This window comes from Sphingomonas changnyeongensis (assembly GCF_009913435.1).
Classification (GTDB): domain Bacteria; phylum Pseudomonadota; class Alphaproteobacteria; order Sphingomonadales; family Sphingomonadaceae; genus Sphingomonas_B; species Sphingomonas_B changnyeongensis.
This window is the reverse complement of the sequence record NZ_CP047895.1, coordinates 996,763-1,227,448: the sequence shown is the minus strand read 5'-3', so window position 1 is coordinate 1,227,448 and position 230,686 is coordinate 996,763. Positions and strand designations below refer to the sequence as shown.

The window sequence follows — 230,686 nt, the reverse complement described above, 5'->3', positions numbered from 1 at the left end:
GGTGCCGCTCTACCTGGCCGCGATCTTCCTGCTGCATGTCTGGTTCGGGGTGATCGCGACGATCGGCGCGGTCGCGCTGTTCGCCCTTGCGCTCTACAACGAACGCGCGACGCGCAACCGGGTGCGCGAAAACGCGGCGCTGGCAAATGCCAACATGCAGTTCGCCGAAAGCCTGATGCGCAACAGCGAGGTGATCGACGCGATGGGCATGGCGGACCGGACGGTCACGCACTGGGCGACCGGCTATACGGCCGAGATCGAGGCGGCGGAGCGAACGAACCGGCTGTCGATCCGCGCCGTCGCCGCAGCCAAGCTCGTCCGCCAGATGATCCAGATCCTGCTTTTGGGCGCGGGTGCGCTGCTGGTCATCGATCTGCAGATCACCGGCGGCGCGATGATCGCGGGCACGATCATCGTGGCGCGGCTGCTGGCACCCATCGACGCCTCGATGAGCTATTGGAAGCAGTTCGTGCTCGCCCGCCAGGCGTTTCAGCGGCTGGAGAGGTTCTGCGCGCTGCCCGCCATCCGCCGTTCCGACATGGTGCTGCCAAAGCCGCAGGGCGATCTGGTGGTCGACCGCGTGACCTTCATGGCACCGGGCGTCGGCACCCCCATTCTGAAGGGCGTCGATTTCCGCCTGAGCGCCGGCGAAATGCTGGCGATCATCGGGCCGTCGGCATCGGGCAAGACGACGCTGTCCCGGCTGCTGGTCGGGGTGCTCAAGCCGGTGCAGGGGCATGTCCGGCTGGACGGGGCGGACACGTTCGACTGGTCGCGCGGCGATTTCGGCCCGCGGGTCGGCTATCTGCCGCAGGATGTCGAGCTGCTGCCGGGATCGGTCCGGCTCAACATCGCCCGGTTCGACCAGCAGGCATTGCCCGAGGAGGTGATCAAGGCGGCGATCGCGGCGGACTGCCACCGGATGATCCTTGAGTTTGACGACGGCTATGACATGGTGCTGGGCGAAGGCGGCGGGCAGCTGTCGGGCGGCCAGCGCCAGCGCGTCGGGCTGGCGCGCGCGCTGTTCCGCGACCCGCGCCTTGTCGTGCTCGACGAACCCAATGCCAGCCTCGACACCCAGGGCGATGCGGCGCTGGCGCGCGCGCTCACCGATCTGAAGCGCCGGCGGGTGACGACGGTCGTTGTGTCGCACCGGCCGAACCTGTTGCAGCTGGCCGACAAGATCCTGGTGCTGCAGGACGGGCGGGTGACGAAGTTCGGGCCGGCGGCGCAGATCCTGCACGAACTGGGCGGCCCCCGCGCGCCGGTCCGCGCCCCGGCCAGCACCCCGGCCATCGTTCCCGCCGCCGCCGTTCACGGCCCGGGCGAACCCGTCGTCACCAGCTGAGAGGCGGACATGAACGCACCCCCGATCTTCCGCAGCCCCGAACTGGCATCGCTGTTCCGCGGTGCCGAGATCGCGGACCTTGCCCCGCGCAACCGCCGCGCGCTGCGGATCGGCTATGCCGCGCTCGCGATGTTTGCCGGCATCTTCATCATCTGGTCGGTGCTCGCCCCGCTTGAGGGCGCGGCCGTCGCCACCGGCCTGGTGCGCGCCGATGGCGGCGGGCGGCGGACGGTGCAGCATCTGGAAGGCGGGATCGTGTCGCGCATCCTGGTCCGCGAGGGCGAACAGGTGCGCGCGGGCCAGCCACTGGTCCTGCTGGACGACACCCAGTCGGGCGCGCAGCAGAGCGCGCTTCAGGCCGGCTATGACAGCCTGCTGGCCCAGGATGCGCGGCTGAGCGCGGAGCGGGCGGGCGCAGCCGCCATCACCTATCCCGCCGAGCTGACCGCACGGGCCGGGGATCCGGCGGTGCGCGCGATCATCGCCGCGTCCGACGCCGCTTTCCGCGCCAGGCGCGCGGCGCTGGCCGGGCAGATCGACATCATCCGCCAGCGCGTCGGCGGGGCGAGTGCGGAGCTCGGCAGCGCCACTGCCCAGATCGGCGCGCTCGACGACCAGAGCCGCCTGCTCGATGGCGAGATCGGCAAGGTCCGCACGCTTGTCGCCGAGGGGCTGGAGCGCGAATCCCGGCTGCTCGCGCTGCAGCGTCAGGCGACCAGCATTGCCGGCCAGCGCAGCCAGCTGGTCGGGGCCGCCGGCCGCACCAACAAGGCGATCGCCGAAAACCAGGCGCAAATGGCGTTTCTGCGCGGCCAGCTGACCAGCGACGCGGCGCTCGAACAGCGCGCGGTGCGCGCCGAGCTGGAAAGCGCGCGGCAGAAGCTGATCGCCGGGCGCGACATCAGCCAGCGGCGACAGGTGGTCGCGCCGGTCGACGGCAAGGTCGTCGGGCTGCGCATCGTCACGCCGGGTGGCGTGATCGGTGCCGGCCAGCCGATCCTCGACATCGTGCCGACCAACGAACCGATGGTCGTCGTCGCCCGGCTGAAGGCGTCCGACATCGACGTGGTCGCCGCCGGCCTTGACGCCGAGGTCCGGCTGACGCCGTTCAAGGCGCGGGTGATCCCGCTGCTGCGCGGGCAGGTGCGCCGCGTCGCCGCCGACGCCACCTGGGACGAACAGACCCGGACGCTGTATTACGAGACCGAGATCCTGCTCGATGCCGATCAGCTGCGGCGCGTGACCGGGCTGAAGCTGGTGTCGGGCATGCCGGCCGAGGTGTTCGTCAAGCTCGGCCCGCGCACGCTGTTCCAATATTTCCTGCAACCGGTCTCCGACAGCTTCCGGCGCGCGTTCCGGGACGATTGAGATGACCGCGCGGCTGGTGCTGACCATCCACTGCCCGGACCGGCCGGGGATTGTCGGCGCGGTTGGCGGGTTGCTGCACGGGCTCGACTGCAACATCGTCGAATCCGCCCAGTTCGGGGATCAGCAGACACGCCGCTTCTTCATGCGCATCGTCATCGAAAGCCCGTCGCTTGGCCGCGACGGCTTGCGCGGTGCGCTGGCACCGGTCGCCGGGCAATATGGCATGTCGGTCGCGGTCCGCGCCGCCGCCGACCGGCCGCGCACGCTGATCCTGGTGTCGCGCCCGGGCCATTGCCTGAACGACCTGCTCTACCGCCGCGACATCGGCGATCTGCCGGTGGAGATTGTCGGCATCGTCTCCAATCACCGCGACTGGGAAGGGCTGGTGGCGGCCAGGGGACTTGGCTTTCATCACCTGCCGGTGACGCCGGACGGGCGCGCGGCGGCCGAACGGCAGCTCAGCGATCTGGCGGCGGCGACCGGGGCCGAGCTGATCGTGCTCGCGCGCTATATGCAGATCCTGTCCCCGGCGCTGTGCGCGGCCTTTGCCGGACGGCTGATCAACATCCATCACAGCTTCCTGCCGGGGTTCAAGGGCGCGCGCCCCTATCACCAGGCGCATGCCCATGGCGTGAAGCTGATCGGCGCGACCGCCCATTATGTGACCGCCGATCTCGATGAAGGCCCGATCATCGAGCAGGAGGTGATCCGCGTCGATCATGCGATGCCGCCCGATCAGCTGGCGGCAGCCGGGCGCGACATCGAAAACATCGTCCTTGCCCGCGCGATCCGCTGGCACGCCGAAAGCCGCGTGCTGCTGAACGGCAACAAGACCGTCGTGTTCCGGTGATGCCGCGCCCGGCTGGCGGGACTGGATGTGGACATTCCGAATACCGGGCCGACCGCCTTCGGCGGCACACACTTCGCAAGGAGGCCGAAGCCATGAAAGCGCGTGAGATCATGACCAAAAATCTGCTGACCGTCGGCCCGGCGGTCAGCATTGCCGAGGCCGCGCGGCTGATGGCGATCGAGGATGTGGGCGCGCTGCCGGTGGTTGATCGCGGCATGCTGATCGGGGTCGTCACCGACCGCGATCTCGTCGTCCGCGCGCTGGCCAACCGGTTGCCGGGCAGCACGGCGATTTCGCAGGTCATGACGTCCAGCCCGGTGACATGCGACGACGATGCCAGTCTGGACGATGTGCTGGAGACCATGTCGGACGAACAGATCCGCCGGCTGCCGGTGGTGTCGGACGGGGGCGGCCTGGTCGGGATCGTGTCGATCGCCGACATTGCCGGCGTCAAGGGCGCTGCCCGCGACGTGGGCGAGACGGTGGGCGGGATCTGCCGGGCGCGGGGCCAGCATTGCCAGTCCGAGGCCATGGATGCCGCGCATTAGCCGGCACAGCCCGGAATCGGCAGGCGCGGCATCGGCAGGCTCCGCATCGCAAACACCCGGATCGGGAGGGCGGCTTGATGGACGATGTGGCATTTTTCATGCGCCGCATGGCGCAGCACCGTGCGCTCGCGGCGGCAGCGACGGCACCGCAGGTCCGGGCGGTCCACCGTGACTTTGTCGACGCCTATGAGGTGCGGCTGGCCCTTGCGCTGCTTGCCCGGCCCGAGGCGGCGGTCCCCGCGCGCGCCGAACTGTGGCTGTGAGACGCGCAGCCGTCAGCGCCATCGCCCTGCACGGCACGCCACGCGCCGCATGACACCCGCCACATCAGGGAGTTTGCGGATAGCCGTGCCGTGCCGCAGGGATCATTCCGCCATCATGGTGACCGGACCGAAACGCCGTCCGCCCGATGAAGTTGCCGCCGGCGACGGCGATGGCGGCGATGGCGGCCGCCCGCGCCGGCTGATCGCCGCCGCCATCGCGGCTGTGGCGGGATTCGTCATCGGTCGCCGCGCAACGCCGCCCGCCGGGGCCAGCGCGCCGGCCCGGAACCGGGACCCGAACCGGGACAGGTATCTGCGCTCGATCATCGCCACCATGCCCGACGGGATGATCGTGGCCGACAGGCAGGGCATGATCCTGTCGGTCAACCCCGCCGCCGAGCGGATGTTCGGCTGGCCCGCAGCCGAGCTTGAAGGGCGCAACGTGACGGTGCTGATGCGCCACAAGGACGCCGCCGACCATGACGGCCATCTCCGTCGCTATCTGCACACCAAGGAACGCCGGCTGATCGGCTTTGACCGGGCGATGATCGCGCAGCGCCGCGACGGCAGCCGCTTCCCGATCGAGATCACGCTGGGTGAGGACTGGAGCGACCAGCACGTCTTCACCGCCTTCATCCGCGATCTGGAAGAACAGGCGATCGCCGAAGGCCGGGTGGAGGAGCTGCGGGCCGAACTGGCCCAGGCGTCGCGCGTCAACGCGATGGTCGCGCTCGGATCGACGCTGGCGCATGAAATCAACCAGCCGATCGCCAATGTCGCCAATTATGTCGAAAGCGTCCGCCACATGCTGGCAAGCGCGCCCGAGGCCGACATGGCCGAAATCGATGCGGCGCTGCGCGAGGCGGCGGCCGAGGCGCTGCGGGCCGGCGACATCATCCGCCATCTGCGCGATCTGGCGGCAGGCGGCGAGGTGGAAAAGACGATCGAGGATCTGAGCCTGATCGTCCGCGAAGCAGCCGCGATCGGCCTTGCCGGGTGTCGCGACGGCGGCTTCGACGTCCGCATCACGGTCGCGCCGGCACTGGTTCTGGTCGACCGTGTCCAGATCCAGCAGGTGCTGATCAACCTGATGAAAAATGCCTGCGAGGCGATGGCCGGCAAGGATGTGCGCGAACTGACCATCACCAGCGCGGTCATCGACCGCGGCCTGGTGCGCGTTTCGGTGGCCGATACCGGAGACGGGCTGAGCCCCGAGATTGCCGATCACCTGTTCGATGCGTTCATGTCCACCAAGGCGAACGGCATGGGGCTGGGCCTCGCCATCTGCCGCACCATCATCGAATCGCATGGCGGACGGATCTGGGCGGAAGCCCGGCCGGACGGCGGCACCATATTCCACTTCACCATCGCGCTCGCCAGGGAGGTCCGGAATGGCTGAACGGCTCGTGCACCTGATCGATGACGAGGAATCCTTCCGCCGCTCCGCCTCATTCCTGCTCAAAAAATCGGGCTTCGAGGTGAGGCTGTGGGGCTCGGGCGACGAGTTTCTGAAAGAACTGCGCACGCTCAAACAGGGCTGCATCCTGCTTGACCTGAGCATGCCCGGGGCGGACGGCATGGAGGTGCTGTCCACGCTGATCGAGCGCGGCATCACCCTGCCCGTCATCATGCTGAGCGGGCATGGCGACATTCCCATGGCGGTGCGCGCGATGAAGACCGGGGCGGTCGATTTTCTGCAAAAGCCGTTCGAGCGCGGCGCGCTGCTCGCCGCGCTGCAGGCGGGGTTCGACCGGCTCTCCAGCGCCTGCGCCGCCGATCTGCAGCGCGAGGACGCACAGCGTCTGCTCGCCGCGCTGACCGAACGCGAGCTGGAGATTCTGCGCCGCCTGGCGAACGGCGCCCCCAACAAGATGATCGCCTATGATCTGGGCATCTCGTCACGAACGGTCGAGGTGCACCGCGCGCACGCGATGGCGAAACTCAATGCGCGCAGCTTTCCCGATGCCCTGCGCGTCGCCTTCGCGGCCGGGCTGCACCGGATGCCGGAACAGGCATGAGAGCATGTTCAGGCCGGGCGGACCCGCCCGCAGCGTAGAAAATACGGGATAACAAAAGCCTCGAGCGGCCATGCCGGTGCAGGTCGATCCTTGGCCGATCTAACCTGCATTTCTTTCATGGAAGATGGATTTCCGTTATTGATCCAGCGCGTCGCCGAACAAAAAATGGGGCTTGCGGAGGCGCCTCTGTCAACAGGGGGTGACGCATGCCGGAAATCTCGTTCGGGTCGCTGTTATCGACCTTCCGCGCCTCGCTCGATCTGGTCTCCAGCGAGCTGGATCTGAGGCTCGATGGCACTGATTTCTATGATTATGTTCTGCTGCTTTCGATCTTGCAGGCCAATGCGTCGGGCGCGCGCGGCGAAATCAGGAAACATTTCAGCATCAGATCGATCGCCGACGGCATCGGCCTGCCCAACGAAACCGCCCGCCGCCATGTCATGCGGCTGGCCGAAAAGGGGCTGGTCCTGGTCGACGAAACCGGCTGCCATGTCGCCCGGACATCGCCGATCTATTCGGAATATATCGACAATCTCGAAGCCGGCGCAAAGACGACCCATGCGCTGGTATCGCGCCTCGAACCGCTCGGGCTGGTGGGCGACAATGGCCAGCGGCTGGCCAGCGCCGACATCTGGATCACCAATCAGCGCAGGATCGGCCATCTCGCCTTTGAACACACGCTGCGGACGCTGACGTCCGTGCAGATGCTCTGCCGTCGCCTGTTGCCGACGATCCTGTTCGTCAAGGTGTTCACGATCAACACCAGCCGGGTCGGACATGATGCGCTGATCGACATCACGCCCGGTGCCTGCGCCGCGCTGGCCGATCGCGGGCTGCTCCGCCCCGCACGGGCGATCGATCTGGCCGGGAAGATCAGGGTCGCCAGCACGACGATCGGGCGTCATCTCCAGAGAGGCGTCACGGCCGGCCTCTACCGGCACACCCCGGACGGCCTGCTCGTTGATTGCGCGATGCTGGCGTCGGAACGGGGGATCGACATGATGGGCAAGACGCGGGCGAGCCTGGTGCGGCTGTTCAACGATCTGACGCAGCTCGCCCGCGCCGAGGCGCTGGTATCCTGACACCCGTTATCCTGAGCCCCAAGATCCTGAAACCGGGTATCCAGAAACAGTGCGGAGCAGCGATGAAGCGGCACCGCCGCATCTGCGCCATCAGGCCGGGGGCAATGGGCCTTCACGTTCCGGGGCGGGGCCTGCCCCGTCATGGGCGGCGCTGCGTTCCTCTTCACGCCACTGGAACAGCATCGATTCGATTGTCCGGCGCCGGCCCGGATCCGACTCGCTTCTGAGGATCGACTCATACTGGGCGATGTTTCGCCTTCGCACGAAACGCTCGATCACGGCCCATCACCTCCCGGCTTGTGGATAACTGGCCGCGACACCCCCGGAAAGCTGGCCCGTGCCCCATTTTGCGCCGGCTTATGGGACAGGCGGTCGGGGCCGCGCAAAATGTGGCGATTCCCAATTTGCGCCGCATCGCGGCTGCGCCAGCCTGACCGTCGGAAAATGGCCATGCGGCCATCGCCCCAGCCAGACGGGAGGTCATCGTGAAGACGGATGCCGACATTCAGCGCGACGTTCAGGCCGAGCTTGAATGGGAACCGAGCCTTGATGCCGCAGGCATCGGCGTCGCGGTCAGCCACGGCGTGGTCACCCTCACCGGCCAGGTCAAATCCTATGCGGAAAAGATGGTCGCCGAAAAAGCCGCCGGGCGGGTTGCCGGCGTGCGCGCCATCGCGGAGGAGATCAGGGTCTGCTACCCCTCCGATCCCAAGACATCGGATCAAGAAATCGCCCGCCGCGTCGCCGACCTGTTCGACTGGGATGTGATGATCCCCGGCAAGACTCTGCACGTGCAGGTGGAACATGGCCGGGTGACGCTGAGCGGAACGGTCGACTGGGAATATCAGCGCCGCGCCGCGCGCACCGCTGCCGGCAAGATCAACGGCGTGGTGGGGATCAACAACCTGATCGAGGTCCGCAAGGCCCCCGTCGCCCGGGATGTGCGCGACCGGATCGTCGCCGCGATCCGGCGTCAGGCGGATGCGGACGGCGAGACCATCCAGGTCGAAACCAGGGGCAACCGGGTGATCCTGAGCGGCCGCGTGAAAGCATGGCATGAGCGCCAGCTGGCCGAACGAGCCGCCTGGGCGACGCCGGGCGTGGGCGCGGTCGACGACCGGATCACGCTTGCGATCTGATCCGCAACCGCGCGCCGCCTGCCCCTCCAGCGAGACCCGGGTGCCATGACGCAAACGCTTTCTCAGGCCGGCACGGTGCCGGCAGCCGATCTTCCCGGTGATCGCGCGGCGATGGCGGCCGGGCCGCAACCGGCGCTGATCTGCCTCGACGATCTTGCCGGGGGCGGCGCGCTGCTTGCGCATGGCCGGGCGGTCGCCGCCGGGCTGAGCACCCCGATCACGCTCGGCCATGTGCTTGAAAACCGGCCGCATGACCTGGCTGCGGACGCGGCGCGCAGCCCGCTGCGGCGCGAGCGTGCCCATGCCAAGCTTGTCGATCTGGGCAGCGGGGCGCAGCGGCCGGTTCTGCTGGAAGGCCGGCCGTGCGACCAGTTGCTGCGCTGGATCGCCCGCCACCGCCCGGCCTTTGTCGCGCTCTACACCCGCGCCGCCGCGCATCCCGAGGTGCCCCGCCGGCTCGGCCATGTCGCGGCGACGCTGCTCGCCGAAAGCGGGACGTCGGTGCTGCTCGTGCCCCCAGAGATTCCCGCCACCGCGCGATACCGGCGGATCCTGTTGCCGCTCGACGGGTCGTTCGGCAGCGAACGCGCCATCCCAATGGCCGCCAATCTCGCCGCCGCCCATGATGCCGAGCTGCTGCTCGTGCATGTCGTGCCGGCCCCGGAACTGACCGTGATCGGCCCGATCGAGCGCGCGGCGATCGAACTGCGCGAGCGCGTGCTCGCCCGCAACGAACATGTGGTGCGCGACTATCTCCAGTCGATCCGCCACCGGCTGATGTGCGCGCGCCAGCCGGCCTCGGTGCATGTCGGCCATGGCGACGCGCGCGACAGCCTGCCCGCCATCGGCACGAAGCTCGGCGCGGATCTGATCATCCTGTCGACGCTGGGCAATGGCGGGCATGGCAGCCAGGGCTGCGGGCATGTCGCAGCGCATCTGGCCGGCGCGGCGCGCACGCCGGTCCTGCTGGTCAAGGCACAGGCGGGCGACGGGCCGGTGCCCGAGCCCGCACCGGCAGCGACCGTCCCTGCATGACCAGCCGCCCTATGGCGGCACCGATGGCGGTTTACCGGCATGTCCGCGAACATGACAGCAGATCACCGCACCACTTCATGCCAGCCGCCTGTAAGTACACCTCACAATTACCCGGCCCCATGACCCCGCCTAATATTTTTCCCTGACCGGCGCGCAATGGCCGGATGCTTCGCCCATTGGCTCAGGAAAAGGGGAATATCATGAACGCCCGACACATCGCTCTCGCAGGATTTGCCGCGTTTCTTGCAAGCCCTGCACCCGCTGCGATTTATCTTGTCGGCACCTTCGGCGTCCCGCCAACCCAGGCGGTCAATCTCGTCCCCTCGGTCATCGGATCGACCGGCCCGTTCCAGGACGAGTTCCGCTTCACCGTCACCGCACCGCTCACGATCGCCGCCAGCGGCTTTCAGACCACGGCGCTGTTTGCCGGATCCACCGAACTCAGCAATCTGGACCTCGGGCTGGTCCAGCTGCGCAGCGGCTTCGGCAATGCCGGCGCGCTCATTGCAAACTTTGTGAATGGCGGCGCGGTGAACGCGCTGGAGACGAGCGCGCTGGCGCCGATCCAGCTCGGCGCGGGACAATATACGATCGTGATCAACGGCATCGTCGGCACCGCGCCGGCCGATTATGACGGCTCGATCGTGTTCGCCGCCGTGCCCGAACCGGCGGTCTGGGCATCGCTGATCACCGGCTTCGGACTGATCGGCGCGGCCGCGCGGCGACGCCGCCGGTCGAACGGCCAGATCGCGGATCCGCAGCTGGCCTGACCCGCCGCCGATCAGGACGGGCCGAGGGTGCCGGGCGCAGACGCCGCCCGGCACCCTCGGCCCGCAGCCGTTTCCGGCGGGATGACATCGAGCCGGATCGTCATCGCCGCGCAATCATGGCCGCCACACCCCCAAACCGGCGATATGAGGAGATTCCACAATTGGCGCGCGGCGGCGGCCATGCGACAAGCAAAACGTGATCAGGAAGCCGAGCATTTTTATTGGCTTTGGGTGCAAACACAAAGCCTTGGTCCGGTGTTCGACGACGATCTGGTCATAAAAGCCGGCGGCGTTCCCCAAGATATGTCCTAACGGACATCGGACCGGGGGGATGCCGCCGGTTCATTTTGGCAGCGGCTGCGCCGCACCAATGCCGGATCGGCGGGGCGCGCGGATCCGCACCCCGCCTGTCCGCCAGCGCTTACCAGCTCAGCCGCAGCGTGGCCTGGGCGTTATGCGCGTCGGCGTTCGACCAATGGGCATATTGATAGCCGACATCGATGCTCACCCGCGCGCCAAGGCGGCCGGTGACGCCCGCAGCGCCGGTCAGGGCCGTCCGCCCCGGCGATGCCGCTTCGCTCGTGAAGCGCACACCGGCCAGGACAGGCGACAGCCGCGCCGCCGTCCGGCCGAGCTGGTGTTCGACCATCGCCTGGCCGAACAGGCGCAGCGCCCCGTCGCCCCCGCCAAGCGCGGCATCGGCCCGCACCCCGGCCTTGCCGGCAAAGGCCTCGCGCCGGCCATCGTCGAAACGCAGCGCGACCGCGGCATTGCCCCGTTCGGTCACCGCCTCGCGCGTCAGCCGGTCATAGGACACACCGACGATCGGGGTCACCGCCACCTTGCCGGCGCTCAGCGCATAGCCGGCCTCGACATCGAAGCCGAGCGACACGCCGTCGGTGTCGGCATGCATCCGCGCGCCGCCATCGATCAGCCCGACCGAGCGGTTGAGCGCATAATCGTCGATCCCGATGCTGGCCGCCGCGGCGACATAGGCCTTGCCTGCCTGCCAGCTGCCATAGGCATGGGCGTGGTAGCTGCGCGTCTGGCCGGCGCCATAGCCATTCTGGTCAAGGTCGTTCTCTGCATAGCTGGCGGCCAGGCCGACCGTGACATTGCGCGCCACCCGCCGGTCCGCGCCGACCGAAAAGGCCAAGGCGTTGACCCGGTACCCCGCGCTGGCGCTGTCCTGCCCGACATCAAGCTGCTGGCCGCGCACATTGCCCCACAGGCCATTGTCGCGCGCCGCGCCGTCACTGTCCGCAGCGCCGCGGCCCAGCCGGCCGATCAGGTCGCCGCGCACGCCGCGCGTCCCGGCCAGCGTGGCATCGACCGCCGAGGCATGGACACCGCCCGCCAACTGTTCGATCGTGGTGCCGAGCGCCGCGCCGTTCAGCCCGGCAAGCCCGGCGAACAGAACAGTGCCCGCCGGGGTGCCGTCCGCCCCGGCGCGCAGCGTGTCGAGCGCGGCACCCGCCGCCACCCGGTTGCGGATGCCGCTCGGGCTCATCAGCGCCGCATAGCTGCCGGGGGTGACGGCCAGCAGGATCGCGTTGCGGCGATAGATCACGTCGAAGCGGCTGTTGGCGGGCAGGCCCGCCACAGGCTGCACGACCGTGTCGAACCGGCCGGCAATGCCGCCCTGTGCGGTCACGATCTCGAAAGTCTGGCCGATCTGCGGGGTGAAATTGTTGTTGGCCGCGCCGGTGATGCCGCGCAGGATCGCTGAAACGCTGCCTGCCGCCGTGAACACCGAACCGGCCCCGACCAGATTGATCTGGTCGTGGAACCCCGCGCCATTGCCGGGATTGGCCCCATCAATATCGATGGCCAAGGTGCTGCCGGCAAACTGGGTGACGCTGCCGTTCACGGTCAGCACGCCGGGGGAGTTGCCGGGCGCGAGCACGCCGCGCACCTCCATATTGCCGGCGATCTGGCCGCTGCCTTCGGCACGGCCATTGGCTTCGACGAACACATTGCCGGCGAAGCTGCTGTTGAACCGCGCCGCGCCCTGCTCGACACAGGCCCCGATCGCGTTCCCGGCCGGTGCCGCGAACACCAGCCGGCCCGCGCCGGTCTTGGTCAGGCAGGCATTGCCGCTTGCTCCGCCCGCGAGCGTCACCTCATGCACGCCGGTATCGATCCGGGCGCCGCTGCCCGCCACGCCCAGGGTCTGGGAGACGACAAGGTTTGCCCCGGCGCGGAACGCCGTGTTCGCACCGAGCGAGATGGTGCCGCCGGTGCTGCCCAGCGCCTGCTGCGACGCCGCCTCGACCACGCCTTCGTTGACCGCAAGATTGAGGCCCGCATTGGCGCCGGTCAGGGTCAGCGTGCCGGTGCCCGACTTGACCAGCTGGCCCGTGCCGCTGATGGCGCCGGAGAACGTGCCGTTGCTGGCCTGCGCGAGTTCGAACACACCGTTGTTGGTGACATTGCCGCTGAGCGTCGTGGTCGACGCGACAAGGCGACCGGCTTCGATGGTCGTGCCGCCCTGATGGCTGTTGGTACCGGTGAGCGTCAGCGTGCCGGTGCCCGACTTGACCAGCTGGCCCGTCCCGCTGATCGCGCCGGAGAAGGTGCCGTTGCTGGTCTGCGCCAGTTCGAACACGCCATTATTGGTGACATTGCCGCCGAGCGTGGTGGTCGACGCGACAAGGCGGCCGGCTTCGACGGTCGTGCCACCCTGATGGCTGTTGGTGCCGGTGAGCGTCAGCGTGCCCGCACCCGATTTGACCAGCTGGCCCGTCCCGCTGATCGCACCCGCGAACGTGCCGTTGCCCGTCTGGGCCAGTTCGAACACACCGTTGTTGGTGACGTTGCCGCTCAGCGTCGTCGTCGACGCGACCAGCCGCCCCGCCTCGACGGTCGTGCCGCCCTGATGGCTGTTGGTACCGGTGAGCGTCAGCGTGCCGGTGCCCGATTTGATCAGCTGGCCGGTGCCACTGATCGCGCCGGCAAACGTGCCATTGCCGGTCTGGGCGAGTTCGAACACGCCATTGTTGGTGACGTTGCCGCTCAGCGTCGTCGTCGACGCGACAAGCCGCCCCGCCTCGACCGTGGTGCCGCCCTGATGGCTGTTGGCACCGGTCAGCGTCAGCGTGCCGCTGCCCGATTTGACCAGCTGGCCCGTCCCGCTGATCGCCCCGGAGAACGTGCCATTGCCGGTCTGGGCGAGTTCGAACACACCATTGTTGGTAACGTTGCCGCTCAGCGTGGTGGTCGACGCCACGAGGCGGCCGGCCTCGACCGTGGTGCCGCCCTGATGGCTGTTGGTGCCTGTGAGCGTCAGCGTGCCCGCACCCGACTTGACCAGCTGGCCCGTGCCGCTGATCGCCCCGGAGAACGTGCCGTTGCCCGTCTGCGCGAGTTCGAACACGCCATTGTTGGTGACGTTGCCGCTCAGCGTGGTGGTCGAGGCGACAAGGCGGCCGGCCTCGACGGTCGTGCCACCCTGATGGCTGTTGGTGCCGGTGAGCGTCAGCGTGCCCGCACCCGACTTGACCAGCTGGCCCGTCCCGCTGATCGCGCCGGCGAACGTGCCATCGCTGGCCTGCGCCAGTTCGAACACACTATTGTTGGTGACGTTGCCGCTCAGCGTTGTCGTCGACGCGACCAGCCGCCCCGCCTCGACGGTCGTGCCGCCCTGATGGCTGTTGGTACCGGTCAGCGTCAGCGTGCCCGCACCCGATTTGACCAGCTGGCCCGTGCCGCTGATCGACCCAGCAAAGGTCCCGTCACTGGCCTGCGCCATTTCGAACACGGCATTGTTGACGACATCGCCGACAATCGAGCCGGTCGAGGCGACCAGACGACCGCCCGAGATCGTCGTGCCACCCTGATAGCTGTTGGCGCCGGTGAGCGTCAGCGTGCCCGCGCCCGTCTTGGTCAGGCCGCCGGTACCGCTCAGATCGCCCGAAAAGGTCGAATCGAGCCCGTTGGTGTCGACCGTCCCGCCGGCCGCATTGATCGTGATCGCCGCCGTCACCGTGCCCGGCGCGTCGACCAGCAGGGTGCCGCCGTCCATCACCGGCTGCACACCGCTGCCGATCTGTGACACCGGGAAGTTGGGCTGGCTGTTGTCGACCGTGCCCGGCCCGGAATCGCTGCCGACCGGGTCGATCGGCACGCCGTTCGCGCTCAGCAGGCCCAGCCCGTCGTCGAGGAACAGCACCGGATCGAGCCCGTCGTCGAGATTATTGTACGCCCCGAAGCCGAGCTGGTAAGTGCCGGTCACGTCGATGGTGAAGGTCGCGATCCGCCAGGGCGTTGATCCATAGGTGCCGACGATGACGCTGTCGGGCTGGCCGGAGATATTGCCGGCCAGCACGTTGATCCGCTGGACGCCCGCCCCGACCAACGAGAAGAACACGCCGTCGTCATAGGGATCGTAATCCTGCGCCGCATAGGACCAGCCAAAGCTGTAGGTGCCGGCGGCGAGGTTGAACGAACGGGTCATCAGCCCGAAATTGGTCGATGCGGCAAAGCCGGGCGCGTTGGTCGCCGCGATGCTGCCGGCGGTCAGACCGAGCAGTGCTTCGGCGGCTGACCGGTTGATGTTCGAGCCATTGGGCAGGATGCGCGCCATGAAGCTGCCGCGCGCGCCCACTTCGAAGGGAGTGCCGCCAAGGTTCAGCTGGTCCGAGCCCACCAGCGTGACACCGCCGCCGACGGTCCAGCCGGTGAGGCTGTTGTCCTCAAAGCCGACCTGCGTGAACCGCGTCGCGGCATGGGCAGCCCCCGTTCCCACGGCAATGCCGCTCAGGACGGTGGCGATGAGAAGGCGGGAACGAAGGCGTCGCACATGCATCTCCGGCAGGTTGATGATCATGCCGGAGGGGCCCGGCCCCCGTTTATAGAGGGTGCGCGCCTTGGTCGTGCCGAGCGGTGCCGGAATTATACTCATTTGTTGGATTTCAGATTTTGATTAACGATATGGATTATAACAACATCAACATTCTAAAGACGCGATCACTCAATATAAGATCACATTGCCATTCTCAGTCTGATGAATAACCCACGCCTTCCGAGGCTCTACTGGCCTCAATGGCCTGATAAATACTGAATATCTACAAGATTATTCTCACCCTTATCTTGGGCGACAGATCTAGGCGAGTGAACCGAGAGACTGCGCTGCGCTGCGCGACCAAGCTGCCCCAGATGCCATGGCCCGGCTGGCGACGATGCCCGGCATGGAGCCACGCAGAGGCTTTCGCATCGGGCCATTCGACACCCTTGGCCGGCCTGGTTCGCGCGTCAAAGCCCGTCAGGCCATCGACCCGCAGATGCAGATCGAAATCCGGCGCGGCGGCGCCCCAAAAAATCTGTGCGGGTTTGTCGTCCGCGCGGCGTCTTGGGGTTGAGGGACGCTTCGGTCCGCGCGTCCCTCAACCGGTTTTGCGGGTGCCAGGACAGGGAGGGTCGGCGATGGAAAAAAGGCTGGTGATCGGCATGGCCGGCGTGCTTGTCATGACGCTGCTTGCCCTGATCGCGCCGCTGTTTGCAGCGCCCGCCGCCTGCGGGCCGGCCGCCATGCCCGCCCCGGCTGCGAAAGCCAGCAGACGGCAGCGGCTGCGGTTCCGGGCGGATGGAACTGACGCGGATGGACCTTACAATGGCCGGCCGGCGCCCGGTTCGCCCCCGATCGCCCCACCTCTTGCCAAGCGCCCCGCCCCCGCAGACACAGCGACCGATGACGGAGCAGCCGGTGACACCGCAGGCGGGCATGGAAAGCGGGCTTCAGGCTGTCTGCCTTGTCCATCGCGGCGAGCTGCTGCGCTTCCTGCGCGCGCGCGGGGCCGGCGACGCGGCCGAGGATCTGGTGCAGGATCTCTGGATCAAGGCGGCGGCCGGTGCGACCGGGCCGATCCAGGATCCGCTCGCCTATCTCTACCGGGTCGCCAACAATCTGATGCTCGACCGCCGCCGCGCCGCACTGCGCGCCGCGCGCCGCGACGAGGCCTGGACCGACGCCACCGGCGGCCTGGCCGACATGTCGCCCGATCCCGATGCCGAAACGGCGCTGATCGCGCGTGAACGGCTGCGCGCCGCCGAAGCCGCGCTCGCGGATCTGGGCGACCGGACCGAAACGATCTTTCGGCGCTTCCGCCTCGACGGGGTGAACCAGCGCCGCATCGCCGAGGAACAGGGGCTGAGCCTGAGTTCGGTCGAGAAACATTTGCAGCGCGCCTATCGCGCGCTGCTGGGACTGAGGAGACGCCTCGATGACGAATGACCCCGGCGTCGCCCGCCAGGTGCCGCGATGACCCCGCGCGACGAACAGATGGATGCGGCGCTCGATGCCGCGATCGCCTGGCAGATCCGCCTGAAGCATGGGACGGCGGAGGACTGGCGCGCCTTTACCGACTGGCTGGAAGCCGGGCCGGACCATCTGGCCGCCTGGGAAAGCCTGTCCCTTGTCGATGACCGCCTGGGCGCGCTGCCCCCCAGCCCGCGCGCCCCGTCGCCGCCGCGCCTACCCCAATGCGCGGCGGCGACACCCCGGGCACATCGGCGCGCCCCGGCGCCGCTGGGCCGTCGGCGGCGCGGTCGCCGCGGCGCTGGCCGGGGTGATCGCGGTCGCCACCTTGCGCAGCCCGGCGATGGACATGATCGAGACGCGGCCCGGCGAACGGCGCAGCGTGACGCTGGCCGATGGCAGCCGCGTCGATCTGAACGGCGGCACCCGCATCGCCCTTGATCGCGGCAATCCCCGCTTTGCGCGGCTGGAGCGCGGCGAGGCGCTGTTCACCATCGTCCATGACGAGGCCCGCCCGTTCGAGGTTCATGCCGGCGATGCGGTGCTGCGCGACCTGGGGACGGTGTTCGATGTGGTGCGCGAGCCGGACCGGCTGCGCGTCGCGGTGGCCGAGGGGCGGTGCTCTACAATCCGGCCGGCGAGCGCGTGCGGCTGGACCCCGGCATGGGGCTGAGCGAGACCGGAGACCGGGTCGCGGTCACGGCGCTCGATCCCGCGACGGTCGGCGGCTGGCGGACGGGGCGGCTCAGCTACACCGCTGCGCCGCTTGCCGCCGTGGCGGCTGACCTTGGCCGCAGCATCGGCGTGCCGGTGCGCGCGGCCCCTGAGGTCGCGGCACGGCCGTTCACCGGGGTGATCATGCTTGACCCCGACCGCGATCTGCTGTTCCGGCGGGTTGCGGCACTGCTTGGCGTCCGGGCCGTCCGCACCGCCGATGGCTGGACACTGATCCCAGGTGAACCGCGCTAGCCCGATCCTTCTTGCCGCCCTGCTGATCCCGGTCGCATCCGCGCCGGCGGCGGAGCTGCGGGCACTGGTGATCCCCGCCGGCCCGCTTGGCCGGGCGGTGGTGGCGCTCGGGCGCCAGGCCAATGTCAGCATCGGGCTGACCGATCCGGCGCTGGCGCGGCGCGACGTGCCCGGCCTGTCGGGGCGGATGAGCGTGGAGGCCGCGCTCGCCCGGCTGCTGGCCGGCACCGGCGCGCGCCATATGGCGGTCGACGCGCGCACCTTCCGCATCTTCATCGACCGCGCGGCGACGGTGCCGGCCCGCCCCGACCTCCGCCGCGCCCCGGCGATCGCGCCGACCGCGCCCGGCGATGCGCCCGACATCGTCGTCACCGCGCTCAAGCGCCCCGTCACGCTGGCCGCCTTTCCCGGTTCGGCGAGCGTGATCAGCGGCGACGATCCGGCATTCGCCGCCGGGCCGCGCGGCAGCGAGCTGCTGCTCGGGCGGCTGCACACGCTCACCTCCACCCATTTCGGCCCCGGCCGCAACAAGCTGTTCGTGCGTGGCATCGCCGATTCGAGCTTCAACGGCCCCACCCAGGCGACGGTCGGCCAGTATCTGGGCGAAACACGGCTCAACTATAACGCGCCCGACCCGGATCTGAGGCTCTACGACATCGACCGGATCGAGGTGCTGCCGGGGCCGCAGGGCACGCTTTATGGCGCCGGCGCGCTGGGCGGGATCGTGCGCATGGTGCCCAACCGGCCCGACACCGCCGCCACCGAAGGCACGGCGACGGTCGGCGCGTCGACCACGCGTCACGGCGATCCGGGCATGGATGCGGCGGCGATGCTCAACCTGCCGGTCGCAGCCGACCGGCTGGGGCTGCGACTGGTCGGCTATGGGCTGGTGCAGGGCGGCTATATCGACAATCCGCTGACCGGCGCGCGCAACATCAACGCGGCGCGGGTCCAGGGCGGCCGCGCGGCGCTGGGCTGGGCGGTCGATGACGAATGGCGGCTGACCCTTGCCGCAACCGGCCAGCGCATCCGCGGCGACGATGCCCAGTCGGCCGACCGCAACGGTCCGCCGCTCACCCGCGCCGGGGCGATCGATCAGCCCTTTGCCAATGACTATCTGCTGGTCGATGCGGTGGCGACGCGCGACTGGGGCGAATACCGGCTGGTCGCGACCACCGGACTGGTCCGCCAGAAGCTGATCGAAGTCTATGATTCGACCGCCCCCGGCGGCCCGCCGCTGCGCTTCAGCCAGCGGACCCGCATCGACCTGATGACCGGCGAAGTGCGGCTGTCGCGGCAGACGGCGGATGGCGGGCCGGGATGGCTGATCGGCGCGAGCCTTGTCGACAACCGCTCGCGGCAGAACCGCCAGCTCGGCCCGCCCGGCGAACCGGCGGCGCTGCCGGGCGTGGGCAATGAGGTGTTCGAGGCCACGCTGTTCGGCGAGGCGACGCTGCGCCCGCTCGACTGGCTGACGGTCACCGCCGGCGGCCGGGCGGTGCGCGCGCGGCTGGGTGGGCGGCCGCTCGATCCGGTGCTGTTCCCGGACATGGGCGTGCCGGGCTTCGGGATGCGCGCCGATGTCCGCCGCAACCTTGCCGCACTGCTGCCCTCGGGCGCCATCGCCGCGCGGCTTGGGCGGTCGGCGCTCGGCTTTGTGCGGTATCAGGAAGGCTTTCGCCCCGGCGGGCTGGTGCCGACTGCGGCGTTCGTCACCCGCTTCACCAGCGACCGGGTGCGCACGGTCGAGGCCGGCATCCGCTATGGCCAGCCCGATCCGGGTGCGCTCGACATCCAGGCATCGGCGGCCTTTACGCGCTGGACCGACATTCAGGCCGACACCATCGACCTGTCGGGCTTTCCGATCACCGCCAATATCGGCGACGGGCGCATCTGGACCGCCGATCTGCGCATCGGCTGGCGGCCGCTGCCCGGCCTCGCGCTCGAGGCGGCGGGGCTGTTCAACGACAGTCTGGTGACCGATACGCTGCCCTCGATCATCGCCACCCCGCGCGCGAGGCTGCCCAATGTCGCGCGCTGGAACGGGCGCGCCTCGGCCGAATACCGGCACGATCTGGGGGCGGGGCGCACGCTGCGGCTGAATGCGGCGCTGCGCTATGTCGGCCGGTCGCGGCTCGGCATCGGACCGGTCCTGGGCGAGGCGCAGGGCGGGTGGACCGACGTGTCGGCAGCCGCGCGGATCGGCTTTGGCGACCATGCGCTGACGCTCAGCATCGCCAATCTGCTTGATGCGACGGGCAACCGTTTCGCGCTCGGTTCGCCCTTCACCATCGTCACCAACCCGCAGGTGACGCCGCTGGTGCCGCGCACCGTGCGGCTGGGCTGGGACCTGCGTTTCTGAACGCACCCGCCGCCCGGTGCCGGTGCGGGTTCAGCGCGCCCGCGACGTCCTGACTTCCGAAGCCCCGCGCCGATGCGCGCGGCCGCCAACCGGAAGAAGGATCCACCATGCGCCGTCTGCTTGCCTGCACCTGTCTCACGCCCCTGCCGCTGATCGCGCTCGGCACCGTCGGCCAGGCGCAGACCGTGATCTCGACGCGGCTGACCAGCCCGGTCGCCACCGCGACCGCCGCGAACGGCCAGGCTGACAGCCTGCGCATCGCCAGCGCCGGGGCCGTCGCGCCCGCCAGCGGCACCGCGGTGACCGTCAACTCCAGCCACAATCTCACCAATGAAGGCACGATCGAGGTGCGCGGCGCGAACGGCGCGGTGGGCATCCTCGTCAATCCCGGCACCACCACCAATATCGCCAGCAGCGGCCAGATCACCATCGACGAGAATTACACGCCCGCCGACAGCGACAATGACGGCGATGCCGACGGGCCGTTCGCGCAAGGGACCAACCGTTTCGCCATCCGGCTCGCGCCCGGCGGGCAGGTGACCGGCAATCTGACGACCAGCGGCACGATCACCGTCGAAGGCAACAGCTCGGCCGGCATCGCCGCCGACAGCCGGCTGGTCGGCAATCTTGGCGCGACCGGCACGATCAGCGTCACCGGCAATGACAGTTTCGGCATCCGCACCACCGATGTGACCGGCAATCTGCGCGTCGCCGGCACGGTCGAGGCGCGCGGCGGCAATGCGGTCGGTGTGCTGATCGGCGGCAATGTCGGCGGCGCGGTGGCCGTGCAGGGCACGATCACCGCCACCGGTTACCGCGCGACGGCGCGCCCGGCCGACACGTCGAAGCTCGATGCCGATGATCTGCTGCAGGGCGGCCCGGCGCTGCACATTGCCGGCAATGTCGCGGGCGGGCTGCTGTTCGACGTGCCGCCCGCCGACACCAACCCCAATGACCCGGACGAGGACAAGGACGGCATTCCCGACGCCAGCGAAGGCCGCGCCGCCATCACCGCCTGGGGCGCGTCGCCGGCGGTGCTGATCGGATCGGCCGACCGCAGCGTCGCCGTCGGCGCGATCGCCGGCGAGGCGAACGGCCACGGCCTCGTCAATCGCGGCACGATCATTGCCGACGGGGTCTATGCCGGGGTCGCCGCCAATGCGGTGATGATCGGCGGCCAGGGCCGCGACGTGACCGTTCAGGGCGGGCTGACCAATGCCGGCACGATGCGGGCGAGCGCGTTCAACGGTTCGGCCACCGCGCTGCGCATCGGCGAACGCGGGGTGGTGAACGAAATCCGCAACAGCGGATCGATCCAGGCCGACGGGGCCAGCACGGCGAACACGCGCAGCCGCGCGATCGTGATCGACCAGAATGCGGTGGTGACGGCGATCCGCAACAGCGGCACCATCGACGCGCGGGCGACGGGCGCAGGATCGGCGACGGCGATCGTCGACCGCTCGGGCCGGCTGACGCTGGTTGAAAATACGGGCGCGATCAACGCGGCGGGCGCAACGGCCGCGGCGCAGAACATCGCCATCGACACGCAGGTGAACGGCAGCGGGGTCATCGTGCGCCAGCTGGCCGCGACCGGGGCCAACGCAGCCGCGCCGCGCATCCAGGGCGCGATCCTGTTCGGCAGCGGCGGCGATCTGCTCGACGTCGCGGCGGGCAGCGTGACCGGCCCTGTCGCCTTTGGCGGAGGCGACAACCGGCTGGTGCTGGGCGGGGCCGCGACGCTGACCGGCGACGCCGGGTTCGGTGCGGGGGCGGACCGGGTGACGCTGGGCGGCAGCGCGCAGCTGATCGGCGCGCTCGATCTGGGCGGGGGCGCAGACCAGATCGCGGTCGGCGGCACGGCCCGGTTTCGCGGCGCGGTCAGCAATGCCGGCGGGGCGGCGGTCACGCTGACCGGCGGCAGCTTTGAAATCGCCAATACCGGGCCGGTCGCGCTTGGCAGCCTGAGCGTCGGCCAGGGCGCGGTGCTGGGCATCGCGATCGACGCGGCGACCGGTCTGGCCACGCGGATCGATGTCGCGGGCACGGCCAGCTTTGCGCAAGGCTCGCGGCTGCAGGTGCGCGTGGCCGAGATCGGCCAGATCGAGGGCCGCTTCACCGTGCTGCGCGCCGGCACGCTGACGGGCACGCCCAGCCTGTCGGTCGATGCCAATCTGCTGCCCTATCTCTATCGCGGCCAGCTTGCCGCCGGCACCCCGGCGGGCGAGCTTGCGGTCGAGATCAGGCGCAAGACGGCGGCCGAGCTGGGCCTCAACCGCGCCCAGGCGGCGGCCTATGCCGGCGTCTATCAGGCGCTGCTGACCGACCGGGAAATCGGCAACATCTTCCTTGGCTATGCCGACAAGGCAAGTTTCATCCAAGCCTATGATGCGCTGCTGCCCGACCATGGCGGCGGCGTGTTCGAAGCCGCGACGCTGGGGTCGCGCACCACCGCGCGCATCCTGGCCGACCGCGACGCCCCGCGCGTCGACCGGGGCGGCTGGGGCTTCTGGCTGCAGCAATCGGGCTGGGGCACCGACAAGGGCCGCGGGCAGAGTGCGGCCTATGAGGTGCGCGGCTGGGGCTTTGCCGGCGGGGCGGAGGCGATCACCCCGGCGGGCAGCTTCGGCCTGTCGGTCGCCTATCTCGACAGCCGCAATCGCGGCCGCGACACCGACAACAGCGTCGGCATCGGCCAATATGAGCTGGGGGCCTATTGGCGGCTGACCAGCGGCCGCCTGCACGCCTGGGCGCGCGGATCGGCGGGGTTTCTGGACATGGACGCCGACCGCGTGTTCCGGGGGCGCACAGCGGCGGGCAAGGTCGTCAGCCGCATGGGCACGGCCAGCTGGGACGGACGGCTTTATTCAGGCGCCGCCGGTGCGTCCTATGAGATCGGCTTCGGCCGGCTGGCGCTGCGCCCGCAGATCGGGGTCGATTATCACCGGCTGGCAGAGGATGGCTATGTCGAAACCGGCACCGGGGCCGGCGGCAGGCTGACCGTCGGGCGGCGCAGCTCGGACGAGCTGGCGGGCACGGCCAGCGCCACGCTTGGCTATCTGGCCGGCCGCGCCGATGAAAACTGGCTGCGTGTCGAGCTGGAGGCCGGCCGCCGCCAGATCCTGGGCGGGCGGCTTGGCGACACGGTCGCGCGGTTCGGCACCGGGCAGAGCTTCACGCTGGCAGCCGATCAGCGCACCGATGGCTGGCTCGGGCGGCTGCGCGTGCTGGGCGGCAGCCCCGGCTTCACGCTCGGCGGCGATGCCAGTGTCGAGCAGCAACAGGGCCGCGCTGTGCTGTCGTTCCGCGCCTCGCTGCGCATCGGCATGTGAAGGTCGGGACCGGGCGGCCCGGCGGGGTCGCCCGGTCCCGATCCGGGTGCGGATCAGAAGCGGGCCGACACCGCCACATAGGCCTGGCGCGGACGGCCTGGATCGATGCCCTGGCCGGCGCCGGGCCGCACCCGCGCCCAGTAATCGGAATCGAGCAGATTGGTGATGCCCGCGCCGATCATCACCGGGCCGGAGACCGGCACATCGACCGACAGATCGACCACCTGATAGGCCGGGATATCGAACTCCGGCCGGTCATTGTCGGACCCGTTCTGGCGGCCGACCGCAGTCAGCAGCAGCGCCGCGCGCGCACCCGACTTGCCGATCCAGTTGGCCGAGGCGCGCAGCACATGGCCCGGTGCGTATTGCGGCCGGAAACCGGCGGCGGCCCCGCTGCGGAAACGCGCATCGAGCAGCTGGACATTGGCGCTCAGTCGCAGGGTGTCGGCCGACATGCCGGCCACGCCGTCCGGCCCCAGCAGATCGACGCTGGCGGCAAGATCGATCCCGTCATTGCGCATCGAGCCGACATTCTGGCGGCGCGCCCCGCCCGTGCCGACCGCGCCGAACGGCGCGGCGGCGGGCAGCGGCCCGGCCAGAAAGCCGATCTGATCGTCAAGCGACACGCGGAACAGGCTGGCGTCAAGCCGCGCCCCCGGCACCGGCCGCCACTGCGCGCCCAGTTCATAGCTGGTCGCATAGCTGGCCTCGAACTGTTCGGCGGCATCGACGCCGGCCTGGAAGGTCACGCCGTCGTTGAACAGCAGCGGCTTGAACCCGCGCGAGGCATTGCCGACCAGCCGGAGCTTCGGCGCGACATCCCAGGTCGCGCCCAGGCCCCAGAGCGCCACCGTCTGTTCGTTGCGGCGATTGCCGAGCTGACCATTGGCCGCGCCCGGGCCGCCGCCGGTGACCGAGCCGATCGCCACATCCAGCCGTTCGGTCACGCGCTGGCGCAGCCGTTCCAGCCGGACGCCGGGGACCAGCTGCAGCGCGCCGAGATCGATCTTCGCTTCGGCAAAGGCGGCGAGCACATCGCCCTTGCGCGCCACCCGCGCCAGCGCCCCGGCACTGCCCAGCCGGTCGGTCGCCGATGCGCCCTTGTCGACCGTGACCGGCGAGGACGAGCGGAACGCCATCGCGCCAAAGGTCAGCACATGCGGCCCGACATCGCGGCGCACGCGCAGATCGACCGCACCGGTGCGGAACAGCTGGGTCTGGCGAATGAGCACATTCTGGTCGGGGATGACCTGGCCAAAGCTGCCGCCGGCCTGCCGCCAGCTGGTGCGTTCATATTCGCTGTACCAGCCCCGCGCGGTCAGATGGGTTTCGTCGTCGATATCCCATTCGAGCGCCGCAGAGGGCACGAACCGTTCGATGAACAGCCGGTCGCGCGGGGTCGAGGAATCCTGCGGGGACGCGGCAAAGCGCGCCGCGCTCAGGCCGCCGGGTTCGCCGTAACGGCCGCGATCATAATCCACGGTCAGCGTCGCGGTCAGCGTCTCGCCGGTATAGGCGGCGCGCGCGCGGCCGCTCAGCTGGTTGAAATCGCTGTTCACCCGGCGCGGGCCGTCGCCGGCGTTCCAGACGATATGGCCATCAAGCCCGACCCGGCCGTTCGACACCGCGAGCCGCGCCAGCGCCGAGCGGAAGGCGTCGGACCCGGCGGCAAGCTTGACGATGCCCTCCTGCCCCGCCTCGCGGCGCGGGCCGACCAGCGCATAATTGAGCACGCCGCCCGGCTGCGGCCCGTGCAGCAGCCCGGCCCCGCCCCGGATGAACTCCACCCGGTCGACCAGCTCCATCGGCGGGATGATATAGGCGGCCGGATAGCTGTAGGGATCGGGCACCAGCGGCACCGCATCGGCCAGCGTCAGCAGGTTCCAGCTTTCATGCGGCTCGCCCAGCCCGCGATAGCTGACACTGGCCCAGCTGCCGTTCGACACTTCGGACACGAGCAGACCGGGAATGTCGGCAAAGGCCTGACGCAGGTTGCGCCCCTCGACCAGCGGCAGGTCGCGCATCACCGTGACGTCGGCAAGCTTGCCGGCGAAGATGAACGGGCCGGACACTTCGGGGAAACGTTCGTCGAGCCGGGTGCCGGTGACGATGATCGACCCGGTCTCGCCCGAGGCCGGGGGCGGCGCATCGGCGGCGGCCGCCTGCCCCGCCATGTTCAAACCAGCCACCATCATGGCGCAGAACGCGACCCTGTTGCGCATATCAATCCCTAGATGAACGTCGTGGCGGCTAACTATTGACACGCATTCGCATTAGCAACCATCCAAGGATGAGTTATTGCGCAACATGACATTTGTCCAGTCAATGGATGGACTGGCCGCCCCGCCGGCAAAGGCGGCGGGGCGGCCAGGGCGGTTCGGTCACCGCATCAATAGCTGCAGGTGCGCGGGGACACGGTTTCGACCGAAACCACGCTGCCGCCCTGCGAATGCAGGATCACGCACTGGCGTGACGAAGCGCGCCAGAAGGTGATGTAGCGCCCCTCGTCGGTGCGCTTGTTGTCGCGCATCGCGAAGCCGCGCCGGTTGAGTTCGCTGATGGCCAAATCGCGCGGCCGGCCTTCCAGATCATTGATGCCCGAATAATCGGCATAGCCACCGCCATAATAGCCGCCGGGGCGATAGGCGGTCTGGCTGCCGCGTTCGCGCACGCCCTGTTCATAGCCATGGCTGTACGCGTCGCTGCGGCCGTAATTGTGATAGGACTGGTTGTAGAGGCCGTCGCGATAACCGCGCTCGAACTCGGCGGTGCCGCGTTCGTCATCATAGCGGTCGCCGCGCTGATGCGATTTGCTAGCGAGCGCCGCGATGCCGAGCAGCGCCGCGGCGCCGATCGCGACCGCCGCCGCGGTGTCGCCCTTATTCCCCTTCTGGTTGCAGTCGGCGGCGGTGGTCTGGCTCACGGCCTCGAACCGGCCGTCATAGGTCACGATCTTCACACATTCGCGGGTGTTGCCGTTCCACCAGTAATTGACCTTGCGGTCCTGATCGGTCGAGCCGTGGATGAGAGTGAAGCCCCGCGTCTCCAGCTCGGTCTCGCCCCCGGCGGCGCGCGCGCCGATCAGGTCGCGCACCGAACCCGGTGCAGGGGCCGCAGCCAATGGCTGGGCGAGCAGCGCCGCAAGCGCGGTTGCGGCGGTCATCATGTTGGTCTTGCGCATAAACTTCCCCTTCTCCCTCCGGTCAAGAAACAGCGGCGACCCCGGCCGGGGCGCCCTCCAGCACGATCAGGATCACGATCATCACGACCAACAGCAGGGCGGCGCCCGACAGGGTCGACGACACGGCCAGCCACCAGGCGCGCGCGCTGCCGACATTGAGCTTGGCGCGGAACCAATGCGCCTGCTGCCGCACATACCAGCCGGTGACGACGGCAAACAAAGCCCAGCCCGCCGCGACCATCGCGATGCCGCCCAGCCGGCCGAGCGAGACGGCCAGCCCGATGCCCATGGCGACGGGGGCGGTAATGAAGCACTGGCTGTAAAAAGGCGGGCGCAGCGTCGCCCGGTCGAGCCGCTCGCGCAGCCGCCCCAGCAGGCGCAGCGACATCAGCAGCGGCAACAGGCTGAAGGCGAACACGTTGACGAACAGCAGGTTCTGCGGATCCTGCAACGCCGTCGGCAACGCCCCGCATCGCCGCGCGCCACGGCCCGACCGATCACATGGCTGAGCGCCAGGCAGATCATCAGGAACAAGGGCGGGCTGAGCGTGTCGTCATATTGTTCGGACAGCACATCGCCCAGCTCGGTATCGGCATAGTCCATCATCCGCTGCGGATGACGAAGCGTCAGGTAAAGGGTGCGCGGATAGAAGACGAGCATCACCATGACCTCGTAAAGCAGCTCTTCGAACGACTTGAGCAGCTTCATGAAATCCATCGGCCAGCCTCTCCCTTTCGGTTCCCGTTCGGCGCGTTCCGGTCAGTCGCCGGCCACAAAGACATCGGGGATTTCGTAACGCTCAGGCCCGAGGGTCGCGATCGTCGTGTCGCCATCGCGCCGGGCGCTGACCGGCAGCGCGGCGGTGCCATCGGCCTGGGCGGTCGAAAAGCTGATGAAGCGGCCCGCCTTGTCGAAGAACAGGATCCGCATCGCCCCGCCGGGCAGGCTGACCTCGACCGTGCTGCCGGTTTCGGTGCCGCGCACTACGCCCGCCGCGCACAGCCCCGGCGGTGCGCCGCGATAGCCGGCGCAGCGCAGTTGCGCGGTCGCGTGATAGCGGGTTCCGGGCACCAGCGCGTCGCCGCGGCTATCCCCGTCGCCCGGCCGTGCGCGCGAATGGGGCACGGAAACCAGGATCACGCCGCCGACCCGCCCGACCGTGCGGCCGCCCAGCCGGCGGGCATCGGCCGCACGGCGACAGCCGACCAGAGCGGCACTGTCATCGAGCAGATCGACCGTCGCCGCCGTCTCACCCATCACCCGGCAGGGGTCGCCGGGCTGGGGAAAGCCGTTGCCGACCGGGCGGAGCGCCGCCGGCCAGGGCCGCGCGGCAAGCGCGCCCACACCCGGCGGCATCGCAACGGCCAGTCCTGCCACGACCAGCCCGGCCACGAGCAGCGCAGCACGGCCCGATGATGCGCGACGATATGATGCCATGCCCCCTTCTCCCCCTCCGGCCGGCTGCGCTGTGCGGCACGGCGCCTGCCTGTTTCCGCTAGTCCCCCGACGCGGCCAGCACGGTCAGCCGCCGCCCGCCATTATTGTGCTGCGGCAACACCGGGGCAGAGGTGACGAGCACCGATGTGCCCGGCACCAGCGCCGCCTGAAGCTGCGCCAGGAACGCCGCCGGCATACGCAGCTGCGCCATCACGAACGGGTCGAGCACCCGGCCCGCCTCGCCGCCGTGCCCGGGCACGCCCGCCACGGTCCACACCCAGCGGCCATCGCCGCCGCGCGACAGGCTGAACACATGGGTCTCGAAATCCTCGCCGGGCATTTCCGCGCGCGCCCGCCCGATTTCGATCCCGCCCCGCAGCACCACGATCCGCTGATCGGCGCGCGACACGATGATCGACAGCGGCCCGGCCGGTGCCAGTTCGGGCTGCCAGCGATGGCTTTCCGCCGCGCCCAGCGGAACATGCGCGGCCGGCGCCCCTTGCCATCCGCCGGGGCGAGGACCCCGGCGGAAGGCTGCATCGCAACGCTGCCGGCCCGGCCATTCACGATCACCGTGCCGCCCATGTCCGTCGTGGCGAACAGCTGCCGGGCAAAGGCCATCGGCAGATGCACGCAGCCATGGCTTTCGGGATATCCCGGCAGGCCGCCGGCATGCAGGGCAACGCCGTCCCAGGTCAGCCGCTGCTGATAGGGCATGGGGGCGTTGTTGTAGGTGCTCGACCGGTGGTGCGCATCCTTTTGCAGGATCGTGAACACGCCGGTCGGCGTCTCGTGCCCCGGCTTGCCGGACGACACTGTCGTGACGGCGATGCGCACCCCGTTGCGATAGACGGTCGCCAGCTGCCGGGCGAGATCGACATAGACGAGCACCGGCCCCTGCGGCGCGACCTCCGCCGCCCAGACCCATTGCCCGGGCCGCAGCTGTTCGGCCTTGCGGGCGAACTCGACCGGCGAGGACAGCGGTGCGCCCTGCGCCTGGACAGGCGCGGCCGGTATCGCGAGCGCGACAAGCAGCGCCAGCCCCACCGGGGGCGCGGCAAACCCAAGGAACCTCAGCACAGACACGGGCCTCAGGCCGGCGACACGATTCGCCATATTTCCCCCTTTGTCCGGGAACCTGCGCGCCTCTTTTGCCGGGCGGCATGGCCCCTGCGGCCCAGGCGCGAGAATGACAGAGCAGGTCCGGCCCGGCCAGCGGATTTTCACGTGCCCGATCCGCAACATCACGGATGGCCGCCGCCCCGCACGGGGCCTAGCCCGGTCACCGGACGGAGCATGGCTGATGGCGGGCGACACAGGACATCGCGGCGAATGGCGCACGCCGCGGCGATTGAGCGCCATAGCCGCCACGGTGCTGGCGCTGTCGGCAGCCGTGCTGCACGCCGCGCCCGATGCCGGCGGCATGGCCGATCCGGCCTGGTCCACCCCGGCGGCGCAGGGGCTGCGGGCGGCCATCGATGCGGTGACGGCAGAGGGGCTGGACCCGCGCGACTATGCGCCCGATGCGCTCGACCGTGCGATCAGGGCGGGCGAGCCCGCCGCCCTGTCGGCTGCCGCGACGACAAGCTACCGGATGCTCGCGCGCGATCTGATCCAGGGCCATGTGCGGGCGGAGGCGCGGCGCGACTGGCATGTCGCCGGGCCGGTCGCCGAGATCGCGGCGATCGACCGGATGATGGCAGCGGCGCTGGCGAGCGGTCGGGTCGGGCCGGAGCTGGCGGCGCTTGCCCCCGCCACCCCCAATATCGGGCGCTGCGCGCGGCGCTGGCCGCGACGCCGCCGGGCGATGCCGCGCGGATCGAGGCGCTGCGCGTCAACATGGAGCGCTGGCGCTGGCTGCCGCGTGACCTGGGGGCGCGGCATCTGCTGGTGAATGTGCCGGGCTTCACCCTCGATCTGGTCGAGGGCGGCCGGGTGACGGCGCGCCACCGGGTGATCGTCGGCCGCACACAGACGCCGACGCCGCAATTCGGGGCCGAGGTCACGGGCGTCATCCTCAACCCGTGGTGGGACGTGCCGGCCAGCATCGTCGCCGAAAGCGTCGGCGCGCTGATCCGCCGCAATCCGGACGGAGCGCGGGCGCGCGGCTATGTCTGGCAGAGCGATGCCGCCGGGCATCTGCGCGTCCGCCAGGCGCCGGGGCCGGCCAATTCGCTGGGCCTGATGAAACTGGTGATGCCCAACCCGTTCAGCATCTTCGTCCATGACACGCCGGCAAAGCCGCTGTTCGCCCGCCCGGTGCGCGCCCTGAGCCATGGCTGCATCCGCACCGAAAACCCGCTCGACCTGGCCGCGATGCTCACCGGCCTGAACCGGGACGAAATCGATGCCCGGATCGCCCCCGGCGAGACCGCGCGCCTGCCGGCCCCGCCGCTGCCCATCTACATCGTCTATCTGACCGCCACCGCCGAAGACGGGACCGGCATCCGGCTGCTGCCCGACATCTACCGGCGCGACGAGCTGGTGGCCGCCCAGCTGGCCGACCGGGGCGCGCCCCCGGACTGAGCCGGATCGGCACTCGACCAGATCGTGATGCATGAAAGCCGGGGGGAAGCGGCTGCGGCGATTCGGCTGCGGCAACAGGCCCATGGTGCCCCTGTTGACGAACGACGGGCCTTGCGACCCGCCGGATGCGTTTGAACGGCTTCGGCTGCATTCGATGTTCCTGAGATTCTGACAAAATGCTTAAAAGGGCTGCGGGGTTGGGCTTCCGGCGCGGCGGGTGCCGTCTGGCCATGCGGGGTCGCGCTGGACAGAACGAAGGAGGGAATATGTCGTATCTGCTGTCATCGCAGGGAATGCGCTGGACGATCCATGGGGTTTGCGGGCCGTTGCTGTTTCTCGCCGCCATCGGCTCGGGCGGGGCGGCGCAGGCCCAGGAGATCTGCACGACAACGCCGGCGCCGGGGACGCCGCCGGTTGTTTTCGGCTTCGACTCGCTGGCCTGTGGCACCCGGGCGAGTGCCCAGGCTGCGGGGGCGACGGCAATCGGGGCGGGTGCCACGGCCAACTGGTTCGCCGCGACGGCGATCGGCTATGAGGCAGAGGCGGTCGGCTCCGGCTCGACAAGTCTGGGGAGAGGTGCACTCGCCGGTGGCGGCGGCTCGACCTCGATCGGATTCTTCACCACCGCCTCGGGTTCGGATTCGATTGCAATCGGCGCTCAGGCAGCCGCCGTCAGCGCGCGCGCGATCGCGATCGGGGATAACGCGCAGGCCTCGGGGACCGATTCCTTTGCCTTGGGGCTGCAGTCGTTTGCGGCGGGAACTGGATCGATCGCAGTGGGTCGCTCTGCGGAGGCGACGGGCGCCAATTCCATGGCCTTCGGTCAGGATTCGGTTGCACAGCAGGACAATGTTTTCTCGATCGGCAACAGCAGCCTTCAGCGGCGGATCGTGAATGTGGCCGCCGGCACGGTGGCGGCCGGCAGCACCGATGCGGTGACCGGCGGGCAGCTGCATCTGACCAACCAGGCCGTCACGGCGGCCACAACCAACGCAGCAACCGCGCAGGCAACCGCAGATGCCGCGCTTCTGGACGCGGCTGCAGCACAGGCCACCGCCGACACCGCACGTCAGGAAGCGGCGCTCGCCCAGACCCGGGCCGACGCGGCCAACAGCCTCGCGCAACAGGCGGTTTCGAGCGGGCTGGTCACGCGCGCGGTGGCCGATGCGGCGCTTGCCAACGCGGCGACGGCTCAGGCCGCAGCCGACACGGCGCGGGCACGGGCCGATGCCGCGCAGGCCGGCGCCGATGCCGCCCGGACAAGCGCGGACCTCGCGCAAGCGGTGGCCGCCAATGCGCAGGACATGGCGGTGGCCGCCCGGCAGGTCGCCGATCAGGCACTCGCCCGGACCGATTATCTGGCCGTCAACGGCAGCGGAGCGCGGCCTATCGCGGCAGGCACCGGGGCCGCGGCGATCGGGGGCGGCGCACGGGCGGGCGGAGACCACAGCCTCGCCATGGGAACGGACGCGGCGGCGGACGGCAGCGGCGCAATCGCGCTCGGCCGCAACGCGCGGGCCGCGGCCACCGCAAGCGTCGCGATCGGCGACGGCGCGGTCGCGACGCGGGCGGGGCAGATCGCGATCGGCGGCGAGGGCGCGACCTATACGATGGCCGGGATCGGATCGGCCGCAAGCCGCGCGGCCCAGTCGGGAACGGTGCGCTATGTGACGGCCGATGCGGCAGGCAACCTCGCAACGGCCGACTTCGGGCCTGCCGACCTCGCGGCACTCGACCAGCAGATGCGGCAGGACCGGCGCGAGCTGCGACGCGGGGTGGCGGCTGCGGTCGCCATGGCGGCGGCACCGATCCCGTCCGCGCCTGGGCGGACCAGCTATGCTGTCAACGGCGCCAGCTTCCGGGGTCAGCAGGCGATCAGCATGGCGCTGTCCCACCGGCTCAACCTCGACGACCCGGTCGCCGTCACCGCCGCCTTTGCGAGCGCGGGCGGCCGCAACCACGCGGTCCGCGTCGGGGTGGCGGGCGAGTTCTGACGGAAATGACGGCAGGGGGGATGCCGATCACGCGTCCGGCCGATCAGCCTGTCGAGGACAGCTGTCTTCGCGCCGGCTGGTCGACCGGGGAATGCCCCCCTGCCAGGCCGGGTTAGCGCTCGACCACCTCGTCATGCATCGGCGCGAGCCGGGCGAGCAGGCGGTTCTGCGCGGCAAAGCCGACGCCCTCCGCCGTCATGGCGTGCTGCAGCAGTTCGACCAGCCGGTTCATGTCGGCGCGGCGGATGCCCAGATCCTTGTGCGCGCTCGCCATGTCGCGCCCGCTATAGGTGCAGCCGGCATTGAGGATCGCGCAGATCTGCTCGGTCAGCGTCCGGCGCAGCCTGACCATGTCCTGATTGACGAAGATTTCGGAGATCGCCGGATCGGCGCGGGCGTCGGCGACCATGCGGGTCACGATGCGTTCAATGCCCGCACGGCCGTGAAAGGCCCGCGCCATCGCCTGCCCTGCAAAGGGCCGCGCGCCCAGATTGCGCGGATCCGGCGTGTAGGGCGCAACAGCCTCCTCGCCCGGCATCGCATAGGGCGGAGGCGCGGGAGCCGGGGCCGCAACATCAGCGGCCGGGCCAGTCCCGGCGGCCTGAGCGAGTGCGAGCAGCAGCGCGATCATCTCCCCTCCCCTCAAAAACCGGCCTGGAGCTGGACCAGCACGCCGCGCTGGCGCGGCCGGGTGGCGATTTCGCCCAGATCGACATAGGCGATCGTCGCGGTGACATGGCGGTTGACCGCCCAGGCCGCGAACAGATCCACCCAGTCATCCTCGCGGGCGATGCCCAGCCGGTCGGGCTTCATCCGGTATTCGCCGCCAATCGCCAGCCGCCGCGACAGCTGCCACGCAGCCGAGCCTTCGAATGCCAGCATCCGCCCGCCACCCTTGTCGCCGCCAAAGCCGAGCAGGCCAAGCTGGTTGGCGCGGGTCAGCCGCAACGTGCCGTTCACAAGCAGGCTGTGCGCCAGCACCAGGCGGCTGGCCGAGACATAGACATCGACATCGCGATCGGCGCGCGCACCCAGCGCGCGGACCACGGCATCGTTGCGCCCGTCCTTGAGCTGCGCACCGATCGCGACCGCCGGCATCCGGCCATAGACAAGGTCGCCCGCCAGCCTGACCTTCGCACCCAGCACATTCTGGACGAAGCGATAGTCGCGCCCCAGCCCCAGCGCCGCGCCGATCCGGTTGGTGTCGAAGCTCTGGCGGGCAAAGGACAGCTCGACCCGGTCGCGAAAGCCGACGGCCACACCGACGCCGCGATAATCATAGTCGCGCAGCACCACCCGGGTCAGCTGCGCCTGCGCGCCGATGCCGTCATCAGTGCCATTGCCGGCGATCACCGCCCAGGGCGCAAGCCCGCCCCGGCCGCGCCGTCGAGCGTTGAAATGCCGTTGGTGAGCAGCAGCTTGCCGCCGGTGGTGAGCGGCCGGGCAGGCGCGGCGGTCGCACCGGCGAGCAGCAGGGCCGCGGCAAGAGGCGGCAGAAAATGGCGCGGGAGCAGGCGGGGAGCGGTCATCACCCGGATAATATAGATTAAAAGATTGGAGACTCCTTGAACGCTAGACACGCGCCCATGCTTCGCCGCGCCCGCCAGACCCGCTGCCGATCCTCGATGGTGCCGACCGCGCGCAGCGCCGTTCTCGGCGCGGCGGCGATGGCCATGCTGGCAGCGGCGCCGGCACCGGCGGCCGACCTTGATCTGCGGCTGGTCGACAGCACCGGGCAGCCGGTTCCCGATGCGGTGATGACCTTCCACCCCGCCGGCGGCGCGGCACCGGGGCCGATCCGTTTTCCCTGGCCGGCGGAAATGGTGCAGGAAAATGTGACGTTCGTGCCGCACGTGCTGATCGTGCCGGTGGGGGCAACGGTGCGCTTTCCCAACCGGGACAAGGTGCGCCACCATGTCTATTCCTTTTCCCGCGCGGCGCGGTTCGAGATCAAGCTGTTCGGGCGCGACGAGACGCGCAGCTATACCTTCACCACGCCCGGCGCGGTCGCGCTTGGCTGCAACATCCATGACCGGATGGCGGGGTTCATCCGCGTCGTCGACACACCCTTTGCCGCCAAAAGCGATGCCGGCGGCAGGATCAGGCTCGCCGGCCTGCCCGACGGGCGCGGCCGGATCACCATCTGGCATCCCCGGCTGAAGGCGAAGGATCAGGAAATGGTCCTGCCGCATGGCCCGGGCGCCCCGGCTCGCGCCGCCGGGCAGCGGATCGTGCTGCAGCTGGGGCCGGTGCGGTGATCCGCGCGGCCGGCCGGATCTGGCGGCGTTCGGCCACATGGCTAGGCGCGACGCTGACCGTGCGCATGACGATTTTCTTCGGGCTGATGTTCGCCCTGACCAGCGCGCTGACGCTGATCGGCACCCAGGCCGCGATCGCCCGCTATGCCGAGCGCATGATCCGCGACCAGATGCGCACCGGCAGCGCGATTTTCGACCGGATCGCCGCGATGCATTTCGAGCAGCTCGCCCAGGCCGGCCGGGTGCTTGCCGGGGATTTCGGCTTTCGCGAGGCGGCGGCGACCGGCGATGCGCCGACCATCCAGTCGGCGCTCGACAGCCTGGCCGGGCGGCTGGAGGCAGACCATGCGATGTTCGTTTCTGCCGACGGGGTGATCGTCGCCCGCCCGCCGGGCTTTACCCATCAGGACCGCAACCGGCTGCTCGCCGCGCTCGAGGCCGGGCGCGAGCAGGGCATCGCGCGGTGGAGCGGGGAGGACCATATGGCCGCCGCCGCCCCGGTGCGCGCGCCGATGGTGGTCGGCTGGGTGGTGTTCGCGCGCGACATGGCCCCCGCCGATCTGGAAGCGCTCGCCCGGCTGACGCTGATCGATCTGCGCCCACGCCTTGTCGCCCCGGCGGATCTGCCGGCAGCGCTGCGCAACGGGCGCGCGCCCGGCCGCACGGTCGAGCTGGACGTGGCGGGCGAAAGGCGGCTGGTGCAGGCCCGCCCGGTCGAAAGCCTGGAGGCGGATGCGCCCCGGCTGCTTGTCCTCGAATACAGCCTGACTGCGGCGATGGCCGCCTATGCGCCCATTCTCTGGGCGCTGTTCGGCTTCGGCGTGGTCGGCGTCGGCATGGCGATCATCGGCACCTGGCTGACGGCAAAGCGGCTCAGCCGGCCGATCCTCGCGCTCGATGCGGCGGCCCGGCGGGTCAGCCGCGGCCATCACGCCGAAGTGGCGGTCGAGACCAGGGACGAGATCGGCCGCCTCGCACGCAGCTTCAACACGATGGTGACGGCGATCGGCGAGCGCGAACGCCAGATCGCGCATATGGCCTTTCACGACGCGCTGACCGGCCTTGCCAACCGGACGCTGCTGCGCGAGCAGATGAGCCTGGCGCTGGCCCGCGCCGACAGCTTCGCGCTGTTCTGCCTCGATCTCGACAATTTCAAGTCGGTCAACGACACGCTTGGCCATCCAACCGGTGACGCGCTGCTCTGCGACGTCGCGCAACGGCTGGGCGATGCCTGTGCGGGCGGGTTCGTCGCCCGGCTGGGCGGGGACGAGTTTGCCGTGATCCTGCCTGCGGCTGCCGGCCAGCCGGCGCGGGTCGCGCGGTCGATCATCGCGCGCATGGCCGAACCGTTCAACGTGAACGGCCACCGGATCGTGATCGGCACCAGCATCGGCATCGCGCTGGCGCCCGAGGACGGCACCGAGGCGACGGCGCTGCTCAAAAACGCCGACCTTGCGCTCTACAAGGCCAAGAATGACGGCAAGAACGGCTTCCGCTTCTTCGAAGCCGCGATGGATGCCGAGGCGCAGGCGCGGCGCGCGCTTGAGGTCGATCTGCACGATGCGCTGGTGAAGGGCGAGCTGGAGCTGTATTTCCAGCCGCTGTTCTCGCTTGCCCAGTCGCGGGTCTGTGCGTTCGAGGCGCTGCTGCGCTGGAACCATCCGGTGCGCGGCATGGTATCGCCGGCGCAGTTCGTGCCGCTGGCCGAGGAAACCGGGCTGATCGTCCCGATCGGCGAATGGGCGCTGCACGAGGCTTGCCGGATCGCCGCCAGCTGGCCGCGCGAGCTTCGGGTCGCGGTCAACATCTCGGCCGTGCAATTCCGGTCAGCGACGCTCAACACTGTCGTGCTGCAGGCACTGGCGGCGAGCGGCCTGGACCCGGCCCGGCTGGAGCTGGAGATCACCGAAAGCCTGTTCATCGACAATGTCGAGGCAACGCTTGCCTCGCTGCACGCGCTGCGCCGGCTGGGGGTCAGGATCGCGCTCGATGATTTCGGCACCGGCTATTCCTCGCTCAGCTATCTGCGCGCCTTTCCGTTCGACAAGCTGAAGATCGACCGCAGCTTCATCGTCGACCTGCTTGAACATGACGGGGCAACAGCGATGATCCGTGCGATCACCAGCCTGGCCGAGGCATTGGGGATGGAGACGACCGCCGAAGGGGTCGAGAATATCGACCAGCTCGACATTCTGCGCGCCCAGGGGTGCAACACCATCCAGGGTTTTTATTTCAGCCGCCCGCTGCCCGCCGGCGAGGTGATGCGGCTGCTCACCCGCGACGATCAGGCGCGGGCGGCCTGAGCTGGCGGCCTGAACCGCCGCCGATTTCCGCCTGGCCGGCGGCGGTTCAGGGCGCGGGCGCGTCGATCCGGCAGACCACGCCTTCGGGCAGAAAGGCGATGTCGACGGTGCCGCCCAGTTCGGCGGCAAGGCCGCGTTCGATCAGCCGCGTCCCGAAGCCGCGGCGGCGGGGCGGCGCGACCGGCGGCCCGCCCTGTTCCTGCCAGATGAGCGACAGCCGCCCGTCCGCGACCGCCCAGTCGACCAGGATCCGCCCGCCCGCAGCCGACAGCGCGCCATATTTGAGCGCATTGGTGCCCAGTTCATGCGCGGCGATGGCGATCGACACCGCAGTCTTGGGCGGCAACAGCACATGCGGCCCGGCAAGGCTGAGGCTTTCAGCCGCGACCCCCAGCGCCGTCAATGCCCCGTCCAGCACCTCGGCGATGGGCGTCGGATCCCAATTGCCGCGCGTCAGCAGTTCGTGCGCGGTCGCGAGCGCCGCCAGCCGCCCCTCGAACGCCGCGCGCACCGCCGGATCGATATCGGCGTCGCGGAAGCTGAGCTGGGCGATCCCCTGAACCACGGCAAGCGTGTTCTTCACCCGGTGATTGAGCTCGTCGATCAGCAGCTTCTGCCGCTCCTCGCCATGCTTGCGCTCGGTGATGTCGATGAGCGCGCACACCGCGCCGCGCACCCGGCCGTCCGCATCGCGCAGCGGCGTCGCATTGCCAAGCAGGTGCAGGTGCCGCCCGTCACCGAAGATCAGCTGCTCCTCGTGCATGGTCAGCACCTCGCCGCGCGTCGCGCGCTGGACCGGCAGATCCTCAGGCGCCACCTCGGCTCCGTCGGCACCCAGCACGCGGAAATGGCCGACATCGCTATCGGGCGCGCTTTTCGACAGATTGGCACCCGCCGGCAGCCCCATCAGTTCGGTCGCAACACGGTTGCCGACGATCCGCGCACACGATGGATCGTCGGCAATCAGAATCGCCGCCGGCGCGGCATCGAGCACCGCCTGCAGCCGGTCGCGGCTGTCGCGCAGCTCCGCCTCGATCCGCTTCAGCTCGGTCACGTCCTGCACCAGCGTATAGACGCCGAGCACCGCACCGTTTCCGTCCAGATGCGGAATGTGCTGGACGATCGTCGAGCGCGCCTGCGGCCCGTGATCGAACGGGCTTTCATAGGCGACGGCGCGGCCCGCAAACGCTTCAAGCAGGCGCGGCAGCCGTTCACGATACATGTCGTCGCCCAGCACGTCGCGCGAATGGTTGCCGAGAATGTCCGCCACCGGCCGGTCGAACCAGCGCTGATAGGCCTGGTTGACGAAACGGAAGCGGTGATCGCGGTCGATATAGGAAATCAGCGCCGGCATCGCGTCGGTGATCGCGCGCAGCCGTTCCTCGCTCGCCTGCACCGCCTCTTCGGCGCATTTCAGATCGTGCACGTCGGTCGAACAGCCGCACCAGGCGGTGATCTTTCCCGATGCGTCGCGCAACGGCTCCGCGCGGGCGACATACCAGCGATAGGCGCCATCGTGCCGGCGATAGCGGCACTCGCCCATATAGGAGCTGCCCTCGGCCAGCGTGCGCCGCCAGACGGCGGAGATCACCGGCGCATCCTCGGGATGCACGGCATCGAACCAGCCATGGGCGAGGGCGATCTCGGGCGTCTGGCCCGAATATTCATACCAGCGGTCGTTGATGAAATGGATCACCCCGCGCGCATCGGCAAACCAGATGAAGCTCGGCACGACATTGGCGAGCAGGCGGAACCGCGCTTCGCTGTCGCGCAGCGCCGCCTCGGTCCGGCGCTGCTCGGTGACATCGATCAGCATCCCGTCAAACAGCAGCCGGCCGTCGATGGCGGCGCGCGGCTGGGTGCGGACCTGGATGTGACGGATGCCCTCGCCGCGATCGGTGCGCACCTCGGTTTCCAGCCCGGACCCGCTGGCGATGACGGCCAGTTCCTCGTGGTACAGGCGGACCATGTCCTCGGGCAGGATCCCGCCCATCAGTGCCATCGGATCGGCCAGCGCTGCCGCCGCCGGGACGCCGCTCAACGCCTCGCAATTGGCCGAAATGAAGGTGAAGCGCCGGCCGCTCAGATCCGGGTTGATCTCCATCTGATAGACGATCACGCCCGGCAGATGATCGGCCAGCGCGTGCAGGCGCGACCGGTCCTCCTCGACCGCGCGGCGGGTGCGGACATGTTCGGTCACGTCATGGGCCAGCAGGAAGATGCTGTCCTGCCCGTCCGCGCCCGGCATCGGCTGGAGCGCGATGTCGAGATAGACCGGATCCGCGCCGGGCAGCGCCAGCCTCACGCCCTCGATCCGGGCGGGCTGGCCCGTGCGCGACACCTGCGCCAGTGCCGGGCCGAGACTGTCGCGGAACAGCTCGGGATGCGCATCGGCGGCGGCCATTCCGCGCAGGTCGCGGCCGAACAGCCGGCGATGCACGGCATTGACCGTCACATAATGATGATCCGCCCCGCCGATCAGCGCGATCGCGCCGGGGGCCTGTTCATACATGCGCACCAGCCGCGCCCGCTCGGCCGCCAGCCGCAGACCGGCGGCGCCATCGGCGATGGTCACGAACGCACCGGCAATCTCGCCCGCATCGTCGCGCAGCGCGACAAAGCTCAGGTCGTGATCCGGCGACGCCGTGCCCCCACCGCCATCGCCGCCGCCATCATCCGCGCCGGCGCCATGTTCCACGCCGATGCCCGCCAACCCGGCACCGATCCCGTCCCACAACGCGGCCCAGTATTGCCGCGCCGGCTGGCCAAGCGCGTCACCGCTCAGAAGCGTCATCGCCGCATCATTGGGGATCTGGACAAGATCCGTGCCCCACCAGACCGCCGATGGCCCCGGCATCGCCAGGCACAGCTCGACCGCCGTCTTCAGGCTCTGCGGCCAGCCATCGAGCGGGCCAAGCGGCGTCGATGCCCAGCCATGACCGGCGACCGCATCGCGCATCCGCCCCCGCTGCGCGGAAAACGGTGCGCACCGCCGGCCCCGGCGGGGCCGGCCGGATCGGCTGGCCCGTCCGGCGGCCCGGCCGCCCGCGCATTGATCACCGCGTCAACGGACATCTCGGCCCCCGCTGTTCGCCACAGTCCAAGCTCACGCCCCGTCCCAGTCTAGAAGCAGGCGGCGGCCAACCCAAGCGGATTATCGTCCCGCCCGCCCGGCATCAGCCGCATGTCGCGAATTCCAAAAGCGCCGCAATCCCGCTAAATGCACCCCGATGCGCGCTGCGTTGCTGCCTGTTCCGCTGCCTGCCCTGACGGCGTTGCGGTGTCCCATTTGGTCGCCGCGCCCGGTGATCGGCTGGGCACTGGCCGCCATGCTGCTGACCGGCGGCTGTGCGGCGCGGCGTGGCGAGGGCCAGCCGGTCACCCAGCGCGGCCCGGATCCGGCCGCGCTCACCCAGGCCATTGCCTCGGCCGCCGATCAGGTCCGCCGCTGCTACCGCCCGCCACGCGTCGCCCGCCCGGCCCGGCAGATCGTCACCCGGGTGCGCGTGCGCCTCGCCCCCGATGGCACCGTTGCCGCCGCGCCTGAAGTGGTCGCGCAGAGCGGGATCACCCCGGTCAACCGGGTGTTTGCGCCGCTGATGGCCGATGCGGCGATCACCTCGGTGCTGCGCTGCGCGCCGCTGGTGCTGCCGGCAGAACTGCACGCGACCGGCTGGGACGAATTCGACCTGACCTTCAGCCCCGGCGCGATGGGCTGAGGCCCGCACGCCTCAGTAATTGCGGCGGTATCGCAGCTCGACACTGGTGCCCGAAAAGGAACTGGTCTGCGACAGGATGCTAAGCGCACGGCTGAGCGCGACCTCGATCTGGGTGGCGGTGAAACCACGGGCGTCGGTGATGATCTCGACATAGATGTCGTTCGACACATAGGCCCCGGCGGCCAGCGCCGCCCCGCGCCCGATGCTCTGATCCTCGCCCAGGATGCGCAGCCGGTCGATCCCGGCGGCCGAACGCAGCTTGCCGAGCGGGTTGAGCCCGCCGCCGGTGCCCCGCAGATTGTTGAGCGCGGCGGCAAGCTGCACCGCCTGCAGCGCCGACAGGTTGGTGATCGATTCGCCAAACAGCACGCGGGCAAGCAGCTCGTCCTGCGGCAGGCTGGGGGTGGAGGTGAGCGCGATCTGCGGGTTCTGGGCGCGCCCGGTGACGACCAGCGCGACCGTCAGCCCGTCAATCTCGGCATTGGCGCGGATGTCGATCAGCGGGTTGGTGCCGCCCTGAAAACTGAGCGTCGACGCGCGGTCGAGGTCGAACCGCCGCCCGGCAAAGCTGTAGGTGCCGCGCACCAGATTGACGGTGCCGGTCACCGCCGGGGCGGTCGAGGTGCCGCCGATGCGCAGATCGGCCCCCCATTCGGATTCCAGCCCCATGCCGGCGACGAACAGCTGATCGGGCGCGCGCAGCCTGAGGTCGAACCGGAACAGTCCGGCGGCGGCGGCGCGGCGCCGCTCGGCCGCCGCCGCGCCCGGTTCGGGCAGGGGATCGCCCCTGCGCCGCACGCCTTCGAGCACCGCGATCTCGGCCGCGCCCTGGCGCGCGACCTGATAACGCGCCTCGGGCAGGCGCAGTTCGCCAGCGACCAGCACGCCCTCGCTGAACGGCCCGGTCAGGCGAAGCTGGCCGGTCGCCGTCGCGCCCAGAGCATCGGAGCGGGCAAGCCGTGCCCGGTCGAGATCGATGGTCAGATCGACCGGATAACCAGCGGCCGAGGCAAGCCCGATACGCCCCCGGCCGGAGACATTCCCGTCCCCCGTCCTTGCAGTCAACTGATTGATTTCAAGCCGATCATTCGTGAACTGGCCGGCCATGGCAACATCGGTCAGCCGCGTGCCGTAAACGGTGTTCAGATAGGTCAGCCCCTTGGCCCGGACGAGGCCTGAAAGCTGCGGTTCGGCGAGCCGGCCGCCAAAATCGGCGGCGATGCCGATCGGCCCGGCAAGCTGGTGATCGTTGAGCCCGGCCAGCGTCGGCAACAGATCGGCCGGACCATTGTAACGCAGCCCGCCGCTCAGCGGCGCGGCGCGCAGCCTGTCGGTCCAGAAGCTGCTAGCACCCGGCGGCTGCAGCCGCGCCTGCAGCCGGCCGATGTTCACGCCGCCGCGGCGCGCCAGTGCCTTCAGCTCGGCACCTTCGGGGCGCAGCGTCGCGGCCGCATCAAGATCGACCCCGGCGGACACGGCAGCCGCACTCGCGCGGGTGAACCCAGCGACCGACAGGCGCAGGTCCGCGCGGGGCATGGCGTCGCCGGCATCGGCAAAGCTCAGCTGCCCTGTCGCGCGCCCGCCGATGCCCAGCCCGCCGGACACCGCGCCCAGCACCGCCAGATCGAACCGGTCGAACCGGGCATTGACGGCCATGCCCCCGCCGCCGTTCAGCCGCCCGCCCAGCCGCAGCTCCCCCGTCCCCGCGCCGCTGCCGGCAATCAGCCGTGCGTCATCAAGCAGATAATCGTCGCCAGCCGTGCGGATCACCGCCGGCGCGGCAAGCCGAAGGGCAATCCCGCCAATCTCCCCCGCCGCCGCCAGCCGGGTGACGCCGGGGAACAGCGCGGCATTGGCCGCCAGCCGGAACGCCATGCCGGCATCGCCCTCCGCCACCAGCGCGGCGCGGCCGCGCCCGCCGCGATAATCGATGCGCGCCCGCGCGCGGCGCAGGCGCAGATCGCCGCGCGCCACCCCGGCGGCCTGGATGTCGGCAACGATGCGCGGGGCATCGGGATAAAGGGCGATATCAGCCGCAACCAGCGCCCGCCCGACCATGACCGGCGGATCGGCCGGAATGCGCGCGTCGCGGGCCCTGGCCGACACCCGCGCGGTCTGCACATCGCCCTCGGCCCCGAGCACCGCCTGGCCGCTGACCCCGGCACCCGACAGGCCAAGCGTCCCGGCAAAAGGCCCGGCAGCGGTCTGGACAAGCATGCCCGACAGGTCGAGATCGGCAAAACGCCCGCGTCGCAGATCGATCCTGAGCGGTCCCTGCCCGGTCACGACCAGCAGATCGGCAACAAACGGTCCATAGGGCGAACCGCCAGTGGCGCTCACTTCATACCCCGCCGCCGTGCCGCGCACCACGGCCTCGACATCGGTCAGGGGATGCCGATGCGCGGCCGCGCCGCGTTCAGGCGGATCACCGGCTGTGCCAGAGTGCCCGACAGCGCGACAGTCACCGGGCCATAGCGGCCGGCAAGCCCCGCGGCGCGCCCCTCGATCCGGCCACCGGGCTGCAGCCGCCCCGCGCCATCGGTCACCGTCAGCCCCGGCGAGGCAAGGCGCAGCCGGTCGAGCGTCGCCACCCCGGTCGGGCCATAGCCGATCCGCCCGGTGATCAGCGTCTGCCCGGCCAGCAGGTCGCGCAGCGCGCCATTGTCGATGCGCACGCTGCGCGCGGCGAACCGCCCGGCCAGCGCCCAGCCGCCACCCGGGGGCGCGACCAGATCAATGTCGCTCGACAGGTCGAACAGCCCCGCGCCCTGCACCAGATAGCGGTCGACCCGGCCCGACAGCGCACCGCGATAGGTGCCGGCGGCCAGATCGGCGGCGATCACCGCCCGGGCATCGATGCGCGGCGCGCGGATGCGCAGATCGTCCGCCAGCAGCCGCGCGCCGCTGACCGCAATCTGCCCGTCGAGCGTCACACCGGTCAGCAGCTCGCCCAGCGAAGGCCCCAGCCCGGCGATCCGGGCGGCGCGGGCCCTGAGCGGAATCAGAATGCGCCCGGGCATGATCCGCGCGGCACCGCCCGCAGCCAGCCCCTCGACCCGCGTGCCGCCAAAGCCGAGCATCGCGGCGTTCAGCCGATAGTCGATGCGCGGCCGGGCGAACGGCCCGTCGATCCGCGCGCGCAGGCGGACGCCGCTGCCGACCAGATTGGGCGCAAGCGCGGCGGGACGCAGCAGATCGGCAGACAGGGTGGCCATGCCGATGCGGTTGCGCGCCAGATCGACATCGCCCTCAGCCGCCACCGACAGGGCGGCCGAGGCCAGTTTGAGCCGGACATCGGCGCGCCGGTCGGCCAGCCGCGCCGACAGGTCCATGGCCAGCGCCGGGCGGGTCAGCCCCTGAAGCGCGGGCATGATCAGCCCCGGCCGGGTCGGCCCCTCAGCGCGGAACAGGCCGCTGCGCGCGGTCAGCGCCAGCCGGGCGAGCGGACGGCCGGCATAGGCCGCGATCAGCCGCCCGTCCCAGGCGCGCCAGTCCCCCGCCCCGCCAGATCGAGCGCGAGCGGCGCTTTCAGCCCGGTGAGCGCGGCCAGCGCCCCGCCCCTTGGCGCACGCACCGACGCCGCCATCGCCAGCCGCCCGTCATCGGGCGCGGCATCGAGCCGGAGCATCGCCCGGTCGCCGCCGCCAAGCGCCGCCAGATCGGCACTGACCAGCGCGCGCGCATCGGCGATCCGCGCCCGCCCGGACAGGCGGAGCGTCTGCGCCCGGCCCGTCACCGCCGGGGCGAGCACCAGCCGGTCGACCGCCAGCCAGCCGAGCGTCAGGTCGATATCGGGCAGCACCGGCCGGTCCGGATCGGCGGGCACCCGCCGCAGCGCCGGGCGGCGGGCGAGCACGACCAGCGGCGCGGACAGTTCGCGCATGTCGATATGGCCGCCCAGATAGGCAAGCGGCCGCCAGTCGAGCGTCAGGTCGGGCGCGTTGGCGAACACGCCCTGCGGATCGCGCACCGCCACGTCGCGCAGCACCATGCGCCCGAACAGCGATCCGTCGATCCGCCCGATCCTGACCGACAGGCCGGACGCAGTCTCGAGCCGCGCCAGCTGGTCGGCCACCAGCCGCCGCCCGGCATCGCTGTCGGCCGCGACGAACGCCAGCACCGCCAGCGCCACCACCCCGACCAGCCCGGCGGCAACGCCGCGCAGCACGCGGGCCAGCCGTCCCGCGCGCGCGCGCGCCGGCGGGGCGATGGTCCCATTGTCCGGATGGTCGGTCAAAACGCCTGTCCGATCGAAATGAACAGCGTGATGCGCGATTCGCCCGGCCGCCGTGCCAGCGGGGTCGCGACATCGACGCGGATCGGGCCGAAATTGGTGTAAAGCCGCCCGCCAATGCCGACCCCGGCACGGATGTCCGACAGCCCCGGCAGGCTGGAGCGATAGACTTGGCCCGCATCGACAAAGGCGGCGATGCCATAATCGCCGAACCGGTAGCGCGCCTCGACCGCTGCCTCGACGACGCTGCGCCCGCCGATCGGGGCATTGTCGGCATCGCGCGGCCCCAGTTCCTGAAAACCGAAGCCGCGCACCGATCCGCCGCCGCCGGCATAAAGCCGCCGCGACGGGGCAATGCGGTCGCGCGGCGCGCCGACGATGGTGCCGAACCGCGCCCGCGCCGCGATCACCAGATCGTCCCTGACCGGATAATAGCCGCTGACATCGACGATACCGCGCGCATAGCGGTCAAAATCGCCCGAGACACGCTGCGAAAGCTCAGGCGTCAACCGCCCGGTCACGCGGAACCCGCGCGTCGGATCGAGCAGGCTGTTCGACCGATCATAGCCAAGCTGGGTCGGCAGGGCGACGATGAAATAGGTGCCGGCACTGTCGTCGCGCGGCTCGATGCGCCGGTCTTCATCGCTGGCGAGCAGTTCGAACCCATAGGCCCAGGTCCAGATCTTCTGCCACAGCGGCGTCGACTCGCGCGAGATGCGCGCCGACAGCGATGCGGTCAGCGCGTCATAGGCCTCGTAACGCTGGCGCGCGCCGCGCAGACCCAGTTCGACCGTCCGGTCGCGGCGGCCGGCATTGGCGCGGCGGAAACTGACCCCGGCCGATTGTTCGCGCGTGCCGATCACCCCCTGCACGATCAGCGCGCCTTCGGGCGGGAACAGGTTGCGGTGGGTCCAGCTGCCGCGCAGCGTCAGCCCCTGCCCGGTCTGATAGCCGCCCTGGGCGGCGATGGTGCGCGGCGGCCCGGCCTGCTGGGTGACGTTCAGATCGACGATCATCCGCCCTTCGGCATCGCGCCGCTCGGTCGCGACCGGCGTGACCGCGACGCCCGACATCAGCCCGGTCGCGATCATCGCGTCGCGCAGATCATCGACCTTGCGCCCGTCATACCGGTCGCCGCTGCGGAACCGGGCGAGCACCGCGACATGCGCGGCGTCGAACACCGGGCGGCCGCTGGTCAGGATGCTGCCAAACGCCCCCAGCGGCCCGGGATCGACCGGCAGCGTATAGTCGCCCAGCCGCGTTTCGGGATCGAGCAGCACATCGCGCGCGCCGAGCGTCGCGAACGGATAGCCACGTTCGGGCAAGCGCACGCTGACATTGGCCTCGGCCGCCTCGATCGCGGCGGCGACCAGCGGCTCCCCGCCCTTCAGCCCCAGCGCCGCGCGCGCAAGCCCCGGCGGATCGGTGTCGGGACCGGTGACGCTGATCCGGCCCAGCCGATAACGCCCACCGGCCACGAAACGCAGCCGCGCGACCAGCGGCCGGTCGCCCGCCGGCGGCTCGATCGCCACGCTTGCGGTCGCATCATAATAGCCCTCGGCGCGCAGCAGCGACAGCGCCAGCTGCTCATCCTCGCGCGCCCGCGCCAGCACCACCGCGCCATTGGCGGCATCGCCGTCACCCCGGTCAAGCGCCGACAGGCTGCGGAAGCGGCGCTCCAGCCCGACCGCGTTCAGCCCCTCGACCTCAAGCCGGTAACGCAGCGTTTCGGCGGGCGCGGTCGCGTCGGCCAGCCCGGCGGGCGGATCGAGCGCGAAGCTGCCAAGCGGCGGCAGCGGATCGCCAAGCTCCGGCGGCAGGGACGGCACCGGCTCCGCGCCGGCCGGCGATGGCGCGGGCACGGATGCGACGGGAGCGGGTGCGGATGGCGCGGGTGTCGCAGGCAGGGGCGCAAGCGGCGCATCCAGATCGTCGCCGACCGGGGGCAGCGCGGCCTCGAAATCAGCATCGGAGATCACCGGGGAGATCACCGGCGGCTCGGCCGCGACGGACACGCTGTCCGCCGGCGATGCACGGTCGGCCCCGGCCCCGGACGAGGCGGCGGGCGGAGGAGATGCTGGCTGCGGTCCGGCCGGTGCCGCGAACGCCATGATCGCGGCCAATGACGTCAATGCACTCACCTGGACCCCTTCATCCTCCGCAGGTAACCCTGACGCCTGCCGACCGGTTCCACAATCGCTTTCATGGCGCAGCCCGCCCGCCGCTGCGGCTCGGCACGATGCCCGGCTTAAGCCTCGCTTAAGGGCTTGGGCATAAGCCCGAAAAAATGTCGGGCGCATTTCAAGCCTTTGAGCCGGTTGAGGGCGACTATCCGCCGGAGCGCCGATCGGGCGCACGGCACATGTCGGTGCTGCGCGCCGGGCGGATCAGCTTTGATGGCGACGATCATCTGTGCATCGTGCGCAACATTTCCGCGGGCGGGCTGATGGTCGGCTGCAACACGCCGCCGCAGCCCGAACGGCGGGTGACGGTCGAGCTGCGTTCAGACAAGCAGATGCACGGGCTGGTGCGCTGGAGCCGCGACGGCCAGTGCGGCATCCAGGTCGATGAACCGATCGATGTCGAGCAGGTGCTGCGCGAGGAACGCAATCCGCTGCTGCGCATCCGGCCGCGCGCGCCGCGCTTCGTGCGGCGCGGCACGGTGAAGCTGATCGGCGAGGGCGATCCGGTGATCGGCGACGTGATGGACATTTCGATCGGCGGGCTGAGCTGCCGGCCCGACCGGCCGCTCAAGCGCGGCGAACCGGTGGTCGCCTCGATTTCCGGGCTGGTCGCGACCACCGCCGAGGTGCGCTGGACCAAGGGCGATGTCGTCGGCATCCGCTTTGAAAAGCCGCTGCCCTGGCGCGGCTTTGCCGACTGGCTGGAACAGGCCCCGCGCGGCTGAGCCGCCCGGCGCATCCACGCCCCGGTTCAGGCCCGCCGCCAAAGTTCTGGCCATCGCCGCACCGCGTCCGCTAGGCTGTCCCCCAGGGAGGGCGCGCATGATGCGGTGGGTGAAACGGCTGGGCGTGGTGCTGGTCCTGCTGCTGGTCGGCGGCATCGCCTTTGCCTGGACGCCCGATGGCGACCGGGCGGCGCTCATCGCCCGTTACAGCGACGGCAAGTCGCGCTTCCTCGATCTGGGCGACGGCCTGCGCGTCCATGTGCGGGTGGACGGCCCCGAAACGGCGCCGGTGATGCTGCTGATCCACGGCTCCAACGCCTCGCTGCACACCTGGGCGGGCTGGACCGAAAAGCTGGCCGGGCGTTACCGGCTGGTCGCGATCGACCTGCCCGGCCACGGCCTGACCGGTGCCCATCCCCGGCGCGATTACCGCGAGGAAAGCTTCATCGACGTGATCGACCGCGTCGTCGACCGGCTCGGCCTGCCGCCCGCCATCGTCGCGGGCAATTCGATGGGCGGCGAGCTGGCGTGGAAATATGCGCGCGCCCATCCCGCGCAGGTGCGCGCAATGGTGCTGATCGACGCCTCGGGCGCGCCGGGCGCGTTTCCCGACCATGCCTCGATCGGCCACAGCATGATGCGCAGCGCGGCGCTGCGCCCGGTGCTGCGCCATCTGACGCCGCGCATCCTGATCGAACAGAGCCTGAAGGACAGCCTTGCCGTCCAGCAGGTCGTCACCCCGGCGATGGTCGACCGTTACTGGGAACTGCTGCTCTTTCCCGGCAACCGCGACGCGACGCTCGACCGCGCCACGGTGCGCCGCCCGGCCGCCACCCCGGCGGCGATGGCCGCGCTCGGCAAGCCGGTGCTGATCCTGTGGGGCGCAGCCGACCGGCTGATCCCGCCGCGCTATGGCGAATGGTATCGGCGCGCCATTCCGGGGTCCGAACTGATCGTCTATCCGGGGGTCGGCCATGTGCCGATGGAGGAAGCGCCCGATCGCACCGCCGCCGATGTCGATGCCTGGGCAAAACGGCTGGGCGCAGCGGGCGCATGACGACCATCGCCGTCTACAGCGCCAAGGGCGGCGTCGGCAAATCCACGCTGGCGGTGAACCTTGCCTGGTCGGCGGCGATCCTGTCGTCGCGGCGCACGCTGATCTGGGATCTCGATGCCCAGGGCGCGGCCAGCTATCTGCTCGGCCAGGGGCGCGGCGCGCCGGGCCCGGCGGAGCGCGTGTTCGCGCGCGACGTGGCACCGGAAACGCTGATCCGCCCGACCGGGATCGACCGGCTGGACCTGCTGCCCGCCGACAGCTCGCTGCGCGCGCTCGACCGGCTGTTTTTCGAAATCGGCAAGAAGAAGCGGCTCAGGCGGCTGCTCGAAGGCCCGGCGCGCAGCTATGAACGCATCATCCTCGACTGTCCGCCCGGCCTGACCGAAACCAGCGCCCAGATCCTGGCCGCCGCCGACCTGATCCTTGCGCCGGTCATCCCTTCGCCGCTGTCGCAGCGCGCGCTGGACGAGGTTGTCGCCTTTGCCGGGCGGCTGAACGGGCGGCACGCGCCGATCCTGCCGATCTTCTCGATGGTCGACCGCCGCCGCGCGCTGCACCGCGACGCGCTCGAACAGCGGCCCGACTGGCCGGTGATCCCGATGGCAAGCGCGGTCGAACAAATGGCCAGCGAACGCGCGCCCATCGGCGTGTTCGCCCCGCGTACGCCGGCGGCGGAGGCCTTTGCCCGGCTGTGGCGCGGCATCGAGAAAAAGGCCGCGCGGCTTTAGCCGGTTGCCGCGTTATCCGGCGCGATGGCGCCCGGGAGCGGTTTCGGATCCGCCGGGTGTTTCCACCCGGCTCGAAAAGGCTCTAGACAAGACCGCAATGCCGCCGATCGACACCGCCCTGCTGCTGCGCGCCTACCGGGTGGGGGTGTTCCCGATGGCCGACAGCCGCGATGCGCCGGACATTTACTGGGTGGAGCCGCGGCGGCGCGGCATCCTGCCGCTCAGCGGCTTTCACCTGTCGCGCTCGCTGGCCCGCACGCTGCGCCGCGACCGCTTCACGGTGACTGCCGACCGCGCCTTTGCCCAGGTGATCGCCGCCTGCGCCGAAATGCGCGCGCCCGGCGAAGGCACATGGATCAACGCGGCGATCGAGGATGCGTGCAACCGCCTGCATGCCGAGGGCCATGCCCATTCGGTCGAATGCTGGCAGGACGGCGCGCTGGTCGGCGGGCTGTATGGGATCCGGCTCGGCCGCGCCTTTTTCGGCGAAAGCATGTTCAGCCGCGCGCGCGACGCATCGAAGGTCGCGCTCGCCCATCTGGTCGCACGGCTGCGCGCGGGCGGTTTCACCCTGCTCGACTGCCAGTTCCTGACCGATCATCTCGCCTCGCTCGGCGCGGTCGAGATCGACCGGGCCGATTACATGGCGTTGCTGGGCGCGGCCGTATCGGGGGCCGGCGCGGGCACCGGCGGCGATGCGGCGTTCGGCGCGCTCGACCGGCTGGCCGGCGCGGTGCCGCCGGACGCGCCGGCACGCACGGTCGCCGCGCCGATTTCGGGATGCGTCATCGCACAGCTTTTGGGCCAGACATCATAGACCGGATGCTCGACGACGTTGAGCGACGGCGACTCGGCATAGAGCCAGCCCGAAAACACCCGCCGCCAGCCCGCATCGACCCCGCGCACATCAAGCTGGACGAACGCGCCGGTCAGCTTCTGCACCTCGTAAGGGGCGGTCGTCTCGCAGGCGCGCAGGCGCACGATCACATCGCCCACGCGCACCGCCTGGCCGGGCCGGAGCGTCAGGTCGCGCGCGATGCCGTTGCGCTTGTTGAGCAGGCCGAGCACCGCCACCCGCTCCGCCATCGGGGTTTCGGCGCGGACATAGGCGGGCGCGGATCCGGCGCGCGGCGGCTGATCGGCGGCGGCCCCAGTTGCGTTGTCGACCGCATCGGCGGGCGGCGTCGCTTCGGGCGGGGCCTCAGTGGAGACGGGATTAGCGGTCTGGTTCTGAAGCGCAAACGCCGCGCCGCCGGCTGCGACCGCCAGGCCGAGACCGGCCAGCGCGGCGCGCATCATGCCGCGTCCGGGCTCCACGCCTCATAATCGCCGGTCGATGCCGCGCGCACGCCGCCCGATTCGAGCGCACCGGCGGGGCGATAGGCGGCGGACGTGCCGGTCATGTTGGGCACGGCGGGCTTCTGCCAGGCGCGCGGGGCGGGCAGTGCCTCAGGCAGCATGTCGGTGGTGTGATGCAGCCAGCCATGCCATTCGGGCGGCACCCGGCTGGCGTCGTTCGACCCGTTGAAGATCACCCAGCGGCGCTTCAGCCCGTCCTCGCCGGCCGTGCGGGCTTCGTAATAGACATTGCCCCAGTCGTCGCTGCCGACACGCACGCCGTTGCGGCGGGTGTAAAGCGCGGTGCCGATGGTGGCGCCATTCCACCAGGTGAAGATCGATGCGAGCAGACCCATGCCGCCGCGTTTAGCGATGTCGGCCCGCTTGGGAAAGCCCGGTTTAGCGCGGCCAGCTCACCCGGTCGCCGGGATTGATGCCCAGCTCTGCGGCGCGCCCGCCCGCCAGCTCGAGCACGGCGGCCACATCCTCGCCCGATTCGACCGGCGCCAGCGAATGCGGGATGGTGTTGGCGGCAATGCGCGCGATCGTGCCGTCGGCGCGGATGAAGATGATGTCGAGCGGGATCAGCGTGTTCTTCATCCAGAAGCTCGCCGGGCGCGGCGGATCGAACGGGAAGATCATGCCCGCATCAGGGGCCAGCGATTCGCGGAACATCAGGCCCTGCGCCTGTTCGGCGGCCGTCCGTGCCACCTCGACCCGGAAGCTGTGCCGCCGCGCACTGGCATCGGTGATGTTGAGCGTGACGAGATCAAGCCCCGCCGGCGTCCGCGCCGGGGCCGATTCCGCCGGGCGGGCGCTGCACGCGGCCAGCGGGGCGAGCGCCAGCGCAAGGCTGGCGGCGGCGATCATGCGCAGCATCGGATCAGTCCGCCGGATCGACCTGGACGGCAAGCGGGCCTTTGCGCCCATCGGCGATGCGCGCGATCAGGCGCTGGTCGGGCTGAATGTCGAGTATGCCGGCGCGGCGAAAGGTTTCCATGTGTACGAAGATATCGCCATCATCGCCGTCGCGCACCAGAAATCCATAGCCCTTCAGCCGGTTGAACCATTTGACGCGCACCGGTTCGGGCGGACCGGCCTGATCGGCAAGGGCGACCGGGTCGACACGCTCGCGCGGGCGCGCCAGCAGATCATGGTCCGGCCCGATTGCGGTCGACAGATCGAACGACAGGATCTGGCGCGCCTGCAGCCCCCGGTCGCGGTGCGCGGCCAGGCATTCGACCCGCGCCCCCTCGGGCAGGCTGCGCCGGCCATGGTCGCGCAGAACCGAGAAGTGGACGAGGATGTCGCCGCCCCCCTGCTCGCTGACGATGAAGCCGAAGCCGCGCGTGGCGTCGAACCATTTGACCGTGCCCGTATGACGCTCGAGCGTCTGGCCATCGCCAGACGGGGCGGACCCGGCACCGGCCAAAGCGCCCCCGGCCCTGCCGATCAGCGCAGCCTCCGCCGCTGCGGCCGCGGCCGCACGGGACATGGTGCACGGTCCGCCGCCCTCATGGCCGTTGGTCAGCCGGGCACCGGGCAGCACATGGCCACCCGCCGCCCCGCCATCGGCCAGGCCGTCGACGCGGTTCTGTGCCCGCAGCTGACCCGCGCCCCCCGGCGCCGGCCGATCGAGATCCACTTGCCCCCCCAATTCAGGTCCCCCCAACCAGGTTAGCATCATAGCACAGCTTTGTTGCGAAACTGAAACATAGTTTCCGCCCGCTTTACACTTTCTCATGTCCAGTCGGCTGGCCAGCATGTCGCCGCCCCGCAGCATGCGGCAAAACAGGCGCCTAAAGAGGCTGATCCTCGTCAAGGACGGCACCTGGCGCGGCATCGACGATGCGGGCGGCCAGGCGCGGCGGGTGGCCGGCGCGCAGCATCGCCGCCATCGCCCGGTCCCGGCGGCGGCGGGCCTCCAGCGGGTCGATCGCCTCCGCCGCCCCGCCATCGGGCGCGAACGGGCCGATCCGGCGACGCCGGGCAAAGGCGAGTGCTGCGGCCCAGGCGGCATCGCGGGCGGCCTCTTCCGCCGGGGCGGCGTCCTCTGCCGCGATCCCGGCGGCGCGCAGCGCCGCGCCGACACGGCGGACGCCATAGCCCCGCCGCGTCAGCCCTGCTGCACGCTGCTGAGCAAAGCCCCTATCATCGACATAGCCGAGCGCCGCCATCCGCGCGACCAGCGCCGCCGGATCGGCGGGCACATCGCCGCGCCAGCCGCGCGCGCGCAGCTTGCGGTCGAGATAGGCCGCCAGCCGCGCCTCAGTGGTGGCGAAGCGTTCGACATAGCGCAGCGCCAGCCGTTCAAGCGCATCGGCATCAAGCGGCGACGGCGTGCGCGCCGCCGGACCATCTGCTCCATCCCCGCTCCGGCTGCCGCCGGGCCTGCCGCGCCACGATTGTGCCACACTCGCGTCCGATTTTGACCGCGCCCGGCCGCCATGCGGACAGGCTGGAACTGAAACATGCTGCACGACCTTGGCGTCTTTGCCATGGCAGGCAAGCGGGAAACGGGGTCCGGGCACAAAACGGGATCAGGGCCGGGACTGTTGCTGTCCGCCCGGCAGATGACCGGATGAACCGATCCCCCGAGATACAGGGTTGCACTGAACGTCTATGACCGAAATCGTCGTCACGCCGTCCGATGATGCGATCCCGCGCCGCTTTTCCGATTTCGCGACGCTCGGCGAAGCGCTGGATTATGCGGCCAAGGGGCTGAAGGGCTTCAACTTCCACGATGCGCGCGGCACGCTGGTGCGCGCCTATGGCTATGCCGAGCTGCGCGACGACGCGCTGGCCCATGCGCGGCGGATGGTGGCGCGCGGCATCGGCCGGGGCGACCGGGTGGCGCTGATCGCCGAAACCGGGCCGGAGTTCGCGTCGCTGTTCTTCGGGGCCGTCTATGCCGGGGCATGGCCGGTGCCGCTGCCGCTGCCGACCTCGTTCGGCGGGGCCTCCGCCTATGTCGACCAGCTGAAGGTCCAGCTCGACAGCTGCGATCCGCTGATGCTGATCTATCCGGCAGACCTTGCCGCGATGGCGGGCGAAGCCGCGCGCCAGGCCGGCGTCGTCGGGATTTCGTGGCAGGATTTCGCCGGCGAAGCCGCGCCCGACGCGCCGCTGCCCGCCGCCGATCCGGACGACATCGCCTATCTGCAATATTCAAGCGGCTCGACCCGCTTTCCGCACGGCGTCGCCGTCACCCACCGGGCGCTGCTCAACAATCTGGCCGCCCATTCGCACGGCATGCTGGTGCGCCCCGGCGACCGCTGCGTGTCCTGGCTGCCCTGGTATCACGACATGGGCCTTGTCGGCTGCATGCTGTCGCCGGTCGCCAACCAGGTGTCGGCCGATTATCTGAAGACCGAGGATTTCGCCCGGCGTCCGCTCGCCTGGCTCGACCTCATTTCGCGCAATCCGGGCACCACGCTGAGCTATTCGCCGACCTTCGGCTACGACATCTGCGCCCGGCGCGTGTCGAGCCAGATGCATGTCGCCGAACGGTTCGACCTGTCGCGCTGGCGCGTGGCGGGCAATGGCGCGGACATGATCCGCCCCGATGTCATGCAGTCCTTTGTCGAGGCGTTCGGCGATGCCGGGTTCAACGCCCGCGCCTTTCTGCCCAGCTATGGGCTGGCAGAGGCGACGCTGGCCGTCACCATCATGCCGCCGGGCGAGGGCATCGTCGTTGAAATGGTCGCCGAAAGCGAACTGGCAGGCGGCACGCCGCCGGCCGCGGGCGCGGCCGAGCGGTTCCGCGCGGTCGTCAATTGCGGCCGGCCGGTACGCGACATGGCGGTCGAGATCCGCAGCGACGATGGCGCGCCGCTGCCCGAACGTGCGATCGGCAAGGTCTGGTGCCGGGGCGGATCGGTGATGACCGGCTATTTCCGCGATCCCGAAGCCACCGCCGCCTGCCTGGTCGATGGCTGGCTGGATACCGGCGACATGGGCTATATGTCGGGCGGCTATCTCTACATTGTCGGCCGCGCCAAGGACATGATCATCGTCAACGGCAAGAACCACTGGCCGCAGGACATTGAATGGGCGGTCGAACAGCTGCCCGGCTTCAAGGCCGGCGACATTGCCGCCTTTGCGATCACCACCCCGGCCGGCGAGGAAGCGCCGGCGGTGCTCGTCCAGTGCCGCACCGCCGACCCGGCGGAGCGGGCCCGCCTGCGCGACGCGATCCGCGAGCGGGTGCGCCAGGTGACCGGGATGAACTGCGTCGTCGAACTGGTGCCGCCGCGCACGCTGCCGCGCACCAGCTCGGGCAAGCTCAGCCGCACCAAGGCGCGCAACCTGTATCTGTCGGGCCAGATCCGGCCTTACGATCTTGCGGCCTGACTGATCGTTCGGGAACGGGTCTGACGGCGCGGCGGCGGTCCGTGCCGGGTTCCTCTTTTGTGGTCGCGGCACCGGCCCGCTCCCCCACCCGGCCACCCAGCGGCAGCATCTTGTGGGCGGCCGGGTGGGGGCGTGGGCCGGTGCCGCCCTCGCGCCGTGAGGCGCAGCAAAGACACCACCACACGCCCTGCGACGGGTTCCGGGCGCGTTGCGACGAGCCGAGTGGCATTGCTTACCGAACGCTAACCAAAGCGGACTAGGCCTTGGCGGGTGACACGAGCCCGCCCTGCTGCCGCTGCGCGGCCGATGATCGACTGGCGCACGGCCCTTGGCCTGTCGGAACCGCGCGATTCCGACTGGGGCAAGGTGCGCGCCGCGCAGATCGCGGCGGTCCGGCGGCACTGGCCGACCCGGCTGGCCGCCGAGCTGCTCGGCATCGCGCTGCTCTGGACCGGGCTGACCGGCCGGGTGCCCGATACCTGGCTGTGGGGCTGGACCGCGCTCGCGCTCGTTGCCGCGCTGGGCACCGGCTTGTGGCGCGCGCGCGCAGCCGGGGCTGAGACGACCGCATCGCCCGCCGGCCTGTGGCGCGAGACCGCCGCCGCGCTTGCCGCCGCGCTCGTCTGGGCAGCCCCGCCGGCGCTGTTTGCATCGGCGACCGGCGTCGAGGCGCAGCTGACGCTGTGCGCGGTCGGGTTTGCGGTCATGGTCGGCATCGTGCTGCTGCTCGCCCCATTGCCGCTCGCCGCGGCCGGGGCGCTGGCGCTGGCCGCTGCCGGATCGACGATGTTTCTGGGCGTGCTCGGGCTCGATCTGCTCGCCATCGCCAACCTGGCCTTTGCCGCCGTGCTGCTCGCCAGCGCGCTGACCCAGGGCCGCGCCTTTCTGATGAACACCGCCGCCCAGTTCGCGCTGGTCGAGAAGGAAGAGGTGGTCAGCCTGTTGCTGCGCGAGCATGAGGAAGGCGATGCCGACTGGCTGTGGCAGATCGATGCCGCCAAGAGCCTGACCCATGTGTCGCCGCGCCTTGCCTATGCGCTGGGCGAGGAGGCGTTGGCGATCGAGGGGCGGCCGTTCCTGCAGATCCTGGCCGGCGACAGCTGGGAAACCGGGCAATTCGCCCCCGCGCTCCACGCGCTTGCCGACAAGCTCAAGCGGCGCGAGGCGTTTTCCGACCTGCTGCTTGAAGTGAAGGTGCGCGGCGAAACGCGCTGGTGGGAATTGTCGGCCAGCCCGCGCTATGACGAACAGGGCGCATTCATCGGCTTTCGCGGCGTCGGTTCCGACGTGACGGTCGAGCGCCATTCGGCCGACAAGATCAACCGCATGGCGCGGTTCGACACGCTGACCGGCCTGCCCAACCGGCTGCAGGTCAACGAGGCGCTGGGCCAGGCGATGGCCGAGGCCGAGAAATGGCGCGGCCGCTGCGGCTTCATGATGATCGATCTCGACCGGTTCAAGGCGGTCAACGACACGCTCGGCCATCCGGTCGGCGACCGGCTGCTCGGCCGGGTGTCCGAACGGCTGATGGGCCTGATGAGCGAGAATGAGCTGTGCGGGCGGCTGGGCGGCGACGAATTCGCCGTCGTTATCCGCGACGCATCCGATCCCGCGCGGGTCGAAGCGCTCGGCCGGCGCATCATCGAGGAGCTGTCGCGGCCCTATGATGTCGACCAGCATACGCTTTACATCGGCGCCAGCGTCGGCGCGGCGGTCGGCCCGCGCGACGGGCGCACGGTCGAAACGCTGATCCGCTCGGCCGATCTCGCGCTTTACCGCTCCAAGGATGCGGGCGGCGGCCATTACCATGCCTATGAACCGCAGCTCCACGTCCATGCCGAGGAACGCCGCGTGCTGGAAATGGCGCTGCGCAAGGCGCTGGAAAAGGGCGAGCTGCATCTGGCCTATCAGCCGGTCGTGTCCGCCGATGAAGCGGTGGTCGAGGGGTTCGAGGCGCTGATGCGCTGGACCAGCCCCGAACATGGCAATGTGTCGCCCGCCAAATTCATCCCGCTGGCCGAAGAGGCGCGGCTGATCGGCCCGATCGGGCAATGGGCGCTGCGCACCGCGTGCATGGAGGCGCGCAACTGGCCGTCCACCGTGCGGGTCGCCGTCAACGTGTCCGCCGAACAGCTGCACGATCCGCGCTTTGTCGATGCGGTGCGCACCGCGCTGGCCGATAGCGGCCTGCCCGCCCACCGGCTCGAGCTGGAGGTGACCGAAAGCGTGTTCATGCGCGAAGGCACCAACGCGGTCGCGGTGCTCGGCCAGGTGCTGGCCCTTGGCGTGCGGCTCGCGCTCGACGATTTCGGCACCGGCTATTCCTCGCTCGGCTATCTCAGCCGGACCAAGTTCTCGACGATCAAGATCGACCGCAGCTTCGTCCAGGGCGCGTCGCGCAACGCGCCCGAAAGCCTGGCGATCATCCGCGCCGTCGTCGCGCTGGCCGACAGCCTTGGCATGTCGACCACGGCGGAGGGCGTGGAGACCGAAGAAGAATATGCGATGATCAAGCGGCTTGGGGCCCGCAAGATCCAGGGCTATCTATTCGGCCGGCCGATGAGCCCCGCCGACGCCCGCGCGCTGTTCCCGAACGCGACGCGCACCGCCGTGGCCTGAGCCGGCGGGTGCGCGCCGGCCACCAAGCCGCTTGCGCGCCCGCCCCGCCGCCGCTATCTGCGGCGCTCTCCTGCGGAGGAGTGTAGCTCAGTTGGTAGAGCATCGGTCTCCAAAACCGAGGGCCGGGGGTTCGAGTCCCTCCACTCCTGCCAGGATCCTCCGCTGACCGGCCAGTTGAGCGCCCGGCTGGCTCAATCGGTTTTTCCGGCCCTATCTGAAGCTTGTGCCGCCGGTCAGGCTGCGCGCCGCGCCGGATCGGCCCGGCCGAGCCCCGAGCCGCCGCCCGCCTTTGCCTGTTCGCGACCATCCAGCGCCGACAGCGAGCGTTCGAGCGCCGCCATGCGGTCGCGGCTTTCGCGCACCAGCTGGGTGATGCCGCCGGCGGCGATGGTCGAGCGGTTGGCCAGTTCGCGCACCTGGGTCGCGACCACGTCGAATCCCCGCCCGGCATCGCCGGCATGGGCGGCCTCGATCGCGGCGTTGAGCGCCAGCACATTGGTCTGAAAGGCGATGGTGTCGATCGTCGTCACAATCTCTGCGATCCGCTCGCCCGCATCGATGGCGGCGCGCACGGCAACGCTCGTCTCGCTGACCGCCTGCTGGCGGTCGGACACATCGATCGCGCACATCATCACCCGATCCACCTGCCCGGTCACGTCGCGCAGCCCGGTGAACACCGCATCGAACATCAGCTCGCGCCCGTCGGCGCACGGCCAGGCGAGCATCCGGCGCAGCTGCCGCCCCGAATCGATGGCGGCACGCTCATCGGCAGACAGCAGCCGGTCGAGCGTGGTCGCGAGGCCGTCGGTCAGCCCGCCCGACTTGACGAGGGCGTCATTGGCCACCGCCAGGCGCTGGTCGCGGCCCCATTCGGCGATCGCGCTCGACTGGCCGATCGCATGCAGCTTCATGTCGAAATCGATCTCGTGCTGCTTGGTCTCGGTGATTTCGGCCTGGACCGAGATGAAGCTCTGCACCCGCCCGGCGGCATCGCGGACCGGATTGATCGCCAGATTGACCCAGTAAGGCGCGCCGTCGCGGCGATAATTCAGGATTTCGCCGCTGTACGGCTCGCCGCGCGCCAGCGCCTCGCGGATGCGCGCCACGGTCGCCTGATCGGTCTGCGGGCCTTGCAGGAATTCGCCCGGGCGACGACCGATGACTTCGCTGGCGCTGTAGCCGGTCAGCCGTTCGAACCCGGCATTCACATAGGTAATGCGGCGATCGAGCCCGGTCACGATCACTGCATTGGCCGTATGGTCGACGACCAGCGACAGCCGCGCCGCTTCTTCGCGCTGGCGGACCTGGGCGGTGATGTCGGTCGCGAATTTGATCGCCTTGATCGGCCGTCCCTCACTGTCGAAAATCGGGTTGTAGGACGCCTGGATCCACAGCACGCTGCCATCCTTGCGGCGGCGCTCAAACTCGCCGACCAGATGCTCGCCGCGCCCCACTGCCGCCCAGAGCGCGTGATATTGCGGGCTCTGCACCAACTGTTCGTCGCAGAACATGCGGTGGTGCCGGCCGACAATCTCGTCGAGGGTGAAGCCGGTCGCGCCGAGGAAATTGGCGTTGGCGGTGCGGATCGTGCCGTCCAGCTCGAACTCGATCACCGCCTGAACGCGGTCGAGCGCGGCCAGCTTCTGCGCGTCCTCAAGCGCCCTCGTGTGCGTCGCCGTGACGTCGCGGACGAACATCATCACACCGTCACCGGCGGGCACGAACATCAGGTCGAGAAACAGCGTCGCGCCGCCCGGGCCGCCCGCCCGGAACAGGCCGCGCGCCGCCGCGCCGGCGCGGGCGGCGGGCCACGCGCCTTCGTCACCAACCTCGGGGATGAAGGCGTCGATCGACAGACCGGGCGGAACACCCCCGCCCCAGCCCATCAGCCGGCACAACGGCGCGGTGGCGGCGATGATCCGGCCGGACTGGTCCAGATCAGCCACAGGATAATGATCGTGAATGGCATCCATTTTCAGCACCCGGCCATCGACTGCCGGTTCAACAGGCGCTTCAGCCTGTCGGCTCCAGAACATCTTCATTCGCGATCACCCGGTCCATGGGAGGATATGCAATGCTTATAGCGCGCCACATCTGATGTGATCGATTCATGGTAAAAAGAAATCGTTTGCAGAAATCTGCCAAAATCTGGACCGCAGCCATGGCCCGATCCCCCGCCATCCTGCCCCTGCCCCGGCGCCGGATCGCGCCGCCGTCCAAGCCTTGCACGGCGCGGGGGCGTCCTATATAGCAGCAAGCATTCCGACATGGGTGGAATGGTTCGCCGGCGACATTGGCCGGGCGGGGCCGTTCACCCCGAACACGGGCAGGTGAACGACGTGGCTGGCAAAGGCATCGGCAACATTCCGCAGTTCGTGCAGCAGGTGCGCACCGAAACCGCCAAGGTTTCGTGGCCGACCAGCCGCGAAACCGTGATGACCACGGTGATGGTCCTGATCATGACCGGCCTGCTCGGCATTTTCTTCTTCGGCATCGACCGGGCGTTCGCGGCGATCGTGAAGCTGCTGCTGTCGCTCGCTGCCTGACCGTTACACCGGCCAAGAAAAAAGGACATTTATGTCGCGCTGGTACATCATTCACGCCTATTCCGGTTTCGAGAACAAGGTCCGCGACGCGATCCTGTCAGAAGCCGAGCGGCTGGGCCTGGAAACGCTGGTCGAGCGCGTCGAGGTGCCGACCGAAACCGTGACCGAGGTGCGGCGCGGCAAGAAGGTGCAGGCCGAACGCAAATTCTTCCCCGGCTATGTGCTCGCCAAGCTGGCGATGACCGATGATGTCTATCACCTGGTGCGCAACACGCCCAAGGTGACGGGCTTTCTGGGTTCGAGCGGCAAGCCGCAGCCGATCAGCGAGGCCGAGGCCGCGCGCATCCTGAGCACCAAGGAAGAAAGCGCCGCCGCGCCCAAGACCAAGGTCAAGGTCGATTACGAGATCGGCGATGCGGTCAAGGTGCTGGACGGCCCGTTCGCCAGCTTCAACGGCGTGGTCGAGGAGCTGGATTTCGACCGCAGCCGCGTCAAGGTGTCGGTGTCGATCTTCGGCCGCGCCACCCCGGTCGAGCTGGAGTTCGAACAGGTCGAGCGCGTGAAGTAAGCGCGCCGCGACTGGCGATTGCAAAAGGGGCCGGCGCGCGATCGCCGGCCCCTTTTTTAATGTCCGCCAGGCTTTGCGCACGCCCCATGCGGGGCGGGCGGCTTTGCCCCTTTCGCTGAGCGTGGTTTTCGGTTATGGGCCGCGTCTTCTGTTGCCCTGGCGGCAGGAATCCGGCGGGAGGGGTGCGTGCCGCGCATCCCGCGAGAACCGCTCAACTTGAAACAGAGTGAGGTGGATCATGGCCAAGAAGATTACTGGCTATATCAAGCTGCAGGTGCCTGCGGGCGCTGCCAATCCGTCGCCGCCGATCGGCCCGGCGCTCGGTCAGCGCGGCGTCAACATCATGGAGTTCTGCAAGGCGTTCAACGCCGCGACGCAGGAACTCGAAAAGGGTGCGCCCATCCCGACCGTCATCACCGTCTATGCGGACCGGTCGTTCAGCTTTGAAACCAAGACGCCGCCGGCGAGCTTCCTGCTCAAGAAGGCGGTCGGCCTGAAGTCGGGCTCGAAGGAACCGGGCAAGGCGGTTGCGGGCACGATCAAGCGTTCGCAGCTTGAGGAAATCGCCACCATCAAGATGAAGGATCTGAACGCCAACGACCTCGCGGCGGCGACCAAGATCATCGAAGGCTCGGCCCGCGCGATGGGCCTTGAGGTTGTGGAGGGCTGATACCATGGCAAAGCTGACCAAGAAGGCCAAGGCATTCGCCACCGCCGTCGACCGCGAAAAGCTCTACGGCATTGACGAGGCGATTGCCCTCGCCAAGACCCATGCGTCGTCCAAGTTCGACGAGACGATCGAAGTCGCGCTCAACCTGGGCGTCGATCCGCGTCACGCCGACCAGATGGTGCGCGGCGTCGTCAACCTGCCCAAGGGCACCGGCAAGACCGTGCGCGTCGCCGTGTTCGCCAAGGGTGCCAAGGCCGATGAGGCCCGTGAAGCCGGTGCGGACGTTGTCGGTGCCGACGACCTGCTCGAAATCGTCCAGGGCGGCACGATCGATTTCGATCGCTGCATCGCCACGCCCGACATGATGGGCCTGGTCGGCCGTCTCGGCAAGGTGCTCGGCCCCAAGGGGCTGATGCCGAACCCGAAGCTCGGCACGGTGACGATGAACGTCGCCCAGGCGGTCAAGGACGCCAAGAGCGGCCAGGTCGAATATCGCGTCGAAAAGGCCGGCATCATCCATTCGGGCATCGGCAAGGCGAGCTTTGCCGCCGAAGATCTGCGCGCGAACTTCGACGCGCTGGTCGATGCGGTGGTCAAGGCCAAGCCGTCGGGTGCGAAGGGCAAATATGTCCGCAAGATCGCGCTCAGCTCGACCATGGGCCCGGGCATCAAGGTCGACGTCGCCGAAGTGGCGGGCGCCTGATCGGCCGCCGCGCGGGCTGACGGTCCGCGCCGCATGAAAAAAAGGGGCCGGGGCGGCGACGCTCCGGCCCTTTTTTTGACGCGCGCGCTCCGTGGCGGCGACGCAGCGCGCGGCATCTCGATACGCAGACGGAACCTTCCGGGGGCGTGCCGCGTTTCACCGCGGCACCTTGGCCGATCAGGAACCCGTTGATGACAATGATTGCCAGCCGTCTCGCCAGCCGTCTCGAAAGCATCGCCCCGCTGCTCGCCCGCGCCTTTGCGCCCGGTTACGGCGAAGGGCTGCCCGATCCGCTGGCCCGGCTGCTCGCGCGGCTGAGCGCCGGAGGCCCGGCCGCCGACCTCGCATTCGAGCGCGAGCTGACCGCGCTCATCCCCCGGCTGCGCGCCCATGCCCGCTCGCTGACCCGCGATGCCGCCGCCGCCGAGGATCTGGCGCAGGACAGCCTGATGCGCGCCTGGGCGGCCCGCGACCGGTTCGAGCCGGGATCGAACCTGCGCGCCTGGCTGTTCATGATCCAGCGCAACCTGTTCCTGACCCAGCGCCGCCGCGACAAATTCGCCGGTGCCTGGGACGATGCCCAGGCAGAACGGCTGCTGGTCGCCCGCCCCGAGCAGGAAGCAGCGATCGCGCTGCGCGAAGCGGGGGCCGCAATGGCCGCCCTGCCGCCGGCGCAGCGCGAGGCGCTGCTGCTCGTCGCCGCCTGCGGCTATGGCTATGACGAGGCCGCGCAGGCCGCCGGCAGCCGGGTGGGCACGATGAAAAGCCGGGTGTTCCGCGCCCGTGCGGCGATGGAGGCGATGCTGGACGGAGATGTCACCCTGCCGGATGCGCCCGATGCCGGGCCGGAGCACCGGGTCGATGCGATGATCGAGGCTGCCCGCGCGATCGGCGTCGCGGCCTGATCCACGGGCGGGTCGCGCCGCGACCGCCGCGGCACGAACCGGTCAGGCCTTGGGCGACAGCCGGTGGGAACTGATCGCGTCGGGATCTTCCTCGAGCAGCCGGTCGAGCGCGGGCTGAGGCAAGGGCGCCGTGAACTCGACGCCCAGCCGGTCCTTTTCAGCCCAGACAATATGTGCGGGAAAACGGCCGAGATCGGGGAACAGCAACGCAACACCGGTGCCGCGCACCAGATCGCCGCCCGCCCATTCGCCCGAAGCGCCGTGGCGCGACAGATTCTGGACAAGAAACGGCATGGCGATGCCATCAGGGCCGATCAGCCGCGCCTCGATCTCGATCCCGAAGCGGAAGCTGCGGCGCTCGTCGAGCTGAAAGGGTTTCGGATTCGCCACCACCATGTCCTCCGGCACCGGACTTTCGCAGCGACTGCTTAGCGAAGCGGAAATCTCCCCTCCGTAATCGCCCGGTAACAGGCGTTTGGGCCGATGGTCCGGATCAGGCCGCAGCCTTGCGCCGCAGCCGCCGCAAACCGATCTCGGCGGCCAGGTCGCTGAACATCGCCACTTCATCATCATGAAACCAGCGCCGGCTGCGTGAGGCGAATGCCGCCACACCGAACAGCTTGCCGTCGGGCGCGATCATCGGGAATCCGCAATAGCTGCCAAGGCTGAGCTTGCGCGCGGCTGCACATGCCGGATCGGTGCTGTGACCGATGTCGCGCATCACGACCGGCCGGCGGTCACGGGCCACCCGGCCACACAGAAACTCCCCAAAGGCAAGGCCGTCAAGCGCATCGCGCATGACCGGATCGAGGCCGCGGACACACAGGACATGGAGCATCTGGCGATCCAGATCCGCGCGATAGGTGAAGCACACATCAAGACCCAGCCGGGCCGGCGCCTGCGCGAACAACAGGTCGATCAGCGCGCTCTCGTCCAGCGCCGCGGGCGCTGCGGTCAACAGTTCAACCAGCCGGGCGCGTTCAGTGGCGGTGCTGCGGCTGCTGCCGATAAACTGCGTTTCAAGCATGTCGTATCCAGATCACAACTCGAAAGCCCGCACGACCGTTCATCCACACCCCCGCCAAGATGAACTTGATGACCGCCGGACATCACCAAATGCCGGCCCAATATCATCCAATTTACTTGTAAACAAATCATTTTCCATTCGAGAACAGTGGCGAAACAATGTTTCAATCTGATTCCCGGAAGCAATTGAACCGCCTGTGCCTTTGTCTGGCGACGGCAATTTATTTGCCTTGATAAGGGCATTTACGGAGGGGGCGGAAATCGGGCCGGGCAGATCGTCTTGACGGCCGGCGCGCCCCGCGTCATGCGACGACGGCCTCACGCACGAGGCCCGCCTGAATGAGGACCGCGATGCGCCGCCTTGTGCCTGTTGCCGCCGTTCTGATCATGCTGCTCGGCCTCGCAGCGTGCGGCAGCCGCGACGCCGACCGGCCGGACGACGCGGGCAATGCACGGCCCAGCCTGATCCCGGTGCTCGCCACCCTGCCCGCCGCCGCGCGGCTCGGCTGATCGCGCGAGCTACGGAGCCTTTCGCTCAGCAGCGCTTAACCACTGCGGTCCTAAGCCCGGAGCGGAGCACAGCGTTGAGCAAGCGAGGCACATCTGATCCGGCGCTTCCGGCCGTCCCGCCATTGGGGCTGCGTCAGGCGCAATATGCACGCCTGCGGCGCCAGATTCCGTTCCTTTACCTGCTGCTCGCGGTCAATGCGTTTGCGCTGGCCTTCACCCACCGGGACGTCGCCCCGCCGGGGCTGACGCTGTGGATACCCGCGGGGCTGATCGTCGCCTGCCTGGCGCGCATGTCGATGTGGCTGCGCCCGGTGGACGTGTCGCGCCGCGACACGGCATGGATCGTCGGCCAGCTGCGCCGCACGACGGTGCTGGCCATGGTGCTGTCGGTCGCCTTCATCGTCTGGGCGCTCGCGCTTGGCCCTTATGGCGATGCCTATCAGCAGGGGCATATCGCGATCTTCGTCGCGGTGACGGTGCTGGGGGTCATTTTCTGCCTGACCCATCACCCGACGGCCGCGCGGCTGGTGTGCATCGCGGTGATCGGCACCTTTCTGACCACCTGTCTGGTGGTCGGCACCGAGGTGATGATCGCGGTCGCGATCAACATCGCGCTGGTGACGGCCGTGCTGCTGAAAATCCTGCACGATTCCTTCGATGCCTTTGTCAGCCTTGAAGCCTCCAAGAACGCGCTGATCGCCGAGCGCCGTCAGGCCCAGAAGCTGAGCGAGGAGAATGCCCGACTGGCCGCGACCGATGCGCTCACCGGCCTGCCCAACCGCCGCTATTTCCTGTCGGCGGTCGAACGGCTGCTCGAACAGGCGCAGCCCGACCAGCCCTTTTCGATCGGCCTGCTCGACCTCGACAAGTTCAAGCCGATCAACGACACCCATGGCCATGCGCAGGGCGACAGGCTGTTGCAGGCGCTGGGCGACCGCATCCGCGCGCTGTGCCCGCCGGAAGCAACCGTGGCCCGGCTGGGCGGCGACGAGTTCGGGCTGCTGGTTCCGGGCACGCCTGCCGAGGCGGAGGCGCTGTGCGAAGCGCTGCGCGACGTGATCCGGCGGCCGGTCGCACTTGGCGACATTTCGGTCGCGGTCGGCTGTTCAACCGGGATCGCCACCTATCCGGATGCTGGCACCGATGCGCACATGCTGTTCGACCGCGCCGATTTCGCGCTTTACCATGCCAAGCGCCACGGCCGCGGCGGCGTGGTGCGTTTTTCCGACACGCTCGAAACGCTGATCCGTTCCGAACAGGCGCTTGACGCAACCTTGCAGACCGCCCGGCTGGAGGACGAGCTGTCGGTGCTGTTCCAGCCGGTGATGGACGCGGCCGGAAACCGGCTGTTCGGCATCGAGGCGCTGGCGCGCTGGACCTCGCCGCGGCTGGGCGCGGTGTCGCCGGAAATGCTGATCGCCACAGCCGAGCGCACCGGCATGACGCGCACGGTGACGCTGGTGCTGTTCGACAAGGTTCTGGCCGCGATGGCGCGGCTGCCTGCCGACACGCGGGTGGCGTTCAACCTGTCCGCCCTCGACCTGTGCGACGGCCGCACCATCGGCGATCTGACCGCGCGGATCGAGGCGGCGGGCATCCGCCCGCGCGGCTGATGTTCGAGATTACCGAGACGTCGCTGGTGTCGGACATGGTGACCGCGCGCGCCGCGCTCGAGCGGCTGCGGCGCGGCGGGGCGCGCATCGCGCTTGATGATTTCGGCACCGGCTATTCAAGCCTTGCCGCGCTGCACCAGCTGCCGATCGACATGGTCAAGGTCGATCGCAGCTTTGCCGCGCGGCTGAACGACGCCGCCGGCCGGCGGCTGCTGTCGGGCATTCGCGGCCTGGCCGAGGCGCTGGCCATCGACTGCGTGCTCGAAGGGGTGGAAACCGAGGCGCAATTGCTGGCCGCGCGGCGCACCGGCTTCACGCTTGTCCAGGGCTTTCATCTCGCCCGGCCGATGCCGATCGAACAGATCCTCGCGCTGCCGTCGCTCGCGCTGCCGCTCACCCCCGGCCCGCCGCCTCCGCTTCGGCCGCCTGACCCGGCGCCCTCCGGCGTTCCTCTGCCCCCCTCGCGCAACGGCTGCGCGCATCCTATGTCTGCGCTGGATTCGCCACTCGAACAAAGATAGAACGCCCTGATGCTGACCCATATCCAGGTGCGCGGCGCGCGCGAGCACAACCTCAAGGGCGTCGATCTCGATCTGCCGCGTGACCGGCTGATCGTCATCACCGGCCTGTCGGGATCGGGCAAAAGCTCGCTCGCCTTCGACACCATCTATGCCGAAGGGCAGCGGCGCTATGTCGAGAGCCTGTCGGCCTATGCGCGCCAGTTCCTCGAGCTGATGCAGAAGCCCGATGTCGACCATATCGAGGGGCTGTCGCCGGCGATTTCGATCGAACAGAAGACGACCAGCCGCAATCCGCGCTCCACCGTCGCCACGGTGACGGAGATTTATGATTATATGCGCCTGCTCTGGGCGCGGGTAGGCGTGCCCTATTCGCCGGCCACCGGCCTGCCGATTGCCGCGCAGACGGTCAGCCAGATGGTCGACCGGGTAATGGCGCTGCCCGAAGGCACGCGGCTCTATCTGCTCGCCCCGGTGGTGCGCGGCCGCAAGGGCGAATATCGCAAGGAAATGGCCGAATGGCAGCGCGCCGGCTTTACCCGCGTGCGCATCGACGGCCAGTTTCACGATATCGAGGACGCCCCGGCGCTCGACAAGAAATACAAGCATGACATCGAGATCGTGGTCGACCGCATCGTCGTGCGCGACGGGCTGGCGGCGCGGCTGGCCGACAGTTTCGAACAGGCGCTGAAGCTGGCCGACGGGCTGGCCTATGTCGATCCGGCCGACCCCGCCCCCGCCGACGCTGCCGGCCAGAGCGCGGGCATGAAGCTGGATTATGCGCCGCCGGGGCGGATCGTGTTTTCCGAACGCTTTGCCTGTCCGGTGTCGGGCTTCACCATCGCGGAGATCGAGCCGCGGCTGTTCAGCTTCAACGCGCCGCAGGGGGCGTGCCCGGCCTGTGACGGGCTGGGGGAAAAGCTGATCTTCGATGAAGATCTGGTGGTGCCCAACCATGCGCTCAGCCTGAAAAAGGGCGCGGTCGTGCCCTGGGCCAAATCCAACCCGCCCAGCCCCTATTACATGCAGGTGTTGGCCAGCCTGGCCAGGGAGTTCGGCTTTTCGCTCGACACACCCTGGGGCGAACTCCCCGCCGAGGTGCAGCGCGCGATCCTGCACGGCACCGATGGCAAGGCGGTGACGCTGCGCTTCATCGACGGGCGCAAATCCTATGAGGTGAAAAAGCCGTTCGAGGGCGTGATCGGCAATCTCAACCGCCGGCTGCTGCAAACCGAAAGCGCGTGGATGCGCGAGGAACTGGCCAAGTTCCAGTCCGCGCGCCCGTGCGAAACCTGTGGCGGCGCGCGGCTGAAGCCCGAGGCGCTGGCGGTGAAGCTGAACGGCAGCGACATTTCATCGGCCACGCGCCTGTCGGTCGCCGATGCGCTGGCGTGGTTCGAGGCGGTGCCGGCCAGCCTGTCGCCGCAGCAGCAGGCGATTGCCGGCCGCATCCTCAAGGAAATCACCGAACGGCTGGGTTTCCTCAACAATGTCGGGCTGGATTATCTGAACCTTGACCGCACATCGGGCACGCTGTCGGGCGGGGAAAGCCAGCGCATCCGGCTGGCCAGCCAGATCGGATCGGGCCTGTCGGGCGTGCTCTATGTGCTCGACGAACCGTCGATCGGCCTGCACCAGCGCGACAATGACATGCTGCTCGCCACGCTGAAGCGGCTGCGCGATCTGGGCAACACGGTGATCGTCGTCGAGCATGACGAGGATGCGATCCGCGCCGCCGATTACATCGTCGACATGGGCCCGGGTGCGGGCATGCATGGCGGGCAGGTGGTGGCGCGCGGCACGCTCCCTGAGCTGCTCGCCCATCCCGACAGCATCACCGCCGACTATCTGGCCGGCCGCCGCGCGGTGCCGCTGGGCGACAGGCGGCGCAAGGGCAATGGCCGCAAGCTGACCGTGCACAATGCCCGCGCCAACAATCTGAAGGGCGTGACCGCATCGATCCCGCTTGGCACCTTCACCTGCATCACCGGCGTGTCGGGATCGGGCAAGTCGAGCTTCACCATCGACACGCTGTTCGCGGGCGCGGCGCGCACGCTCAACGGCGCGCGCATGGTGGCGGGCGCGCATGACCGGATCACCGGGCTGGAGGCGCTCGACAAGGTGATCGACATTGATCAGTCGCCCATCGGCCGCACGCCGCGATCGAACCCGGCCACCTATACCGGCGCATTCACGCTGATCCGCGACTGGTTTGCCGGCCTGCCCGAGGCGGAGGCGCGCGGCTACAAGCCCGGCCGGTTCAGCTTCAACGTCAAGGGCGGGCGGTGCGAGGCGTGCCAGGGCGATGGCGTGCTCAAGATCGAAATGCACTTCCTGCCCGACGTCTATGTGACGTGCGATGTGTGCCACGGCGCGCGCTACAACCGCGAAACGCTGGAGGTGAAGTTCAAGGGCAAGTCGATCGCCGATGTGCTCGACATGACGTGCGAGGACGCGGCGGAGTTTTTCAAGGCAGTGCCGCCGATCCGCGACCGGATGGCGATGCTGGTCGAAGTGGGGCTGGGCTATATCAAGGTCGGGCAGCAGGCGACGACGCTGTCGGGCGGCGAGGCGCAGCGGGTGAAGCTGGCCAAGGAACTCAGCCGCCGCGCGACCGGCAACACGCTCTACATCCTCGACGAACCGACGACCGGCCTGCATTTCGAGGACGTCCGCAAACTGCTCGAAGTGCTGCACGCGCTGGTCGAGCAGGGCAACAGCGTCGTGGTGATCGAACATAATCTGGACGTCATCAAGACCGCCGACTGGATCATCGACCTCGGCCCCGAAGGCGGCGTGAAGGGCGGCGAAATCGTCGCCCAGGGCACGCCGGAACAGGTCGCGAAGGCGGCAGGGAGCTATACGGGGCGGTATCTGGCGCCGTTGCTTAAGGTGCGGAAGGCGAAGGCAGCGGCGGGTTGATCACTCCGTCAATGGAGCCGGCATCATTTTCACGAGGAGATTTTTCTAAACGCGCTGCACCTCGCCCATATGTTTCAGTGGAGTTCGTGATCGCTAAATCAAGCAGAAGAAATCGACCTTCACCCCGAGGGCCGCGCTGCCCGCCTTGTAATCCGCCCTCCGCACCCCATATCCGCCTGGCTACAGTCGCATATCGACGGTTTTCGGCGCTTTGCGGCTCCCTCTTCCTTCTATCCCTGCCCTGAGCACAGGGGCGCGCGACAGTCGCGTGGCTCCCCAGACAGAAGGAAGCATCCCATGGCCATCACTGGCACCGTCAAGTTCTTCAACGCCGACAAGGGCTATGGCTTCATCGCCCCCGATGGCGGCGGGCAGGACGCATTCGTCCACATCACCGCGCTTGAGCGCGCGGGGCTGGCCACGCTCAACCAGAATGACCGCGTGACCTATGATCTGGAACAGGATCGCCGCGGCAAGATGGCCGCGTGCAACCTGCAGACGGCAGACTAAACCCCGTGCCGGGGCGGGTTCTGCCCGTCCCGGCCGGACGCCCGGCCTGAACCTTCAGTCCCAACCTTCAGGCCCCGCCTTCAGCCGCCGCACGCCCGCTCTACCGTCCGGCCCTGCCTTCCGGCCCGCGCTTTCCCCCTTTTTGCGAAAGGCCCTGTCATGGCCCAGGCCAGCTACCGCGAACTCGCCGCCCGCGCCCGGCAGGAAGCCGATGTCGCGACCCTCGCCAATGTCCGCGAACGCGCGCTGCGCGCCGAGGCGGCATGGCTTGAAATGGCCGCGCGGCAGGACCGCAACGAACAGGCGCGCATCGCCCGCGCCCCCGCCGATCACGACGCCGCGGCCCGCACCGGCACGGAACAGGGCGAGAGCGACGGCAACGCCGCCGACACGCCCGCCATCCCGCTGCGCTAACCCACGCGCCCGGGCGGCGCTGTCGCCGCCGCGCCTCAGCCATCAGGCGTCCCCGGATCGCCCCCGCGCGCGTCAGGCGATCAGCGCGGCCATCGCCTCCACCAGCGCATCCTTGTCCAGCCGGTAAGCGCGGTAGAGATCGGGCAGATCCCCGGTCTGGCCGAACCGGTGGACACCCAGCGGCGCGACACGCTGCCCAATCACCCCGCCCAGCCATGACAAGGCCGCCGGCGCGCCATCGGTGATCGTCACCAGCCCCGCCCCCGGACCCAGCGGCGCGAGCAGGGTTTCGACATGGCTTGGCCCCTGCGCCGCGCCGCCCGTCCAGCGCGCCGCCTGTGCCGCCGACCAGCCCCGGTGGAGCAGATCGGGCGAGGTGATCGCCAGCAGGCCAAGCCCCGGCAGGTCTTCGGCCATCGCCTCCCACGCCGCCATCGCCTCCGGCGCGACCGCGCCCATATAGACGATCGCCGCGCGCGCGCCGGGCGCGGGGGCCTTCAGCCAGTATCCGCCCTTGACCGCGCCGTCGCGCCAACCGTCATCGGCGCGCGCCACCTGATCCAGCTCGCGCGTCGTCAGCCGGAAATACAGGCTCTCGCCCCCGTCCGCCTGCATATGCGCCAGCGCATGGCCGAACAGATGCGCCAGTTCATCGACAAAGGCCGGTTCATAATGGGTCAGCCCCGGCTGCCCCATCGCGATCAGCGGCGGGTTGATCGACTGGTGCGCGCCGCCTTCCGGCCCCAGGGTCAGGCCCGATGGCGTCGCGACCAGGATGAAGCGCGCATCCTGGTAACAGGCATAGTTCAGCGCATCGAGCCCGCGCGCGATGAACGGATCATAGACGGTGCCGATGGGGATCAGCCGCTCGCCAAACAGCGGCGCAGCAAGGCCGAGTGCTGCGAGCATCAGGAACAGATTATTCTCCGCAATGCCCAGCTCGATATGCTGGCCCGCCGCATTCGCCCCCATTTCTGCGCCGAGGGGATGCGCGCGGCGCGGAACACATCGGCCATGTCCTGCCGCCGGAACAGCGCGCGCTGGTTCACCCAGGCGCCCAGATTGGTCGATACGGTGACGTCGGGCGAGGTGGTGACGATGCGGTCAGCCAGCGGATGGCCCGATTTGGCCAGGTCGAGCAGGATGCGCCCGAACGCCGCCTGCGTCGCCTGGCGCGCGCCCGCCGGCGCGGGGATCGCCGGCACCGGCACCGGCTCCGCGCTCTGCCGGCTGTGCCCGGCCAGCGGCGTGGCGGCGATGATCCGCTGCGCCGCTGCGCGGGCATTGTCGCCCAGCCCGGCCCATGGCTCCCACTCCGCGCCCGGCGCGATGCCCATTTCGGCGCGCAGCTGGGCGATCTGATCGGGCGTCATCAGCCCGGCATGATTGTCCTTGTGCCCCTGAAACGGCAGGCCATAGCCCTTGATCGTATAGGCGATGAACAGGGTCGGCACATCGTCGGCCGACCGCGCGAACGCCTCGGTCAGCGTTTCGACGCAGTGGCCGCCCAGATTGGTCATCAGCCGCGCCAGCGCCGCATCGTCGCGCGCATCGAGGATCGGCCGCGCCTGCGGAATGTCCGCCGCCAGCCGCGCCCGCCACGCCGCCCCACCCTGATAGGTGAGCGCGGCAAACTCCGCATTGGGGGTGGTGTCGATCCAGTCGCGCAGCGCGTCGCCGCCCGGTTCGGCAAAGGCCGCGCGCTGCAGCCGGCCATGCTTAAGCGTCTCGACCCGCCAGCCACAGGTCTCGAAGATATCGTCGAACCGGCGGAACATCCGGTCCATCGTCGTCGCATCGAGCGACTGGCGGTTATAGTCGACGATCCACCAGCAGCGCCGGACATCGTGCTTATAGGCCTCGATCAGCGCTTCATAGATATTGCCCTCGTCCAGCTCGGCATCGCCCATCAGCGCGATCATCCGCCCGGCATCCGCCTCGTCCACGGCGCGGTGGGCGATCAGATAATCCTGAACCAGGCTGGCAAAGGCGGTGACCGCGACGCCCAGCCCGACCGACCCGGTCGAAAAATCGACCGGAATCCGGTCCTTGGTGCGGCTGGGATAGCTTTGCGCGCCCTGAAAGCCGCGAAAAGCCTCCAACTGGGCGCGGGTCTGCCCGCCCGCCAGATAATGCAGCGCATGCAGGATCGGCCCGGCATGGGGCTTGACCGCCACCTTGTCGCGCGGGCCGAGCGCCGTGCAGTAAAGCGCCGTCATGATCGTGGAGATCGACGCACAGCTCGCCTGATGCCCGCCGACCTTCAGCCCGTCCCGGCTGTCGCGCAGATGATTGGCATTGTGGATCGTCCAAGACGCCAGCCAGCGCAGGCGGGCGTCGATCAGTTCGAGCGTGGCGATATCGGCAGGGGTCATCCCGGCCCTTTGGCAGATCGCGGCGCGAAAGGACAATGGCCAAGGCGGCGACCCGGCAACGCCGCCCCGCCCGTCCCGTCCCGTCAGAAGCTGGCCCAGCCCTCGGCTTCGCCGCCTGCGCCCTCGGCCATGGCGGGCGCTGCCCGCTTGGCAGGGGCTGTCGCGCGCGGCGCGCGGGCAGCCGGCACAGCGGCGGCTTGGGGCCGGCGCGCCGGTGCCCGGCCGGTATGAAACTGCCCGGCCTTGGCGGTCATCGCCGCGACCTCGGTGGTCAGGGTGCGCGCGGCGGCCGAGGTCTGCTCGACCATCGCGGCATTTTGCTGGGTCGCCTGATCCATGCTGGCAACCGCGCTGCTGATTTCGGTGATCGCCGAGGCCTGGGCCTCATTGTCGTTCGCCATCGCGGCCAGCAGCTTGTGGACTTCGCTGACATCGGTCGAAATCGCCGCCAGCGCGCCATCTACCTTCTGCACCGCCTCGACCGCGGTGCCGATATCGGTCTGGGTCAGGGTCAGCTGGTCGCGCGCGCGCTTGGCCTCTTCCTCGGCGCGCATGGCGAGCGCGGAGACGAGATCGGCGACGACCGCAAAGCCGCGCCCCGCCTCGCCCGCGCGGCCCGCCTCGACCGCCGCGTTCATCGCCAGAACGCGCGTCTGGAACGCGATCTTGTCCAGCCCCTCGATCACGCTGTCGATGCCCTTGGCGCTGTCCGACACCCGCTCCATCGCTGCCACCGCGCCATCGGCGATCTCGCGGCCGCCCGAGACGGTCGCCGATGCCTGATCGGCGCGGGCGACGGTGCTGGTCGCCGCCTTGGCCGTCGCCTTCAGCCGCCCGTCCATCGCCGAGATCGCGGCCGAGGTCTGTTCAAGGCTCGCCGCATTGCCCTCGGTGCGGCGGGCAAGATCCTCGGCCGCCTGCGAGATTTCGGTCGATCCGGTCTCGATCTGGTTCGCGCTGTCGGCGACCGCCGCGATCAGCTCGGCCAGGCTCTTGAGCGCGGCGTTGAAATGGTCGCGCAGCGCCGCATAATCGGCCGGGAAAGACCGGTCGATCACCGCCGTCAGATCACCATTGGCGAGCGCGGCCATATGCTGGCCGAGCGTCTCGACGACCATTTTCTGCTCGGCATCGGCGCGCTCTTTCTCCAGCACCAGCCGTTCGCGCTCGATCGCCGCGTCGCGCAGCACGACGACCGCCTTCGCCATGTCACCCACCTCGTCGCGCCGGTCGCCGCCGGGGACATCAGTGTTGGTCTTGCCCGATGCCAGCCGCGCCATTGTGTGGCCGATCAGCGCCAGCGGCCGGGTGATGCCCAGGCACGACACCACCCAGCCGGCAGCAAAGCCGCCCAGCGTCGCCAGAATGGCGACCACCAGCGCGGCGGTGCCGTCGCGTTCGGCCTCGCGCGACAGGGCCAGCGCCTGCGCCGTGGCCTGGGCGACGTTGCGTTTGTTGGACGAGACCGCGATGTCGCGCGCGGCATCCAGTTCGCGCACGGCCGCGCCCATGCCGGCCGCCGAACGGCGGGCAATCGCTGCCGATGACAGCGCATGGATGCGGTCGAGCGCGCGGTCGACATCCCCGATCGCCGCCGCCATGTCCGGGCGCATCGTGCGCAGCTGGGCGATTGCCTGCTGTGCCTCGGCATAGGACCGCGCCTCGGCAGCGGCCAGCTGCGCCGCCGCCTGCGGTTCAGCCGCGACCCGATAGCCGTAAAAGACCATCTCGGTCGCCAGCCGCTGCACACGGGCGAACAGTGTGCCGCTGGGCAGCCGCGTCTGCACCAGCTCGGTAAAGCCCTGGTTGGTCCGCGAAAGGCCGACATAGCCCATCGTCGCAACGCCGATGCACACCAGCCCGGCGATCAGCTGGATGATCTGGATCTTGGTCGAGATACGCAGCACCGAAAGCAGCTTGATCATCGTCCCGGTCTTTCCGCACGGGCCGTATCCGGGTGCGGCGATGCGCGCGACCGGCAGCGGGCCTCAGGTCACGGACCAGGCCGGGCCGACCATGTTCCGCGCCCCGGTCAAGATCCGCCTCTCCTGATTCACCATATATGCGGCCCGGCCAGCCGCGTGGCGACGCAGCCATGAATAATGGTGCTTGCTGCAATACATCTGGATCATGGACAGCCTTGATGACTGAACATAAGCCTTTGCTTTTCTGAAGATGCGCACCCTATTTCAGTATCATGTGATCTGTCGTGCTTACATATGCAGGCGTCAATTCATCACGACAGCCGCATATTCCAGCTGACCGACACTGCCAGCCAGCCCCGGACTCAGGCCGGGTCGGCCGGAAACATGGTGTCGACCACGGCCTTCAGTCCGATCGCCTGGCGATCGGCGTAAAGCCGGCCGAGCGCGACCAGACCGCGCCCCAGATCGCCGGTAAACTGCCAGCGCACCGCGCCTTCGAACCGGCATCCGGACAGATGCACCGGCCCACCGCCATATTCGAGGACGACGTTGCGAAAGATGCAACGTTCAAACCGGCCGCCGTCCAACCTCACCAGCCGGTCCTCGAACAGTGTTTCGTGATGATCGAGCGTATCCAGATCGTTCAAGGCGATATCCCCCTTCGGCCAGCTTATCGCTGCCGGGGAGTTGCGCAAACAGGCCCTTCGGGCATATTGCGCTTGGCAGCCGCCCCCTCCCCTCCAAAAGGCGGCTGACAGACAGGAGACCGAAATGCGTGGAATGGCCTTCGGACTGGGTATCATGATGCTGGGCATGGCCGGTGCCGCCCAGGCGCAAACCAACCCGAACTTCGTGCAATGTGCGGTGTGCCATTCGGTCAAAGCCGGCCAGAACAAAATCGGCCCGCATCTGGCGGGGATCGTTGGCCGCAAACGCGCCTCGGTCGCCGGCTACAGCTATTCGGCCGCGATGAAGGGCAAGCCCGGCGTGTGGACCGAAAAGGAACTCGACCTTTACCTGACCAACCCGCGCAAGCATGTGCCGGGCACCAAGATGGCCTTTGCCGGCATTCCCGATGCCGCCAAGCGCGCCAAGCTGATCGCTTATCTGAAGACCGTCAAATAAGCGTCATCCAGAAACTGAACGTCGCGGGGCAGCCCATAAAAACGCTGCCCCGCGTCGATGACGATGGTCTGGCCGGTGATGGCCGGCGAATCGACCAGAAACCGCAGCGCGCCGACAATGTCGTCAGGGCTGACGCCCCGCCCGAGCGGGTTGAGCCGGTGAACCTGGTCGAAATTCTCCCCGCTCTGCGGACCTGAGACCAGCGTGACGGCGGGGGCGATCCCGCACACGCGCACGCCGCGGGGGGCAAGCAGCCGCGCGACCAGTTCCATCGCCCCGGCAAGCGCGAACTTGGATACCGAATAGCTGAAGAAATCGGGATTGGGCTGGACAAGTTTGGCGTCGAGCAGATTGACGACCAGCGCATCCGTGACTGCAGAGGCCGCCACCGCATCGGCAAAGGCGCGCGCCAGCAGCACCGGCGCACGGGCGTTGATCGCCATATGCCGGTCCCAGCCTTCCGCCGTGAAATCGTCGAACCCGTCCAGATCGAACCCGGCGGCACTGTTGACCAGCAGACCGGGCGGCGGGGCCCCGTCGAGCGCCGCCATCACCCGCTGCCCGGCATCGGGGGCGGCGAGATCGGCACCGATGGCGGTGCCGCCCAGCTCCGCCGCCAGCGCCTCGGCCTCGGCGGCGGAGCTGTTGTAATGGATGACGACATGCCAGCCATCGGCGGCCAGCGCCCGGACGATCGCCGCGCCGATGCGGCGCGCGCCGCCGGTGACGATCGCGGTGCGCCCGCGCGGGGCGCGCGGCTGTGCTCCGGCCCCGGTCATGCGCCAACCCCGGTCATGCGCCAGCCGACTCGCGCGCGGCGATGGCGGCATGCCAGCGGGCGATGGCGGGCGGGAACGCCCCGTCCGACAGCCGCGTCGCGACCGCAAAGTCGAGCGTGACGAACGCGCTCAGATCGGCAAAGCCGAACGCATCGGTCGCCAGCCACATCCGGTCGGCAAGCCGCGCCTCCAGCCGGTCGATGAAACAGCCCCACATCGCCTGACCGCGCGCGACCAGCTCGGGGATTTGCGGCATTTCGGGCCAGCGGCCGGCAAGCGCCCGGCCCACCATCGCCCGCGAACGGTTGCGGAACGCATAGACGACGGCGGCATAGCCCTCATGCTCAACGATGCGCGTCCATTCCTCGGTCGCCGCCTGGTCGATCGGGGTCGCGCCGAACAGGCAGGGTTCGGGATGCAGCGCCTCGAAATAGCGGCAGATGGCGACCGAATCGGCAATCGCCAGGCCATTGTCGAGCACCAGCACCGGCACGGTGCCGCGCGGGTTGATGCGCAGGAAATCGGGATCGAACTGCCCGCCCGCGCCCAGATCGACGGTCACGCGTTCGATGCCCGCAGCGGCAAGATCCACGCCCTTTTCAGTAAGAAACATCCGCACGCGCCTGGGGCTGGGCGCCCATCCGGCATCATAGAGTTTCATCGTCCCTCCCCGCGCCGCGCTTGCCGCTTCCATTCTGCGCATTTGGCGTTAAAGCGCCGCGCGCCGGGCGTCCATGCCCGTTGGAGCCCATTCCCGTTTGCGCCAACCCCCGTTCAGGACGCCGCCGCCCGTGTTCACGCTCAGCCCGCTTGCCGATGCCGATCCGGTCGCGATCGAGACGCTGCTCGATGCCGCGTTCGGCACCGACCGCCATGGGCGCACCGCCTATCGGCTGCGCACCGGCAGCATGGCCATCGAACCGCTCAGCTTTGCCGCGTGGATCGACGGGCAGCTGGCCGGCAGCCTGCAAAGCTGGCCGGTCGAGCTGGCGGTGCCGGGCGAGGGTGCGTGGCCGCTGGTGATGGTCGGTCCGGTCGCCGTCGCCCCCGCGCAGCAGGGGCTGGGCATCGGCAAGGCGCTGATGGCAGCGCTCGTCGATGCGTTCGCCGCCGGGCCTTGGACCGGGATGATGATGATCGGCGACCCGGAATATTATGGCCGGTTCGGCTTTGCCGCCGCCCCGGCCACGGGCTGGCGGATCGACGGCCCCTATGAACAGCGCCGGCTGCTGGCACGGCTGAAGACCGATTACCCGGCGACCGGGGATCTGCGCGCGGCGATACGGCCCGCAAACTCCGCCGCGGCCTGAACAGCCGCCGCCCAGCCGCGCAACAGGCTGGCGCAGCCGCGCCAAAGCCCTATCTTGGGGTGGTGATGGCCGACATGTCCGATCTTCCCGCCGATCTGTCCCGCCTGTCGCTGGCCGATATCGCCCGGCTGGCCGCAGAGGCGAAACTGCCCCCGGTCGCCAGCTGGAACCCGCCGCATTGCGGTGACAGCGAGATGCGCATCGCGCGCGACGGCACCTGGTATCATCAGGGTTCGCCGATCGGCCGGCCGGCGATGGTCAGGCTGTTTTCGACCATCCTGCGGCGCGAGCCGGATGGCGGCTATGTGCTTGTGACGCCGGTTGAAAAGCTCGACATCGCGGTCGAGGATGCGCCGTTCATCGCGGTCGAGGTGGCAAGCGAGGGCACGGGGCGCGACCGCCGCCTCGCCTTTCGCCTCAACACCGGCGATCTGATCGTCGCCGGGCCGGCGCATCCGCTCAGACTCGTCGAGCGGGCGGACGGGCCGCACCCCTATCTGGCGGTGCGCCCCGGCCTTGACGCGCTGGTCGCCCGCCCGGCCTATTACGAACTGGCCGGCTGGGCGATAGACGAGGCTGGCAACGAGGGTGGCGACCCGCCCGGCCTGTGGAGCGACGGCGCCTTTTTCCCGTTCGCCGCTGCCGCGTGACGCCGCCGCTCGCGCGCGAACTCGCCGCCGCGCTTGCCCGCCCGGCAGCCGGGGCGACAATCGCCGGCGACGGCCTGCCCGCCGACCGCGACACCGGCGCGCCTGTCCACCCCGCCGCGGTGCTGATCGCGGTGACCAACCGCGCCCGGCCGGGCGTGATCCTGACCGAGCGCAACGCCGCGCTGCGCCGCCATGCCGGGCAGATCGCCTTTCCCGGCGGCCGGATCGATCCCGGCGAGGATGTGGTGACCGCCGCACTGCGCGAGGCGCATGAGGAAATCGCGCTGCCGCCCGACCGGGTGAGCCTTGTCGGCGCGATCGATCCCTATGTGACCGTCACCGGCTATCATGTCGTGCCGGTGCTGGGCGTCGTGCCGCCCGATCTGCCGCTGACCCCGGCGGAGGCGGAGGTCGCCGACTGGTTCGAGGTCCCGCTCGATCATCTGATCGATCCCGGCAACCAGTTCGAGCGCGAGATGGATTGGCAAGGCGCGCGGCGGCGCTACTGGGAGATCCCATGGCAGGAACGGCGGATCTGGGGCGCGACGGCGGCGATGCTGGTCAATCTGGGGCGGCGGCTGCGCGGGTAGATCTGCCCCCGGCCGGCTGGGACGCGGACGGGCTGGCGCGGCTGATGGCGGCATTGGGCGGCGCGGACGGGCAGGCGCGCTATGTCGGCGGCTGGGTGCGCGACGCGCTGGCCGGAACGCCGCCCGGCGATCTCGACATCGCGACCGCCCTGCCCCCGGCTGAGGTGATCGCCCGTGCCGAGGCCGCCGGCCTGTCGGTCTGGTCGAGCGCGTCGGGCCTGCAGCACGGCACCGTCGGGGTGGTGATCGGCGGCAAGGGGGTCGAGGTGACGACGCTGCGCCGCGACGTCACGACCGACGGGCGGCGGGCGACCATCGCCTTTACCGATGACTGGCGCGAGGATGCCGCCCGGCGCGACTTCACGATCAATGCGCTGTCGGCCAATCCCGTCACCGGCGCGGTGCATGATTATTTCGGCGGCCTCGCCGATCTGGCGGCGGGCCGGGTGCGCTTCATCGGCGATGCGCGCGCGCGGATTGCCGAGGATCATCTGCGCATCCTGCGCTTCTTCCGTTTCCATGCCCGGTTCGGGCGCGGGCTGCCCGATGCCGAAGCCTATGCCGCCTGCACGGCGCGGGCGAACGACCTGATGGCGCTGTCGCGCGAACGCATCGCCGATGAACTGATGAAGCTGCTGGGCGGCGCGCGGCCGGCCGGGGCGATCCGCGCGATGATCGAGGGCGGCGTGCTCCGCCCGGTGCTGCCCGAAATCGATGCCGATGGCGCGGCGCGGCTTGAGGCGCTGATCGCCGCCGAGGATGCAGCCGGGATCGCCGGGGACGCGGTCCGCCGCCTCGCCGCGCTGCTGCCGCCGGATGCCGCGCGCGCCGACCTGATCGCCGCGCGGCTGAAGCTGTCGAACGCCGTCCGCAAGCGGCTGGGCGCGGCGCTGGCGATGGATGCGGAGGCGCGGCCGCGCATCCTCGCTTATCGGCTGGGCAGCGGCGGGGCGACCGACCGGCTGCTGCTTGCCGGGCGCGCGGCCGATGCAGCGGCACTCAGCGGCTGGACGCCGCCCCGGCTGCCGGTGTCGGGCGGCGATCTGGTCGCGCGCGGGCTGGATGCCGGGCCGGTGGTCGCCCGCGCGCTGCGCGAGGTCGAGACGCTGTGGCTGGACGAGGATTTTCCGGATGCCGCGCGGGCGCGGGCGATCGCTGATCAGGTCGCGGGCCGGATCAAGCTGGAGCGGTGAATCAGGCCAGGCTGGACCAGCTTTGCGCGAAGGACAGCGCTTCGTCCGCCGGCAAGGCCGGGGCATAGACATAGCCCTGGGCATGGGTGCAGCCGAGCGCCGCCAGCATCCGCGCCAGTTCGGGCGTTTCCACCCCCTCTGCCGTCGTGCGCAGCCCCAGCGCCTGGGCAAGCGACAGCACCGCGCGCACGATCGCCAGATTGTCCCGGTTGGCGAGCATGTCGGTGACGAAACTGCGGTCGATCTTCAGACAGTCGAGCGGCAGCCGCTGCAGATAGGCCAGGCTTGAATAGCCGGTGCCGAAATCATCGAGCGCGAGCACGGTGTCCAGCGCCTTCAGATCGTGCATCGTCCGCGATGCCCCGTCCGGATCCTGCACGATCGAGCTTTCGGTCAGCTCCAGCGTCAGCCGCCGCCCGTCAAGCCCATGGGCGGCGAGCGAGGATGCCACCATCGCGGCGACATCGTCGCGCGCCATCTGCAGCGCCGAGACATTGACGGCGACACCCAGCGTCTGGGTCAGGCCCGCGCGCGCATCCCAGCCCTTGAGCGTTGCGAGCGCGGCATCGAGCACCCAGCGCCCCAGCGGCACGATCAGCCCCGATTGTTCGGCCACCGGAATGAACTCGGCCGGCGACATGTTGATGCCATTGTCTTCCCAGCGCGCCAGCGCCTCGAACCCGGTCAGCCGGCCGGTGCCCAGCTCGACCACCGGCTGGAAATGCAGGCGCAGCCGGTCGGCCTCGATCGCGCGGCGCAGCGCGGTTTCGATGGTGAAGGCGCGGCGGGCGCGGTGAAAGTCGCGCGGGGTGTAAAGCTCGGTGCGTCCGGTCGCCTTGGCGCGCTTGACCGCGAACTGCGCGCGGCGGACCAGCTCGTCGCCGTCGCAATCCTCCTCCAGCATCGCGCAGCCGACGGCGCAGCCGATGCGGATCTCCAGCCCCGACAGCCGGCATGGCTCGGCGAACACGCCGTGAATGCGCTCGGCCATCTGGCGCACGGCATCGTCGCCCGTGCCGACACGCACCAGCAGGCCGAATTCGTCCCCGCCGGTGCGCGCGATCACGTCCCCCGGCGCCAGCACGGTCAGCAGCCGCCGCGCGACGGTGATCAGCAGCTCATCGCCCGAAATCGCGCCGATCGACTCGTTGATGCGGCTGAAGCGCAGCAGATCGATGACGATGACGGCAAAGCTGCCCGGCACCGCATCCGCCAGTTCCGCCTCCAGCCGGTCGGAAAAGCCGGCGCGGTTGAGCAGCCCGGTCAGGCTGTCGTTGAACATTTCGAGCCTCAGGCTCTTTTCGGTCGCCCGCTCGGCGGTGCGGTCGATGAGCGTGATCAGGAAGCGCGGCCCGGCGGCATCGAGCTGGAAGATGCGCGCGATCCGCACGCCGTAGTGCCGGCCGGTAATCTGGTCGCCATCCACCCAGTCGAGGGTGATGACATCGCCGCTGCCCGCAATCAGCGTGCGGATCGGATCAGCGAGGCCCGGCCGGTCAACAAGCGGGCAATCGCCGCCCAGATCGATGGCGCTGAGCGCGGTGTTGCCGGCAACCAGCTCGGGCCGCCCCTCGGCGTCGCGGCCGATGACACCGGCGGCGACGGGCAGAGCCTCCAGCAGGTGCGCGCGCACACGGGCGAGCTGTAGCGCGCTGGCATCGAGGGTAAGCGTCACCGGTTCGGCCCGGGCGGGGGCCGGAAGCGGCTGAACGCAGTGCATATTCCGGCTTGGCCCCATCGCCCCCGCTCTAGCCGCCATTGGTTAATGCGGCGCTAAGGACGGCTTTGCGGCTGCCCCCTAAGTAAATCTGTTTTCTCGCGGAAAACCGATGGGTGCCATGCGCCCGGCAGCGCCCCGCGCGGTGCGCCACGGCGTCAGATCCGGCTCGGTGCGGGTGCGGCCGGTCGCGCCGCCCATCGACCAGCTCAGCCCGTCGGCAAAGCGCAGCGCGATCGCATCGGACAGGCCGCCGTCGCGATATTTCTGCAGCGTCACGCCCTGCCCCCGGCCCATTTCGGGCAGCTCGGCGAGCGGGAACACCACCAGCTTGCGGTTGTCGCCGATGACGGCGACATAATCGGCATCGCCCGCAATGCGGTGGACGATGCGCAGCCGCGCGCCGGGGCGCAAATTGACCAGCTGCTTGCCCTTGCGGGTTTCAGCCAGCGTGTCCTCGACCTTGACGACAAAGCCGCGCCCGTCGGATGCGGCCAGCAGCAACCGCCCCTGGCCGGCGGGCAGACAGGCGGCAATCCCCGTCTCGCCGTCCAGGTCGAGCATCAGGCCGATCGGCTCGCCAAAGCCGCGCCCGCCGGGCAGCCGATCCCCGGCCAGCGTGTAGAAGCGGCCATTTTCAGCCGCGATCAGGATCTTGTCGGTCGTCTGCGCATGGAAGGCAAAGGCCGGCCCGTCACCCTCCTTGAACTTGAGCGTCTCGGCGGCGGCCAGGTCGACATGCCCCTTCATCGCGCGGATCCAGCCGCGCTGCGACAGGATGACGGTGATCGGTTCACGCTCGATCATCGCTTCGCGCGCATATTCGCGCGCCGGCCCTGCTTCCTCGATCGCGGTGCGCCGCGCGCCGAGCGCGGTTTCGGGGCCATAACGGTCGCGCAGCGCCGTCAGGTCGCGCTTCATCCGCGTGCGCTGGCGCGCATCCGATCCGAGCAGCGCGACCAGCCCGGCGCGTTCGGCATCGAGCGCGTCGCGTTCGCGGCGGATCTCCATTTCCTCCAGCTTGCGCAGGCTGCGCAGCCGCATGTTGAGGATCGCCTCGGCCTGGCGGTCGGTCAGGCCGAACTCGGCCATCATCACCGGCTTGGGCTCATCCTCGGTGCGGATGATCTCGATCACCCGGTCGAGGTTGAGATAGGCGGTCAGATAGCCGTCGAGCAGCTCGATCCGATCATCGATGCGGCCCAGCCGGTGTTCGGAGCGGCGGCGCAGCACCCCGAATTGATGCTCAAGCCAGGCGGCGAGCACCGCCTTCAGCCCCATCACCCGCGGCGTGCGCTGCGCATCGAGGACATTGAGGTTGAGCGGCACCTTGGCCTCAAGCGCGGTCAACCGGAACAGGCTGTCCATCAGCATGTCGGGATCGACGGTGCGGCTGCGCGGTTCGAGCACGATGCGGATCTCGGCATCGGATTCGTCGCGCACATCCTCAAGGATCGGCAGCTTCTTGTCGTTGATGAGCTGGGCGATCTCCTCGATCAGCTTGCCCTTCTGGACGCCATAGGGGATTTCGGTGACCACCGCCGCCCAGGTGCCGCGCCCGGTATCCTCCTTCACCCACCGCGCGCGCACGCGAAATGCGCCCCGCCCGGTCTCATACGCCTCGGCAATGGCGGCGGGCGCATCGACAATCACCCCGCCGGTCGGGAAATCCGGGCCGCGCACGATCTGCATCAGCTCGGCCGTGCCGGTTTCGGGCGCGTCGATCAGGCGGATGGCGGCGTCGATCAGCTCGGCGGCATTGTGCGGCGGGATCGATGTCGCCATGCCGACCGCAATCCCGCTCGCACCATTGGCGAGCAGATTGGGGAACAGGCCGGGCATGATCTCCGGCTCTTCCTCCTCGCCATTATAGGTCGGGCGGAAATCGACCGTGCCTTCATCGAGCCCAGCCATCAGGTCGATCGCGACCTGGGTCAGCCGCGCCTCGGTGTAGCGATAGGCGGCGGCGTTATCGCCGTCGATATTGCCGAAATTGCCCTGCCCGTCGACCAGCGGATAGCGCAGCGCGAAGGTCTGGGCGAGGCGGACCATCGCGTCATAGACCGACTGGTCGCCATGCGGATGATATTTGCCGATCACGTCCCCGACGACGCGCGCGCATTTCTTGTACCCCGCCGCCGGATCGAGCCGCAGCAGCCGCATCGCCCAGAGCAGCCGGCGATGAACCGGCTTCAGCCCGTCGCGCAGATCCGGCAGCGACCGCGCCGTGATCGTCGACAGCGCATAGACGAGATAACGGTCGCTCAGTGCCCGGTCGAACGGGGCATCGATGGGCTCAGGCAGCGCGGCGGCATCGGTCATGCCCGACCGATAGCAGGGCGGCGCGCGCAGGTGAACGGGCGATCGGGCCCGGGCGTTCCCACCGCACCGGGCCAACCGCGCGGCAGATCAGTCCGCCGACACGTCGACCGCAAAGTCGATGACACGGTCCTTGGGCGCATCGTCGCCCAGGGCGAACTCGTCCCCCTTGGTCAGGCTGACAAAGCCATATTCGCCCGGCGGCAGCTCCGCGATCGGCGTCACCTCGCGCATCCCCGGCCCGACATTGCGGACCGTGAACGGAAAGAAATAGCGCGCGGATTTTCGGCCGTTGAGCGCAGACAGCGGATAATCGCGCCGGTCATTCTCGACATCGAACCTGACCAGCCTGACATTTGCCGGGCGGGTGGCCCGCTGGCCGCCGACATAGCCCATGCCGCCCGCTGCTGCGGACGCCGTCTCGGGTATCACGGCATCGCAGAACAGGAACGCAGGCCGCCTGTTCGTCAGCCGCGTCTCGGCCCGCGCGCCCTCAACAACCGCGCGGCTTTCGATGTTGGAAAAGCCGCCGAACAACATCCCCTTGAGCACATTGCCCATGCGGCGGTGGGAGGTTGTCCGTTCGGTGAGCAGCCGCCGCTCGCCGCCATTGGCCTGCGTCAGCAGATAGACGCCGGGCGCGCATTCGGCCGCCGGCACCGCCTCTGGCTGCGCGGTCTGAGGCGCGGCGGACTGAAGCGCCGCCGACATGAACGCCAGAGCCAGCACCATCGTCATTTGCCACCCCCGATCGGCAGAGCGCGGTTGATCAACAGGCCCTGATGGTTGCCGAACCGCTCCGCCGGACGATAAGCCGCCGGTGTGCGCGGGAGCCCTGCCAGCCCGTCAGGCACCGGCGTGCCATCGGCCGGGGGCACGATCGCCATCGCGTCGGGGATCGTATAGCCGCGCATCTCGATATCGGCCGCCACGCGCAGTTCGCTGAGCGCCGCCCAGGGCGACGTGCCGTTTTCCGGCGCGATGTAGATGAAACCAAGGTCGGTGATGACCCCGGGGCCAGATAGACGCTGTAGCTGCCAAGGCAGAAGCAGGTCGTCGGGCTGGCCTCGATCACATACAGGCCGGCATTGACCTGCATCAGATAGGTGCGGACGTGATCCGCCTCGGCCAGGAACGGTTTGGGCGACACTGCGATCCGCCGATCGGTGCGCGGCGGCACCGGATTGGCCTTGGCCCGGCCATAGCCGCGAATGTCCGCAGCCGGTTCGTCATAAGGGCGAGGATCAGACGGTTCCACAAACCTTCCGATCTTTCCCCAAGCCGAACAAGAACATAGGCCAGATTGGGGTTGAGCGCAGCCGGTGCGGCCTTCAGCTGCGACGCTGCCCGGCCCGGTGTGGCGGCAAATGCGCAGGCGACCATGATCGCGGTCGCGCAGATGTTCAAAAGGCGCTTCACGGCTCGAGCCTTTGTGCTTCGTCAGCCGGCGCGACAGCCTTTTCAACCAGGCGCGCGCGGATGTCCTCCCATTTCCCGTCATAGACGAGCTTGGCCTCATCCTTGGTCATGGCGTAGCGCGCATAGCCTTTGACCTGCATGCATTTGCGGATGCCTGCGTTGATCATGTGGCGGCGCTGACCCGCCCGGATGAAGCCCTGGACGAAGCCGACAGCCGCAGCGGCAGCCATTCCGGCCGCACCGCCCGGGTTGTAATAGTAAACCGGGTCAGGCACGGGCCCGCGGATCGTTCCGACCAGGTCGCGGCACTCATCCCAGTCCGCACCGGCCTGTTCGGCGGCAATGCCAGCCTTGCTGAAATAGAAATAATCCGCAGGCTCGTTGTCGGTCGGCTCATAATCCTGCGCGGGCGGCGCGCCCGGTGCAGCGCCCTTGGTCTGGCCAGCATCCTGGCCAGCGCTCTGCAGGGCTGCAGGCGCGGGCGCGCACACAAATATGGCGGCGGCGACCGTGACGGTCGTCAACTTTCTCACTTTATCCCCCCTACCCATCGACTTAACTGAAGCGGCGGGCGTTAGAATGGCGTCCTGCTCACCGATCGGCAAGCAGGATCGCGTCCGGATCGGTCGCGCCGCGACGCGTCAGCCCAGCCGCTTCGACAGGATCTCGTTCACCACCTGCGGATTGGCCTTGCCGCCCATCGCCTTCATCGTCTGGCCGACGAAAAAGCCGAACAAAGCGGTCTTGCCGGCCTTATACTGTTCGACCTTGTCGGCATTGGCGGCGAGCACCGTGTCCACCGCCTGTTCGATCGCGCCGGTGTCGCTGGTCTGCTTGAGCCCGCGCGCCTCGACGATGGCGAGCGGATCCTCGCGGGTTTCGAGCATGATTTCGAACACCTGCTTGGCAAGCGTGCCCGACAGCGTGCCATCGGCGACCAGGCCGAGCAGCGCCGCGCCCTGGGCCGGGCTGACCGGGCTGTCGTCGATGCCGAGGCCCAGCCGGTTGAGCGCGCCGAACAGATCCGAAATCAGCCAGTTGGACGCCGCCTTGGCCGCGACCTTGCCCTCGCCCGCCGCCAGCAGCGCCTCGAACCAGCGCGCGGTTTCGGCTTCGGCGGTCAGCACCTGCGCCTGATAGGCGCTGATGCCCAGTTCGCTCTCGTAACGCTGGCGCTTGGCATCGGGCAGTTCGGGCAGCGAGGCGCGGCAGTCCTCGACAAACGCCTCGTCCAGCTCCAGCGGCAGCAGATCGGGATCGGGGAAATAGCGATAGTCGTGCGCGTCTTCCTTGGAGCGCATCGACCGCGTTTCGCCCTTGTCGGGATCGAACAGCCGGGTTTCCTGGACCACCCGGCCGCCGCTCTCGAGCACATCGACCTGGCGGCTCGCCTCATATTCGATCGCCTGCATGACGAAGCGCACCGAGTTGACGTTCTTCGTCTCGGTGCGGGTGCCGAACGCATCGCCGGGCTTGCGGACCGACACGTTGACGTCGGCGCGCATCGAGCCTTCTTCCATGTTGCCGTCGCACGACCCGACATAGCGCAGGATCGCGCGCAGCTTGCGCAGATAGGCCCCCGCTTCGGCAGGCGAGCGCATGTCGGGCCGTGAAACGATCTCCATGAGCGCGACGCCGGCGCGGTTGAGGTCGACATAGGAACGGGTCGGATGCTGGTCGTGCATCAGCTTGCCGGCATCCTGCTCGACATGGATGCGCTCGATGCCGACCGTCTTCACCTCGCCCTCGGCGGGCTCGATCACGATCTCGCCCTCGCCGACCAGCGGGTGGTAAAGCTGCGAGATCTGATAGCCCTGGGGCAGATCGGCGTAGAAGTAATTCTTGCGGTCGAACCGCGACCAGCGGTTGATCCGCGCGTTGAGCGCCAGGCCAGTGCGCACCGCCTGGCGGATGCATTCGCGGTTGGGCACCGGCAGCATGCCCGGCATCGCGGCGTCGATCAGCGACACCTGCGCATTGGGTTCGGCACCGAACGCGGTCGCCGCGCCGGAAAAGAGCTTGGCCTTGCTGGCGGTGATCTGGGCGTGAACCTCAAGGCCGATCACCACCTCCCATTCCCCGGTGGCGCCCTGGATGCGATAGCTGCTGGTCTCGGTCGTCATGCGCCTTCCCTGCGTCACGCGCGGCCCTTGTGCAAGAGGTGGACAAAGCGCAGCCGTCCGCGCGCCTTGGCGGGCGGGCGGCGAAATCGCGCGTGACATTGTGACACGCCGTCACCTATGCCTCTGCCCGACGGCCGGGAGAGCGGCCGGTCTCGGGGAGATTCGTGCCTGTGTCCGTTGCCGCGCGCCTGCTGCCTGCCACCGCCATTGCCACCGCCATTGTTGCCGGCTTTTTTTCAGCCCCGGCGCATGCCGATGCGATCCGCCAGACCAAGGGCCAGTGGGAAGACAAATTCCGCCAGCTCGAGGGGGAGGACTGGCCCAGCCCGACCGACTATCGCAACGCCGCCGGCGCGCCCGGCCATCGTTACTGGCAGCAAAAGGTCGATTACGACGTCAAGGCGACGCTCGACGAAGCGCGGCGCACCGTGAGCGGCACCCAGACCGTGCGTTACCGCAACAACTCGCCCGACGCCCTGCCCTATCTGTGGCTGCTGCTCGACCAGAACGATTACAAGGCCAAGTCGATCGCAGCGATGAGCGAGACCAGCTCGGCGGGCGACAGCATTTCGATCGGCGAAATCCGCCGCGTCAAGCGCATGCAGGAATGGGAAGGCGGCTTCACCATCACCGCCGTGCGCGACAAGGATGGCAAGCCGCTGCCCTTTTCGATCACCGACAGCCTGATGCGGATCGAGCTGCCCCAGCCGGTCGCGGCGGGCGGCGGCGAGGTCAGCTTCTCGGTCGACTGGTCGTTCCCGATGGCCGAGCAGAAGGTGGTCGGCGGGCGTTCGGGCTATGAATGCTTCACCGCGCAGGGCGAGGATGGCAATTGCATCTTCGAAGGCGCACAGTGGTTCCCGCGCCTTGCCGTCTATTCGGACTATGAAGGCTGGCACAACAAGGCGTTTCTGGGCGCGGGCGAGTTCACGCTGGAGTTTGGCGACTACCGCGTCGCGCTGACCGTGCCGGCCGATCATGTCGTCGCGGCGACGGGCGTGCTCGCCAACCCCGAACAGGTGCTGAGCCCCGCCCAGCGCCAGCGGCTCGACCAGGCCCGCGACGCGCGCGAGCCGGTCTATGTCGTCACCCCGGCCGAGGCCGAGGCGGCGGAGCGCGGCCGTGCGACCGGCACCAAGACCTGGGTGTTCGCCGCCGAGAATGTCCGCGATTTCGGCTGGGCGGCGTCGCGCAAGTTCGTCTGGGACGCGATGGGCGTCCGCCAGAGCGAGGGCGATGTGCCGCTGGTGATGGCGATGTCCTTCTATCCCAAGGAGGCGCGGCCGCTCTGGGACGCCTATTCGACCAAGTCGATCGCCCATACGATCGACGTCTATTCGCGCTTTTCCTTCCCTTATCCCTATCCGACCGCGCAGTCGGTGAACGGGCCGGTCGGCGGGATGGAATATCCGATGATCTCGTTCAACGGCCCGCGCCCGGTCAAGGACCGCAAGACCGGCCGGCTGACCTATACCGAACGGGCGAAATACGGGCTGATCGGCGTCGTGATCCACGAGGTCGGGCACAATTACTTCCCGATGATCGTCAACTCCGACGAACGGCAATGGACCTGGATGGATGAAGGGCTGAACACCTTCCTCCAGTTCCAGGCCGAAAAGCTGTGGGACAAGGATTTCCCGCGCCAGCGCGGCGAACCGCGCGAGATCGCCGAATATATGCGCTCGCGCGATCAGGTGCCGCTGATGACCCAGTCGGATTCGGTGCTGCAGTTCGGGGCGAACGGCTATGCCAAGCCGGCGACCGCGCTCACCATCCTGCGCGAAACGGTGATGGGCCGGCCGCTGTTCGACCGGGCGTTCCGCGAATATGCCCGCCGCTGGCGGTTCAAGCATCCGACGCCCTATGATTTCTTCCGCACGATGGAGGAAAGCTCGGGCATCGACCTCGACTGGTTCTGGCGCGGCTGGTTCTATTCGACCGACCATGTCGACATCGCGCTCGACCGGATCGTGGAGGGCCGGATCGCCGGATCGGACGTCGAGGAAACCGCGCGGATGCGCAAGGCGATGCGCGATGCCGAGCCGCCGTCGCTCACCGCGCTGCGCAATGCCGGCGAGAAGACGGTGGTCGAGCGCGATCCCGCGACGCGCGATTTCTATGACGCGACCGACCGGCTCGACGTCAGCCCCAAGGCGCGGCGCGACATGGCCGAGCGCGTGAAGGACGCGACGCCCGAGGAACGGGCGGCACTCGGCGTCAAGGACCGGTTCTACCGCTTCTCGTTCCGCAATGTCGGCGGGCTGGTGATGCCGATCCCGCTCAAGCTGAGCTTTGCCGGCGGCCAGAGCGAGACGATCCAGATCCCGGCCGAAGTCTGGCGCTACAATCCGCGCAGCATCACCTGGCAATATGTGACCGACAAGCAGCTGGTGTCGGCCGAAGTCGATCCGATGTGGGAAATCGCCGACACCGACCGCAACAACAATGTCTATCGCGGGCCGATCGACCCGGTGGTCATGAAGATCGAAGATGCCCGGCCGGGTGAGAACCGAATGAAGGAGTTCGACCTGCAGGTCGGCCCCGGCTCGCTGGCCACCCAGCCGGCGTCTCCGGGCAAATGAGGCGCGCGGTGCTGCCGGTGCGCGCGGCTGCGGCACTGCTCGGCGGTGCTGCGGCCGGGCTTGGCATGTTGGGCCTGGGCATGTTGGGCCTGGGCGCATGGGGCTGGGCGTGTTCGGCCCGGCACCGGCGGTCGCGCATCGCGGGCATGATGCGATCACCGTGGTGACGCTGGCGGCTGACGGCAGCGTCACCGTGTCGCACCGGTTCGAGGCGCATGACCTTGAGCCGGCATTGCCGCGCATCGCGGCCGATGTGCAGGCAAGCCTTGACGATCCGCAGGCGATTGCGGCGCTTCAGGCCTATCTGGGGCAGCGCTTCACCATCGCGGTCAACGGCCGGCCGGTGGCCCTTGCCCATCGGAGCACCCAGATCGACGCGGCGCAGGTCTGGGTCGACTATGCCGGCAAGGGACCGCGCCGGGCGCGCAGCGTCACCATCCGCGCGAACGTGATGCCGACGCTCTACCCCCGCGCGGCCCATCAGGTGCAGGTCACTGCCCCCGGCGTCGTCCACACGATCACGCTGGCGGGCGGCGGGGTGGAGACGATCAGCCTGACCGACGACTGAGCAGGGCAGCCAGCCGCGCCGTCCGGTGCGGTTACCGCCCCCAGGACCGGGCCCGCAAAGACCGGCTCTTTCGCGGCCCGGCCCAGTTCTGCCATAGGCTGGTGTCATGACCAGTTTTTCCCCGCCCCGGCCCGATCTGCCCCGGCCCGATTTGTCTGCGGCTCGCCCCGCCGCGCGTGTCGCCGTGCTGCTGCCCTGCTACAATGAGGCGGCGGCGATCGGCCAGACGGTCGCCGCCTTCCGTGCGGCGCTGCCGGATGCCGCCATCTATGTCTATGACAATAACAGCAGCGACGGCACGACGGCGGTCGCGGCGGCGGCGGGTGCCACGGTGCGGGTCGAGCGGATGCAGGGCAAGGGCCATGTCGTCCGGCGCATGTTCGCCGATATCGACGCCGACATCTATGTGCTCGCCGATGGCGATGCGACCTATGACGCCGCGGCCGCCCCGGCGATGATCGCGCGGCTGGCGGACGAGCGGCTCGACATGGTCGTCGGCGCGCGGCAGAGCGAGGTGCAGGCCGCCTATCGCCGTGGCCACCGGCTTGGCAACCGGCTGCTGACCGGCTGCGTCGCCTGGATCTTCGGGCGCAGCTTTTCCGACATCCTGTCCGGCTACCGGGTGTTTTCGCGCCGCTTCGTCAAATCCTTCCCGGTGCTGGCGCAGGGCTTCGAGATCGAAACCGACATCACCGTCCATGCGCTCGAACTGCGCCTGCCGGTTGCCGAGGTGATGACCGCCTATGCCGCGCGGCCCGCAGGATCGGCATCCAAACTGTCGACCTGGCGCGACGGGTGGCGGATCCTGACGATGATCCTGAACCTCGCGCGCACCGAAAAGCCGGTGACCTTTTTCGGCCTATTCGCGGCGCTGTTCCTGGCAACCGCGCTCGGCCTGTCGGTCGATCTGGTCGCGACCTATCTGGCAACCGGGCTGGTGCCGCGCCTGCCGACGGCGGTGCTGGCGATGGGGCTGACGCTTGTCGCCCTGCTCGCGCTGGTCTGCGGGCTGATCCTCGACACGGTCACGCGCGGCCGGCGCGAGATCAAGCGGCTCGCCTATCTGGCCCAGCCCGCGCCGGGCGCAGGCAATGATGGTGCGCCCCCGGCCTGACGGCAGGCCGGGCGCGGATCACCACCAGCGGTCGGGCCGCGCGACAAAGCCCGCGCGCTGCTCGATCGCCAGGCCGGCATCGAGCACGCCCTGCTCGTCGAGCGGGCGGCCGATCACCTGCAGGCCAAGCGGCAGGCCCTGCGCGTCGAGACCCGCCGGCACCGACATCGCCGGCAGCCCGGCGAGCGACGACGGCACGGTAAAGACGTCGTTCAGATACATGGCGATCGGGTCGGCCGATTTTTCGCCCAGCGCAAATGCCGCCGACGGCGCGGTCGGCGTCAGCAGCAGGTCGCACGTCGCCCAGGCCTGTTCAAAGTCGCGGGCAATGAGCGCGCGCACCTTCTGCGCCTGGGTGTAATAGGCGTCGTAAAAGCCGGCCGAGAGCACATAGGTGCCGATCAGGATGCGGCGGCGCACCTCGGCCCCGAAGCCGGCGGCGCGGGTGGCGGCATACATGTCCTGCAGCCCCGCCCCGTCGGGCAGTTCGCGCAGGCCGTAGCGCACGCCGTCATAGCGGGCGAGGTTGGACGACGCCTCGGCCGGGGCGATGATGTAATAGGCCGGCAGCGCATAGCGGGTGTGCGGCAGCGACACCTCGACAATCTCGGCCCCCGCATCGCGGACAAAGGCGATGCCCTGTTCCCACAGCGCCTCGATTTCGGCGGGCATGCCATCGACCCGGTATTCGCGCGGCACGCCGATGCGCTTGCCCCTGAGATCGGGCGACAGGCTGCGCTCCCATGCCGGCACCGGCAGGTCGAGCGAGGTCGAATCCTTGGCGTCGAACCCGCTCATCGCCTCCAGCAGGATCGCGCAGTCGCGCACGTCGCGCGCCATCGGCCCGGCCTGGTCGAGCGACGAGGCAAAGGCGACCACGCCCCAGCGCGAGCAGCGGCCATAGGTCGGCTTGATGCCCGAAATGCCGGTGAAGGCGGCGGGCTGACGGATCGAGCCGCCGGTGTCGGTGCCGGTCGCGCCCGGGGCGATGCGCGCGGCGACCGCCGCCGAACTGCCGCCCGACGAGCCGCCCGGGGCGAGCGGCGCGGTGTCGCCCGGACGACGCCAGGGCGAGATCACATTGCCAAAGGCGCTGGTCTCGTTGGACGAGCCCATGGCGAACTGATCCATGTTGAGCTTGCCGAGCATCCCCGCGCCCGCCGCGAACAGATTGGCGGTCACCGTCGACTCATAGGTCGGGGTGAAGCCTTCAAGGATGCGGCTGGCGGCGGTCGTCTGGGTGCCGCGCGTGCAGAACAGATCCTTTATGCCCAGCGGCACGCCCGACAGCGGCCTGAGCGTGCCGGCGGCGCGGTCGCGGTCCGCCTGCGCGGCGGCGGCCAGCGCATGGTCGGGCGTTTCGGTGATGAACGCGTTGAGCGGGCGCGCCGCGGCGACGGCGGCGTTGAACGCCTCGGCCACTTCGCGGGCGGAAAAGGCGCCGTCGCGCACCCCGTCGCGCAGCGCGGCGACGGTCAGGTCATTGAGCGCGGTCATTATTCGATCACCTTGGGAACGGCGAAAAAGCCATGTTCGGCCTGGGGCGCATTGGCCATCAGCTGGTCGCGGATATCGCCGTCGGTCACCCCGTCCTCGCGCAGGCGCAGATGATTGGGGATCACCGCCGTCATCGGGTCGACCCCGGCGGTGTCGACCTGGCCCAGCTGTTCGATCCAGCCCAGGATGTTGTTGAGTTCGCTCACCATGGCATCGGCATCGGCATCGCTGATGGCGATGCGGGCGAGCCCGGCGATCTTGCGGACGGTCGTGGCGTCTACGGACATGCCCTGCGGCTAGCAGCCGCGCCGCCCGCCATCAAGCCGCACCGTCAAAAGGACAGGCCGTCGGACCGGCTGGTGATCAGAATGGCTCGCCGACCGCTTCGTCGCCCACGAAAATCCGGCGCGCGGACACCAACCGCACCTCGATCCGCCCGGCCCGATAGGCGACGGCCGGGCCATGGCCGGCGGGCTCCGGCGTCTGCCAGCCGCCAGGCCGGAGAACCAGCCGGATGGGCGACGCACAGCTTGTCATGACAGGCTGTTGCGGCGCGCCATAGCATCCGCCGGCGATCACGACCGCTTCGGCCGGGCCGGTCATGACGACCGTGCACCCTCCATCGGCGCACATGGCGCGCACGGCCCCAACATCGACAAGATCGGCGGGCGCTTTGCTGCCCGCTGGCAACACGCGGATCCCCGCCGCGACGCGCCGGCGCAGGGCCGCCGCTGCAATCCGACCATCGAGCGTCCAGCGATCTGGGGCAGCCAGAGTCGCCGCCGCCTGGCGGCGGATCGCCGGATCGCGCGAATCTGCCAGCCGCCGCAGCTCGGCCCGGCCGGGCGCGCCAAAGGCAAATCCCAGCGCTGCCCAGTCGAACCGATCAGCATTCACCCGCCGCGATTCCAGGCGCGCGGCCTGGCTTCGCGCCGACAGCGCGTTGAAGCTGACCAGTGGCGTGGCGAGGATGAAGGCGACGGCACACAGCAGCGCCGCCATCGTCAGATTGGCACGGCGCACCCGAGCCATCCAGTCGCGCGGGCCGGACAGGATCGCTCCGAAACAGCCAAGGCCGACCAGCGCAACCGCAATCGCGCCGGTGAGCGCCCAGAGGCGGCCGGGCGTCAGCCCATATTGGCCGAGACGGATCAGGATCGCGGCCAGCGCCAGCCCGGCGAGCGGCAACACGGAAAGCAACAGGACCAGAGCACTACCCCGCAGCCATGCCCGGCGCGCTTCTTCTTCGCGGCCATTACCGATCACGCCATTGGCGAGCACCAGCGCTGCAACCGCGCAAGTGATTGTCAGCGACGCCGCAGACCATCCGGCACGCCAAAGCGGCGTAAGCCCGGTCAGCGGCAGCGCGAGCAGAAAGAGCGCCAGCCCCGCAGCCAGCGCCGGCGCGAGCAGGACGAGCAGCGCCACGACGGTCCGGCGCAGCAGCACGAGGATGGACTGTTGCTCGCGCAGAACACCTAAGCCCGTGCCGAGCGCGGCGCCGGACAAAACGCGCTGAACCCAATCTTCGCGCAGCAGCTTTTCGAGAAGATCGATCCCGATCAGGTCGAACATCTCAGCCAACAGAAGGGCGACCAGCCAGACCACACCAAGGAACGCAAGGCCGGCGGCCAGCACCAGCGCGTTGGTCCAGCTATGGTCATGGACAGCACGATATCGTACGCGCCCCGACCCGGCCCAGGCCTGGAACAGCGGTGCGGCGACAACCGTCGCCAAAGCGAAACTAACCAGCGCCAGCCCGTCGCCGTCAGTCCAGCCGGGAACCGGTCCATTGTGCCAGACCAGCCCCGCCGCCACCGTCGCCCACCCCATGGCGAACGCACCCCGCAGCGCGGCGCGCTGCCGTTCAATCACCAGCGCGGTCAGCCCGGCGGCGACACCGATAAAGGTCGTGAGCGTGAGCTGCCACGGCGCGGGCGTGGCGACGGGGCCGGCAGGCAGGATCAAATGGATCAGCAGCGCGGCAACGGCACCCAGCACGCCCAGCAGCAGCGGCCAGGGCGGCAGACCGTCATGCCCGTCGTCCCCGGGCGGCGACACCCCATCCGCCACGGGCATCTGCGCCCCAGTCATCACCTATGCTCCCAATGGCTTGCCGAGCGCGATCCAAGCACAGCGTCCGCTCCCCGGCAACGGCGCCCTGCGCCTGTGACGGCTCAAAGCCCCTTGACCCGGCGGGCGGGTTGCGGCCTAGCGCGCCGACACGCCCGTCGGAGCCGCGCCATGGACCGCAAGTTTCTCTATGCCGTTGCCGGTCTGGTGCTGCTGGTGCTGGCAGCCGCGCTCACTTATGCGCTGGCGGGTGAAAAGCTGATCCGGCTGGCGCTGGTGCCGCGCGTGCCGTTTGCCGCCGCCCCGCCCGCGCCGGTTTCGGCCTATGCCCGCGATCCGCAGCTCTGGCATTCGCGCCCCGGGCGCGGGACGGGCGATCCCGCGCTGTGGACCCCGGCGGGCATCGCGGCGGCGGATGCGCCCAAGGCGGCGCTGTTCTATATCCATCCGACATCCTTTTTCGGGCGCGACCGCTGGAATGCGCCCATCGGCGATGCCGAGGCCGATCAGCGCGCCGCGCTGTTCATCCGCGGGCAGGCGAGCGCGTTCAACGGCGTCGCCGCCATCTGGGCGCCCCGCTACCGTCAGGCGACGTTCGGGGCGTTCCTGACCGATGCCGGGGCGGCGGGGCAGGCACTCGACCTTGCTTATGGCGATGTGCGCGCGGCGTTCGATGCGTTTCTGGCCGCCCAGCCGGGCGACAGGCCGATCATCCTTGCCGGGCACAGCCAGGGCGCGCTGCACCTGATGCGGCTGCTGAAGGAACGGGTGGCGGGAACGCCGCTGACCCGCCGGGTGGTCGCCGCCTATGTCGTGGGCTGGCCGGTCTCGCTGACCGCCGATCTGCCCGCACTCGGCCTGCCCGCCTGCACGCGGGCAGACGAGGCCGGGTGCGTGCTGTCGTGGCTGAGCTATGCCGAACCGGCCGATCCGCAGACCGTGCTTGCCGCCTTTGACGCCGGCATCGGGCTGGCCGGCGGGGCGCGGCGGGGCAGCGCGCTGCTGTGCACCAACCCGCTGACCGGCCAGCCGGGCGGCAGCGCCCCCGCCGCCGCCAACCGGGGCACGCTGTTTCCCGCCGATGATCTGATGACGGCGACGATGCGCGCGGGCGCGATTCCGGCGCGCTGCGCCGGGCGCGGCATCCTGCTGATCGGGCCGCCGCCCGAGCTGCCCGCCTATGTGCTGCCGGGCAACAATTACCATGTGTTCGATTACAGCCTGTTCTGGGCGAATGTGCGGGCCGATGCCGCACGCCGGCTGGCGGCGTTCGCCCGGTGATCACCACCGCAACCGCCGCGTTCCGCGACGCCCTGCCGATGGGCGGGCGGCTGATGGGGCTGGATGTCGGCACGCGCACCATCGGCATTGCGCTGTGCGATGCCGGCTGGTCGATCGCCAGCCCTGCCGAGCTGCTGCGCCGCACCCGCTTTGCCGCCGACAAGGACGCGCTCGACCGGCTGATCGCCGCACAGGCGGTGAAGGGGCTGGTCATCGGCCTGCCGCTCAACCTTGACGGCAGCGACAGCCCGCGCACCCAGTCGGTCCGCGCCTTTGCCCGCAACATGGCGGTGGCGGGGCTGCCCATCCTGCTGTGGGACGAACGCTGGTCGACCCAGGCGGTCACGCGCACGCTGCTCGACGCCGATGCCAGCCGCGCCCGCCGGGCCGAGCTGGTCGACAAGATGGCCGCCGCCTATATCCTGCAAGGCGCGATCGACGCGCTCGCCATGGGCTAGCGCGGTTTCCAGTCAGGTGGACTGACCTGACGGTTCGGAAAACACGGCGAACCAGAAAATCAGAGCGGTTGACCCGGCGCAGCCGGATCGGAAACCGCTCTGAAGCCCGGATCGGGCGGAAAACTCAGGCCGAACGGGCAAACCGGCCGGGCAGATAGGGCGCGGGATCGACCGGCCCGGCCGGATCGCCGAGCAGCAGCCGGGCGGCCAGATCGGCGGCGGCGGGTGCCGTCTGGATGCCGAAGCCGCCCTGCCCCGCGCACCAGAACAGGCCGGGGCACAAGGGGTCATGGCCATAGACGGGCGCGCGGTCGGGCGCGAAGCTGCGCAGCCCGGCCCAGCGCCGCTCGACCGCCTCGACCGGCCAGCCGGTCGCCGCCCCGAACCGGTCGATGGCGAGCGCGACGTCCAGCTCCTCCGGCGCGACATCGTGCGGTCGGTCGCGCGTCTCGTCATGCGGGCTGAGCCACAGCCGCCCGCCCGCCTCGGGCTTGAAATAGAAGCTGCCGGCCATGTCGAGCACCAGCGGCAGATCGGCCGGGGCCGGCGGCGCGACGCGCAGCTGCACGACCGTGCGGCGATAAGGGGTGATGCCGATGGGCGGCGCGCCGAACAGTGCCGCCACCCTGTCCGCCCAGGCCCCGGCGGCATTGACGACCAGACCGGCCGTGACCGGGCCGGCGCGCGTCTCCAGCCGCCACCCGCCGGCCGGTCCGCCCAGCCGTGCCGCCCCCTCGACCGGCGCGCCGCAGATCAGCCGCGCGCCCGTGCGCCGCGCCTCGGCCAGACAGGCCTGATGCGCGCCCGCGACATCGATATCGGCGCAGCTCGGCTCCCAGATGCAGTGCTGCCAGCGCGCATCGAGCCGGGGCAGCAGCGCAGCGGCGAAATCGCGGCCATGGCGTTCGAGCACCACGCCCGATCCGGCGAAATCACCCAGAAACGCGCTGATCGCCGGCTGATCGTCCGCCCCGGCCAGATAAAGCGCGCCGCGCGGACGCAGCAGGCCGCGCGCCGCGAACCAGCGATGCGAGGCCGATGTCAGCGGCTGGACCATCGGCCCGCCATAGGTTTCCGACCAGAAGGCCGCCGAGCGGCCGGTGGCGTGGCGGCCGGGATGATCCTCGGCCTCGATCAGCACGACGCGCCGCCGCCCGGCAATCGCCGCTGCCAGGCTCGCGCCAGCCATGCCGGCACCGATGATCGCCACATCGCATTCGGTCATCTCGGCGATCATGCCGCGGGGGCATCTCCGGCGGCGCTGACGGGTGCGGGGGCGGGTCCGGCGGCGCGGGCAGCCAGAAACGCATCGATGCGGGCGAGCGCCCGGTCGCGCACCGCGTCGCTTTCGCGCAGGATCTCATGCGCCGATTCCGGCCCGAACATCAGCAGCTCGGCCGCGGGCAGCCGCCGGGCGGCACGGCGGATCGCCGCCGCCTTGACCAGCCCGTCGCGCTCGGCCCCCAGCAGCAGCACCGGGGTGGCGATCCGCTCCAGCACGCCCGGCCGGTCGAGCCCGGCGATCGAGCGATAGGCGGCGGCGACCCAGGCCCAGCTGGGCGGGCCGAGCGCGATGTCGGGATTGGCCTGTTTCCACCACAGTTCGTCGGCATAGCGTTCGGCGTCATGGGTCAGCAGCCGGCGGCGCGATGCGCCGGGCAGCGACGGGCGCTCATTGGTCTTCCACGCCATGCGGTCGGGCCGGCCGATCCGGGCGAGCAGCGCGGCGATCGCGCCGCCGACACGCGGGCCGAGCGGGCCGGAATGCAGGCCGAGCATCGGCGCGACCAGCACCGCCGCATCGGGCGCGATCGCCCCTTCGGCCAGACCGCGCAGCAGCAGATGCCCGCCCATCGAATGGCCGATCACGACATGCGGCCCCGGCGTCGTCGCCATCCAGTCGCCGCCGAAATCGGCGAGATCGGCAATCCAGGGCGCGAAATCATCGGCATGGCCGCACAGCGGATCGGACGACAGCCGCCCCGATCCGCCCTGGCCGCGCCAGTCGACGGCGCGGATGTGCCAGCCAGCCGCCCGCCAATGGGCAAAGCTTTCCAGATATTTCTCGATGATGTCGCCGCGCCCGCCGAGGAACAGCAGGCTGCCGCGCGACCCGCCCTCTGGCGGCCAGTCGAACATGCGCAGCGGCCAGCCATCGGGTGCGGGCCGGTGAAACAGCCGCGCCGTGGCGGGAATCGCCCGGCGGTCGAACGGGGGCTGATTTTTCATGGCCCGTGGTTACGGGTTCTAAAGCCTTGCCGTCTAGCTCTTGGCGCATGTTTGGGGGACAGACGGCCTTGGCCTTGCTGGGCGTGCTCGCGCTGCTGCTGCTCGTGGCGGCGGCGACGGACATTGCCGCGCGCACCATCGCCAACCGCCTCAACCTCGCCATCGCGCTGCTCGCGCCCGCTTACTGGGCGGCGACCGGCCTGCCGCTGTGGCCCGGAGTCGCGCTGCAGGTGGCAGCAGCCGCGCTGCTGTTCGCGCTGCTGATCGGCGCATTCGCAATGGGCTGGATGGGGGCGGCGACGTCAAGCTGCTCGGCGCGCTCGCGCTCTGGCTGCCGGGCGACACGCTGCTGCAAATGCTGATGGTGATGTCGGTCGCCGGCGGGGTCGTCACCCTTGCCGTGCTGATCGTCCACCGGCTGCGCCGCCTGCCGGCAAATCCCGAGATTCCCTACGGCGTCGCCATCGCCTTTGCCGGGCTTTGGGCGATTTACGAACGATATCTTAACCAGTTTGCTTGATGAAATGCGGGCCGGTTCGTCCGGCTCAGGAGGCGTTGAACGTCATGGATGCACGGAAAATCGCTCTGCTGGTCGGCGCGCTGGTGATCGCCGCGATCACCGCGCTTCTGGCCCGCAACATGTTCCAGGGCGCCGCCGCGCCGACCGCTGCGGCGTCGGCCCCGCGGCCGGAGGAAAATCTGCCCCAGGTGCTGGTCGCCACGCGGCCGCTGCCGGTGGGCACGATCCTGACGCCCGACGCCTTCCGCTACCAGCCCTGGCCCAAGGAACTGGTGCAGCAGGCCTATTATATCCGCGGCGAGACCGAAGCGCCGGTCGCCGGCACTGTGGTGCGCGTCGCGATCACCGCCGGGCAGCCGATCACGCAGGGCTCGCTGGTCAAGCCGGGCGACCGCGGCTTCCTGGCTGCGGCTCTTGGGCCGGGGATGCGCGCGGTGACGGTGTCGGTGTCCGCGCAGAGCGGCGTCGCCGGCTTCGTATTCCCGGGTGACCGGATCGACCTGGTGCTGACGCAGAGCATCGATGGCGGCGGCGACGGCCCGGCGCTGCGCGTCGGCGAAACGATCATCCGCAACATCCGCGTGCTGGCGACCGACCAGCGCACCGACAAGACGACCACCGAAGACGGCAAGACCGAGGTGCTCACCTTCTCGACCGTCACACTGGAGGCGACGCCGCGCATCGCGGAGAAGATCGCGGTCGCCCAGTCGCTCGGCCAGCTGTCGCTGTCGCTGCGCTCGATCGCCGACAACAATGCCGAGCTGGAGCGCGCCATCGCCTCGGGCGAGGTTTCGGTCGGCGACAAGAATGATCCCAAGGCCGAACGCCAGATGCTGCTCGCGGTCGCCGCGCGCCCGCTTGACGGCGACACCACCTACCAGACCGGGGCCGATGTCTCGCGCTTTGCCCGCCGCTCGGTGCCGGGCCGCGCCCCGACCGCAGGCGGCAGCGATCCGAACGGAGCGCCGGCCACACGCGCCGGCCCGGCGGCGACCGGCCCGGCTTACGACAATCAGGGACCCGTAGTCCGGGTGGCGCGCGGCAACGACGTCACGACGGTCGCGGTTGGGGGACGATAACATGACCATGCCCAAGGCTTTTCGCCGCCTCGCCTCGGCCGCGCTCACCGGCGGGCTGATCGCCGCCGCGCTGCCGGCGGACGCGGCCCCGGCCCGGCCGGCTGCCAAGGCGGCCGCCGCGCGCATCGCCGCACGGGTCGCGCAGGTGCCGACGGGTGCGCAGCGCCCGACCGCCGAAGTGCTGCTGTCGGTCGGCCAGGGCGAGCTGGTCAACCTGCCCGTGCCGATCGCCAATATCTGGACGTCGAACCCGTCGGTCGCCGATGTCTATGTCAGCAACCCGCGCCAGATCCATCTGTTCGGCAAGGAAGCAGGCGAAGCGACGGTGTTCGCGACCACTGCGGGCGGCGGCGTCGTCTATGCCACCAATGTCCGCGTCAGCCAGAACCTGACCTCGATCGACCGGGTGCTCAAGGTGGCGATGCCCGAGGCACAGATCACCGTCACCCCGGTGGGCCAGGTGGTCGTGCTGTCGGGCACCGTCGGCTCGCCCGAGGATGTCGAGGAGGCCGAACGGCTGGTCAAGTCGCTGCTCAATCCCGGCGTCGACGTGACCGCGCCCAATGCGGTGCTGAAGATCGGCACGGTGAACCGGCTGCGCACGGCAACGCCGCTGCAGGTCAATCTGCAGGTCCGCATCGCCGAGGTCAGCCGCGATCTCACCAAGTCGTTCGGGCTCAACCTGCTGACCCGCGACACCACCGGCGGCTTCCTGTTCGGCATCGCGCAGGGCCGCAGCTTTGGCAGCATCACCACCGATGCCGCGACCGGGGCGACCAATTTCAACCTGAACGGGCTGGGCCAGGGCGCGGGGATCACCAATCTCGGCCTTGCCGGGCGGCTGTTCGGGCTTGATGTCGCAACCGCGCTCGACCTCGCCGAGGGCGAGGGCCTGATCACCACGCTCGCCAACCCCAATCTGACCGCCCTGTCGGGCGAGACGGCAAGCTTTCTGGCCGGTGGCGAGATCCCGATCCCGCTTGCCCAGGGGCTTGGCCAGATCGGCGTCGAGTTCAAGCAATATGGCGTCAGCCTGTCCTTCACCCCGACCGTGCTGTCGGACGGCCGCATCTCGATGCGCGTCCGGCCGGAGGTGTCGGAACTGACCTCGGCAGGGGCGGTGACGATCGGCGGCTTCCAGATCCCGGCGCTGACCACGCGGCGGGCGGAGACGACGGTCGAGCTCGGCTCGGGCCAGAGCTTCATGATCGGCGGCCTGCTCCAGAACCGGCACACCAACAATGTCGACCGCGCCCCGGGGCTGGGCGACCTGCCGATCCTGGGCGCGCTGTTCCGTTCCACGCGCTTCCGCCGGGCGGAGACCGAACTGATGATCATCGTCACCCCCTATCTGGTCAAACCCAGCAGCACCCCGCTGCCGCTGCCGACCGACGGCTATCGTTCGGCAACCGATGCCGAGCGCGTGCTGCTCGGCCAGACGGCAGGATCGGGCGATACCAGCGAACGGCCGGTGCCGCGCCTCGCCCCGCCGGTCAGCGGCGGCGCGACCGCGCCTGTTCCCGGCCGGGCGGGCAAGACGGGCAAGGACGCCGGCGATCCGGCCCCCGGTTTCTCCAACTGAAGGCGCGCGCGACCATGGACAGCAGAAACTTCCGCCTGAACCCCGCCGCCCTCTCCCTCGCCCTGCTGCTCGGGGCCTGTGGTGGCACCGTCAATCGCGGGGTTGAATCGGTTCACCAGCCGGTCGTCCAGCGCACCGATTATGCGATGGACGTCGCGGCCGGCTATGCCGGGGCGCTGGCCCCGGGCGAGCGCGAGCGGCTGGACGCCTGGTTCGATGCCATTGCGCTCGGCTTTGGCGACCGGGTGGCGATCGCCGATCCGAGCGGCGGCGATGGCGGCCGTCAGGCGGTGGCCGGGCTGCTCGGCCGGCGCGGCCTGATGCTCGCCGACACCGCGCCGGGCACGGCGGGCGCCCCGCCCGCCGGCATGGTGCGCGTGGTCGTCAGCCGCGCGGCAGCCAGTGTGACTGGATGCCCCGACTGGAGCCGCGCACCCAGCCCCGATTATGCCGGCAACACCCCGTCTAACTATGGCTGCGCGCTCAACGGCGCGCTGGCGCAGATGGTCGCCAATCCGCAGGATCTGGTCGCCGGGCGCGAACCCGGCCGGCCGGCCGACGGCTTCACGTCATCAAAGGCGATCCGCGCCTATCGCGCCGCGCCGCCGACCGGCGCCCAGGGCTTGAAGAGCGAGACAACGCGAGGTGCCCAGTAATGAACGCTCCGTGGAACCCGTCCCGCAGCGCCGCGCTGCGCGACCCCTTTGTCGCCTTTGTCTGCGACGAAGGTTCGGCCGATGCCATCCGTCCCATCGCCGCCGAAATGGGCTGGTCGCCTGAAAAGGTGAACAAGGGCGGGCTGCGCAACGCCATCCAGTCGCTGTCGGTGTCGGCAAGCCCGCATGTGCTGTTCGTCGACCTGTCAGAATCGGGCGATCCGCTCAACGACATCAACGCCCTGGCCGAGGTGTGCGAGCCGGGCACGGTGGTGATCGCCGCCGGCCAGGTCAATGACGTCCGCCTCTACCGCGACCTGCTGGCCAGCGGCATCCAGGATTATCTGCTGAAGCCGTTCAACCCGGATCAGCTGCGCGACGCGTTTGGCCAGGCGCTCGCGATCCTGAACACGCCCAAGCATGTCGAGGCGGCGGTTGAAAAGCCGCATGTGATGACGGCGGTGATCGGCGCGCGCGGCGGGGTCGGTGCCTCGACGATCGCGGCATCGCTTGCCTGGTTGTTCGGCGACAAGGGCCGGCGCTCGACGGCGCTGCTCGACCTTGACGTGCATTTCGGCACCGGCGCCCTCGCCCTCGACCTCGAGCCGGGGCGCGGGCTGACCGACGCGATCGAAAACCCCAGCCGCATCGACGGGCTGTTCATCGAACGCGCGATGGTGCGCGCGAACGACAAGCTCGCCGTGCTGTCGGCCGAAGCGCCGATCAGCCAGGCGCTGATCACCGACGGGTCGGCCTTTTTCCAGCTGCAGGAAGAAATCCGCGCCGCGTTCGAATCGACGGTCGTCGATCTGCCGCGCCACATGCTCGTCCAGCATCCGATGCTGGTGCAGGACGCGAACATGGTCGTGATCGTGACCGAGCTGACGCTGGCGGCGGCGCGCGACTGCATCCGCCTGCTCGCCTGGCTGAAATCCAATGCCGGCCATGCCCAGGTCGTGCTGGTCGCCAACCGCGTGCAGACCGGCGGCGTGCCCGAAATCAGCCGCAAGGATTTCGAAAGCTCGATCGAACGCAAGATCGATTTCGCCATCCCGTATGACCAGAAGCTGGCCGCCCAGGCAGCCAAGCTCGGCAAGACGCTGGCAGAGGCAGGCAAGGGGGCCAAGGTCACCCAGGCACTGGGCGCGCTGTCCGACCGGCTGCTGAGCGCTGCCGAGGACGCGCCCGAGGCTGCGGGCACCGCCCCGCAGGCGCGGTCGCTGCTCGGCAAGCTGGGCGGGCTCAAGGACGTGATGCGCAAAAAGGCCCCGGCCAAGGGCTGAACCGGCCATCCGCCGCCCGGCGGAGGGTGAAGGACAGGAGATCAGATGACTGAAATGATGATCCCGCTCCTCGGCCTGGTGCTGGTGCTGGCGATGCTCGTCGCCGCCTTTTCCGGGCCGTCCGAGGCCAAGGCGCAGAAGCGGCGGCTGACGGCGCTGCGCGAACGCCACAGCGCGTCGGCCGCCTCGGCCGTGGAGGCGCAGCTGCGCCGGATCACCACCGCGCGCGCGACCCGGATGGACAGCCTCGCCTCGACGCTGATCCCGCGCCCGGCCCAGCTGAAAAAGCGGCTCGACATGACCGGCCGGTCGTGGAGCGTCGGCAAATATGCGCTGGTGTCGGGCGGGCTGGCGCTGGGCGGCGCAGCGCTGCTGTGGCTCGAAGGCGCGCCGCTGCTGCTCGCGCTGTTCGGCGGGCTGTTCATCGGTCTGGGGCTGCCGCACATGGCGACCGGGTTCATGATCAACCGGCGCGTCAACCAGTTCACCAGCAAGTTTCCCGACGCGATCGAGCTGCTGGTGCGCGGCCTGCGCGCGGGTCTGCCGATTTCCGAAACCCTGTCGGTCGTCGCCTCCGAAGTCCCCGGCCCGGTGGGCGAGGAGTTTCGCAGCGTCAGCGACAAGATGAAGATCGGCCGGTCGATGGATGTGGCGCTTCAGGAAACCTCCGAACGGCTGGGGACGCCGGAGTTTCAGTTCTTCTGCATCACGCTTGCCATTCAGCGCGAAACCGGGGGCAATCTGGCTGAAACGCTGTCGAACCTGGCCGAAGTGCTGCGCAAGCGCGCGCAGATGAAGCTCAAGATCAAGGCGATGTCGTCCGAATCCAAGGCCTCGGCCTATATCGTCGGGTCGCTGCCGTTCATCGTGTTCACGATGATCTGGTTCCTGAACAAGGACTATATGGGCGGCTTCTTCACCGACGAACGGCTGATGGTCGCCGGAATCGGCGGGCTGGTCTGGATGGGCATCGGCGCATTCATCATGGCCAAGATGGTCAATTTCGAAATTTGAGGCGCGGAACATGAACGAGGGCGCAGGGCCGACGCTGTTGGGCATCGACGTGGTCTGGATGGCGACTGTGCTGTCCGGGATCGCCTCGTTCATGGTGCTCGTCGCGCTCTATGCGGCGACCACGGTGCGGGACCCGATGGCGCGGCGGGTGAAGGCGCTCAACGACCGCCGCGAACAGCTCAAGGCCGGGATCACCGCCTCCACGTCCAAGCGCCGCGCGAAGCTCGGCGCGCGCAACGAGACGACGGACCGGATGCGCTCCTTCCTCGCCTCATTGAAGGTGCTGCAGGACGAGCAGCTGAAGACCGCCCAGAAAAAGCTGATGCAGGCGGGCATCCGGTCAAAGGATGCGGCGGTCGCCGTCATCTTCGGGCGCATGATGCTGCCGCTGGTCTTCGGCACCGGCATCGTCGTGCTCGTCTATGGCATCGACTATTTCCCCGACTGGGCACCGTTCAAGAAGTTCGCGGTCGCCGCCGGGGTGCTGATCGGCAGCTACAAGGCGCCCGACATCTATCTCAAGAATCGCATCCAGAAGCGCAGCGACGCGATCCGCAAGGGCCTGCCCGACGCGCTCGACCTGCTGGTGATCTGCGCGGAGGCGGGGCTGACCGTCGATGCCGCCTTTGCCCGCGTCGCCAAGGAACTGGGCCGCGCCTATCCGGAGCTGGGCGACGAGTTCATGCTGACATCGATCGAGCTGGGCTTCCTGACCGACCGGCGCCAGGCGTTCGAGAACCTTGCCACCCGCATCGATCTGGAAGCGGTGCGCGGCGTCGTCACCACGATGATCCAGACCGAGAAATACGGGACGCCGCTCGCCTCGGCGCTGCGCGTGCTGTCGGCCGAGTTCCGCAACGAACGCATGATGCGCGCCGAGGAAAAGGCCGCGCGCCTGCCCGCGATCATGACGGTGCCGCTGATCCTGTTCATCCTGCCGACGCTGTTCGTCGTCATCCTTGGCCCGGCGGCCTGTTCGATCGCCGACAATCTGGGCGGCTAGAGCGTGTTGAAGCCGGGTGGAATTGCCCGGCGGTAAAACGAAAAGGGCGCGGTGCCTGCCCGGCACCGCGCCCCTTTTTGTTTATCGGGATGAGGCGGATCAGACCGCCCTGAGCGCCGCCTGCGCCGCGGCCAGCCGGGCGATCGGCACGCGGTAGGGCGAGGCGCTGACATAATCGAGCCCGGCCTCCTCGCAAAAGGCGATCGACGCCGGATCGCCGCCATGTTCGCCGCAAATGCCCAGCTTGATGTCCGCCCGCGTCGCCCGGCCGCGTTCGGCGGCAAGGCGGATCAGCTCGCCCACCCCCTCGACATCCAAGCTGACAAACGGGTCGCGCGGGAAAATTCCCTTGTCGACATAGGCGGTCAGGAAGCGGCTGGCATCGTCGCGGCTGACGCCCAGCGTGGTCTGGGTCAGGTCGTTGGTGCCGAAGCTGAAGAATGCGCCGACCTCGGCGATCTCGCCGGCCTTGAGTGCGGCACGCGGCAGCTCAATCATCGTGCCGACCAGATAGTCGATCCGCCGCCCCGCCTCGGCAAACACCGCCTCGGCCGTGCGGTCGATCACCTCCTTCATCAGCTCCAGCTCGCGCCGCGTGGCAACGAGCGGGACCATGACCTCGGGGATCGGCGCTTCGCCGCTCTGCTCGGCAACGGCGACCGCCGCCTCGAAGATCGCCCGCGCCTGCATTTCGTAGATTTCGGGATAGGTGACGCCCAGCCGGCAGCCGCGATGGCCGAGCATCGGATTGAACTCGTGCAGCTCGGCGGCGCGGCGCTTCAGCACCTCGACCCCGACCCCGGCGGCGGCGGCGACATCCTCGAACTCCGCCTCATTGTGCGGCAGGAATTCGTGCAGCGGCGGATCGAGCAGCCGGATCGTCACCGGCAGGCCGGCCATGATCTCGAAGATCGCGGTGAAATCGGCGCGCTGTTCGGGCAGCAGCCGGTCAAGTGCGGCGCGCCGCCCCTGTTCGTCGGACGCGAGGATCATCTGCCTGACGGCGGTGATGCGCGCGGCGTCGAAGAACATGTGTTCGGTGCGGCACAGGCCAATCCCCTCCGCGCCGAAATCGCGCGCGGTGCGGCAGTCGGCGGGGGTTTCGGCATTGGTGCGCACCTTCAGCCGGCGGACACGGTCGGCCCACACCATCAGCGCGCCGAAATCCCCGGCCAGTTCGGGCTGCACGGTCGGCACCGCGCCCACCATCACCTCGCCGGTCGCACCGTCGATGGTGATGACATCGCCTTCGCTGACCGTGCGGTCGCCGACGCGGAACAGCCGTGCCTTGCTGTCGATGGCCAGCGTCCCCGCGCCCGACACGCAGGGCCGGCCCATGCCGCGCGCGACGACGGCGGCGTGGCTGGTCATGCCGCCGCGCGCCGTCAGGATGCCGCGGGCGGCGTGCATGCCGTGAATGTCCTCGGGGCTGGTCTCGACGCGGACAAGGATCACCGCCTCGCCCAGCTCGGCGCGTTTCTCGGCGGTGTCGGCGTCGAACACGACGATCCCCGATGCCGCCCCCGGCGAGGCCGGCAGCCCCTTGGTCAGCACGTCGCGCGGCGCCGCCGGGTCGAGCGTCGGGTGCAGCAGCTGGTCAAGCGCCTGCGGATCGACGCGCAGCACCGCCTCGCTCTCGCCGATCAGCCCTTCGGCCACCATGTCGACCGCGATCCGGAGCGCAGCCTTCGCCGTGCGCTTGCCGCTGCGCGTCTGGAGCATCCACAGCTTGCCGCGTTCGACGGTGAACTCGATATCCTGCATGTCGCGGTAATGCCGCTCCAGCAGGTCGAACACCTGCGCCAGCTCGGCATAGGTGTCGGGCATCGCCTCTTCCATCGACAAGGGCCGCGCGCCCGCCGCCTCGCGCGCCGCACGGGTCAGATATTGCGGGGTGCGGATGCCCGCGACCACATCCTCGCCCTGCGCGTTGATCAGATATTCGCCGTAATAGACGCGCTCGCCGGTCGACGGGTTGCGGGTGAAGGCGACGCCGGTGGCCGATGTCTCGCCCATATTGCCGAACACCATCGCCTGCACATTGACCGCGGTGCCCCAGTCGCCGGGAATGTCGTTCAGGCGGCGATAGACCTTGGCCCGTTCGGACTGCCAGGATCCGAACACCGCGCCGATCGCGCCCCACAGCTGGTCATGCACATCCTGCGGGAAGGGGCGGCCCCATTGTTCCTCGACCAGGCCCTTATACACGCCGACCAGCCTTTCCCAGTCAGCCGCCGTCATGTCGGTGTCGAGGAAATGGCCCTGATCTTCCTTGGCGATTTCCAGCGCTTCCTCGAACGCGCCGTGATCGAGGCCGAGCACGACATCGGAATACATCTGGATGAAGCGGCGATAGCTGTCCCAGGCGAAGCGCGCATCGCCCGACGCGCGCGCCAGCCCGGCGACGGTCACGTCGTTCAGGCCGAGGTTCAGCACCGTGTCCATCATGCCGGGCATCGACACCCGCGCGCCCGAACGGACGGAGACGAGCAGCGGATTTTCGGCATCGCCGAACCGCTTGCCGGTCACCGCCGCGATATGGTCGATGCCGGCGGCCACTTCGGCCTTCACGCTGTCGGGAAAGCTTTCGCCTTCCTCATAAAAGCGCGCGCACATGGCGGTCGAGATGGTGAAGCCCGGCGGCACCGGCAGGCCGATCGCCGCCATTTCGGCAAGATTGGCGCCCTTGCCGCCCAGCAGGGACTTGTCGCCCGCCCCGCCATCCGACACGCCGCCGCCGAACCGATAGACATATTTGGTCATCACCACCCCTTTTGGCTGCCCGTGCAGCCTGTCGCTGGTCCCCCGAACGCCCCTGCCGTCCTGACCGTCTGCGCGGCCTTAGCCTTCAATCTTTGAAAAATCGGCAACCCGGTGCACGGCATCGCGCATCCGCGCGAGCAGGCCAAGCCGCGCCGCGCGCTTTGCCGGATCGGCATCATTCACCGTCACCTGATCGAAAAAGCCGTCAATCGGCCCGCGCAGGCTGGCGAGCGCGGCCATCGCGCCGGCAAAATCCTCGGCCGCGACCGCCGCCTCGGCCGCGGGCGCTGCCGCATCGAGCGCGGCGGCAAGCGCGGCCTCCGCCGGTTCGGGCGCGGGATTGACCGCCCCTGCGGCAAAGCTTTCCTTTTTCAGGATATTGGCCGCACGCTTGTAACCGGCAAGCAGATTTGCCCCATCCTCGGTGCCGATGAACGCCTGCAGCGCATGGACGCGGGCGAGCAGGCGCACCAGATCATCCTCGCCGCCGAGCGCGAACACCGCATCGATCAGATCGTGCCGGACGCCTGCCTCGCGCTGCTGCACCTTCAGCCGGTCGGCGAAGAAATCGAGCACATCGGCCGCCACTTCGCGGCCAAGCGGGAAGCGCAGCCGGTTTTCAAGGATCAGCGCAATCACGCCCAGCGCCGACCGCCGCAGCGCAAACGGATCCTTGGATCCGCTGGGCTTGAGGTCGATCGCGAAAAAGCGGGTGATGCTGTCCAGCTTGTCGGCCAGCGACACCGCGACCGTCACCGGCGCGGTCGGCACGTCGTCGCCCTGCCCGGCCGGTTTGTAATGATCGCGGATCGCATCGGCGACCGCATCCGGCAACCCCTGGGCGCGGGCATAATAGCCGCCCATCACGCCCTGCAGCTCGGGAAACTCGCCGACCATGCCGGTGACGAGATCGGCCTTGGCGAGCCGCGCGGCGGTCTCGGCCGCGTCGGCCATGTCGGGCGTGCCGACAATGCCCTGTTCGACCAGCCAGCGCGCGAGCCGCGCCACCCGGTCGACCTTGTCGGCGACGGTGCCGAGCTTTTCATGGAACACGATCTGCGCGAGCTTGCCCGCCTGGTCGGCGAGCGGCACCTTGAGATCGGTGTCGTAGAAGAAGCGCGCATCACTGAGCCGCGCGGCGAGCACCTTCTGGTTGCCGGCGACGATGCGCGCGCCGCCATCGGGCGCGGCGATGTTTGCCACGCACACGAAAGCCGGGGCCAGCCGCCCGTCCGCGCCCGCGCAGACGAAATATTTCTGGTTCACCCGCGCGGTCAGCTGGATGACCTCTGCCGGCACGTCGAGAAAGGCGGGATCGAACCGGCCGAGCAGCGGCACCGGCCATTCGGTCAGCCCGGCATTTTCGGTGACCAGCCCGTCATCGGGCAGGACGCGCAGACCCGCCGCCCCGGCAAGTGCGGCAGCGCCGTCGCGGATGATCGCCGCGCGTTCGTCCTGATCGACGATCACATGCGCTGCGCGCAGCGCGTCGGCATAGCTGGCGGCGTTCGGGATCGAAACCGGCCCCTGATGCATGAACCGGTGCCCGGCGGTCTCCCGCCCGCTCGCCACGCCATCGACCGCACACTCGATCACATCGTCGCCCAGCAGCGCGATGATGCCCTGCAGCGGCCGCACCCAGCGCAGGCTTTCGGTCGACAGCGACGCCTGCCCCCAGCGCATCGATTTGGGCCATGGAAAGCCGCGCACGATGGCGGGAATGGCCTCGGCCACCACATCGGCGGTGCGGCGACCGGGCCGGCTGGTCACCGCAAACCACACGCCGTCGCGCTCGACCAGCTGGTCGCGGGTCAGCCCGGTCTTGCGCAGGAACCCGTCCAGCGCCTGATCGGGGGCGCTGGTGCGCGGGCCCTTCACCTCTTCGGTCACCGCGTCGGTCTGAAGCGGCAGGCCGCGGGCGATGACTGCCAGCCGCCGCGGCGTCGAATAAGCGGTCATGTCCGCCGCCGCGATCCCGGCGCGGGCCAGTTCCTCGGTCAGCAGCCGGACGAGATCGGCGCGCGCGCGCGCCTGCATCCGCGCCGGGATTTCCTCCGACCGGAGTTCGATCAGCAGATCGGTCATGCCGCCCATCCGTTATGCGTCATCCAGGCGGCGCAGGCCCCCTTGGCGAGGTCGCGCACCCGGCCGATATAGGCCTGGCGCTCGGCGACCGAGATCACGCCGCGCGCATTGAGCAGGTTGAACACATGGCTGGCCTTGATCGCCTGTTCATAGGCGGGGATGGCGAGGCCGCGCGACAGGCACGCCTCGCATTCGGCTGCCGCCTTGCGGAACAGATCGAACAGCGCCTCGGTGTTGGCGACCTCGAAGTTCCAGGCGCTCATCTGGCGCTCGTTTTCGAGGAACACGTCGCCATAGGTGACGCCGCGCCCGTTGAAATCGAGCTGATAGACGCTGTCGACGCCCTGGATATAGGTCGCCAGCCGCTCCAGCCCATAGGTCAGCTCGCCCGCCACCGGCTTGCAGTCGAACCCGCCCATCTGCTGGAAATAGGTGAACTGGGTCACTTCCATCCCGTCGCACCACACTTCCCAGCCCAGCCCCCAGGCGCCGAGCGTGGGCGATTCCCAGTCATCCTCGACAAAGCGGATGTCGTGGCGCGACAGATCGAGCCCGATGGCGGCGAGCGAGCCCAGATACAGCTCCTGCAGGTCAGGCGGGCTGGGCTTCAGGATCACCTGATATTGGTAATAATGCTGCAGCCGGTTGGGGTTTTCGCCATAGCGGCCGTCGGTCGGCCGGCGGCAGGGCTGGACAAAGGCCGCGTTCCACGGCTCCGGCCCGAGCGCGCGCAGCGTCGTTGCGGTGTGGAACGTCCCTGCCCCCATTTCCATGTCATAGGGTTGCAGGATGAGGCAGCCGCGCTCGCTCCAATAGCGGTGCAGCGTCAGGATCAGGTCCTGAAAACTGGGGGGGCGTGTATCGGTCAAAGCGCACCGCACCTGCCCAAAGGCCGTCCGGGAATCAAGGCCGTCCGAGAATCAGGGGCGCAGCTGCGCGACGGGACTCGCGCACGGCCCCATGTTGCGTTAGCGTAACAAGCATGGGGCAATCTCAACCAATACTGAAACTCAACCCGCAGCTCGACCTGCCGGGACTGAAAACGGCGTTTGCGCGCGACCGGCGCGTGCAGATCCGCGATTTCCTGACCCGGGACTCGGCCCAGTCGATCGCCCAGCTGCTCGCCGAGGAGACGCCCTGGGGCTTGTCCTGGCAGGCCGGGGCCGACGGCCCGCACAAGCTGCGCCGCGAGCAGATGGCCGGCCTCGATCCGTCGACGATGCAGCGCACCTGGCAGAAGCTCAACCACGCCGCCGCAACCGGGCAGTTCGCGTTCATCTATTCCCAATATCAGATGTATGACGCGGTGCGCGACGGATGGTCGGCCAGCGCCGCGCATGACGGCATCGTCGCGGCGCTGAACGGCCCCGACATCATCGCGCTGATGCGCGACGTCACCGGCATCGGCCAGATCAGCTGGTGCGACGCCCAGGCCACGCATTTCGGCGCCGGCCAGTTCCTGACCGTGCATCAGGACGTGAACGAGAATGAGGACTGGCTGGTCGCCTATGTGCTCAATCTGTGCACGCATGAATGGCACCCCGACTGGGGTGGCTATCTGAACTTCTTCAACGATGACGGCGACATCGTTGCCGGGTTCCGTCCGCGCTTCAACGCGCTCAACATCTTCGCGGTGCCACAGCATCACCATGTGTCCTACCTGCCCGGCTATGCGCCGGCCGGGCGGTTTGCGATCACCGGCTGGTTCAGGGGGCGCTGACCGGCACCGGCGACGCCGCCGCAACTGGTCGCCGCCCGGCCCCGGACTGTCACATTTCAACCACAAGGCGGCGAAAACCCGCCTATGGATTGACGCGAAACCATTGCGCGACGCGATTCATCGTCTAAAGGGCATATCAGGCGGGAGTATGGGTCCGCCACTCAACAACTGCGGTGCAGGGAGATACAAGATGTTCAAGCGTGGTTTGACGGCCGCGATCGCGGCTGCCAGCCTGGTCGCCGCCCCGGCGATGGCGCAGGCGAGCGCCTCGAAGCTTTCGGTTGCGGGTGCGGCGCGCACCGGCGCGACCGTTGAGGGCAATGACGCCATCGGCGGCACCGCCCTGATCGGCATCGCCGTGTTCGCGGCGGTCCTCGCCGGCGTGTTCCTGCTCGCCGACAGCGAAGACGATCCCGTCAGCGCCTGATCCGCGCCTGACGCAAGGATTTCGGGAAATGCCGGTCGCCCCAGGGCGGCCGGCATTTTCTTTTGGCTTGCCACTTTCAGGTCAAGTTCTTTTGGACTTATCCTTCTGGCAACGACCGAAGATACCCCCACGCGCCGCAACCATTACGGATTAATCCTGAGGCAACTTGGCCATTGCAACGCATTGGTGATGGGTTAACATGTGAATGGCGGCGGTTGACGCCGTCGGACGGGGAGACGTTTCATGTTGAAAAAGGTGATGACGGCACTTGCCGCCGCGAGCCTGATCGCCGCGCCGGCGATGGCTCAGGGCAATGCCGCGAAACTGTCGGTCGCGAATGCCTCGCGCGCGGGTGCCGAGGTCAAGGGCAACGAATTCCTCGGCGGCTCGGTGCTCCTGATCGCCCTTGCGGTCGCGGCCGTCGTGGTCGGCGTGATCGTCCTGACCGACGACGACGATCCCGCCAGCCCCTGAGGCCGGCGCCGTCACCGGCGATCCGATATCAGCGCCGGCGCCCCATGGGTGCCGGCGTTGCTGTTTTCGTCCCACACATCGCTGGGAAAACAGGTCTTGCCCGGCTTTGTCCCCGGTCCTGTCCGGTGTCTGGTTGCAAATGCCCGGCGATGGTGACGCCCTGGCCAACGCCCGGAGCCTGCACGACCCGGCTCATGCGGGGGCTCCGTGAGGCCCCGTTACGCCGCGACCCCGAACAGAACGGCTTACGCCGCGCCCCCGAACAAACCGGCTTACGCCGGCTGGGGGGCGCGAGCGTCCGGATAGACGCTGTCGGCCTTGGCGATCAGCGCGCGGTCGTCATGGTTCCACGGGTGAAAGCCCGGCATGAAGAAGGCGAGCCAGGCCGGGATCAGCCGCCGGACCACGCCCGGACGGCCGAGCAGATAGGCGAACACCCCCCATTTCGCGCGCGCGCCGGTGATCCCGTCCTGCGCCAGCAGCTCAAGCGTGCCTTCAATCCGCTTGACCCAGAAGGTGCGGCTGACGAGCAGCATCATGATCGTCTTGACCTTCCACCGCTTCCACCGCGACCAGTCGCGCGTCGCGTGGAGCCAGGTGTCATAGGCGACGCCCTTGTGCTCGATCTCCTCGATCGCGTGCCATTTCCACATGTCCGCCGTCTCGCGGTCGACGCCGCGCCAGTAATCGGCATCCTTCAGCATCATCTGCGCCATCATCGCGGTGTAATGCTCCAGCGCCATGGTGACGGCGAGGTTCAGGATCTGCGGCCGGTTCCTGGTCAGTTCCAGCGATTCGACCACCACCTGTTCGAGGTGGCTGACATCATAGCCGGCATCGACGACGCGGCGGTTGAACGCCACATGTTCGCGGCTGTGCATCACCTCCTGCTGCACAAAGGCGCGGATCTCGCGGTCAAGCTTTGCCGGCACGCCGTCGCGAAAGGCCTTCACCGATTCGATGAAGAACGCCTCGCCGCGCGGAAAGGTGACCGACAGCGCATTGTGAAACGCGGTCGCCACCGGATCGCCGTTCATCCACCAGCGGTCCTGCCGGCTGCCCCGGCCGAAGCGCCGGTCGCGCGGGGTGATGGCAAGGTCGGCAGGGGTCTTGTCGTCGCGCATGAATCTGCTCTCCCGGCGGGAATCGGCCTGTTCGGGGCAAAACATGACCATCACTGACATTTGTGTCAATAGCGCGCCGGCACCGTCATCTCCCCCTGCTCTCCCGCGCCGCCCTTCCCCGGCCTCTCGCCTTCACGGTCAGGCCCGGCTATGCGGCGGGCCCGAACAGGAGCCTGTCCGTCCGCCATGCCCGCCGCCCGCAAACGCCTGACCCCCGAAGCCAGCCGCAGCGCCGCGCTCGATGCCGCGCGCGACCTGCTGGTCGAAGCGGGGCCGCAGGCGGTGACGCTCAAGGCCGTGGCCGCGCGCATGGGCCGCACCCATGCCAATCTGCTGCATCATTTCGGTTCGGCCGCCGGGCTGCAAAAGGCGCTTGCCGAGACGATGGCCGAACAGATCACCGCCGAGATCGGCGCGGCGGTCGCCAAGGCGCGGGCCGGTGACGGCCAGCCGCGCGACATTGTCGACCTGACGTTCGAGGCGTTCGACAAGGGCGGCGGCGCGCTGGCCAGCTGGATGATCCTGTCGGGCAATGACGATGCGCTCGATCCGATCCTGACCGCGATCCACCGGCTGATGGACCGGCTGGGCGACGGCGCGCATGACGCGGAAATGCGCCGCGACACGCTCAACCTCGTGCTCGTCGCGCTCGGCGATGCACTGCTCGGCGGGCCGATGGCGGCGGCGCTCGGCCTGCCCCGGGGGGCCGCGCGCGACATCGCCACTGCCCAGCTTGGCGCAGCGCTGGCCAGCCGAAGCGGCAACCAGCCGGGCTGAACTGCCCGTCCGGGGGAAATCGGGCCGCCCAACTGGCGATTTGCGCCGAACCGTCCTATGGCGCGCGGATGCATTTCCTCGATCAGGCCAAGATTTTCATCCGCTCCGGCCATGGCGGCGCGGGCGCGGTGAGCTTCCGGCGCGAAAAATTCATCGAATATGGCGGTCCCGACGGCGGTGACGGCGGCAAGGGCGGCGACATCGTGTTCGAAGCCATTGCCGGGCTGAATACGCTCATCGATTTCCGTTACACCCAGCATTTCCGGGCGCAGCGCGGCAATGGCGGCTCGGGATCGAACCGCACGGGGGCCGGCGGCGACGATCTGGTCATCAGGGTGCCGGTCGGCACCCAGGTGCTCAGCGACGACCGGGAACATGTGCTCGCCGATTTCACCGCCCCCGGCCAGCGCGTCGTGCTGCTGCGCGGCGGCGATGGCGGCAAGGGCAATGCCGCGTTCAAAAGCTCCACCAACCGCGCGCCGCGCCAGCATGGCAAGGGCTTTCCGGGCGAGGAAATGTGGGTGTGGCTGCGCCTGAAGCTGCTGGCCGATGTCGGCCTTGTCGGCCTGCCCAATGCCGGCAAATCGACCTTCATCAACCTTGTCACCAACGCCAAGGCGAAGGTGGGGGATTATGCCTTCACCACGCTGCGCCCGCAGCTGGGCGTCGTCAGCCACAAGGGGCGCGAGTTTGTGCTGGCCGACATTCCGGGGCTGGTCGAGGGGATGGGCGAAGGGGCCGGGATCGGCGACCGGTTTCTCGGCCATATCGAACGCTGCCGCGTGCTGCTGCATCTGGTGGACGCGCATGGCGAAGACCCGGTCGAGGCATGGCAGACGGTGCGCACCGAGCTTGCCCGTTACGGCGCCGGGCTGGAGGACAAGCCCGAGGTCATCGCGCTCAACAAATGCGATCTGCTGGACGATGAGCTGACCACCGCCATCGGCGACGAGCTGCGCGCGGCGAGCCATGCGCTCGTCCTGCCGCTGTCGGGCGCGACCGGCCAGGGGCTGGAGGCGGTGCTCGACCGGCTGGTCGAAGCGCTCGGCCCCGCGCCCGACACCGGCAACAGCGCTGCCGCGGCGCACGGCCCGGACGGCGGCGATGCGGACGAGGACCGTCCCTGGTCGCCGCTCTGATCCCGGCCCGGTCATGGCCGCCCCTGCCCCCCAACGGTTGATCGTGAAGGTCGGATCGTCGCTGCTCGTCGCGGCCGACGGCGCGCTGCGCCGCGACTGGCTGGCGACTTTGGTGACGGACATCGCCGCCGAGCGCACGCGCGGCCATGAGGTGGTGGTCGTCTCCTCGGGCGCGATCGCGCTCGGCGCGCGGCGGCTGGGCCTGCCCAAAGGCGGCCGGGCGAATCTTGAGGATGCGCAGGCCGCCGCCGCGACGGGCCAGGTGCTGCTGTCCGCGCTCTGGGCGGAACTGCTCGGCAGCCACGCGATCACCGCAGCGCAGATGCTGGTCACGCTCGACGATCTCGAGGACCGCCGCCGCTATCTGAACGCCAGCGCGACGCTCGGCCGGCTGCTGGCGCTCGGCGTCGTGCCGGTGATCAACGAGAATGACAGCGTGGCGACCGCCGAAATCCGATTTGGCGACAATGACCGGCTGGCGGCGCGCATCGGCCAGGCGGCGCAGGCCGGGCTGGTGCTGCTGCTGTCCGATGTCGACGGGCTGTATGACCGGCCGCCCGGCACCCCCGGCGCGAGGCTGGTCGACCGGGTGGCGCGGGTCGATGACGATGTGCTGGCAATGGCCGGCAGCGGCAGCGGATCGGGCATGGGCAGCGGCGGAATGCGCGCCAAGCTGGAGGCGGCGCGCATCGCCGCCGCCGCCGGCATTCCGCTTGCCATCGCATCGGGCCAGCGCGACCATCCGCTGGCGCATTGGCGGCAGACCGGGCTTGGCACGCTGTTCGCGGCCGAAGGCGGCGCGGGCGGGCGCAAGGCCTGGCTGGCGGGGCGCTTGACGGTTGCCGGCCGGATCACCATCGATGCCGGCGCTGCGGCGGCGCTTCGTGCCGGCGGCAGCCTGCTCGCGCCCGGCGCGGTTGCGGCGGACGGCGCGTTCCGGCGCGGCGACGTGGTCGACATCGTGCATGACGGTCGCGCCATCGCGCGCGGCCTCAGCGAATATGATGCGGCCGATGCGCTGCGCATCCTCGGGCTGCGCTCCGACGAGCAGGCTGGCCGGCTGGGCCATGCCCCGCGCGCGGCGCTTGTCCACCGCGACCATCTGGTGCTGATCGTCTGAACGAATGACCAAGACCCCGCTTCCCACCCTCGCCATCACCGGCGGGACCGGCTTTGTCGGCGCGACGCTGGTGCGCCATGCGGTGATGCGCGGCCATGCGGTGCGCGCGCTCACCCGCCGCGCCCAGGCCGGCCATGGCCGCATCCGCTGGATCGAGGGCGCGCTTGACCAGCCCGACAGTCTTGCCCGGCTGGTTGAGGGCGCCGATGCCGTCATCCATGTCGCGGGCGCGATCAACGCGCCGTCGCGCGACGCCTTTGCCGAAGCCAATGTCGCCGGCACGCTCAACATGGTGGAGGCCGCGCGCGCCGCCGGGGTGCGCCGCTTCATCCATGTCAGCTCGCTCGCCGCGCGCGCGCCCGACCTGTCGGATTATGGCTGGTCCAAGGCGCGGTCCGAACAGGTGGTCGGCGCATCGGGGCTGGACTGGACGGTGGTGCGCCCGCCCGCCGTCTATGGCCCTGGCGACCGCGAAACGCTCGAGCTGTTCCGCTGGGCGCGGCGCGGGCTGGTGCTGCTGCCGCCGCCGGGGCGGATCTCGGTCATCGAGGTCAGCGACCTCAGCCGGTTGCTGCTGACGCTGGTGGGCGCCGAAGACAGCCTGGCGCAGATTTACGAGCCCGACGATGGCCGCGAACAGGGCTGGAGCCACCGCGAGTTTGCCGAGGCGATCGGCGTCGCGGTCGGCCGGCGGCGCGTGCGCACGCTCGGCCTGCCGCGGCCGATCCTGGCCGCCGGCGCGCGCCTCGACCGGCTGGTGCGCGGACGCAAGGCGAAGCTGACCCCCGACCGGGTCGGCTATTTCTGCCATCCCGACTGGGTGGCGGCTGCCGACCGCCGCCCGCCCGCCGATCTGTGGCGGCCGCATATCGCCACCCATGCCGGGCTGAAGGCGACCGCCATCACCTATCGCACATCGGGCTGGCTGTAGCGCCGCCGCGCCGCATCGCTGCCACCCTTCAGCCGCAATCGCTTGGCAAGCGGCGACCAAACACCCTAGGAACGCACCATGTCCGACCGTCAGCAGATCCTCGACACCGTCACCCGCCTGATCGAGCCGTTCAACAAAAAGGGCGTCGCCCTGGCCGAAGGCATCACCTTTGCCGGCGACCTTGAATGGGACAGCCTGACGGTGATGGATTTCGTCGCCGCGATCGAGGACGAGTTCGACATCATCATCACGATGAACATGCAGGCGGAGATCGAAACCGTCGGCCAGCTGGTCGACGCGGTCGCCAAGCTGAAGGACGGCGGCAATGGCTGAGGCCGATGCGATGATCGCCGGGGCGCAGGCCCCCGCGCGCGACCTGATGTCCAAGTTCGACGGCCTGATCGCCGAGCGCAAGGCACTGCTTGATTCGGGCGTCACCGATCCGTTCGCGATCGTGATGGACGAGGTCCGCTCGCCCACCCAGGCGGTGATCAAGGGGCGCGAGACGATCCTGCTCGGCACCTACAATTACATGGGCATGACGTTTGATCCCGACGTCATCGCCGCCGGCAAGGCCGCGCTCGACCAGTTCGGGTCGGGCACCAATGGCAGCCGGATGCTGAACGGCACCTTCCGCGACCATATGGCCGCCGAACAGGCGCTGCGCGATTTCTACGGCATGACCGGCGCGATCGTGTTCTCGACGGGCTATCAGGCCAATCTGGGCATCATTTCGACGCTTGCCGGCAAGGGCGATTACATCATCCTCGACGCCGACAGCCATGCGTCGATCTATGACGGCTGTGCGATGGGCAATGCGGAGATCGTCCGCTTCCGCCACAACTCGGTCGAGGATCTCGACAAGCGGCTCGGCCGCCTGCCGGCCGAGCCGGGCAAGCTCGTCGTGCTCGAAGGCGTCTATTCGATGCTGGGCGACATCGCGCCGCTCAAGGAGATGGTCGCCGTCGCCAAGAAGCATGGCGCGATGGTGCTGGTCGACGAAGCGCATTCGATGGGCTTTTTCGGCGCGCATGGCCGCGGCGTGTATGAGGATCAGGGGCTGGACGCCGATGTCGACTTCATCGTCGGCACCTTTTCCAAGTCGGTCGGCACGGTCGGCGGCTTCTGCGTGTCCAACCATCCGAAGTTCGAGGCGGTCAGGCTCGCGTGCCGGCCCTATATCTTCACCGCGTCGCTGCCGCCCTCGGTGGTGGCGACGGCGGCCATGTCGATCACCAAGCTGATGCACGCGCATGACAAGCGGCAGCGGCTGTGGGACAATGCCCGGCACCTGCATGGCGGGCTGAAGGCGCTGGGCTTCAGGCTTGGCACCGAAACGCCCGAATCGGCGATCATCGCCGTCATCCTGCCCAGCCAGGAGGAAGCGGTCGGCATGTGGCAGGCGCTGCTTGAACAGGGCGTCTATGTGAACATGGCGCGGCCGCCGGCGACGCCGGCCGGCATGTTCCTGCTGCGCTGCTCGCTGTGCGCGGAGCACAGCCGCGAACAGCTGGACCGGGTGCTCGGCATGTTCGCGGCCGCCGGCCGGGCGGTCGGCGCGATCGCCTGACGCGCCGAACCGGCTGGACTTGGCCGCGCATCCGCGCTTTGCTGTGCAGGCGTGGACATGGCTGATCCCCCGCTGCCGCAGGACGGCGACCGCGACCTGACCGGCCTGCGCCGGGGGCTGGTGGCCGGATTTGCGCTGCTCGCGGCGCTCGCCCTTGTCGTGCTGATCGGCATGGTGTCCACCTCCAATGCCGAGCGCGACGCCGCCCTCCGCGCGCAGCGGCACAGCTTTGAGGTGATGAACCTCGCGCGCACGCTCGAAGCGACGATGACCCGGTCCGAAGCGGCGCTCGGCCGCTATGTGGTGAGCGGCGATGCGCAGACCGGGCGCTATTATTTCGATCAGTGGCGGCGCGCCGGCACGCTGCTCACCCGGCTGCGGCAGATCGTGCGCGACAATCCCGCCCAGGTGAAGCTCGTCGATCGGCTGCAGGCGATCTACGACCTGCGCGGCGACCAGCTAGCCGATGTCGCGCTGCGCACCAACTATAATCAGGGCTGGAACGCGCTTGGCCGCTATTTCCAGGCCGGCCAGTCGAAAAGCGTGACCGAACTCGCCGACACGATGGAGGCGATCATCACCGCCGAGCGCAACCTGCTGATCGCGCGCACCGGGGCAGCCACCCGGTCGGTCGAACGGTCGAACCGGCTGGCGCGCATCCTGTCGCTGTTCGGCGCGGTGGTGGTGATGGGGGCGATCATCCTGGCCTATGCCGCGATCCAGGAAATGACGCAGCGCCGCCTGGCCCGGCGCGAGGCCGATGACGAGGCCCGGCGGGCCGACGAGCTGGAAGCCGCCGTCGCCGCGCGCACCGCCGAGCTGCGCGACGCCAATGCCGCGCTGCGCGCCGAGGCGGCAGAGCGCGAGGCCGCCGAGGCGCAGCTGCGCCAGGTGCAGAAAATGGACGCGGTCGGCCAGCTGACCGGCGGCATCGCGCATGACTTCAACAATATGCTGGCCGTGGTGCTGGGCGGGCTGGAGCTGGCGCGGCGCCGCGCCGCCGACCGGCCCGATGATGCGCTGCGCCATATCGACAATGCGATGGACGGGGCGCGCCGCGCCGCCGCGCTCACCCGCCGGCTGCTCGCCTTTGCGCGCGCCGAGCCGCTGCTGCCCGAGGCGATATCCGCCGACACGCTGATCGCCGGCATGACCGAACTGCTCGACCGGACGCTGGGCGAGCGCATCCGCGTCGAGACCGGCTTTGCAGGCGGCGACTGGCTGGTCTGGGTCGACCGGCAGCAGCTGGAAAATGCGCTGCTCAACCTGGCCGTCAATGCGCGCGACGCGATGGACGGCGAAGGGACGGTGAGCATCGCCACGTCGCGCCGCAGCCTTGCCGCGGGCGAGGCGGGGGCGCTGCCCGCCGGGGACCATGTCGCGATCACCGTGGCCGACACCGGCTGCGGAATGGACCCAGCCGTGCTGGAGCGGGTGTTCGAACCCTTTTTCACCACCAAGCCGGTCGGCAAGGGCACCGGCCTTGGCCTCAGCCAGGTGTTCGGCTTTGTCGGCCAGTCGGGCGGCGAAGTGCTGATCGACTCCGCGCCCGGCCGGGGCACGACCGTCACGCTGTTGCTGCCGCGCCACTGCGCCGCGGCAGCGGCCGCCCCCATCGCCGCCGACACCGAACCCGCTGCACAGGCCGGCACGACGCCGCCCGCCCGGATCCTCGTTGTCGAGGATGATCCGCGCGTGCTGGCCGCGACGACCGAGGCGCTGGCGGAGCTTGGCCATCATCCCGTCCCCTGCCCCGACCCCGAACAGGCTGAGGCGCTGATGCGCGATCATCCCGACATCCGGCTGGTGATCAGCGATGTCGTGATGCCGCGCCTGACCGGGCCGGAACTGATCGCCCGGCTGCACCCGCGCCACCCGCAGGTCGGGGTGCTGTTCGTCACCGGCTATGCCGGCGATGCCGGGGGCAATGACGCCTTTGCCGGGCATGAGGTGCTGCGCAAACCCTTCACCATCGGTGCGCTCGAACGCGCGGTCGGCCGGGCGCTGGCGCGCGGCGGCATGACGCGCGATCCGGCCGGGTCAACGGCGCAGGCCGCGCTGGGCTGATGCAGAGCGGTGTCCAAGCTGGGCGTGAGGGGCCATCCGGCTTCAAAACGCTCTGATTTGTCGGTTTGGCGCGTGTTTCGAACCGTCAGGTCAGTCCAGCTGACTGGAAACCGCGCTAGCGCACCGCCCCCGCGCGCAGCAGGCGGGGCAGCAGGACCAGCGCGGCGATCAGCGGCCAGCGCCTTTGCCAGGGCCGGATCTCGATCCCTGTCCCGGCATGGCGATTGATCTTCCACGCCAGATAATCGATCCCGCCGGCAAAGGTCAGGCTGGCCTTGGCGAGCCGCAGCACAGTGAGCGCCTTGCCGCGCCGCCGCAGCCCGGCCCAGCGCCGGTCCGAATGCCGGTCGGGCAGATGGGCGAGCAGCCGGGCGAGGCCCAGATAGCGGGCAGGATCCCAGTCCACGATCGATCCGGGCCGGTCGCCACGCTCGGCACGCAGCTCCGCGCCATAGGTCAGGGTAAAGCCGGCACGCCACCGCGCCAGCGGGTCGGCGTCGGGCGGGGCGAGCGTCCACATGGTGGCAACCGCCTGCGCCACCGCGCCTGCCACGGCAGCCCGCGCGCCGTCATCGGCCGCCCAGACGAGGCGGACCGGCTGGGCGAAGCGCGCCCATACCGACACGCTTGCCGCACCCGGCCCGGTCTGGGCCTCAAGATCGGCCAGCGACAGCACCGCATATTTGGCGGCCAGCCCGTCGCTGGTGAACGGAAACACATTGGGCGGCACCAGCCGGTTGGCGACCGCCAGCCAGCGCGCCGGATAGGCGGCGCGGTAATCGCGCACGATCAGGTAGAAATCGAGCATCTGGCCCTCCAGCGTCCCCGAACGCAGGCAGGAGCCATAAAAGATCATGGCGACCGCACCCGGATGCCGGGCGGCGATCTGGCGGGCGAGTGCGGCGATGCGCGGATCGACCGGCACGTCCAGTTCGGCAGTGATCGCAGCAGACAGCGCGGCATAGGCCGCACCCGGATCGGCGACGGGGCCGGAATCAACGGGGCCGGGTTGGACAGCACGGGACGGCACGACCGCGATCCCGATCAGGCGGCGAGTTTCAGGAACGGCACCGGCGGCGTCGTGCGCAGCACGATCGGATGGTCGCGGTCGGCCAGAAACAGCTCGCCATCGAGAATGACGTTCGACCGTTCGCCCTCGATCCGGATCAGGTCGCCCTGCTCCATATGCACGCCCTCAACCCGCTGGCGGCCGAACCGGCCGAGCAACGTCTCGCGCACCATGCGCAGCAGCGCCCAGGGGCTCTGGTCGACGGCCATCAGCTTCATCCGGCCGCGCCCCGGCTGGGTGCGTCCGCCGAGCAGCAGCTTTTCAAGCGTGGTCACGATCAACAGGCTGAACCGGCCCGACAGCTGGCCGTCCCGGACCAGCGAGATGCGCACGGGGGCCGGCCGCGGCGGCAGGAACGCCGCGCGGATGCCAAACAGCGACGAGAACAGCACGGCAAGCGCGGTCAGGAAATGGCACAGGCCGTTGGGCAGGCCGAGCGGATAGAGCTTGTGCCGGCAATAAAGGATCGAATCCGCCAGCCCCGCCCCGCCCAAGAACATGCCGAGCACCGGCCGCGTTTCGTTGGCACCGCTGGTCAGCGCGATCAGTTCGCGCTCGACAATGTGCGGCGCGAGATCGGCCTTGGCGAGTTCGACCACCCGTTCCAGCGCGTGCAGCGGATCACCCTGCGCGCCCAGATCGAGCGCGATCAGATTGGTCTTGCCGTTGGGCAGCACCGCGACCGGCGGCGGCGTGTCGCCGAAATGGCGGCCGCCATGCAGTTCGGTCAGCGCCGCCTGCACGGTGCCGTCGCCGCCATTGATCACCAGCACCTTGGGCCGGATTCGCGCGATCGTGCACATCGCCGCCGCAATCTGGCTGACATGCTCGACCTCGTAATGAAAGACGTCGGGGTGGGTCGCGCAATAATCGCGCACGCGCGGCAGGAGCGCGCGATTGCCCGTCGAGCGCGGGTTGGAGAGGAGCGCGACCCGGCTCATCCCGCCGCCACCGGCCCGATCGACAGCCCGCGGCGATATTGCAGCTGGACATCGACCGGGCTGACGCCCGCACCGGCGCGAACCACCACGTCACGAAACTCAGGCTTCAGCCGCAGCAGCGACAGCCGGGGGTTGCGCGAAAAGCCGCCGCCATCGCTCCAGCCCGACTTGCCGTCACCGTCGAGATCGTGGCGCACGGCGACGACATAGGTGCCCGGGGTCGGCAGGGCGATGCACACATCCATCCGCCCGCTGCGCGTGACCGGCAGGTCGATGCGGCGCAGCTTGCGCCCCTTGGCCAGGAAATCGGCCGGATTGTCGCCATAAAGCTGAACGCGCAGCATGCCGGTGCGGGTCTTGAAGCCGTCGACGCGCACGAGGAACGCCGTCTCGCCGCGCTCGCACGCCCCGGCATCGGCGCCCAGGGCCGTCGCCATGGCGGGCGCGGGTGCCATGGCGAGAAACGCCACCATCCCCAGTCCGACCGCCCAAACTTTTGCCATGACCGTCCTGCACATGCTCGCTATAGGCAGGCGCGCGCCGGGCGCATTCCCCGCCATGTCAGAGCGCGAAGATGGGCAGGGTTTGCGGCCAAAACATGGTCATGGCACGACTGAAATTCGGAAACTGCGGGTGATCTTGCCAACATGCTGTCGTCGCTCGACCGCTATATCGCCCGCCTGATCGCGCTGCCGCTGATCAGCACGCTGGTCATCGCCGCGATGCTGCTCGTCCTCGACAAGATGCTCAGGCTGTTCGACTTCGTCGCCGAACAGGGCGGGCCGGTCAGCGTCGTGTGGCGGATGCTCGCCAATCTGCTGCCCGAATATCTGTCGCTCGGCATTCCGATCGGGCTGATGCTGGGCATCCTGCTGGCGTTCCGCAAGCTCGCCACTTCGTCGGAGCTCGATGCGCTGCGCGCGCTCGGCCTCAGCTATGGCCGGCTGCTGCGCGTGCCCTATCTCTATGCGCTGGCGCTTGCTGCGCTCAACCTGGCGATCGTCGGCTTCATCCAGCCCTATGCGCGCTATGCCTATGAGGGGCTGCAGTTCGAACTGCGCTCGGGCGCGCTCGGCGCGTCGATCAAGGTCGGGGAGTTTGCGCGGCTGGGCAAGGACATCACCGTGCGCATCGAACAGAGCGCGCAGCAGGGCCGCGAACTGTCGGGCATTTTCGTGCGCGCCGACAGCAAGCGCGGGCGCAGCATCGCGGTGACGGCGGAACGCGGCGCGTTCCTGGCGACCGATGATCCCGACACGATCATCTTCCGCCTGTCGAACGGCACGCTCGTCCATGACGAACCGGGGTTTCGCGCGCCGCGCGTGCTGACCTTCACCTCGCACGACCTGCCGATCGACCTTCCACGGATCGAGGCGTTCCGGCGGCGCGGCGGCAAGGACCGCGAACTGACCATCCCCGAACTGGTGCGGATGGGTGCCGACCCGCGCCAGCCACTGTCCGTGCGCAACGAAAGCCGGGCGAGCTTTCATTTCCGCATCGTCGAGGTGGCGATGATGATGCTGCTGCCGCTGCTCGCGGTCGCGCTGGCGGTGCCGCCCAAGCGTTCGACCTCGGGCTTGGGCGTGTTCCTGTCGATCGTGATGGTCGTCACCTATCACAAGATCAATGAATATGCGCAGGACATGGGCGCGCTCGGCCGGTTCGATCCGCTGATCGCGCTGTGGACGCCGTTCCTGCTGTTCGCCGCGCTGATCGGCTGGCTCTACTGGCAGCTGGCGCATGTGCCGGGCGGCCAGCCGATCGGCGCGCTCGAGCGGGTGTTTGCCAAGGCGAGCACCGCGATCCGGCGCTGGTTCGGCCTTGCCGGTGCCCGGCGGCGAAAGGCTGTGGCCTGATGCCCGCCTTTTTCCCCTCGCGCACCGTGTCCGTCTATATGGCGACGATGTTCCTCACCCGCACCTTTTCGGTGCTGGCGGGGCTGGTGCTCATCCTGATGACGCTCGATCTGCTCGGTAAGAGCGGCGATGTGCTCGCCTATCCGGGCAATGGCCAGGCGCAGCTCTGGACCTATGTCAGCCTGCGCGCGCCGCAGATCGTGTCGACCTTCCTCAAATTCTCCGTGCTGCTCGGCACGCTGATCACGCTTGCGACGCTCAACCAGAACAGCGAGGTGATCGCGCTCAAATCCTCCGGCCTGTCGGCGCACCAGATCCTCGCCCCGCTGGTGGTGACGGGGATGCTGGTCGCGCTCCTCTCCTTCCTGTTCAACGAACGGGTGGTCGCGCGCGCCACGGCGACGCTGTCGGCCTGGGAAAAGGTCGATTACGGGCCGATGCCCTCCGGCCCCGGCGTGCTCAGCAATGTCTGGGTGCGCGACGGCGAGGATCTGATCCGCGCCGGCCATGCCACCGGGCGCGGGCGGGCGACCCGGCTGGAAGATGTCGCGGTCTATGACCGGCGCGACGGCAATCTGGGCGCGATCCTGACCGCGCGGACCGCGCGGTTCGACGGCGCGGCCTGGCGGCTGGAGGGCGCAAAACGCTTCGATGTGGCGACCGGATCGGTCACGCCGCTCGGCACGGTGCGCGCGGCAGCGGGCGTCAGCCCGGACCGCTTCACCCTGGCGAGCGTCAATCCGGACGGGCTGTCCTTCACCCAGCTCTACAGCGCGATCGAGGATCTGGAGGCGGCGGGCCGGCCCACCCAGTCGCTGCGCGCATCGCTGTGGCACAAGCTGTCGGGGCCGCTGTCGGCGGTGCTGATGCCGCTGCTGGGCGCGGTCGCGGGTTTCGGGCTGGCGCGGTCAGGGCGGCTGTTCCTGCGCGCGGTGATCGGCATGGCGCTTGGCTTTGCCTATTTCGTTGCCGACAACTTCGCCCTCGCCATGGGCAATCTAGGGGCCTATCCGCCGCTGCTCGCTGCCTGGGCGCCGTTTTTCCTGTTCCTGCTCATCGGCGAGGCGGTGCTGATCAGGACCGAGGAGTGACCGACACCCCCCGGACCGGTGAACCACCAGCCGTGACGCGGCACGATGTCGCGCGCGGCGCGGGGCTGGCCGCGCTGGCGCGGCTCGGCGCGCTGATCGAGGTTGTCGCCCAGCCCGCCTACACCTGGCTGTTCGGCGTTGCGACCTACGGCGTCTACACGGTGCTGTGGGCGGCGGTGAACATCGTAGAGAATATCGTCGACCTGTCGATGACGCAGGCATTGCAGCGGGTGGTGCCAGCGGCCGACGAGGACAATGCCCATGCCGCGGTGCGGCTGGCGCTGATCGTGTCGGTCGGCCCGGCGCTGCTGATCGCGGCGCTGGCGACGCTCGCGGCCGAACCGCTTGCCGCACTGGTCTCTGCCGCGCCGGCCGACCGGGCGCAGCTGCCGCTCGCCATCACGCTGTTCGCCTGGGCGCTGCCGCTATGGACCTTTGTCGAGGTCGCGACCTCGGCCGCGCGCGCGCGGCGCGCCTTCGGGCCGGAAATCCGCCTGCGCATCTTCTGGGAACAGGTGGGGCGGTTGGCGCTTGCCGTCTTGCTGTTCGCGCTCGGGCTGGACAGCCTCGGGCTGCTCGCCGCGCATCTGGGCAGCCTCGCGCTCACCGCCCTGCTGTCGGCGCGGCTGCTGGCCCGCTATTATGATCCCGCGCGGCTGCTGTCCGCGCGCGGCGTGCCGGGGCTTGCCGCCAATCTGCTCGGCAGCGGGATCGCGCTGCTGCCCAGCGCGGTCAGCCGGCGGCTGTTCAACGACCTGCCGGCGATCCTGCTCAACCTTGCCTTGCCCGGCGCGCAGGGTGCGGTCGCCGCCGGGCTGTTCGGCATCGCCCGCAAGATCGCGTCGATCCCGCTGATCGTCCGCCAGGCCTTTCAATATGTGCTGGCCCCGCTCGCCACCGCCCAGGCCGCGCATGACCGGGCGGGGATGCGCGAGATTTACGGCTTTGCGACCCGGCTTTCGATCGTGCTGGTCGTGCCGCTGTCGGCGCTGCTGATGCTGATCGCCGCCGACATGCTGCGCCTGTTCGCGCCCGAGGCGATGGCGGCGCTGCCGCTGGTCACGATCCTCGTGCTCGGCCGCGCGGGCGAGGCGCTGGTCGGCCCGGCAACACCGATTGTCGAGATGACCGGCCACCGGCTGCTGCCACTGGTCAACAGCCTGGCGGGCCTCGCGTTGTGGGCGCTGATCGGCTGGTGGCTGGTGCCGGCCATGGGGGCGACCGGCATGGCGTGGGCGGTGAGCGCGGGGACGGTGCTGATCGCCTGGGCGGCAACGGTCGAGCTGCGGCTGAGCGACGGGCTGGCGGCGTTCGACGGCGCGGCATGGCGGGCGCTCGGCGTCGCGATCGGCGCATCGGGCCTGCTCTGGGCGCTGGGCGGCCTGCTCGCGCTGACGGGCGGTGCGCCGCGCGCGATCGGCCTGGTGCTGCTGTTCTGGCCGCTGCTCTGGCTCACCCTGCGCCTCGGCCTGCCGGCGGCGGACCGGGCAGGCCTGGGCAAGGGCGCGCGCCGCCTGCGCCTCGCCTGACCCGACCGTGATGCGCCTCCCCCGCCCCGCGCCCGCGCTGGTCGCCGCCCTGGCGGGCATGGCCCCGGTTGCGCCGCTTGCGGCGCAAGCCAGCGCCCCACCGCTTGCGGCGCAAGCCGTCTCCCCCCCGCCCCCCGAACTGCCGCCCCGGCGCAGCGCCGTGCCTGAATGGCAGATCGGCGACGACTGGAGCCTGAAGCTGCGCGGGCGCATCAATCACGATGTCGCCGCCATATCCGCCCCTGGCGGGCTGCCGGCAGGAACGGTACCGCAGGGCATCGCCGTCCAGACGCGGCGGCTGCGGCTGGGCGTGGAAGGCGACGGGCCGGACGGCCTGTCCTACAAGGGCGAGCTTGAACTGTCGGGCAACCGGGTGCGCGCCGTCGATGTGGCGCTGACCTTCCGCGCCTCCCGAACCGCGCCGGTCGAGTTCACCATCGGCCATATCGAGCCGCTCAACGGCCATGAACAGATCGCCAGCTCCCGCTACACCAGCACCATCGAGCGCGGTGCGTATAACGAGGCTTTCTCCAACATCCGCCGCAGCGGGGCCTATCTGACGATCATCCCGCCGGGCGCTGACCTGCGCGTCTCGGCCGGGCTGTTCGCCGACACGGTCAACAGCGGCGGCGGCGTCCGCCCGCTGACGCTTGCCACCCGCACGGTCTGGGCACCGCGCGTGCGCGGGGTGCAGCTGCACATCGGCGCGAACGCCGCGTGGCGGCGTTACCGGGATGGCGGCAGCGCCTTTGCGCTCAGCGCCCGGCCCTTTGCGGGCATTCTCGATGCGCGGCTGCTCGGCACCGGCCGGCTGGCGGCGGTGAGCGACCTGACCTTGGGGGCGGAGTTCATCGCCATTGCCGGGCCGTTCCACCTGATCGCAGAGGGCCAGCATCTGGGCCTGCGGACATTGCGCGCCGGGACCGCGCCGGGGCTGGCGGCGGGGGCGATCCGGCCGGGCTTCGATCCCCATTTTGCCGGCATGATCGCCGAAATCGGCTGGTCCCTGACCGGGGAGAGCCGGGGCTATCGCGACGGGCTATGGGCGCGCACCCGGCCGCGCCGCCCGCTCGGGCGCGGCGGCATCGGCGCGCTGGCGATCAATCTGCGCTATGATCTGCTCGACCTCAATGACGCCGGGGGCAATGCGCGGATCGCAGGCGGGCGGCAACAGGGCCATATCGCCGCCCTGGTCTGGCAGCCGACCGACCATCTGCGCTTCACCGTGCAATATGCGCGCGGCCGGATCGATGGCGGCCCGCTCGCCCGGCCCGACCGGCCGGGCTTTGGCTTCGACGTGATGGCGCTCAGGACCGCCTGGGATTTCTGACACATGTTCAAGCCGGGTGGATCCGCCCGGCTGCCCGGCAGATCAGGCGCGCGGCAACTCGGTCGCGTAGATGCGGTAGCGCTTGTTGACCCGGCTTTCGATGGCGTCGGCGATCGCGACCATGCCCTGATTGTCCTCGAGCACCCAGCCGATCTCGCCCCGGCTCGCGCCGTAACGGCTGATCGCCTCGCGCCGCGAATATTCGATCATCATGAAGGCCAGCTGGCTCGCCAGCCGCGACGCCTGCAGCCGCTTGACCACGCCCATCAGCGGCACGCGCATCGTGCGCGCGCGCGGACGGCGCAGCCACAGCAGCAGCCGCGCCCAGCCAAAGGGCAGCAGCGCACCGCGCAGCGGCTTCAGCACCTCGTTCAGATCGGGCAGGGTGATCATGAACGCAACCGGCTCACCCTCGACCTCGGCGATGTAGATCAGGTCTTCGAATACCAGCGGCTTGAGCTTGCGGCCGACCTCGGCCACCTCGGCATCGGTCATGGGGACAAAGCCCCAATTGTCCGACCAGGCGTCGTTCAGAATCCCGAGGATGATCGCCGCCTCGTCCTCGAACCGGCTTTTGTTCACCCGCCGCACATGGATGCGCGCATTCTTCTCGCCCGCCGCGATGATGCGCTGGACGAGCGGCGGAAAGCCACGCGTGATATCCAGATCATAGGTCAGCAGATCCTTGACGCCGGTATAGCCGCGCGCCTCGATCCAGTGCTGATAGACCGGATCATGATGCCCCATCATCACCGACGGCGAATGATCATGCCCTTCGATCAGCAGTCCCGGCTCTTCCCAGACCGACAGGCTGATCGGGCCGACCATCCGGGTCATGCCCTGGTCGACCAGCCAGCGTTCGGCGCGGTCGAGCAGCGCGTTGCCGATCGCCTGGTCATCGGCATCGAAATGGCCGAAAAAGCCGGTGCCGGGGCCAAAGCCCTGTTCGGCCGGCTGGGTCAGCGCCAGATGATCGATATGCGCGGCGATGCGCCCGACGATGCGCCCGCTTTTCATCGCCAGAAACAGCTGCGCCGTGCCATGGGTGAACCAGGCATTCTTGCCCGGGGTGAGCATCCCCACCGCCTCGCCGGTGAGCGGGGCGACCCAGTGCGGATCGCCGGCATAGCGGGTGTGGGCATAAGCGACGAAATCGCGCCGCCCCTTGGCGGTCGTGACCGGCAGGATCGAAATCTGGTCGTTCATGGCGCATCCCATAGCCGTGCCCGCGCGCCCAAGTCGAGGCGCGGCCAATGATCGCGCGCCCATTGATCACGCGCAAAGCGGGTGTCGCCCTTTCACTGCCATGGTGCGGCCATTATCTGTGCCGATGAGATGACCGACATGACCGCAAGCCTTGCCTTTGACGCGCGCGCCGACCGGGCAGCCGCGCATGCGCCGGACGACCCCGGCCCCCGCCAGGTCGATGATGCCCGGCTGCTGCGCGCCGCAGCCGAGATCGCGCGCGACCTGCACGTCGCCAGCCCCGCCATCTACTGGACCGATTTTCTTGCCTCGGCCGCGCTTGGCTATGCCGGGCTGGCGGCGGCGATCCTTGCCCCGTCGGTGTGGCTGGCGCTGGCTGCGGCGCTGGTGTCGGTGCTTGCGCTCTACCGCGCCGAAAGCTTCACCCACGAACTCACGCATATGAAGCACAGCAGCCTGCCGGGCTTCCGGCTCGGCTGGAACGCGGTGATCGGGGTGCCGCTGATGGTGCCGTCGTTCATGTATGAAGGCGTGCACAATCTCCATCATGCCAAGACCCGCTATGGCACGGTCGAGGATCCCGAATATCTGCCGCTGGCGCGAATGACGCCCTGGGCGACGCTCGGCTTTGTCGCGATTTCGGCGCTGGCGCCCATCGGCCTGCTGATCCGCCATGCGCTGCTAACGCCGCTGTCGCTGCTGTCGCCCCGGCTGCGCGCCGTGGTCGTGGCGCGCTATTCGGGGCTGGTCATCAACCCCGATTTCCGCCGCCGCCCGCCCGAGGGCGAAGCCGCGCGGCGCTGGCGCCGGCAGGAAATCGTGACCAGCATCTGGGCGATCGGCCTGCTCGCCATGGTCGCGGGCGGGGTGGTGCCGCTCCGCGCTTTCCTGATCTTCCTCGGCATCGCGGCGGCGGTCGCGGTGATCAATCAGGTGCGCACGCTGGTCGCGCATCTGTGGGAAAATGACGGCACGCCGATGACGGTGACCGCCCAATATCTCGACAGCGTCAATGTGCCGCCCCCGGCGCTGCTGCCGGCGCTGTGGGCGCCGGTCGGGCTGCGCTATCACGCGCTGCATCATCTGCTGCCCAGCCTGCCCTATCACGCGCTGGGCGAGGCGCATCGCCGGCTGGTGGCGGCGCTGGGGCGGGATTCGACCTATCAGCGCGGCAATCATCCGGGGCTGACGGGGCTGATCGCCCGGCTGGTGCGCAGCGCCGCCGCCTCGCGGCGCTGAACCGGGCCGGGAAAATGCGCCAGGACGGGGATTGGGGGCGGCAGCCTCAGTCCGCGATCACCGCCCAGACCGGCGCATGGTCGCTGGCCTTTTCACGCCCGCGATAGGCGCGGTCGACACCGGCATCGGCCAGCCGGTCGGCCGCCTGCGGGCTGAGCAGCAGATGATCGATGCGAAAACCCGCATCGCGCGCCCAGGCCCCGGCCTGATAGTCCCAGAAGGTCCAGAGCGGGCCGACCGGATGGCGGGCGCGCAGCGCATCGGTCCAGCCCTGATGCACCAGCCGCCGGAGCGCCGCGCGGCTCTGCGGCTGCATCAGCGCATCATCGGCCATCGCAGCGGGCGAATAGACATCGGCATCGGTCGGGATGACATTGTAATCGCCCGCGAGCACCACCGGCACCTCTTCGGCCAGCAGAGTGCGGGCATGGGCGATCAGCCGGTCCATCCAGGCAAGCTTGTAATCGAACTTCGGCCCCGGCACCGGATTGCCGTTGGGCAGATAGATTGAGGCGACGACCAGCCCGTCAACCTCCGCCTCCAGATAGCGGCTGTGGCTGTCGTCCGGATCGCCGGGCAGGCCGCGCTGCCGCTCGACGGGATCGCGCCCGCGCGCCAGCACGGCGACGCCGTTGAACCCCTTTTGCCCGTGCCACACCGCGCCATAGCCGGCGGCGCGGATCTCGGCCTCGGGAAAGGTGTCGTCGCTCGACTTCAGCTCCTGCAGACAGGCGATGTCGGGCCGCTGCTCCTCCAGCCATTCGAGCAGCCGGGGCAGCCGGGCCTTGATCCCGTTCACATTATAGGTCGCGATGCGCATCGTCTCCGCCTAGCCGATCAGCGGCGGAGCGCAACCGCCCGTCGGCAGCAGCGCGGCGCGCGCGGCATCGGCCAGAGCGCGCATCGCCAGCCGATAGGGCCCGGGGCCATGGCTGATCCGCGCGACGCCGAGCGCGGCCAGCCGGGCGGGCGGGGGCACGCCGGGCCGCTGCATCACATTGACCGGCAGCGGGCTGGCCGCGCACAGCCGCGCGATCAGCCGTTCATCGGCAAGGCCGGGGACGAACAGGCCGCTCGCCCCGGCATCGGCAAAGGCACGGCTGCGCTCCGCCGCCAGATCGAGCAGGGCGGCGTCGTGATCCTCGGCGCGCGCCTCCAGGAACAGGTCGGTGCGCGCGTTGATGAAGGCGGGAATGCCAGCCCGTTCGGCGGCGCGGCGCATCGCCTCGATCCGCCGCGCCTGGGCGGGCAGCGGATAGAGCCCGGTGCCGCCGATCACCCGGTCCTCCAGATTGCAGCCGACCGCGCCTGTCGCGAGCAGCAGCGCCATATGATCGGCAAGCCGCGCCGGATCACCGGCATAGCCGCCCTCGAAATCGATGGTGACCGGCAGCTCGACCGCCGCCGCGATCCGCGCCGCGTTGGCGATCGCGAGATCGACGGGCAGCGCCTCGCCATCGGCAAAGCCGTGCGCGGCGGCGACCGACCAGCTGCCGGTCGCGACCGCCGCCGCCCCCGCCTCCGCAACCGCGCGCGCGGAGCCGGCGTCCCAGACGTTGAACAGGATCAGCGGCGCGCCCGGCACATGCAGCCGGGCCAGCGCCGCGGCGCGGGCGATCTGGCGGGTGGCCTCAGACATCAGCCATCGGCGGCACGACCGGCCCGCCGGTCAATGCACGAAGCGCGCGACGACGTCGCGATAGCTGCGGCTGACCTTCACCTGCGCGCCCGAGCCAAGGACAAGGAAACATTCGCCATTGGTGTGCGGCTTCACCTGACGGACCAGATCGAGATTGACGATCGTCGAGCGGTGGACACGCTGGAAACGGCGCGGGTCGAGCCGCTTTTCCAGATCCTTCATCGTTTCGCGCAGGATCAGCGTGTTGTCGGCGGTGTAGATGCACATATAATCGCCGGCGGCGTCGATACGCTCGATCGTGTCGACATCGACGCGGAAAATCTGGCCGCGATCCTTGATGTTGATCATCTTTTCGAACCGGCTGGCGGCGGGCGCATCGCCGCCCTCGCCCATTTCGGCCGCCGCCTCGGGCGCGACCTCGGCCAGCACCTCGCGCAGCCGGTCGACCTCCTCCGCGCCGCGTTTTTCCGACAGGCGCTGGCGCACCCGGTCGAGCGTGGTCGCCAGCCGGTCTTCCTCGACCGGCTTCATCAGATAATCGACCGCCTGCGCCTCGAACGCGCGGATCGCATGGTCGGAATAGGCGGTGACGAACACCACCAGCGGCGGCTCGACCTCCATCAGCCCCTGGACGACCGAAAAGCCGTCGAAACCGGGCATCTGGATGTCGAGAAACACCAGATCGGGCTTGTTGGTCTTGATCGACCGGATCGCCTCGCGGCCGTTGGAGCAGGTGTCGACAATCTCGACATCCTCATGCGCCTCAAGCCTCAGCTGCAGGCCCTGGATGGCCAGAGGCTCGTCGTCGACGAGGATGGTTCTGATGGTCATGCGGCTTCCCTTGGTTGGTCCTCGGTCTGAAACGGAATCTCGATCAACACCTCGAATCCGCCTTCCGCCCCCGCTCTCGCGTCGAAATCATGGTCCTGGCCATAGGCCTGCGCCAGCCTGTCGCGAATATTCGCCAGACCGACGCCGGTCGACATGGTGCAGGCCGGCCGGGCCGCCCCCGGTCCCGGCCCGGTATCGGCGACCAGGATGCGCACCCGGTCGACGACCAGCCGGGCGCTGACCGTGATGTCGGCCCCTTCTTCCTGCGGCGTCACCGCATATTTAATCGCGTTCTCGACCAAAGGTTGCAGCAAAAGCGACGGCAGGCGCGCACGCAGCACCACCGGATCGATCTCGAACGCCGTGCGCAGCCGGCTTTCGAAGCGCATCTTTTCGATGTCGAGATAGAGTTTGAGCGTCTCGATCTCCTGCTCGACCGTCACCTGCCCCAGCGGCTCGTTGACCAGAGTGTAGCGCAGGAACGACGACAGGCGCGACAGCATCGCGTTCGCCCGGTCGGTCTGCTTCAGCAGCACCAGCGTCGAGATCGAGTTCAGCGTGTTGAACAGGAAATGCGGGTTGAGCTGATAGCGCAGCATCGCCAGCTGGGCGGTCGAGGCCTGGCTTTCCAGCGCCTTCAGCCGGTCGGCCTGTTCCTCGACGACCAGGAAATAATTGATCGCGAAGTAGAGCGCCGACCAGGCGGCGATCACCACGAAATCAAGGAACATGGTGCCGAGAAACAGGCGGATCTGGAACGCCTCGCCCGGGCGCTGGATGGTGTTGAAGATCCACGCATCGATCAGCGAATAAAGCCCCGCCGCGATCGTCATGCCGGCGATCGACCCGGTCCAGGTGACGACCGGCGCCCGGTCCATCAGCCCCCGATAGAGCGCGCCCAGCATCAGCGTCAGCGAATAGCCGGTGGCGGTCGACACCGCGACCGGCACCAGGAAGGCGAGCGTCAGCCCATTGGCAAAGCCCGACAGCGTGCGCAGCAGGAAATAGCCCGCCCAGCCGGCGGTCTGGAGGTTCCAGAACGCCCGGTTCTTGTCCTCGAAAAACGGTGCGGCGGTCAGCCCGAAGGTCGGCATCACATATCAGCCTAGCGGAAATCTGCCGCCGGTTGAACCGGTAAGTGGCCCAGCACCCGCCCCCTTCCCCGATGCGGTCAGCGCCTATAGCCTCACCCCCGCACACAGCGCCGGCCCGCGCGGGACCGGACGGGCAAGGAGAGAGACATGGCCACCGACATCGACATTGCCGAGGGCGAACACCGCCGCGCCGGCTTTACCGCCATGACCGAGGGCACGGCCGAGGACTGGCAGATCATCTCCAGCCATTTCATGGCCTTTGCCGGCAAGGTCGCCGACCGGGTGCTCGATCATCTGCGGCTGCTTGACGGCGATTATGGCGGCTTTCCGGTCGACCGGCTCCAGCATTCATTGCAGACCGCGACGCGCGCGCACCGCGACGGGCGTGACGAGGAATATGTGGTGATGGCGCTGCTCCACGATGTCGGCGACACGCTGGGGTCGTTCAACCACCCCGATGTCGCCGCCGCGATCCTGAAGCCGTTCGTGTCGGAGCGGAATCACTGGATCACCGCCAATCACGGCGTGTTCCAGGGCTATTATTACTACCACCATCTCGGCCTCGACCGCGACCTGCGCGAACAGTTTCGCGGCCATGCGCATTTCGAGGCCTGTGCCGAGTTCTGCGCCAAATATGATCAGGCGGCGTTCGACCCGGCCTATGACACCGCCCCGCTCGCCTTTTTCGAGCCGATGGTCCGCCGCGTGATGGCGCGGCCGAAGCGCAGCACGCTGGTCAAGGACTGACCCGCCCGCCGCCACATCGGGCATCAAAAAAAAGCCGCCGCCCGGAGGGTCCGGGCGGCGGCCTTTTTTTGGTCGGTCAGGCGCGGATCAGAAGGTGAAGCGCGCGCCGACGCGGATCGCGTAGAGCGACTGGCGGCTGAACACCACCGGGTCCTGGGCGCGGTAGTTCGAATAACGATACTGCGCACAGGCCTGGGTGCTGGTGGTCGTCGCGGCAGCGCCCGGGGCGGTGCCGGTCGCGACCGGCGCCTGGAGGCACTGCACCTGCAGCAGGGCGATCGTCTGCGGGAAGGCAAACTCCTGCACCTGGCCCCAGTTGCGGTTGATCAGATTGCCCAGATTTTCGATGTCCGCGAACACGGTGAAGCGCGCATCGCCGAAGAAGGCCGGGATTTCCTGTTCAACGTGCAGGTCGATCTTGGTGAAGGACCGCGAGCGGAAGGCGTTGCGCGGCGCGATCCGGCCCCGGAAGCGGTTGAGCTTCGAGGAGTCGATGAACGCGTTGAACGCCGCCTGGGTCGCCGCGCTGTCATAGCTGACCAGCGGGTCGTTCACGGTCGGCACATAGAGCAGATAACGGCTGTTGCCGCCGATCGTGCCGAACACGCTCGAGCGCGCACCCTGGTTCTGGAAGGTGTAGCTGAACGGACGGCCGGTGCGCGTTTCGGCGAACAGGTTGATCCGGGTCTTGTAGTCACCGAAGAACGCCCGGTCGAAGTTGAAGCCGTACTTGAAGAAGTGACGGACTTCGTCATTCGCCGTGCCATAGGCGACCCGGTTCGGATCGACATAGGCGCCGTTCGAATAGTTGGACAGCGCGACCGACGACGTCGCCGGGGCCTGATCCTTCACATCCTGATAGGTGTAGCTGCCGAACAGGTTCAGGCCGAACTTGAACGTCTTGTCGAACCGGACGACCCCGACATAGCTGCGGCCGCGCGAGGTGTTGGTCAGCAGGATGTCGAAGTTGGTATCGGCAAAGCTGGTGATCGAGCTGTAGCGCGGACGGCCATCAGGCGTGGTCAGGCCGTTCGGGCGCGAACGGATGTCCTGGAACAGCACCTGGTTGCGGACCTTGGAGAAGAACAGGTCCGCCCCGAAGTTCCAGCCATCGCCGAGCGGGCCGAGATCGGCCTCGTAATCGGCCGACAGGGTCGCCCGCCACTGCGACGGCACATCGAAATCGGGATCGAGCGCGTTGGTCGGCGCCAGCGCACCGGCCGACCGGCCCGACAGATAGGTGTTGATCGCCCCCGGAATGGCCGCGCCGTTCACATTGACGAGACCCGCAGTGCCCACCGCCGTCGCATCGGCGCCGGTCAGGCCCGGCACGTTGAAGGTGCCGTTGTTGTTCACGCGGATGTCGATCGCGTTCGACAGGAAGCCGGTGTTCGAGAAGCTGTTCGACACATAGACGTCGGGCGCGCCGCCGCCGAAGATGCCGACGCCGCCGCGCAGGCTGAACCGGTTGACCGGCTTCCAGTCAAAGCCGAAGCGCGGCTGGAACAGGCTGCGGCCGCCCAGGAACGCCTGGTTGGTGAAGCCGTAACGCGCCAGGAAGTCGCGGTTGAGCGCCGGACGCGACGAGCCGCCATACAGGTCGAAGCGCGCGCCGAGCGAGACGTTGAGCGTGTCGGTGACGCGCCAATTGTCCTGCAGGCCGAAGGTCAGCGTCTGATATTCGAACCGCGCCGCCGCATCGTCGGGGTTCAGCGACGGAACGGCGTTCTGGTAACGCAGGCGCTGGGCGTTGCCCGCCTGGAAATCGGCCAGCGAGTCGAAATAATAGTCGCCGAGCGTGCGCTGCAGGAACAGGTTGAAGATCTTGGCGTCCTGATATTCGGCGAACAGGCGCAGGTCATGGTCGCCCGCCTGCAGACGCGCCTGGAACAGGCCGCCCCAGCTCTGCGAGGTCAGGCTGTTCGACTGGCGTGAAATGTCCGGACCGAAGGCGACGGTCGGCACGCCCGGCGCGCAGGTGATCGACGCACCGGCGTCAGGGTTGACGACGCCGCCGGCGAGCACACGGTCCGAGGTCGGCGCGGTGCAGACCTGGAACTGCGCGAAGTTGCGGCCGAGCAGCGGATCCTGACCGCGGACATAGTCCTTGTAGAAGGCGCGGAACTCGGTCGAGAAATTGTCCGACCAGTCGGAGTTCAGGTTGAACACCGCGGTGTGCAGTTCCTGCGACTGGGTATAGGCGTTCGACGCAAGGCCAAGGCTCGGCGCGTTGGTCGTCTGGCTCAGATTCTGCGCAAAGACGATCGAGTCCTTGGTGTAGGCATAGGTGATCGCCGCGCGCTGCGTGTCCGACAGGTTGGCGTCGATCTTGGCGACGATGCGGTCATCGCGGTCGCGCTGATTGTCCACCACGCCGCCGGTCGTGTAATTGTAACGCGACCGGGCGATCGACGACACCTGATCGACAATGGCCTGGGTCAGGTTCGGGATCGGGTTGCCGGCATTGTTGTCGAGCGGACCTTCGGCAATCGGCGAGTTGTCGCGGATGCTCTCGCCCGCGATCATGAAGAACAGCTTGTCCTTGATGATCGGGCCGGACAGCTGCGCGCCATAATTGGTGTTGCGGAAGTTCGGCAGGTTGACGCGCAGGTCGCGCGTGCGGTTCCCCTGCAGTTCGTCGGCCGTGTAGGCGTAGAAGCCGGTGCCGTGGAACTCGTTGGTGCCCGACTTCAGCACGACGTTGACGACGCCGCCCTGGAAGTTGCCTTCGCGGACGTCGAACGGCGCAACGCGGGTCTGATACTGGCCGATCGCATCGAGCGGGATCGGCGACCGGCGGGTCGGCAGGCCGTCGGGGTTGAGGCCGAAGTTATCGGTGACCGGCACACCGTCGACGGTGAAGCGGTTGAAGCGCGGGTTCTGGCCGGCGAACGAAACGGCGCGGCCGCCGCCCGGCGAGTCGGACAGGCGCGCGAACGGGTCGCGGCGCGACAGGTCGCGCACGTCGCGGTTGATGGTCGCGATCGTCGAGATCTGCTGCGCGGTCAGCAGCGTGGCCGGGCCCTGCGAGATGTTGCCCGCCTTCACGACCGCCGCGGCGGTGACGACGATGTCCTGCGAGAAATCGGCGAGCTCGATCGGCAGGTCATAGGGCGTGCCGAGCACGGTGTTGATGTCGGAAATCTGCGCCTGATTGTCGTTGACCGACACGGTGAACGGACCGCCGGCACGCAGGCCGGACAGGTTGAACGCACCATTGGCGTCGGTCGTGGCGGTCGAGCGCGTGCCCGAGGGGACATGGACGGCGGTGACGGTCGCACCGGCGACGGGAACGCCGCCATTGGTCACGGTGCCGCGAATCACCGAGGTGATTTCCTGCGCCTGGACGGCCGCAGGTGCGATGAGCGCAGCAACGGCCGCGCCGATAAAGAGACGATTCCTCATTGCTTTCCCCTGTTCTGGGCCTTCACGCCTTGTTAACCCGGCGCACGGTCGCAGGCCCCTTGAGCCGGGTATATTGCGAATCCGTGACAAGGGCGCGATTCGATTTGCGTCCGCGAAAGAACTGATTGTGCGTTGCAGAAATGACACGGGTTCCGCCTCGCCGCGCGGGGCCGGCTGGGTTAAGCTCAGCGCCACCGCCGGAGAAGCGGGCGAACCGCGCACAAGACGCGCCAAGAGATGCCGCAGATGCCAGGACCACCCATTCCACCGACGCCGCAGGGCAGCGTCGAAGCCGCGCTGAAGGCAGAGGCCCGCGCCCTCGGCTTTGCCGCCTGCGGCATCGCGCGCGCCGACGCCGCGCCGCGCGCCGGCGAGAGGCTGCGCCGCTGGCTGGCCGAGGGCGCGCATGGCGAGATGATCTGGATGGAAAGCCGTGCCGATCAGCGCGCGGCCCCGGCGGGGCTGTGGCCCGAGGTGCGCTCGGTGATCGCGCTTGGCCTCAGCTATGCGCCCGCGCTCGACCCGCTCGCGCTTGCCGATCAGGCGGCGGTCGGCCGCATTTCGGTCTATGCGCAGGGCGGCGACTATCATGATGTCGTCAAGAAGAAGCTGAAGGAGCTGGCGCGCTGGCTGGTCGGCCGCGCGGGCGGGGATGTGAAGGTGTTCGTCGACACCGCGCCGGTGATGGAAAAGCCGCTCGCCGAAGCCGCCGGGCTCGGCTGGCAGGGCAAGCACACCAACCTGGTCAGCCGCAGCGACGGCAGCTGGCTGTTCCTGGGCATGATCTTCACGACGCTCGATCTGGCCGCCGACGCGCCCGGCCGCGACCGCTGCGGCAGCTGCGACGCCTGCCAGCGCGCCTGCCCGACCCAGGCCTTTCCCGCACCCTACCGGATCGATGCGCGGCGCTGCGTTTCCTATCTGACGATCGAGCACAAAGGGCCGATCCCGCCCGATCTCCGCCCCGGCATCGGCAACCGCATCTATGGCTGCGACGATTGTCTGGCCGTGTGCCCGTGGAACAAATTCGCCCGCAGCGCGGCGGCCAATCTCGCCTTCCATCCGCGCGCCGAGCTGACCGCGCCGGCGCTCGCGGATCTGCTGGCGCTTGACGATAGGGGCTTCCGTCAGGTGTTCGCCGGCTCGCCGGTCAAGCGGATCGGCCGCGACCGGATGGTGCGCAACTGCCTGATCGCTGCCGGCAATGGCGGCGATCCCGCGCTTGGCGACGCGGTTGCGGCGCTGATCGACGATCCCGCGCCGATTGTGCGCGGCGCAGCGATCTGGGCGCTCGCGCGGATCGACGGCTCAAGGCTGGCGGCGCTGGCGCCCCCGCGCACCGACGCTGAAGCCGATCCCGATGTCCGCGCCGAATGGGCAGCGGCGCGCGGGGCGGTGCTGGCCGGTCTGCCCGCCTAGATCGTCTTCGAGCCGGGTGGACTTAACCCGGCGGCGCTGTCAGAGCAGGCCCAGCGCCGTCAGTTCCTGCGCCAGCGTCGGCGCGTCGCGGAACAGATGGCCGCGCAGCCCGACCGATTCGGCGCCGGCGATGTTTTCCGCCCGGTCGTCGATGAAGATCGCGGCATCGGCCGCAACCCCGAACCGGTCGAGCGCCAGCCGGTAGATCGCCGGATCGGGCTTCACCAGCTTTTCGGTGCCGGAGACGACGATATCGCGGAACCGGTCGAACAGCGGCGCATGGGCGGCGCGGAAGGGCGGCCAGAACTCGTCGGAGAAATTGGTGATCGCGAACAGCGGCACGCCGCGCGCGTCGAGCGCCGCGACCAGATCGGCCATGCCCGGGATCATCGGCCCGACACTGTCGTTGAAGCGCGGACCCCAGAGCGCGATCAGCCCGGCATGTTCGGGGAAACGCGCGCTCAGCTCCGCCTGCGTCTCGGCGAAGGGGCGGCCGGCATCATGCTGGAAATGCCAGTCATGGGTGACGACATCGCGCAGAAACACGTCAAGCGCCTGATCATCGCTGATCAGGCGCTCGTAAAGGAAGCGCGGGTCCCATGAAAACAGGACATTGCCGACGTCAAAGACGACGGCCGACACCGCCATTGCGGATCAGCCCTGGCGGGCCTTGAACCGGCGGTTGGTCTTGTTGATCACATAGGTGCGGCCGCGACGACGGATGACGCGGTTGTCGCGATGACGGTCCTTGAGGGACTTCAGAGAGTTACGGATTTTCATGGCGCGAATCTTGCTCGAATCTTGTGAAAAGGCTGAAAAAGGACGCGCCCGCCTAGTCGAGCCACCGGCAGGCGTCAAGGCTGGGCGGGCCGCGGTGCGGGGATCGGCCCTTTCAACCGCCTGGCGAAGCCGGTAGCGTCGGCCGATGGCCGGCCATCCGACCGGCCGCAAGCCGCCGAGGTCCGCGCCATGCCCGTTTTTCCGATCCCGTCCGCCCCCGCCGCCCACCACGCTGTCACGGGCCACGCTGTCACGGGCCGCGCTGTTACAGGCCCGGTCCCCGCATCGCGGCCCGGCCGGCGGCTGGTGCTGGCGGCGGCGCTTGTCGGTATGGTTCAGGCGCTGGCCGCCTGCGCGACGGCGGTGCCGCCGGTCAATGTCACCCGTTTCCATCTCGACCGCACGATCGAGCGCGGCACCATCTTCGTGGAACCCGCGCCCGGCACCGACGCGGCCAGCCTTGAATATGGCGCCCATGCCGCCGCCGTCACCGATGAGTTGCGCCAGATCGGCTATGTACCGACCGACACGGTCGCGAACGCGCTTTATGTCGCGGTGGTCGGCATTGAACGGAACACGCGCGCGGCCCCGCCCCGTTCATCGCCGGTCACGATCGGGGTGGGCGGCGCGACCGGCGGGGGCGGCGGCGGCTTTGGCGGCGGGCTGAGCATCGCGCTGGGCGGCGGCGGGCCCAGCGCGATCACCGCCAGCCAGCTTGCCGTCCAGCTCAAGCGCCGCGCCGACGGGACGGTGATGTGGGAAGGCCGGGCGCGGATGGAAGCGCGCGAAAAGGCCCCCGCCGCCCAGCCCGGCCTCGGCGCAGCCCGGCTTGCCGCCGCGCTGTTCGGGGGCTTTCCGGGCGAATCGGGGCGGACTATCACCGTCCCATGAGCTTCAGCATTTCCAGCCGCTTCGACAGCGGCAACATCCGCGTCCTCGCCATCCACGGCAATGAGGCCGATCTCGAAATCGAAACCGACCATGCGTCCGATTTCTACCAATGGTTTCATTTCCGGATCGGCAATGCCGCCGGGCGGACGCTCACCCTGCGCATCCTGAACGCCGCCGGTGCCGCCTATCCGCTCGGCTGGCCCGGCTACCGCGCGCGGGTGTCGGACGACCGCGAAAGCTGGCGGCTGGCCGACACCGATTATCAGGACGGCGTGCTCACCATCCGCGTCCGCCCGGCGGGCAATGCGCTGTGGGTCGCCTATTTCGCGCCCTATTCGCTGGAGCGGCATTATGATCTGGTGGCGCGCATGGCGGCGCGCCCCGGCGTTGCCCAGCGCGAGCTGTGCCAGACGCTCGACGGCCGTCCGCTCGACATGCTGACGCTTGGCGACGGTCCCAAGCAGGTCTGGCTCTATGCGCGCCAGCATCCGGGCGAGACGATGGCCGAATGGTGGGCCGAAGGCGCGCTGGAAAAGCTGACCGATCCCGGCGATGCCACCGCCCGGCGGCTGCGCGCGCACGCGACGTTTCACATCGTGCCCAACATGAACCCGGACGGCAGCTTCCGCGGCCATCTGCGCACCAACGCCGCGGGCATCAATCTCAACCGCGAATGGCATGCGCCGAGCGCGGAGCGCAGCCCCGAAGTGCTTGCCGTGCGCGCGGCGATGGATGCGAGCGGCGTCGACGTCGCCATCGACGTGCATGGCGACGAGGCGATCCCGGCCAATTTCATCGCCGGGTTCGAAGGCATCCCGTCATGGACCGAGGCGCAGGGCGCGCGTTACCACCGCTTCCGCACCCTGCTTGCCGCGCGCAGCCCCGATTTCCAGACCGAGAAGGGCTATGACACCGCCCCGCCGGGGAAGGCCAATCTGGCGATGTCGACCAACCAGGTCGCCGAACGGCACGGCGCGCTGGCGATGACGCTGGAAATGCCGTTCAAGGACCATGGCGACAATCCCGACACGGTTCTCGGCTGGTCGCCGGACCGGGCCAAAAAACTGGCCGCCGACTGTCTGGAGGTGCTGGCCGAGATGATCGACGAGGTGTGAGCGGGTTTGGTTTCGAGGCGCCTGTCGGCGCGCTCGTTGTTTGTTGCGCGCCTTGCGGCGCGGGGGCGGCACCGGCCCGCTCCCCCACCCGGCCACCCAACGGCAGTATCATATGGGAGGCCGGGTGGGGGAGCGGGCCGGTGCCGTTCTTCCCAAGCAAAAAACCACACGTCCCACGGCGCGCAACACCACTCTCACGCGCCCCCGACGATTTGCACCGCCCGCGCCGCTCGGATAGGGCCGGCGCGACACGACCCACGACACAGGATTCCGACCCGCCATGTCGAGTGCCGATCTCAAGACCCTTGTCCTCATCCGCCACGGCCAGTCGGCCTGGAATCTGGAAAACCGCTTCACCGGCTGGTGGGATGTCGACCTGACCGAGCTGGGCGTGGCCGAGGCGCGCGCCGCGGGTGAGCTGATGGCCGCCAAGGGGCTGGATTTCGACTGCTGCTTCACCAGCCTGCAGACCCGCGCGATCAAGACGCTCAACCTCGCGCTCGAGGCGATGGGCCGGCTGTGGCTGCCGGTCGAGAAGGACTGGCGGCTCAACGAGCGCCATTATGGCGGGCTGACCGGGCTGGACAAGGCCGAGACGGCGGCGCGCCACGGCGACGAGCAGGTGAAGATCTGGCGGCGCAGCTTCGACATCCCGCCGCCGCCGCTGGAGCCGGGCAGCGCGTTCGACCTGTCGGCCGACCGCCGCTATGCCGGCATCGCGGTGCCGGCAACCGAAAGCCTGAAGGACACCATCGCCCGCGTGCTGCCCTATTTTCAGGCGCGCATCGCGCCCGAACTGGCCGCCGGGCGGCGCGTGCTGATTTCCGCGCATGGCAATTCGCTGCGCGCGCTGGTCAAGCATCTGTCGGGCATTTCGGATGCCGACATCACCGGCCTCGAAATCCCGACCGGCCAGCCCATCGTCTTCCGGCTCGACAATGATCTGCGCCCGGTCGAGCGCTATTATCTGAGCGAGCGCTGACGGCCCGTCCCAACCCCCGACCTGCATTGCCATGGCCGGGGGCGTGGATAGAAGCCGGGCTCCGGGTGAAAGGGGCAGAAATGGCGGACACAGCGCCGGTGATCGGCATCATCATGGGCAGCCAGTCCGACTGGGAGACGATGCGCCATGCCGCCGACACGCTGACCGCGCTCGGCATCGCGCATGAATGCCGGATCGTGTCGGCGCACCGCACGCCCGAGCGGCTTTACGATTATGCCCGCGCCGCATCCGGCCGGGGGCTGCGCGCGATCATCGCCGGGGCCGGCGGGGCCGCGCACCTGCCCGGCATGGCCGCGTCGATGACGCCGGTGCCGGTGCTGGGCGTGCCGGTTGAATCCAAGGCGCTGTCGGGGCTCGACAGCCTGTTGTCGATCGTCCAGATGCCCGGCGGCATCCCGGTCGGCACCTTCGCGATCGGCAAGCCCGGCGCGATCAACGCCGCGCTGTTTGCCGCCGCGATGCTTGCCGGCACCGCCCCCGAAGTGGCGGAGCGGCTGGACCGCTGGCGCCGCGACCAGACCGACGCGGTCGCGGTCGAGCCGGCATGATCCTCGCGCCCGGCGGCACGATCGGCATATTGGGCGGCGGCCAGCTTGGCCGGATGCTGGCGATCGCGGCAGCCGAGCTTGGCTATCGCACCCATATCTACGCCCCCGAGGCGAGCGGCCCGGCCACCGAGGTGGCCGCCGGCTGGACCCAGGCCGGTTATGACGATGCCGACGCGCTCGCCCGCTTTGCCGGCGAAGTGGGCGTCGTCACCTATGAGTTTGAAAATGTGCCGCCCGCGGCACTCGACCTGCTGGCGCCGCTGGTGCCCATCCGCCCCGGGCGGCGCGCGCTCGAAGTGGCGCGGACGCGGCATTCGGAAAAGGCGCTGGTCGCAGCGCTTGGCGGGCGCACCGCGCCGTTCCGCATCGTCGAGGATCTGGACGGGCTGCACGCCGCTTTTGCCGCGATCGGCGCGCCGGCGATCCTCAAGACCAGCTCGCTCGGCTATGACGGCAAGGGGCAGGTTCGGCTCGGCCCCGATGCCAATCTGGCCGCCGCCTGGGACGCGATCGGGCGGGTGCCGTCGATCCTTGAGGGGTTTGTCACCTTCTTTGCCGAATATTCGGTGATCCTGTGCCGCGCCGCCGACGGCACGGTCGCGGTGTGGGACACGCCCCACAATGTCCACCGCGACGGCATCCTCGACACCTCGCACGTGCCGGCACCTTCGGCGGTGCTGGCCCAGGCCGATGCGGCGGTCGCGCTCGCCCGGCAGGTGGCGGCGGAGCTCGATTATGTCGGCGTGCTGACGCTCGAATTCTTCGCGACCGCCGACGGGCCGGTGTTCAACGAAATGGCCCCGCGCGTGCACAATAGCGGCCACTGGACGATCGAAGGCGCGGTCACGTCGCAGTTCGAAAACCATGTCCGCGCGGTGTGCGGCCTGCCGCTGGGTGCCACGGGGCTGACCGGGCAGAGCGCCCAGATGCTCAACCTGATCGGCGCGGACGCCGACAAATGGCCCGAAATCCTCGCCGATCCGGCGGCCAAGCTGCACCTTTACGGCAAGACCGTGCGCCCGGGCCGCAAAATGGGACATGTGACGCGCGTGACCCGCTGAGCGGGTTTGTTGCGGTGCGGGTTTCTTTGCGCGCCTCACGGCGCGGGGGCGGCACCGGCCCGCTCCCCCACCCGGCCACCCATATGATACTGCCGTTGGGTGGCCGGGTGGGGGAGCGGGCCGGTGCCGCGACAAACACCAAAACTCCCGGTGCCGCGACCGCGCCGTGAGGCGCGCAAAAAACAACCCCTTTCCCCGCCTGGCGGGGAAAGGGGGAATATCCGGTCAGCCGCGGCGGGTGCCGGTCATCGGGAAGCTGCCGAACGCGCCGGCGCTCACCTGAGCATTCAGCGTGTCGCCATCGACAGTGCCGGTGCAGGTCAGCGTCATCGGCATCGGCACCTTCATGTCCATCTTCCAGGTCAGGGTGTTGCCGTCGATCTTGCCGTCGGCGACCTCGAGGGTGCCGGTCGGGCCGGCATTGCTGCCGGTGAAGGTGTCGCCGTCGGTCTTGATCGTGAACACCGACTTCTGCTCACCCAGCGGCGACTTGGTGATGCAATCCCATTCGCCATCGATCTGCGACATTCTCTCTCTCCTTGAATCGGGTCTTACTGCGCGCCGGGCGCGGTCCTGACCTCCACGGGCAGGCCAAGGCTGTCAAGCTGCGGCTTGACCCGCGCCGCCTCGCCCACCACGACCCAGACGAACTTCGACGGATCGAGCACGCCGCGGATCGCCTGATCCATCGCCGGGCCGGTCAGCGCGCGATATTTGGCGGCGACGGTTTCGTAATAATTGTCCGGCCGGCCGAACAGCACATTGGTCTGCATCGCGCCGAGCACGTCGCCGCCAGTCTCGAAGCTGCCGGGCAGTTCGCGGACAAAGCCGTTGATCGTGCGCTGGGTTTCCTCAGGCGTGACGCCCTTGCTGGTCAGGAACTCGGTGATGTCCTGGCGCAGCGCGGCGATCGCCTCCCCGGTCTTGTCGGCCTGGACTGGGGCGGAGATCAGATAGGGCACATTGTTGAGCAGCCGGTTGAAGCCGCCGCGCACGCCATAGGACCAGCCCTTGGTCTCGCGCAGGTCCATGTTGATGCGCGACAGGAAATTGCCGCCCAGCACGTCATTGGCCGACAGCACCGGCAGCAGCTCGTCCGCGCCCTTGAGCGAGGTCAGCTGCCCCGCATAGATCAGCGACTGGGGCGAACCCGGCCGGTCGACAAGGATGATGCGCGGCTGGGGCGCGGGCACGGCGACCGCGAAATCCTTGGTCGCGGCCGGGCCTTCGCCGCGCCAGCTGCCAAAGCCCGCCTCGAGCGCGGCGCGCACTTCGGCGAGCGGCCGGTCGGACACGACGAAGATCCGCGCCTTGTCGGGGCGCAGCCAGGCGCGCTGGAACCCGATCAGATCGTCACGGGTCAGCGCAGCGACACGGGCGGGATCGCCGCTGCCGCTCGCCGGCTTGCCATAAGGGTGGCCCGCGCCGAACAGCACCGGGGCCAGCGTGCGCTGGGCAAGGCCGCCGGGGCTTTTCAGCTCCTGCGCGATCCGCGCCAGCTGCTCGCCCTTGAGGCGCGTCACCTCGTCCGCCGCAAAGGCCGGGTTGCGGACGATGTCGGCGAGCAGGTCGATCGACGGCCGCAGATTGGCCGACAGCGCGAACAGCCCGATATTGGTGCGATCAAGCGAGGCCGAGCTGGTGATGTTGGCACCCAGCCGCTCCTTGGCCTCGGCGATCTGGATCGACGACCGGCTGGTCGTGCCTTCATCAAGCATGGCAAGCGTCAGCGCCTGCAACCCCAGCCGGTCGGCCGGATCGGCGGCGACGCCGGCATCGAAGCTGATCGTCAGCTGGGTGACGGGAACGGCGCTGCGCGCAGCATAGACGATCTCGATCCCGTTCGACAGCGTGGTGCGCTGCACATCGGGGAAATCGAGATCGGCGATCTGGCCGACGGGCGGCGGGGTCGAACGGTCGACCGCCGCCAGCGGCAGGCGCGACGGCGCGGCCTGGGGCTGGTCGCCCTCGGCCGGGGCGCGGTAATAGGCAGGCGCGAAGGTCGCGCCGCTGACGCCCTTGGCTTCCTCATAGGCCTCGCGCTTGCCGGGGACGACCGACAGCGCATAGACCGGACGGGTCAGCCATTTGCCCATCACCGCCTTGACCCGCGCCGGGGACACCGCCGCATAGGCGGCAAGCTGCTTTTTGTAAAAGGCCGGATCGCCGGCATAGAGCGCGCCTTCGGCCAGCGTCACCGCCTTGCCGCCGAAGCCGCCAACGGCTTCGAGCGCGGCGATCCGCCCCGATGCCTCGCGCGTCACCGCGCGCTGCACCTCGTCCGCCGTCGGGCCGGTGCGGATGAAATCGGCGATCAGCTGGTCAAGCTTGCGGCCGACCGCCTCGGCATCGACGCCCGGCTTCACATCGACCTGCACCTCGAAAAAGCCGAGCTGGGCGAATTGCTGATATTCAGCGCTCACCCGCACGGCGTCGCGGTCGCGGCGGACCAGCGCATTGTCGAGCCGCGAGCTGTCCAGCCCGCCCAGCACGACGGCGGCGACGTCGAGCGCCGGGGCGTCCTTGTCGGTCAGGCCCGGCACCGCCCATTGACGGTAGATCCGCGTCGTCGCGACATCGTCCTTCATCACCTCGTCGAGCCGGCTCTTGAGCGTCGGCACCGGCGCGGCGACGGCCTTTTGCTGCGGCCCGCGCGGAATGTCGCCGAAATATTTCTCGACCAGCGGGCGGGCGGTGGCCGCATCAATGTCGCCGGCCAGCACCAGCACGGCATTGTTCGGGCCATAATGGGTGCGGAACCAGGTCTTGACGTCCTCAAGGCTCGCCGCGTCCAGATCGGCCATCGAGCCGATCGTCGAATGGCCATAGGGATGGTCGGCGGGAATGAGCGCCCGCAGCTGCGCATATTCGACCAGGCCATAGGGCTGGTTGTCGCCCTGCCGCTTCTCGTTCTGGACGACGCCGCGCTGGTTATCGAGCTTCTCCTGCGTCACCGCGCCGAGCAAATGGCCCATGCGGTCGCTTTCCAGGAACAGCACCCGCTCGAGCGCCGGGGCGGGCACGGTCTCGAAATAATTGGTGCGATCAAACCAGGTGGTGCCGTTGAAATCGGTCGCGCCGATCTGCTGCAGCGGCTCGAAGAAGTCGCCGGGCGCGTTTTCGGAGCCGTTGAACATCAGATGTTCAAACAGATGGGCAAAGCCGGTCTTGCCCTTGGGCTCATGCTTGGACCCGACATCGTACCAGACCGAAACCGCGACAATCGGTGCCTTGCGGTCGGTGGAGACGATGACGCGCAGACCATTTGCCAGGGTGAAGCTTTCATGCGGGATCGACACCGTGTCGACAAGCGCGGCGACGGGCGCGGCCTGCTGGGCCTGAAGCGCGACCGGCTGGGCCGCGGAGGCGAGCAAAGCGGCCGCCAGCAGCATGAGGCGGGTCGAGGAACGCTTGGTCTGGGTCATGAAGACTCCCTGGATGCGGACGGGCACCGGGAACGGCCCGGTGCCTGATAAGGTCAGATACGGGGCAATGCGGGCCGGCGCGTCGCGCGCGGCAAGCTCCCCACCGGGCGCGATCCTAGCCGGGCAGCGCGCAAGGGCAAGGGGCGGCAGGCGGAGAATGCGGCACCGGGACCGGACGGCGCAGACCGGCCCGCCGCCGCCGGCTTCGATCAACGGCCGATGGGGATCGACCAACTGCACGCCGGCTTGTGCGCCCCGCCCCCGTGCCGCTGGCGGCTGTGGCGGGGCTTGGGCTAGGCTTGGCGCGACAACAGCGATTTCAGGGACAGGACATGCCGATCAGACGCCTCGCTCTTGCCATGACCAGCGCCGCCGCGCTCATGGCCGCCTTCACCCCGGCCAGCGCCGCCGAGCCCGAGTTCACCGCCGAACGGTTCCGCAGCCATGTCGATTTCCTGGCGAGCGACCTGCTCGAGGGGCGCGACACCGGCTCGCGCGGCTATGACATCGCCGCCTCCTATGTCGCCAATCAGTTTGCCGGGCTGGGGCTCGTCCCGGCGGGCGAAGGCACCGGCGCTGCCGGCTGGTATCAGAATGTGCCGTTCGTGACCGCGCTGCGCGCCGACGCCCCGACGCTCAGCATCGGCGGGGTCAGCTTCGATGCCGCCAAGCAGGCGGCGATCGGGCCGAGCACGCTGGCCGAGGCGCAGACGCTGACCGCCCAGGCGGTGTTTGTCGGCTTCGGCCTCGACGCGCCGGCGGCGGGCTTTGACGATTATCGCGGGCTCGACGTGCGCGGCAAATATGTCGTCGTCCTCGCCGGGTCACCCAAGGGCACGCCGAGCGAGATCGGCGCGCATCTGAACTCGATGAAGGCCCGCTTTGCCCAGGATCGCGGCGCGCGCGGCATCATCACCCTCCGCACGCTCGCCGACCAGAAGCGCTACGGCTTCGACGTGCTCGCCCACCGCGCGGGTGAGAAGTCGATCGGCTGGGCGCAGCCGGACGGCAAGGCCTTTGCCCTCGCGCCGGGGATCGAGATTGCCGCGACGCTCGACACCGCCCCGGCAGAGGCGCTGTTCGCCGGCGCGCGCCGGACGCTCGCCGATGTGCTGGCAGAGGCCGACAAGCAGGGCGGCCGCCCGCGCGGCTTCGCGCTCAAGCCCGAAGTATCGATCACGCGCCGGACCAGCCTGGGCAAGCTGTCGAGCACCAATGTCATCGGCATGATCCCCGGTTCGGATCCGGCGCTGGCGAATGAATATGTGCTGCTGACCGCGCATCTCGACCATGTCGGCACCGATCCGGCGCGCAAGGGCGACCAGATCTTCAACGGCGCGATGGACAATGCGACCGGCGTCGCCACGCTGATCGAGGTGGCGCGCGCTTTTGTGACCAGCGGGGTCAAGCCGCGCCGGCCGATCCTGCTCGCCGCGCTGACCGCCGAGGAAAAGGGCCTGCTGGGCGCCGAATATCTCGCCAAGCACCCGGTCGTCCCCGGCAAGGTGGTGGGCGTCGTCAACTTCGACATGCCGGTGCTGCTCTATGACTTCACCGACGTCATCGCCTTTGGCGCCAATCATTCGACGCTGGGTGATGCGGTCGCGCGGGCCGGCAGCGCGCTCGGCATCGCGCTCAGCCCCGATCCGCTGCCGCAGGAAGGGCTGTTCACCCGCTCGGATCATTACAAGTTCGTGCGCGAGGGCATTCCCTCGGTGTTCCTGATGACCGGCTTCGGCAATGGCGGCGACAAGCAGTTCACCAGCTTCCTGTCGACCCATTACCACAAGGTCAGCGACAGCCCGGCACTGCCGATCGACTGGGCGGCAGGGGCGAAGTTTGCAAAGATCAACTATCTGATCGCCAAGGAAATCGCCGATGCGCCCACAGCACCGGCCTGGAAGGCGGACAGCTTCTTCAAGCCCGCCGGGACCGCCCGTTAAGCCGCGCCCGATGGCGGGGCGCAGGCCGATGGCCGCGCCCCGCCATCGCTCCGGATCAGTCCCTATTTTGCCGCTGCCAATGCCCGGCCAGCATGTCGGCATCGCCATCTTGTGTTGCCAAATGGCAACACTACATGTGTCATCAGCGATCCGACAGGGGCCGATATGAACCTCGACAAATTCACCGACCGGGCGAAGGGCTTTCTCCAGGCGGCGCAGACCATCGCCATCCGGCTGAGCCATCAGCGCATCACGCCCGAACATCTGCTGAAGGCGCTGCTCGACGACAAGGAGGGCATGGCCGCCGGGCTGATCCGCAATGCGGGCGGCGATCCGGCGCTGGCGCTTGCCGAAACCGATGCCGCGCTGGCCAGGCTACCCGCCGTCTCCGGCTCGGGCGCGCAGGCGACGCCGGGCCTCGACAATGATGCGGTGCGCGTGCTCGATCAGGCCGAACAGGTCGCGCAAAAGGCCGGCGACAGCTTTGTCACGGTGGAGCGGCTGCTGCTGGCGCTGGCGCTCTCCACGACCACTGCGGCGGGCAAGGCGCTCGCCAAGGCCGGAGTCGGGGCCGAGGCGCTCAACACGGCGATCAACGCGCTGCGCGGCGGGCGCAGCGCCGACACCGCATCGGCCGAGGACCGGTATGATGCGCTCAAGAAGTTCGCCCGCGACCTGACCGAGGCGGCGCGCGAGGGCAAGCTCGACCCGGTGATCGGCCGCGACGAGGAAATCCGCCGCACGATCCAGATCCTTGCCCGGCGGACCAAGAACAACCCGGTGCTGATCGGCGAACCGGGCACGGGCAAGACCGCGATCGCCGAAGGGCTGGCGCTGCGCATCGCCAATGGCGACGTGCCCGACGGGATCAAGGACCGGCGGCTGATGGCGCTCGACATGGGCGCGCTGATCGCCGGGGCCAAATATCGCGGCGAGTTCGAGGAACGGCTGAAGGGCGTGCTCGACGAGGTGCGCCAGGCCGAAGGCGACATCATCCTGTTCATCGACGAGATGCACACGCTGATCGGCGCGGGCAAATCGGAAGGCGCGATGGATGCCGGCAATCTTCTGAAGCCCGCGCTGGCCCGTGGCGAGCTGCACTGCATCGGCGCGACCACGCTCGATGAATATCGCAAATATGTCGAGAAGGACCCGGCGCTGCAGCGGCGTTTCCAGCCGGTGTTCGTCGATGAACCGACGGTCGAGGACACGATCTCGATCCTGCGCGGGCTGAAGGAGAAATATGAGCTGCACCACGGGGTGCGCATCACCGACAGCGCGATCGTGGCGGCGGCGACGCTGTCCAACCGCTACATCACCGACCGCTTCCTGCCCGACAAGGCGATCGACCTGATGGACGAGGCCGCCTCGCGCCTGCGCATGGAGGTGGAGAGCAAGCCCGAGGAGATCGAGACGCTCGACCGGCGCATCATCCAGCTCAAGATCGAACGCGAGGCGCTGAAGAAGGAAAGCGACCAGGCCTCGCGCGACCGGCTGGCGGCGCTCGAGACGGAACTGGCCGGGCTGGAACGCCAATCGGCGGACCTGACCGGCCGCTGGCAGGCGGAAAAGGAAAAGATCGCCGGCGAGGCGCGGATCAAGGAACAGCTCGACCAGGCGCGGCTGCAGCTTGAACAGGCGCAGCGCGCCGGCGACCTCGCCCGTGCCGGCGAGCTGAGCTATGGCATCATTCCGGGGCTGGAAAAGCAGCTTGCCGATGCCCAGTCGGCCGCCGCCGGGGCGATGCTGCGCGAGGAGGTGACCGCCGACGACATTGCCGGCGTCGTGTCGCGCTGGACCGGCATTCCGGTCGACCGGATGCTCGAGGGCGAACGCGAAAAGCTGCTGCAGATGGAAAGCGTGCTGGCCAGGCGCGTGATCGGTCAGGCCGATGCGGTGCGCGCGGTGTCGACCGCCGTGCGCCGCGCGCGCGCCGGGCTGCAGGATCCCAACCGCCCGCTCGGCTCCTTCCTGTTCCTCGGCCCGACCGGCGTCGGCAAGACCGAGCTGACCAAGGCGCTGGCCGAGTTTCTGTTCGACGATGCCGCCGCGATGGTGCGCATCGACATGTCGGAGTTCATGGAAAAGCATTCGGTCGCGCGGCTGATCGGCGCGCCGCCGGGCTATGTCGGCTATGAAGAAGGCGGCGTGCTGACCGAGGCGGTCCGGCGGCGGCCCTATCAGGTCGTGCTGTTCGACGAGGTCGAGAAGGCGCATGGCGATGTGTTCAACATCCTGCTGCAGGTGCTGGACGATGGCCGGCTGACCGACGGCCAGGGCCGCACCGTGGACTTTTCGAACACGCTCATCATCCTGACCTCGAACCTTGGCAGCCAGTTCCTGAGCCAGGTGGCCGAGGACGAGGATGTGGCGAGCGTGGAGCCGCAGGTGATGGAGATCGTGCGCGGGCATTTCCGCCCGGAATTCCTCAACCGGCTTGACGAGATCATCCTGTTCCACCGCCTCGGCCAGCAGCATATGGGGCCGATCGTCGACATCCAGGTCGGCCGGGTCGGCCGGCTGCTCGCGGACCGCAAGATCAGGCTCGACCTGACCGACGCGGCGCGCGCATGGCTGGGCCGGGTCGGCTATGACCCGATCTATGGTGCCCGCCCGCTCAAGCGCGCGGTGCAGCGCCATCTGCAGGATCCGCTTGCCGAAATGATCCTGAGCGGCGCGGTGCGCGACGGCGCAACGGTGAAGGTCGATGAAGGCGACGGGCGGCTGAACCTGATGGTGGGCTGAGGCGCCACACCGGATGCCGGGCCGGTTGATGGTGGCATCACCGGCCCGGCCATGCCAAAAACGGCGCGATGCAGATATCTTCGTCTCTTCTTCTGACCCAGGCCGACCGCGACCTGCATGCCGGGCGCCTTGACGCGGCGATTGCCGCCTATCGTCAGGCGCTTGCCGGGGGGACCGGGCGCCGGATGCGTGGTTCAACCTTGGCTATGCGCTGCGCCATACGCGGCGGTTCGGCGCGGCGCTCGACGCCTATGGCACGGCAATCGCCCAGGGCGTGGCGCGGGCCGAGGAAGTGCATCTCAACCGGGCGGCGATCTTTTCCGAACAGCTGGCCGATCCGGCATCGGCCCGCGCCGAGCTGGAACGTGCGACGGCGCTTAATCCCGGTTTTGCTCTGGCCTGGCGCAACCTTGGCCAGCTGCACGAGGATGAGGGCCGGGCCGGCGAGGCGCGGGCCGCCTATCTGCGCGCGCTGGAGCTTGAACCGGGCAATGGGCACGATCTGGCCCGGATCGCCGGGCTGGACATTGTCGAGGGTCAGGCAGCGGCGGCGGCCGATGCGCTTGCCCGCCATCTCGCCGTGCCCGGCCTTGCGCCCGCCGATGAGGCCGAGTTGCTGTTCGCCCTTGGCGCCGCGCAGGACGCGCTCGGCGCGCACGCGGCCGCATTCGCGGCGCTGGCGCGGGGAAATGCCCTGGTCCGCCAGCAGATTCCGCCGGCGCTCCGCTATGACCGGCGGCGGCACGACGCGCTGATCGACGCGCTGATAGCGATGCCCCCGCTGCCCGGCCTTGCCCAGCCCGCGCCCCACCAGTCCGATCCGGCAAGCCCGTGTCCGGTGTTCATCTTCGGCCTGTTTCGTTCGGGATCGACGCTGGCCGAACAACTGCTCGCCCGGCACCCCGCAATCGCCTCGGCAGGGGAAATGGAGACGATCCCCGCGTTCGTCCATCAGCATCTGCAGCCTTATCCGGACCGGCTCGCACAGGCCGATCCTGCGCTGCTCGCCCGGCTGCGCGACGATTATCTGGCCGAACTGCGGCAGATCGGCGGGGGAGCACGCTTTGTCTGCGACAAGAGGTGCGACAATTTCCTGCATCTGGCGCTGCTGCGCACTCTGTTCCCCGAGGCGGTGTTCATCCACACGCGGCGGGACCGGCGTGACAACATGCTGTCGATCTTCAGCCTGAGGTTCGATGACAGCATCGCCTATGGCTGGGACCTCGGCGACATCCGCCACTGGATCGACGGGCATGACCGCCTGATGGCCCATTGGCACGACCGGTTCGGCGACACGGTGCTGACACTCGATTATGACGCGCTGGTGCAAGACCCTCGCGCGGTGATGGGTGACGTGATCGCACGGATGGGCCTTGGCTGGGACGAGGCGTGCCTGACGACAAGCGGCATTGACGCGCCGGTCCGCACCGCAAGCGCCTGGCAGGTGCGCCGCCCACTACATTCCCGGTCATCAGGGCGCTGGCGTGACTATGCGGCGATGCTGGCACCGGCCATTGACGGGCTGGGAGACCGGCCATGACCGCTCCGTCCATCGCCGAGGCGGCACGCGATGCCGGCTGGCTTGCCCACCGTTACGATCCGACGCGGGACGCCATCCATCTGACGCGCGTATCGCGCGCCGACCACCGGGCATCGACCTTCATCACCGATGACTATCTGCCGGCGGAGCGGGCGGTTCATGCCGTCGACCGCCGCGCGCTGGTGGCAGCAGTCCAGCCGGTGCGGCGGCCAGTTCACTTCATCTTCCATTCCGCCTTTTGCTGTTCGACACTCATCGCGCGGCTGCTCGATCATGACGGGGTGGCACTGGCGCTCAAGGAGCCGGTGCTGATCAACGATCTGGTCGGCTGGCGGCATCGCGGCGCCCAGCCACGGGCGGTGGCGGAGATGCTCGATCACGGGCTGACGCTGCTGGCGCGTGGTTTCGACCCCGCGGAATCGGTGGTGATCAAACCCGCCAATGTCATGTTCGGCCTCTACCGCGCGGCGCTGGCCATGCGGCCGGAGGCACAGGCGCTGTTCCTGCATGCGCCGCTGCCCATCTACCTGTCGTCGATCCTCAAAAAGGGGATGGAAGGGCGGCTGTGGGTCAGGACGCTGATCGGGATCCAGCGGCTTGACGGGCTACCCGCCAGGCTTGGCCTGGACGATCATGCGCTGCTGCACATGACCGACCTCCAGATCGCGGCGGCCGGCTGGCTGGCGCAGCATGCGCTGTTCCGCGACCTGCTGGCAGAGTTCGGTCCCGGCCGTGTGCGGACACTCGACAGCGAGGTGTTTCTGGACAGGCCGGCAGACGCGATTTCGGCGCTGGCCGGGCATTTCCGGCTGGGGCTCGACTCCGACCGGATTGCGGCCACACTCGCCGGTCCGGCGTTCAACACCGATTCCAAGCGCACGAGCGAGGGATTTTCACGGGCCGATCGACAGATCACCTATGACCGGGCGGCCGAACAACATCGTGACGAATATGACAAGGTGCTGGTCTGGGCCGACGCGGTCGCCCGCAATGCCGGCATTGCGCAGATCCTCGATCATCCGCTGATCTGACCGGCGCACGGCGCGCCCTGCTTCCTAATCGATAATCGGCCGTTGCCAGATGGCGACTGCGTATCGTCGTCTGCGCAGCGATCGGAGGAACCGGTCTGCTTCAGGAGCAGATCAAAAAAAGAGCGGGCCTTCCATCCGGAAGGCCCGCCCGTTCTTCACTCCGGCGTTGCCGGATTGGGTCAGAACTTGACGCGCGCAGTCGCGGCGAAGGTCCGGCCCAGCGCGTCATAGGTCGACGGGAAGGTGTTGCCGCTATTGTAAGCGGTGGCCCCGGCGTTCGACCCGACGATCGGCGGCTGCTTGTCGAACATGTTCAGCGCCGTCAGCGTCACGTCCAGATTGTCGCCAAGATCGAACCGGACCGACAGATCGAAATAGTTATATGCCGGGATACGGTTGAAGTTGACGCGCTGGCCAGCAACCGTGGTGTTGCCGGTGATCGCACCATTGAACAGCGTGCCGATGCCCGGCTCATACTGGATGGCGCTGATGTGACGCCACAGCAGCGACACGTCGACCATATCGAAGCTGAGGGTGGTGCGCTGGTTCCAGCTGAACTCCGGCTGCGGCGAACCGCTGGTCGGCGAGCAGTTGGTCGAATAGAAGCCGGCGCATTCACGGTTCAGACCGGTCGGCGACGCACGGAACTTGATCGACCGCGTCCAGTTGCCGTTGAACGACAGCGACAGCTTCGCGAAGTCGAGATCCGTGTTGTAGTTGACGCTGAGGTCGATCCCGTTCGTCGACAGACGGCCCAGGTTGGTCAGCGGCTGCGGCAGACCCAGCGTCGTCGCGGTCGAACCGCTCAGACGGCCATTGACCGGGTTGCGGCGGATGCTGGTGCAGGCCGCGCTGGTCACCGATGCTGCAGTCAGGTTGTTGAAGCAGGCACCGATCACGTCACCCGGGGTCGCCGCGGTGATCGCGCTGTTCACGACGATATTGTAATAATCGACCGTGACCGACAGGCCCGGAATCGCTTGGGGCTGGAGCACCACACCGATGGTGTAGGAGTCCGACTTTTCAGGCTGAATGTTCGGGTTGCCGCCACCCGTGCCATTGGCCTGACCGGCAGCCGGATCCTGGATGTTGTTGATGCCGGCAAGCGGCGCGCCCTGTGCAAGGCAGACGTCGCGCAGGATGCCCGTCGGGCCGGTGCTGCGCCGAATCGGCGGGTTCGACACGTCGAGCGAGGCGCAGGGATCGGTGACGAGGTTGGTCAGGCCGGTGACGACCGGCGCGAACAGTTCACCGATGTTCGGCGCACGCACGGCGCGCTGATAGTTACCGCGCAGCTTCAGACCTTCAACCGGGGTCCAGCTGCCGCCCGCCTTCCAGGTCGTGGCCTTGAAGCTCGGGTTGCTCGGCGCATCGACGGTGTAGGACGAGTAACGGATGCCGGCTTCGAGGGTCAGATCCTGGAAGAACGGCTTGTCCTGGACGAGCGGCGCGATGACTTCGCCGAACGCTTCATACACGTCATAACCACCGCGCAGCGGCAGAACCGCACCGCCTGCGCCGCCGAGTTCGCCCGGCTGCTGGGCAAGGAAGTCCGGCACGCGCGACGCGCGGTAGTTGCGATATTCGGCGCCGACCGCGAAGCCAATGGCGTCATTGGCCGACGGCAGCGCAACCCCGAAATCGCCCGACACCACGCCACGCACCTGCGCAAGCGCAGTGGTGAAGCTGATCTGGCTCTCACCCGAAAGGAACGCGGCGGCGCCCGGCGAGATCGAGCCGGCCGGCCCGAACAGGTTGAGCGGCGTGCACCCGTTGGCAGTGTTCGTGCAGGTGTTGACGTTGTTGGCGTTCAGCGCCTGCTGGACGCGCGAGCGAAGCACATAACCCGACTGGGTCTGGTCATTCTCGCTCTGACCGTAAGAAGCCGAAACATCCGCCTTGATCGTGTCGGTCACGTCAACCCGGACACCGGCACGATAATCGAACACCTGAGTGACGAAGGTGCTGATGCGCGGCCCGAGTTCCACGGTACGGCGATAGACGGCCGGGATCGGGATCGCAGTCGTCGACGTGGGGGTGCAGGCCGAAGCCGCAATGCCCGCCGCGCTGCAGAGCTGATTACGGATCCCAGTGGTCAGGAACGGATTGTTCGCCGGGATGCTCAGCGCCTCGCCGAAGATGCCCGACGGCGCAATGATCGTCTGGACCGTGTTCTTCGAATACAGCGCGCGACCATAGACTTCAACGCCATCGGCAATCTCGTAATTGCCCTGGGTGAAGACGTTGAACCGCTGGAACGGCGTCTGGAAGATGTTGAACGGGTTGAAGTTGAAGTCCTGATAGGCCGGGACGAGCGACGCACCATCCGGCGAAACCTGCTGCTGCGGCAGACCGGTCAGCGCAAAGGACGACGGCACCGAGGTCGGCGAGCCGCCGGCGGCGCGGCCGCTGGTCGAGCTGATGCCGAAGCGCGAGAAACCGCGCGCGCCCTGATAGACCGGATCGGCTTCCTGATAGCCGATGCTGAACACGACGTTGCCGCGGCCATCGTCGAGGCTCGCACCCATCGTCAGGTCGGCGCGCAGATAGTTGCCGTCACCGCGCTCGGTGATCTGGTTCGAGAGGTTGAGCTCGACCCCCGTGAAGTCACGCTTGGTGATGAAGTTGACAACACCCGAAACGGCGTCGGCGCCGTAGGTGGTCGACGCGCCGCCGGTGAGGATCTGGGTCGACTCGATCAGCGCGACCGGAATGATGTTGAGGTCGACCGCGCCGCCCTGGTTCGCCGGGGTGACCCGGTCGCCATCGAGCAGCACGAGGTTACGGTTGGTGCCCAGGCCGCGCAGGTTGACGAACGCCGCGCCGCCATTGCCGTTGTTGACCGCGGAGCCGATGCTGGGCGTGACACCCGGCAGCTGGCGGAGAAGCTGCTCGGCGGTGTTGGTGTTACGGAACAGGGCTTCTTCGCTGCCGATCGAGGTGACGGGCGACGACGCCTCAAGATTCGGGTTGGCGATGAGCGAGCCGGTGACGACGATGGTATCGTCCTTTTCCGTCTCGGCGGTCTGGGCGTCCTGCGCGAAAGCGGCCGTGCTGAGCATCGAGGCGCCGATCAGCACCGTGGATGCAAGCAGGCGCCGACGAAGAGCAAGCTGCATAATATCTTTTCCCCTTTGCGGTGGCCGGTTCGCCCGGTCCACACATGGTCCATAGCTACAAAAAGATGAGCTATCGCGCCAGTGGATAGGCGATTTCGGGCGCAGGAAACAATGTTGGCGCAATAAAATAATCTCGTTTCTGGCAGACTGTAGCAAAACGGACACACCGCCCCGCCACGCCCGCGCTTGCGCCCCGCCCGGGCACCCCGTTATGCCGGGCGGGCCGGTAGCAGGCCTCCGGCGGATGGTTTTTCGGGAGGGGTTCATGGCACGTCCGGCACGGGTGCGGCCGATCGGGAATGCGGTGCTGGCAGCGGGGCTGCTGGTCGCCATTCCGGCACAGGCGCAGGATTCGGGTGCCGGAGGGCCGCAGCCGGCGGCGCTGCGCGACCTGCAGGCCTGCCGCTCGCTGTCCGACAATGCCCGGCGGCTCGCCTGTTATGACGCGGCGGCAGAGAATCTGTCCCGCTCGGTCGAGACGCGCGAGCTGCTGGTCCTCGACAAGCAGGAGGTGCGCAAGACCCGCCGGTCGCTGTTCGGCTTTGCCCTGCCCAACCTGTCGCTGTTCGGCGACCGTCCGGACGCGGCCGGCAAGAAGGACAAGCCGGATGCGGGCGAAGAAGCCTTTACCGAGCTGACGAGCAAGGTCGTGACCGTGACCGTCGTGCCGCGCGGCTATGTGCGCTTCACGATCGAGGATGGCGCGGTGTGGCAGACGAGCGAGCCCATCACCTTCCCGCCCAAGGCCGGGGAGGCGGTGACGATCCGCAAGGCGGCGCTGGGCAGTTACTTCATCCGCTTCGGCAAGGCCCGCGCGGTCAAGGGGATGCGGGTCGGCTAGCGCGTTTTCGAGCCGGGTGGACTCGCCCCGTGGCCCGGAAACCGCGGTAAAACAAAGGCCTTGAGCGGCGGAGCCGACGCAATCGGATCGGCGGTCAGCGCGGCGGCGCGGCGGGATCGATCAGCGTCGCCGGGTCCACCCGCGCGCCGCGCCATTTGACCGCCCAGTGCAGATGCGGCCCGGTGACCCGGCCGGAGGCACCGATCGCGCCGATGCGCTGGCCGCGCCGCACCGCCTCGCCCTCGCGCACATCGATGGCCGACAGATGCAGGAACGCGCTGTTGAGGCCCATGCCATGATCGATGATGACCAGCCGCCCCTCGAGCGTGAACGGCACGGGCGTGGCCAGCACGACGACACCGTCGGCGGGCGCCGTCACCGGCGCGCCCGCGCCGCCGGCCAGATCAAGGCCCGAATGATAGGCCCCGGCCTCGCCGCCGCGATAGAAACGCTGCGCGCCGAACCGCCCGCTCAGCCGCCCCGGCGCGGGCCAGAAAAAGCCCTGACGCCAGCCGCCGCTGCCGGTGTCGACCGCGCGGGCGGCGGCGATGCGCGCCAGCTCCGGCGCGCGCATCCGCGCGAACTCGGCATCGGGCACCGCCGGGCGGCGCGGCGTGTCGACATGCTCGATCGGCCAGGCGAAGGGCGCGACGTCGATCATGCGCGACACCTGCCCGCCCCCGCCAGCTCGGCGACGAGCAGCGCGCGTGGCGGGGCATCGCGGTCCAGCCCGATCAGGAAGCGGCCATCACCGGCAAGCGGCAGGGGCTCGCCGTCGAGCAGCAGCCGCTCCGTCCCCGGCGGCGCAAAGCCGCGCACCACCGCGCCCTGACGGGGCGCGGCATCGAGCATGATGTCCCCAACCGGCGCGGCGGGAAAGGCGGCCGGGGCAGACCCTCCGGCTGAAGCGGGGGCGCAGCAGGCGGCGCGGTGCGCGTGCCGCCGGGCGCGACACAGGCGGTGAGGGCAAGCGCGAGCAGAGCCGGGGCCAGCGGGACGGGGCTGGGAAAGATGGGGTTGGGCAGGATTGCGGCATGCCGAAACACCGCCGCCAGCCGCCCCGCGCCCGCCATGCGCCGCACGCCGCCCCTCACGCCACCGTCATCATTTGGGAGCGAGCGCCCGGGTCGCCAGCTCCGCGCTGGCATAGGGTTCCTGGCGCTCGACCGACCAGTAGCGCAGCTCGTCGAGCGCGATCTTCTCGCCGGACAGGGCGCACAGCACATGGTCGCCCTGCGCGAGAATGCGGAAGCCATTGGCCATATAATGCAGCCGGGCCGGCTGGTTGCGGTTGAACATCAGCATCGTTTTCAACGCTTTCATCTTGCGATCAAGGCCGGACCGGCCCCGGTCAGAGCAGGCTGCCCACTCATAACAGGCTGGGCTGGGCCGGCCCGTCGTCGCGGCGGGATGCCGCGCGCTCCGGCCTCACGTCAACCGTGCCGTCGGCGAAATGCAGCACCAGCCCGGCAGATGACCGGGCAGCCACCGCACTGGTCACCACCGCGCCATCGGTGCGCCGCGACACCCAGGCATAGCCTTTGGCGAGCAGATTTTCCGGATTGACCGAGCGCGCCAGCCGCCACGCCGCCGCCAGCCGGTCCCGCCCGCGCTCCAGCCGCGCATGGAGCAGGCCGGGACGCAGCGCGCCGGATGCGCGTGCCAGCTCGCCGCGCGCATCGGCGATGCGCCTGCCCAGCCCCGCCCCAGCCGATCGCCCAGATCATCGAGCCGCTGGCGCTGCGGGTCGAGCAGCCGCGCCGGCACCGGCAACAGCCGCGTGAGCGCCGCCAGCCGCTCCGCCGCGCGGTCGGCGCTGCGCTGCACGACCCGTTCCAGCCGCGCGCCCTGATCGCGGACATAGGCGCGCAGATCGGCGCGCACAGGCACCGCCATTTCCGCCGCCGCGGTCGGCGTCGGCGCGCGGCGGTCGGCGGCATAGTCGCACAATGTCGTGTCGGTCTCATGCCCGACGGCGGAGATCACGGGAATCGGGCTGGCCGCCACCGCGCGCACGACGATTTCCTCGTTGAACGCCCACAGATCCTCGATCGATCCGCCGCCGCGCGCGACGATCACCAGATCGGGGCGGCGGTCGGCGGGCAGCGCGCCAAAGCCCGTCACCGCCGCCGCCACCTGTTCGGCGGCCCCCTGCCCCTGCACCAGCACCGGCCAGACGATGACATGGCTCGGAAACCGGTCGGCCAGCCGGTGCAGGATATCGCGGATCACCGCCCCGGTCGGCGAGGTCACGACGCCGATGCGACGGGGCAGGAACGGCAGCGGCCGCTTGCGCGCCGGATCGAACAGTCCCTCGGCGGCAAGCTTTGCCTTCAGCCGTTCGAGCAGCTGCATCAGCGCGCCCGCCCCGGCCAGTTCCAGCCTTTCGATCACGATCTGGTATTTGGACCGGCCCGGATAGGTGGTCAGCCGCCCGGTCGCGATCACCTCGATCCCGTCTTCGGGGCGAAAGGCAAGCCCGGCCATGCTCCCCTTCCACATCACCGCGTCGATCACCGCCTGATCGTCCTTGAGCGACAGATAGGCATGGCCGGATGCGGCGCGCTTGAACCCGCTGATCTCGCCGCGCAGCCGCACCTGGCCGAACCGGTCCTCCACCACGCGCTTCAGTGCCTGGGCCAGTTCGGACACGCTGAGCGCAGGCGCGTTGTCGCCGGGCTGCTGCTCGGCTAACAGCCGGCCGGCGGCGTCCAGCCGGGGCGCGGAAGGAGGAAGACTGGCCATGAACGTCCTGCTGATCGGATCGGGGGGGCGCGAACATGCGCTGGCCTGGAAAATGGGCCAAAGCCCGACGCTCGGCAAGCTTTACGCGGCCCCCGGCAATCCCGGCATCTCGCGCCATGCCGAAGCCGCCGGGATCGATCCCGCCGATCATGGCGCGGTGATCGGTTTCTGCGCGCAGCATGCGATCGATCTGGTGGTGATCGGCCCGGAAGCGCCGCTGGTCGCCGGGCTGGCCGATGATCTGCGCGCCGCCGGCATCGCCGTGTTCGGCCCCGGCCGCGCGGCGGCGCAGCTTGAAGGGTCCAAGGGCTTCACCAAGGATCTGTGCGCTGAGCACGGCATCCCGACCGCCGCCTATGTGCGGGTTGAGGATACCGCCGCCGGGCTGGCGGCGCTCGACCGGTTCGGCCTGCCGGTGGTGATCAAGGCGGACGGGCTTGCCGCCGGCAAGGGCGTGGTCATCGCCGACACCCGCGCCGAGGCCGAAGCGTCGGTCGCGGCAGCGGGCGGCCCGCTGGTGATCGAGGAATATCTGGCCGGCGAGGAGGCAAGCCTGTTCGCCCTGACCGATGGCCGCGCGGTCATCGCCTTTGGTTCCGCGCAGGATCACAAGCGCGTCGGCGACGGCGACACCGGCCCCAATACCGGCGGCATGGGCGCCTACAGCCCCGCGCGGGTGCTGACCCCGGAGCTGGAGGCGCGGGCGATGGCCGAAATCGTCATTCCGACGGTCGCCGCGCTCGCCGATGCCGGCACGCCCTTTGTCGGCGTGCTCTATGCCGGGCTGATGCTGACCGCACAGGGTCCAAAGCTGATCGAATATAATGCCCGGTTCGGCGATCCCGAGACGCAGGTGCTGATGCCGCGTTTCGCCGGCGATCTGGTGGCGCTGTTCCATGCCTGTGCGACCGGGCGGCTGGATCAGATCGCCGCCCCCGCGCTGACCGGCGATGTCGCGCTGACCGTGGTGCTTGCCGCCAATGGCTATCCGGGCACGCCCGCGACCGGCGGCGCGATTGCCGGGCTGGACGCGGCGGAGGCCGGGGGGGCGCTGGTCTTCCATGCCGGCACGCGGATGACGGCCGACGGGCTGGTGGCGGCAGGCGGACGCGTGCTCGCCGTCACCGCGACCGGCGGCAGCGTGGCCGAAGCGCAGGCGCGCGCTTATGCTGCGGTCGCGCAGATCGATTTCCCGACCGGTTTCTGCCGGCGCGACATTGGCTGGCGCGAGGCGGCACGCGAAGCGGCTGCCTGAGCGCCAACGAGGGGCAACACGAACAAGACGGAGGGTGCCGAACATGGAATGGGTGCAGCAGAATCTGGTGCTGGTCCTGATCGGGGCGGCGCTCGTGATCGCATCGGTCTGGTGGCTGATCGGGTCCAGCCGGACCCGGTCGCCCGAAGCGGTCACGCGCGACGGCGTCGAAAAGGAAATCTCGCCGGTGATCATGGGCATGGGCGCGGCCCCGGCCGATGTTCCCCCGCCATCGACGCGGCCCCGGCACCAGCGGCAGCGGAACCGCCTGCGCCCGCCGCCCCCGCAATCGCGCCCGCCACCGGCCCCGCCGATGATCTGACGCGGATGAAGGGCGTCGGCCCCAAGGTTGCGGCGCTGCTTCAGGGCCTCGGGGTCACGCGCTTCGACCAGATCGCCGCCTGGAGCGATGACGACATCGCCCGGATCGATGCGCATCTGGGCGCGTTTCGCGGGCGCGCGGTGCGCGACCGCTGGGTCGAGCAGGCCCGGCTGCTCGCCGCCGGCGACACCGCCGCCTATGAGGCCGCGTTCGGCCGGCTGGGCTGACAGGCTGGGCTGGCGGGCGGGGGCGGTTCGGGCAGTGAACGGTCAGGCCGGGGCGACGAGCAATTTGTCGATCTTGCGGCCGTCCATGTCGACGACCTCGAACCGCCAGCCCTGTTCCTCGAACGTCTCGCCGACCACCGGCAGATGGCGCAGCACGGCGAGCACAAAGCCCGCGCTGGTCGCATAATCCCGGTCCTCGGCCAGCCTCAGCCCCAGCCGCTCGGCCAGCGCATCGGCGGCAAGCGAGCCGGAAATCAGCAGCGACCCGTCCTCGCGCTCGACAATGGCGGGATCGGTGCCCTCGTCCTGGTCGGACGCGAACTGGCCGGCAATGGCGATGAACAGGTCGGCGGGGGTGACGATCCCTTCCAGATGGCCATATTCGTCATTGACCAGCACCATCGGCGCCTCCGCCGCGCGCAGCGTTTCGAGCGCGTCCATCGCATCGACCTGATCGGGCACGACGCGCAGCGGCCGCATCAGCGCGCGCAGGTCGAGCGGCTTGCCCGCCAGCATCGCGGCGACGATGTCGCGGCTCTGGATCACGCCGATGATGCGGTCGACCGACCCTTCGGCGACCGGCAGCCTGGTGTGCGGCGTTTCGATCAGCCGGGCGCGGATCTGTTCGGGGTCGGCATCGACATCGATCCAGTCAATGTCGGTGCGCGGCGTCATCACCTCGCGCACCGGCCGGTCGGCAAGGCGGACGACGCCGGAAATGATCGCCCGCTCGCTTTCCTCGATCACGCCCGATTTGCTCGCCTCGGCGACGATCATGTGCAGCTCTTCGGCGGTCACATGATCCTCGGACTCGCGCGCCATGCCGAGCAGGCGGAAGATGAGCGCGCTCGACCGGTCGAGCAGCCAGACGAGCGGGGCGGCGAGCCGCGCCAGCCAGCGCATCGGCACCGCCATCACGAGCGCGATCGGCTCGGGCGAACGCAGCGCGAACTGCTTGGGCACCAGCTCGCCCGCGATCAGCGAGAGATAGGTGGTGAGCGCGATCACGATGCCGAAGCCCAGCTCCTCCGCCCATGCAGCCGGAACGCCCAGCCGCGCCAGCCGGTCGCCGACCGGCCCGCCCAGGCTCGCGCCCGAATAGGCGCCCGCCATGATGCCGACCAACGTGATGCCGATCTGCACGGTCGACAGGAAGCGGCCGGGATCGCTGGCCAGCGCGATGGCGGTGTTCGCCCCGCGCCTGCCCAGCTTCGCCAGCGCCTGCAGCCGCGACTTGCGCGACGACACGATCGCGAGTTCGGACATTGCGAACACGCCGTTGAGCGCGACCAGCGCCAGGATGATCGCGACGTCGATCCAGGGAAAGGGGGCTAAGGGCGGCATCGGAGCTGCATGGGGGCGGAAAGCGGCCATCCTTGGCCTGAATCCGCCCCCACGGCAACAGGCAAGCGCCCGCCGCCCGCCCGGTCAGCCACCCGGCTCAGGCCTGTTCCAGCTGCCGCCGCCCGGCCGGCGTGCGCATCCGGTGCGTCGCCGCGACGCGCGGATCGCGGGTGCGGATGGTGTTCATGAACGTCCATTCGGCGGTCGCCGCCGCGCGCGTCAGCGTGACGGTCATATAGCCGCGCCGGCTGGTGTCGCACCATTTGAGTTCCGGGTTGGTCTCAACCAGCGCGCGCGCCACATCGGTCGGCGGCACGCCCCGGAAATAGCTTTCAAACCCCGGCGAAGTGACGCTGTGGGTGTCGAACTCGACCCCGGCCGGGCGGCCGCCCTCGGCCAGGTCGAACGCCCAGCCATTATGGCTGTCGCCCGCCAGCACGACCAGATCGGCATCGGCCGCCTGCGCCGCGCGGAGGAAGCGGGCGCGCGCCGCCGGATAGCCGCCCCAGTTATCAAGGTTGAACGGAATGCCCGCCGCCGAGGCCGCCAGACCCGCCTGGGTGCGGTTGCGCACCAGCTCCGACGCATCGGCAGGCAGCCAGTTGGCGACCCGGTCCGGCGTGCGCGTCTGGCCCATCACCGTGCCGAAGCCGACGACCTGCCAGCGCCGCCCGGCCCGCTTGGACGCGCTGAGCGCCCCGGCCAGCCATGCTTCCTGTTCCAGCCCCAGCATCGTGCGCGCGGGATCGGCAAGCGGACCGTCGCGGAACGCCGACAGCGCCGCCCTGATGTCGCCGCCGCCGCGCAGCACGGCATCGAGCGACAGCGGCTTGCTGCGGCCATTCAGGCGGCTTTCGGTGCGGAAATAGGTGCCGAGATCGCCGAAATCATAGGCGGCATAGGGCAGATCCGACACCGGCATCCATTCATGCCAGGCCTGCATCGCCGCCGCACGGCGCACCGCCCAGTCGCCCTCGCCCTGATTATGGTTTTCAGCCCCGCCCTCCCAGGAATCATTGGCCGATTCATGATCATCCCAGGATGCAAGCATCGGCACACGGGCATGAAGCGCCTGCAGGTCGGGATCGGCGCGGTAACAGGCATAGCGGGTGCGGTAATCGGCAAGCTGGATCATCTCGCCCACCGGCTCGAGCACGCGTTCGGCCACCGCATCGCGCGGCGACGGATAAACGCCGCGCGCATATTCATACAGATAATCGCCCAGGTGCAGCGCCAGATCGATATCGTCGCGCGCCGCCGCATGGCCATAGGCGTTGAACCAGCCATAAGGCAGGTTCGAGCAGGAAAAGACGCCGATCGTCCAGCTGTCGAGCGCACCTTCGGGCAAGGTGCGGGTGCGCCCGACCGGCGATGTCTGCCCGTCGGCGACGAAGCGGTAGAAATAGCGCCGCCCCGGCTGAAGCCCGGTGACGGTCACCTTGGCCGTCCAGTCGCGGAACGGCCCGGTGACCACATCGCCGCCCGCGACGATGCGCGCGAAATCGGCGGTTTCCGACACCTCGGCATGGACCCGCGCGCTGTCGCCGCTGCCGACAAAGCGCGTCCACAGCAGCACCGACCGGGCCTGCGGCTCGCCGCTTGCGACATTGTGGGTGAAGCCGCGCGCCGCGACCAGCTGCGCGATCGCCCGGCCGCCGCCCGGCAGAAGCAGCGCCCCCAGGCCCAGCGCGCCCCCGCGCACCAGGGAACGGCGATCGATCGCAATGGTCATAATCCGGTCTCCATCAGATCAGCCGAGGCGCCCCGCCTCGGCAATGAAACGGTCCACGTCCCCGGCATCGTGATAGAGGCCAAGGCCGATCCTGAGCACGTCGCCGCGCACATCGGTGATCACGTCGCGGGCGATGAGCGCCTGCTGCCAGCCCGGTGCGGCGGGCGCGCGCAGCGCGACGAAGCGCGCCGCCGGCCCCGCACCCGGCGGGTTGAGCAGGTCTGCATGGCCAAGCGGGGTCGCCGCCAGCCCGGCGAGCAGCCGGTCGCGCAGCAGCGCGACATGGGCGGAAATCCGGGCGGTCGTCAGCCCTTCGGCGGCCAGCATGTCGCGCACCGCCAGAAAGCGGTAGAGGCCCGACGGGTCGAAGGTCGCGCCCAGAAAGCGGCGGGCGTCCGGGGCATGGCCGACCGCACCGGGCGGCAGGGCCAGATCGTCAAACGCGGCATACCAGCCGGTCACCACCGGGCGCGGGGCAAAGCCGGGCGGGGCGTGGATGAAGCCCATGCCCTCCCCCGCCATCGCATATTTATATCCGCCCGACAGGTAGAAGACCCGGTCCGCCACCGGCCCGAGATCGGTCGGCACGGCCATGAAGCCGTGATAGCCGTCGATCACCACCCATGGCCCCTCGGGCCGGGCGAGCGCGGCGAGCGGCGCGAGATCGTCGATGACCAGGCCGGAGCCGAACATCACCTGGCTGACAAAGATCAGATCATGCCCGCCCTGTTCGGCGGCGGCGCGGAAGCGGGCGGCGAAATCGGCGGCGGGTTCGACCGGCACGGTTTCGACCAGCATCTCCCCGGCCTCGGCCCAGCGCGCCGCCTGCCGGCGGAAGCTGTGAAACTCGCCGTCGCTCGCCAGCACCCTGAGCGGGCGCGGCCGTTCGATCGCGGAGACGAGGCGGACGATCAGTTCATGGGTGTTGGGCGCAAAACAGACCGTCGCGGGATCGGGCAGCCCCAGCTCGGCCGCCACCTCGGCCTGGGCGCGCGGCCAGATTTCGCCCATCACCCGATCCCATTTGCGGTCGGCGAGCCGCGCGGCATCGGCCCAGGCGTCCTGCTGGCCGGCAAGGCTGGCATCGGGCCACAGATGATGGCTGTGCGCCGCCATGTGGAGCCGGTCGGGCGCGGCGGACAGCGCCCTTTGAAACAGATGCTTCCAGCTCACAGCGTGGTTCTCAGCGACCAGAGTTCGGGAAACGCCCTCTTGGCGAGTGTTGATTGCAGATATTTGACGCCGGCCGTGCCGCCAGTGCCTGTTTTTCCGCCGATGATGCGTTCGACGGTCAGCACATGCTTGTGCCGCCACGCGGTCATCGCATCGTCGAGATCGACGAGCTTTTCGGCCAGCTGATACAGTTCCCACCAGCGCGCGGGATCGCGGTACACCTGCGCCCAGCCCGCTTCGACCGCCGGATCGGGCGCATAGGGCTGCGACCAGTCGCGCGCGAGGATGTGCGGCGGCAGCGCGAACCCGGCCGCGGCGAGCGCGGCATTGGCATCGTCCCACAGGCTCGGCTGGCCCAGCGCCTCGGCCATGGCGGCGGCGGCGGCGGGCCGGTCCTCCTGATAGGCGATGAAGCGCCCGTCCTTCAGCCCCAGCATGTATTCGACCGTGCGGAACTGGTCCGACTGGAAGCCGGAGCTGGAGCCGAGGACGTGGCGGAAGCGCGAATAATCGGCCGGGGTCATGGTGGCGAGCACATCCCAGCTGACCGTCATGACCGTCTGGATGCGCGACACGCGCGCCAGCCCCTTATAGGCGGGCACCAGATCGCCCGCGCGGACCATCGCCTTGGCAAGCGTCAGCTCGGCGATGATCTGTTTGAGCCACAGCTCCTTGGTCTGGTGGATGATGATGAACAGCAGCTCGTCATGCCGGTCGGAATGCGGGCGCTGCGCGGCGAGGATCTCGTCGAGCGCGAGATAGCTGGCATAGGTGACGTCGGTGGACATGCGCCCATGTAGCAACCGCGCGGGGGCGGAGACAGGGGCGCCGAGATCGGGGGCGCCGAGATGGGCGGGCGACCGGCCTAAGCGCCGGGCGCGCCGCCCGCTCAGATGCGCTCGGCGCTCACCACCGCATCGGCGGCGCGCAGCGCGGCGAGGATCCTGACCAGATGGTGCAGGTCCGCCACCTCGATATCGACCTGGAAGGTGTGGAAGCTGCCGTCCCGGTTCTCAAGCTTCAGGTTGAGGATGTTGGCGGTGTGCGACCCCAGAATGCCGCTCATCACCGCAAGCGAGCCCGGCTCGTTCTTGACGACGATGCGCAGCCGCGCCGTGCCGCCTTCCGACCGGTCGCCCCAGGCCAGATCGACCCAGTCGGCATCGACGCCGTCGGCCAGTTCGACACAGTCGATCGTGTGCACCTGGATCGGTTCGTCGGTGCGGCGCAGGCCGACAATGCGGTCGCCGGGCACCGGATGGCAGCAGGGCGCAAGGTCGAAGGCGACGCCGGGCGTCAGCCCGCGGATCGAAATCGCCTCGCGCTGCGCCGGGGGCCGCGCCGCGCCGTCGCCGGTCGATCCCGGCATCAGCGCCTCCATCAGCTCGGCATCGCTGATCTGGCCGCGCGCGATGGCGACCATCAGCGCGCCTTCGTCCGACAGCTTCAGCCGCTTGACCGCAGTGCCGATCGCCTCCCCGCCCAGCTGCGCGGGCAGCCGGGCGACGACCTCGTCATAAAGCTTGCGCCCCAGCGCGACCGATTCGCTGCGTTCCTTGTGGCGGACGAAACGGCGGATCGCGGCGCGCGCCTTGCCGGTGACGACGAAGTTCAGCCATTGCGGCTGCGGCTCCTGCGCCTTGGATTTCAGGATCTGCACCTGATCGCCATTGGCGATCGGCGTGCGCAGCGGCACGACCCGGCCGTTGATCTTCGCGCCCACGGCCTGATCGCCCAGATCGGTGTGAACGGCATAGGCGAAATCGATCGGCGTCGCGCCCTTGGGCAGCTGGATCAGCTCGCCCTTGGGGGTGAAGGCGAAGATCCGGTCCTGATACATCGCCATGCGCGTATGCTCGAGCAGCTCTTCCGGGCTCTCGGCATTGTCGAGGATCTCGATCAGGTCGCGGATCCAGCGCACCTGGGTATCGGGCTGCCCCTGGCGCTGCTTATAGGCCCAGTGGGCGGCCAGGCCATATTCGGCCTGGGCGTGCATGTCGGTCGAGCGGATCTGGATCTCGATGCGCATGTTCTCGGCATGGATGACCGAGGTGTGCAGCGACCGGTAGCCGTTGCGCTTGGGCGTCGAGATATAGTCCTTGAACCGGCCCGGCACCATCGGCCAGCGGCCATGGATGACGCCGAGCGCGCGGTAGCATTCGGCGACGTCGGGCACGATCGCGCGAAACGCCATGACGTCGGACAGCTGTTCAAAGCTGATGTGCCGCTCGGCCATTTTGCGCCAGATCGAATAGGGATGTTTTTCGCGCCCCGACACCTCCGCCTCGATGCCGTTGCGCGACAGCAGCAGCTTCAGCCCCGATGCGATGCGGGCGATGCGGTCGCCCCCTCCCTCGTGCAGCTGGGCGAGCCGGCGGGTGATCGACTCATACGCCTCCGGCTCCAGCTGGCGGAAGGCGAGAGTCTGCATCTCGTTCATGAACTCGTACATGCCGATCCGCTCGGCAAGCGGGGCATATATGTCCATCGTCTCGCGGGCGATGCGCTTGCGCTTGGCCTCGTCCTTGATGAAATGGAGCGTGCGCATATTGTGCAGCCGGTCGGCCAGCTTGACCAGCAGCACGCGGATGTCGTCCGACATGGCGAGCAGGAATTTGCGCAGATTTTCCGCCGCGCGCTGGCTTTCGGTCTGCGCCTCGATCTTCGACAGCTTGGTCACGCCGTCGACCAGCCGGGCGACATTGGCGCCGAATTTGGCCTCGATCTCCTCGTGCGTGGCGACCGTGTCCTCGATCGTGTCATGGAGGATCGCGGTCGCGATCGTCACATCGTCGAGGTGCAGGTCGGTCAGGATGCCGGCGACCTCGATCGGGTGGCTGTAATAAGGATCGCCCGATGCGCGTTTCTGGCTGCCATGCGCCTGCATCGAGAACACATAGGCGCGGTTGATCAGATTCTCGTCAGCGTCGGGGTCATAGCTTTTGACCCGCTCGACCAGTTCATATTGTCTCAGCACCGGCCCAAGATCGGGTCATCGGGGGGAGAACGCAACCGCAATATGCAGCGGTGCCGCCGGATGCCCGCCCGGAAAAAAGCCGGCGCCCGGGGGGACGGGCGCCGGCTCAGTCATGCGGACGAGGGAGGAATGGGTCCGCTGGGAGGGGTGGGCAGCGCCGGGCCCGTTCGGGAACGGCACCGCCAAGGATCGCTTCCGGATTAGCGCTGGACGATCCGGGTGGTGTCGATCCGCGCCTTGGCGTTGCACTTGGCAAGCGCCTCGTCGTCGAGCGCCGCACCGGCGGCGCTGAACGTCGCGATCTGACCGAACTCGCGCGCCGCGGCCGCGCAGATCACCGCCGGGCGGCTGGCGCCAGCCGCCGCCGTGCAGCTGTCGCCCGCACAGTTGAACATCAGGCCGCGCACGATGACCTTGGCCGCCGGCGCCGGATTGGCGAGCTGCAGCCGGTAATGGGCACCGGCCGGTTCGGCCGAAGCGGACGCCGCAAACAGGGTGAAGGAGCCGAGCACCGACACGATAAGCGCAAGAAAGCGAGCCATGATCCGAGCCTTTCCGATACGTCAGTTGCGAATCGCTACCTAGATTATTAGGTTTCGAGTTGCAACCAGAAACGGAAAAATTTTTGGCGCTTTATGGAAAGGCCGCCTTGGGTTACATTTCCATGGCAGGAAGAGGATCGATGGGACTGAGAGAACCGCTGGCGCAGATCGCCGCCGAATGCAGCCTGCCCAAAGCCCTTGAGGCCGTGGGCGAACGCTGGTCGTTCCTGATCCTGCGCGCCGCGTTCAACGGCCTGATGCATTTCGAGGAGATGCAGTCGAGCCTGGGCATCGCGCGCAACATCCTGGCCAACCGGCTGGGGCGGCTCGTTGATGTCGGCATCCTTGAACGCACCCCCTGCGCCGATGATCGCCGCAAGATCGAATACCGGCTGACCGAAAAGGGCATGGCGCTGCTGCCGACGATGATCGCGCTGCGCCAATGGGGCGAGCGCTGGGAAACCGGCTGTCCGTCCAATCCGGTGCTGGTCGACAAGCGCGATCAGCTGCCGGTCGCCGAAGTGCGCGTCCATGCCCATGACGGGCGGCCGCTGGCCTGGGACGATCTGTGCTTCGTCGATACCGCCGCGCTCAGGGCGATGGCCGCCGAGTAAGCCGGCCGGTCGGCTGGAGGATTTCCGAAATGTCAGGTGAGTCCACCTGACTGGAAATCGCTCTAGCCCGCGCGGCTCCCCGCCGCCTTGGCCTTGCCGGTGCGATAGGCGATGGCAAGCAGCTGTTCCAGCTCGCCCCGGTCAAGCCAGACGCCGCCACAATCGCGGCACCGGTCATATTCGATCGAACCCGAAACAATCACTTCGGCGGCTCCGCCACAGGCCGGGCAGGCAAGCTGGCGGCCACGCGCCAGCGGGCGGGAATTCATTTTTGCGGACACGCTTTGCCGGTTTCCTTGCAGAACGCCTTGATCACCTCTTCTTTATAGGCGAACCCGCGCATCGCCTCCATCGTCGCGATGGTTACCGCCGGTTCGGCGGCGCGCATCCGCTGCGCGGGCGCGCTTTCGGCAAAGGCGATCAGCGCGCGCAGATCGGCGATGCTCAGCCGCTCGGCCAGCGCCCGCCCCTCGGCGCGCAGCAGCCGCTCGGAGCCTTCGACCGCGACACGGTGGGCGACCATACGCAGCTTCAGCCGTTCCCCCGCTGCCAGCCCGGGCATGGACTCGAGCAGCTCGTCGGTTTCCTTGAGTTCGAGCACCGGCAGCACGCTCGCCAGGCTGCCCAGCCGCGCCAGCTGCACGCCCAGCGCCTCGGCTTCGGGGACGGAACGGTCGGCGCGGCAATCGCCAGCAACAGCGCAGTCAGCATCAATGTCTCTCCGGGAACGAAACAGGCTATGGGCCGGGAAAAACCGGCCGGTGATGGAGGAAATGGGGCGCGCCATCGTGGCGCGGAATGCGATAGGCCGGGCGACCCCTTCGTCGCCCGGCCAGTCGCTCAGATGCCCGCCGCCAGGGCGTTCCAGACCGTCACGGACGCGCCGCACCGGCACCCCCGGCTCTGCGGCCGGGTGGCACAAGCGGGGAATAGAGCGCCTGCTTTTCTGGTCGAACGCATGATGTCCTCCTCCGACGACGAGACGCGTGGAGCTTGCGACCGGGACCGCGCGGATAAGGGGGCGAGAACCGCCGGGCCGGACACAAGCATACGCTGTGCGGTCCGACATCACGATCGCGAGGGAGACACGATCGCCAGAGGGGCCCGGCCCGCCAGCAGGTGCTAGCGCGCGGCGATTCATTCCACGAACGATAAGTTCTGGGGTCAGGCATTCACGACGCCAATCGACCCCGCGTTGCAGCCGGGATCAAGCCGCGCGGGGTGCGTCACCCAAAGGCGAAAGCCGCTCGACGCGGCCGAGCAGAACCACCTCGGTGGCGAGGCACCGGCGCATCATGTCGATCTTCTCGCGCGCGGCGAGGCGATATTGCGCCCAATGGTCCATTGCCTCGCCATTGCTCCAGCGAGACAGATACTGGTTCAGAAAGCTGTCGAGATGCCCGCGCGTGTCGACGAGATTGCCGATGATCTCGGCCGCCGCCGAGTCGCTGCGGCGGGCGAGCACGACGAGCAGTTCGCGCAGCGCATTGCGGCGGGTGAGATCGGCCGCCAGCAGCCGCGCCCGCGCCTGCGGCAGGCCATCGTCCGGAATGGCGTCGGCCAGCCGCGCTTCAAGTTCGGCAAGGCCGGCATGGATCGCGTCATGCGATACCAGCACCCTGCGCACGAGCTGACGATCCAAACATCATCCCCCAACCGATCCCGGGGCGCATGGCCAACGGTTAACCCCTTGTCGCCCCTATCCGGCAAGATTTCCATCAGGAATGATACCAATGCCCTCACCGGCAAAGCTGAACGGCGACACGCCGCGCTCGCGTTCGTTGAACAGCAGCGCGCGCCCGGCGGGGGCGCGGCGCGCTGCGGACATTCGGGCCGGGTGCAGGCGCGGCAGCCCAGGCCAATGGGCGTTGCCCTGCCGGCCAGATCGATCCCCTGGGCAAGCGCCAGATCGCCGGCCAGCGCCGCCGCCACGCCCAGCCCGACGACAAACTCCGCCCCGACATCGCCGGCGCGCCGCCCCTGCGGGTGCACGGTGCGGGCAAGCGTGAACCAGCGGCTGCCATCCTCGAGCATGACCAGATCGCGCTCGACCCGGCCCGGCCGCTCGAACGCGGCATGCAGCCGCCAGAGCGGGCAGCGCCCCTCGGCCGTGGCGAGCGGTGCCTCGCTGGCCCCGGCATAAAGCTTGGACGCCTGCCCCGCCCGGTCGATGCGGATCATGAAGAACGGCAGGCCGCGCGCGCCCACGCGTTGCAGCGTGGTCAGCCGGTGCGCGACCTGTTCGAAGCCGGCGCCGAAGCGGCGCTGGAGCAGCTCGATATCATAGCCGGTTGCCTCGCAGGCGCGCAGGAACCGGGCATAGGGCATCATCAGCGCGGCGGCGAAATAGCTGGTCAGATGGCGGCGGAACAGCCGCTCGCCTGCGCGGTCGGCAAAGCCCGCCCCCGCGCCAGCGCATCGATTTCGGCCCGCGCCTCGATCGCGCCGAGCTGGAACGCCGCCTGAAAGGTGCGCGACGCCGGGTCGAGCATTTCCGACAGCTGCAACTGGCGGGCATGCAGATCGAGCCGCCTCAGCCGGTCGGGCATCACCTCGACCGGCAGGATGCGCAGCGTGAGCGCGTGGCGCACGCGCAGCCGGTCGGCGATCGCGCCGTACAGATCGGCAGAGCCGAGGCGCAGCTCGTCGGCCAGCAGCTCGGCTGCCGCATCCAGATCGGCAAAATGATTGCGCCACCGGCCGATTTCGTCGCGCACCCGCGCGATCGGATCATCCGCCGCCTGCCCCGGCGCGCCGCCGCCCCGGTCGTAAAGCCGGGCAAACGCCTCGGCCGCACCGGGGGCGGCGGCGATCCATTCGGCCAGTTCGGCGCGGTCGATTTCCAGATCGGCGAACAGCGGATCGGCAAGCCGGCGGCGCAGCGCCTCGGCCCCGCCGCCCGGCCCGGCCCCGGCCAGCGCGCGCGGATCAAGATCGAATTGCTCGACCAGCCGCAGCAGCAGCGCCGCCGAAATCGGCCGCTGGTTGCGCTCGATCAGGTTCAGATAGCTGGGCGACACCGCCAGCCGCGCCGCCATCTGCGCCTGGGTCAGCCCGGCGCGGCGGCGCACGCGGCGCACCTGATGCCCGGCGATCAGCTTGTCGGTGCCGTCCTTGGCCATGCCCTCCCCCGTGCGTCCGCCCCCTCGATACGTCAATTCTTCACAAAATGACAAATCCGGACCGCCAGAACCCGACAAGCCCACCCGATTGCCGCGCCGAATCGCTGGCGCATGGCGGCTGCGGCGCGGAAAAGGCGGTCACAGCCTCTCGGGATTGTAAAGGATTTCACCATGTCTGATTTCGCTTCGCTCGTCCCCGCGCCCACCGGCCGCTTCGACGGCATCAACCGCACCTACACCGCCGCCGATGTCGAGCAGCTGCGCGGCTCGGTGCCGATCGAATACACGCTCGCCCGTCGCGGCGCGCTCAAGCTGTGGGAACTGCTGAAAAGCGAACCCTATATCAACGCGCTCGGCGCGCTGTCGGGCAACCAGGCGATGCAGATGGTGCGCGCGGGGCTGAAGGCGATCTACCTGTCGGGCTGGCAGGTCGCGGCCGACGCCAACACCGCCGGGGCGATGTATCCCGACCAGTCGCTCTATCCGGCCAATGCCGGCCCGGAACTGGCGCGGCGCATCAACCGCACGCTGCAGCGCGCCGATCAGATCGAACATTCCGAAGGCGGGGTGAAGCGCGATTGGTTCGCGCCGATCGTCGCCGACGCCGAAGCCGGCTTTGGCGGGCCGCTCAACTGCTTTGAAATCATGAAGGCCTATATCGAGGCGGGCGCCGCGGGCGTGCATTTCGAGGACCAGCTCGCGTCCGAAAAGAAGTGCGGCCATCTGGGCGGCAAGGTGCTGATCCCCACCCAGGCGCATATCCGCAACCTCAACGCCGCGCGGCTGGCCGCCGATGTGTGCGGCGTGCCGACCGTACTCGTCGCCCGCACCGATGCCGAATCAGCCAAGCTCATCACCTCCGACATTGACGAGCGCGACCATGAGTTCCTGACCGGCGAGCGCACGCCCGAGGGCTTTTTCCGGCTGAAGGACGGCACCGGCGTCGATCACTGCATCAAGCGCGGCATCGCCTTTGCCGAACATGCCGATCTGCTGTGGTGGGAAACCTCGCACCCCAATCTGGAAGACGCCAAGCGCTTTGCCGAGGCGATCCAGAAAGCGCATCCGGGCAAGATGATGGCCTATAACTGCTCGCCGTCGTTCAACTGGGAAGCCAAGCTCGACCGCGACACCATCGCCAAGTTCCAGCGCGAGCTGGGCGCGATGGGCTACAAGTTCCAGTTCGTGACCCTCGCGGGCTTCCACCAGCTCAACTACGGCATGTTCGAACTGGCGCGCGGCTACAAGGATCGCGGCATGGCGGCCTATTCGGAACTGCAGCAGGCCGAGTTCGCGGCCGAGGCCAATGGCTATACCGCGACGCGTCACCAGCGCGAGGTCGGCACCGGCTATTTCGATCTGGTCGCCCAGGCGGTCGCCGGCGGCGAAGCGTCGACCACCGCGCTCGCGGAATCGACCGAGGCCGACCAGTTCCGCAAGACCGCGGCCTGAGCGCATGGATCTGCACCCGCTCCCCTGGCCGCCCCGGCGGCTGCGGGAGCGGGATTTTTTTGATCCGTTCCGGTTTCGAAATGGATCGGATCGCCGCCTTTTGCGTTTGCCGCCCGTGGGATGGGGGACGCATTCGGCATCCCCCCGGGATGCGCGGGGGAGGGTGCGGCGATGGGCGAACAGGCCTTTATGCGCGGCGGCGGCGAAATGGGGCCAGGATCCGCGCCCATGACTGGTCGTCATCCCCGCTCGGAGCGCCGCTGCACTGGCCGGCCCCGCTGCAGGTCACGCTCGGCCTGTGCCTCCAGTCGAGCTTTCCGACCGCGATCTACTGGGGCGCGGACCATATCCTGCTCTACAACGATGCCTGGTCCGCCATTCCCGGCCCCCGCCATCCGGCCGCGCTCGGCCGCCCGGCGCGGCAGGTCTGGCCCGACATCTGGGACGTGATCGCCCCCCAGATGCGCGACGTCTATGAACAGGGCATCGGTTTTTCGGCGACCGAACAGATGCTGCCGATGCAGCGCCACGGGAGGGCCGAGGAAACCTATTGGGATTACAGCTTCACACCGATCCGGGGCGAAGGCGGCGCGGTGCGCGGCATCTTCAACCAGGGGCGCGAGGTGACCGACCGGGTGCTCCAGTCGCGTCGCGACCGGCTGCTTGCCGAGCTGGACGACGGACTGCGTCAGGCGGCGACCGAGGAGGCCGCGCTCGATGCGGCGCTGGCACTGATCGGCACCGGCTTCGGGGTCGCGCGGGCAGGCTTTGCCGAAATCGAGGAGGATGGCGACGGGGCGATCGTGCGGCGCTGCTGGACGGCGGGGACGCTGCCGCTGTCGGGGCGGTTCGCGGCGGGCGCTTTCGGTTCCGCATCGTCGGCGGCACTGCGCGGGGGCGCGGTGCTCAGGATTGAAAACGTCGCCGATCTGGCGGGGGCAGACGGCCATGCCGCCCGGCTGTGGCGCGATCTCGACATCGCCGCCCTGCTGGCCGCGCCGGTGATGACCGACCGCGGCTATGCCGGGGCGATCTTCCTGCATTCCCCCGTCCCCCGGCGCTGGTTCGATCATGATGCCGATCTGCTGCGGCTGGCAGCGGGGCGGCTGTGGCGCGATCTGGCGCGCACCCGCGCCCAGGCCCGGCTGCGCGACAGCGAGCAGCGCCACCGGCTGATCTTTGAACAGGCGACCGACATCATGTTCACCGCGACGCTCGACGGGGTGATCACTGCGGCGAACCCCGCGGCCGGGGCCGCGCTCGGCCTGCCGGCGGCGGGGCTGGCCGGGCGGCCGCTGTCCGATTTCCTGGCACCGGGCGAAGGACGCCGCGCCTGGGCCAGGCTGCGCCCGCGGCGGCGGGACAGGGACGAACCAGGCACCCCCAGCCGCCACGATGTCGGCGTCACCGGCGCGGACGGCAGGGCGATGCGCTGGGCGGTCAGCTCCACGGTAACGCTGGGCGATGACCGCACGCCGATCGGCCTGCACATGATCGCCCGCGACGTGACCGCCGAACGGGCGTTCGAGGAGCGGCAGCGGCTGCTGATCGACGAGCTCAATCACCGGGTGAAGAACAGCCTTGCCCTCGTCCAGGCGCTGGCCCGGCACAGCCTGAGGCCGGGGCGCGACCATGAACAGGCGCTGGCCGATTTTCAGGCGCGGCTGGCGGCGCTGGCTGCGGCGCACGATCTGCTGACCCGCGAACAATGGGAGGGCGCGACGCTGGCCGAGCTGGTCCGCCGCGCGACCGGCCCTGTGGCGCCGGGCAGCAACCGGCTGCGCGCCGCCGGCCCCCATGCCGAACTGACGCCCAAGGCCGCGGTGGCGGTGGTGATGGCGCTGCATGAACTGTCGACCAATGCGGTCAAATATGGCGCATTGTCGCTGCCCGACGGGCGCATCGACATTGGCTGGCGGCTCGACGGGCAGAGGCTGTTGCTCGACTGGCGCGAACTGGGCGGACCGCCCGTCGCGCGCCCGTCCTCGCGGGGCTTCGGCATCCGCATGATCGAACGCGCACTTGCCTCGGATCTCGCTGCCCGGGTCAGGATCGATTTCGATCCGGCGGGGCTCATCTGCACGATCGACGCGCCCGTCGCGCCCAATCTCAGAATGATATAGGGAAGGACCGATGATGACCGATGCCATTGCCGGCCTGCGCATCCTGATCGTCGAGGACGAGGCCATCATCGCGATGATGGCGGAGGACATGCTGCTCGAACTGGGCGGCGATGTCGTCGGGATCGAAACCAGCCTTGCCGCAGCACTCGCCCGCGCCGGCACTGGCGATTTCGACATTGCGCTGCTCGACATGAACCTAAACGGCGAAAACAGCCTGCCGGTCGCTGAAAAGCTGCGCGCGCTCGGCCGGCCATTCGTGTTCACGACCGGCTATGGCGATGCCGGGCGACCGGGCGGTTTCGACCGCGCGCCTTTGGTGTGCAAACCCTATCGGACCAGCGATCTGGCGCAGGCGATCATCGCGGCGATGGCGGGCCAGCCGGCCGGCTAGACCGGGGTGGCATCACCCGGCCGCCCGGTCAGCGCGTGGCCGGGGGCGCGAGCAGATCGAGCGTCGCCACGGTCAGCGCCTCTGCCGCCGCGCCGATCACCGCCTCGGCATCGGGCGCCCAGAACGGGCTGTGCAGCGACGGCAGCCGGGCGGGATCGCCGCCCGCCGCCTCCCATTTGGCGCGCGGCACGCCGCCCACCCAGAAGATGCTGCTCTTGATCCGCGCCGGATCGGCGGCGCGATATTCGGGAAAATCCTCGCTCACCATCACCGGGCGCACCGGGCGGACACGGTCGCCCCCGAAATGGGCGGTGAAGCGGGCGGCGATCCGCGCGGTCAGATCCTCGTCGTTGAACGTCGCCATGCCGCTTTGCGGATCGACGGTCATCACCGGCATCAGCGCCTCGTCCAGCCCGGCGGCGATCGCCTCGCCGCGCGCCACCCGGGCGATGCCCGCCAGCAGCTTGGCCCGGGTTTCGGGGGCATAGCTGCGCACCGTCAGCTGCAGGCGCACTTCGCTGGGGATGATGTTGTGCTTGGTGCCGCCATGGATCGACCCGACGGTGACGACCACCGCATCCTGCGGATCGATCTCGCGCGCGACCAGCGTCTGCAGCGTCGTCACGATGCGCGCGGCAAGCACGATCGGATCGCGCGTGGTGGCGGGTGCGGCACCATGCCCGCCCACGCCCTTGACCAGCAGATCGACGGTATCGACCGCCGCCAGCGCATAGCCCGGCGTATAGCCGATATGCCCGGCGGGCAGCGACGCCGAATCGTGGAAGGCGAGCACATAATCGGGCTTCGGGAAACGGGTGTAGAGCCCGTCCTTCAGCATCGCCTGCGCGCCGCCGACCGTTTCCTCAGCCGGCTGGCCGATCATCACCACCGTGCCCGACCAGCGGCTGCGCAGCGCCGCCAGCCGCCGCGCGGTCGCGATCCAGGCGGTCATGTGCGTGTCATGGCCGCAGGCATGCATCACCGGCGTCTCCTGCCCGTCCGGCCCCCTGGCGCGGACCGTGCTGGCAAAGCCAAGGCCGGTCTGTTCGGCAACCGGCAGCGCATCCATGTCGGCGCGCAGCATGACGACCGGGCCGGGGCCGTTGCGCAGCACCGCGACGACGCCGGTGCCGCCGACCCCGGCCGTGACCTCGAACCCCGCCTTGCGCGCCTCGGCCGCCATGATCGCGGCCGAGCGCTTTTCCTGCCCCGACAGCTCGGGATTGGCATGCAGGTCGCGGTAAATGGCGATCAGCCCCGGCATGTCGCGCGCCAGATCGGCGGCAAGGGCGGGTGGCTGCGATGCGGCAGGTTGAGCGGCGAGCAGCAGCGACAGGGCGGCAATGACGGTCATGGCAGAAGGCTAGCAGCCCCGGCCCCGCGCGCCAGCCCCGATTTGCGGGACACGGGACTCAGCCGGCGGGGACGATCTCGATCACGTCGACCAGGCTTTCAAACTGCGGCGCGGGCAGGATGATCCGCCACCGGGCCGAACCGGCCGCTCCACCCCGTTCGGTAGGCCCGACCGCTTCCACCAGCCCGGCAAGGTCGCGGCCGCCATCGCGGCCATAACCGATCGCCCGCACCTCGTCGCCCAGCGCCAGCGAGCCGAGAAACACCGGCGGCTGCGCGCCCCGGCCCGGATAGATGCGCCCGGCCGGACGCTGGACCCCGTCGAGGATCTGGAAGCGCAGCCGCCCGGCATTCTCGGTCACCCGGCACGGCGTCGCCACGCCGGCGGCAAAGGCGCGCGTCGCCCCGGGGCGCGCCCCCAGCTTGACGACGCGGCAGCGATAGGCACCGGGGGGCGGCGCATCGACCCGCCCGGCATCGGGATCGAGCAGCGCCCCTTCGCCTGCCAGTTCGGCGGCAAAACCGGCGATGCGCGCCGCCTCCAGCCCGGCCAGAAACGATGTCCGCCACTGGCGCAGGCGGATCTGGTCGGCAGGGCGCGCCACGCGCCGCCAGTCTGCGCCTGCGGCCGGGGCCATTTCCGCCCGCAGCGACGGCGCATTCTGCGTTGCGGCGGCCGGCAATGCGGCGGCACTGGCCGCCGCCGGCAGCGCGACGATCATCCCGGCAGGCAGGGCGACGCGCAGACGCTTCATGCCCGTCAGGCCGCCGTCCAGCCGCCATCGACGGTCAGGTTCGCCCCGGTGATCGAGGCGGCACCGTCGCCGCACAGGAACAGGGCGAGCGCCGCGACCTGTTCCGGGGTGACGAACTGCTTGGTCGGCTGGGCGGCGAGCAGCACGTCGTTGATCACCTGGTCGCGGGTCAGGCCGCGCGTCGCCATCGTGTCGGGGATCTGTTTTTCGACCAGCGGTGTCCAGACATAGCCCGGGCTGATGCAATTGGCGGTGATGCCGGCCTGCGCGACTTCGAGCGCGACCGTCTTGATCAGCCCGGCCAGCCCGTGCTTGGCCGCGACATAGGCCGATTTATTGGGGCTGGCGACCAGCGAATGGGCAGAGGCGGTGGCGATGATCCGTCCCCAGCCGCGCGCCTGCATCGCCGGCAGCGCCGCGCGGATCAGGTGGAAGGTCGAGCTGAGATTGATCGCCAGGATCGCATCCCATTTGTCGACCGGAAACGCGCTCACCGGGGCGACATGCTGGATGCCGGCATTGCTGATGACGATGTCCGGCGCGCCCAGTTCGTCGGTGCAGCGGGCGACCATCGCCGCAATCTCGTCGGGCCGCGACATGTCGGCATCGCTGTAGCGCGCGGGCGCACCGGCCAGCGCCTCGAGCGCCGCGCGCTCGGCCTCGATCGCGTCCGCATCGCCAAAGCCGTTGATCATCACCGACACGCCCTCGGCCGCGAGCGCGCGGGCATAAGCGAGCCCGATGCCAGAGGTGGATCCGGTGATCAGCGCGGTCTTGCCGGCAAGGGTCATTGGGTCTGGTCCTTCAGCTGCGGGTCAGGTCGAACGCGGCGGTTTCGCCGTTCAGGATGTTGCGGGCGAGCAGCGCGCTGGCATTGACCGACTGCATCACCGCGCCATGCCCGGCCGCCCAATGCTCGCGCATCGTGCGGGTGGAAAATTCATAATCGCGGGCATCGCCCTCCCACGCATTGGGGCGGTGGATCAGATGAACGATGTTAACCGGATGCTCTTCGGCCAGCGCCTTCAGGGCCGCAATGTCGGGATCGCCGCACAGCTCCGCCGGCAGCTTGGCGAGCGCGCGGCGGATCAGCTCGCGCTCCTTGCGCAGGCGGAGCAGCTGATCGCCGACCTGGCGGGTGCGGCTGGAAAAGCGGATTTCCTTGGCGCGGGCGATCACGTCTTCCATCGTGCGCGGCACCCGCCCTTCGGCGGGAAACAGATCGACCTGGAACACCAGCATCGGCGAGCTCTGGGTGTCCATCACCTCCTGCAGCGGCGTGTTCGACACCAGCCCGCCATCCCAATAGAGCCGCCCGTCAATCTCGACCGGCGGCAGGCCGGGCGGCAGCGCGCCCGACGCCATGATGTGGCGCGCATCCAGCCGTTCGCGGCGGTTGCTGAAATAGCGGAAATTGCCGCTTTCGATCTCGACCACCCCGACCGAGACATGGACCGGCCCGTCATTGAGCAGATCCCAGTCGATCAGCCGGTCGAGGGTCCGCGCCAGCGCGCGCGAATCGTAAAAGCTGAGCGCATCGGGCGTCCCCGCCCGTGCCAGCGCCGGGGGAAAGGGGCGCGGCGCGAAAAAGCCCGGCACGCCCATCAGCGCGACAAAGCCGGCCGACCATTCGTGCAGCGTCTGGCGCGTCTGCGGATCGTCGAGCGCCGGGAAGCTGGGCAGCCAGCTGGTGACCAGCGACCAGAACTCACGCAGCGCGGCAACGCGCCGCTCGGGCGGATTGCCGGCGATGATCGCGGCATTGACCGCGCCGATCGAAATGCCGGCGATCCGGTCGATGGCGATGCCGCGCTGGTCGAGCGCCTGATAGACGCCGGCCTGATAGGCACCGAGCGCACCGCCGCCCTGAAGCACCAGCGCCACGCATTCGGGCAGCGGCAGCGCCGGTTCGCTCCGGCGGCGGGGACGCCCGCTGGGCGGATCTGCATCGGCCATCCAAAACCTCCTCGCAGCGGCCCTTTCCCTGTCGTAAGATGGCGCGACATGCAACCTTGGGCGCGGCCATGCCATCGACAGGCCGCCGATCCAGTGCAGGAACACGCCGATGCGCCTCGACGATTACCGGACCAGCGACAATGTCGGCGACCAGCGCGGGCAGGATTTCGGGGGCGGCGGCGGCCTTGGCGGCGGCGGCTTGGGTCTTATCCTCTCCCTCGTCGGCAGCCGGTTCGGGCTGGGGGGAATCGTCGTCGTCGTGATCGGCGCGATGCTGCTCGGCATCAATCCGTTCGGCGGCGGCGGCAGGCAGGCGGCCGGGCCGGCGACCAGCACCGCGATCGGCCAGAATGCCGCCGCCCGCGCCTGCGCGGTCGACGCCGCCAGCCGCTTTTCCTGCCAGGTGCTGGCGAGCACCGAGGACAGCTGGGCGCGGATCTTTGCCGAACGCGGCCAGAGCTACCGCCCGGCGGGGTTCATTTTCTATGACGGGCGCGGCCAGTCGGGCTGCGGCGCGGCGCAGGCGGCAATGGGCCCGTTCTACTGCCCGAGCGACAACCGCATCTATCTGGACACCAGCTTTTATGCCGAGCTGCAGAACCGGTTCGGCGCGGCCGGCGATTTCGCCCAGGCCTATGTGATCGCGCATGAGGTCGGCCATCATGTCCAGGCGCTGACCGGGGTGCTCGAACAGGCGCGCGCGGCCCAGGCGCGCACCGATGCGCGCGGCGGCAACCGCATCCAGGTGCGCGTCGAGCTGCAGGCGGACTGCTATGCCGGGGTGTGGGCGGCACGCAACCGCGACCGGCTGGAACCCGGCGACATCGAGGAGGGGCTGCGCGCCGCCGCCGCCATCGGCGACGACACGCTGCAGCGCGCGGCACAGGGCCGCGTGGTGCCCGAAAGCTTCACCCATGGCAGCGCCGCCGAACGCCAGACCTGGCTGAAGCGCGGGCTGGACAGCGGCGACCCGGCGGTGTGCGACACATTTACGGGCGCGGTTTGAGTTGCGCGCCTCCCGGCGCGGTTGCGGCACCGGGAGTCTTTGTTGTCGCGGCGCCAGCCCGCTCCCCCACCCGGCCACCCACAATATACTGCCGTTGGGTGGCCGGGTGGGGGAGCGGGCTGGTGCCGCCCCTGCGCCGCAAGGCGCAGCACAAACAAGCGGGAGCGGCCCGGTGCCGCTCGTGCGGCGTGAGCCGCACAAAAAGACGGGGGCGCCATGCGCCCCCGCCCTCACGACATCAAAGCCGGACCAGCATCTTGCCGGTGTTGGCGCCCGAGAACAGGCCGAGGAACGCGTCGAGCGTCGAGTCGAGCCCGTCCATCACCGTCGTGCGCGCCTTCATCTGGCCGCTGGTCACCCAGCCGGCCATTTCCTGCTGCCACACCGGGAACTCGGCCATGTAATCGGTGTAGATGAAGCCGCGCATCATGATCCGCGCCGGGATGGTGCGGATCAGATACTTCATCTCCTGCGGCTTGCCGTCGTTATAGACGTCAATCATGCCGCAGATGGCGAACCGGGCATTCTGGCGGGCGGTGGCGAAGGCGGCATCCAGATGCTCGCCGCCGACATTGTCGAAATAGACGTCGATGCCCTTGGGCGCGGCCGCCATCAGCTGCGGCAGCACCGGACCAGCCTTGTAGTCGATGCAGTGATCGGCCCCCAGTTCCTTGACGAAGGCGACCTTGTCCGGCCCGCCGGCCGAACCGATCACCGTCATCCCCTTGAGCTTGGCGATCTGGACCACCGCCGAGCCGACCGCGCCCGCCGCGGCCGACACGAACACGATGTCGCCCGGCTGTGCCGCGGCGCAGCGCAGCAGCCCGAAATAGGCGGTGCCGCCGGTCAGGCCCATATTGTGCAGGAAGGTTTCATCCGGCACGCCCAGCGCCGGCAGCTTTTGCGGCATCATTTCGGGGCCGACCACCGCCTCGTCGCGCCAGCCGGCCATGTGCAGCACCTTGTCACCGACCGCAAAGGCGGGATTGGCGCTCTCGATCACCTCGCCGACCGCGCCGCCCTGCAGCGGCTCACCGATCTGGAACGGCGGGACATAGCTTTTCACGTCGTTCATCCGGCCGCGCATATAGGGGTCGACCGACAGCCAGCGATTGGCGACGCGGATCTGCCCTTCGGCAAGCGGCTGGGACGGCAGGTCGACAAGCGCGATATTGTCCGGGCCGGGCATGCCGGCGGGACGCGATTTGAGGATCCAGGCGCGGGACATTCTCTCTCTCCTTATATGGTCAGCGTGCACGCCTCGTTAGGCCGGGACGCGGGCGCGAAACAAGGCTCGCCGCCGGTGGCCGGCGGGTTCCGGTCAGGCGCGGCGGCGGTGCCGGACCATGGCTGCCGTTACGGCTTGCCCCGGCCCGGCCGCGCCCGCCGTGACCGAAAAAATCGCCCACGGAAAAAATCATCGCCGGGAAAAAATCATCGTCCGCCGCCCGCCGATGCGCAACAGGCGTTGCATCCCGGCAAAAGCGCCGCTAATGGCCCTGCTTCGCGCCGGGCTGGGCCGGGCGCGGGACATGGTGCGGGGCCGTAGCTCAGCTGGGAGAGCGCGTCGTTCGCAATGACGAGGTCAGGGGTTCGATCCCCCTCGGCTCCACCATTATCCCCCTGATTTGACTGATTGTTTAGCGCGATACCTGGCAGGCCCGGGGTCGCTGTTGCCGGGCCGGTCGCGCATCCGCCGCACCGGTGCCCGACGATGCTGTTCAGCCCCCTTGCCCGCCTCCTTCTGCGCGGCGCACCGCCCCGCATCGCGATCATGCCGATGCCCCCATTGGCGCGGAACCGGACGTATCGTGGCATTAAATGCATATTAACCTTTTGCCCGCAGAGGTTAACTGGTTAATGAAGGTGACCGGGGCAGGTTGCGCATGAGGGGCGCATCAGGCCGCGACAACCAGGGGGCCTGCCGCCATGCGCGTGTTGCTGATCGAAGACGAGCCGACGACCGCCAAGTCGATCGAGATGATGCTCAATGCCGAAGGTCTGAACGTCTACACCACGGATCTGGGCGAGGAAGGCCTCGATCTTGGCAAGCTGTATGATTACGACATCATCCTGCTCGACCTGAACCTGCCCGACATGCACGGCTATGACGTGCTGAAAAAGCTGCGCACCGCCAAGGTGCAGACGCCGGTGCTGATCCTGTCGGGCATTTCGGAAATGGATTCCAAGGTCCGCAGCTTCGGCTTCGGTGCCGATGATTATGTGACCAAGCCGTTCCACCGCGACGAGCTGGTGGCGCGCATCCATGCGGTCGTCCGCCGGTCGAAAGGCCATAGCCAGTCGGTCATCCGCACCGGCAAGCTGGCGGTCAATCTGGACGCCAAGACCGTCGAGGTCGATGGCGCGCGCGTCCATCTGACCGGCAAGGAATATGCGATGCTCGAGCTGCTTTCGCTGCGCAAGGGCACGACGCTGACCAAGGAAATGTTCCTCAACCATCTCTATGGCGGGATGGACGAGCCGGAACTGAAGATCATCGACGTGTTCATCTGCAAGCTGCGCAAGAAGCTCAGCCTTGCCTGTGGCGGCGACAATTACATCGAGACGGTGTGGGGCCGCGGCTATGTGCTGCGCGACGCCGACGAGGACAAGGCGCCGGCAACCGCCGCCGCCTGACCGGGCTTCCAGCCGGGGGGAGGAAAAGGCCGGGGCCAGCCCCCGGCCTTTTCTTTTTTGCGGTGGGGTGAGGCTGGGTTGTGCGCCTCGCGGCGTGGGGGCGGCACCAGCCCGCTCCCCCACCCGGCCTCCCATAGCGTATCCTGCCGTTGGGAGGCCGGGTGGGGGAGCGGGCTGGTGCCGTTCTTCGCAGTCAACAACACCCGGTGCCGTTCTTCCCGAACAAACGCCCGCCGGTGCGGCGATACGCCACTCACATCGGCTGCGGCACCGATTCGGGTTCGAATCGCACCCAGCCGGTGCCGGTCAGCCGCTCGATCGGGCGGAAGCGCGTCTTATAGGCCATGCGCTGCGATCCCTGCACCCAATAGCCGAGATAGACATAGGGCAGTCCGGCGGCGCGGGCGCGCAGGATGTGATCCATGATGATGAAATTGCCCAGGCCCGGCCGCTCGGCATGGTCGGGATCGTAAAAGCTGTAGATCATCGACAGGCCATCGGCATGCTGGTCGGTCAGGCAGGCGCCGACCAGCCGGCCCTGCGCCCCGCCGACACGCGGCTCGCGATATTCGATGACATGGGTGTTGACCGGCGTCTGTTCGACCATGTCGGCATAGTCCATTTCGTCCATGCCCGACATGCCGCCGCCTGGATGGCGTGCGGCCAGATAGCGGCGCAGCAGCTGAAACTGCTCGTCGGTCGACCAGGGCCGGCAGGCCGTGACCTCGAGATCGCGGTTGCGCTTGAGCGTGCGTTTCTGGGTCGTGCTCGGCTCGAAATCATGCGCCACGACGCGTACCGAAATGCAGGCCGAACATTCCGGACAGCTCGGCCGGTAGGCGACGCTCTGGCTGCGGCGAAAGCCGATCCGGCCCAGCGCGTCATTGAGCTCGGCCGCATGCTGGCCGTTCAGCTCGGTGAACACCTTCCGTTCCTGCCGCCCCGGCAGATAGGGGCAGGGATTGGGGCTGGTCACGAAGAAGCGGGGAAAGCGAAATGGTGCGCTCAACGTCTCCGATCCTCCGTCCGATCCCGCCGAGCGCTAGCCCGCAGATCGTGAAGACGAGGTTTACCCGATAGCGGGCCGCGTTGGCAGAGCTTTTTTGCGGGGACGGGATTTGCCTGGGCTGGGGTTGTTTGTGGTGCGGGGCGGGCGCGGATTGTTTGTGGTGCGGCTCGCGCCGCACGAGCGGCACCGGCCCGCACCCCCACCCGGCCTCCCATAGCGTATCCTGCCGCCCGTGTGGCCGGGTGGGGGTGCGGGCCGGTGCCGCGACAAACTCAAAAAGCACCCGAACGGAAAATCCGGTCAGGCCAGTTCGACGAGGCTCGCCTCATAACCGTCGGCGCGCAGGGCCGTCATCAGCCGGTCGAGATGCGCGCGGTCGCGGGTTTCGCATTCGATGTCGGTGATCAGCCCCTTGGCCGGCAGGGTGGTGAACACCCGCTGGTGATAGACCTCGATGATGTTGACCTGCTGATCGTGAAAGATGCGCGCGACGTTGAACAGTGCGCCCGGCCGGTCCTGCAGCCGCACCCGCAGCCGCGCCAGCCGCCCCGACCGGGCCAGATCGCGCAGCAGCACATTGGCGAGCAGCCGGGTGTCGATATTGCCGCCACACAGCACCACGCCCACGCGCCGCCCGGCGAATCGGCCCGGATGGGCGAGCAGCGCCGCCAGCCCCGCCGCGCCCGCGCCCTCGACGACCGTTTTCTCGATCTGCAGCAACAGGCTGACCGCGCGTTCCAGATCGCGCTCGGACACCAGCAGGATGTCGTCAGCGAGCGCCTGCACGAACTGGCGGGTGAGCAGGCCCGGCTGCTTGACGGCGATCCCTTCGGCCAGAGTGTCGCCCGCACAGGCGAGGTCCAGCCCCTTGGTCAGCGCATACATCGACGGATAAAGCTCGGCCTGCACGCCCACCAGTTCGATGTCCGGGCGGATGCCGCGCGCGGCGGTGCCCATGCCCGAAAACAGCCCGCCCCCGCCGATCGGGATGACAAGCGTGTCGATCTCCGGCGCATCGGCGAGCAGTTCGAGCGCGACCGTCCCCTGCCCGGCGATGATGTGCGGATGATCGAACGGATGCACGAAGGTGAGGCCGCGTTCCGCCTCCAGCCGCCGGGCATGGGCATAGGCGGCGTCGAACGTCTCGCCCTCCAGGATCACCTGCGCGCCATGCCCCTCGGTCTGCGTGACCTTCACCGTCGGCGTCGGACGCGGCATCACGATGGTGACGGGAATGCCCAGCCGATTGCCGTGATAGGCAAGCCCCTGCGCATGATTGCCGGCAGAGGCCGCGATCACCCCCTTTTGCCGCGCCGCCTCGTCCATCTGCAGCAGGGTGTTGAGCGCGCCGCGCTCCTTGTAGGCGGCGGTGAACTGCAGATTTTCAAACTTCAGCCACACCTCGGCCCCGGTCATCGCCGACAGCGTCTGGCTGTGCAGCGTCGGGGTGCGGACGATCGCGCCGGCGAGCCGCGCGGCAGCCGCCTCGATATCGGGCAGCGACACCGGCAGATCGGCGGCAGAAAGGGCGGCAGGGGTGGACGGAACGGAAGCCATGGCCCGCCTTAACCAGTCGGACCGGCTCTGTCATGCCGCTACGTCAACAATGCCCGGCGGCACTGCGTGTCGCATCTGTCCTATCCGAATCGCCGCGCGCGCCGTTATGAAGATCTTGCGACCCGAAGGGCTCCCCCTCCAAGGGAGTTCCTGACCTCAAGGCCCGGCCGAATCCGTTTCGGCCGGGCCGCTTTTCATTCGATCAACTGCCGTTTATCCTGCAGCGGGGACAGGATGGGGGCACCCAGATGGGGTCGATCGCGCTCGACTATGCCGCGCCGGATCCGGCGCTCGCCGAATATCTTTCGGTCTTCTATCATTTCCGGGCCGATGTGCCGCATTTTGCTGACGATGAGCGCGCCGATCTGGCCCAGTTCCGCTTCCTGCTGCGCGGCCGCGGCACCTACCGATTCGCTGACGGCCATGTGCAGGCCGGCCCCGCGATCCAGCTGGTCGGCCCGACGACCGCCCCCAGCCATGTCGAAATCGACGGCCCGGTCGAGGTGTTCGGCGTCGGCATCCTGCCTTCCGGCTGGGGGGCGATGATCGCCATGGACGCTTCGGCCATGGCCAACCGGGTGATCGATGCGACCCAGCTGTTCGGCCCCGGGCTGAACGAGACCGCGGCCGCCATCCGCGCCGCGCCCGACATTGCCGCCAAGATCGCGGCGGCGACGCCGATGTTCGCCCGGCTGATCGCCGAAGGACCGGACCGGTCGCGCGACTTCACCCGCGCGGTCGATGCCTGGCTGGCCGGCAGCCCCAGCCCCGACATTGCCGATCTGGTGACGGCGACCGGTCTGTGCCGCCGCCAGATCGAGCGGCTGTGCAAGCGGCTTTACGGCGCGCCGCCCAAGCTGCTGGCGCGCAAATACCGGGCGCTGCGCGCGGCGGTGATCCTCGCCCGGCGTCAGGCCAGCCCGGCGGACCTGCTTGATCACGGCTTTTACGATCAGTCGCACTGCATCCGCGAGATCAAGCATTTCACCGGCATCACCCCGACCCGGCTGACCAGCGACCTGCCCGAACTGACCCGGCTGACGCTGCGCCGCACCGCCTTTGCCGGCGAGGTCGCTCCGCTGGTCGCGGAGACCTGAGCGGGGGTGTGTTTGTGCTGCGCCTCACGGCGCGGGTACGAGTTGTTTGTATTGCGGCTTACGCCGCACGGCGGCACCGGCCCGCTCCAAGTTGTTTGTTGCGCGCCTCACGGCGCGGGGCGGCACCGGCCCGCTCCCCCACCCGGCCTCCCAACGGCAGGTTACGCTATGGGAGGCCGGGTGGGGGAGCGGGCCGGTGCCGTTCTTCCCAACTAACAACTCCCGGTGCCGTTCTTCCCAGTCAACGACACCCGGTGCCGGGGCTCAGACAAACACCGCCTCGGCCCGGACCTGACATTTCCGGCTTGACCCAAAGGCCCGCCGCGCCCACATGCAATCGGACAAGAACAGTCTGATTGAACCCGAACGGTCCGCCTGAACCCATGCGCCTGTCCAACCTTGCCGATTATGCCGTGGTGATCATGGCCGCCGCCGCCCGTGCGGGCGATGGCGCGCGCCTGTCCGCCAATATGGTCGCCGATGAAACCGGCATTCCCCTGCCCACCACGCAGAAGCTGTTGCAGCGGCTGGCGCAGGCCGGGCTGTTCCTCTCGGCACGTGGCGGCGGCGGCGGCTTCATCCTCACCCGCACCCCGGCCGATATCAGCCTTGCCGACATTGTCGAGGCGGTCGAAGGCCCGATCGCGATGACCGCCTGTGTCGAGGAAGGCCGCCACGACTGTGCGCTTGAGGGCGCGTGTCAGGTGCGCCCGCATTGGGGCGCGGTCAACGGCGCAATCCGCGCCTCTTTGTCGGGCGTCAGCCTGGCCACCCTAGCAGGAGCCGCCTGATGGCGACGCGCAACGAAGAAGCCTTTGCGGCCGCCGAGAAGCTGAGCACCTATGAATGGGGCTTCACCAGCGAGATCGAGCAGGAATTCGCCCCCAAGGGGCTGAACGAGGACATTGTCCGCTTCATTTCGGCCAAGAAGAACGAGCCGGAATGGATGCTCGACTGGCGCCTGAAGGCGTTCCGCCTGTGGCTGACCATGGACAGCCCGGACTGGGCGAAGCTGTCGATCCCGCCGATCGACTATCAGGACGCCTACTATTACGCCGCGCCGAAGGCGAAGCCGACGCTCAAGAGCCTTGATGAGCTCGATCCCGAAATCCGCCGCACCTATGAAAAGCTCGGCATCCCGATCGAGGAGCAGAAGGTGCTCGCCGGCGTCGAGGGCGCGCGCAAGGTGGCGGTCGACGCGGTGTTCGATTCGGTCTCGGTCGCGACCACCTTCCGCGAGGAGCTGAAAAAGGCGGGCGTCATCTTCCTGTCGATCTCGGAAGCGGTGCGCGAATATCCGGACCTCGTCCGCAAGTGGCTCGGCAAGGTCGTGCCGATCCACGACAATTATTTCGCGACATTGAACAGCGCGGTGTTTTCCGACGGTACCTTCGTCTACATCCCCGAAGGCGTGCGCTGCCCGATGGAGCTGTCGACCTATTTCCGCATCAACGCGGCCAATACCGGTCAGTTCGAACGGACTTTGATCGTGGCCGACAAGGGCTCCTACGTCTCCTATCTCGAAGGCTGCACCGCGCCGATGCGCGACGAGAACCAGCTCCACGCCGCGGTGGTGGAGCTGGTCGCATTGGATGATGCCGAGATCAAATATTCGACCGTCCAGAACTGGTATCCGGGCGATGCCGAGGGCAAGGGCGGCATCTACAACTTCGTCACCAAGCGCGCGCTCTGCCAGGGCCGGAACTCCAAGGTGTCATGGACGCAGGTCGAGACCGGCTCCGCGATCACCTGGAAATATCCGAGCTGCGTGCTGGCGGGCGAGAATTCGGTCGGCGAATTCTATTCGGTGGCGGTCACCAATAACCGCCAGCAGGCCGATACCGGTACCAAGATGATCCATCTCGGCAAGGGCAGTCGCTCGACGATCGTCTCCAAGGGCATCAGCGCCGGCCGGTCGGACAACACCTATCGCGGGCTCGTCCGCGTCGGCCCGACGGCGGAAAATGTCCGCAATTTCACCCAGTGCGACTCGCTGCTTTTGGGCGACCGCTGCGGCGCCCACACCGTGCCGTACATCGAAGTGAAGAACCCGTCCGCGCAGATCGAGCATGAAGCGACGACCAGCAAGATCAGCGACGACCAGCTCTTCTACGCGATGAGCCGCGGCCTGGGGCAGGAAGACGCGGTCGCCCTGATCGTCAACGGCTTCGCCAAGGAAGTGCTGCAGCAACTGCCGATGGAGTTCGCGGTCGAGGCGCAGAAGCTGCTGGGCATTTCGCTGGAGGGGAGCGTCGGGTGATCCTCTTTCTCTTGGCCCAAGCATTTGCGGCCGCGCCGCTGCCGCCGCAAATGGAGCCGGCGCTGGACAGTTACGCGCAATGCCTGAACGAGCGGTTCGAGGCCGCGATGAACCAGAAGCCCAACCGGCGCGCAAAGATGGCGGCTGTTTTCGAGGTTGCCCGGGCCGGGTGCGCCGAGGTTCGAGCGCAGTCCATAGAACGAGCCATGACAGCACTCGCTGAACTGCCGGCGTTCTCCGATCCCGACACGCGAAGCGCCTTTGTGCAGCAGAAGTTTGACGGATTGGAGCAGCTTCTCGCGGAAGTCATGTCCGGTGGGATGGATCCTGGAAAGTGGAAATGAGACCTTGCTGAACATCACCAACCTCCACGCCACCGTCGACGACAAGCCGATCCTGAAGGGCCTGACCCTTTCGATCGGCGCGGGCGAAGTGCATGCGATCATGGGACCGAACGGGGCCGGCAAATCGACGCTCTCCTATGTGCTGGGCGGGCGGCCCGGTTACGAGGTGACCGACGGTTCGGTGACGTTCGACGGGCAGGATTTGCTCGCGCTGGAACCGCACGAGCGCGCCGCCGCCGGGCTGTTCCTCGGCTTTCAGTATCCGGTCGAGATCCCCGGCGTGTCGAACGTCCAGTTCCTGCGCACCGCCCTCAACGCCCAGCGCCGCGCGCGCGGGGAAGAGGAGCTGTCGGCGGGCGATTTCCTGCGCCTCGCCCGCGCCCAGGCCGATGCGCTCGGCCTCGACATGGAGATGCTCAAGCGGCCGGTGAATGTCGGCTTTTCGGGCGGCGAGAAGAAGCGCAACGAAATGGTGCAGATGGGCATTCTCGGCCCGAGGCTCGCCATCCTCGACGAGACCGATTCCGGCCTCGACATCGATGCGCTGAAGGCGGTCGGCGAAGGCATCAACCGCATCATGCGCACGCCCGACAAGGCGGTGCTGCTGATCACCCATTATCAGCGGCTGCTTGATTATGTGCGGCCCGATTTCGTCCATGTGCTGGCCGGCGGGCGCATCGTCCGCTCGGGCGGGCCGGACCTCGCGCTCGAGCTGGAGCGCGAAGGCTATGGAGCGCTGGCGGCGTGAGCCTGGCCCTTCCCTCTCCCCGTGACGAGGCGTGGCGCTGGGCCGATCTGAAGGCGCTGCCCGCGCTTGCCGAGGCCAGCCCGGCGGCGGAGCGCCCGGCGCTGCCGCCCTTCATCCTCGGCACCGGCGCGCGGCTGGTGTTCGTCAACGGCCGGATCGACGCCGCGCTCAGCACGCCCGGACCGGTCGCGCTCGGGCCGCTCGATCCCGTGACCGATCATGCGCTCGGGCGGCTGGCGACCGGCCAGGGCTGGCAGCTTGATCTGCCGGCGGGCAGCACGGGCGCGGCGGTCGAGATCGTCCATGTGTCGACCGGCGGGGCCAATCACCTGCCCGGCCGCATCACGCTGGGCGAAGCGGCGCAGGCGATGATCGTCGAGACGTTTATCGGCGATGGCTGGGCCAACCGGCTGACCGCGATCACCCTTGCGGCGGGCGCGAAGCTCGACCGGGTGGTGCGGCTGGCGCAGGACAGCGGCTTCCAGTCGCTGCGCGACGAGGCCGAGATCGGTGCCGACGCCCGGCTGGCGACGACGGTGCTGGCGCTGGGCGGCGCGGGCAGCCGCAGCGATGCGCGGCTGGTGATCGCCGGCGAAGGCGGGTCGGCGGAGATGGGCGGCGCGCTGCTCGCCCGTGACAGCCAGCGCCATGAGGCGGCGGTCGTCGTGCGCCATGCAGCCCCCGGCGGCACGAGCCGGCAGCTGTGGCGCGCCGTGGCCGATGATCAGGCAACCGCAAGCCTGGCGGCGCGGGTCGAGGTCGCGCGCCACGCCCAGCAGACCGATGGCGAACAGTCGCTGCGCGGGCTGTTGCTGCGCCGCACCGCGACGATCAACCTGAAGCCCGAGCTGGAAATCTTCGCCGACGACGTCAAATGCGCGCATGGCGCGACGGTGGGCGAGCTGGACCGGCAGGCGCTTTTCTATCTGGCGAGCCGGGGCCTGCCGCCGGTCGAGGCGCGGGCGATCCTGACGCGCGCCTTCGTGGCCGATGCGCTGGAACCGGTCGCGGACGAGGCGGTGCGTGCAGCGCTGCTCGCCGACGCCGCGCACTGGCTGGGCGCGCGGGGATGAGCGCCGTGCTGCACGCCGCCCCCGCCCCAACCCTGCGGCGATCAGCGGGTATCGCGCCGATTTCCCGGCCCTGCCCGCCGGCTGGTCCTATCTCGACACCGCCGCCACGGCGCAGAAGCCGCAGGCGGTGATCGATGCCGTCGCCCGCGTCTATGCGCGCGATTATGCGACCGTGCACCGCGGCGTCTATCGCCGCTCGGCCGACATGACGCTGGCGTTCGAGGCGGCGCGCGCCACCGTCGCCCGCTTCATCGGCGCGACGGCTGACGAGATCGTGTTCACCCGCGGCGCGACCGAGGGGATCAACCTGATCGCCCAGAGCTGGGGCCGCGCCACGCTGAAGCCCGGCGACCGCATCCTGCTGTCGGCGCTCGAACATCATTCGAACATCGTGCCGTGGCAGCTGATCCAGCAGGAAACCGGCATCGCCATCGATGTCTGCCCGCTGACCGCCGATGGCCGGATCGACCTGGACGCTGCCGAGGCGATGCTGACCGAACGGCACCGGCTGGTCGCGTTCGCGCATGTCTCGAACGTGCTCGGCAGCGTGCTCGACGCGCGCCGCGCCGCAGCACTTGCCCACCGGGTCGGGGCAAAGCTGCTGCTCGACGGCTGCCAGGCGGCACCGCGCCTTGCACTCGACATGGCGGCGCTCGACTGCGATTTCTATGTGCTGTCGGGCCACAAGCTTTACGGCCCGACCGGCATTGGCGTGCTGTGGGCGCGCGGCGAGATTCTGGCGGCGATGCCCCCTGGCAGGGCGGCGGCGCGATGATTGACCGGGTGAGCTTTGCCGGCACGACCTTTGCCCCGGCCCCGGCGCGGTTCGAGGCCGGCACCCCGCATATCGAAGGCGTGGTCGCGCTCGACGCGGCGGTCGCCTATGTCGAGGCGATCGGACTGGACCGCATCCACGCCCATGAAGCGGCACTGGTCGCGCAGGCACGGGCGGGCATGGCCGAAATCCCCGGCCTGACGCTGTTCGGGCCGGACGATGCCGCCGGCATCGTCAGCTTCACGATGGCGGGGGTGCATCCGCACGATATCGGCACCATCCTGGATGAAGGCGGGGTGGCGATCCGGGCCGGGCATCATTGCGCCCAGCCGCTGATGGACGTGCTGGGCGTGCCCGCGACCGCGCGGGCCAGTTTCGGCATCTATAACGAACCGGCCGATGTCGACGCGCTGCTGGCCGGGCTGAGGCGGGTGACAAGGATTTTCGGATGAACGAGCAGAGCCGCATTGCCGTTGAACATGTCGATTCGGTGCCGCCGCCGCCCCGCGCACGGGTGGAGGACGCGCAGGTGACGGCCGGGGCCGAGACCGGCACCGCCGAACCGCGCCGCCGCGACTATCTGGACGGGTTTCTGGCCGAAAAGCCGGCAACGGTGCCCGCAGGCGCGCCGGGCGGCGAGATCTATGACGCGGTGATCGCCGCGCTCAAGGAGATTTACGACCCCGAAATCCCGGTCAACATCTATGATCTGGGGCTGATCTACGGCGTCGAGGTGAGCGATGGCGGCCACACGGTCGTCACCATGACGCTGACGACGCCGCACTGCCCGGTTGCCGAAACCATGCCCGGCGAGGTCGAGCTGCGCGTCGGCGCGGTGCCGGGCGTCGGCGATGTCGAGGTCAATCTGGTCTGGGATCCGCCATGGAACCCGGCGCAGATGTCGGACGAAGCCAAGCTTGAACTGGGGATGCTGTGATGGCGACCACCACCCGCGCCCGGCCCGCCGCCCTGATCCTGACGCCGTCGGCTGAACAGCGGATCGCCGACCTGATGGCGCGCGCACCCGAAGGCACGATCGGCGTCAAGCTGTCGACACCCCGGCGCGGCTGTTCGGGCCTGGCCTATTCGGTCGATTATGTGAGTGAGGCCAAGCCGTTCGACGAGCGCATCGACACGCTTGGCGGCACATTGTTCGTCGATGGCGGCTCGATCCTCTATCTTGTCGGATCGACGATGGACTGGCGCGAGGACGATTTCACCGCCGGCTTCGTGTTCGCCAACCCCAATGCCAAGGGCAGCTGCGGCTGCGGCGAGAGCTTTACCGTTTAAGGTCTGCGCGCCCGCCGGTGCACAGGCAGCACCGGCCCGCTCCCCCGCTCAGAACCCCGTCTGCCACCGCATGACAAGGCCGACATCATCGCCCAGAGCGGCGAAATGGCCGGGGTCGCGCCGCCAGAACAGGTTGGCCCCGAACGCGCCGCCCATCGCCCGCCCGGAATAGCCGGCCTCGACCGCGATCTCGCGCCCTTCGGGGTTGAGATTGAGCCGCCGCCAGTCGAACCGGGTGCTGCCATCGGCATAGTCATAGCCGGTCGGCAGCCGCACCGCGATGCCGCCCGCCCCCGCCAGCCCGACGCGCAGCGGCTGCGCGACCCGAAGCGCCAGCCGGTCGCCGGGCGCGAACACGCCGGTGCCGGCCAGATCCACGGCAAAGGCGGTGCTGCCGAACGACGCGCCCTCGGCCACCAGGCCGCCGCCGTCCATCCGCGTCCAGCCGATCCGCGCCGCCGCCCCCAGCGACCAGCCCGGTGCCGGTGCCCAACGCGCACCCAGATCGCTGAACAGGGTCCGCGCGCCGCCGCCGCCAAAGGCCGCGCCGAACCGGCCGCCGAGCACGCTTCCGGCCTCGCGCATCACGCTCAGCCGCGCGTCGAGCGCGACCGCACCCAGCGACCGCGCCGCGCCCAGCCCGACCAGCGCATAGCCCGCCCGGTCGAGCGGACGGCGCGGATCGCCGGGCAGGGCGCGCAGCGCATCGCCCTGTTCGGCGATCAGGCTGAGCCCCAGTGCGCCGAGCCGGTGGCTGACCCCGGCAGCGCTCGCGATCCGCCGGTCGAAACCGAGCGCGTCGGCGGGCGCGCGCGCGACGAGCAATCCCGGTTCCGCGCGCCCGTCCAGACGCGCGGCCAGCGCCGCGCCGCCCTGACCGAAGCCCGCGGCCAGCGCGGTACGCGCGCCGATCTGCCCGGCGACGAACCCGGCAAGCGGCCGGGCAAAGCCCGCATCGGGCCTGACCCCCGGATAGGCGGCCGGATCACCATCCCCCGGCACCGCGCGGCCAGCGGCGAGCGACAGGCCGAACACCGCCCCGCCATGCGCCAGCCCGGCCCCGCGCACCGGCTGGTTGAGGATCGGGCCGAGCATGGCACTCGGCGCGGTAACGCCGATGCCAGCGCCGAGATCGACATCATAAGCGCGGCCAAAGCCGTCGAGCATCACCGCGCCCAGGCCGCGCTGCACGGCATCGCCCATGGCCGGCGACAGCGTCGCCGACACCGCCTGGCCGGTCAGGCTGAACCCGGTGCCGGCGAGCGACGCGCCGCCGCGCGGGGCAAAGGCGCGGCCGATATTGAGCCCGCCCCGCCCATAGATCGCATCGGTTCCCGCCGTGCCCAGATCGTCGGCGCTGTCGAGCAGGATCTGCACGATCTGCGCGCCGGTCAGGTTGGGAAAGGCCTGGGCGAGCAGGGCCGCCGCGCCGGCGATGTGCGGCGCGGAAAAGGATGTGCCCGAATACAGGAAGCTGGTGCCGGTTTCGTCGATCGCGCGCACCCGGGTGCCGAGCGCGGTCAGATAGAAGGCCGAGGCCGCGCCCGCGCGGTTGCTGAACTCGGCGATCACGCGGCCCGCATCATAGGCCCCGGCGATGATGATCTGGTTGCGCGCGACGACGCCGTCGGTCGCCACCGCCGCGAACGGATCGGGCTGGGCCGCGCCGTCATTGCCGGCGGAGATGACGAGCACCATCCCCGCCGCCGTCGCGCGCTGCATGGCGATGCGCAGCGCGGTGTTGGGCGCATCGCCGCCCAGCGACAGGTTGGCGACGCGCGCGCCCTGCTGCACGGCGATGTCGAGCGCGCGGGCAATGGCATTGTCATTGTGCGAACATTCGCCCTGCGCGCCGGTGCAGCTGCCGACGCTGTCGGTGCGCAGCGCAAGCAATGTCGCGCCAAAGGCGACGCCATGGGTGCCGATATCGTTGCGCGCGCCGAGCAGCACGCTCGACACCGCCGTGCCATGGCCGCTTTCATCGCCGATGCCGCGCGTGCCGACGACATCGGTCGATGCCGGCGACAGGCGGCCGGCAAACTCGGCATTGCCGGCGGCGACGCCGCTGTCGATCACCGCGACCGTCACCCCCGCCCCGCTGCCCCCGGCCTGATAGGCGGGCAGCGCATTGGCGAGCGCAAGGCCGGTCGAGCGCTGATATTCGGCCGTGTCGAAGCTGGGCGGCGGCGGCGTGGGCGATGGCGAGGCGACCGGCGGCGGCACAGCCGGTGCGGGCGTCGACTGCACGCCGCCCCCGCCGCCCCCGCCGCCACAGGCCGACAGCGCCAGCGCGCACACGCCGCCCAGAAACCCGCGTCCCGATCCGTTTCGTGCCATGCTGCCCCCGCCAGGTCGGCCCCCGGCATAGGCGACAGCCCTTGCCGTTCGTTTAATGCCCTGCACCCGGCAGCCCCGCGACCACCGCACAGCCCGCGCGCGCCGATTGCCGCCCGCGCCGGGCGCAGCTAGAGCGGGCCCCGCCATGATCACCCGCCTGTCCCATGTCCGCAACTGGATCTTCGATCTCGACAACACGCTCTACCCGGCCTCGATCGACCTGTTCGGGCTGATTGATGCCAAGATGACGCGGTTCATCCAGGATCTGCTGGGGCTGGACCGCGACGCGGCGCTCAGGCTGCAAAAGGATTATTTCCACGATCATGGCACGACCCTGTCGGGGCTGATGGCCGAGCATGGCGTCGATCCGCACCATTTTCTCGATTATGTCCACGACATCGAGATGGATGTGCTGGCCGAGGATCGCCGGCTGGTCGATGCGGTCGCGCGGCTGCCGGGGCGCAAGCTGATCTTCACCAATGGCGATGCCCCCTATGCGCGGCGCGTGCTCGCCCGGCTGGGGCTGACCGATGCGTTCGAGGCGATCCACGATATCCATGCCTGCGCCTATGAACCCAAGCCCAGGCCCGGCGCCTATCAGAGCATGTGCGCGGCGTTCGGCATCGATCCGCACGAAAGCCTGTTCGTCGAGGACATGGCCCGCAACCTCAGGCCCGCCAAGGCGATCGGCATGACGACGGTGTGGGTCAATAACGGCTCCGAACAGGGCCGCGAGGCCGATGACCGGGCCTATATCGATTTCGAAATCGCCGATCTGGGCGAATGGCTTCACGAGATTTTGGGGGACAGGACATGACCGATCCGATGCAGATCATCGATGCCGCATGGGATGCGCGCGACACGATTTCGGCCGAGACCGGCGGCGCGGTGCGCGACGCGGTGGACGCGGCGCTTGCCGCACTCGATGCCGGCACGGCGCGCGTCGCCGAGCCTGACGGCCAGGGCGGCTGGCGGGTCAATCAGTGGCTGAAAAAGGCGGTGCTGCTGTCGTTCCGCCTCAATGACATGGCGGCGATCGCCGGCGGCCCCGGCGGCGCAAACTGGTGGGACAAGGTGCCGTCCAAATTCGCCGGCTGGGACGAGGCGCAGTTCCGCGCCGCCGGCTTCCGCGCGGTGCCGGGCAGCATCGTGCGCCGGGGCGCGTTCATCGGCCGCGGCGCGGTGCTGATGCCGAGCTTCGTCAACATCGGCGCCCATGTCGGCGAAGGCACGATGGTCGATACCTGGGCGACCGTCGGCTCGTGCGCTCAGATCGGCCGCAACGTCCATCTGTCGGGCGGGGCGGGCATTGGCGGCGTGCTGGAGCCGCTGCAGGCCGGGCCGGTGATCATCGAGGACGGCGCGTTCATCGGCGCACGCGCCGAGGTGGCCGAAGGCGTGATCGTCGGCGAGGGCGCGGTGCTGTCGATGGGCGTGTATCTGGGCGCATCGACCAAGATCGTCGACCGCGCGACCGGCGAGGTGTTCATCGGCCGGGTGCCGCCCTATGCGGTCGTCGTCCCCGGCACGCTGCCCGGCCGCCCGCTGCCCGACGGCACGCCCGGCCCCAATCTCTACTGCGCGGTGATCGTGAAGCGGGTCGACGCCCAGACCCGCGCCAAGACGGGCATCAACGAGCTGCTGCGCGACTGAGTTGCGCGCCTCGCGGCGCGGGGGCGGCACCGGCCCGCTCCCCCACCCGGCCTCCCAACGGCAGGTTACGCTATGGGAGGCCGGGTGGGGGAGCGGGCCGGTGCCGTTCTTCCCAGCTAACGACACCCGGTGCCGTTCTTCCCAATCAACAAACTTCCGGTGCCGTTCTTCCCAGCTAACGACACCCGACCACCTCAGCCCAGATATTCAGCGAGCAGCGTGTTCGCGCGCGGGCCGTTCCAGTCCATGCCGCCGGTCACGCGCCACACTTCCTTGCCCTCGGCATCATAGAGCACCGTCGTCGGCAGCATGCCGCTGCCGATCGCAAAGCCCAGTTCCTGCTGGGTATCGCGATAGGGCTGCAGCCGGGTGAAACCGCCCTTGGCGAAGGTCGGGGCGATGTCGATCCCGTCCCGGTCCTGGCTGACGGTCAGCACCTTCAGCCGGTCGCCGGTGCGCGCGGCAAGCGCTTCGAGCGTCGGCATTTCCTTGACGCACGGGCCGCACCATGTCGCCCACAGGTTGACGAGCACCGGCGTGCCGCGAAACGCCGCCAGCGTGACCGGCCGGCCGGCGGGATCGGTAAAGCCCTTGTCGGGGGCCGGCTGGCCGCGCTTTGCAATGTCGAGCGTGCCTGCCGTCTCGCCGCCCTCGCCCCCGGCCGGGGCTGCGGGCGCGGCTGATGCAGGCGCGGTGCTGTTCGCCATCGCTTGCGGCGCGGGATCGCTTTGCCTATCGCAGCCGCCCAGCAGGGCAAGGCCGGCCAGCAGCAGCGCAGTGGCAGGCCGGACAGCAGCAGGCGGGACGATTGGCAGGAGAGGCGTGATGAACGGCCGCACGGGAAGCTCCAACAGCATGTGGGGCGGGCGCTTCGCCGAAGGGCCCGCGGCAGTGATGCGCGAGATAAATGCCTCGATCGGCTTCGACAAGCGAATGTGGCGGCAGGACATTGCCGGCAGCCGCGCCCATGTCGCGATGCTCGGCCGGCAGGGGATCGTCGATGCCGCCGATGTCGCCGCGATCGAGGCCGGGCTTGACCGGATCGAGGCCGAATATGCCGCCGGCGGCGTGCCCGAGGATCCGGCGCTCGAGGACATTCACATGCATGTCGAGGCGCGGCTGGCCGAGCTGATCGGTCCGGCGGCCGGGCGGCTGCACACCGCACGCTCGCGCAACGATCAGGTGGCGACCGATTTCCGCCTGTGGGTGCGCGATGCGATCGACGAGGCCGATGCGGCACTTGCCGGCCTGCAGCGCGCGCTGGTGCGCCGCGCCGAGGAAAATGCCGATGCGGTGATGCCGGGCTTCACCCATCTCCAGTCCGCCCAGCCGGTCACGCTTGGCCATCATCTGATGGCCTATTTCGAGATGATCCACCGCGATCGCGGCCGGCTGGAGGATGCGCGGGCGCGGCTGAACGAATGCCCGCTCGGCTCCGCCGCGCTGGCCGGCACCGGCTTTCCGATCGACCGCCACGGCGTGGCCGAGGAACTGGGGTTCGACCGGCCGACCGACAACAGCCTTGATTCGGTGTCCGACCGCGATTTCGCGCTCGAATATCTGTTCGCCGCCACTGCCTGTTCGCTGCATCTGTCGCGGCTGGCCGAAGAGGTGATCCTGTGGGCAAGCCAGCCCTTCGGCTTTGTCCAGCTGGCCGATGCCTGGTCGACCGGATCATCGATCATGCCGCAGAAACGCAATCCCGACGCCGCCGAGCTGGTGCGCGGCCATGCCGGGCGGATCATGGGCTGCATGACCGCGCTCATGGTGACGATGAAGGGCCTGCCGCTCGCTTATTCAAAGGACATGCAGGACGACAAGCCGCCGGTGTTCGAGGCGCATGAGCTGCTGACCCTGTCGATCGCGGCGATGACCGGCATGGTCGACAGCCTGACCTTCCGCACCGACCGGATGCGCGCGCTGGCCGAAAGCGGCTTTGCGACCGCGACCGATCTGGCCGACTGGCTGGTGCGCGAGGCGGGGGTGCCGTTCCGCGAGGCGCATCACATCACCGGCCAGGCGGTCAGGCTGGCCGAGGCGGCGGGACGGCCGCTCGCCGCGCTCAGCCTTCAGGAGCTGCAGGGCATTGATGCGCGGATCGATGCCCGCGTCTATGATGTGCTGAGCGTCGACGCCTCGGTCGCGTCGCGCACCAGCCATGGCGGCACCGCCCCGGCGCAGGTGCGCGCCCGCATCGCCGAGGCGCGGACGCTGATCGGCATGGACGAGGATGACATGCCGGCTGCGGTCAGTGCCGCGCCGGGCGCAGCGGAGACAGAGGCATGAATCTGAGAGGAAGCGGCATCGCCGCGCTGCTGCTGCTCGCTGCATGCGGCGGCAAGAGCGAGCTGCAGCCGCCGCCGGGCCAGAGCCTGCCGGCACCCGCCCCGGGCGAGGCGCGCCAGCCGACCCCGACCGAACTGATGACCCCCGGTCCGCAGGCCCGGCCCCAGCGCAGCGACGAACTGCTGCGCCGGTCCGAGGACCGCCGCGACGACCGCTTTGACCTGCCGCCGAACTGATGGACCATTTTCAGCTGAGAAACGGCGAACTCTACGCCGAAGACGTGCCCCTGTCGCGGATCGCGGCCGAGGTCGGCACCCCCGTCTATGTCTATTCGCGCGCGACGTTCGAGCGCCATGCCCGGGCGTTCCGCGCCGGCATGGAGCGCGCCGGGCGCGTGCATCTGGCCTATGCGATCAAGGCCAATCCCAATCTGGCGGTGCTTCGCGTGATGGCCAATGAAGGCTATGGCGCGGACGTGGTGTCGGGCGGGGAAATGGCCCGGGCGCTCGCCGCCGGCATGCCCGCATCGGGCATCGTGTTTTCAGGCGTCGGCAAGACCCCGGCGGAGCTGACCAAGGGGCTGGAAGCGGGCATCGGCCAGTTCAACATCGAACTGGAAGAGGAGGGCGAGGTGCTCGCCGCGCTCGCCGCCGCGCGCGGGCTGACCGCATCGGCGGTGCTGCGCGTCAACCCCGATGTCGATGCCGGCACCCACGCCAAGATCTCGACCGGGCGCAAGGAAAACAAATTCGGCGTGCCCGTCGATCAGGCGGCGGCGATCTTTGCGCGGCTGGCGGGCCGGCCGGGGCTGAGGCTGCGCGGCGTCGCCATCCATATCGGCAGCCAGCTGCAAAGCCTGGAGCCGCTGGAGGCCGCCTATCGCCGGATCGGCGCGCTGGTCGCTGAACTGCGCGCCGCCGGCCATGTGATCGACCGCATCGATCTGGGCGGCGGGCTGGGCGTCCCCTATCAGCCGGGGGCCGTCTACCCGACGCCCGACGCGCTGGGCGAGATGACCGCGCGCGTGACCGCCGGCTGGGATGTCGAGCTGATGTTCGAGCCGGGGCGGGTGATCGCCGGCAATGCCGGTATCCTGCTGACGCGGGTGATCTGGGTGAAGCCGGGGGTCGTCCACCCCTATATCATCGTCGATGCGGCGATGAACGACCTCGCGCGCCCGGCCCTTTACGACGCCTATCATCATTTCGAGGCGGTGCGCCCGGCGGGTGACAGGATGATCGCCAACATCGCCGGGCCGGTGTGCGAAAGCGGCGACACCTTTGCGATGGCGCGCGAGATCGACCGGGTGGTGTCGGGCGATCTGGCGATCTTCCGCACGGCGGGCGCTTATGGCGCGACAATGGCGTCCACCTATAACAGCCGGCCGCTGGTGCCCGAGGTGATGGTGGACGGCGACCGCTATGCCGTGGTCGCCGACCGGATTTCGGCCGAGACGATCATGCATGCCGAGCGCGTGCCCGACTGGCTGGACCGGGTCTGATGCACAGCCTGCCGGTCCTGATGCGCCTCACGGACCGGCCGGTGGTGCTTGTCGGCGATGACGAGATGGCGGCGGCCAAGCGCCGCCTGCTCGAACGCGCCGGGGCGGTCGTGGTCGCGGAGGACGACCGGCGGGCAGCGGAGGCCCGGCTGGCGATCGTGGCGCTGGCCGATGACGATGACGCCGAGGCGGCGGTCGCCCGGCTGAAGGCGCGCGGGATGATCGTCAACGCGGTCGACCGGCTGCCGCTGTGCGATTTCACTTTGCCCGCGATCGTCGACCGCGATCCGGTGCTGATCGGCATCGGCACCGGCGGGGCATCGGCCGGGCTGGCCAAGGCGCTGCGCCAGCGGCTGGAGACGCTGCTGCCCGCGCGGCTGGGGGCGCTGGCCACGGCGCTGGGCGCGGCACGGGCGGCGATGCGCGCGCGCTGGCCCGACGGTGCGACGCGGCGGCGCGCGATCGATGCCGCGCTTGGCCCCGGCGGGCCGCTCGACCCGTTCGGCGGCGGCGGCACTGACGGCGCGGCGGCGGTGGAGCGCTGGCTGGCGGCGGACGCCACCGCCTCCACCGCCATGTCCGCCGACCGGCTGGTGCGCATCCTGATCGCCTCGCCCGATCCCGATGCGCTGACGCTCGGCACCGCGCGGCTGCTGGGCGGGGCCGACCGCGTCTATCACCGCCCCGACGTGCCGGCCGCCATTCTCGACCGCGCCCGCGCCGATGCTGCACGCATCGCCTGTTCCGCAGCCCCCGCCGATCCGGGGCCTGGCCTGTCGCTCGACCTGGAGATGCGGGGATGAGTTCTTTTGCGATCATCGCGGGCGCGCAGGGCGGCGTCGAACTGCCGCTCGAGGCGGCGATCGACCGGCTGGACGGCGCGGTGCTGGGCTGGCTGCACCTGCACGGCATATCCGAGGAGACGCGCGCGCTGCTCGGCGAGCGGCTCGGCCTGCCCGATCTGGTCGTCGGTGCGCTGACCGCGGTCGAAACGCGCCCGCGCTGCGACGGCATTGGCGACGGCGCGCTGATCAACCTGCGCGCCCGCGCACCCGACCGGGCGACCGATGCCGACGCGCTGGTGTCGATCCGCGTGTGGACGCAGCGCGGCCGGATCGTGTCGGTCGCGCGCTATGACATTGACGGGCTGGACCGGATGCGCGCGGCGATGCTTGCCGGCCGGGTGCGCGATCCCGGCGATTTCGTCGCGATGCTCGCCGATGCGATCACCGACGATCTCGATCCCCGCGTCGCGGCGCTGGGCGACATGCTCGACGATTGCGAGCTGATGCTCGATGCCCGGCGGGCCTTTGCGCTGCGCCGCGACATCGCCCGCGTCCGCGCGGAGGCGATCGAATATCGCCGCTTCGTCGCGCCGCAGCGCCAGGCGCTCGAACGGCTGGCGGCGCTCGACTGCGCCTGGCTGGAAAATGACGACCGGCTGCACCTGCGCGAATCGGCGGACCGGTTCGCGCGCATGACCGAGGAGCTGGAAAGCATCCGCGAGCGCGCGGCGCTGACCTCCGAACAGATCACCGACCTCAGGGCAGAGCTGCTCGACACGCGCTCGCTGTGGATCTCGATCGTCGCGCTGATTTTCCTGCCGCTGACCTTCCTGACCGGCCTGCTCGGCATGAATGTCGAGGGGATTCCCTATGCCCGCGAACCCTGGGCGTTCTGGGGCGTGGTCGGCGTGTGCGCCGCGCTGGCGGCGGGCACCTTTGCCTGGTTCATGCGCTCGCGCTGGTTGCGCTGAGCCGCAGCAGCTCGGCCCGCGCCGCGGCAAGCTCGGCCCGCACCTCGCCCAGCTCGATCGCGCGCTGCACGATGCGGGCGTCGAGCGCCTCATTGGCGCGGCGCAGCGCCTCGATCGTCCGCGCGCGCTCAAGCGTCCGCGCGATGCGCGCGCCCAGCACCTCGAACGCGAACGGCTTGACGATCCAGTCATCGGCCCCGGCCTCGACAGCGTCGAGCGCGGCACCATTGTCGCTGCGGCCGGTCATCAGCATCACCGGCGTCGATGCCGTCGCCGATCCGGCGCGGATCTCGCGCAGCGTGGCAAGGCCCGACAGGCCGGGCAGCCCCATGTCGAGCAACACCAGATCGAACCGCCGCGCCTGCATCAGGTCGAGCGCCTCCAGCCCGGTCTCGCTCAGCGACACGCGGTAGCCCATGCGCGTCAGCCGCTTGCCCATCACCTGCAATGCGGTGCGGCTGTCATCGACGACCAGCAGGCTGGCCGTATCGGGCGCAATGCGGTCGACCGCCGCTTCGGGGCTGAAGAGATCCATCGCCGCATGGCTTAGCGCGGGATGGTTAAGGATCGGGAAACCAGCCGGTCCGGGCGGTGCCGTGCGTGAGGCCGTCCAGAGCGGCGGTCGATCTGATTGCATCGGATCGACCGCTCCAGCTTTGTGTTTGACCGCGTTTCCCGAGCCGCCGGGTGAGTTCGCCCCGCCTGAAAACGCTCTGAGGGGGGGCTTGCGCCGCCGTGCCGCCGCCCGCAAGGACGGGCCATGGCCTCTTCCGCTTCCCGCCCGATGCGCCATGCAACGCTTGCCGCCGGCATCGGCGCGGTGGCGGCGCTCATTCTCTGGCCCGCCTATGCGCTGATCCAGGGGCCGCTCTACTGGCCGTTCGTCGCCGCCCTTGGCCTGAGCTGTGCGGGCGGCACGGCGATCCTGGCCCTGGCCACGCTCGACCTGATGACGGTGACGCGCAGCCGGCGCGTGCGTCCGGCCCGCGCCTTCGACCTGCTACTCGGCCTCGGCATCGCCGTGCCGGCCGGCGCTGCCCTGATGAGCCTGCTCGCCTGACGCTTCAGGGCTGATCGGTCCAGCCCCATCTCGGACGCGAAACGGCCGCCCCCTTTGCCAAGGGGACGGCCGTTCGTGTCGATCAGGGCGGTCGGGGGCGCGCGCTGCGCGCCCCGGCACGTCAATCGTTCAGATAATCGCCAGCGGCTTCGTCGCTGCCGTCACCCGACACCACGACTTCGCCGAGCGGGTCATCGCCATTATCGTCCTGGACCGGACGATTGAGCTCGGCCGCATGCTCTTCGGCCGCATTGTGCGGCGCGACCAGAGCGGCCTGCCAGTTGCGCTGCGCGGCGCGGAGCGCGGCGTCGCGGCTGGAGGCGGCGACCCGCAGGCGGTTCATGCCCGCCCCCGTGCCCGCCGGGATCAGCCGGCCGACGATCACATTCTCCTTCAAGCCGATCAGCGTGTCGGTCTTGCCCTGCACCGCCGCCTCAGTCAGCACCCGGGTCGTTTCCTGGAACGACGCGGCCGAGATGAAGCTGCGGGTCTGGAGCGAGGCCTTGGTGATGCCGAGCAGCACCGGCTTGCCTTCGGCCGGGCGCTGGCCCGGGAGGAGCTTGGCGTTGATCTCGTCCATTTCCTCGCGGTCGACCTGCTCGCCCGGCAGCAGCGTGGTGTCGCCCGCCTCGGTGATCTCGACCTTCTGCAGCATCTGACGGACGATCGTCTCGATGTGCTTGTCGTTGATCTTCACGCCCTGAAGTCGGTAGACTTCCTGGATTTCCGAGACGAGATATTCCGCCAGCGGCTCGATGCCCAGCACTTCCAGAATATCGTGCGGGTCGGGCGAACCGGCGATCAGATTGTCGCCGCGCTTGACGTAATCGCCTTCCTGGACGTCGATCACCTTCGACTTCGGCACCAGATATTCGACGACCTCGCCGCCATCATCCGGCTGGATGCCGATCTTGCGCTTGGCCTTATAGTCCTTGCCGAACACGACACGGCCCGAGACCTTGGCGATGATCGCATTTTCCTTGGGCTTGCGCGCTTCGAACAGCTCGGCGACGCGCGGCAGACCCCCGGTGATGTCGCGGGTCTTGGCGGCTTCGCGCGACACGCGGGCGAGCACGTCGCCGGCCTGCACGGTCTGGCCGTCATCGACCGACAGCATCGCGCCCGGCGACAGCATATAGCGTGCCGCCTCGCCCGAGCTTTCGTCGAGCAGGGTCATGCGCGGACGCAGATCCTCCTTCGACTTGGACGCGCCCCGGTTTTCGGTGACGACGCGCTGGGTGATCCCGGTCGCTTCGTCGGCCTGTTCAGTCAGCGTCTTGCCGTCGATCAGGTCCTGGAACTTCACGATCCCGGCCTTTTCGGTGATGACCGGCATGGTGAAGGGATCCCATTCCGCGATCCGCTCGCCCTTCTTCAGCTCCTGGCCGTCCTTGGCGATCAGATTGGCACCATAAGGGATGCGGTGCACGGCGCGCTCGCGGCCATCGGCATCGATGATCGCGATTTCGCCGTTGCGGGCGAGCGCGATCGTGCGGCCGCGGCTGTCGACGATCGTCGGCAGGTCGCGATATTCGAGCCGGCCGTCGCTCACCGCATCGAGGTTCGACTGCTCGTTGAGCTGCGCCGCGCCGCCGATGTGGAAGGTGCGCATGGTCAGCTGCGTGCCCGGCTCGCCGATCGACTGGGCGGCGATGACGCCGACCGCCTCGCCGATATTGACCGGCGTGCCGCGCGCCAGATCGCGGCCATAGCATTTGGCGCACACGCCCTGCTTGGATTCGCAGATCAGCGGCGAACGGATGCGGACCGACTGGATGCCGATCTCTTCGATCCGCGCGACCATCGGTTCGTCGAGCAGCACGCCCGATTCCACGATCACGTCGCCGGTCTTGGGATCGACGATGTCCTCGGCCGTGGTGCGGCCCAGAACACGCTCGCCGAGCGAGGCGATGGTCGCGCCGCCCTGGATGATCGCCTTCATCTCGAGTGCGCGCTCGGTGCCGCAATCCTCTTCGATGACGACGCAATCCTGGCTGACATCGACCAGACGGCGGGTCAGGTAACCCGAGTTCGCGGTCTTGAGCGCGGTGTCGGCCAGACCCTTGCGGGCGCCATGGGTCGAGTTGAAATATTCAAGGACGGTCAGGCCTTCCTTGAAGTTCGAGATGATCGGCGTTTCGATGATCTCGCCCGACGGCTTGGCCATCAGGCCGCGCATGCCGGCCAGCTGCTTCATCTGCGCCTGCGAACCGCGGGCGCCCGAATGGGCCATCATGTAGATCGAGTTGATCGGCGCCAGCCGGCCATCGGCCTGCTTCGGCGTCGCCTTGATCTCGTCCATCATCGCGTTGGCGACCTGATCGCCGCAGCGCGACCAGGCGTCGATCACCTTGTTGTACTTTTCCTGCTGGGTGATCAGGCCGTCCTGATATTGCTGCTCATAATCCTTCACCAGCGCGCGGGTCTCCTCGACCAGCTGCTCCTTGGCGGCGGGGATGATCATGTCGTCCTTGCCGAACGAGATGCCGGCCTTGAACGCGTGGCGGAAGCCGAGCGCCATGATCGCATCGGCGAACAGCACCGTCTCCTTCTGGCCGGTATGGCGATAGACGATGTCGATGACGTCGCCGATCTCCTTCTTGGTCAGCAGGCGGTTGACCGTTTCGAACGGGACCTTGTGGCTCTTGGGCAGCGTCTCGCCGAGCAGCATGCGGCCCGGCGTCGTCTCGACGCGCTTCATGTAGCTGTTGCCCTGCTCGTCGGTCTGCGGCACGCGGCTGATGATCTTGGTGTGCAGCGTCACCGCACCGGCATCGAGCGCCTGATGCACTTCGGCCATGCCGGACATCAGCATGCCTTCGCCCGGCTCGCCCTCGCGCTCCATCGACAGATAATAGAGCCCCAGCACCATGTCCTGCGACGGCACGATGATCGGCTTGCCGTTGGCGGGCGACAGGATGTTGTTGGTCGACATCATCAGGACGCGCGCTTCCAGCTGCGCCTCGAGGCTCAGCGGCACGTGCACCGCCATCTGGTCGCCGTCAAAGTCGGCGTTGAACGCCGAGCAGACGAGCGGGTGAAGCTGGATCGCCTTGCCCTCGATCAGCACCGGCTCGAACGCCTGGATGCCCAGACGGTGGAGCGTCGGCGCGCGGTTGAGCAGCACCGGATGTTCGCGGATCACCTCGTCCAGGATGTCCCAGACTTCCTTGCGTTCCTTCTCGACCCACTTCTTGGCCTGTTTGAGGGTCATCGACAGACCCTTGGCGTCGAGACGGGCATAGATGAACGGCTTGAACAGCTCGAGCGCCATCTTCTTCGGCAGGCCGCACTGGTGCAGCTTGAGTTCCGGACCGGTCACGATGACCGAGCGGCCCGAATAGTCGACGCGCTTGCCGAGCAGGTTCTGGCGGAAGCGGCCCTGCTTGCCCTTCAGCATGTCGCTGAGCGACTTCAGGGGGCGCTTGTTCGCGCCGGTGATGGTGCGGCCGCGGCGGCCATTGTCGAACAGCGCGTCGACCGCTTCCTGCAGCATGCGCTTTTCGTTGCGCACGATGATGTCGGGCGCGCGCAGCTCCATCAGCCGCTTCAGACGGTTGTTGCGGTTGATGACGCGGCGATACAGGTCATTGAGGTCCGACGTCGCGAACCGGCCGCCGTCGAGCGGCACCAGCGGGCGCAGTTCGGGCGGAATGACCGGCACGACGTTCAGGATCATCCATTCCGGCCGGTTGCCGGATTCGATGAAGCTCTCGACGACCTTCAGCCGCTTGATGATCTTCTTGGGCTTCAGCTCGGACTTGGTCTCGGCCAGTTCCTTCAGCAGCTGCTCGCGCTCGCCCTCGAGGTCGAGGCTTTCGAGCATGATGCGGACCGCTTCCGCGCCGATGCCGGCGGAGAAGGCATCCTCGCCATATTCGTCCTGCGCGGACAGCAGCTCGTCCTCGGTCAGCAGCTGATAGCGTTCAAGCGGGGTCAGGCCCGGCTCGATCACCACATAGGCTTCGAAATAGAGGATGCGCTCCAGCTGCTTCAGCTGCATGTCGAGCAGCAGGCCGATGCGGCTCGGCAGCGACTTCAGGAACCAGATATGGGCAACGGGCGCGGCCAGTTCGATATGGCCCATGCGCTCGCGGCGGACCTTGGACACGGTCACTTCCACGCCGCACTTTTCGCAGACGATGCCCTTGTACTTCATGCGCTTGTACTTGCCGCACAGGCACTCATAGTCCTTGATCGGACCAAAGATGCGGGCGCAGAACAGGCCGTCGCGTTCGGGCTTGAACGTCCGGTAGTTGATCGTCTCGGGCTTCTTGATCTCGCCGAACGACCAGCTGCGGATGCGCTCGGGCGAGGCGATGCCGATCTGGATCTGGTCGAACGTCTCCGGCTTGGTCAGCGGATTGGCGAAAGCAGTCATCTCGTTCATTTTTTGCTCCGGTCCCCCTGCCGGCGAAGCGGCAGGGGCTCAATATGGGCAAATCGTCGCGGGCAGGCGGCGGGGCGGCCGCGCCGCCCCGCTTTGTCCCCGCTTATTCGGCGGCCTTGGCGAAATCCTCGTCCTGGTCGGAGTCCGACATGGACGCGAGTTCGACATTGAGGCCGAGCGAGCGCATTTCCTTGACGAGCACGTTGAAGCTCTCGGGGATGCCGGCCTCGAAGGTGTCGTCACCCTTGACGATCGCCTCATAGACCTTGGTGCGGCCGACCACGTCGTCGGACTTCACCGTCAGCATTTCCTGCAGCGTGTAGGCGGCGCCATAGGCCTGGAGCGCCCAGACCTCCATTTCCCCGAAGCGCTGACCGCCGAACTGCGCCTTGCCGCCCAGCGGCTGCTGGGTGACGAGCGAGTAAGGCCCGATCGAGCGCGCATGGATCTTGTCGTCGACCAGGTGGTGGAGCTTGAGCATATAGATATAGCCCACGGTCACCTTGCGGTCGAACGCCTCGCCGGTGCGGCCGTCATAAAGCGTCGACTGGCCCGAGGTGTCATAGCCGGCCAGCGCCAGCATGTCCGACACATCGGCTTCGCGCGCACCGTCGAACACCGGGGTCGCCATCGGCACGCCGCCCTTCAGCAGCTGCGCCATTTCGACGATTTCCTCGTCCGACCGGGCACCGATTTCGGCGACATAATTCTCGCCATAAACCAGCTTCATCCGCTCGCGCACCGCATCGGGCGGCGCCACGACCTGGCCCTTGGGATTGGCCTCACGCCATGTTTCCAGCGCCTCGGCGATCTGCTTGCCAAGGCCGCGCGCGGCCCAGCCCAGATGCGTCTCGAAGATCTGGCCGACGTTCATGCGGCTGGGCACGCCCAGCGGGTTGAGCACGATGTCGACATGCGTGCCGTCTTCGAGGAACGGCATGTCCTCGATCGGCAGGATGCGCGAGATGACGCCCTTGTTGCCGTGACGGCCGGCCATCTTGTCGCCCGGCTGCAGCTTGCGCTTCACCGCGACGAACACCTTGACCATCTTGAGCACGCCCGGCGGCAGTTCGTCGCCCCGCTCCAGCTTCTCGCGCCGATCCTCGAATTTGTCCTGGATCAGCTTGGCGGCCTCGTCATACTGGGCCTTGACCGCTTCCAGATCGGCCTGGACCCGGTCGTCGGCGACCGCGAACTTCCACCATTCATGGCGCTCGACCTGCTCGAGCAGTTCGGCGTCGATCTCGACCCCCTTCTTCACGCCCTTGGGCGCGGCGGTCGCGGTCTGGCCGATCAGCATGTCGCGCAGGCGCGACCAGGTCGCGCGGTTGAGGATGCCGCGCTCGTCATCGGCGTCCTTCTTCAGCCGCTCGATCTCCTCGCGCTCGATCGCCATCGCGCGCTCGTCCTTGTCGATGCCGTGGCGGTTGAACACCCGCACCTCGACGACGGTGCCGGCAACGCCCGGCGGCAGGCGCAGCGACGTGTCGCGCACGTCCGACGCCTTTTCGCCGAAAATGGCGCGGAGCAGCTTTTCTTCCGGCGTCATCGGGCTTTCGCCCTTGGGCGTGATCTTGCCGACCAGGATGTCGCCCGGCTCGACCTCGGCACCGATATAGACGATGCCCGCCTCGTCGAGGTTGCGGAGCGCTTCCTCGCCGACGTTCGGGATGTCGCGGGTGATGTCTTCCGGCCCGAGCTTGGTGTCGCGGGCCATCACCTCGAACTCCTCGATATGGATCGAGGTGAAGACGTCGTCCTTCACGATCCGTTCGGAGATCAGGATCGAGTCTTCATAATTGTAGCCGTTCCACGGCATGAACGCGACGAGCGCGTTGCGGCCGAGCGCCAGCTCGCCGAACTCGGTCGACGGGCCGTCGGCGATGATGTCGCCGGCGCTCACCACATCGCCCACCTTCACCAGCGGACGCTGGTTGATGCAGGTGTTCTGGTTCGAACGCTGGAACTTCATCAGCGTGTAGATGTCGACGCCCGACTTGCCGGCCTCGACCTCACCGGTTGCGCGGACGACGATGCGGGTGGCGTCGACCTGGTCGACGATGCCCGACCGCTTGGCAGCGATCGCCGCGCCCGAATCGCGCGCGACGGTTTCTTCCATCCCGGTGCCGACGAACGGCGCTTCGGCGCGGACCAGCGGCACCGCCTGGCGCTGCATGTTCGACCCCATCAGCGCGCGGTTGGCGTCGTCATTTTCCAGGAACGGGATCAGCGACGCGGCGACCGACACCAGCTGCTTGGGGCTGACGTCCATCAGCGTGATGATGTCGGGCGTCGCCATCAGGAACTCGCCCGCCTGACGCGCGGAGATCAGCTCCTCGACAAAGCGGCCTTCGCCATCCAGCTCGGCATTGGCCTGGGCGATGGTGTGCTTGGCCTCTTCCATCGCCGACAGATAGACGACCTCGTTGGTCACCTTGCCGTCCAGAACCCGGCGATACGGCGTTTCGATGAAGCCGTATTTGTTGACCCGGCTGAAGCTCGCCAGCGAGTTGATCAGGCCGATGTTCGGCCCTTCCGGCGTTTCGATCGGGCAGATACGGCCATAATGGGTCGGATGGACGTCGCGGACCTCGAAGCCCGCGCGCTCGCGGGTGAGACCGCCCGGCCCGAGGGCGGACACGCGGCGCTTGTGCGTCACTTCCGACAGCGGGTTGGTCTGGTCCATGAACTGCGACAGCTGCGACGAGCCGAAGAACTCGCGCACCGCGGCGACCGCGGGCTTGGCGTTGATCAGGTCGTTCGGCATCACCGTCGACACATCGACCGACGACATGCGTTCCTTGACCGCACGCTCCATGCGCAGCAGCCCGACCCGGTACTGGTTTTCCAGCAGCTCGCCGACCGAACGCACGCGGCGGTTGCCGAGATTGTCGATGTCGTCGATCTCGCCCTTGCCGTCCTTCAGGTCGACAAGCGTCTTGACGACGGCCAGGATGTCCTCGGTGCGCAGCGTCGTCACCGTATCCGGGCAGTCGAGCTCAAGGCGCATGTTGAGCTTCACGCGGCCGACGGCCGACAGGTCATAGCGCTCGGGATCGAAGAACAGGCCGGCGAACAGCGCCTCGGCCGTCTCGCGCGTCGGCGGCTCGCCGGGGCGCATGACGCGGTAGATGTCGGACAGCGCCTGGTCGCGCTCCTCGGCCTTGTCGGCCTTGAGCGTGTTGCGGATCCAGGGACCGGTGTTGACATGATCGATGTCGAGCAGTTCGACCCGGTCGAGGCCGGCACGGTCGAGCTTGTCGAGATTCTCGGGCGACACCTCGTCGCCCGCCTCGATATAGATCTCGCCGGTCGTCTCATTGATCAGGTCGAGCGCCGAATAGCGGCCGAAAATCTCCTCGGTCGGGATCAGCAGCATCGCCAGCCCGTCCTTGGCCGCCTTGTTGGCGGCGCGCGGCGTGATCTTCTGGCCGGCGGCGAACACGATCTCGCCGGTCTCGGCGTTGACGACGTCGAACGCCGGCTTCTGCCCGCGCCACGCCTCGGCGACGAAGGGCACCTTCCAGCCGCCCTCGCCGCGCACCCAGGTGACGGTCGAGTAGAAATGGTTGAGGATCTGCTCGCCGTTCAGGCCCAGCGCATAGAGCAGGCTGGTGACCGGCAGCTTGCGCTTGCGGTCGATGCGGACGTTGACGATGTCCTTGGCATCGAACTCGAAATCGAGCCACGAGCCGCGATACGGGATGACGCGCGCGGCGAACAGATACTTGCCCGACGCATGGGTCTTGCCGCGGTCATGATCGAACAGCACGCCCGGCGAACGGTGCATCTGGCTGACGATCACGCGCTCGGTGCCGTTGACGATGAACGTGCCGTTCTCCGTCATCAGCGGCATGTCGCCCATATAGACGTCCTGCTCCTTGATATCGAGCACGGAGCGCGATTCGGTATCGGGATCGACCTCGAACACGATCAGGCGCAGCGTCACGCGCATCGGCGCGGCATAGGTGATGCCGCGCTGGCGGCATTCGTCAGTGTCGTATTTCGGCGGCTCAAGCTCGTAATGGACAAAGTCCAGCTCGGCGGTGCCGGCAAAGTCGCGGATCGGGAACACGCTGCGCAGCGTCTTTTCCAGCCCCGACACATAGCCGGTCGCCGGATCGGAGCGCAGGAACTGTTCATAGCTTTCGCGCTGCACCTCGATCAGGTTCGGCATCTGCACCACTTCGTGGATGTTGCCGAAAACCTTGCGGATGCGCTTGGTCGCGCCGCCAGCCGAAGCCGGAACTGCCTTGCTTGCCATGGGTAAGTGCTTGCCTCGCCGTTAGAATGCGAACGCGCAGCCGACACGAAAAGCCGCGCACCCCGCAACCGGGGTGGCAGCTTCAAGCGTCAGGCAGCCCGCTCTTTCCATTCGTCCGGCACGCTGCGCTCAGGCGTGCCATGTCCCGAAAGGGCGGGCAGATGATTGACTTATAGGATGACGGGGCGGCGCTGTCCAGCCGCCGCCCCGTCGCCGCTCATTGCATCACAGGATGTAGCGCGACAGATCGGTATTGCGGGCGATGCCGGCCAGCTGCGCCTCGACATAGGCGGCATCGATCAGCACCGTCTCGCCGCCGCGCTCCTCGGCCTCGAAGCTCAGCTGTTCGAGCAGCCTTTCCATCACCGTCTGCAGCCGCCGCGCGCCGATATTCTCGACCTGGCCGTTCACCTCGGCGGCGATGCGCGCGATCGCGGCAATGCCGTCGGGGGTGAAGTCGATCGCCACCCCCTCGGTCGCGAGCAGCGCCTTGTACTGCGCCGGCAGCGACGCCTTGGTGTCCGACAGGATGGCGACGAAATCGGCCTCGCTCAGCCCTTTCAGCTCGACGCGGATCGGCAACCGCCCCTGCAGCTCGGGCAACAGGTCGCTCGGCTTGGCGACATGGAACGCGCCCGAGGCGATGAACAGGATATGGTCGGTCTTCATCGGCCCATATTTGGTCGCGACCGTCGTGCCTTCGATCAGCGGCAGCAGATCGCGCTGCACACCCTCGCGGCTCACCGATCCGCCGCGCACATCGGACACGGCGATCTTGTCGATCTCGTCGATGAACACGATGCCGTTCGCCTCGGCATCGGCGATCGCCGCGCGGTTCAGCTCGTCCTGGTCGAGGCGGCGGTCGGCCTCTTCCTCGATCAGCTTGTCCCAGGCAGCACGGACGCTCAGCTTGCGGCGCTTCATCTGGCCGCCGCCCATCGCCCGCGCCATCAGGTCGGACAGGTTGATCATCCCCATCTGCCCGCCCATGCCCGGCACGTCGAGCGGCATCTGCGGCTGGTGCGCCAGTTCGATCTCGATCTCCTTGTCGTCGAGATGCCCGTCCTCGAACCGCTGGCGGAAGGCGCTGCGCGTCGCCTCGCTCGCATCCTTGCCGGTCAGCGCATCGAGCAGCCGCGCCATCGCTGCGGCCTCGGCCTTGTCCTTGACGGCGAGGCGGCGGCGTTCCTTTTCCAGCCGGATCGCCTCCTCGACCAGATCGCGGGCGATCTGTTCGACATCGCGGCCGACATAGCCGACCTCGGTGAACTTGGTCGCCTCGACCTTGACGAACGGCGCATCGGCCAGCCGGGCGAGGCGGCGGCTGATCTCGGTCTTGCCGCAGCCGGTCGGCCCGATCATCAGGATGTTCTTGGGCGTCACCTCGTCGCGCAGCTCGGGGCCGAGCTGCTGGCGGCGCCAGCGGTTGCGCAGCGCGACGGCGACGGCGCGCTTGGCCTCGGCCTGGCCGATGATGTGCGCGTCGAGCGCGCCGACAATCGCCTTGGGGGTAAGCTTGTCCTGCATGGTCCGTCCTGGCCGCCGGGCGGCCGCAAATCAAGGAGATGAAAGGGGTTGCGTGCGGTCAGGCCGCGCTGTCGAGGGCTTCGACGGTCAGCTGGTCGTTGGTATAGACGCAGATCTCCGCCGCCACCGCCATCGCCCGCCGGGCCAGCGCCTCGGCGTCCGGCTCGTAATCGGCCAGCGCGCGGGCGGCGGCGAGCGCGAACTGCCCGCCCGACCCGATCGCCGCGATCCCGCCCACCGGTTCCAGCACATCGCCATTGCCGGTCAGGATCAGCGTCACATCCTTGTCGGCGACGATCATCAGCGCCTCCAGGTTGCGCAGATATTTGTCGGTCCGCCAGTCCTTGGCCAGCTCGACCGCCGCGCGCAGCAGCTGGCCGTGATGCGTCTCCAGCTTGCGTTCCAGCCGCTCGAACAGGGTGAAGGCATCGGCGGTCGCGCCGGCAAAGCCGCCGATCACCGAGCCGTCATGCAGCCGCCTGACCTTGCGGGCATTGGGTTTCATCACCGTCTGGCCCATCGACACCTGACCGTCGCCGATCACGACCACCCGGCCGCCCCGGCGCACGCTGAGGATGGTCGTGCCGTGCCAGCCGGGTCCGTTTTGTTCCTGTGCGTTCATGGCCGGCGATATGGGGGCGGGCGCGGTTGTGCAACGGCTGCCGATTTGCGGACTCGCCTTTGCCGCCATTTGCCCGCAAGAAGGGCCGTTTCGTGTTTTGGGGGGCTGTTCCAGCCAATGTCTCGTCTGTTGATCGGCCTGGCCGGGATCATCGTCATTCTCGGCCTGGCGGTGCTGTTGTCTGCAAACCGGCGGGCGATCCGCCCGCGCGTCGTCGGGTCCGCCTTTGCGCTGCAGGCCGGGATCGCCGTGCTCGTGCTCTATGTGCCCGCCGGGCGGGCGGTGATCGAGGCGCTGTCGCGCGGCGTGTCCAACCTGCTCGGCTATGCCAGCGACGGCACGCGGCTGCTGTTCGGCAATCTGGCGAGCGATCCGAAGTTCGGCACCGCCTTTGCGATTTCGGGCCTGCCGGTGATCATCTTCTTCGCCGCGCTGATCGCGGTGCTCTATCACCTGCGCGTGATGCCGTTCGTCATCCGCTGGGTCGGCGGGGCGATCGAGCGGTTGACCGGCGTGTCCAAGGTCGAATCGCTGTGCGCGGCGGCCAACATCTTTGTCGGCCAGTCCGAATCGCCGCTCGTCATCCGCCCCTATCTGGCCGCCCTCACCCCGTCGCAGCTGTTCGCGGTGATGTCGGTCGGCATGGCGGGCGTCGCGGGCACGATCCTGGCCGCCTATGCCAGCTTTCTGGGGCCGGAATCGCTGCCCTATCTGCTCGCCGCATCGTTCATGGCCGCACCCGGCGGGCTGCTGATGGCAAAGATCGTGATGCCCGATGAGCGCGGCACCGCCGCCCCGGTCGCGGTCGAGGACGAGGTGATCGCCGCCGTCGAGGCGCATGAGGAAGAGGAAAAGGCCGCCAACATCATCATGGCCGCGGCAATGGGCGCGCAGACCGGCGTGCGCATCGCGGTCGCGGTCGGGGCGATGGTGCTCGCCTTTGTCGCGCTGGTGGCGCTGGCCAACGGCATATTGGGCGGCATTGGCGGCTGGTTCGGCTATCCGGGGCTGAGCTTCCAGGGCGTGCTCGGCACGCTGCTCGCACCGCTGATGGTGCTGATCAACATCCCCTGGGCCGAGGCGCAGGCGGCGGGCGGGCTGCTCGGCACCAAGATCGTGCTCAACGAGTTCGTGGCGTTCATCGATCTTGGCCAGGCGACGGTGTTCAGCGACCGCAGCCGCGCGATCATCACCTTCGTGCTGTGCGGCTTTGCGAACTTCAGCTCGATCGCCATCCAGATGGCCGCGACCGGCAGCCTGGCGCCCAATCAGCGCCCGCTGATCGCCCAGCTGGGCGTGCGCGCGGTGATCGCCGGCACGCTCGCCAATCTGATGTCGGCGGCGCTGGCCGGCATCCTGCTGCCCTAAGATTGCCGGGGCGGGCGGTCCCGCACGGGGCCGCCCGCTGCCGCGCCTGTGCGCCCGTTCGTCAGTCGTCGAAGCGCGCCGGGGCCGGTGACACGGTGACCAGCGTGCCCGCGCCGACTTCCTGCACCTCAAGCGCGCGTTCGGCGACGCCGTCGCGGCCGAAGCGGAACGCGCCGTCAATGCCGGTAAAGCCGCCCTGATCGGTCAGCCGCGCGACCGGAAAGGGCTGGCCGACGCGCCAGTCCTGCGCGATGCGGGTGACGAGCAGCACCGCATCATAGCCCATCGACGCGATCCGGTAGGGCGCGGTCTGGTAACGGGCGCGATATTTGGCGGCGAGCTGCGCATAAAGCCCGTCCGAGACGCTGGCGAACCACGCGCCGGCCAGCGGCGTCATCGCCGCCAGCCCGGTCTCGGCATTCCACAGCTCGGTGCCGAGCAGCCGGGCCTCGGTCGCCCCGGCCTTGCGGATCAGCGGCGCGGCCTGCACGGCGATGCGCCCGCCATCGGCGATCAGCACCGCGTCATAGGCGCTGCCCCGGCCCAGCCGGGTGACCGCGGCGGCAAGGCCGCCCCGGCTGCGGTCGAAGCTTTGCAGCGACACCACCTGCCCGCCCGCGCTTTCGACCGCGCGCAGGAACGCCGTGCCCGCCCGGTCGCCATAGACGCCGGTGGGCGTCAGCCCGGCAAAGCGGGTCGCTCCGCGCGCCCGCGCAAAGCGCACGACCCGGTCGATCGACTGGGCAGGCGAATAGCCCATGACGAAGGTGCCGGCGCCCGCGATCGCGGCATCGTTGGAAAAGCTGACCAGCGGCACCCGCGCCTTTGCCGCGACCGGGGCGATGATGCGCGCGTCATCGGCCAGCAGCGGCCCCAGAATGACCTTGGCCCCATCCGCGATCGCGCGCTCGGCGGCCCCGGCCGCCCCGACCGCCGTGTCATAGACGGTCATGCGGATGCGCTTGCCGCCGGTGTCGAGCACGGCAAGATTGGCAGCATTGGCGATCGACTGGCCGACCGCCGCATTGGTGCCGGTCAGCGGCACGAGCAGCGCGATGCGGTGGCGGTTCTGGTCGGTCGGCAGTTCCTCAGCCGCCGGGCCGGTTTCGGTCTGCGCCGGCCCGGGGGCGGGCGTCGGCGCCTGCCGCTTGGGCACCATCGTCTGGCAGGCCGCGAGCGCGAACAGGCCGATGACCGGCGTCAGCCGCGTCGCCAGCATGGGCGTCCGTCCGCCACGCCCCTGGCCTGTGCCCCGGCCACTCTCAGGTTGCCGCGCGGGCGCTGCCTCTGCCATGACGATCCCCAATGTCCAACTCCCTTGCGCCCGGCCTCTACATCGTCGCGACGCCGATCGGCAATCTTTCCGATCTGTCGCCGCGCGCCGCTGACATTCTTGCCCGTGCCGACCTGCTGGCGGTCGAGGACAGCCGGGTGACCGCCCGGCTGCTCCACCATATCGGTGCCAGGCGGCCGATGCTGCCCTATCATGATCACAATGCCGACCGCGTCCGGCCCGATCTGATCGCGCGCATGACCGCAGAGGCGGTGGCGCTGGTGTCGGATGCCGGGACGCCGCTGATCTCCGATCCCGGCTACAAGCTGGTGCGCGACGCGCACGCGGCGGGCATCGCGGTCACCACCATCCCCGGCCCGTGCGCGGCGATCGCCGCGCTGACCCTGGCCGGGCTGCCGACCGACCGGTTCTTCTATCTCGGCTTTCTGCCGACCAAGGCCAAGGCGCGCGCCGATGCGATTGCCGAGGTGGCGGCGGTGCGCGCGACGCTGGTGCTGTACGAAGCCGGGCCGCGCCTTGCCGCGACGCTGGCCGCACTGGGCGCGGGGCTTGGCGACCGCGAGGCGGCGGTGGCGCGCGAGATCAGCAAGAAGTTCGAGGAATGCGTGACCGGCACGCTCGGCCAGCTGGCCGAGCGCTATGCCGAACAGCCGCCCAAGGGGGAGCTGGTGATCGTCGTCGCCCCGCCCGGTGCCGCCGCGCCGCCCAGCGCGGACGATGCCGATGCCGCGCTGGCCGAGGCGCTGACCCGGCTGCCGGCGGCCAAGGCGGCGGGCGAAGTGGCCCGGCGCTTCGGCCTTGACCGCAAGGCGCTTTATGCGCGGGCGCTGGCGCTCAAGCCATGACCGGCCGGCGCGCCGCCGAGGCCCGCGGCCGCGCCGGCGAGGAGCGCGCCGCCTGGTATCTGCGGCTGAAGGGCTGGCAGATCCTCGACCGGCGGGTGCGCACCCCGGTGGGTGAGGTGGATCTGGTCGCGCGGCGCGGGCGGCTGGTCGCCTTTGTCGAGGTGAAGACCCGCGCCAGCGACGCCGCGCTCGACCATGCGATCGACGAACGCCGGCTCGCCCGCGTTGCGGCGGCAGCCGAATATCTGCTGCCCCGCTATGCCCGGCCCGAGGATGCGGTGCGCATCGACGTGCTGCTGATCGCCCCCCGCCGCCTGCCGCGCCATATCGAGAATGCGTGGATCGGCTGAGGGGCGAGAGTCCTGGTTGCGCGCCTGACGGCGCGGGGGCGGCACCGGGTTGTTTGTGCCGCGCCTCGCGGCGCGGGGGCGGCACCGGCCCGCTCCCCCACCCGGCCTCCCATAGCATATCCTGTCGATGGGAGGCCGGGTGGGGGAGCGGGCCGGTGCCGTTCTTCCCAACCATGACGCCGCGACAAACAAAAACACCCGCTGACGTGACAGGCCCCGCCGGCCGCCCTACAGCGCGCGCCAGTCAACGGAGTTTGCCGACATGTCGCTTGCGGTCGCCGTCCAGATGGATCCGCTCGATTCGATCAACATTGCGGGCGATTCGACCTTCGCTTTGATGCTGTCGGCGCAGGCGCGCGGCCACCGGCTGTTCCATTACGCGCCCGAGGATCTGAGCTATGAGGCCGGGCGCGTCTGGGCCAGCGCGCATCCGGTGACCGTGCAGGCGGTGGCCGGCAATCATTTCGCCTTTGCCGATCCGGTGCGGCTCGATCTGGGTGCCGAGGCCGATGTCGTGCTGATGCGGCAGGATCCGCCGTTCGACCTTGGCTATATCACCGCCACCCATCTGCTCGAACGCATCGCCGACCGGACGCTGGTGGTGAACGACCCCGTTCAGGTGCGCAACGCCCCGGAAAAGGTCTGGGTGCTCGATTATGCACAGTTCATGCCGCCGACCCTGGTCACGCGCAGCGTTGCCGAAGCCAAGGCGTTTCTCGCCCGCCACGGCGAGGTGGTGGTCAAGCCGCTGCACGGCAATGGCGGCAAGGCGATCTTCCGCATCGGCGCGGACGGGGCCAATCTGTCGTCGCTGATCGAGGTGTTCAACGCCGCCTGGCGCGAGCCGCATGTCGTGCAGGCGTTCCTGCCCGGCGTCGCTCAGGGCGACAAGCGCATCGTGCTGGTCGATGGCGAGGTGGCCGGCGCGGTCAACCGCCTGCCCGGCGAAGGCGAGATCCGGTCGAACCTGGCGGTGGGCGGCAAGGCGGCCAAGACCGACCTGACCGAGCGCGAGCGCGCGATCTGCGCGGCGCTCGGCCCCGAACTCAAGCGGCGCGGGCTGCTGTTCGTCGGCATCGACGTGATCGGCGGCCAGTGGCTGACCGAGATCAACGTCACCTCGCCCACCGGCATCGTCGCCATCGACCGGTTCAACGGCACCGACACCGCGGCGCGCATCTGGGACGCGATCGAGAGCAAGCTCAAATGAGCGACTGGGTGTTCGAGCTGATCGACCGGGGCGGCTATCTGGGTGTCGCGCTGCTGATGTTCCTTGAAACCGTGTTCCCGCCGATCCCGTCGGAAGTGATCATGCCGGTCGCCGGGCTGCGCGCCGCGCAGGGGCCGATGCACCTGCCGGGCGTGATCGCGGCGGGCACGGCCGGGGCGATGCTGGGCAATTTCTTCTGGTATGCGGCGGCGCGGGTGATCGGCCTGGCGCGGTTCCGCCCGCTGATCGAACGCCATGGCCGCTGGCTGACGATGGACTGGAACGATGTCGAAAAGGCAGAGGCGCTGTTCGGGCGGTTCGGCGGCTGGCTGGTCGGCGTCGGGCGGATGATGCCGACGATCCGCTCGATCGTGTCGGTGCCCGCCGGGCTGCTCAACATGCGGCTGCGCGGCTTCCTGATCTGGTCGACGATCGGCACGGCAGGGTGGAGCGCGGCACTGGCGCTCGCCGGCTATCTGCTCGGCCGCCGCTTCGGCCAGATCGAACAGGTGATCGGCCCGCTTTCGACCGCGGTGATCGCGCTGGTTGTCCTCACCTATGTCTGGCGGCAGGCGACATGGCGGCGGCGGCACCCGGTCACGCCCGCGGATGCGCGTTCCGATACACATCCATGAGGTGCGCCGCATCGACGGCGGTGTAGATCTGCGTCGAACTCAGGCTCTGATGGCCGAGCAGTTCCTGAAGCGCGCGCAGATCGACGCCCCGGCCGAGCAGATGGGTGGCAAAGCTGTGGCGCAGCGCATGTGGCGTCGTCCGCTCCCCCAGCCCCAGCCGCGCACGCGCGCCGCGCACCGCGCGCCTGAGCTGCGACGGCTCCAGCGGGCCGCCGCGCGCGCCCCGGAACAGCGGCAGGTCGCGCCCTGGCGGATAGGGACAGGCGGCGACATAGGCGTCGATCGCCGCGCGCACCGGGGGATCAGCGGCACGATGCGCGTCTTGCCGCGCTTGCCGGTGACCGCGATCGTCGGCCCGAGCGGCAGCACCGCCCCGGTCAGGCCCAGCGCCTCCCCGATGCGCAGTCCGGCCCCGTAGAGCAGCAGCAGCACGGCCAGATCGCGCGCGCCGGTCCAGCCGCCCCGCGCCTCGGCCACGTCACCGGCCAGCGCGACCGCCTCGTCGGGCGAGACCGGCCGGGGCACGCCGGGGCGGACGCGCGGCCCGCGCAGCCGCGGCGGATCGATGCCCAGATGCTGAAGGAAGCTGCGCACCGCCGACAGTTCGCGCGCCGCCGAGGCATTGCCGATCCCGTCGCCGCGCCGCAGCGCAAGAAAGGCGCGCAGATCGGCAGCGGTCAGCGCCGCCAGCTCCGCAACGCTGACCGGACCGCCCAGATGCCCGGCGAGAAAGCCGATCAGCCGCTCCGCCGTCGCCTGATAGGCGCGCACCGTGTGGACCGACCGGCGCCGGTCGCGCCGCAGATGCGCGGCAAAGGCAGCGGCAAGGGGTGCGCGTCGGTCATCCCGCACAGCCTGGGGTGCGGGCCAAGGCGCGCAAGCCCCAGGCGCTGATGTCGCGGCCCCGGCCCGCTTCCACAGTCGCGCTTCAGCGACTGCGGAAGCAAAGCCCACAAGTCTCAGCCGATCGTCTGGCCCGACTTGGCCCAGTCGGCCAGAAAGCCTTCAATGCCCTTGTCGGTCAGCGGATGGCGGACGAGCTGGCGGATCACCGACGGCGGCATCGTCGCCACATCCGCGCCGATGCGCGCGGATTCGAGCACATGCACCGGGTGGCGGACGCTCGCGACCAGGATTTCGGTGTCGAAACCGTAATTGTCGTAGATCAGCCGGATGTCGGAGATCAGCTGCATCCCGTCAAAGCCGTTATCGTCGTGACGGCCGACAAAGGGCGAGATGAAGGTCGCCCCCGCCTTGGCGGCGAGCAGCGCCTGATTGGCCGAAAAGCACAGGGTGACGTTCACCATCGTGCCCTCTTCGGTCAGGCGGCGGCACGTCTTCAGCCCGTCGAGCGTCAGCGGCACCTTCACCGTCACATTATCGGCGATGCGGCGCAGGATATCGGCCTCGCGCATCATGCCGTCATGGTCGAGCGCGACCACTTCGGCCGACACCGGGCCGGGGACGATCGCGCAGATCTCGCGCACCACGTCGAGGAAATCGCGTCCCGCCTTGTGGATCAGCGACGGGTTGGTGGTCACGCCGTCGAGCAGGCCGGTCTCGGCCAGTTCGCGGATGTCGGCGGTGTCGGCGGTATCGACGAAGAATTTCATGGGGTGCATCCTGCTGCTGAGCTGGCCGGGCCATAGCCCCGGCCCGGCCCGGCGAACAAGGATGATTGCGTGCAGGGCTGATCGCACAACAGCGATTGCCGGGCGCGCGCGCCCGATTATGGTGACGGCATGGCAAGCATGACGATGGACGGCCGCGTCGCCCGGCTGGTGAGCGCGGCGCAGCAGGCGCAACAGGCCCGGCAGCTCGACGAGGCGGCACGGCTGATGGAAGAGGCGCTGGCGCTGGCACCGGGCGATCCCCGGCTGCTCAACGCGCTCGGCACGATCCGGCTGGGGCTGGGCGAGCCGCAGGCGGCGCACGTCCTGTTCACCCGGGCGGCGGCCGCCGATCCGGGCGAGCCGATCCTGTGGCTGAACGTCGCCCGCGCGTCGCGCGACATGGGCGACGATGCCGGCGAACAGGACGCGCTCGACCGCGTGCTCGCCATCGATGCGCGCCATTTCGTCGCGCTGCTGCGCAAGGCGCATCTTGCCGAACGCCGCGGCGAGGACAGCCGCGCGGCGGCGCTTTACGGGCAGGCCAGTGCCGTGGCCCCACCAGAAGGGCAGCTGTCGGGCGATCTGGGCGCGCTGCTGGCCCATGGCCGGGACTTTGCCCGCACCCGCCAGACCGCGTTCGGCACGGTGATCGACACGGCGATGGCCGAGGCGTTTGAGGGCCTGCCCCCGGCCGACACGCGCCGGGTGCGCGCGGCGGTCGACCGGATGCTCGGGCGCCGGCAGATCTATGCCAATGAATGCTCAGGCATGCATGTCCCGTTCCTGCCCGCCGACGAATATTTCGACCGCGCGCATTTCCCGTGGATGGAGCGGCTGGAGGCGGCGGCCCCGGCGATCCGCGCCGAGCTGCAGGACCTGCTGGCGCGCGGCGATGACGGCTTTGCGCCCTATGTCCAGTTCCCCTCGGGCTATCCCGAGAGCAAATGGAGCGAGCTTGACCATTCGAAGCGGTGGAGCGCCTATTTCCTGTGGCGGCACGGCAAACGGGTCGACGATCATTGCGCCCGCTGCCCCGAAACCGCGGCGCTGCTCGACAGCCTGCCGCTGGCCGATCATGCCGGGCGCGCGCCGACCGCCTT

197 protein-coding genes, 2 tRNA genes and 9 pseudogenes (2 of these 208 running past the window's edge) are annotated in these 230,686 nt (G+C 69.0%); 118 read left to right on the top strand and 90 right to left on the bottom strand.

The genetic code is table 11. The features are described from left to right. The 8 genes from GVO57_RS06090 to GVO57_RS06055 form a co-directional block, all read left to right on the top strand. Positions 1-1,348 carry the 3' portion of a type I secretion system permease/ATPase gene (locus tag GVO57_RS06090; protein WP_160592413.1) on the top strand. Its footprint begins 431 nt before the window's first position, so the window shows 1,348 of its 1,779 coding nt (coding positions 432-1,779); its start codon lies beyond the left edge, outside the window; the stop codon is at positions 1,346-1,348. Between the two features lie 9 nt (positions 1,349-1,357). Then, complete coding sequence (locus tag GVO57_RS06085; RefSeq protein ID WP_160592412.1) at positions 1,358-2,716, top strand: HlyD family type I secretion periplasmic adaptor subunit; 1,359 nt, start codon at positions 1,358-1,360, stop codon at positions 2,714-2,716. A gap of 1 nt (position 2,717) precedes the next feature. Beyond that, complete coding sequence (gene purU / locus GVO57_RS06080) at positions 2,718-3,566, top strand: formyltetrahydrofolate deformylase (protein WP_160592411.1); 849 nt, start codon at positions 2,718-2,720, stop codon at positions 3,564-3,566. A 92-nt stretch (positions 3,567-3,658) separates the two neighbouring features. Further along, complete coding sequence (locus GVO57_RS06075; RefSeq protein ID WP_233281503.1) at positions 3,659-4,114, top strand: CBS domain-containing protein; 456 nt, start codon at positions 3,659-3,661, stop codon at positions 4,112-4,114. Positions 4,115-4,200: 86 nt separating this feature from the next. Further along, positions 4,201-4,377: a hypothetical protein gene (locus GVO57_RS06070; RefSeq protein WP_233281502.1), complete on the top strand. Its 177-nt coding sequence runs from the start codon at positions 4,201-4,203 to the stop codon at positions 4,375-4,377. Positions 4,378-4,492: 115 nt separating this feature from the next. Next, the gene (locus GVO57_RS06065) at positions 4,493-5,776 is read left to right on the top strand and encodes a two-component system sensor histidine kinase NtrB (RefSeq protein WP_160592408.1); all 1,284 of its coding nucleotides are present in this window, start codon (positions 4,493-4,495) and stop codon (positions 5,774-5,776) included. Then, the gene (locus tag GVO57_RS06060; protein WP_160592407.1) at positions 5,769-6,395 is read left to right on the top strand and encodes a response regulator transcription factor; all 627 of its coding nucleotides are present in this window, start codon (positions 5,769-5,771) and stop codon (positions 6,393-6,395) included. The genes GVO57_RS06065 and GVO57_RS06060 overlap by 8 nt, the downstream gene beginning before the upstream one ends. Before the next feature lie 206 nt (positions 6,396-6,601). After that, positions 6,602-7,477, top strand: a complete 876-nt coding sequence (locus GVO57_RS06055) for a hypothetical protein (RefSeq protein WP_160592406.1) — start codon at positions 6,602-6,604, stop codon at positions 7,475-7,477. Positions 7,478-7,567: 90 nt separating this feature from the next. Here the strand turns inward: GVO57_RS06055 and GVO57_RS06050 are convergent, their stop codons facing one another. Next, positions 7,568-7,756: a hypothetical protein gene (locus GVO57_RS06050; protein WP_160592405.1), complete on the bottom strand. Its 189-nt coding sequence runs from the start codon at positions 7,754-7,756 to the stop codon at positions 7,568-7,570. Between the two features lie 206 nt (positions 7,757-7,962). Here GVO57_RS06050 and GVO57_RS06045 point away from each other — a divergent pair, with 206 nt between their 5' ends. The 4 genes from GVO57_RS06045 (at position 7,963) to GVO57_RS06030 (ending at position 10,733) form a co-directional block, all read left to right on the top strand. Continuing rightward, positions 7,963-8,616, top strand: coding sequence for a BON domain-containing protein (locus tag GVO57_RS06045; RefSeq protein ID WP_160592404.1), 654 nt, complete (start codon positions 7,963-7,965; stop codon positions 8,614-8,616). Positions 8,617-8,661: 45 nt separating this feature from the next. Beyond that, positions 8,662-9,651 carry a universal stress protein gene (locus GVO57_RS06040; protein WP_160592403.1) on the top strand — a complete coding sequence of 330 codons (990 nt, stop codon included), beginning with the start codon at positions 8,662-8,664 and terminating at the stop codon, positions 9,649-9,651. 200 nt (positions 9,652-9,851) lie between these two features. Then, entirely contained in the window at positions 9,852-10,421 is a 570-nt protein-coding gene (locus GVO57_RS06035; RefSeq protein WP_160592402.1) for an FxDxF family PEP-CTERM protein, read from the top strand. A gap of 81 nt (positions 10,422-10,502) precedes the next feature. Further along, complete coding sequence (locus tag GVO57_RS06030; protein ID WP_160592401.1) at positions 10,503-10,733, top strand: hypothetical protein; 231 nt, start codon at positions 10,503-10,505, stop codon at positions 10,731-10,733. 109 nt (positions 10,734-10,842) lie between these two features. Here GVO57_RS06030 and GVO57_RS06025 read toward each other — a convergent pair whose 3' ends face one another. Next, positions 10,843-15,324, bottom strand: a complete 4,482-nt coding sequence (locus GVO57_RS06025) for an autotransporter-associated beta strand repeat-containing protein (protein ID WP_160592400.1) — start codon at positions 15,322-15,324, stop codon at positions 10,843-10,845. A gap of 786 nt (positions 15,325-16,110) precedes the next feature. On the opposite strand from GVO57_RS06025, the gene GVO57_RS06020 reads away from it, so the two are divergent. The 6 genes and pseudogenes from GVO57_RS06020 (at position 16,111) to GVO57_RS05995 (ending at position 23,337) form a co-directional block, all read left to right on the top strand. Beyond that, positions 16,111-16,653: an RNA polymerase sigma factor gene (locus GVO57_RS06020; RefSeq protein ID WP_407695712.1), complete on the top strand. Its 543-nt coding sequence runs from the start codon at positions 16,111-16,113 to the stop codon at positions 16,651-16,653. Between the two features lie 27 nt (positions 16,654-16,680). Beyond that, positions 16,681-16,776 (top strand): annotated as a pseudogene (locus GVO57_RS15585) (hypothetical protein); the annotation flags it as partial. A gap of 64 nt (positions 16,777-16,840) precedes the next feature. Further along, on the top strand, positions 16,841-17,350 hold the full coding sequence (locus GVO57_RS14865) for a FecR family protein (RefSeq protein ID WP_233281501.1): 510 nt from the start codon (positions 16,841-16,843) through the stop codon (positions 17,348-17,350). After that, positions 17,341-17,646, top strand: coding sequence for a hypothetical protein (locus GVO57_RS06005; RefSeq protein WP_160592397.1), 306 nt, complete (start codon positions 17,341-17,343; stop codon positions 17,644-17,646). The genes GVO57_RS14865 and GVO57_RS06005 overlap by 10 nt, the downstream gene beginning before the upstream one ends. Further along, positions 17,633-20,008, top strand: a complete 2,376-nt coding sequence (locus GVO57_RS06000) for a TonB-dependent receptor domain-containing protein (protein WP_233281500.1) — start codon at positions 17,633-17,635, stop codon at positions 20,006-20,008. The genes GVO57_RS06005 and GVO57_RS06000 overlap by 14 nt, the downstream gene beginning before the upstream one ends. Positions 20,009-20,115: 107 nt before the next feature. Next, positions 20,116-23,337: an autotransporter outer membrane beta-barrel domain-containing protein gene (locus GVO57_RS05995; RefSeq protein WP_160592396.1), complete on the top strand. Its 3,222-nt coding sequence runs from the start codon at positions 20,116-20,118 to the stop codon at positions 23,335-23,337. A 53-nt stretch (positions 23,338-23,390) separates the two neighbouring features. Here the strand turns inward: GVO57_RS05995 and GVO57_RS05990 are convergent, their stop codons facing one another. The 7 genes from GVO57_RS05990 to GVO57_RS05960 all read right to left on the bottom strand — a co-directional run bounded on the left by GVO57_RS05990 (position 23,391) and on the right by GVO57_RS05960 (position 29,035). Beyond that, complete coding sequence (locus GVO57_RS05990) at positions 23,391-25,532, bottom strand: TonB-dependent receptor family protein (protein WP_160592395.1); 2,142 nt, start codon at positions 25,530-25,532, stop codon at positions 23,391-23,393. Positions 25,533-25,726: 194 nt separating this feature from the next. Then, entirely contained in the window at positions 25,727-26,518 is a 792-nt protein-coding gene (locus GVO57_RS05985; protein WP_160592394.1) for a hypothetical protein, read from the bottom strand. 22 nt (positions 26,519-26,540) lie between these two features. Then, entirely contained in the window at positions 26,541-26,969 is a 429-nt protein-coding gene (locus GVO57_RS05980) for a hypothetical protein (protein ID WP_160592393.1), read from the bottom strand. Continuing rightward, positions 26,906-27,235, bottom strand: coding sequence for a hypothetical protein (locus GVO57_RS05975; RefSeq protein ID WP_160592392.1), 330 nt, complete (start codon positions 27,233-27,235; stop codon positions 26,906-26,908). The genes GVO57_RS05980 and GVO57_RS05975 overlap by 64 nt, the downstream gene beginning before the upstream one ends. A gap of 42 nt (positions 27,236-27,277) precedes the next feature. After that, the gene (locus GVO57_RS05970; RefSeq protein WP_160592391.1) at positions 27,278-27,955 is read right to left on the bottom strand and encodes a hypothetical protein; all 678 of its coding nucleotides are present in this window, start codon (positions 27,953-27,955) and stop codon (positions 27,278-27,280) included. Between the two features lie 58 nt (positions 27,956-28,013). After that, positions 28,014-28,184: a hypothetical protein gene (locus GVO57_RS14860; RefSeq protein WP_160592390.1), complete on the bottom strand. Its 171-nt coding sequence runs from the start codon at positions 28,182-28,184 to the stop codon at positions 28,014-28,016. Further along, a complete protein-coding gene (locus GVO57_RS05960; protein ID WP_233281499.1) occupies positions 28,166-29,035 on the bottom strand; it encodes a L,D-transpeptidase family protein in 870 nt (289 codons plus the stop codon). Before GVO57_RS05960 ends, GVO57_RS14860 begins: the two co-directional genes overlap by 19 nt. A gap of 223 nt (positions 29,036-29,258) precedes the next feature. Between GVO57_RS05960 and GVO57_RS05955 the strand changes: the two genes are divergently transcribed. The 3 genes from GVO57_RS05955 to GVO57_RS05945 all read left to right on the top strand — a co-directional run bounded on the left by GVO57_RS05955 (position 29,259) and on the right by GVO57_RS05945 (position 32,475). After that, the gene (locus GVO57_RS05955) at positions 29,259-29,849 is read left to right on the top strand and encodes a L,D-transpeptidase scaffold domain-containing protein (protein WP_160592388.1); all 591 of its coding nucleotides are present in this window, start codon (positions 29,259-29,261) and stop codon (positions 29,847-29,849) included. Next, on the top strand, positions 29,795-30,481 hold the full coding sequence (locus GVO57_RS05950; RefSeq protein WP_160592387.1) for a L,D-transpeptidase family protein: 687 nt from the start codon (positions 29,795-29,797) through the stop codon (positions 30,479-30,481). Before GVO57_RS05955 ends, GVO57_RS05950 begins: the two co-directional genes overlap by 55 nt. 266 nt (positions 30,482-30,747) lie before the next feature. Continuing rightward, positions 30,748-32,475 (top strand): YadA-like family protein, encoded by a 1,728-nt coding sequence (locus tag GVO57_RS05945; protein WP_160592386.1) that lies wholly within the window; start codon positions 30,748-30,750, stop codon positions 32,473-32,475. 112 nt (positions 32,476-32,587) lie between these two features. Here GVO57_RS05945 and GVO57_RS05940 read toward each other — a convergent pair whose 3' ends face one another. From GVO57_RS05940 to GVO57_RS15390, 3 genes are read right to left on the bottom strand one after another with little or no spacing between them, the layout of a single operon-like run. Further along, positions 32,588-33,106, bottom strand: a complete 519-nt coding sequence (locus GVO57_RS05940; protein ID WP_160592385.1) for a group I truncated hemoglobin — start codon at positions 33,104-33,106, stop codon at positions 32,588-32,590. An 11-nt stretch (positions 33,107-33,117) separates the two neighbouring features. Continuing rightward, a complete protein-coding gene (locus GVO57_RS05935; protein ID WP_327785547.1) occupies positions 33,118-33,828 on the bottom strand; it encodes a DUF3034 family protein in 711 nt (236 codons plus the stop codon). Continuing rightward, positions 33,825-34,004, bottom strand: coding sequence for a hypothetical protein (locus tag GVO57_RS15390; protein WP_327785546.1), 180 nt, complete (start codon positions 34,002-34,004; stop codon positions 33,825-33,827). The genes GVO57_RS05935 and GVO57_RS15390 overlap by 4 nt, the downstream gene beginning before the upstream one ends. Before the next feature lie 57 nt (positions 34,005-34,061). Between GVO57_RS15390 and GVO57_RS05930 the strand changes: the two genes are divergently transcribed. Both GVO57_RS05930 and GVO57_RS05925 read left to right on the top strand, forming a co-directional pair. Continuing rightward, on the top strand, positions 34,062-34,733 hold the full coding sequence (locus GVO57_RS05930) for a cupredoxin domain-containing protein (protein WP_201752698.1): 672 nt from the start codon (positions 34,062-34,064) through the stop codon (positions 34,731-34,733). Then, positions 34,730-37,036, top strand: coding sequence for a putative bifunctional diguanylate cyclase/phosphodiesterase (locus tag GVO57_RS05925; protein WP_233281498.1), 2,307 nt, complete (start codon positions 34,730-34,732; stop codon positions 37,034-37,036). The genes GVO57_RS05930 and GVO57_RS05925 overlap by 4 nt, the downstream gene beginning before the upstream one ends. Before the next feature lie 46 nt (positions 37,037-37,082). On the opposite strand, the gene GVO57_RS05920 is transcribed toward GVO57_RS05925, so the two are convergent. After that, positions 37,083-39,995 carry a PAS domain-containing protein gene (locus GVO57_RS05920; protein ID WP_160592384.1) on the bottom strand — a complete coding sequence of 971 codons (2,913 nt, stop codon included), beginning with the start codon at positions 39,993-39,995 and terminating at the stop codon, positions 37,083-37,085. 346 nt (positions 39,996-40,341) lie between these two features. Here GVO57_RS05920 and GVO57_RS05915 point away from each other — a divergent pair, with 346 nt between their 5' ends. Further along, positions 40,342-40,755 (top strand): cell envelope integrity protein TolA, encoded by a 414-nt coding sequence (locus GVO57_RS05915; protein WP_160592383.1) that lies wholly within the window; start codon positions 40,342-40,344, stop codon positions 40,753-40,755. 12 nt (positions 40,756-40,767) lie between these two features. Here the strand turns inward: GVO57_RS05915 and GVO57_RS05910 are convergent, their stop codons facing one another. The 4 genes from GVO57_RS05910 to GVO57_RS05895 all read right to left on the bottom strand — a co-directional run bounded on the left by GVO57_RS05910 (position 40,768) and on the right by GVO57_RS05895 (position 47,004). Beyond that, entirely contained in the window at positions 40,768-43,095 is a 2,328-nt protein-coding gene (locus GVO57_RS05910; RefSeq protein WP_160592382.1) for a translocation/assembly module TamB domain-containing protein, read from the bottom strand. A 44-nt stretch (positions 43,096-43,139) separates the two neighbouring features. After that, complete coding sequence (locus tag GVO57_RS05905; protein WP_160592381.1) at positions 43,140-44,126, bottom strand: hypothetical protein; 987 nt, start codon at positions 44,124-44,126, stop codon at positions 43,140-43,142. Between the two features lie 95 nt (positions 44,127-44,221). Continuing rightward, entirely contained in the window at positions 44,222-44,992 is a 771-nt protein-coding gene (locus GVO57_RS05900) for an AsmA family protein (RefSeq protein ID WP_160592380.1), read from the bottom strand. Then, positions 44,989-47,004 (bottom strand): autotransporter assembly complex protein TamA, encoded by a 2,016-nt coding sequence (locus GVO57_RS05895; protein WP_233281497.1) that lies wholly within the window; start codon positions 47,002-47,004, stop codon positions 44,989-44,991. Before GVO57_RS05895 ends, GVO57_RS05900 begins: the two co-directional genes overlap by 4 nt. Positions 47,005-47,276: 272 nt before the next feature. On the opposite strand from GVO57_RS05895, the gene GVO57_RS05890 reads away from it, so the two are divergent. The 4 genes from GVO57_RS05890 to aat all read left to right on the top strand — a co-directional run bounded on the left by GVO57_RS05890 (position 47,277) and on the right by aat (position 50,499). Next, the gene (locus tag GVO57_RS05890) at positions 47,277-47,897 is read left to right on the top strand and encodes a PilZ domain-containing protein (RefSeq protein ID WP_160592379.1); all 621 of its coding nucleotides are present in this window, start codon (positions 47,277-47,279) and stop codon (positions 47,895-47,897) included. A gap of 97 nt (positions 47,898-47,994) precedes the next feature. After that, complete coding sequence (locus tag GVO57_RS05885) at positions 47,995-48,954, top strand: alpha/beta fold hydrolase (protein ID WP_233281496.1); 960 nt, start codon at positions 47,995-47,997, stop codon at positions 48,952-48,954. Continuing rightward, positions 48,951-49,682, top strand: a complete 732-nt coding sequence (locus GVO57_RS05880) for a ParA family protein (RefSeq protein ID WP_160592378.1) — start codon at positions 48,951-48,953, stop codon at positions 49,680-49,682. The genes GVO57_RS05885 and GVO57_RS05880 overlap by 4 nt, the downstream gene beginning before the upstream one ends. A 97-nt stretch (positions 49,683-49,779) precedes the next feature. After that, positions 49,780-50,499 (top strand): leucyl/phenylalanyl-tRNA--protein transferase, encoded by a 720-nt coding sequence (gene aat, locus GVO57_RS05875; protein WP_160592377.1) that lies wholly within the window; start codon positions 49,780-49,782, stop codon positions 50,497-50,499. 35 nt (positions 50,500-50,534) lie between these two features. Here aat and GVO57_RS14855 read toward each other — a convergent pair. The 5 genes and pseudogenes from GVO57_RS14855 to GVO57_RS05850 all read right to left on the bottom strand — a co-directional run. Continuing rightward, positions 50,535-50,768 (bottom strand): annotated as a pseudogene (locus GVO57_RS14855) (DUF2155 domain-containing protein); the annotation flags it as partial. Positions 50,769-50,977: 209 nt separating this feature from the next. Next, positions 50,978-51,376 carry an NADH:ubiquinone oxidoreductase subunit NDUFA12 gene (locus GVO57_RS05865; RefSeq protein ID WP_160592376.1) on the bottom strand — a complete coding sequence of 133 codons (399 nt, stop codon included), beginning with the start codon at positions 51,374-51,376 and terminating at the stop codon, positions 50,978-50,980. 43 nt (positions 51,377-51,419) lie between these two features. Beyond that, positions 51,420-51,890, bottom strand: a complete 471-nt coding sequence (locus tag GVO57_RS05860; protein WP_160593854.1) for a DUF192 domain-containing protein — start codon at positions 51,888-51,890, stop codon at positions 51,420-51,422. Between the two features lie 13 nt (positions 51,891-51,903). After that, positions 51,904-52,665, bottom strand: a complete 762-nt coding sequence (locus GVO57_RS05855; protein ID WP_327785545.1) for a cold-shock protein — start codon at positions 52,663-52,665, stop codon at positions 51,904-51,906. A gap of 154 nt (positions 52,666-52,819) precedes the next feature. Next, positions 52,820-53,434 carry a RecX family transcriptional regulator gene (locus GVO57_RS05850; RefSeq protein WP_160592375.1) on the bottom strand — a complete coding sequence of 205 codons (615 nt, stop codon included), beginning with the start codon at positions 53,432-53,434 and terminating at the stop codon, positions 52,820-52,822. 208 nt (positions 53,435-53,642) lie between these two features. On the opposite strand from GVO57_RS05850, the gene GVO57_RS05845 reads away from it, so the two are divergent. The 3 genes from GVO57_RS05845 to GVO57_RS05835 all read left to right on the top strand — a co-directional run bounded on the left by GVO57_RS05845 (position 53,643) and on the right by GVO57_RS05835 (position 58,144). Continuing rightward, positions 53,643-55,373, top strand: coding sequence for a fatty acyl-AMP ligase (locus GVO57_RS05845; protein WP_160592374.1), 1,731 nt, complete (start codon positions 53,643-53,645; stop codon positions 55,371-55,373). A gap of 270 nt (positions 55,374-55,643) precedes the next feature. Then, positions 55,644-57,992, top strand: a complete 2,349-nt coding sequence (locus GVO57_RS05840) for a putative bifunctional diguanylate cyclase/phosphodiesterase (RefSeq protein WP_327785544.1) — start codon at positions 55,644-55,646, stop codon at positions 57,990-57,992. Between the two features lie 76 nt (positions 57,993-58,068). Further along, positions 58,069-58,144, top strand: a tRNA-Trp gene (locus GVO57_RS05835). 81 nt (positions 58,145-58,225) lie between these two features. Here GVO57_RS05835 and GVO57_RS15385 read toward each other — a convergent pair. Continuing rightward, positions 58,226-60,034, bottom strand: coding sequence for a methyl-accepting chemotaxis protein (locus GVO57_RS15385; protein WP_327785543.1), 1,809 nt, complete (start codon positions 60,032-60,034; stop codon positions 58,226-58,228). Positions 60,035-60,322: 288 nt separating this feature from the next. Here GVO57_RS15385 and secE point away from each other — a divergent pair, with 288 nt between their 5' ends. The 5 genes from secE to GVO57_RS05805 all read left to right on the top strand — a co-directional run bounded on the left by secE (position 60,323) and on the right by GVO57_RS05805 (position 63,384). Further along, positions 60,323-60,538, top strand: coding sequence for a preprotein translocase subunit SecE (gene secE / locus GVO57_RS05825; protein ID WP_233281495.1), 216 nt, complete (start codon positions 60,323-60,325; stop codon positions 60,536-60,538). 31 nt (positions 60,539-60,569) lie between these two features. Next, complete coding sequence (nusG, locus tag GVO57_RS05820) at positions 60,570-61,106, top strand: transcription termination/antitermination protein NusG (RefSeq protein WP_160592372.1); 537 nt, start codon at positions 60,570-60,572, stop codon at positions 61,104-61,106. A 238-nt stretch (positions 61,107-61,344) separates the two neighbouring features. Next, complete coding sequence (gene rplK, locus GVO57_RS05815; protein WP_160592371.1) at positions 61,345-61,776, top strand: 50S ribosomal protein L11; 432 nt, start codon at positions 61,345-61,347, stop codon at positions 61,774-61,776. Positions 61,777-61,780: 4 nt separating this feature from the next. Then, positions 61,781-62,479: a 50S ribosomal protein L1 gene (rplA, locus tag GVO57_RS05810; protein WP_160592370.1), complete on the top strand. Its 699-nt coding sequence runs from the start codon at positions 61,781-61,783 to the stop codon at positions 62,477-62,479. 191 nt (positions 62,480-62,670) lie between these two features. Then, on the top strand, positions 62,671-63,384 hold the full coding sequence (locus tag GVO57_RS05805) for a sigma-70 family RNA polymerase sigma factor (RefSeq protein WP_160592369.1): 714 nt from the start codon (positions 62,671-62,673) through the stop codon (positions 63,382-63,384). Between the two features lie 42 nt (positions 63,385-63,426). Here the strand turns inward: GVO57_RS05805 and GVO57_RS05800 are convergent, their stop codons facing one another. Both GVO57_RS05800 and GVO57_RS05795 read right to left on the bottom strand, forming a co-directional pair. Continuing rightward, positions 63,427-63,774: a PilZ domain-containing protein gene (locus GVO57_RS05800; protein WP_160592368.1), complete on the bottom strand. Its 348-nt coding sequence runs from the start codon at positions 63,772-63,774 to the stop codon at positions 63,427-63,429. A gap of 103 nt (positions 63,775-63,877) precedes the next feature. Beyond that, positions 63,878-64,411: a GAF domain-containing protein gene (locus GVO57_RS05795; protein WP_160592367.1), complete on the bottom strand. Its 534-nt coding sequence runs from the start codon at positions 64,409-64,411 to the stop codon at positions 63,878-63,880. A gap of 350 nt (positions 64,412-64,761) precedes the next feature. On the opposite strand from GVO57_RS05795, the gene GVO57_RS05790 reads away from it, so the two are divergent. The 5 genes and pseudogenes from GVO57_RS05790 (at position 64,762) to GVO57_RS05770 (ending at position 70,897) form a co-directional block, all read left to right on the top strand. After that, on the top strand, positions 64,762-64,920 hold the full coding sequence (locus tag GVO57_RS05790; RefSeq protein ID WP_160592366.1) for a hypothetical protein: 159 nt from the start codon (positions 64,762-64,764) through the stop codon (positions 64,918-64,920). A gap of 290 nt (positions 64,921-65,210) precedes the next feature. Then, positions 65,211-67,054: pseudogene (locus tag GVO57_RS05785) on the top strand (putative bifunctional diguanylate cyclase/phosphodiesterase). Positions 67,055-67,063: 9 nt separating this feature from the next. Then, positions 67,064-69,973: an excinuclease ABC subunit UvrA gene (gene uvrA, locus GVO57_RS05780; RefSeq protein WP_160592365.1), complete on the top strand. Its 2,910-nt coding sequence runs from the start codon at positions 67,064-67,066 to the stop codon at positions 69,971-69,973. Between the two features lie 297 nt (positions 69,974-70,270). Continuing rightward, positions 70,271-70,483, top strand: a complete 213-nt coding sequence (locus GVO57_RS05775; RefSeq protein ID WP_160592364.1) for a cold-shock protein — start codon at positions 70,271-70,273, stop codon at positions 70,481-70,483. Between the two features lie 159 nt (positions 70,484-70,642). Beyond that, entirely contained in the window at positions 70,643-70,897 is a 255-nt protein-coding gene (locus tag GVO57_RS05770) for a hypothetical protein (protein WP_160592363.1), read from the top strand. Positions 70,898-70,969: 72 nt separating this feature from the next. Here GVO57_RS05770 and GVO57_RS05765 read toward each other — a convergent pair. From GVO57_RS05765 to GVO57_RS05755, 3 genes and pseudogenes are all read right to left on the bottom strand, one after another. Further along, positions 70,970-73,272, bottom strand: a pseudogene (locus GVO57_RS05765) (transketolase). Between the two features lie 83 nt (positions 73,273-73,355). Beyond that, a complete protein-coding gene (locus tag GVO57_RS05760; RefSeq protein ID WP_233281492.1) occupies positions 73,356-75,197 on the bottom strand; it encodes a methyl-accepting chemotaxis protein in 1,842 nt (613 codons plus the stop codon). Positions 75,198-75,559: 362 nt separating this feature from the next. Continuing rightward, entirely contained in the window at positions 75,560-75,844 is a 285-nt protein-coding gene (locus GVO57_RS05755; RefSeq protein ID WP_160592362.1) for a hypothetical protein, read from the bottom strand. A 124-nt stretch (positions 75,845-75,968) separates the two neighbouring features. Between GVO57_RS05755 and GVO57_RS05750 the strand changes: the two genes are divergently transcribed. Beyond that, positions 75,969-76,322: a c-type cytochrome gene (locus GVO57_RS05750; protein WP_160592361.1), complete on the top strand. Its 354-nt coding sequence runs from the start codon at positions 75,969-75,971 to the stop codon at positions 76,320-76,322. On the opposite strand, the gene GVO57_RS05745 is transcribed toward GVO57_RS05750, so the two are convergent. After that, positions 76,301-77,101 (bottom strand): SDR family oxidoreductase, encoded by an 801-nt coding sequence (locus GVO57_RS05745; protein WP_160592360.1) that lies wholly within the window; start codon positions 77,099-77,101, stop codon positions 76,301-76,303. The two genes, GVO57_RS05750 and GVO57_RS05745, sit on opposite strands and share 22 nt — an antisense overlap. A 13-nt stretch (positions 77,102-77,114) precedes the next feature. Then, the gene (locus tag GVO57_RS05740; RefSeq protein WP_233281491.1) at positions 77,115-77,804 is read right to left on the bottom strand and encodes a glutathione S-transferase family protein; all 690 of its coding nucleotides are present in this window, start codon (positions 77,802-77,804) and stop codon (positions 77,115-77,117) included. A gap of 88 nt (positions 77,805-77,892) precedes the next feature. Here GVO57_RS05740 and GVO57_RS05735 point away from each other — a divergent pair, with 88 nt between their 5' ends. The 4 genes from GVO57_RS05735 (at position 77,893) to GVO57_RS05720 (ending at position 80,844) form a co-directional block, all read left to right on the top strand. Beyond that, positions 77,893-78,411, top strand: coding sequence for a GNAT family N-acetyltransferase (locus GVO57_RS05735; protein WP_233281490.1), 519 nt, complete (start codon positions 77,893-77,895; stop codon positions 78,409-78,411). A gap of 74 nt (positions 78,412-78,485) precedes the next feature. Beyond that, positions 78,486-79,061, top strand: coding sequence for a DUF1285 domain-containing protein (locus tag GVO57_RS05730; protein ID WP_160592358.1), 576 nt, complete (start codon positions 78,486-78,488; stop codon positions 79,059-79,061). After that, a complete protein-coding gene (locus GVO57_RS05725) occupies positions 79,058-79,651 on the top strand; it encodes a CoA pyrophosphatase (protein ID WP_160592357.1) in 594 nt (197 codons plus the stop codon). The genes GVO57_RS05730 and GVO57_RS05725 overlap by 4 nt, the downstream gene beginning before the upstream one ends. A gap of 44 nt (positions 79,652-79,695) precedes the next feature. Then, a complete protein-coding gene (locus GVO57_RS05720; protein WP_233281541.1) occupies positions 79,696-80,844 on the top strand; it encodes a CCA tRNA nucleotidyltransferase in 1,149 nt (382 codons plus the stop codon). 1 nt (position 80,845) lies between these two features. Here GVO57_RS05720 and GVO57_RS05715 read toward each other — a convergent pair whose 3' ends face one another. The 6 genes from GVO57_RS05715 to gatB form a co-directional block, all read right to left on the bottom strand. Then, positions 80,846-82,519 (bottom strand): putative bifunctional diguanylate cyclase/phosphodiesterase, encoded by a 1,674-nt coding sequence (locus GVO57_RS05715; RefSeq protein WP_233281489.1) that lies wholly within the window; start codon positions 82,517-82,519, stop codon positions 80,846-80,848. A 123-nt stretch (positions 82,520-82,642) separates the two neighbouring features. After that, on the bottom strand, positions 82,643-84,883 hold the full coding sequence (gene parC, locus GVO57_RS05710) for a DNA topoisomerase IV subunit A (protein ID WP_160592354.1): 2,241 nt from the start codon (positions 84,881-84,883) through the stop codon (positions 82,643-82,645). An 87-nt stretch (positions 84,884-84,970) separates the two neighbouring features. Next, entirely contained in the window at positions 84,971-85,618 is a 648-nt protein-coding gene (locus tag GVO57_RS05705; RefSeq protein WP_160592353.1) for a hypothetical protein, read from the bottom strand. Beyond that, the gene (locus GVO57_RS05700) at positions 85,615-85,812 is read right to left on the bottom strand and encodes a hypothetical protein (RefSeq protein ID WP_160592352.1); all 198 of its coding nucleotides are present in this window, start codon (positions 85,810-85,812) and stop codon (positions 85,615-85,617) included. The genes GVO57_RS05705 and GVO57_RS05700 overlap by 4 nt, the downstream gene beginning before the upstream one ends. Positions 85,813-86,295: 483 nt before the next feature. Next, positions 86,296-86,904, bottom strand: coding sequence for a hypothetical protein (locus GVO57_RS05695; RefSeq protein ID WP_160592351.1), 609 nt, complete (start codon positions 86,902-86,904; stop codon positions 86,296-86,298). A gap of 36 nt (positions 86,905-86,940) precedes the next feature. Further along, positions 86,941-88,422 carry an Asp-tRNA(Asn)/Glu-tRNA(Gln) amidotransferase subunit GatB gene (gene gatB, locus GVO57_RS05690; RefSeq protein ID WP_160592350.1) on the bottom strand — a complete coding sequence of 494 codons (1,482 nt, stop codon included), beginning with the start codon at positions 88,420-88,422 and terminating at the stop codon, positions 86,941-86,943. Positions 88,423-88,586: 164 nt separating this feature from the next. Between gatB and GVO57_RS05685 the strand changes: the two genes are divergently transcribed. The 3 genes from GVO57_RS05685 (at position 88,587) to GVO57_RS05675 (ending at position 92,686) form a co-directional block, all read left to right on the top strand. Beyond that, positions 88,587-91,004: a M1 family metallopeptidase gene (locus GVO57_RS05685; protein ID WP_233281488.1), complete on the top strand. Its 2,418-nt coding sequence runs from the start codon at positions 88,587-88,589 to the stop codon at positions 91,002-91,004. 97 nt (positions 91,005-91,101) lie between these two features. Further along, on the top strand, positions 91,102-91,572 hold the full coding sequence (locus tag GVO57_RS05680; protein WP_160592349.1) for a DUF6702 family protein: 471 nt from the start codon (positions 91,102-91,104) through the stop codon (positions 91,570-91,572). A gap of 106 nt (positions 91,573-91,678) precedes the next feature. Beyond that, on the top strand, positions 91,679-92,686 hold the full coding sequence (locus GVO57_RS05675) for a glycosyltransferase (protein WP_160592348.1): 1,008 nt from the start codon (positions 91,679-91,681) through the stop codon (positions 92,684-92,686). Positions 92,687-92,704: 18 nt separating this feature from the next. Here the strand turns inward: GVO57_RS05675 and gatA are convergent, their stop codons facing one another. The 3 genes from gatA to GVO57_RS05660 all read right to left on the bottom strand — a co-directional run bounded on the left by gatA (position 92,705) and on the right by GVO57_RS05660 (position 96,262). Beyond that, complete coding sequence (gene gatA / locus GVO57_RS05670; RefSeq protein WP_160592347.1) at positions 92,705-94,183, bottom strand: Asp-tRNA(Asn)/Glu-tRNA(Gln) amidotransferase subunit GatA; 1,479 nt, start codon at positions 94,181-94,183, stop codon at positions 92,705-92,707. Further along, complete coding sequence (gatC, locus tag GVO57_RS05665; RefSeq protein ID WP_160592346.1) at positions 94,183-94,470, bottom strand: Asp-tRNA(Asn)/Glu-tRNA(Gln) amidotransferase subunit GatC; 288 nt, start codon at positions 94,468-94,470, stop codon at positions 94,183-94,185. Before gatC ends, gatA begins: the two co-directional genes overlap by 1 nt. A gap of 76 nt (positions 94,471-94,546) precedes the next feature. Next, positions 94,547-96,262: a DUF4153 domain-containing protein gene (locus GVO57_RS05660; protein ID WP_160592345.1), complete on the bottom strand. Its 1,716-nt coding sequence runs from the start codon at positions 96,260-96,262 to the stop codon at positions 94,547-94,549. 165 nt (positions 96,263-96,427) lie between these two features. Here GVO57_RS05660 and GVO57_RS05655 point away from each other — a divergent pair, with 165 nt between their 5' ends. Continuing rightward, positions 96,428-97,537, top strand: a complete 1,110-nt coding sequence (locus GVO57_RS05655; protein ID WP_160592344.1) for a DUF3089 domain-containing protein — start codon at positions 96,428-96,430, stop codon at positions 97,535-97,537. Between the two features lie 38 nt (positions 97,538-97,575). Then, entirely contained in the window at positions 97,576-97,995 is a 420-nt protein-coding gene (gene ruvX / locus GVO57_RS05650) for a Holliday junction resolvase RuvX (protein ID WP_407695723.1), read from the top strand. A gap of 124 nt (positions 97,996-98,119) precedes the next feature. Here the strand turns inward: ruvX and GVO57_RS05645 are convergent, their stop codons facing one another. Both GVO57_RS05645 and GVO57_RS05640 read right to left on the bottom strand, forming a co-directional pair. After that, positions 98,120-99,220: an NAD(P)/FAD-dependent oxidoreductase gene (locus GVO57_RS05645; protein WP_160592342.1), complete on the bottom strand. Its 1,101-nt coding sequence runs from the start codon at positions 99,218-99,220 to the stop codon at positions 98,120-98,122. Between the two features lie 8 nt (positions 99,221-99,228). After that, entirely contained in the window at positions 99,229-100,224 is a 996-nt protein-coding gene (locus tag GVO57_RS05640; RefSeq protein WP_160592341.1) for an alpha/beta hydrolase, read from the bottom strand. Between the two features lie 47 nt (positions 100,225-100,271). Here GVO57_RS05640 and GVO57_RS05635 point away from each other — a divergent pair. The 7 genes and pseudogenes from GVO57_RS05635 to GVO57_RS05605 all read left to right on the top strand — a co-directional run bounded on the left by GVO57_RS05635 (position 100,272) and on the right by GVO57_RS05605 (position 107,361). Continuing rightward, positions 100,272-100,744: pseudogene (locus tag GVO57_RS05635) on the top strand (A24 family peptidase). A 44-nt stretch (positions 100,745-100,788) separates the two neighbouring features. Continuing rightward, positions 100,789-101,823 (top strand): Flp pilus assembly protein CpaB, encoded by a 1,035-nt coding sequence (cpaB, locus tag GVO57_RS05630; protein ID WP_160592340.1) that lies wholly within the window; start codon positions 100,789-100,791, stop codon positions 101,821-101,823. Position 101,824: 1 nt separating this feature from the next. Next, positions 101,825-103,405 carry a type II and III secretion system protein family protein gene (locus GVO57_RS05625; protein ID WP_407695711.1) on the top strand — a complete coding sequence of 527 codons (1,581 nt, stop codon included), beginning with the start codon at positions 101,825-101,827 and terminating at the stop codon, positions 103,403-103,405. A gap of 14 nt (positions 103,406-103,419) precedes the next feature. Beyond that, positions 103,420-104,061 (top strand): CpaD family pilus assembly lipoprotein, encoded by a 642-nt coding sequence (locus GVO57_RS05620; RefSeq protein WP_160592339.1) that lies wholly within the window; start codon positions 103,420-103,422, stop codon positions 104,059-104,061. After that, on the top strand, positions 104,061-105,344 hold the full coding sequence (locus GVO57_RS05615; protein WP_160592338.1) for a P-loop NTPase family protein: 1,284 nt from the start codon (positions 104,061-104,063) through the stop codon (positions 105,342-105,344). The genes GVO57_RS05620 and GVO57_RS05615 overlap by 1 nt, the downstream gene beginning before the upstream one ends. 45 nt (positions 105,345-105,389) lie before the next feature. Next, positions 105,390-106,358: a type II secretion system F family protein gene (locus tag GVO57_RS05610; RefSeq protein WP_160592337.1), complete on the top strand. Its 969-nt coding sequence runs from the start codon at positions 105,390-105,392 to the stop codon at positions 106,356-106,358. Positions 106,359-106,368: 10 nt separating this feature from the next. After that, positions 106,369-107,361, top strand: a complete 993-nt coding sequence (locus GVO57_RS05605; RefSeq protein WP_201752697.1) for a type II secretion system F family protein — start codon at positions 106,369-106,371, stop codon at positions 107,359-107,361. A gap of 99 nt (positions 107,362-107,460) precedes the next feature. Here GVO57_RS05605 and ppdK read toward each other — a convergent pair whose 3' ends face one another. From ppdK to GVO57_RS05590, 3 genes are all read right to left on the bottom strand, one after another. Continuing rightward, positions 107,461-110,124 (bottom strand): pyruvate, phosphate dikinase, encoded by a 2,664-nt coding sequence (gene ppdK / locus GVO57_RS05600; protein ID WP_160592336.1) that lies wholly within the window; start codon positions 110,122-110,124, stop codon positions 107,461-107,463. Positions 110,125-110,202: 78 nt separating this feature from the next. Then, positions 110,203-112,209 carry a glycine--tRNA ligase subunit beta gene (glyS, locus tag GVO57_RS05595; protein ID WP_160592335.1) on the bottom strand — a complete coding sequence of 669 codons (2,007 nt, stop codon included), beginning with the start codon at positions 112,207-112,209 and terminating at the stop codon, positions 110,203-110,205. Next, complete coding sequence (locus GVO57_RS05590; RefSeq protein WP_201752696.1) at positions 112,206-113,078, bottom strand: glycine--tRNA ligase subunit alpha; 873 nt, start codon at positions 113,076-113,078, stop codon at positions 112,206-112,208. Before GVO57_RS05590 ends, glyS begins: the two co-directional genes overlap by 4 nt. A 113-nt stretch (positions 113,079-113,191) precedes the next feature. On the opposite strand from GVO57_RS05590, the gene GVO57_RS05585 reads away from it, so the two are divergent. From GVO57_RS05585 to GVO57_RS05575, 3 genes are all read left to right on the top strand, one after another. Continuing rightward, a complete protein-coding gene (locus tag GVO57_RS05585) occupies positions 113,192-113,929 on the top strand; it encodes a 2OG-Fe(II) oxygenase (protein WP_160592334.1) in 738 nt (245 codons plus the stop codon). Positions 113,930-114,119: 190 nt separating this feature from the next. Continuing rightward, positions 114,120-114,356, top strand: coding sequence for a hypothetical protein (locus GVO57_RS05580; RefSeq protein ID WP_160592333.1), 237 nt, complete (start codon positions 114,120-114,122; stop codon positions 114,354-114,356). 243 nt (positions 114,357-114,599) lie between these two features. Beyond that, positions 114,600-114,830: a hypothetical protein gene (locus tag GVO57_RS05575; RefSeq protein WP_233281487.1), complete on the top strand. Its 231-nt coding sequence runs from the start codon at positions 114,600-114,602 to the stop codon at positions 114,828-114,830. A gap of 272 nt (positions 114,831-115,102) precedes the next feature. On the opposite strand, the gene GVO57_RS05570 is transcribed toward GVO57_RS05575, so the two are convergent. Further along, positions 115,103-115,954: a metal-dependent hydrolase gene (locus GVO57_RS05570; RefSeq protein ID WP_160592332.1), complete on the bottom strand. Its 852-nt coding sequence runs from the start codon at positions 115,952-115,954 to the stop codon at positions 115,103-115,105. Between the two features lie 186 nt (positions 115,955-116,140). On the opposite strand from GVO57_RS05570, the gene GVO57_RS05565 reads away from it, so the two are divergent. The 7 genes from GVO57_RS05565 (at position 116,141) to GVO57_RS05535 (ending at position 123,558) form a co-directional block, all read left to right on the top strand. Continuing rightward, positions 116,141-116,731 carry a TetR/AcrR family transcriptional regulator gene (locus GVO57_RS05565; protein WP_160592331.1) on the top strand — a complete coding sequence of 197 codons (591 nt, stop codon included), beginning with the start codon at positions 116,141-116,143 and terminating at the stop codon, positions 116,729-116,731. Between the two features lie 68 nt (positions 116,732-116,799). Next, positions 116,800-117,870 carry a GTPase ObgE gene (gene obgE / locus GVO57_RS05560; RefSeq protein ID WP_160592330.1) on the top strand — a complete coding sequence of 357 codons (1,071 nt, stop codon included), beginning with the start codon at positions 116,800-116,802 and terminating at the stop codon, positions 117,868-117,870. Between the two features lie 13 nt (positions 117,871-117,883). After that, positions 117,884-118,990, top strand: coding sequence for a glutamate 5-kinase (gene proB / locus GVO57_RS05555; protein ID WP_160592329.1), 1,107 nt, complete (start codon positions 117,884-117,886; stop codon positions 118,988-118,990). A gap of 4 nt (positions 118,991-118,994) precedes the next feature. Continuing rightward, the gene (locus GVO57_RS05550; RefSeq protein WP_160592328.1) at positions 118,995-119,921 is read left to right on the top strand and encodes an NAD-dependent epimerase/dehydratase family protein; all 927 of its coding nucleotides are present in this window, start codon (positions 118,995-118,997) and stop codon (positions 119,919-119,921) included. Between the two features lie 78 nt (positions 119,922-119,999). Next, positions 120,000-120,254, top strand: coding sequence for an acyl carrier protein (locus GVO57_RS05545; protein ID WP_160592327.1), 255 nt, complete (start codon positions 120,000-120,002; stop codon positions 120,252-120,254). Beyond that, positions 120,247-121,491, top strand: coding sequence for a serine palmitoyltransferase (gene spt, locus GVO57_RS05540; protein WP_160592326.1), 1,245 nt, complete (start codon positions 120,247-120,249; stop codon positions 121,489-121,491). The genes GVO57_RS05545 and spt overlap by 8 nt, the downstream gene beginning before the upstream one ends. A gap of 57 nt (positions 121,492-121,548) precedes the next feature. Further along, positions 121,549-123,558: an ATP-binding protein gene (locus GVO57_RS05535; protein ID WP_160592325.1), complete on the top strand. Its 2,010-nt coding sequence runs from the start codon at positions 121,549-121,551 to the stop codon at positions 123,556-123,558. Positions 123,559-123,673: 115 nt separating this feature from the next. On the opposite strand, the gene GVO57_RS05530 is transcribed toward GVO57_RS05535, so the two are convergent. From GVO57_RS05530 to GVO57_RS05520, 3 genes are all read right to left on the bottom strand, one after another. Further along, positions 123,674-124,513 (bottom strand): hypothetical protein, encoded by an 840-nt coding sequence (locus GVO57_RS05530; RefSeq protein ID WP_160593843.1) that lies wholly within the window; start codon positions 124,511-124,513, stop codon positions 123,674-123,676. 89 nt (positions 124,514-124,602) lie between these two features. Beyond that, on the bottom strand, positions 124,603-125,568 hold the full coding sequence (locus GVO57_RS05525) for a diacylglycerol/lipid kinase family protein (protein WP_160592324.1): 966 nt from the start codon (positions 125,566-125,568) through the stop codon (positions 124,603-124,605). After that, a complete protein-coding gene (locus GVO57_RS05520; protein ID WP_233281486.1) occupies positions 125,565-126,005 on the bottom strand; it encodes a DUF2141 domain-containing protein in 441 nt (146 codons plus the stop codon). Before GVO57_RS05520 ends, GVO57_RS05525 begins: the two co-directional genes overlap by 4 nt. A 210-nt stretch (positions 126,006-126,215) precedes the next feature. Between GVO57_RS05520 and lptF the strand changes: the two genes are divergently transcribed. The 4 genes from lptF to GVO57_RS05500 are packed head-to-tail and all read left to right on the top strand — an operon-like array spanning position 126,216 to position 131,374. Then, positions 126,216-127,424, top strand: coding sequence for an LPS export ABC transporter permease LptF (lptF, locus tag GVO57_RS05515; RefSeq protein ID WP_160592322.1), 1,209 nt, complete (start codon positions 126,216-126,218; stop codon positions 127,422-127,424). Continuing rightward, a complete protein-coding gene (lptG, locus tag GVO57_RS05510) occupies positions 127,424-128,515 on the top strand; it encodes an LPS export ABC transporter permease LptG (protein WP_201752695.1) in 1,092 nt (363 codons plus the stop codon). The genes lptF and lptG overlap by 1 nt, the downstream gene beginning before the upstream one ends. Further along, a complete protein-coding gene (locus tag GVO57_RS05505; RefSeq protein ID WP_160592321.1) occupies positions 128,512-130,044 on the top strand; it encodes a lipopolysaccharide biosynthesis protein in 1,533 nt (510 codons plus the stop codon). The genes lptG and GVO57_RS05505 overlap by 4 nt, the downstream gene beginning before the upstream one ends. 10 nt (positions 130,045-130,054) lie before the next feature. Further along, positions 130,055-131,374: an OprO/OprP family phosphate-selective porin gene (locus tag GVO57_RS05500; protein WP_233281485.1), complete on the top strand. Its 1,320-nt coding sequence runs from the start codon at positions 130,055-130,057 to the stop codon at positions 131,372-131,374. 42 nt (positions 131,375-131,416) lie between these two features. Here the strand turns inward: GVO57_RS05500 and GVO57_RS05495 are convergent, their stop codons facing one another. Continuing rightward, positions 131,417-132,580: an N-acetyltransferase gene (locus GVO57_RS05495; protein WP_160592319.1), complete on the bottom strand. Its 1,164-nt coding sequence runs from the start codon at positions 132,578-132,580 to the stop codon at positions 131,417-131,419. A gap of 138 nt (positions 132,581-132,718) precedes the next feature. On the opposite strand from GVO57_RS05495, the gene GVO57_RS05490 reads away from it, so the two are divergent. Beyond that, positions 132,719-133,819 carry a fatty acid desaturase family protein gene (locus GVO57_RS05490; RefSeq protein ID WP_160593841.1) on the top strand — a complete coding sequence of 367 codons (1,101 nt, stop codon included), beginning with the start codon at positions 132,719-132,721 and terminating at the stop codon, positions 133,817-133,819. A 46-nt stretch (positions 133,820-133,865) separates the two neighbouring features. Here GVO57_RS05490 and xth read toward each other — a convergent pair whose 3' ends face one another. From xth to GVO57_RS05470, 4 genes are read right to left on the bottom strand one after another with little or no spacing between them, the layout of a single operon-like run. Beyond that, positions 133,866-134,639, bottom strand: a complete 774-nt coding sequence (gene xth, locus GVO57_RS05485; RefSeq protein WP_160592318.1) for an exodeoxyribonuclease III — start codon at positions 134,637-134,639, stop codon at positions 133,866-133,868. 9 nt (positions 134,640-134,648) lie between these two features. Continuing rightward, a complete protein-coding gene (locus tag GVO57_RS05480) occupies positions 134,649-135,458 on the bottom strand; it encodes an isocitrate lyase/PEP mutase family protein (protein WP_160592317.1) in 810 nt (269 codons plus the stop codon). Between the two features lie 30 nt (positions 135,459-135,488). Beyond that, positions 135,489-136,289, bottom strand: coding sequence for a LytR/AlgR family response regulator transcription factor (locus tag GVO57_RS05475; RefSeq protein WP_160592316.1), 801 nt, complete (start codon positions 136,287-136,289; stop codon positions 135,489-135,491). Beyond that, on the bottom strand, positions 136,286-137,383 hold the full coding sequence (locus GVO57_RS05470) for a sensor histidine kinase (RefSeq protein ID WP_160592315.1): 1,098 nt from the start codon (positions 137,381-137,383) through the stop codon (positions 136,286-136,288). The genes GVO57_RS05475 and GVO57_RS05470 overlap by 4 nt, the downstream gene beginning before the upstream one ends. Positions 137,384-137,530: 147 nt before the next feature. Between GVO57_RS05470 and GVO57_RS05465 the strand changes: the two genes are divergently transcribed. Beyond that, positions 137,531-138,130: an HD domain-containing protein gene (locus tag GVO57_RS05465; protein ID WP_160592314.1), complete on the top strand. Its 600-nt coding sequence runs from the start codon at positions 137,531-137,533 to the stop codon at positions 138,128-138,130. Between the two features lie 87 nt (positions 138,131-138,217). Here GVO57_RS05465 and GVO57_RS05460 read toward each other — a convergent pair whose 3' ends face one another. Further along, entirely contained in the window at positions 138,218-141,535 is a 3,318-nt protein-coding gene (locus GVO57_RS05460; protein WP_160592313.1) for a TonB-dependent receptor, read from the bottom strand. 246 nt (positions 141,536-141,781) lie between these two features. Between GVO57_RS05460 and queG the strand changes: the two genes are divergently transcribed. Then, on the top strand, positions 141,782-142,954 hold the full coding sequence (gene queG / locus GVO57_RS05455; RefSeq protein ID WP_160592312.1) for a tRNA epoxyqueuosine(34) reductase QueG: 1,173 nt from the start codon (positions 141,782-141,784) through the stop codon (positions 142,952-142,954). A 39-nt stretch (positions 142,955-142,993) separates the two neighbouring features. Here queG and GVO57_RS05450 read toward each other — a convergent pair whose 3' ends face one another. Continuing rightward, the gene (locus tag GVO57_RS05450; protein WP_160592311.1) at positions 142,994-143,602 is read right to left on the bottom strand and encodes an HAD family hydrolase; all 609 of its coding nucleotides are present in this window, start codon (positions 143,600-143,602) and stop codon (positions 142,994-142,996) included. A gap of 6 nt (positions 143,603-143,608) precedes the next feature. Beyond that, complete coding sequence (gene ykgO / locus GVO57_RS05445; RefSeq protein WP_003046794.1) at positions 143,609-143,734, bottom strand: type B 50S ribosomal protein L36; 126 nt, start codon at positions 143,732-143,734, stop codon at positions 143,609-143,611. Positions 143,735-144,064: 330 nt separating this feature from the next. Between ykgO and GVO57_RS05440 the strand changes: the two genes are divergently transcribed. From GVO57_RS05440 to GVO57_RS05420, 5 genes are all read left to right on the top strand, one after another. Beyond that, positions 144,065-144,625 carry a hypothetical protein gene (locus GVO57_RS05440; protein WP_160592310.1) on the top strand — a complete coding sequence of 187 codons (561 nt, stop codon included), beginning with the start codon at positions 144,065-144,067 and terminating at the stop codon, positions 144,623-144,625. After that, a complete protein-coding gene (locus GVO57_RS05435; protein WP_160592309.1) occupies positions 144,622-145,740 on the top strand; it encodes a M14 family metallopeptidase in 1,119 nt (372 codons plus the stop codon). Before GVO57_RS05440 ends, GVO57_RS05435 begins: the two co-directional genes overlap by 4 nt. A gap of 280 nt (positions 145,741-146,020) precedes the next feature. After that, positions 146,021-146,722 carry a 2,3-diphosphoglycerate-dependent phosphoglycerate mutase gene (gene gpmA, locus GVO57_RS05430; RefSeq protein ID WP_160592308.1) on the top strand — a complete coding sequence of 234 codons (702 nt, stop codon included), beginning with the start codon at positions 146,021-146,023 and terminating at the stop codon, positions 146,720-146,722. 80 nt (positions 146,723-146,802) lie between these two features. After that, positions 146,803-147,291 carry a 5-(carboxyamino)imidazole ribonucleotide mutase gene (gene purE / locus GVO57_RS05425; protein ID WP_160592307.1) on the top strand — a complete coding sequence of 163 codons (489 nt, stop codon included), beginning with the start codon at positions 146,803-146,805 and terminating at the stop codon, positions 147,289-147,291. Further along, positions 147,288-148,352: a 5-(carboxyamino)imidazole ribonucleotide synthase gene (locus tag GVO57_RS05420; protein WP_160592306.1), complete on the top strand. Its 1,065-nt coding sequence runs from the start codon at positions 147,288-147,290 to the stop codon at positions 148,350-148,352. Before purE ends, GVO57_RS05420 begins: the two co-directional genes overlap by 4 nt. A 225-nt stretch (positions 148,353-148,577) precedes the next feature. Here the strand turns inward: GVO57_RS05420 and GVO57_RS05415 are convergent, their stop codons facing one another. Next, positions 148,578-148,880, bottom strand: coding sequence for a hypothetical protein (locus tag GVO57_RS05415; protein WP_160592305.1), 303 nt, complete (start codon positions 148,878-148,880; stop codon positions 148,578-148,580). 23 nt (positions 148,881-148,903) lie between these two features. Beyond that, a complete protein-coding gene (locus GVO57_RS05410) occupies positions 148,904-151,777 on the bottom strand; it encodes a M16 family metallopeptidase (RefSeq protein ID WP_160592304.1) in 2,874 nt (957 codons plus the stop codon). 332 nt (positions 151,778-152,109) lie between these two features. On the opposite strand from GVO57_RS05410, the gene GVO57_RS05405 reads away from it, so the two are divergent. The 4 genes from GVO57_RS05405 to GVO57_RS05390 all read left to right on the top strand — a co-directional run bounded on the left by GVO57_RS05405 (position 152,110) and on the right by GVO57_RS05390 (position 159,036). Further along, positions 152,110-153,720, top strand: a complete 1,611-nt coding sequence (locus tag GVO57_RS05405; RefSeq protein WP_160592303.1) for a M28 family metallopeptidase — start codon at positions 152,110-152,112, stop codon at positions 153,718-153,720. 165 nt (positions 153,721-153,885) lie between these two features. Then, the gene (clpB, locus tag GVO57_RS05400; protein WP_160592302.1) at positions 153,886-156,465 is read left to right on the top strand and encodes an ATP-dependent chaperone ClpB; all 2,580 of its coding nucleotides are present in this window, start codon (positions 153,886-153,888) and stop codon (positions 156,463-156,465) included. A 274-nt stretch (positions 156,466-156,739) separates the two neighbouring features. After that, positions 156,740-158,005, top strand: coding sequence for a tetratricopeptide repeat-containing sulfotransferase family protein (locus GVO57_RS05395; protein ID WP_160592301.1), 1,266 nt, complete (start codon positions 156,740-156,742; stop codon positions 158,003-158,005). After that, positions 158,002-159,036, top strand: a complete 1,035-nt coding sequence (locus GVO57_RS05390) for a hypothetical protein (protein WP_160592300.1) — start codon at positions 158,002-158,004, stop codon at positions 159,034-159,036. Before GVO57_RS05395 ends, GVO57_RS05390 begins: the two co-directional genes overlap by 4 nt. A gap of 179 nt (positions 159,037-159,215) precedes the next feature. On the opposite strand, the gene GVO57_RS05385 is transcribed toward GVO57_RS05390, so the two are convergent. Then, positions 159,216-162,155: a TonB-dependent receptor domain-containing protein gene (locus GVO57_RS05385; protein WP_160593840.1), complete on the bottom strand. Its 2,940-nt coding sequence runs from the start codon at positions 162,153-162,155 to the stop codon at positions 159,216-159,218. Between the two features lie 265 nt (positions 162,156-162,420). On the opposite strand from GVO57_RS05385, the gene GVO57_RS05380 reads away from it, so the two are divergent. Then, the gene (locus GVO57_RS05380) at positions 162,421-162,996 is read left to right on the top strand and encodes a hypothetical protein (RefSeq protein WP_160592299.1); all 576 of its coding nucleotides are present in this window, start codon (positions 162,421-162,423) and stop codon (positions 162,994-162,996) included. Positions 162,997-163,090: 94 nt separating this feature from the next. On the opposite strand, the gene GVO57_RS05375 is transcribed toward GVO57_RS05380, so the two are convergent. From GVO57_RS05375 to xseA, 4 genes and pseudogenes are all read right to left on the bottom strand, one after another. After that, entirely contained in the window at positions 163,091-163,657 is a 567-nt protein-coding gene (locus GVO57_RS05375; protein WP_233281484.1) for a M23 family metallopeptidase, read from the bottom strand. Beyond that, a complete protein-coding gene (locus GVO57_RS14835) occupies positions 163,654-163,848 on the bottom strand; it encodes a hypothetical protein (protein ID WP_233281483.1) in 195 nt (64 codons plus the stop codon). The genes GVO57_RS05375 and GVO57_RS14835 overlap by 4 nt, the downstream gene beginning before the upstream one ends. 252 nt (positions 163,849-164,100) lie before the next feature. Next, positions 164,101-164,301 (bottom strand): DUF2093 domain-containing protein, encoded by a 201-nt coding sequence (locus GVO57_RS05370; protein WP_160593839.1) that lies wholly within the window; start codon positions 164,299-164,301, stop codon positions 164,101-164,103. A gap of 64 nt (positions 164,302-164,365) precedes the next feature. Next, positions 164,366-165,741, bottom strand: a pseudogene (gene xseA / locus GVO57_RS05365) (exodeoxyribonuclease VII large subunit). Between xseA and purD the strand changes: the two are divergent. From purD to GVO57_RS05350, 3 genes are read left to right on the top strand one after another with little or no spacing between them, the layout of a single operon-like run. Then, positions 165,740-166,996, top strand: coding sequence for a phosphoribosylamine--glycine ligase (purD, locus tag GVO57_RS05360; RefSeq protein WP_160592298.1), 1,257 nt, complete (start codon positions 165,740-165,742; stop codon positions 166,994-166,996). The pseudogene xseA and the gene purD overlap by 2 nt on opposite strands. A gap of 43 nt (positions 166,997-167,039) precedes the next feature. Continuing rightward, a complete protein-coding gene (locus GVO57_RS05355; RefSeq protein ID WP_160592297.1) occupies positions 167,040-167,318 on the top strand; it encodes a hypothetical protein in 279 nt (92 codons plus the stop codon). A gap of 5 nt (positions 167,319-167,323) precedes the next feature. Then, positions 167,324-167,545: a hypothetical protein gene (locus GVO57_RS05350; protein ID WP_160592296.1), complete on the top strand. Its 222-nt coding sequence runs from the start codon at positions 167,324-167,326 to the stop codon at positions 167,543-167,545. A 42-nt stretch (positions 167,546-167,587) separates the two neighbouring features. On the opposite strand, the gene GVO57_RS05345 is transcribed toward GVO57_RS05350, so the two are convergent. The 6 genes from GVO57_RS05345 to GVO57_RS05320 form a co-directional block, all read right to left on the bottom strand. Continuing rightward, positions 167,588-168,889 (bottom strand): hemolysin family protein, encoded by a 1,302-nt coding sequence (locus GVO57_RS05345; RefSeq protein WP_160592295.1) that lies wholly within the window; start codon positions 168,887-168,889, stop codon positions 167,588-167,590. A 97-nt stretch (positions 168,890-168,986) separates the two neighbouring features. After that, a complete protein-coding gene (locus GVO57_RS05340) occupies positions 168,987-170,621 on the bottom strand; it encodes an alkaline phosphatase D family protein (RefSeq protein ID WP_160592294.1) in 1,635 nt (544 codons plus the stop codon). Between the two features lie 18 nt (positions 170,622-170,639). Beyond that, on the bottom strand, positions 170,640-171,794 hold the full coding sequence (locus GVO57_RS05335; protein ID WP_201752694.1) for an aminotransferase class V-fold PLP-dependent enzyme: 1,155 nt from the start codon (positions 171,792-171,794) through the stop codon (positions 170,640-170,642). Further along, entirely contained in the window at positions 171,791-172,582 is a 792-nt protein-coding gene (locus GVO57_RS05330; protein ID WP_160592293.1) for a tryptophan 2,3-dioxygenase, read from the bottom strand. Before GVO57_RS05330 ends, GVO57_RS05335 begins: the two co-directional genes overlap by 4 nt. Before the next feature lie 101 nt (positions 172,583-172,683). Further along, on the bottom strand, positions 172,684-174,771 hold the full coding sequence (locus GVO57_RS05325) for a RelA/SpoT family protein (RefSeq protein WP_160592292.1): 2,088 nt from the start codon (positions 174,769-174,771) through the stop codon (positions 172,684-172,686). 200 nt (positions 174,772-174,971) lie between these two features. Beyond that, positions 174,972-175,313 (bottom strand): CC_3452 family protein, encoded by a 342-nt coding sequence (locus tag GVO57_RS05320; RefSeq protein ID WP_160592291.1) that lies wholly within the window; start codon positions 175,311-175,313, stop codon positions 174,972-174,974. A 140-nt stretch (positions 175,314-175,453) separates the two neighbouring features. Here GVO57_RS05320 and GVO57_RS05315 point away from each other — a divergent pair, with 140 nt between their 5' ends. Then, positions 175,454-175,927, top strand: coding sequence for a winged helix-turn-helix transcriptional regulator (locus tag GVO57_RS05315; RefSeq protein WP_201752693.1), 474 nt, complete (start codon positions 175,454-175,456; stop codon positions 175,925-175,927). A gap of 62 nt (positions 175,928-175,989) precedes the next feature. On the opposite strand, the gene GVO57_RS05310 is transcribed toward GVO57_RS05315, so the two are convergent. From GVO57_RS05310 to GVO57_RS05295, 4 genes and pseudogenes are all read right to left on the bottom strand, one after another. Continuing rightward, entirely contained in the window at positions 175,990-176,196 is a 207-nt protein-coding gene (locus tag GVO57_RS05310; protein WP_160592290.1) for a TFIIB-type zinc ribbon-containing protein, read from the bottom strand. Beyond that, a complete protein-coding gene (locus GVO57_RS05305; RefSeq protein ID WP_233281482.1) occupies positions 176,193-176,816 on the bottom strand; it encodes a DUF2059 domain-containing protein in 624 nt (207 codons plus the stop codon). Before GVO57_RS05305 ends, GVO57_RS05310 begins: the two co-directional genes overlap by 4 nt. Before the next feature lie 318 nt (positions 176,817-177,134). Next, positions 177,135-177,545 (bottom strand): hypothetical protein, encoded by a 411-nt coding sequence (locus GVO57_RS05300; protein WP_160592288.1) that lies wholly within the window; start codon positions 177,543-177,545, stop codon positions 177,135-177,137. A gap of 81 nt (positions 177,546-177,626) precedes the next feature. After that, positions 177,627-179,049, bottom strand: a pseudogene (locus GVO57_RS05295) (helix-turn-helix domain-containing protein). Positions 179,050-179,220: 171 nt separating this feature from the next. Between GVO57_RS05295 and aceA the strand changes: the two are divergent. The 3 genes from aceA (at position 179,221) to GVO57_RS05280 (ending at position 183,015) form a co-directional block, all read left to right on the top strand. Beyond that, positions 179,221-180,501, top strand: a complete 1,281-nt coding sequence (aceA, locus tag GVO57_RS05290; protein ID WP_160592287.1) for an isocitrate lyase — start codon at positions 179,221-179,223, stop codon at positions 180,499-180,501. Positions 180,502-180,650: 149 nt separating this feature from the next. Beyond that, the gene (locus GVO57_RS05285) at positions 180,651-182,624 is read left to right on the top strand and encodes a PAS domain-containing sensor histidine kinase (protein ID WP_160592286.1); all 1,974 of its coding nucleotides are present in this window, start codon (positions 180,651-180,653) and stop codon (positions 182,622-182,624) included. A gap of 10 nt (positions 182,625-182,634) precedes the next feature. Further along, positions 182,635-183,015 (top strand): response regulator, encoded by a 381-nt coding sequence (locus tag GVO57_RS05280; RefSeq protein ID WP_233281481.1) that lies wholly within the window; start codon positions 182,635-182,637, stop codon positions 183,013-183,015. A gap of 28 nt (positions 183,016-183,043) precedes the next feature. Here GVO57_RS05280 and GVO57_RS05275 read toward each other — a convergent pair whose 3' ends face one another. The 4 genes from GVO57_RS05275 to GVO57_RS05260 are packed head-to-tail and all read right to left on the bottom strand — an operon-like array spanning position 183,044 to position 187,079. Further along, positions 183,044-184,369 carry an amidohydrolase gene (locus GVO57_RS05275; RefSeq protein WP_160592285.1) on the bottom strand — a complete coding sequence of 442 codons (1,326 nt, stop codon included), beginning with the start codon at positions 184,367-184,369 and terminating at the stop codon, positions 183,044-183,046. Between the two features lie 58 nt (positions 184,370-184,427). Continuing rightward, complete coding sequence (locus GVO57_RS05270) at positions 184,428-185,123, bottom strand: DUF4893 domain-containing protein (protein WP_160592284.1); 696 nt, start codon at positions 185,121-185,123, stop codon at positions 184,428-184,430. A gap of 5 nt (positions 185,124-185,128) precedes the next feature. Then, positions 185,129-185,914, bottom strand: a complete 786-nt coding sequence (locus GVO57_RS05265; RefSeq protein ID WP_160592283.1) for a 3-hydroxybutyrate dehydrogenase — start codon at positions 185,912-185,914, stop codon at positions 185,129-185,131. Positions 185,915-185,927: 13 nt separating this feature from the next. Further along, entirely contained in the window at positions 185,928-187,079 is a 1,152-nt protein-coding gene (locus GVO57_RS05260; protein ID WP_160592282.1) for a patatin-like phospholipase family protein, read from the bottom strand. A gap of 109 nt (positions 187,080-187,188) precedes the next feature. On the opposite strand from GVO57_RS05260, the gene ypfJ reads away from it, so the two are divergent. Next, complete coding sequence (gene ypfJ / locus GVO57_RS05255; protein WP_160592281.1) at positions 187,189-188,085, top strand: KPN_02809 family neutral zinc metallopeptidase; 897 nt, start codon at positions 187,189-187,191, stop codon at positions 188,083-188,085. A gap of 238 nt (positions 188,086-188,323) precedes the next feature. Here the strand turns inward: ypfJ and GVO57_RS05250 are convergent, their stop codons facing one another. Continuing rightward, positions 188,324-189,313 (bottom strand): NADP-dependent oxidoreductase, encoded by a 990-nt coding sequence (locus tag GVO57_RS05250; RefSeq protein ID WP_160592280.1) that lies wholly within the window; start codon positions 189,311-189,313, stop codon positions 188,324-188,326. Positions 189,314-189,624: 311 nt separating this feature from the next. On the opposite strand from GVO57_RS05250, the gene GVO57_RS05245 reads away from it, so the two are divergent. Continuing rightward, a tRNA-Ala gene (locus GVO57_RS05245) sits at positions 189,625-189,700 on the top strand. 314 nt (positions 189,701-190,014) lie between these two features. Next, entirely contained in the window at positions 190,015-190,722 is a 708-nt protein-coding gene (ctrA, locus tag GVO57_RS05240; RefSeq protein ID WP_160592279.1) for a response regulator transcription factor CtrA, read from the top strand. A 253-nt stretch (positions 190,723-190,975) separates the two neighbouring features. Here the strand turns inward: ctrA and GVO57_RS05235 are convergent, their stop codons facing one another. Both GVO57_RS05235 and GVO57_RS05230 read right to left on the bottom strand, forming a co-directional pair. After that, on the bottom strand, positions 190,976-191,731 hold the full coding sequence (locus GVO57_RS05235) for an arginyltransferase (RefSeq protein ID WP_160592278.1): 756 nt from the start codon (positions 191,729-191,731) through the stop codon (positions 190,976-190,978). A gap of 300 nt (positions 191,732-192,031) precedes the next feature. After that, positions 192,032-193,288 (bottom strand): threonine ammonia-lyase, encoded by a 1,257-nt coding sequence (locus tag GVO57_RS05230; RefSeq protein WP_160592277.1) that lies wholly within the window; start codon positions 193,286-193,288, stop codon positions 192,032-192,034. Positions 193,289-193,536: 248 nt separating this feature from the next. Between GVO57_RS05230 and GVO57_RS05225 the strand changes: the two genes are divergently transcribed. The 9 genes and pseudogenes from GVO57_RS05225 to GVO57_RS05185 all read left to right on the top strand — a co-directional run bounded on the left by GVO57_RS05225 (position 193,537) and on the right by GVO57_RS05185 (position 200,875). Beyond that, positions 193,537-194,385 (top strand): helix-turn-helix domain-containing protein, encoded by an 849-nt coding sequence (locus GVO57_RS05225; RefSeq protein WP_160592276.1) that lies wholly within the window; start codon positions 193,537-193,539, stop codon positions 194,383-194,385. A gap of 383 nt (positions 194,386-194,768) precedes the next feature. Further along, positions 194,769-195,176 (top strand): SUF system Fe-S cluster assembly regulator, encoded by a 408-nt coding sequence (locus GVO57_RS05220; protein WP_160592275.1) that lies wholly within the window; start codon positions 194,769-194,771, stop codon positions 195,174-195,176. Further along, complete coding sequence (gene sufB / locus GVO57_RS05215; RefSeq protein WP_160592274.1) at positions 195,176-196,645, top strand: Fe-S cluster assembly protein SufB; 1,470 nt, start codon at positions 195,176-195,178, stop codon at positions 196,643-196,645. Before GVO57_RS05220 ends, sufB begins: the two co-directional genes overlap by 1 nt. Further along, positions 196,642-196,989, top strand: a complete 348-nt coding sequence (locus tag GVO57_RS05210; RefSeq protein ID WP_160592273.1) for a hypothetical protein — start codon at positions 196,642-196,644, stop codon at positions 196,987-196,989. The genes sufB and GVO57_RS05210 overlap by 4 nt, the downstream gene beginning before the upstream one ends. A 4-nt stretch (positions 196,990-196,993) precedes the next feature. Beyond that, positions 196,994-197,737, top strand: a complete 744-nt coding sequence (gene sufC, locus GVO57_RS05205; RefSeq protein ID WP_160592272.1) for a Fe-S cluster assembly ATPase SufC — start codon at positions 196,994-196,996, stop codon at positions 197,735-197,737. Beyond that, entirely contained in the window at positions 197,734-198,810 is a 1,077-nt protein-coding gene (locus GVO57_RS05200; protein WP_160592271.1) for a SufB/SufD family protein, read from the top strand. The genes sufC and GVO57_RS05200 overlap by 4 nt, the downstream gene beginning before the upstream one ends. A 40-nt stretch (positions 198,811-198,850) precedes the next feature. After that, positions 198,851-200,037 (top strand): annotated as a pseudogene (locus tag GVO57_RS05195) (aminotransferase class V-fold PLP-dependent enzyme). Continuing rightward, entirely contained in the window at positions 200,034-200,522 is a 489-nt protein-coding gene (locus GVO57_RS05190) for an SUF system Fe-S cluster assembly protein (RefSeq protein WP_160592270.1), read from the top strand. The pseudogene GVO57_RS05195 and the gene GVO57_RS05190 overlap by 4 nt, the downstream one beginning before the upstream one ends. Beyond that, positions 200,522-200,875: a HesB/IscA family protein gene (locus GVO57_RS05185; protein WP_160592269.1), complete on the top strand. Its 354-nt coding sequence runs from the start codon at positions 200,522-200,524 to the stop codon at positions 200,873-200,875. The genes GVO57_RS05190 and GVO57_RS05185 overlap by 1 nt, the downstream gene beginning before the upstream one ends. Before the next feature lie 48 nt (positions 200,876-200,923). Here the strand turns inward: GVO57_RS05185 and GVO57_RS05180 are convergent, their stop codons facing one another. Beyond that, positions 200,924-203,212, bottom strand: a complete 2,289-nt coding sequence (locus GVO57_RS05180) for a S8 family peptidase (RefSeq protein WP_160592268.1) — start codon at positions 203,210-203,212, stop codon at positions 200,924-200,926. Positions 203,213-203,357: 145 nt separating this feature from the next. Between GVO57_RS05180 and GVO57_RS05175 the strand changes: the two genes are divergently transcribed. Both GVO57_RS05175 and dapD read left to right on the top strand, forming a co-directional pair. Further along, the gene (locus GVO57_RS05175) at positions 203,358-204,029 is read left to right on the top strand and encodes a pyrimidine 5'-nucleotidase (protein ID WP_160592267.1); all 672 of its coding nucleotides are present in this window, start codon (positions 203,358-203,360) and stop codon (positions 204,027-204,029) included. Then, complete coding sequence (gene dapD / locus GVO57_RS05170; RefSeq protein WP_160592266.1) at positions 204,026-204,865, top strand: 2,3,4,5-tetrahydropyridine-2,6-dicarboxylate N-succinyltransferase; 840 nt, start codon at positions 204,026-204,028, stop codon at positions 204,863-204,865. The genes GVO57_RS05175 and dapD overlap by 4 nt, the downstream gene beginning before the upstream one ends. Before the next feature lie 194 nt (positions 204,866-205,059). On the opposite strand, the gene GVO57_RS05165 is transcribed toward dapD, so the two are convergent. Continuing rightward, entirely contained in the window at positions 205,060-205,572 is a 513-nt protein-coding gene (locus GVO57_RS05165) for a TlpA family protein disulfide reductase (RefSeq protein ID WP_233281480.1), read from the bottom strand. Between the two features lie 148 nt (positions 205,573-205,720). On the opposite strand from GVO57_RS05165, the gene argH reads away from it, so the two are divergent. Genes argH through GVO57_RS05140 form a run of 5 tightly spaced genes read left to right on the top strand, consistent with a single transcriptional unit; the run spans position 205,721 to position 210,408 of the window. Beyond that, complete coding sequence (gene argH / locus GVO57_RS05160) at positions 205,721-207,151, top strand: argininosuccinate lyase (RefSeq protein WP_160593835.1); 1,431 nt, start codon at positions 205,721-205,723, stop codon at positions 207,149-207,151. After that, positions 207,148-207,387, top strand: coding sequence for a hypothetical protein (locus tag GVO57_RS05155; RefSeq protein WP_160592264.1), 240 nt, complete (start codon positions 207,148-207,150; stop codon positions 207,385-207,387). The genes argH and GVO57_RS05155 overlap by 4 nt, the downstream gene beginning before the upstream one ends. Next, on the top strand, positions 207,387-208,652 hold the full coding sequence (gene lysA, locus GVO57_RS05150) for a diaminopimelate decarboxylase (RefSeq protein WP_160592263.1): 1,266 nt from the start codon (positions 207,387-207,389) through the stop codon (positions 208,650-208,652). The genes GVO57_RS05155 and lysA overlap by 1 nt, the downstream gene beginning before the upstream one ends. Beyond that, positions 208,652-209,455 carry a precorrin-2 dehydrogenase/sirohydrochlorin ferrochelatase family protein gene (locus tag GVO57_RS05145; RefSeq protein WP_160592262.1) on the top strand — a complete coding sequence of 268 codons (804 nt, stop codon included), beginning with the start codon at positions 208,652-208,654 and terminating at the stop codon, positions 209,453-209,455. Before lysA ends, GVO57_RS05145 begins: the two co-directional genes overlap by 1 nt. Next, positions 209,452-210,408: a zinc transporter ZntB gene (locus tag GVO57_RS05140; RefSeq protein ID WP_160592261.1), complete on the top strand. Its 957-nt coding sequence runs from the start codon at positions 209,452-209,454 to the stop codon at positions 210,406-210,408. The genes GVO57_RS05145 and GVO57_RS05140 overlap by 4 nt, the downstream gene beginning before the upstream one ends. On the opposite strand, the gene GVO57_RS05135 is transcribed toward GVO57_RS05140, so the two are convergent. After that, positions 210,383-210,943 carry a response regulator transcription factor gene (locus tag GVO57_RS05135; protein WP_160592260.1) on the bottom strand — a complete coding sequence of 187 codons (561 nt, stop codon included), beginning with the start codon at positions 210,941-210,943 and terminating at the stop codon, positions 210,383-210,385. The genes GVO57_RS05140 and GVO57_RS05135 overlap by 26 nt on opposite strands. Positions 210,944-211,168: 225 nt before the next feature. On the opposite strand from GVO57_RS05135, the gene GVO57_RS05130 reads away from it, so the two are divergent. Beyond that, positions 211,169-211,468 (top strand): hypothetical protein, encoded by a 300-nt coding sequence (locus GVO57_RS05130; protein ID WP_160592259.1) that lies wholly within the window; start codon positions 211,169-211,171, stop codon positions 211,466-211,468. A 121-nt stretch (positions 211,469-211,589) separates the two neighbouring features. On the opposite strand, the gene rpoC is transcribed toward GVO57_RS05130, so the two are convergent. The 4 genes from rpoC to hslV all read right to left on the bottom strand — a co-directional run bounded on the left by rpoC (position 211,590) and on the right by hslV (position 222,271). Beyond that, positions 211,590-215,858: a DNA-directed RNA polymerase subunit beta' gene (rpoC, locus tag GVO57_RS05125; protein WP_160592258.1), complete on the bottom strand. Its 4,269-nt coding sequence runs from the start codon at positions 215,856-215,858 to the stop codon at positions 211,590-211,592. Between the two features lie 103 nt (positions 215,859-215,961). Continuing rightward, the gene (gene rpoB, locus GVO57_RS05120; protein WP_160592257.1) at positions 215,962-220,122 is read right to left on the bottom strand and encodes a DNA-directed RNA polymerase subunit beta; all 4,161 of its coding nucleotides are present in this window, start codon (positions 220,120-220,122) and stop codon (positions 215,962-215,964) included. 225 nt (positions 220,123-220,347) lie between these two features. After that, entirely contained in the window at positions 220,348-221,649 is a 1,302-nt protein-coding gene (hslU, locus tag GVO57_RS05115; protein ID WP_160592256.1) for an ATP-dependent protease ATPase subunit HslU, read from the bottom strand. Between the two features lie 58 nt (positions 221,650-221,707). Continuing rightward, positions 221,708-222,271: an ATP-dependent protease subunit HslV gene (gene hslV, locus GVO57_RS05110; RefSeq protein ID WP_160592255.1), complete on the bottom strand. Its 564-nt coding sequence runs from the start codon at positions 222,269-222,271 to the stop codon at positions 221,708-221,710. A gap of 117 nt (positions 222,272-222,388) precedes the next feature. Here hslV and GVO57_RS05105 point away from each other — a divergent pair, with 117 nt between their 5' ends. Further along, entirely contained in the window at positions 222,389-223,639 is a 1,251-nt protein-coding gene (locus tag GVO57_RS05105) for a NupC/NupG family nucleoside CNT transporter (RefSeq protein ID WP_160592254.1), read from the top strand. A 61-nt stretch (positions 223,640-223,700) separates the two neighbouring features. Here the strand turns inward: GVO57_RS05105 and GVO57_RS05100 are convergent, their stop codons facing one another. After that, positions 223,701-224,858: a penicillin-binding protein activator gene (locus GVO57_RS05100; protein ID WP_160592253.1), complete on the bottom strand. Its 1,158-nt coding sequence runs from the start codon at positions 224,856-224,858 to the stop codon at positions 223,701-223,703. A gap of 86 nt (positions 224,859-224,944) precedes the next feature. Here GVO57_RS05100 and rsmI point away from each other — a divergent pair, with 86 nt between their 5' ends. From rsmI to GVO57_RS05080, 4 genes are all read left to right on the top strand, one after another. Further along, positions 224,945-225,778, top strand: a complete 834-nt coding sequence (rsmI, locus tag GVO57_RS05095) for a 16S rRNA (cytidine(1402)-2'-O)-methyltransferase (RefSeq protein WP_160592252.1) — start codon at positions 224,945-224,947, stop codon at positions 225,776-225,778. Next, positions 225,775-226,128 carry a YraN family protein gene (locus GVO57_RS05090; protein ID WP_160592251.1) on the top strand — a complete coding sequence of 118 codons (354 nt, stop codon included), beginning with the start codon at positions 225,775-225,777 and terminating at the stop codon, positions 226,126-226,128. The genes rsmI and GVO57_RS05090 overlap by 4 nt, the downstream gene beginning before the upstream one ends. Before the next feature lie 262 nt (positions 226,129-226,390). Next, a complete protein-coding gene (gene gshB / locus GVO57_RS05085) occupies positions 226,391-227,338 on the top strand; it encodes a glutathione synthase (protein WP_160592250.1) in 948 nt (315 codons plus the stop codon). Next, on the top strand, positions 227,335-227,973 hold the full coding sequence (locus tag GVO57_RS05080; protein ID WP_160592249.1) for a DedA family protein: 639 nt from the start codon (positions 227,335-227,337) through the stop codon (positions 227,971-227,973). Before gshB ends, GVO57_RS05080 begins: the two co-directional genes overlap by 4 nt. Here the strand turns inward: GVO57_RS05080 and GVO57_RS14830 are convergent. Together GVO57_RS14830 and fsa are read right to left on the bottom strand one after the other, a co-directional pair. Then, positions 227,936-228,825, bottom strand: a pseudogene (locus GVO57_RS14830) (tyrosine recombinase XerC). The gene GVO57_RS05080 and the pseudogene GVO57_RS14830 overlap by 38 nt on opposite strands. A gap of 107 nt (positions 228,826-228,932) precedes the next feature. Further along, a complete protein-coding gene (gene fsa, locus GVO57_RS05070) occupies positions 228,933-229,586 on the bottom strand; it encodes a fructose-6-phosphate aldolase (protein ID WP_160592248.1) in 654 nt (217 codons plus the stop codon). A 129-nt stretch (positions 229,587-229,715) separates the two neighbouring features. Here fsa and GVO57_RS05065 point away from each other — a divergent pair, with 129 nt between their 5' ends. Further along, positions 229,716-230,686 carry the 5' portion of an aspartyl/asparaginyl beta-hydroxylase domain-containing protein gene (locus tag GVO57_RS05065; RefSeq protein WP_233281479.1) on the top strand. Its footprint extends 325 nt past the window's final position, so the window shows 971 of its 1,296 coding nt (coding positions 1-971); it begins with the start codon at positions 229,716-229,718; its stop codon lies beyond the right edge, outside the window.

Coding starts and splice junctions, on each gene's coding strand:
- GVO57_RS05705 (WP_160592353.1), bottom strand. CDS start 85,618: ATGACGATGGTGCTGGCTCTGGCGTTCATGTCGGCGGCGCTTCAGTCC.
- GVO57_RS05460 (WP_160592313.1), bottom strand. CDS start 141,535: ATGAGGAATCGTCTCTTTATCGGCGCGGCCGTTGCTGCGCTCATCGCA.
- GVO57_RS06065 (WP_160592408.1), top strand. CDS start 4,493: ATGGTGACCGGACCGAAACGCCGTCCGCCCGATGAAGTTGCCGCCGGC.
- GVO57_RS05885 (WP_233281496.1), top strand. CDS start 47,995: ATGATGCGGTGGGTGAAACGGCTGGGCGTGGTGCTGGTCCTGCTGCTG.
- GVO57_RS05535 (WP_160592325.1), top strand. CDS start 121,549: ATGGCTGATCCCCCGCTGCCGCAGGACGGCGACCGCGACCTGACCGGC.
- GVO57_RS06060 (WP_160592407.1), top strand. CDS start 5,769: ATGGCTGAACGGCTCGTGCACCTGATCGATGACGAGGAATCCTTCCGC.
- GVO57_RS05720 (WP_233281541.1), top strand. CDS start 79,696: ATGGCGGCATTGGGCGGCGCGGACGGGCAGGCGCGCTATGTCGGCGGC.
- GVO57_RS05805 (WP_160592369.1), top strand. CDS start 62,671: ATGACAATGATTGCCAGCCGTCTCGCCAGCCGTCTCGAAAGCATCGCC.
- GVO57_RS06085 (WP_160592412.1), top strand. CDS start 1,358: ATGAACGCACCCCCGATCTTCCGCAGCCCCGAACTGGCATCGCTGTTC.
- GVO57_RS05605 (WP_201752697.1), top strand. CDS start 106,369: ATGAACGAGGGCGCAGGGCCGACGCTGTTGGGCATCGACGTGGTCTGG.
- proB (WP_160592329.1), top strand. CDS start 117,884: ATGGCCGCCCCTGCCCCCCAACGGTTGATCGTGAAGGTCGGATCGTCG.
- GVO57_RS05080 (WP_160592249.1), top strand. CDS start 227,335: ATGAGCGACTGGGTGTTCGAGCTGATCGACCGGGGCGGCTATCTGGGT.
- GVO57_RS05775 (WP_160592364.1), top strand. CDS start 70,271: ATGGCCATCACTGGCACCGTCAAGTTCTTCAACGCCGACAAGGGCTAT.
- GVO57_RS05790 (WP_160592366.1), top strand. CDS start 64,762: ATGCGCCGCCTTGTGCCTGTTGCCGCCGTTCTGATCATGCTGCTCGGC.
- lysA (WP_160592263.1), top strand. CDS start 207,387: ATGGACCATTTTCAGCTGAGAAACGGCGAACTCTACGCCGAAGACGTG.
- GVO57_RS05745 (WP_160592360.1), bottom strand. CDS start 77,101: ATGACCGGGGCCGGAGCACAGCCGCGCGCCCCGCGCGGGCGCACCGCG.
- gpmA (WP_160592308.1), top strand. CDS start 146,021: ATGTCGAGTGCCGATCTCAAGACCCTTGTCCTCATCCGCCACGGCCAG.
- GVO57_RS05570 (WP_160592332.1), bottom strand. CDS start 115,954: ATGCGCGACGACAAGACCCCTGCCGACCTTGCCATCACCCCGCGCGAC.
- gshB (WP_160592250.1), top strand. CDS start 226,391: ATGTCGCTTGCGGTCGCCGTCCAGATGGATCCGCTCGATTCGATCAAC.
- aceA (WP_160592287.1), top strand. CDS start 179,221: ATGTCTGATTTCGCTTCGCTCGTCCCCGCGCCCACCGGCCGCTTCGAC.
- GVO57_RS05420 (WP_160592306.1), top strand. CDS start 147,288: ATGATCCTCGCGCCCGGCGGCACGATCGGCATATTGGGCGGCGGCCAG.
- GVO57_RS05415 (WP_160592305.1), bottom strand. CDS start 148,880: ATGTCGCAGATCGATGGCGAATGGGATTGCATCACCAAGTCGCCGCTG.
- GVO57_RS05955 (WP_160592388.1), top strand. CDS start 29,259: ATGGCGGGCGACACAGGACATCGCGGCGAATGGCGCACGCCGCGGCGA.
- GVO57_RS05340 (WP_160592294.1), bottom strand. CDS start 170,621: ATGACCATTGCGATCGATCGCCGTTCCCTGGTGCGCGGGGGCGCGCTG.
- GVO57_RS05440 (WP_160592310.1), top strand. CDS start 144,065: ATGGTTCAGGCGCTGGCCGCCTGCGCGACGGCGGTGCCGCCGGTCAAT.
- GVO57_RS15390 (WP_327785546.1), bottom strand. CDS start 34,004: ATGACCGCTCCCCGCCTGCTCCCGCGCCATTTTCTGCCGCCTCTTGCC.
- GVO57_RS05280 (WP_233281481.1), top strand. CDS start 182,635: ATGATGACCGATGCCATTGCCGGCCTGCGCATCCTGATCGTCGAGGAC.
- GVO57_RS06030 (WP_160592401.1), top strand. CDS start 10,503: ATGACATCGAGCCGGATCGTCATCGCCGCGCAATCATGGCCGCCACAC.
- GVO57_RS05970 (WP_160592391.1), bottom strand. CDS start 27,955: ATGGCATCATATCGTCGCGCATCATCGGGCCGTGCTGCGCTGCTCGTG.
- GVO57_RS05880 (WP_160592378.1), top strand. CDS start 48,951: ATGACGACCATCGCCGTCTACAGCGCCAAGGGCGGCGTCGGCAAATCC.
- GVO57_RS05105 (WP_160592254.1), top strand. CDS start 222,389: ATGTCTCGTCTGTTGATCGGCCTGGCCGGGATCATCGTCATTCTCGGC.
- GVO57_RS05230 (WP_160592277.1), bottom strand. CDS start 193,288: ATGGCTTCCGTTCCGTCCACCCCTGCCGCCCTTTCTGCCGCCGATCTG.
- uvrA (WP_160592365.1), top strand. CDS start 67,064: ATGCTGACCCATATCCAGGTGCGCGGCGCGCGCGAGCACAACCTCAAG.
- GVO57_RS05190 (WP_160592270.1), top strand. CDS start 200,034: ATGAACGAGCAGAGCCGCATTGCCGTTGAACATGTCGATTCGGTGCCG.
- GVO57_RS05495 (WP_160592319.1), bottom strand. CDS start 132,580: ATGAACGACCAGATTTCGATCCTGCCGGTCACGACCGCCAAGGGGCGG.
- GVO57_RS05260 (WP_160592282.1), bottom strand. CDS start 187,079: ATGGCCGATGCAGATCCGCCCAGCGGGCGTCCCCGCCGCCGGAGCGAA.
- ykgO (WP_003046794.1), bottom strand. CDS start 143,734: ATGAAAATCCGTAACTCTCTGAAGTCCCTCAAGGACCGTCATCGCGAC.
- GVO57_RS05920 (WP_160592384.1), bottom strand. CDS start 39,995: ATGCGCGATGCGGTCGCCGGTCATGGCTGGGCATCGACGCCGCTTGGC.
- GVO57_RS05410 (WP_160592304.1), bottom strand. CDS start 151,777: ATGACCCAGACCAAGCGTTCCTCGACCCGCCTCATGCTGCTGGCGGCC.
- rpoC (WP_160592258.1), bottom strand. CDS start 215,858: ATGAACGAGATGACTGCTTTCGCCAATCCGCTGACCAAGCCGGAGACG.
- GVO57_RS05770 (WP_160592363.1), top strand. CDS start 70,643: ATGGCCCAGGCCAGCTACCGCGAACTCGCCGCCCGCGCCCGGCAGGAA.
- GVO57_RS06005 (WP_160592397.1), top strand. CDS start 17,341: ATGGGGCTGAGCGAGACCGGAGACCGGGTCGCGGTCACGGCGCTCGAT.
- GVO57_RS05175 (WP_160592267.1), top strand. CDS start 203,358: ATGATCACCCGCCTGTCCCATGTCCGCAACTGGATCTTCGATCTCGAC.
- clpB (WP_160592302.1), top strand. CDS start 153,886: ATGAACCTCGACAAATTCACCGACCGGGCGAAGGGCTTTCTCCAGGCG.
- GVO57_RS05945 (WP_160592386.1), top strand. CDS start 30,748: ATGTCGTATCTGCTGTCATCGCAGGGAATGCGCTGGACGATCCATGGG.
- GVO57_RS05225 (WP_160592276.1), top strand. CDS start 193,537: ATGGGGTCGATCGCGCTCGACTATGCCGCGCCGGATCCGGCGCTCGCC.
- GVO57_RS05275 (WP_160592285.1), bottom strand. CDS start 184,369: ATGACCGTCATTGCCGCCCTGTCGCTGCTGCTCGCCGCTCAACCTGCC.
- fsa (WP_160592248.1), bottom strand. CDS start 229,586: ATGAAATTCTTCGTCGATACCGCCGACACCGCCGACATCCGCGAACTG.
- rpoB (WP_160592257.1), bottom strand. CDS start 220,122: ATGGCAAGCAAGGCAGTTCCGGCTTCGGCTGGCGGCGCGACCAAGCGC.
- GVO57_RS05145 (WP_160592262.1), top strand. CDS start 208,652: ATGCACAGCCTGCCGGTCCTGATGCGCCTCACGGACCGGCCGGTGGTG.
- GVO57_RS05950 (WP_160592387.1), top strand. CDS start 29,795: ATGGAGCGCTGGCGCTGGCTGCCGCGTGACCTGGGGGCGCGGCATCTG.
- GVO57_RS05130 (WP_160592259.1), top strand. CDS start 211,169: ATGGCCTCTTCCGCTTCCCGCCCGATGCGCCATGCAACGCTTGCCGCC.
- GVO57_RS05405 (WP_160592303.1), top strand. CDS start 152,110: ATGCCGATCAGACGCCTCGCTCTTGCCATGACCAGCGCCGCCGCGCTC.
- glyS (WP_160592335.1), bottom strand. CDS start 112,209: ATGACCGATCTGCTGATCGAACTCCGGTCGGAGGAAATCCCGGCGCGG.
- GVO57_RS05355 (WP_160592297.1), top strand. CDS start 167,040: ATGGAATGGGTGCAGCAGAATCTGGTGCTGGTCCTGATCGGGGCGGCG.
- hslU (WP_160592256.1), bottom strand. CDS start 221,649: ATGCAGGACAAGCTTACCCCCAAGGCGATTGTCGGCGCGCTCGACGCG.
- GVO57_RS06025 (WP_160592400.1), bottom strand. CDS start 15,324: ATGAGTATAATTCCGGCACCGCTCGGCACGACCAAGGCGCGCACCCTC.
- GVO57_RS05465 (WP_160592314.1), top strand. CDS start 137,531: ATGGCCACCGACATCGACATTGCCGAGGGCGAACACCGCCGCGCCGGC.
- GVO57_RS05310 (WP_160592290.1), bottom strand. CDS start 176,196: ATGAATTCCCGCCCGCTGGCGCGTGGCCGCCAGCTTGCCTGCCCGGCC.
- GVO57_RS05100 (WP_160592253.1), bottom strand. CDS start 224,858: ATGCTGGCGACGCGGCTGACGCCGGTCATCGGCCTGTTCGCGCTCGCG.
- GVO57_RS05165 (WP_233281480.1), bottom strand. CDS start 205,572: ATGGCGAACAGCACCGCGCCTGCATCAGCCGCGCCCGCAGCCCCGGCC.
- gatC (WP_160592346.1), bottom strand. CDS start 94,470: ATGTCCGTAGACGCCACGACCGTCCGCAAGATCGCCGGGCTCGCCCGC.
- GVO57_RS05565 (WP_160592331.1), top strand. CDS start 116,141: ATGCCCGCCGCCCGCAAACGCCTGACCCCCGAAGCCAGCCGCAGCGCC.
- nusG (WP_160592372.1), top strand. CDS start 60,570: ATGTCGCGCTGGTACATCATTCACGCCTATTCCGGTTTCGAGAACAAG.
- aat (WP_160592377.1), top strand. CDS start 49,780: ATGCCGCCGATCGACACCGCCCTGCTGCTGCGCGCCTACCGGGTGGGG.
- GVO57_RS06055 (WP_160592406.1), top strand. CDS start 6,602: ATGCCGGAAATCTCGTTCGGGTCGCTGTTATCGACCTTCCGCGCCTCG.
- GVO57_RS05385 (WP_160593840.1), bottom strand. CDS start 162,155: ATGCAGCTTGCTCTTCGTCGGCGCCTGCTTGCATCCACGGTGCTGATC.
- GVO57_RS05625 (WP_407695711.1), top strand. CDS start 101,825: ATGACCATGCCCAAGGCTTTTCGCCGCCTCGCCTCGGCCGCGCTCACC.
- GVO57_RS05450 (WP_160592311.1), bottom strand. CDS start 143,602: ATGGCGGTGTCGGCCGTCGTCTTTGACGTCGGCAATGTCCTGTTTTCA.
- GVO57_RS06040 (WP_160592403.1), top strand. CDS start 8,662: ATGACGCAAACGCTTTCTCAGGCCGGCACGGTGCCGGCAGCCGATCTT.
- dapD (WP_160592266.1), top strand. CDS start 204,026: ATGACCGATCCGATGCAGATCATCGATGCCGCATGGGATGCGCGCGAC.
- GVO57_RS05480 (WP_160592317.1), bottom strand. CDS start 135,458: ATGTCTGAGGCCACCCGCCAGATCGCCCGCGCCGCGGCGCTGGCCCGG.
- GVO57_RS05380 (WP_160592299.1), top strand. CDS start 162,421: ATGGCACGTCCGGCACGGGTGCGGCCGATCGGGAATGCGGTGCTGGCA.
- gatA (WP_160592347.1), bottom strand. CDS start 94,183: ATGACCGCGCTCAATGACCTGACCGTCGCCGCGCTGCGCGACGGGGTG.
- purD (WP_160592298.1), top strand. CDS start 165,740: ATGAACGTCCTGCTGATCGGATCGGGGGGGCGCGAACATGCGCTGGCC.
- GVO57_RS05490 (WP_160593841.1), top strand. CDS start 132,719: ATGACCGCAAGCCTTGCCTTTGACGCGCGCGCCGACCGGGCAGCCGCG.
- GVO57_RS05500 (WP_233281485.1), top strand. CDS start 130,055: ATGCGCCTCCCCCGCCCCGCGCCCGCGCTGGTCGCCGCCCTGGCGGGC.
- gatB (WP_160592350.1), bottom strand. CDS start 88,422: ATGACGACCGAGACCAGCAGCTATCGCATCCAGGGCGCCACCGGGGAA.
- rplA (WP_160592370.1), top strand. CDS start 61,781: ATGGCAAAGCTGACCAAGAAGGCCAAGGCATTCGCCACCGCCGTCGAC.
- ypfJ (WP_160592281.1), top strand. CDS start 187,189: ATGCGCCTCGACGATTACCGGACCAGCGACAATGTCGGCGACCAGCGC.
- rsmI (WP_160592252.1), top strand. CDS start 224,945: ATGTCCAACTCCCTTGCGCCCGGCCTCTACATCGTCGCGACGCCGATC.
- GVO57_RS14835 (WP_233281483.1), bottom strand. CDS start 163,848: ATGCTCGATGCCGCGCCCCGTCAGGGCGCGGTGGTGCGCGGCTTTGCG.
- purE (WP_160592307.1), top strand. CDS start 146,803: ATGGCGGACACAGCGCCGGTGATCGGCATCATCATGGGCAGCCAGTCC.
- ppdK (WP_160592336.1), bottom strand. CDS start 110,124: ATGACCAAATATGTCTATCGGTTCGGCGGCGGCGTGTCGGATGGCGGG.
- GVO57_RS05645 (WP_160592342.1), bottom strand. CDS start 99,220: ATGACCGAATGCGATGTGGCGATCATCGGTGCCGGCATGGCTGGCGCG.
- GVO57_RS05585 (WP_160592334.1), top strand. CDS start 113,192: ATGGGGCAATCTCAACCAATACTGAAACTCAACCCGCAGCTCGACCTG.
- GVO57_RS05660 (WP_160592345.1), bottom strand. CDS start 96,262: ATGCCCGTGGCGGATGGGGTGTCGCCGCCCGGGGACGACGGGCATGAC.
- GVO57_RS05905 (WP_160592381.1), bottom strand. CDS start 44,126: ATGCCCGCGCTTCAGGGGCTGACCCGCCCGGCGCTGGCCATGGACCTG.
- GVO57_RS05610 (WP_160592337.1), top strand. CDS start 105,390: ATGACTGAAATGATGATCCCGCTCCTCGGCCTGGTGCTGGTGCTGGCG.
- GVO57_RS05580 (WP_160592333.1), top strand. CDS start 114,120: ATGTTCAAGCGTGGTTTGACGGCCGCGATCGCGGCTGCCAGCCTGGTC.
- GVO57_RS05320 (WP_160592291.1), bottom strand. CDS start 175,313: ATGGCTCGCTTTCTTGCGCTTATCGTGTCGGTGCTCGGCTCCTTCACC.
- GVO57_RS05265 (WP_160592283.1), bottom strand. CDS start 185,914: ATGACCCTTGCCGGCAAGACCGCGCTGATCACCGGATCCACCTCTGGC.
- GVO57_RS05550 (WP_160592328.1), top strand. CDS start 118,995: ATGACCAAGACCCCGCTTCCCACCCTCGCCATCACCGGCGGGACCGGC.
- GVO57_RS05270 (WP_160592284.1), bottom strand. CDS start 185,123: ATGAAGCGTCTGCGCGTCGCCCTGCCTGCCGGGATGATCGTCGCGCTG.
- GVO57_RS05220 (WP_160592275.1), top strand. CDS start 194,769: ATGCGCCTGTCCAACCTTGCCGATTATGCCGTGGTGATCATGGCCGCC.
- GVO57_RS05615 (WP_160592338.1), top strand. CDS start 104,061: ATGAACGCTCCGTGGAACCCGTCCCGCAGCGCCGCGCTGCGCGACCCC.
- GVO57_RS05940 (WP_160592385.1), bottom strand. CDS start 33,106: ATGATCGCGCTGCTGCTCGCACTCGCTCAGGCCGCCGGGACTGGCCCG.
- GVO57_RS05330 (WP_160592293.1), bottom strand. CDS start 172,582: ATGTCCACCGACGTCACCTATGCCAGCTATCTCGCGCTCGACGAGATC.
- GVO57_RS05985 (WP_160592394.1), bottom strand. CDS start 26,518: ATGCGCAAGACCAACATGATGACCGCCGCAACCGCGCTTGCGGCGCTG.
- ctrA (WP_160592279.1), top strand. CDS start 190,015: ATGCGCGTGTTGCTGATCGAAGACGAGCCGACGACCGCCAAGTCGATC.
- GVO57_RS05350 (WP_160592296.1), top strand. CDS start 167,324: ATGAAGGGCGTCGGCCCCAAGGTTGCGGCGCTGCTTCAGGGCCTCGGG.
- GVO57_RS05655 (WP_160592344.1), top strand. CDS start 96,428: ATGGACCGCAAGTTTCTCTATGCCGTTGCCGGTCTGGTGCTGCTGGTG.
- obgE (WP_160592330.1), top strand. CDS start 116,800: ATGCATTTCCTCGATCAGGCCAAGATTTTCATCCGCTCCGGCCATGGC.
- rplK (WP_160592371.1), top strand. CDS start 61,345: ATGGCCAAGAAGATTACTGGCTATATCAAGCTGCAGGTGCCTGCGGGC.
- hslV (WP_160592255.1), bottom strand. CDS start 222,271: ATGAACGCACAGGAACAAAACGGACCCGGCTGGCACGGCACGACCATC.
- GVO57_RS05740 (WP_233281491.1), bottom strand. CDS start 77,804: ATGCGCAGAATGGAAGCGGCAAGCGCGGCGCGGGGAGGGACGATGAAA.
- GVO57_RS06020 (WP_407695712.1), top strand. CDS start 16,111: ATGACGGAGCAGCCGGTGACACCGCAGGCGGGCATGGAAAGCGGGCTT.
- GVO57_RS05760 (WP_233281492.1), bottom strand. CDS start 75,197: ATGATCAAGCTGCTTTCGGTGCTGCGTATCTCGACCAAGATCCAGATC.
- GVO57_RS05390 (WP_160592300.1), top strand. CDS start 158,002: ATGACCGCTCCGTCCATCGCCGAGGCGGCACGCGATGCCGGCTGGCTT.
- GVO57_RS05730 (WP_160592358.1), top strand. CDS start 78,486: ATGTCCGATCTTCCCGCCGATCTGTCCCGCCTGTCGCTGGCCGATATC.
- GVO57_RS06075 (WP_233281503.1), top strand. CDS start 3,659: ATGAAAGCGCGTGAGATCATGACCAAAAATCTGCTGACCGTCGGCCCG.
- xth (WP_160592318.1), bottom strand. CDS start 134,639: ATGCGCATCGCGACCTATAATGTGAACGGGATCAAGGCCCGGCTGCCC.
- GVO57_RS05750 (WP_160592361.1), top strand. CDS start 75,969: ATGCGTGGAATGGCCTTCGGACTGGGTATCATGATGCTGGGCATGGCC.
- GVO57_RS05680 (WP_160592349.1), top strand. CDS start 91,102: ATGGGGCTGGGCGTGTTCGGCCCGGCACCGGCGGTCGCGCATCGCGGG.
- GVO57_RS05890 (WP_160592379.1), top strand. CDS start 47,277: ATGTCGGGCGCATTTCAAGCCTTTGAGCCGGTTGAGGGCGACTATCCG.
- spt (WP_160592326.1), top strand. CDS start 120,247: ATGGCTGAGGCCGATGCGATGATCGCCGGGGCGCAGGCCCCCGCGCGC.
- GVO57_RS05620 (WP_160592339.1), top strand. CDS start 103,420: ATGGACAGCAGAAACTTCCGCCTGAACCCCGCCGCCCTCTCCCTCGCC.
- GVO57_RS05345 (WP_160592295.1), bottom strand. CDS start 168,889: ATGCCGCCCTTAGCCCCCTTTCCCTGGATCGACGTCGCGATCATCCTG.
- GVO57_RS05285 (WP_160592286.1), top strand. CDS start 180,651: ATGCGCGGGGGAGGGTGCGGCGATGGGCGAACAGGCCTTTATGCGCGG.
- GVO57_RS05375 (WP_233281484.1), bottom strand. CDS start 163,657: ATGATCGACGTCGCGCCCTTCGCCTGGCCGATCGAGCATGTCGACACG.
- GVO57_RS05675 (WP_160592348.1), top strand. CDS start 91,679: ATGACCAGTTTTTCCCCGCCCCGGCCCGATCTGCCCCGGCCCGATTTG.
- GVO57_RS05930 (WP_201752698.1), top strand. CDS start 34,062: ATGCTTCGCCGCGCCCGCCAGACCCGCTGCCGATCCTCGATGGTGCCG.
- GVO57_RS05435 (WP_160592309.1), top strand. CDS start 144,622: ATGAGCTTCAGCATTTCCAGCCGCTTCGACAGCGGCAACATCCGCGTC.
- ruvX (WP_407695723.1), top strand. CDS start 97,576: ATGGGCGGGCGGCTGATGGGGCTGGATGTCGGCACGCGCACCATCGGC.
- argH (WP_160593835.1), top strand. CDS start 205,721: ATGTGGGGCGGGCGCTTCGCCGAAGGGCCCGCGGCAGTGATGCGCGAG.
- lptG (WP_201752695.1), top strand. CDS start 127,424: ATGCCCGCCTTTTTCCCCTCGCGCACCGTGTCCGTCTATATGGCGACG.
- GVO57_RS05140 (WP_160592261.1), top strand. CDS start 209,452: ATGAGTTCTTTTGCGATCATCGCGGGCGCGCAGGGCGGCGTCGAACTG.
- GVO57_RS05975 (WP_160592392.1), bottom strand. CDS start 27,235: ATGGATTTCATGAAGCTGCTCAAGTCGTTCGAAGAGCTGCTTTACGAG.
- GVO57_RS05135 (WP_160592260.1), bottom strand. CDS start 210,943: ATGGATCTCTTCAGCCCCGAAGCGGCGGTCGACCGCATTGCGCCCGAT.
- GVO57_RS05250 (WP_160592280.1), bottom strand. CDS start 189,313: ATGTCCCGCGCCTGGATCCTCAAATCGCGTCCCGCCGGCATGCCCGGC.
- GVO57_RS05845 (WP_160592374.1), top strand. CDS start 53,643: ATGACCGAAATCGTCGTCACGCCGTCCGATGATGCGATCCCGCGCCGC.
- GVO57_RS05795 (WP_160592367.1), bottom strand. CDS start 64,411: ATGCTTGAAACGCAGTTTATCGGCAGCAGCCGCAGCACCGCCACTGAA.
- GVO57_RS05470 (WP_160592315.1), bottom strand. CDS start 137,383: ATGCCGACCTTCGGGCTGACCGCCGCACCGTTTTTCGAGGACAAGAAC.
- parC (WP_160592354.1), bottom strand. CDS start 84,883: ATGACCGATGCCGCCGCGCTGCCTGAGCCCATCGATGCCCCGTTCGAC.
- GVO57_RS05370 (WP_160593839.1), bottom strand. CDS start 164,301: ATGCTGATGTTCAACCGCAACCAGCCGGCCCGGCTGCATTATATGGCC.
- purU (WP_160592411.1), top strand. CDS start 2,718: ATGACCGCGCGGCTGGTGCTGACCATCCACTGCCCGGACCGGCCGGGG.
- GVO57_RS05090 (WP_160592251.1), top strand. CDS start 225,775: ATGACCGGCCGGCGCGCCGCCGAGGCCCGCGGCCGCGCCGGCGAGGAG.
- sufB (WP_160592274.1), top strand. CDS start 195,176: ATGGCGACGCGCAACGAAGAAGCCTTTGCGGCCGCCGAGAAGCTGAGC.
- GVO57_RS14865 (WP_233281501.1), top strand. CDS start 16,841: ATGACCGCCTGGGCGCGCTGCCCCCCAGCCCGCGCGCCCCGTCGCCGC.
- GVO57_RS05155 (WP_160592264.1), top strand. CDS start 207,148: ATGAATCTGAGAGGAAGCGGCATCGCCGCGCTGCTGCTGCTCGCTGCA.
- GVO57_RS05575 (WP_233281487.1), top strand. CDS start 114,600: ATGTTGAAAAAGGTGATGACGGCACTTGCCGCCGCGAGCCTGATCGCC.
- GVO57_RS05995 (WP_160592396.1), top strand. CDS start 20,116: ATGCGCCGTCTGCTTGCCTGCACCTGTCTCACGCCCCTGCCGCTGATC.
- GVO57_RS05990 (WP_160592395.1), bottom strand. CDS start 25,532: ATGATGGTGGCTGGTTTGAACATGGCGGGGCAGGCGGCCGCCGCCGAT.
- GVO57_RS05545 (WP_160592327.1), top strand. CDS start 120,000: ATGTCCGACCGTCAGCAGATCCTCGACACCGTCACCCGCCTGATCGAG.
- queG (WP_160592312.1), top strand. CDS start 141,782: ATGCCAGGACCACCCATTCCACCGACGCCGCAGGGCAGCGTCGAAGCC.
- GVO57_RS05315 (WP_201752693.1), top strand. CDS start 175,454: ATGGGACTGAGAGAACCGCTGGCGCAGATCGCCGCCGAATGCAGCCTG.
- GVO57_RS05525 (WP_160592324.1), bottom strand. CDS start 125,568: ATGAGCCGGGTCGCGCTCCTCTCCAACCCGCGCTCGACGGGCAATCGC.
- GVO57_RS06035 (WP_160592402.1), top strand. CDS start 9,852: ATGAACGCCCGACACATCGCTCTCGCAGGATTTGCCGCGTTTCTTGCA.
- GVO57_RS05860 (WP_160593854.1), bottom strand. CDS start 51,890: ATGATCGCCGCCGCCAGCCTTGCGCTGGCGCTCGCCCCGCTGGCCGCG.
- cpaB (WP_160592340.1), top strand. CDS start 100,789: ATGGATGCACGGAAAATCGCTCTGCTGGTCGGCGCGCTGGTGATCGCC.
- GVO57_RS05865 (WP_160592376.1), bottom strand. CDS start 51,376: ATGGGTCTGCTCGCATCGATCTTCACCTGGTGGAATGGCGCCACCATC.
- GVO57_RS05185 (WP_160592269.1), top strand. CDS start 200,522: ATGGCGACCACCACCCGCGCCCGGCCCGCCGCCCTGATCCTGACGCCG.
- GVO57_RS05640 (WP_160592341.1), bottom strand. CDS start 100,224: ATGAAAAATCAGCCCCCGTTCGACCGCCGGGCGATTCCCGCCACGGCG.
- lptF (WP_160592322.1), top strand. CDS start 126,216: ATGCTGTCGTCGCTCGACCGCTATATCGCCCGCCTGATCGCGCTGCCG.
- GVO57_RS05180 (WP_160592268.1), bottom strand. CDS start 203,212: ATGGCACGAAACGGATCGGGACGCGGGTTTCTGGGCGGCGTGTGCGCG.
- GVO57_RS15385 (WP_327785543.1), bottom strand. CDS start 60,034: ATGAAGATGTTCTGGAGCCGACAGGCTGAAGCGCCTGTTGAACCGGCA.
- GVO57_RS05475 (WP_160592316.1), bottom strand. CDS start 136,289: ATGACCATCAGAACCATCCTCGTCGACGACGAGCCTCTGGCCATCCAG.
- GVO57_RS05520 (WP_233281486.1), bottom strand. CDS start 126,005: ATGGCGACGGCCCTGGGCGCCGATGCCGGGGCGTGCGAGCGCGGCGAG.